Raw genomic sequence first — 176,459 nt, 5'->3', positions numbered from 1 at the left:
CTGGTGCGCGCCAATCTCATGCACCGCCGCAGGATCGACCGCCTGCTGCAACCCACCGCCACTCCGCCACACCATCTCCACCAGATGAGCCTCCAATGGTGACGAATTTAAACCGGACAGCAGTGGCTCAAGGCCTGGAATGACGGAGGTTGGGGATGTGTTGCCGCCAAACGAGCCGTCGACGTTTCGGACGGCGGGCGGTGCTTCCGGTGCCCGTTATAGCGGCGCCTTCGACCAGGAACCGAGAGGCATCACCCGTGCAAACCCAACCCCCACCCTCCGTCATTCCAGGCCTTGGGCCTGGATTCCACGGCCCCACCTCCGTCCTGCTCGGCCTTGAGTCGAGCATCCACACCGCATTCTCCCGCGACAATGGGCAGGTCAGGTCTCCCCTTGCTCCCTCATTCCTGTGCTTGTCATAGGAATCCAGCGCACCCAAGTCCTTGGGCGGGAGACCCTCTTCAAGGCGAAAAGGTTCGTTCACCGCGCCGACGCGCGGTGACTGGATTCCAGGCTCAAGGCCTGGAATGACGGAGGTTGGGGGTGTGTTGCCGCCAAACGAGCCGTCGAGTTTTCGGACGGCGGTTGCTGCCCGGTGCCCGTTATAGCGCTGGCTTCGACCCGGCACTGGGAAGCCTCATCCGCTGCGCCGACGCCGAGTCTGGCGCAAACGCATCCCTCACCCTCCGTTCTGCACAGTCCAAACGCAAAACGGCCGGGCGTATGCCCGGCCATCTCATGCATGACTGGCGGTCGGGAGAGGGCCGTCAGCCAACCTTGATCAGCTTGCCTTCCTTGACCGACTGCACCGCCGCATCGGCGAGCGCCAGTGCGGCCAGGCCGTCGGCGCCGGAGGGCGAGATCTTCGTGCCCTTTTCGATCGCGGCGATGAAGGCGGCGATCTCGTTGGCGTAGGCTTCGGTGTAGCGGGTCATGAAGAAATCATGCAGCGGCGGGCGGGTGTAGCCGTCGCCGTTCGCCACCTCGATCGAGACCGGGCGCTGGTTTTCAGCCGCCGCCATGCCCTTGGCGCCGTGCACTTCGATGCGCTGGTCGTAGCCATAGGTGGCGCGGCGGGAGTTGGAGATGACGGCCTGTTTGCCGGAGGCGGTCTGCAGGATCACCGAGACGCTGTCATAGTCGCCGGCCTCGCCGATTGCCTTGTCGACGAGCACGGCGGCAGTCGCCAGCACGGAGACCGGCTCTTCGCCGAGCAGGAAGCGGGCCATGTCGAAATCATGGATCGTCATGTCGCGGAAGATGCCGCCCGACCGCTTGATATAGTCGACCGGCGGAGCGCCGGGATCGCGCGAGGTAATCGTCACCATTTCGACATCGCCGATCTTGCCATCGTCGATGACCTTGCGAACCGCCATGAAATGCGGGTCGAAGCGGCGGTTGAAGCCGACCATCAGCTTGGTGCCGGTCTCTTCCACCACCTTGATGCAGGCCTTGACGCGGGCGACATCGAGATCGATCGGCTTTTCGCAGAAAATCGCCTTGCCGGCGCGGGCGAAACGTTCGATCAGGTCGGCATGGGTGTCCGTCGGTGTGCAGATGACGACGGCGTCGATATCTTTAGCGGCCTCGATCGCCTCGATGGTGCGGACCTCGCAGCCATAGGCCGAAGCGATGGCTTCGGCCGCCTGCGGAAAGGCATCCGCCACCGCAACCAGCGTCGCATTGGCGTCGCCGCTGACGGCCTTGGCGTGAACCTTGCCGATGCGGCCGGCGCCGAGAAGACCGAACCTCACTGTCATTTTAACCTCCCTTGAATTCGGAACAAATAAACCGAATTACTGAAAAACTGGAATTTTCATTCCATCTTCTCTGCGTCGCGTCAAGCCCGCGGCTCTTTCACATTTGCAAGATTCGAACTAAAGACAAGCGCGGCACAGGCCGTGGGCCGTGCGGCGCATGCCGGGGCATGCGTGACATATCCGACCGCGGGGCACAGATGCAACTGATCGATCCGAACCATCCGGCATACCGGCGCCTCTGGGTGCGGATTGCCATCGTTGCCGTCTGCTTCGGCTGGGCCACGGTCGAGATCATCGGCGGCGATCCCTTCTGGGCCGTCATCTCGGCCGGGGCGGGCGCCTATGCGTATTATATGCTGTTCTGGAGCTTCAATCCGCAGCCGGCCGCCGCGCCGGCCGCCGAATCCGACGCCGATGACGACGAAGAGGACGCGGAGCCAGCCGCGGAAAAGCCGTCGAGGGACGGGCAGGCAGACTAAGATTGGTCAGCGGCCGATTCGCCGCAGCGCCTTGTCGATCAGGAGATTGGCCAGCATCATCCGCTTCGTCGCATTGTCGCGAAAGGGCGGGGCGACGCCGTCGGGGTGATTGGCCCGGGCGAAGGCGCGGCGCTTTTCACCGAGCGTCAGCGGCGTATCGGCCGCCGAGATCGCCAGTTCGGCGGCAACTTCCTGCGGCGTCGTGCGGGTCAGATGCTCCGGCATGACGGGCTCGGGGTCCGGCCCAGGCTCCGGTTTCTCCGGGCCGGCGGTGTCGAGATCGAGATTGTCGAAATAAGCCTCCCCGACCCGCTGCGAGGCGGCGGAGACACCCTGCATCACATCGAAGGCAAGCCCGGTGCCGAGGCCGGAGACGCGATGGGCGGCCGGCGATTCGGCCTCATCTTCGGCTGTCTCGCCCTCTGCCTTCAGTCGCTCGAGGACTGATTGAAATATCGACTGTCCGAACAGCATCCCGCTTCCTCAAGAGCATTTCCGTCTTCGAGCGACGGACGTGCTCTATTTTTTTCACGCAATTTCCGGACGCAAAAACCGCTAGGCACTTTGCCGGTATTGTTCCGCCGCGCATTAAAGGTGCAGAAGATGGCGCAGGGCTTGCGGGCTTAGCCCACCTGCTTCCGGCTTTCCTCGAGGATGATGTCGTAGAGCAGCCTTGCGCTCGGCGGCAGCGCCCTTTCGCTCGCCGCGATCAGGCTGTAAGGCTTGACGTTGATGTCGAAATCGATCGGCAGCACGCGCACGTCGGAGGCCTTGGCGCCCTGGCTGGCGAGGAAATGGGCGACGTCGACGGCGACGGGGGCGATCGCATCGGTTTCGCAGACGATGGCGCAGGTCAGCAGCAGCGAGGAGGTGTTGACGATGTTTTCCGGCAGCGCCACGCCGCGCGCCAGGAAAATGTCCTCGATCGTCCGGCGTAAGAGCGTGCCCGGTGGCTGGAACACCCAGTCGTAATCCCTGACATCGGCAAGGCTGCTCACCTTGTGCTTTAAAAGCGGATGGCTCTTACGCACGATCAGGCAGGCGCGCTCGATGCCGATCTCCTTGACCTCGAACAGGCGCGGATTGAGATCGTCGGGAATGCGGCCGATGATGAAGTCGTGGCGGGCGGCGAGCAGCTCGCGGGCGAGCACGTTGCTGGTCTCCACCTGGATGTTGATCTCGATGCCGGGATAGGCCTTGCGCACCCTGTTGATCGCCGGCACGACAAGCCTCATGGCCGGCGCCGTCACCGCGCCGATGAAGACCGAGCCGCCCTTGCCGCTCTTCAATTCGCCGATCTCGCGGCTCGCTTCGCGCAGCTCCAGCAGGATCTTCCTGGCACGTCTGGCAAGGGCCGCGCCGAAGGTCGTCAGCACCACGCCGCGGGCCACACGCTCATAGAGCTGAGTCTTGGTGATCGATTCCATTTCGGACAGCATGCGCGATGCGGCGGGCTGCGAAATGTTGAGGACTTCCGCAGCTGCGGAAATCTGTCCGCTATCTTCGATTGCGACTATCATGCGCAGGTGATTCAGCTTAAGTCCTGCCCGTAGAAGGCTGTCGTCGCCGAAACTGTCGCTGTGGATATCGACGTGATCCATGGAAATGGGCTCTGAAACGATCGTCATGGTTGCAGCCTCCCCACTGCGCTCCATCAAAAGTAATACTTTTTAACGATATACCAAAATTGTTATGCACATTACCACTTATTCTATTTGACAGTTATAGGAATCCATACCAGTTTGCCGCCGTGTGCTGGTTGGCACTCAACACGTGTGAGATCGTGGAGGAGACCTACTTCGTTTCTCACCATCTGAAGTAACTATCCAATACGGAACCTGCCACAGTTTCGGGGCGGGCGATTTTTCGTCCGCTACTCTATTAACAAGGGAGAGAGAAATGAAATCCATTATCTCATTGATGGCTGCGGCTGCCTTCGGCGTCGCTTCGTTCGTTATGCCTGCTATGGCGCAGGACAAGGGGCTCGTCGGCATCGCGATGCCGACGAAGTCCTCCGCTCGCTGGATCGACGACGGCAACAACATCGTCAAGCAGCTTGAGGCCGCCGGCTACAAGACCGACCTGCAGTATGCTGACGACGATATTCCGAACCAGCTGTCGCAGATCGAAAACATGGTCACCAAGGGTGCCAAGGTTCTCGTCATCGCTTCGATCGACGGTACGACGCTTTCCGACGTTCTCCAGAAGGCTCACGACGCCGGCATCAAGGTCATCGCTTATGACCGCCTGATCCGCGACTCGGCCAACGTCGACTACTACGCCACCTTCGACAACTTCCAGGTCGGCGTTCTCCAGGCGACCTCCATCGTTGACGCCCTCGGCCTCAAGGATGGCAAGGGCCCGTTCAACATCGAACTCTTCGGCGGTTCGCCGGACGACAACAACGCCTTCTTCTTCTATGATGGCGCGATGTCCGTTCTGCAGCCCTACATCGACTCCGGCAAGCTTGTCGTGAAGTCCGGCCAGACCGGCATGGACAAGGTCGGCACCCTGCGTTGGGATGCGGCAACGGCCCAGGCCCGCATGGACAACCTGCTCTCGGCCAACTACACCGACGCCAAGGTCGACGCCGTCCTGTCTCCCTATGACGGCCTCTCGATCGGCATCATCTCCTCGCTGAAGGGCGTCGGCTACGGTTCCGCTGACCAGCCGCTTCCGGTCGTTTCCGGCCAGGACGCTGAAGTCCCGTCGGTCAAGTCGATCATCGCTGGCGAACAGCACTCGACGGTCTTCAAGGACACCCGCGAACTCGCCAAGGTCACTGTTGCCATGGTCGATGCCGTCATGTCCGGCAAGGAGCCTGAGGTCAACGACACCAAGACCTACGACAACGGCGTCAAGGTCGTTCCGTCCTACCTGCTGAAGCCGGTTGCCGTCGACAAGACCAACTACAAGCAGATCCTCGTCGACGGCGGTTACTACACCGAAGACCAGCTGAAGTAAGTTAAACAGGAGGCCGGAGCCCGAGTGCTTGCGGGTTCCGGCCTTCGATTTTATGATCGCCCCAGCTGTTTCAAGCTGCCGGCGCTGGAACTTTGACTATGGATAACACCATCCTAGAAATGCGGAGCATCACCAAGACGTTCCCGGGCGTCAAGGCGCTGGAGAACGTGAACCTCAAGGTTCGCAAGGGTGAAATTCACGCATTGGTAGGCGAAAACGGGGCCGGCAAATCGACCCTGATGAAAGTGCTCTCAGGCGTCTATCCCACAGGCAGCTATGACGGCGAAATCGTCTATGAAGGCGAGACGCGCCATTTCAGAGTGCTGAAGGACTCTGAAGAAATCGGCATCGTCATCATTCACCAGGAACTGGCGCTCGTGCCATTGCTGTCGATCGGCGAAAACATCTTCCTCGGCAACGAGAATGCCAAGAGCGGCGTGATCAGCTGGGAAGAGACGTATAACCGCACGAAGCAGCTGCTCCAGAAAGTCGGCCTGCGCGAATCCCCGAATACGCTGGTGACCGATATCGGCGTCGGCAAGCAGCAGCTCGTCGAAATCGCCAAGGCGCTGTCGAAGAGCGTGAAGCTGCTCATCCTCGACGAGCCCACAGCCTCGCTGAACGAGAAGGACTCCGATGCGCTGCTCAATCTTTTGATCGAGTTCCGCAATCAGGGCATCACCTCGATCATCATTTCCCACAAGCTGAACGAGATCCGCAAGGTCGCCGACCAGATCACGGTGCTGCGCGATGGCATGACCGTCAAGACGCTCGACTGTCACGCGGACGAGATCAGCGAAGACATCATCATCAAGAACATGGTGGGCCGCGACCTCGCCGACCGCTATCCGCCGCGCTCGGTGCCGATCGGCGAGACGATCTTCGAAGTCAAGAACTGGAATGCCTATCACCAGCATCACCGCGATCGCCAAGTGCTGCATGACATCAATGTCAATGTCCGCAAGGGCGAGGTCGTCGGTATCGCCGGTCTGATGGGTGCGGGCCGCACCGAATTCGCCATGAGCGTCTTCGGCAAGTCCTACGGGCACAAGATCAGCGGCGAGGTCTTCGTCGATGGCAAGCCGGTCGACGTCAGCACCGTGCGCAAGGCGATCGATGCGGGTCTTGCCTATGTCACCGAGGACCGCAAACAGCTCGGCCTCGTGCTCAATGACACGATCCTGCACAATACGACGCTCGCCAACCTCGAAGGGATTTCGAAGAACAGCGTCATCGACGACATTAAGGAGATGAAGGTCGCGACCGATTTCCGGTCTAAGCTGCGCATTCGCTCGCACGGCATCTTCCAGGAAACGGTCAATCTTTCCGGCGGCAACCAGCAAAAGGTCGTGCTGTCGAAGTGGCTGTTCTCCGATCCCGAGATTTTGATCCTAGACGAGCCCACGCGCGGCATCGACGTTGGCGCAAAGTACGAGATTTATACTATCATCAACCAGCTTGCCGCCGATGGGAAAGGCGTTCTGATGATCTCATCGGAAATGCCCGAACTGCTTGGCACTTGTGACCGCATCTACGTGATGAACGAAGGACGCATCGTCGCCGAACTGCCGAAGGGAGAAGCAAGCCAGGAAACCATCATGCGCGCTATCATGCGCTCAGGGGAGAAGAAACAATGACTCCGGTCAACCCGACAACCGAGGAAAGCAACGTCGTTTCCGTTGCCGACTACATCCGCGGCAACATTCGTGAATACGGCATGCTCATCGCGCTCGTCGCGATCATGGTATTCTTCCAGTTCTACACCGGCGGTATTCTCTTCAAGCCGGTCAACCTGACGAACCTCGTCCTGCAGAATTCCTTCATCGTCATCATGGCGCTCGGCATGCTGCTCGTCATCGTGGCTGGGCATATTGACCTGTCGGTCGGTTCTATCGTCGCCTTCGTCGGCGCGCTCGCGGCAATCTTCACCGTGACATGGGGCATGAATTTCTGGGTCGCCGGCCTGATTTGTCTGATCGTCGGCGGCATTATCGGCGCTGCGCAGGGCTATTTCATCGCCTATCACCGCATCCCGTCCTTCATCGTGACGCTCGCTGGCATGCTGATCTTCCGCGGCCTGACGCTGACGGTGCTGGCCGGCAAGAACATCGGCCCGTTCCCGAAGGAATTCCAGGTCATCAGCACCGGCTTCCTGCCGGGCGACATGATCGACATCTTCGGCACGCCCGTCCAGTCGACCTCGCTGATCCTGACCGTCATCCTGCCGGTCATCCTCTTCTACCTCGCCTGGCGCCGCCGCAAGGTGAACGAAAGCCATGGCATCGATGTCGAGCCGCTGGGCTTCTTCATTGGCCAGAACCTGGTCGTTTCGGGCGCCATTTGGTGGCTCGGCTATCAATTGTCCAGCTACAGGGGCCTGCCGAACGTTCTCGTCGTCATGCTGGTGCTGATCGCGATCTACGCCTTCGTCACCAAGCGCACGACGGTCGGCCGGCGCATCTACGCCATGGGCGGCAATGAAAAGGCGACCAAGCTTTCGGGCATTAACACGCAGCGCCTCAGCTTCTACACCTTCGTCAACATGGGCGTGCTCGCAGGTCTTGCCGGCATGATCGTCGCGCTCCGCCTGAACTCGGCAACGCCGAAGGCCGGCGTTGGCTTCGAGCTTGACGTGATCGCGGCGTGCTTCATCGGCGGCGCTTCGGCGTCCGGCGGCGTCGGCAAGATCACCGGCGCAGTCATCGGTGCTTTCATCATGGGCGTCATGAACAACGGCATGTCGATCGTCGGCCTCGGCATCGACTTCCAGCAGATGGTCAAGGGTGCGGTGCTTCTCGCAGCTGTGTTCTTCGACGTTTACAACAAGAACAAGGGCTGAGCGCCGACAGGCGCCAGCCCCGGCATTCGCAGTCGTATGAAAGATGGATTCCGGCTCCTGATGGGGCCGGACAGGCGGAGCTTTTCTGTCTTCGCGGAAACGAGAAGGATCAAAGTCGTGCTTATTTCCCAGATCAAGGGTGCCAACGGAGAGATCGTCGTCGCCGTGCGCGAGCAGGGCGGCGCTGCGAGATCGGTCAACAACGCCGGCAGCGTCTATCAGCTGGCGATGGAAGCCGCCGACGGCGGCAAGTCGCTGGCCGCGGTCATCGAGGCGCATGGCTTCGGCGAAACCGTCGATCTCGAGAAAGCCTATGCGGAAGGCCGCTTCCTGCCGCCGATCACCCATCCGGACGCCGCCCATCTGCATCTGACCGGCACCGGCCTTACCCATCTCGGCTCCGCCGCCACCCGCGATTCGATGCACAAGAAGACCACCGAGGCGGCCGAGGAAACGCTGACCGACTCGATGAAGATGTTCAAGATGGGCCTCGAGAACGGCAAGCCGAAAGCCGGCGAAAAGGGAGTGCAGCCCGAATGGTTCTATAAGGGCAACGGCCATGGCGCGGCGGCCCCCGGCGCGCCGCTCGTCTCGCCCTCCTTCGCGCTCGACGGCGGCGAAGAGCCGGAAATGGCCGGCATCTACGTCATCGCCAAGGACGGCACGCCGTTCCGCATTGGCTTTGCGCTGTCGAACGAATTTTCCGACCACGTCACCGAGCGGATCAACTATCTCTTCCTTGCCCATTCGAAGCTGCGCCCGGCAAGCTTCGGCCCTGAGATCCGCATTGGCGCAGCACCGGAAGATATTCGCGGCACGTCGCGCATCAAGCGCGGCGACAAGGTGATCTTCGAAAAGCCCTTCCTTTCGGGCGAGGCGAATATGTCGCACACGTTCGCCAATCTGGAATATCACCATTTCAAATATGGCCTCTTCCGGGTTCCGGGAGATGTTCATGTCCATATGTTCGGCACGGCGACACTTTCCTTTGCCGACGGCATCAAGACGGAAGAGGGCGACCTCTTCGAGATCGAAGTCGCCGAGTTCGGCCTGCCGCTCAGGAATCCGCTGAAGGTAGCGGCCGAAGAAGAGATTTCCGTCAAGCAGCTCTGATTTTCGAGGCTGGGCTGCGTCCGCAGCCGGGCCGTGTTTGTAAACGGTAAAGGAGGCTTGTTGAGCCCATGACCATTTATCAAAACCTGATCGCCGGCGAATGGGTCGGCACGAACGCGACGAAGAACATCAACCCGTCGGACACCAACGAAATCGTCGGTCTCTATGCCGACGGCAGCGCCGAAGACACCAAGAACGCCATCGCCGCTGCCAAGGCCGCCTTTCCGGCCTGGTCGCGCTCGGGCATCTGGGAACGCCATGTCATCCTGAAGAAGACGGGCGACGAGATCATGGCGCGCAAGGACGAGCTCGGCGCGCTGCTCGCCCGCGAAGAAGGCAAGACCCTGCCGGAAGCCACCGGCGAAGTCATCCGCGCCTCGCAGATCTTCGAATTCTTCGCAGGCGAAGCCTTGCGGCTTGCCGGCGAGGTCATCCCGTCGGTGCGCCCGAACATCGGCGTCGAGATCACCCGCGAGGCGCTCGGCGTCATCGGCATCATCACGCCGTGGAATTTTCCGATCGCTATCCCCGCCTGGAAGATCGCCCCGGCGCTTTGCTATGGCAACACCATCGTCTTCAAGCCGGCCGAATTGGTGCCGGCCTGCTCTTGGGCGATCGTCGACATCCTCAACCGGGCAGGTCTGCCGAAGGGCGTGTTGAACCTCGTCATGGGCAAGGGCTCGGTCGTCGGCCAGGCGATGCTGGAAAGCCCTGATGTTGCCGGCATCACCTTTACCGGTTCAACCGGCACCGGCCGGCGCGTCGCCGCTGCCTCGATCGAGCATAACCGCAAGTTCCAGCTCGAAATGGGCGGCAAGAACCCGATGGTCGTGCTCGACGACGCCGATCTCTCGGTCGCCGTCGAAGCCGCCGCCAATTCCGGCTTCTTTTCGACCGGCCAGCGCTGCACCGCATCCTCGCGCCTGATCGTCACCGAAGGCATCCACGACAAATTCGTCGCCGCACTGACCGACAAGCTGAAGACGCTGGTCGTCGACAACGCGCTGAAGGCCGGCACTCATATCGGCCCTGTTGTCGACGAGCGGCAGCTGAAGACCGATACCGACTATATCGAGATCGGCAAAAAGGAAGGCGCCAAGCTCGCCTTCGGCGGCGAGGTCATTTCCCGCGAGACGCCCGGCTTCTACCTGCAGCCGACGCTGTTTACCGAAGCGACCAACCAGATGCGGATTTCGCGCGAAGAGATCTTCGGGCCCGTCGTCTCGGTCATCAGGGTCAAGGATTACGACGAGGCGCTGGCGACCGCCAACGACACGCCGTTTGGCCTTTCGGCCGGTATCGCCACGACCAGCCTGAAGCATGCGACGCATTTCAAGCGCAATGCCGAGGCCGGCATGGTCATGGTCAACCTGCCGACCGCGGGCGTCGACTTCCATGTGCCGTTCGGCGGCCGCAAGGGTTCGTCCTATGGTCCGCGCGAGCAGGGCAAGTATGCGAGCGAATTCTTTACCGTGGTCAAGACCGCCTACACGCTGGCTTGAGACATATCCGATGACCCGGGCCGTACGAGGCGGCCCGGCAATTCACCTGAAGGACAGAGAAAATGAAAAAGAAAGCGGAATGGCCGCGCCGGCTGAGGTCGCAGGAATGGTACGGCGGCACGAGCCGCGATGTGATTTATCACCGCGGCTGGCTTAAAAACCAGGGTTATCCGCACGACCTGTTCGATGGCCGGCCGGTGATCGGCATCCTCAACACCTGGTCGGATATGACCCCGTGCAACGGTCATCTCCGGGAACTCGCCGAGAAGGTGAAGGCGGGTGTCTGGGAAGCCGGCGGTTTCCCGCTCGAGGTGCCGGTATTCTCGGCCTCCGAAAACACCTTCCGCCCGACCGCGATGATGTACCGCAACCTCGCCGCGCTCGCGGTGGAAGAAGCGATCCGCGGCCAGCCGATGGATGGCTGCGTGCTCCTGGTCGGCTGCGACAAGACCACGCCGTCGCTGCTGATGGGTGCGGCCTCCTGCGACCTGCCGTCGATTGTCGTCACCGGCGGGCCGATGCTGAACGGCTATTTCCGCGGCGAGCGCGTCGGCTCCGGCACGCATCTGTGGAAGTTCTCCGAGATGGTGAAGGCCGGCGAGATGACGCAGGCCGAGTTCCTCGAAGCCGAAGCTTCGATGAGCCGCTCGTCAGGCACCTGCAACACCATGGGCACCGCCTCAACGATGGCGTCGATGGCCGAGGCGCTCGGCATGGCGCTATCTGGCAATGCCGCGATCCCCGGCGTCGATTCCCGCCGCAAGGTGATGGCGCAGCTGACCGGCCGGCGCATCGTGCAGATGGTCAAGGACGACCTGAAGCCGTCCGAGATCATGACGAAGCAGGCTTTCGAGAACGCAATCCGCACCAATGCGGCGATCGGCGGATCGACCAACGCCGTCATCCACCTGCTCGCCATCGCCGGCCGCGTCGGTATCGATCTGACGCTTGATGATTGGGACCGTTGCGGCCGCGACGTTCCGACGATCGTCAACCTGATGCCGTCGGGCAAGTACCTGATGGAAGAGTTCTTCTATGCCGGCGGTCTGCCTGTCGTGCTGAAGCGCCTCGGAGAGGCCGGGCTGCTGCACAAGGACGCGCTGACGGTCTCCGGCGAAACCGTCTGGGACGAGGTCAAGGACGTCGTCAACTGGAACGAAGACGTCATTCTGCCTGCCGAAAAGGCGCTGACTTCGTCGGGCGGCATCGTCGTGCTGCGCGGCAATCTCGCACCGAAGGGCGCGGTGCTGAAGCCTTCGGCTGCCTCGCCGCATCTCCTGGTGCACAAGGGCAGGGCAGTCGTGTTCGAGGATATCGACGACTACAAGGCCAAGATCAACGACGACAATCTCGACATCGACGAGACCTGCGTCATGGTCATGAAGAATTGCGGCCCGAAGGGCTACCCCGGCATGGCCGAAGTCGGCAACATGGGACTGCCGCCCAAGGTGCTGAAGAAGGGCATCCTCGACATGGTGCGCATCTCCGATGCCCGCATGTCCGGAACGGCCTACGGCACCGTCGTTCTGCACACTTCTCCGGAAGCGGCCGTCGGCGGTCCGCTCGCGGTCGTGAAGAACGGTGATATGATCGAGCTCGACGTGCCGAACCGTCGCTTGCATCTCGACATTTCCGATGAGGAGCTGGCGCGGCGGCTTGCCGAATGGCAGCCGAACCACGATCTGCCGACGTCGGGCTATGCCTTCCTGCATCAGCAGCATGTCGAAGGCGCCGATACCGGCGCCGACCTCGACTTCCTCAAGGGATGTCGCGGAAATGCTGTCGGCAAGGACAGCCACTGACAAGGCATCTATCCGAAGCTGGAAAAGGCGGGCACTTCATCCCGCCTTTTTCTTTGCGCTTACTACGAAAATGTCTATATTGCTGTACATATGTACAGGAGGTAGGGTCATGTCGAAGGTGGTCGGCGCCACTGAGTTCAAGGCGAAATGCCTGAACCTTATCGATCAGATGCAGAGCGATGACGAAACCATCGTGATCACCAAGCGCGGCAGGCCTGTTGCGGTGCTCTCACCGGCACGCGAGGCAAACCAGCGGAAAAGCATTCTTGGTGCGATGAAGGGCAGCGTCCTACGCTATGACGATCCGATGTCCCCGGCAGGCGAGCCGGAGGATTGGGAAGCCGTCCGTTGATCGTCATTGACACCCATATCCTGATCTGGGCGATGCATGATGATGCGCGTCTCGGTTCACAGGCCCGGCGCATCATCGACGAGATGACGGAGAAAAGCCGGATCCTGATTTCGGCGATTACACCTTGGGAAATCGCGATGCTTGTGCAGAAAGGACGCTTGGCTCTCGGCGACGATGTCGGGCGGTGGATCGATAGTGCGTTGGCGCTGCCGGGACTTGAACTGGCACCGATTGAGCCATCCATTGCAGTGGATAGCGTTCGGTTGCCCGGTACTTTTCATGCCGATCCCGCCGACCGCCTCATCGTCGCCACAGCCCGTTTCCATCGCGTGCCGTTAATGACGGCCGATCAGGCGATTCTCGGCTATGGCGGGCATGGCCACCTCCAGGTTTTTGCAGCAGATTGATTGCTGTCCGGCGGCTTGCCCGAGCATCCAATGCATGTCGCCCGGAAGTGTGCAGCGCTTCCGGGGCAACGACACGCATAAAATCAAAGGGCTAGCGCATCGTATGAATTAAATTTGATCCGACGCGCTTTAGAATGCGCCGGTAATCGGATCACCAGCCGGGTCTGCAGCGGGACGTGGATTATAGTTCGCCTGTGCTGCTTAGCTCTGGCTTTGGTTTTGCATTTGGCCGCCGTCCTCGACCTTCACCGTCACCGACAGGGTCTCGCCCGGAGTGCCAATGCGCATGCCTGAAATCGGCGCGGCGTCGCGATAGCAGAGGCCGGAGGCGACGCGGACATAGCGTTCATCCGGGCAGATTTCGTTGGCCGGATCGAAGCCGACCCAGCCGAGACCGGGAATATGGGCTTCGGCCCAGGCATGGGTCGCCGCCTGCTCGACCTTTTCTTCCATCATCAGATAGCCAGAGACATAACGCGCCGGCACCTGCAGGGCCCGGGCGGCGGATACGAAGATATGCGCATGATCCTGGCAGACGCCGCTCTTCTTCTCCAGCGCCTGTTCGGCCGTCGTCGCGGCGTTGCTGGTGCCGGGCTTATAGTCAACAGTCTCATGGATTGCCGCCATCAGCGCATGCATGCGGGCAAGCTCGTTGTCGCCGCCGACGCTCTTGACGAGTTCTTTGACCAGCTTGCCGCCCTTGGTCAGCGGCGTCTCGCGCAGGAAGAGCCAAAGCGGGCAGAAGCCGGTGTGCGGGCCGGTGACACCATTATTGTCCGCCGTCTCGATCTCGCCCTCGGCCAGGATGCGCGTCACGTGCTGCGCGCCTTCCAGCGAGACCAGATTGACGTGGTTGCCGTACTGGTCGTCATACTCCACCTCGGGTGTGGCGCCCTCGACGTTCAGCGACCATCCGAGCACCTTCTGAGCAGCGGTTGTCGGCGGCGTCAGTCTGAGGCGCTGCAGCGAGAACTGCGCCGGTTCGTCGTAGCGGTATTCGGTGAGGTGGCTGATCTTCAGTCTCATGGTCTGATCCGCTTAAACGTAGAACCGGTAGCCGTCGGAAATCTCCGCGCCGAGCTGGTTGTTGCGCGAGACGAAATCCTCCAGGAATTCGTGCAGGCCCTGATCCATGATGTCGCGGATCGCCCGCGTCTGCAGCGTGGTGCGGATCGCGGCGGCGGTGTCGTGGGCCGGCAGCCGCGCCTCGTAATCCTGGGCGAGATAGCCGAGATTGCTGACGATCTTTTCGTAGCAATAGGCAAGCGAACGCGGCATCTGGACGTTCAGCGTCAGGAAGTCGGCGATGTTCATCGCCCGGTATTCGCCGTCGTACGCCCAGCTATAGGCGCGGTGGGCGGAGACCGAGCGCAGGATCGATTCCCACTGCACATTGTCGAGCGAGGAGCCAACCGCCGAGACCGATGGCAGCAGCACGTAATATTTCACGTCGAGAATGCGGCTGGTATTGTCGGCCCGCTCGATGAAGGTGCCGATGCGGGCAAAGTTATAGAGCTCGTTGCGCAGCGTTGAACCGTGGAAGGCACCGCGGATCAGCCCGGCGCGGCGCTTGATGACGTCGATCACCTCGGGCATCTCGGCCGGCTTGACGCGCTTTTCGAGCAGCGACTTCAAGTCGATCCAGCATTCGTTGGTCGCTTCCCAGGTCTCGCGCGTCAGCGCGGTGCGCACCATGCGGGCGTTGTTGCGGCCGGACTCGATGCAGGACATGACGCTCGACGGATTGGCGCGATCGCGCAGGAGATAGTCGATCGCATCCGCATTCGTCAGCTTCGCGTGGCCCTCGTCATAGGCCTCGCGCACGCCGGCACTTTGCAGCACGCCATCCCAGTTGTCGTCGCCGGCGCTGCTGCGGGTCAGCGACATGCGCAGCCCGGCATCGACGAGGCGGGCGATATTTTCGGCGCGCTCGATGTAGCGGAACATCCAGTAGAGGCCGTTTGCAGTTCTTCCGAGCATCAGTCCTCCAATACCCAGGTGTCTTTGGTGCCGCCGCCCTGGCTGGAATTGACCACCAGAGAGCCCTGCTTCAGCGCCACGCGGGTGAGCCCGCCCGGAATGATCTGAACCTTGTCCGAGACGAGCACATAAGGGCGCAGATCGACATGGCGCGGCGCGATCCCCTTGTTGACGAGGATCGGCACGGTGGAGAGCGACAGCGTCGGTTGGGCGATGTAGTTGTTCGGCTTGGCTTTCAGTTTTTCGGCGAAGTCGGCACGCTCTTTCTTCGAGGCCGTCGGGCCGACCAGCATGCCGTAGCCACCGGAGCCGTGCACTTCCTTGACGACCAGCTCCTCCAGGTGCTCCAGCACGTATTTCAGGCTTGATGCTTCCGAGCAGCGCCAGGTCGGCACGTTTTCAAGCAGCGCTTTGCGACCCGTGTAGAATTCGACAATCTCCGGCATATAGGAATAGATCGCCTTGTCGTCGCAAATGCCGGTGCCGGGCGCGTTGGCAATGGTGATGTTGCCGGAACGGTAGACGTCCATAATGCCGGGAATGCCGAGCGCGGAATCGGCCCGGAAGGTCAGGGGATCGAGGAAGTCGTCGTCGACGCGGCGGTAGAGCACGTCGATCGCCTCGTAGCCGCGGGTCGTGCGCATTTTCACCTTGCCATCGATGACGCGCAGATCAGAGCCCTCGACCAGTTCGACGCCCATCATGTCGGCGAGGAAGGAATGCTCGTAATAGGCCGAATTATAGATGCCGGGGGTCAGCACCGCCACGCGCGGCTTGCCGGTGCAGCCGGGAGGGGCGAGCGAAGCAAGGCTCTGGCGCAGCAGATAGGGATAGTCTTCGACGCGCTGCACCTTGTTCTCATGGAAGAGTTCCGGGAACATCTGCATCATGGTTTCCCGGTTTTCGAGCATGTAGCTGACGCCGGAAGGCGTGCGGGCATTGTCCTCCAGCACGTAGAACTGATCCTCGCCGGTGCGCACGATGTCGGTACCGACGATATGGGTGTAGACGCCGCCGGGCGGACGGAAGCCGATCATCTCGGACAGAAAGGCGACATTGTGCTCGATCAGCTCGCGCGGAACGCGGCCGGCACGGATGATTTCCTGCTTATGGTAGATATCGTCGAGGAAGGAGTTGAGGGCGATCACCCGCTGTTCAATACCTTGGGCAAGCTTGCGCCATTCGCGGGCGGAGATGATGCGGGGAATGATGTCGAAGGGGATGAGCTTTTCGGAGCTGTCGGCGTGGCCGTAGACCGCGAAGGTGATGCCGGTCTTTCGGAAGATGTTTTCCGCATCGCGGGATTTGGCAATCAGATGCGACCGGTCTTGGCTGTTGTACCACTCGAAATATTTTTCATAAGGCGGGCGAGGACTTTCGTCCCCGGTAATCATTTCGTCAAATGCCAAAGGTGCGGCTCCCCTTTTTTGCTCATTTGAATACAACGCAAATTGCAATGCAAGAACCATGCGCAGTTCGGGGAAAAGATTTTGCATTGCGGGAAAGAGGCGGATTTTACGGGCATTTGCGGTGATATGGCGCGGGGTGCGGATGGTTGTTTGGTAAAGACTGCTCAAAATGTGAGCAGATGATGGTTTTTCGCTCGGGCGGTACGTGGGAGCGCGGCCTTTCCACACACTCCACATTGTGCCTGTCACAGGAATCCAGCCACGGCGCGTCCGCGCATGAAATGACTTCTAAAGTGAAGAGTGTCTATCGCGCCCAAGGACTTGGGCGCACTGGATTCCTGTGACGGGCACATGAATGAGGTAGAGGGTAGGGAAGCGCTGGCGAATCCTCACTGCGGTAGCATACTGACGAGCTTCCGACAGGGCTCGTTCGTCACATTGAACCTCATCTTCCGGCTTGGCGATTGTCCCAACCATCAGCCAAATTTCAAATAAGCATCAACGCTTCGCCTTTGACTGCGACCGTCGGCAGAAGCTATCAGCACGACGAACTCTTTTCCGCTGAGCAGCTCCATGTCCCTCGCCCGCTTCGCCCCCGCCGTTTTCGTCCTGCTCTGGTCCACGGGCTGGGTGGTGGCGAAATATGCGGCGCTGCATTCCGAGCCCTTTACCTTCCTTTCGATACGTTACGCGCTGTCGGCCTTGGCGTTCCTCGCCTTTTGCCTGGCGACCGGGGCGCAATGGCCGAAAAGTCGGGTGACGGCGCTGCGGGCCGTTTATTCCGGTTTCTTCCTGCACGGCTTTTATCTCGCCGGCCTCTGGTGGGCGATTGCCAATGGCGTGCCGGCCGGCATATCGGGTATCATCGCGGCGCTGCAGCCGTTATTAACGGCGATGGCGGCTCCGTTTCTCGTCGGCGAGCGGTTGCAGCAGACGCAGAAACTCGGCCTTGTCTTCGGCTTCATCGGCATTGCCATTGCCATTTCGCCGAAACTCCTCGATCCGGCGACCGCCGATCTCACGCATGCGGCGCTGCCGCTGGCGATCAACCTTATCGCCATGGGGGCCGTCACCTACGGCACGCTCTACCAGAAGAAGCACCTGCAATCCGGCGATCTCAGGTCGATCGCGACGCTGCAATATGTCGGGGCATTGATTTTCACGTTGCCGCTTTCGCTGCTCTTTGAGCATCAGCAATTCGACGGCACCGCGCAGGCCTTTGCCGCGCTGATCTGGTCGGTCTTCGGACTGTCGATGGGTGGTGTCGGGCTGCTGCTTTATCTGATCCGCCGGGGGCAGGTATCCCGCGCCGCCTCGCTGATCTATCTGATGCCGCCTGCCGTCGCTTTCGAAGCCTTCATCGTCTTCGGGGAACCGCTGACCGTGCCGTTGATTCTGGGTACGGTGATCGTGGTCGTCGGCGTCTATCTGACCAACCGCAAGGCGGTCGAACGCCGCAAACCTGTGGAAGCATAAATAGCAAAAGGCCGGAGAAAACCCCGGCCTTTCCACTTTTCAATCGATCGATGATCAGGCGCGTTCGCGGCGCTGGCCACCATTGCGGGAGCCGGAGCCGCCGCGGCGATTGCCGCCATTGCCCTCGCGCCGTGGTTCGCCGCCCTGGGCCTGATGCTGGCCGCGGTCGTCGCCGTGCTTTCGGGCAGGGCGACCGTGGGCGTGACGGTTATTGCCGCGGTGATGTCCACTCGGCTCGCCATTGGCGTGAGCGCCGTGATGTGCGGGACGCTGCGGCTTTGCCGAGGGGCGGAAGTCGGAGGTCGAGACCAGATCATTGTCGGGGCCGAGGTCCGGGGCCGCTTCGCCGCGGCGCTGGCCGCGGAAGTCCTCGTTGCGGCCTGTGCGTTCGGGACGCGGGCGGCGTTCCTGGCGGCTGCCGCGATGTTCCGAGCGGTTCGCATCGCCACGGCCTTCGCCGCGACCCTGGCCTTCGCGACCTTGACCTTCGCGACCATGGCCGCCACCGCGGTTGCGGTTGTTGCCATTGCCGTTGCCGCGGCGGGGGCCGCTATTGCCGATATTGGCCGGCGGTTCGCCGCTTGCGACTGCGATGTCGATGCCCATCAGGCGCTCGATATCACGCAGCAGCTTGGCTTCGTCGGGAGCACAGAAGGCAATCGCGATGCCGTCGCGGCCGGCGCGCGCCGTGCGGCCAATGCGATGGACATAGGCGTCGGGCACTTCCGGCAGGTCGTAGTTGTAGACGTGGCTGACGGCAGGAATGTCGATGCCGCGGGCGGCAACGTCGGTGGCGATCAGCGTCTTGATGCTGCCGTCACGAAAGGCCTTCAGCGCCCGCTCGCGCTGCCCCTGGCTCTTGTTGCCGTGGATCGAGGCGACGGAGTAGCCGATATTGTCGAGATGCTTCATCAGCTTCTCGGCACCGTGCTTGGTGCGCAGGAAGACGATGGCGCGGCCGTCGGGATTTTCGGTCAGCGACTTGCGCAGCAGCTCGGTCTTGTCGTTCTTGCCGGCGACGAAATGGACATACTGCTCGACCTTGTCGGCAGCCTTGCCCGGAGGCGTCACTTCGACCTTGACTGGATCGACAAGATATTCGCCGGCGAGATCGGCGATCGCCTTCGGCATGGTGGCCGAAAACAGCATGGTCTGGCGCTTCTTCGGCACCAGCTTGGCGATCTTGCGCAGATCGTGCACGAAGCCGAGATCGAGCATCTGGTCGGCTTCATCGAGAACGAGATAGCGCACCGTGGTCAGGGTGATGGCGCGGCGATTGACGAGATCGAGCAGGCGGCCGGGGGTGGCGACCAGGACATCGGTGCCTTTTTCCAGCTGGAGCTGCTGCTTGTTGATGGAGACGCCGCCGACGACGACATTGATGCGCAGCGGCGATTTGCGGATGAATTTCTTCAGATTGTCGGCGATCTGGTTCACCAGTTCGCGGGTCGGCGCCAGGATCAGCGTCCGCGTCGTGCGGTTGTCGGGTCGACGCTCGTCGGCAAGCAGCTTTTCGATAAGCGGCAGGCCGAAGGCGGCAGTCTTGCCGGTGCCAGTCTGGGCAAGACCAATCAGGTCTCGGCCCTGCAGGAGGAGGGGGATGGCCTGTTCCTGGATCGGCGTCGGCGTTTCGATGCCGAGCTGAAACAAGGTGGCGACGATCGGCTTGGAGACACCAAGCGATTCAAAATTAGTCAAGGCATAACCTTTCGGGGCGCCACAATGACTATCGCCGGAACGCACCATGCGATCCGGTTTCATTCTGGCGTCAAGAACCCCGCGTGAAGTGGGAACTTGTGAGTTGGAAAAAGCTTTCCAGCGCTTCTGGCCGCTAATGGGAGAGTGCGGCCTCTATCGAAATGCGCTTTTGTCCCTTCTTCCTGCGTTTCGTATTTTTTAGCAGGGGCACGCTCACGCGGCGGCCGGAAGGGTGAAAGCTGAGCCGCATTTGGGCTAATTCGCGTGGAAAGTCAAGTGCGGTGCACAAAAAGCCTTAGCTCGGATCGGGCGACGGCATTTTCAGGATGAAGTTTTCCGACGCGCTTTCCGCGCCATTGACGAGGATGGCGATGCGGTGTTGCCCGGGATAATAGCGTCGCGTGGTGATCGGCCGCATGGCGTGGCGGCGCTCGATCGCCTGGCTCTGCCCGGGCGCAAGCATGATCGACTTGCACTTGAAGACCTTCGGGGACAGCGAGCCGTCAGCCTTCACATGGTGGATAGCGTAGTCGATCATGACCGATTGCGCGGCCTTGCCGGCATTGGTCACCCGGATTGCGAAATCCAGCCCTTCACCGAACATCACCTCGCCGTTGACCAGGCGGAGTTCGCATTCGAGCGACGCGGATGCGCCGAAGCCGAAATTGGCGAGCGCCTGAGCATGGCCCTTCTTCAAGAGCGTGCGCGAGGCATGTTTCAGCAGGCGGCGGCGTTCGCTGGAGGCGCCCTGGATATGGCCGGCGATGAAGGCGGCGACCGTATCCGGATGATCCTTTGCGATATCGTTCAGGCTGTTGGCGACGGAGCGGCGGACATAATCTTCCGGATCGTCCATCAGCGCGGTCAGGATCGGCAGGATCGGCGCGGGATCCTTGACGAGCTGCGGCAGGCGCATGGCCCAGGGCAGACGCGGCCGCGTTCCCTCGCTCGCCAGCCGGCGCACATGCTGGTCGGGATCATCGAGCCAGCCGGAGATGATGGCAAGCGCGCGCTGCTGGTCGCGATGGATGAAGGGACGGATACCGAATTCGGCGGTGAAATGCGGCGTCAGCGCCTTGAGGAGATCGAGGCCAAGCTCGAAATGATCGGGGCCGCGCGCGGCGATGAACTGGTTGACCGGCAGCAGCATCCAGCCGGACAGTCCTGGCCTGGCTAATGTAGGCAAGCTCGCCTTCAGGATGGCGGCTGCTTCAATAAAATCGTCGGGAAGGGTGGCAAACAGCGCGTCGCGGATCAGCGCCGAACGTTCCATCAGTTCCAGCGAATCGAGTCGATCGGTCGCCAACCGCATGAAACGCTGCTCGTCGAAGGCCGGCGCATTGGCGGCGATGCGGTCGGCCATATCGCCGACCAGCGCCGCATGCAGCAGGTTCTTGAGTGGTTCCGGCATGCTGATCCTCTCGCGATCTTTCAGCGCAGCGGCGCTGTTGATTTCCTGGGAATGAGTGTCGGAGCCGAAATCCGGATGCGGTCGTCGACGGAACCGCCATCACCCGCAAGGAGATCAAGGGCATTTGCAGCGATCTGCTCGAACGGGACGCGCAACGTCGTGAGCGGCGTAGGAAGGTGGCTGACGATCGGAATGTCATTGTAACCGACGATCGATATATCCTGCGGTACGGAAAGGCCAAATTTGGTCAACCCCGACAAGGCGCCGATGGCGGTATTGTCGTTGACGGCAAAAATAGCGGTGGGGCGAGGGCTAAGGTTCATCAGCGTCTCGACGGCGACGGCGCCGGACTCAATGCCGAATGTCGAGGGGATGATGCAGGAGGGATCCACAGTCATTCTCGCTTCGTTCAGTGCTTGGCTGAAACCCTCCACGCGGCCTCGCGAACTGGAGGCATAGGACGGGCCGGCAATGACGCCGATCCTGCGATGGCCGAGGTCGAGCAGGTGGCGGGCGGCGAGGTAGCCGCCCAGCCTGTCATCGCCAACGGAGGAAAGGCTGTGGCCGTCGGTTCGCAGCGCCAGCACATAGGGAACACCGCGTCTCGCCAGCTCGTCCGGAAAGTCGTCATCTTCCCGCGCCGTGGAAAGGATCAGTCCATCGACGCCGCGTCTCAGCAGGGACTCGGCGGCAAGGCGGTCGGCCTTCGGCTTGTCGTCGGTGGTGGCGACAATAGCGAAGCGGCCCGTACGACTGCAGGCTTTGGCGAGCGCTTCGTAAAGCATAGCCATGACCGTATCCGTCAGCCTCGGCACGATCACGCCGACTGTCATGGTGTTGCCACGCCTGAGGCTCGCTGCCGAAACATCCCTGACGTAGCCAAGCTCTTCCGCCACCTTGCGAACGCGGCGGGCGGTCTCGCTGTCGGAGCGGGGAAGCCGCTCGTCCAGGACGCGGGATACGGTGGATTTGGAAACGCCGGCTGCGGCAGCCACGTCAAGAATGGTGACGCGGCTTTGACCGGGGATTTCGTCCAACTTTGAATTCATTGAAGCTTTTCCTTCGAGTCGCGGCAGTGGGGCGCCGTTCGCGAACATGCACCAAAAAAAGAATTGACTCCAGAGAATTCGAGAACGATAGTGGGAACGTTCCCACTAACGATCCCGTCGCTGATCGTGAATGAGCAGCGATCGCAAAGGAGGAGATCAAGATGCAACCGATGGATCTGCGCGGGCTGAGCCCGGCGCCCGTTACCGCCTTCACTCGCGACGGCGAAGTCGACCACAAGGCCAACGCAAAGATCGCCAAATGGCTGGTTTCGATGGAAGGCGTCAAAAGCCTCGTCATTCTCGGCCATGCCGGTGAGGGCACTTTCCTCACCGAGGAGGAGCGCCTCGCTCTTATCCGCACCTATGTCGAGGCGGTCGACGGCGCCGTGCCGATCATTGCCGGGATCACCGGCGAAGGTACCAAGGTTGCTGCCGAAGAGGCGAAAAAGTGCAAGGCCGCCGGCGCCACCGGCGCGCTTGTCTATCCGAACCATGGCTGGCTGCGCTTCGGCTTTCAGAAGGGCGCTCCCCAGGATCGCTACAAGGCGATCTGGCAGGAATCCGGCCTGAAGTGCATCCTGTTCCAATATCCTGACGCCACCAAGGCATCCTATGATCTCGACACGCAGTTGGCGATCGCCACGCAGGAAGGTGTCGTCGCCACCAAGAACGGCGTGCGCAACATGAAGCGCTGGTACGTCGAGATTCCGGAACTGAAGAAGGCCAACCCCAATCTTCAGGTTCTGAGCTGCCACGACGAATGGCTGCTGCCGACCATGTTCGACGTCGACGGCTTGCTGGTCGGCTATGGCAATATCGCGCCGGAACTGCTGATCGACTTGATCAAGGCAGGCAAGGCGCAGAACTATCCAGAAGCCCGGAAGATTTTCGAACGCCTTCTGCCGGTGACTCGGGCCGTCTATCATCGCGGCTCCCATATGGAGGGCACCGTGGCGCTCAAACTCGGTCTCGTCCATCGCGGCATGCTTGATCATGCGACCATCCGCGAGCCGCTGAAGAACCTTGGCGAAAAGGCCGAGGCGGAAATTTTTGCCGCCTTCGACGCCGCCGGTATCGGCCGCGTCGACCAGCTCCTGGCTGCCGAGTGATGCATCCGACGCTCCTGCGCATGCCGCGGGGGCGTCATTCCGATGGGAGGGAGGAAGCTGTGGAAAGCAGCCTTTGCCGAAGATCGCATTTCCTTTTGAAGCCCATTGCACTGACAGGACAAGCTGACACGTAGCAATAAACATCGAACAGGAGCGCCCCTGGCCGGGAGAGTGGTAGCCGCGGGGCGAGAAGGAGGAACCAATGAATGTCATGCAGCCTATGCCGGCCGAGGCGGCGAATGCCGCTGATCAACAGGCCGAAATCAGCGCTCGCCTGGAGCGTCTTCCCATCACCCGCGAGGTCTTCTGGGCTCGCAATATCATTGGCGCAGCCACTTTTTTCGACGGCTATACGGTGATCGCCATCGCTTATGCCATGCCGGTGATGGTGCGCGAGTGGGGGCTCAGCCCTGCACAGACCGGCATGATCCTGTCGATGGGCTATCTTGGCCAATTGATCGGCGCCGTCCTGTTCGGCTGGCTCGCCGAGAAGATCGGTCGGCTGAAAGTTCTTCTGTTCACGATCCTGCTCTTCGTCAGCATGGATGTCGCCTGCCTGTTTGCCGCCGGCGCCGGCATGATGATGGCCTTCCGGTTCGTCCAGGGGATCGGCACGGGCGGTGAGGTGCCTGTCGCAAGCGCCTATATCAATGAGCTGATCGGATCGAAGGGGCGCGGCAAATTCTTCCTTCTCTACGAGGTCATGTTCCTGCTCGGCCTGGTCGGCGCCGGGCTGATCGGCTACTTCATGGTGCCGGTCTACGGCTGGAAGGCGATGTTCGTCGTCGGCCTCGTTCCCGCAATCCTGATGATCCCGTTGCGCTGGTTCCTGAAGGAGTCACCGCGCTGGCTGGCCGCAAACGGTCGCTACGAGGAAGCCGACGCGATCGTCACCCGCATGGAAGAGAGTGCTCGCGCAGCCGGCAAGGAGCTGCCTGAGCCGAAGCGCGTCCAGGCGCCGGTCCGCCGTACATCCGACTGGCGGGAGCTCTTCCAGGGCATTTACCTGAAGCGAACGCTCACCATCTGGGCCATGTGGTTCACCGCCTATACGGTCGCCAACGGTACGATTACATGGCTGCCGACGCTCTATCGGCAGGTCTTCAACCTTCCGCTGCAAACGAGCATCTTTTATGGGTTCCTGACCTCGCTCGGAGGCGTGATCGCCGCCGTCATCTGCGCGCTGCTCATCGATAAGGTGGGGCGCAAGCGCTGGTACACCGGCGCGCTGCTTCTGGCTCCGCTGCCGCTGCTGGCGCTCGCGTGGCTCGGCGCAACCTCCGCCATTCAGGTTCTGGTGCTTGGCGGTCTTGCCTATGCCATCGTCCAGACCGTCACCTTTTCGCTCTATCTCTACTCGGCGGAAATCTATCCGACACGCCTCAGGGCGCTCGGAACGGGAAGCGGCAGCGCCTGGCTCCGCCTGGGTTCATCGACCGGGCCGATCATCGTCGGCACGCTGATGTCTTCCCTGGGCATTCAATACGTGTTCGCGAGTTTCGCAGCCATCCTGATCGTCGGCGCGATCGTGACTATGTTCTTTGCCGTGGAAACCAAGGGCCGCGTTCTGGAGGAACTTTCTCCGTAACGGATGCAGTTCCGGTGCTAGCAATTGATCTGGCGGGCGAAAGCCCGCCAGATCAGCTCGTTGTAACCGGCAAACCGCCGCCGCCGGGAGGTCAAGCGGCACCGGATGCGGCTTGCTCTATTCCGGGCAGACCTTGACGCGATAAGGCTCGCCCCAGCGATCATGCCGCCATTCGATGTGGCAATAGGATGGCCGGTAATAGCTTCGGTAGACGGGGTAAGGGCGATAGACGGGATAGGCCGGATAAACCGGGTAGGCGGGGCGGGCGGCCTCGGACAGCAGCGCGCCGCCGACGACGCCGGCGGCGAGGCCGCCCCAGAAGGCATCGCGTGGACGGGCATCGGCGGTGGTGGCGGTGGCGAGCGAGGCGCTTGCAAGGGTCAGCGCGATCAGGCCCGTCGCCATGGTCTTATGAAAAACGGACATGTTAACTTCCTTATCTAGACTGGCTTCGATAAAGCCGTGTTCAGACTCCGCCCCGATCGCGGCGGCGCGATGGCTGCGCAAGCGCTTGCCGCATTAAATTTTCGTCATGATTTCAACGGCCCGTGACATGGTAGCCCGTTGTTCAAGGCGGCAGATTGCCGACTGCGACCCGGTCCTTTCAGTCTCGTGCCACCCGGGCGGTCAATCCGGGGATGTTTGGCTCGGTGAAGCGGCCTTAAAAATCCGCTGCTGAAATATATGGTTAAAACCTTGTTAAAAGCCTTGGCGTTATAGTCTTTGTCGTTGATATTTCATTTATTGCGGGAGCGACGATTTCTTGAAATCAGCCGGGGACATATTGGAGTTGGCTTGCCGCCGGATCGCTGATCTGGATACCCCCGCCTATGTCAAGAACAGCGAGCTGCGCTATGTCGCCGTCAACGAGGCCTATGCCCGTTTCCTCGGCTGCGAGATTTCCGATTTCATCGGCAGGCGCAGCCGCGAACTCTTCGACCGTCCAGAAGAGGAGGAGCGTGAGGACAAGGAACGTCGCGCGCTGGTATTCGGCACCGAGGAAAATGCCACCTGCTTCGACGCGGCGAGCCTCAACCGTGAGCGCATCCAGATCGAAAGTTTCTCGCCGTCTCCGGAGCGGATCTATGTGCTCGGGATCTTCGAAGCCCGCGAGCGCCGGGTTGCCGACAACAAGGGGATCGGCGGCAGCCCTCAGACTGTAAACGATTCCGGGATCGCAAGCGATCCTGGCTCAGCCGCCGATCTTGCCCAGGTGCGTGAGGCACTGGAAAAGCTCGATCACCCGATCGGCATCTTCGCCGCGGACGGCCGCCCGCTGGTTGTCAACGCCGCCTACCGCAAGGGCGCACGTCCTGCGCCCGCCGGCGATTCGGCCTGGGGTGACAGCGTCAGCGAACTCGACGCGCTGCGCACCGTGCTGGAAGATCTGCCGGTTGCGGTCTTCGTGCGCGACGACAAGCATCGCCTGATCTATGCCAACAAATATTACGAGACCTTCAGCGGCGGCACCCGCTCCGAATATCTGGGAATGACCGAACACGAGATGTTCGGGCCGGAAGGTGCTGAGCCGATCTACCAGGAAAACCTGCTGGCGCTCAGGGATGGCATTTCGGTGGAGCTCGAGAGCGAGATGCCGAGCAAGGGCGGCCACGTCTATCCCGTCATCTCCCGCGTCAACCGCGTCATCACGGCGGATGGGCGAACCTATGTCGTCGGCTCCTTTTCCGACATCTCGCCGCTCAAGGAGCGCGAGAAGGCGCTGATCGCCTCGCGCAAGCAGGAAGAAGTGCTGCATCGGGATATCGAGAGCATCCTGCGGTCGCTGCCGATCGGCGTGCTGATCCTCGATAACGATCACCGGATTCTCTACGTCAACGACGAATTCTACAGTATCTGGGAGCTGCCGCGCGAGGATCGTTTCGACGGGCGCCCCTTCATCGATGTCATTCGCCGGAACTACGAACTCGGGCGCTACGACGGGACGCGAACGCCGGAAGAGCTCTATGCCTTTCGCAAGCATTTGTTCGAAGCCGAGGAGCCGGAGCCGATCGAGGTCGGCTGGGCGGGCGGCAAATCCGTCATCTTCGACAGCCGGCGCATTTCCAACGACCGCATCCTGCTGACCTATGCCGATATTTCGGCGGTGCGCGAGCGGGAGAAGGAAATTCACGAGACCCGCGCCGCGCTCGAGCGGGTCGGCGAAATGATGCGCGATGCGACGCACGCCATGTCGCAGGGGCTTGCCATCGTCCAGGACGGCATTATCAAGATGTCCAACGAGGCGATGGCCGATATCTTGCAGATCCCGCCGCATTATATCGCGGCCGGCCAAGGCTGGCTCGGCATGTTCGAATTCTGCGCGGCGCGCGGCGATTTTCATGATGCGGCGGCCGAAATCCTGGAGGGCTGGCGCGCCAATATCGCGGCAAGGCAACCGATCTCAACCGTCTTCCATGTCGGCGGCGAGCGCTGGGTGAATATGGATGCGACGGTCAGCACGGGGCAGCATTGGGTGGCGCTGTTTACCGATGTCACCGAGCTCAAGAGCCGTGAGGAGGAATTGCGTGAGCTGTTGTCGCGCGCCGAAGCCGCCGACCGCGCCAAATCCGAATTCCTCGCCAATATGAGCCATGAGATCCGCACGCCGATGAACGGCGTGCTCGGCATGGCGGAGCTGCTGGCCAAGACCAATCTCGATACGCGCCAGAAAACCTTCATCGACATCATCGTCAAGTCGGGCAATGCGCTGTTGACGATCATCAACGACATTCTCGATTTCTCGAAGATCGATGCCGGACAGATGACGCTGCGCAAGGCGGCCTTCGATATCACTGAAGCGGTGGAGGATGTGGCGACGCTTCTCTCCTCGCATGCCGCAGAGAAGAACATCGAGCTGCTGGTGCGGGCCGCACCCGATCTGCCCGCCGCCGTGATCGGCGATGCCGGCCGCTTCCGCCAGATTGTCACCAATCTCGTCGGCAATGCCGTCAAGTTCACCGAGCGTGGCCATGTCTTCGTCGATGTCGGCTTCGAGACCGTCGCCGGCGGCGAGATCATGGCAAATATCCGGATCGAGGATACGGGTATCGGCATTCCTCAGGAAAAGCTGGAATCGGTGTTCGACAAGTTCTCGCAGGTCGACGCTTCCTCGACCCGGCGGCATGAGGGAACAGGCCTCGGACTTGCGATCACGGCCGGGCTCGTCGACCTCTTTGGCGGATATATCAAAGTCGAGAGCCAATGGGGCAAGGGCTCGGTCTTCACCGTCAAACTGCCCTTTGCGGTGGCGGCCGCTCACCTCGAGCCGAAGCCGCTGCCGATCAACGTGCAGGGCGCGCGCATCCTCGTCATCGACGACAATGAGGTCAACCGGCGCATCCTCACCGAGCAGCTTTCGCTCTGGGGCTTCGACGGCGTCGCTGCGGAAGGCGGCGGCACCGGCCTTGCGATCCTGGAGGCGGCGGCCGATCTCGGTGTTACCGTCGATGCCGTCATACTCGACTATCACATGCCCGACATGAACGGCGCCAATGTCGCCCGCCGGCTGCGCGCCGATCCCCGCTTTGTCGAGCTGCCGATCATTTTCCTGACGTCGATGGATATCTCGGGCACGGAAAAGGAGTTCGCGGCGCTGAACGGCCAGGCGCATCTAATGAAGCCGGCGCGCGCCAACGTGCTGCGTAACACCGTCGTCGAGGTGGTTCGCGCCCGGCGCGTGAAGCAGGCTTCGCAGGCCGAAATCACCCGGTTGCAGGCCGAAACGGCCGTGCCGGCACCGGTGCCTGCGCCTGCGCTGCAGAAGCGGGCAGCTGAATTCGTCGACGTGCTCGTCGCCGAAGACAACGAGGTCAACCAGATCGTCTTCACCCAGATCCTGCAGGGAACCGGGCTTTCCTTCCTTGTTGTCAATAACGGGCAGGAGGCAGTCGCGGCCTGGGAGAGCCACACGCCGCGCATCATCATGATGGATGTCTCGATGCCCGTCATGAACGGCCATGAGGCGACCCGGACGATCCGCGAAAGGGAAAAGGGACAGGGTCAGCGGGTGCCGATCATCGGCGTCACCGCTCATGCACTCGAAAGCGACCGGGAGGCTTGCCTCGACGCCGGCATGGACGATTACATGTCGAAGCCGATCAGCCCCGAGCTGCTGGAAGAAAAGATCCGGCAATGGATTGACAAGGACGACCAGCAGCCGGGGCGTACGAGCTACTGATCCGAACCGACGAATGCCGGCAAGCTCTAGCTGGAAGGCGCCTTCACACCGCAGAGCATTTCCCGCTTGCCGGCGAACCCTTTGCGGCGTTCCACGCCAAAGCCGGCGGCGATGAGATTGCGGCGCACGAAGCCGGCCGCGGCATAGGTGGCGAAGGTGCCGTCGACGGCGGTCCTTTCGTTGACCTCACGCATCAGTTCCCCCGACCACATGTCGCCGTTGCGGGACGGGGCGAAGCCGTCGAGATACCAGGCGTCGAAGCCCGGCTTCGCCGTCATGACGCCGTCGAGGGCCGGGCCGCAGACGACGCTCAGCCGCGTCTGGTTGTCGAGGTCGAGCGAGACGGTCCCATTAGGCGCTTGCGGCCAGGCCGCGGTCAGCGCTTCGCGCTCGGCATCGATCTCCGGCCAGTGCGACAGCGCCCGGCCGATCTCTTCGCCGCGCATCGGATGGAGTTCGAAGGAGATGAAATGCAGATGCTGGCCGGCCGCGCGATGCTGCTTCCATTGCCGCCAGGTCTCGGCGAAGTTCAGGCCGGTGCCGAAACCGAGTTCGCCGATCACGAATGTCTGCCGCCCGCTCCAACGCTCCGGCAGGCCGTTGCCGGCGAGGAAGACGTGGCCACATTCCAGCCGGCCATCGGTCTGGCAATAAAAATGATCGCCAAAGGTCGTGGAATAGGGCATATCGCCGTCGCGCCATTCGAGCGGCTGCGGCGCGCCCGCGCCAATCTGATCTGGGTTCACGTCTGTCATGGAAAAAGCCGATAGTCCTGCGCCGGCGTCCGGTCAATCTTCTTGCGACGTGCTGATCGTCGGCGGCGGCATCATGGGTCTCTGGGCGGCCGTCCATGCCGAGCGGTGTGGCCTAAACACCCTCCTTGCCGATGCCGGCAGGCTGGGCAGCGGTGCGAGCGGCGGCCTGCTCGGGGCCCTGATGCCGCATATGCCGGACCGCTGGTCTGAGAAGAAGCAGTTCCAGTTCGATGCGCTCGTCTCACTCGAAGCCGAAATTGCGGCGCTCGAAGCGGCAACCGGGCTTTCCGCCGGTTATAACAGGTCCGGACGGCTGATCCCGCTGCCGAAACCGCATCTCAACCGTATAGCCCGCGGCCATTCCGAGGACGCCGAGCGCCACTGGCGGGCAGGCGAGCGCCGGTTCCAATGGCATGTGCTCGACCGGCCCGATGTAGACGGCTGGGTCGAGGCCTCTGCCGGCCAGAGCGGCTTTGTGCATGATACGCTTGCCGGCCGCGTCGCCCCCCGTTCCCTGATCTCAGTGCTGATCGCGTTCCTGCAGCATGCAAAACATGTGCGCATCATGGAAAATGCTGATGTCGCTGCGCTCGATCCCGACCGGGGTACGGCTAAGATGGGCAGCGAAACCGTCACCTTCGACCGCTGCATCCTGGCCGCCGGCCATCGCTCTTTTCCCCTGCTGCAGGATCTGACATCAGGGCTGAAACAGCCGCTCGGCCGGCCGGTGAAAGGGCAGGCGGCGCTATTGAGGGCGGAGATCGACCCGGCGCTGCCGACGATCTTCCTCGACGGTCTTTATGTCGTCGCGCATGAGGGCGGGCATGTGGCGATCGGCAGCACCAGCGAGAACCGTTTCGACGATCCCGTTTCCACCGATGCCCAGCTCGACGCGCTGATCGAGGCGGCGCGCGCCATCGCTCCGATCCTTCGCGACGCTCCGATCGTCGAACGCTGGGCGGGGCTTCGCCCGAAGGCCATCGACCGCGATCCGATGATCGGCCGCCATCCCGACCACCCGCGGCTCATCGCATTGACTGGCGGTTTCAAGGTCAGCTTCGGCCTTGCCCACCGGCTGGCGGAAGCGGCAGTTTGTATCGCAGGCGATACAGATTGCGAATTTTTCCTGCCGGAAAGCTTTGCGATTTCAAGCCATATCGCTGTGGCTTCACGTTAAACGTGAATTAGGTACAGCTGTGTTTCGTTATTCTGTCATGCAAATCACCTATCTGCTTGCGCATCGGCAGCGCCCAATTTCAGCGGCGCTCACTTCCTTGATGGAGGAAATTGCATGCGCTATGCCATTTGCTTCACGCCTCCGGCGAGCGACCCGCTGTCGCTCGTGGCCGCCAATTGGCTCGGTCGAAACGTATTTTCCGGCGATATGCTGGAGCCTCCGGCCGTCCGCGGCCTCGGCATTCACGAGATCGCCTTTCATACAGCCGTGCCGCGGCGCTATGGTTTTCACGGCGTTCTGAAGGCGCCGTTCCATCTGTCCGGCGATATGTCAGAATCGCAACTCCTGCGCGATCTCATGCGTTTTGCCGGGACATTCGCTCCCTTCCAGATTTCACGTCTCGAAATTGCCCGGCTCGGCAGTTTCTACAGCCTGACGCCGAGCGCTCCTTGTGAGCAGATCCAGTATCTGGCTTCGGCGATCGTCCAGGAGTTCGATCGCTACCGCGCGCCGCTGAGCGAGGCCGACATCGAGCGCAGCGATCCAGATGGATTGTCGGCGGCGCAGTTCGCCAATCTACATCGTTGGGGCAATCCTTATGTCATGGACGAGTTCCGCTTCCATATGCCGGTGACAGGCTCCATCAACGCGATCGACATGCCCCGCATCGAACAGGCGCTGCGAACAATCTTCATGCCCATCCTGAAGGAGCCGGTGATGGTTTCGAACGTGGCATTGATGATCGAAGAGGGTGCCGGCGGTCCCTTCCGCGTCCATTCCCTGCACCCCATGGGCAAGGTCAGCGCGCGCAGGATCGCCTGAGGAACGTTAAGCTAACCGGTTGTGCCGAAAGGATAAATTCTGCCACGCAGTTTCCGTCTCGACATTCCGGCTGCGGATGATACCGTTCCCCGTCTTTTCAGAAGGTGATTTTATGGTATCCGAGACTTATCCGCGCAATCTCGTCGGCTACGGGCGTCAGACGCCCGATCCGAAATGGCCGGGCGAGGCATGCGTTGCCGTGCAGTTCGTCATCAATTACGAGGAGGGCGGCGAAAGCTCGATCCTCGACGGCGATCCGGCGTCCGAAAACCTGCTGTCGGAGATCGTCGGTGCGGCCGCCTGGCCGGGGCAGCGCAATCTCAACATGGAATCGATCTACGAATATGGTTCGCGGGCCGGCTTCTGGCGGCTCTGGCGGATGTTCACCGATCTCAAGGTACAGGCGACCGTCTACGGCGTGACGCTGGCGATGGCCCGCAACCCGGAAGCCGTCGCGGCGATGAAGGAGGCCGGCTGGGAGATTGCCAGCCACGGCTATCGCTGGCTGGAATACAAGGATTTCCCCGAGGATCTCGAGCGCAAGCATATTCTCGAAGCGGTGCGCCTGCACACCGAACTGACTGGCGAGCGGCCTTACGGCATGTATCAGGGCAAGCCTTCCGACAACACGCTTCGGCTGGTGCAGGAGGAGGGCGGTTTCCTCTATTCCTCCGATTCCTATGCCGACGACCTGCCTTACTGGGTGAAGGGTGTCGACGGGAAACCCTTCCTGATCATTCCCTATACGCTCGAAACCAACGACATGCGTTTTGCCACGGCGCAGGGCTTCAACGCGGGCGATCAGTTCTTCACCTATTTGAAGGATGCCTTCGACACGCTCTATGAGGAGGGCAAGGCGGGCAGCCCGAAGATGATGTCGGTCGGCCTGCATTGCCGCCTCGTCGGACGGCCCGGCCGGGCGGCGGCGCTGAAGCGCTTCATCGAATATGTGCTGAAGCACGATAAGGTCTGGATTCCGCGCCGCATCGAGATTGCCGAGCATTGGCACCAGCAGCATCAGCCGGACGCGCTCTGATGATATCGCGCGAGGATTTCGTCTCCCGCTTCGGCGGTGTCTTCGAACATTCGCCTTTCATCGCCGAGCGCGCCTATGACAACGGCAGCGTGAGGGAGCCGCTGACGGCATTGAGCGTGCATGCGGCGCTTGCCGCCGTTTTCCGGGCGGCAAGCCGGGAAGAGCGTCTCGGCGTGCTCAGCGCCCATCCGGATCTCGCCGGCCGCCTGGCGATCGCAGGAGAACTCACCGAAGACAGCCGCAAGGAGCAGTCGGGAGCCGGTCTCGACCGGCTGAGCCCGGCCGAGCATGCCCGCTTCAGCGAACTCAATTCGGCCTATGTCGAAAAATTCGGCTTTCCTTTCATCATCGCCGTCAAAGGGCTTGGCAAGGACGACATCCTTTCGGCCTTCGAGAGGAGGATCGGTAATGGCCGGGATGAAGAATTCGTGACCGCAACGGCGCAGGTCGAACGGATCGCACTGCTGCGCCTGACATCGATGTTGCCGGAGGGTGAATGAGCGAGCCGCGTGCTATCGACTATCTCAATGAAATGCAGAAGGCGGCCGCCGAAGCATTGTATTTTGTCGGAGGTATGGATGAGGCGGCCTTCGCCGAGGACAATCTCACTTTCAAGGCCGTTGCATTCTGCCACTTCACCATCGGCGCAGCTGCATCCCGCCTGCTCGTGACCCATCCGGAATTTGCCACCGAGCATCCCACTTTGCCCTGGACGAAAATCTGCGGCACGGGCAACCGTATCCTCGAAGACGTCTTCGCCCTCGATCCCTCCGACATCTGGGAGGCAACCTATCGCACGCTGCCGGAACTTCTTGTCGAGATCGATGCCATTCGTCACTGGCATGCCGAAGGCGAGTGAAGCCGTTGCCCGAATTTCTCGACATTCGTCCATTGACCAGATCGACCTTCGCCCCGTTCGGCGAGGTGATCGAAGCCGATCCAGCCTCGATGCGGCTGATCAATGGCGGCACGACCGAGCGTTTTCATGCGCTGGCCACAGCCGAGGCGGCGGGCGAGGGCGCGCAGGTCATTATCAATCTGTTTCGCGGCCAGCCGCGCAGCTTTCCCTATGATGTCGACATGATGGAGCGCCATCCTTTCGGCAGCCAGAGCTTCTCGCCACTTTCCGACCGGCCCTTCCTCGTCGTCGTCTCCGAGGACGAGGAAGGGCGCCCCGGCCGGCCGCAGGTGTTTCTCGCGCGCGGGGATCAAGGGGTGAATTACCGCCGCAATGTCTGGCATCACCCGCTGATGGCGCTTGGCCAGTCCTCCGATTTCCTGGTCGTCGATCGCGACGGACCGGGCAACAATCTGGAAGAATTCTTCTTCGAAACCCCCTTCGTCATCAAAGAGCCAGCCCTATGACCGGACTGACCACGCATGTTCTCGACACCACCCTCGGCAAGCCGGCCAAGGGCCTCAGGATCGATCTTTTCCAGCTCGAGGGCGAGATCCGCAGGCATCTGAAGACGGTCGCGACCAATGCCGACGGCCGGATCGATGGCGGCCCGATCCTCGCCGGCGAACATTTCCGCGTGGGGATTTATGAACTGGTCTTCCACGCCGGCGATTATCTCAGGGCCTGCGGCACGCCGCTGCCACATCCGGCTTTCCTCGATCTGGTGCCAATCCGTTTCGGCATTGCCGACGTCACGGCCCATTACCATGTGCCGCTACTAATCTCGCCCTATGGTTATTCCACCTATCGGGGCAGTTAGATGCGTTTTGCCGCCATCGCCGATATCCACGGCAACCATTTGGCGCTCGAGGCAGTGCTGGCCGATATTCGCGCCGAAGGCGTCGAGGAGATCGTCAATCTCGGCGATGTCTTCAGCGGGCCGCTGGAGGCCGGCCGGACGGCGGATCTGCTGATGCCGCTCGGCCTGACGTCGGTGCGCGGCAATCACGACCGCTATCTCGCTGAGCAGGATCCGGCTTCCATGCATGCCTCAGATGCCGCCGCCTATCGGCAATTGTCGCCATCCCAGCTCGACTGGCTGCGCAGCCTGCCATTCGACGCCGTCTATCGCGGCGAGGCCTATCTCTGCCATGCAACGCCGAAAGACGACAGTCTCTACTGGCTGGAGTCCGTCTCGCCGGAGGGCATTGTTTTTCCGAAGCCGATCGAAGCCATCGAGGCGTTGGCTGAGGGCATAGACCTGCCGCTGATCCTTTGCGGGCACACGCACATTCCCCGCGCCGTCCGTCTCTCCGACGGCCGGCTGATCGTCAATCCCGGCAGCGTCGGCTGCCCTGCCTATGACGACGATCTGCCCTGTTATCACAAGGTCGAAGCCGGCCATCCGCTGGCCGGCTATGCCATTCTGGAGAAGACGGTTGCGGGATGGACGTGGCAGTTCCGCAACGTCGCCTATGACAATCTTGCGATGTCGAGGCTGGCGGCGGAAAACCGCCGGCCAGACTGGGCGAGTGCGCTGGCGACCGGCTGGCTGCGGTAGCCGGCCGCCTTCGCGCGAATAGGAGATTACTCCTTCGGAGGTGCCGCGGCGATAGCCGCCTGCGCCGGTGCGGCGGGTGCGGCCGGTGCGACTGGTGGGGCCACGGGCTTGGCGCTGTCGAGACTTCCAAGCAGGGACGAGATCGCATTGTCGCCTTCGAAGCCGGCTTCCTTCAACAGCTTGTCGAGGATCGGTTTATTGGCCTGGTAGGCAAGCAACTGACCGGCCAGCCCGTCGCCCATGCCGATGCCGTTGTCGCCGGTCGCGCCGCCGCGGCCGAGCATGCCGCCGGTGTCGAAGATCCTGATGTCGGAGATCTTTTCGATCGGCTTGACCGCCTCGGCGAGGGCTTCGGGAATGATGCGGATGCGCTCGCGGGTGATCTCGAACTCGATGATGGTCTGGCTGAGCTTGTTGCGGGCTTCATTGAGCAAGGCCTCGCTTTCCGCGGCGGCCTTGCCGGTTTCGAGAACGCCCTTGGCTTTGATGATGGCCGCGTCCGCTTCGGCGGTCGCGAGCGTCTTGATGGCTTCCGCCTGGTCGATCGCAGCCTGCTTCTCGGCCTCGGCGCCGACGGTCACAGCGGTCGCTTCGGTTTCGGCCTTCTTGCGTGCGTCGATCACGGCAATCTGCTTTTCGCGCTCGGCGATCTCGATTGCCTTGGCGGTGCCGACCTTTTCCTCTGCCGCGATCGCGGTGGCGCGGGCCGTTTCGGCAGCCGCCTTCGCCTCGGATTCTTCCCGGCTCTTGTTGGCAACGGCGATAGCGCTTTCCTGGGCGACGATCTGAAGGTCGCGCTTGGCTTCGGTATCGCGCTGCTGGACTGCGCGGGCGGCATCGATGTTCGCGCTTTCGCGGGCCTGCTTGGCGGCTGCCTCGCGTTCGGCGATCGCCTGTTCGGAGGCGATGCGGGCTTCCTCTTCGGCGCGTTTTGCCGCCTGCTCCTGCTGGGCGGTTTCGGCACGCGTCGCGGCGGATTTGTTGGCGATGTCGCGTTCCTGGCTGAGTTCGGCTTCGCGCTTCGTCCGCTCGATGGCGAGCGATTGCTGGCGAGCCTCGAGGTCCTTCTGGGCAATGGCGACTTCGGTGTCGCGGACGATCTCGTTGCGCTCCTTCTTGCGGCTTTCGGTGATGCGCGTCAGCGCCGCCAGACCCTGTGCATCGAAGAAGTTGTTGGCGTTGAAATGCTTTATATCGGTCTGGTCGAGGCGTGTCAGGGATACGGATTCGAGCTCGAGACCGTTCGACTGGAGATCGGCGCCGACGGCTTCCTGCACGGCCTTGACGAAATCCATGCGCTGTTCCTGGAGCGCGTCGAGATTCATGGTCGCCGCCACCGAGCGAAGGCCGTCGACGAATTTCGCTTCGATCAGGATGCGCAGCGCCTCGGCGTCGTTGGTGCGGCTGCCGAGCGTCTGGGCGGCCAGCGCGATCGAGGAGCCGTCGGGCTTTACGCGTACGTAGAATTCGGCGCCGATATCGACGCGCATGCGGTCCTTGGTGATCAGCGCATCGCCTTCGCCGCGGCGGACTTCGAGGCGCAGCGTCTTCAGGTTCACCCTGGCGATCGAGTGGAAGATCGGCAGGACGACGGAGCCGCCATCGAGCACGACTTTCTGACCGCCAAGACCGGTGCGGACATAGGCCTCGTCACGGCTGGAGCGCGTGTAGAGAGAGGCGAGGACAAAGCCGATGCCGAAGATTAGAACGATGCTAATGCCGGCCGGTAGAAGAATGTCGTACATCATGGCTGCTCCCTGAAAGATTGATTGTCCCCTCCGGCCGGATCGGCGAGTGCGGGAATGGCGATAAACACATCCGCCTTGCGATCGACGAGGAGAACCTGCGTGCCGATCGTCAGCGGGTCCTGGCCCTTGGCAGCCTTGGCTCTCAGAACATGCCAGTTCCCGTGTTGGTCTTTGACCCGGATGCGACCAGGCAGTCCCTGATCGAGCGGGCCGAGCGACACTTCTCCGGTCCGGCCGATAAGGGTATCGAGATCGACGGCATAGGTCTCGTCGTGCGGGACGATCCGCGCCACTGTCCGGCTCGATGCCCTAACCATGGGGAAGGTGACCGCCAAGGCGGGAACGACGGCGACAGCGGCAGGCAGCGGCGCCCAGAAGGCGCCGGCGACCGCCTGTACGGCAAAACCGGCAATGGCGAAGAAGCCGAGCGCCATCATCAGGAGAATGAGCAAGGGGACGCCGCCGACATTGAGCCAGGAGAGGTAACCGGCAAGACCGTCATGGCTGTTGAAATCCGGTTTTCCGAGAAGCTCCGTGATCGAAAAGCCCATGACGGTCGCGAGCATCTCGATCACGGTCAGGCCGGCAAGCACGGCGGCGGCGATCGCAAAGGGAAGGCATTCAGGAGCGAGAAAAAGTCCCATCGGCGTTACCGGTTATCCGCCTTGAAGCGCGCAAGGCGGGCTTCTATCGCCTGCTCGCGGTGCAATCGGTCAAGTTCGTCCAGTTCGGAACTATGGGCATGTTCGCCGGATGGAACGCCGGTCAGCCGCGAGACCGCCGCGGCGGCGCGGGCGGCATCCGCGCCCGGCGTCGGTCTGTTGTGGCCGGAGAGAGCCTCTTCGGGATGCCTGGCGATGCTGCGCTTGAAATCGGCAAGGCGAGCGTCGGCCTCGCGGCGCGTGGCGAGCACCGCCTGCAGGGCTTTCTGCCCCTCATCCACCTGCTCGCTGGCATCGGCCAGCGCCTTGTCGAGCGCCGCGATCTGGGATTCGAGATCGATCTGACGGGCGACGCCGGCCTTTGCGAGATCGTCGCGCCCGGAGGAGACCGCCAGGCGGATCTTTTCATCGAGCGCATTCATGTCTTCGGCGATTTCGTCCTTGCGGCTCTGGATGCGGTATTCCTCGGCGCGCGCCTTGCCGAGATCAGTGCGGGCTTCCTCCGCGGCCGCATCGATTTCGCGGATCGCCTGTTCGATGACCGCGAGCTTGTTGACGCCTTCCGCTTTGTCGATCGCCGCATTCGCGATGCCCGCGATCAGGCGACCCATGCGTGAAAGAATGCCTTCATTCGTCATGTTTTCCTCCATCCGAGCCGAATTCGGCGTGACGCCGATGTTAATCTCGTAGCGATCGTGGTCCGCTACAAGGTATGCGGGAAAAATACTCTCCCATCCCCTGGAATAGCCCGCGACATCGAAGGGCACGGCAACGCGTCCGTGCACCGTTGCGATCGTGAGGTCCGAGGGACCCTTGATGGCGAAGAGCTTGTCGTCGAGCGGCAGCTGCAGCGGTTCCGGGATGACACCCCTGTTGGCGGCGAAATCACGAAGGCCGAGCGTCACCAGCCGGGCTGGCAGGCCCGTCTGCTCGCGAACGGTTTCATAGGCAAGATCATGCAGGACGACGAGATTGGCCCCCGCTTTGTCGTCGATGAGATCGGTCAGGATGTCGTTCATACTGCGATAGGCGGCAATGGTGTCGTCGAGCGCCTGCCGGGCCTGATCGTCAGGCGCCAGAATGTAGCGCAAAAGTGAGGGATGCGATGTCTTGCTCGTGGATGCCATGGACCAAAAACATAAAGCACCGCTTTTGTGCTTTCAAGATGGAAGGCCAGAAAGATACAACCTTTATTTAAGGTGCGGTTAACAGAGGGAGGGACCAGAAGATGTGCTTGCCAAGCAATTCGCAAGAGGCGGCGTTCGACGCAGTTCCCGCATAGCGTTGTCAGAGGAAACAGGCGGCAGATCGGCTCCGCTTCCTATCAGGCGGCCGTGCGCGCCTCGCGAATTCCGGCGCTGACACGGTTAATGACAGTCCATACGAGCAGTAGAGCCACCACTGCCCAAAGCCACGCAGTCCATGCTGCAAACGTGCCGCCAATGGCGACAAAGATGCCGAGCGCGCCGAAAAGCACTGCACGGTCGCTCTTGCCCAGCGGCCCGTCGTAACGCCGGCTTGCGCCGACGGTTTGACCCAATACGCCGGCAAATTCTGTCAGTACCGACAGGAATATGACAACCATTGCCAGCATCAGGCCGTTCGGATCCAAGAGCGCAAACGGCAAATACAGCGCGATATCCGACACGACATCACCGATCTCGTTGAGATAGGCGCCCAAAATGCTTTTTTGCTCATGTTCGCGCGCGAGCATGCCGTCAATGGCATTGAGGCCCATGCGCAGGAGAAACCATGCAGGCTCCAGCAGGAACCACTGCGTAAGCGGAACGACACTCAGGAAAAGGCCAAGTGCAACCGAGACGGCCGCGGCAACAGTCGTCACCTGATTGGCAGTGACGCCCCGCGCCGCCAGCGCGCGCACCAGAGGGCGAAGAATATTCTGAAACCGGGACTTCAATTGATAAACAGACATGCTACCTCATTGGAGTTTCGCGGCATCGGAAAAATCTATCCCAGTTCCGGCGGTGCAGAACGTCGTGCTTGTGGGGAAGCCGATACTTCATATCGGTTCTCGTATAGGGCTTACATTTGCGTCTAGACTTTTGCAATGAATGCAAATCACTGTTCCGCCAATGGTTGCAACCCATCAACCGATCAAAAGAGGAGTAGACCGTGCTGCAAGCTGCCGATATCAGGCAACCGTCCTTGACGGCCAGGCCGATGCGTGAATCCGAATTCGTGTCGCATGACGGCACGCGGCTCTTCTATCGGACGTGGCCAGCGACCGGCGCTGCACCGAAGGGCGCAATCATTCTTCTCCATCGCGGCCACGAGCACAGCGGCCGGGTCGCTCATCTCGCCGCCGAGCTCTGTCTCGATGATTTTGCCTTGTACGCCTGGGACGCACGCGGCCACGGACGTTCACCGGGAGAGCGCGGCTATTCGCCATCCTTCGCAGCCTCGGTGCGTGATCTCGATTGCTTCGTCCGCCATGTCAGCGAGACAAGCGGTACTGCCGTTACAGACATCGCCGTGATTGCGCAGAGCGTCGGCGCGGTCCTCGCCACCACCTGGGTGCACGACTATGCGCCGCCGATCCGTGCGCTCGTGCTGGCCTCACCGGCCTTCAGTGTCAAGCTCTATGTGCCTTTCGCCAGGGAAGGCATTGCGCTCTGGGAAAAGCTCAAGGGGACATTCTTCGTCAATTCCTATGTCAAGGCGAGGTATCTGACGCACGATCCCGAGCGCATCGCCTCTTTTGAAGCCGACCCATTGATCACCCGGCCGATTGCCTCCAACATTCTGTTGCAGCTTTACGAAGCGGCGGCCCGCGTCGTCGACGACGCCCGCGCCATCACCGTTCCGACCCAACTGCTGATCTCCGGCAGTGACTGGGTGGTGCGACACGCGCCGCAGCACCGGTTCTACGAAAACCTCGGCAGCCGCATCAAGGAGCGGCATGTGCTTGCCGGCTTCTATCATGACACACTGGGCGAGAGGGACCGCGCGATTGCGCTCGCCGAGGTCCGCCGTTTTATCGATTCGCGGTTTGCCGAGCCGCGGACGCCTGCCGACCTTCGGACTGCCCATGTCCAGGGCTATACCAAGGACGAGGCCGACCGGCTCGCGACCCCCTTGAACGCCACATCCCTACGCGGCATCTACTGGGCGCTCAGCCGTCTCAACATCAGGCTCGGCGCACTGGTGTCGGAAGGCATAAAAACCGGGGTCAAGACCGGTTTCGATTCCGGCTCGACGCTCGATTACGTCTACGAGAACAAGCCGCGGGGGCTCGGTCCCGGCGGGCGGTTGATCGACAAGGTGTTTCTCGAGGCGATCGGCTGGCGCGGCATCAGGCAGCGCAAGCTGCATTTGCAGGAGCTGATCGAGTACGGGCTGCAGCGCCTGAAAGCAGCCGGCCGCAGCACCCATATGCTCGACATCGCGGCCGGGCACGGCCGTTACGTGCTTGACGCGATCGAGGCGGCTGCGGTGCGTCCCGATAGTGTGCGATTGCAGGATTATTCCCCCATCAATGTCGAGGCCGGCCGCAACAGCATCGCCACGCGCGGCCTCAGTGATTTCGTAAGCTTTCACCAGCAGGATGCCTTTGACGGCGAGGGGCTGGCGGCAACCACGCCGGCTCCGGATCTGGCAATCGTCTCCGGCCTTTACGAGCTTTTTTCCGACAATGCGATGATTGCCGCTTCGCTGAGCGGGATCGCCCGCGCGATGCAGCCGGGTGGCCTGCTCGTCTACACCAACCAGCCCTGGCATCCTCAACTGGAGATGATTGCCCGCGCTCTGACCTCCCACCGTGGCGGCCAGGCGTGGGTGATGCGGCGGCGGACGCAAGAAGAAATGGACCAGTTGGTCGCGGCGGCCGGTTTCCGCAAGGTCGAACAGCGCATCGACCAATGGGGCATTTTCACCGTCTCGCTGGCGGAGAGAATTTGAGGGCTACGCCGTTGGGGCAGGCACGTTCTACTCTTTCCCAGTCAGCGCCGGTCCTGAAGCGGGCGGCGCTCTGGCTCGTCTTCCTGGCGCCGTTCTTCTATCTGACCTATGGCGGCGCCAATTGGCTGGCATCGCAACGCGCTCATGTGCCGAACATCGCCTTCGCATGGGAAAGCGCCATTCCGTTCCTGGCATGGACCATCATTCCATACTGGTCGATCAACCTGTTCTATGCACTTTGCCTGTTCATCAACACGACGCCGAGCGATGTGGATATGCTCGCGAAGCGTTATCTGACGATCCAGATAATAGCGGTCGTCTGCTTTATCGCCTTTCCGCTCGAAGCAACATTCGTACGGCCGGCCACGAGCGGCTTGCCCGGCTTCATGTTCGCCGTCCTCGGTGGCTTCGATAAACCGTTCAACCAGGCGCCGTCGCTGCATGTTGCGCTACTGGTGGTGATCTGGGACCATTTGCGTGGCCGATTGCCGCGCCGAACGCGGCTTCTCTGGCACCTCTGGTGCTTCCTGATCGGCGCCTCGGTGCTGACGACGTGGCAGCATCACGTGATGGACATACCGACCGGCATGCTGCTCGGTCTGTTTGCCGCCTGGCTTTTTCCGCGTGATGCTGATTCCCCTCTTGCGAATTTTACCGTGAGCGGCGATCCGAAGTCGCGCCGTCTTGGCATCTACTATCTGGGCGGTGCCGCCGCATTTCTCGGCCTTGCGGCGCTCTGTACTCCTCTATCGGCCGCGGCACTGCTGTTGCTCTGGCCGGCCGTTGCGCTGGCGATCGTCGCCGCCGGATATTTCGGCGCCGGCCCGCAGATATTCCTGAAACGCGCCGATGGCCGGGCTGCACTTGCCAGCCGCTGGCTGCTGGCGCCCTATCGGCTGGCCGCCATAATCAATGTTTGGTTCTGGACACGCAAAATGCCGGCATCGGTCGTGATCGCTGATGGCGTCCATCTCGGTCGTTTTCCGCGTCGCCACGAGGCCGACCGTTTTACCACGGTGATCGACATTGCCGGCGAACTTCAGTGCCCAAGCGGGACGCTTGCGCGCTGGTGCAGCTTTCCCGTCCTCGATCTCACAGGCCTCGACGAGATCCAGGCGCGAGCCGCGGCGGGTGCCATCGAGGCTGCGCGCCATCAGGGACCGGTCCTCGTCTGCTGTGCGCTCGGTTTCCAGCGGAGCGCCAGCGTCATCGCATGCTGGCTGATCATCAGCCGACGTTGCGAAAATTCCGCTGAAGCGTTGCAACTGATCGAACGCGCGGGACGGCGTGTTTATCTGCCCGCGGAAACTATCCATGCCGTGACCGAGGGCTCGCAATGACGCGGTGGCAAACCGCGGCCTCCGCGGCGGCGCGAAATCTCGGCTGCAATGCAATATTCTGCGGGTTGACCGCCCTGTTGCCACTGATTGCCGGCCCGATCACCGCGGGATATCGGGGTTTCGCCCCAACGCTCGGCTGGCTCCTGGTGCTCGTTTTCTGCGGGATTGTCCTTGCGCTGGCGATCCATCTTCTCTTCGATGCGCTGTTGTTTCGCCTCGCGTCGAGCCATGAGACAGAGGCAGCCGGCCTTGCCGCCGTCGACGACCTGCTATCCAGGATGCAGCTTCGCAAGCCTGACGGGGCACCGCGTGGTCTCGAGAAGCGGATTGCCGGATCGCGTCGCATCGTCTGGCAGCAGCGCTTTGCGCTCGTCCTTTATCTCGGGATCTTCGCGATCCTTCAGATCAATGCGAGCGGCGGCCAGCCGCCGGGCTGAATTGCATGCCGTAGCGTGTCCGGCAGGTCTTGCCCGCGCCATCGGCGCGTTCAGCCGGTGCCTATTTCTCTCTGTGCTTCAGCCTTGCCTCGATATGATCGACGCGTTCACGTCGTTGATGTCGCGTCTGCCGCAGAGCGCCATGGTGATGTCCATCTCCTTGCGGATGATGCCGAGTGCCAGCGTGACGCCTTCCTTGCCCATGGCGCCGAGGCCGTAGAGGAAGGGGCGGCCGATATAGGTGCCTTTGGCGCCCAGCGCCACGGCCTTCAGCACATCCTGGCCGGAGCGGATGCCGCCGTCGAGATGGATCTCGATGCGGTCGCCGACGGCATCGACGATGGCGGGCAGCATGCTGATCGAGGACGGGGCGCCGTCGAGCTGGCGGCCGCCATGATTGGAGACGACGATCGCATCGGCGCCGGTGTCGGCGGCTGCCCGGGCGTCCTCCGGATCGAGCACGCCCTTGATGATCAGCGGCCCGCTCCATTGTTCCTTGATCCAGGCGACGTCGGCCCAGGAGAGCCGCGGATCAAACTGCTCGTGCGTCCAAGTGGCGAGCGAGGTGATGTTGGAGACGTTCCTGGCATGGCCGATGATGTTGCCGAAGGTACGGCGCTTGGTCTGCAGCATATCCAGGCACCAGAACGGCCGGGTCGCCATCTGCCAGACATGTTTCGGCGTGAATCTCGGCGGCGCCGACAGGCCGTTGCGGAGGTCCTTGTGACGCTGGCCGAGGATCTGCAGATCGGCCGTCAGAACCAGTGCCGAACATTTGGCGGCCTTGGCGCGGTTGATGAGGCCGAGGACGAAATCCTTGTCCCTCATCACGTAGAGTTGGAACCAGAAGGGGCGCGTCGTCACCGATGCGACGTCCTCGATCGAGCAGATGCTCATGGTCGACAGTGTGAAGGGAACGCCGAACTCTTCGGCAGCCCGCGCCGCCAGCATCTCACCATCGGCGTGCTGCATCCCGGTCAGGCCGGTCGGCGCCAGGGCCACCGGCATCGAAACTTTCTGACCGATCATCGTCGTTTCCAGCGTGCGGTCGGTCATGTCGACCATCACCCGCTGCCGTAGCTTGATCCGGCTGAAATCGCTCTCATTCGCCGCATAGGTCGACTCCGTCCAGGCGCCCGAATCCGCGTAATCGAAAAACATTTTCGGCACACGACGCCGCGCGAGTTCTTTCAGATCGGCGATCGTGAGCGGAGTGGCCATGAATTGAACCTTCACATCTGAATGTAATCAGCCGGCCTAACACGACATTTCGAGGAGCGTTAGGGAAATCCGGGCATTAGGCTGCTTTGGGCCGCGGATGGAATGAAAGATGTTCATACAGTCGTCCGAAGGCTTCCATTTGGGAGCAAGCGGGTGTCATCGAAGCCCCGCTTTCATAGGTAGACCCGCCACATAGGTTTCGGCGATCGCCCGGTCGTCGCCCATCGTCTGCAAGAGGAAGAGTTCCTCGGGCAGGCTCTTCACCGCCTCCAGCTTCAGCGCCATGGCCGGGGTCGCGGCCGCATCGAGGACAACGAGATCGGCGTCGGTGCCGGGGTCCAGCGTGCCGATCCGGTCTGCCAGCGACAGTGCCTCGGCATTGCCGCGCGTCATCAGGTACCAGCTTTCCATCGGGTTCAGCCGTTCCCCCAGCAACTGCTGGATCTTGTAAGCCTCGTCCATCGTCCTCAACATCGAATAGCTGGAGCCGCCGCCAATATCGGTTGCGACGCCGATGCGGACCGGCTTTTCGCGCCGCGCCAGCGCCTTCAGCGGAAACAGACCGGAGCCGAGGAAGAGGTTCGAAGTCGGGCAATGGACGGCGACCGAACCCGTCTCGCTCATGACATCGGCTTCGCGTTCCGAGAGGTGGATGGCGTGGCCGAAAAGGCTTTTCGGCCCGAGCAGGCCGTAGCGGGCGTAGATGTCCGTATAGTCGATCGCCTCGGGATAGAGCTCGCAGGTGAATTTGATCTCGTCGTGATTTTCCGAAAGATGCGTCTGGATGTGCAGATCGGGGAATTCGCGGGCAAGCGCTGACGTCGCTTCCATCTGCGCCGGCGTCGAGGTGATGGCGAAGCGCGGGGTGATGGCGACGTGATTGCGGCCTTTGCCGTGCCAGTCCGCTATGACTTGGCGGGTCTCGTCATAGCCCATCTCGGGCGTGTCGAGCAGGCCCTGCGGGGCGTTGCGGTCCATCATCACCTTGCCGCCGACCATGCGCATGTTGCGTTTCATCGCCTCGGCGAAGAAGGCGTCGGCGGAGGTCTTGTGTACGGAACAATAGGCGACCGCCGTCGTCGTGCCGTGGCGGATCAGTTCGTCGTAGAAATGCGTGGCGATCCTTTGGGCATGTGCGCTTTCCACGAAACGGCATTCCTCGGGAAAGGTATAGGTGTTCAGCCATTCGAGCAGGTTGGCGGCATAGGAGGCGATCACCTGCATCTGCGGAAAATGCAGGTGCATGTCGATGAAGCCGGGCAGGATCAGATGCGGGCGGTGATCGATCTCGATCGTGCCTTCGGCGGCCTTCGCCTTGGCGTCGGCATAGGGGCCGACCGACGCGATCAGCCCCCCTTCGATCAGCAGGCCGCCATCTTCCTCGTAGAGATAGCTTTGGCTGTCGGCCAGAGTGAGCGGCGCCCGATGAAAGGACAGCAGGCGGCCACGCAGGAGTGTCGTCGTCATTGTTTCTTGCCTTCGACTGCGCTTTCGAACCAGGCGACGAGCAGCTTGCGTTCGTCCGGCGTCATATCGGTGATGTTGCCGGGCGGCATGGCACGGCTGCGGCCTGCCTGTATATAGATTTCCCGGGCATGGGCGGCGATATCAGCGTCGTTTTCGAACTCGACGCCGTTCGGAGCTCGCACGATGCCCTCATAGGCGGGCTCGGCCGCGTGGCACATGGAGCAGCGTGTCGCGACCAGTTGCTTGACGGCGGGAAAATGCGGATCGCCGGCGAATTGCTGGAAGGCGGGCGCCACCGCCGCCGTATCCCTTTCGCCATTCAGCAGTTTCGGTACCGTCGAAAGCCACATGATCAGGATGAAAAGGATGACGGTGACGATCCAGGTCCAGGTCGGCCGGCCCTTCCTGGCATGGGTGGTGTTGAACCAGTGGCGGATGGTGACGCCCATCAGGAACACCAGCGCCGCGATCACCCAGTTGAACTGTGTTCCGAAGGAGAGCGGATAATGGTTCGACAGCATGAAGAAGATGACGGGCAGGGTCAGATAGTTGTTGTGCAGCGAACGCTGCTTGGCGACCTGGCCGTATTTCGGATCGGGCGTGCGGCCGGCAATCAGATCGGCGACGACGATCTTCTGGTTCGGGATGATGATCATGAAGACATTGGCCGACATGATCGTCGCGGTGAAGGCGCCGAGATGCAGGAAGGCGGCGCGGCCGGTGAAAAGCTGCGTATAGCCCCAGGCCATGAAGACGAGCACGACATAGAGCACCGCCATCAGCCCCCAGGTGTTGCGCCCGAGCGGGGATTTGCAGAGCAGGTCGTAGACGAGCCAGCCGAAAGCCAGCGATGCCAGCGAGATCGCGATGGCGACCGGCGGGCTGATGTCGAGCACATGTCGGTCGATGAGGAAGAGGTCGGCGCCGCCATAATAGACGATGCAGAGCATGAGAAAGCCGGAGATCCAGGTGAAATAGCTTTCGTATTTGAACCAGGTCAGGTGCTCGGGCATTTGCGCCGGCGCCACCAGATATTTCTGGATATGATAGAAGCCGCCACCATGGACCTGCCATTCCTCGCCATAAGCGCCGGGCGGCAGATGCGGTCGTTTCACCAGTCCGAGATCAAGCGCGATGAAATAGAAAGACGATCCGATCCAGGCGATCGCGGTGATGACATGGAACCAGCGTGCCGCGAAGGCCAGCCATTCCCATGCTATGGCATATTCATACATCGAATTCCCCTAACTTCCTCCGACTCGCGACTTTGCGGAAATTTTGACGGGGAGGGAAGAGGAGATTGAAGAACCGCACAGGACGCCAATTCGGCAACGGGCGAACCCGGGCAGTAATGATATGATCGCGCTGTACAGCGATCGGCTCATCGGCGGTTTTGTCGAAGCTGCCGATCGCGGCCGCATCGTCGAACTGCTGTCCTGTGCCTAAAAGCTGCCGAGAAGGTGTGTATTTATCTCCGGCTTACACTCGGTCCGCTAATACAGCGGGTCTTGAAACCATGATGATCCGGTTACAATTATGTTTAAGGCCGCCGGAATGAAATAAGAACAGTGATCAGCGGCGGCGCATTCATCAACGGAGAAGATGCCATGCGCAGCATTTTGACGTGTGTGATGATTGCATATGCGTCGCTGGCGACGGCTCATGACGCACCCTCGGGGTGGAGTTATGACCCGTATTGTTGCAACGGCGACAGTCATAGTGGCGACTGCCAGATGATCCCTTCGAAAAGCGTGGCGGTGACGCCGGGCGGATATCGCGTAACGTTGTTGCCGGGAGACCACCGGCTGGTCACGCATGCGCATGTCTTCCTGTTGCCGATGACCAAGGCGATGCAATCCGGCGACGAGGATTACCATCTCTGTCTTTTTCCGAATGAGGATACGCCGCGCTGCTTCTATGCGCCGGAGATGGGATTCTGAGGCTACCGCGATGCCCTGCTTCTAATCCCCGGCCGCCTTCATCTCTTCGAGGATCCAGTTGCGGAAGGCTTTGATCTTCGGCACGTTGCGGCGGTTTTCGGGATAGGCGAGCCAGTAGGCCTTGCCGTCGCTGCGGGTCAGCTCGAAGGGCTGGTAGAGCCGGCCGAGCGCGATCTCGGCCGCATAGAAGGCCGGGTTGAGGATGGCGACGCCATGTCCTGACATTGCCGCATCGGCTTCCACCGCTTGGGAGCCGAGCTGGTTGCGCGGGCGGCGGTCGAGATCCGTGTCGGTGACGCCGGCTGCCTCGAACCATTGTTTCCACCAGATGTCGCCGGCGTCGAAGAGATCGAACTTCAGGAGATCACGCGGCTCCTTGATGCCGCCGGCCGATTTCGCCAGCTTCGGGCTCAGCATCGGGGTGAACTCCAATCCCATCAGCCGGTGCAGCGCCAGCCCGGGCCAGTTGCCGTCGCCCCAGCGGATGGCGACATCGATCGGCTCGCGGGAAAAGTCGATGATATCAGAGCTCGCCTGAAAGCGCACGGCGATCGCCGGGTGCTTCAAATGGAAAGAGCCGAGGCGCGGCGCCAGCCACTTCGACGCGAACGTATGCGTCGAGCTGATGGCGAGCGTGCCTTCAACACTATCGCGCGCCGTTGCCATCGCGTCATGCAGCATGGCAAAGGCTTCCGTCACCTTCGGCGCCAGCCGCTCACCGGTCTCCGTCAGTGCGATCTGGCGGGGACGGCGCAGAAAGAGCGGCTCGCCGACATTCTCCTCCAAGAGCTTGATCTGGTAGCTGACCGCCGTCTGCGTCATGCCGAGCTCGTCGCCGGCCTTGGTGAAGCTGCCGAGCCGGGCGGTGGCCTCGAACACGCGCAGCGCATTCAGCGGGAATTGCTTCGAAAGCTTCATGGATAAGTTCTCTTGATGCAGACAGACGGTCGTTCGATTGGAATTGCAGCATTTTCGGCGGCAAACTGCAACTCATACCATCAAACTGACGAGGTGATGTCATGGATTGCTTTGCTATCGAAGAGAAGCGCTCGCAGCCGAGCATGGGTGTGTTCAAGCGTCTTGCCGGACGGCTGGTCGGCCGTTTCTGCCGGCTGCCCCGCCTCGATCTCGATGCTGCGCCGGACCGCGTCAAGCGCGATCTTGGTTTCCTCGATGGCCGCGATCCGTTTTACGAGGACGCCTGCAAGCGATAGGCCGCCAGCGCCGTCAGGATTTCGGCGGCGGTCATTGCGGCGATCACCTCAGGGCGTTTGTCCCTGACCGCCGAGCCTCCGATCGGCAGCGTCAATCGCTCCATCCAGGCGCGTTCGCCGCCTTCGCGGGAAAGCCAGCTTGCCAAGGTGGCGCGTTTGGTCGCTGAACCGATCATGCCGGTATAGGCGAGATCCTCCCTCGCCAGCGCTTCGCGGGCGATGAGAAAGTCCAGCGCATGGTCGTGCGTCAGGATGACGACCGCGCCGCCGGCGGCAATATCCTTCACCAGCGCTTCCGGCATCGGCACGAGGCGGGTCTTCGTCACCGCCGGCAGATTGGCGAGTTCCTCCTGGCGGATTTCAACCACTGTGACCGACAGCGGCAGCGGCGCAAGGGCAGCCGCCAGCGCGCGGCCGACATGGCCGGCGCCGAAGAGAAGCACCTCGGGCAGGCGCTCGATTTCGCCGGCACGTGTGGCTTCGAGTTCGTCTTTTAACGTCGGCGTCAGTTGGCGGAACCGCAACTGTGTACGCCCACCGCAGCACTGGCCGATTTCGGGGCCGAGCGGGATATCCATGGTGGCTGCGCCGCCGGTTCTCGCCAGCATCTCCCGGGCATTGTGGATCGCCATGAATTCCAACTGTCCGCCACCGATCGTGCCCCACAGCGCGGTTGGCGAGACGAGCATGAAGGCGCCGGTCTCGCGCGGGGTGGAGCCCTGGGTGGCGGTGATGTCGACGACGACGCTGTTGGGGTGGGTGGCGAGGAAGGTGGGGAGGTCGGTCATGGGAGGATGGCCGAGAGGTAAGTGGCTGAGTTACCCCCCTCTGTCCTGCCGGACATCTCCCCCACAAGGGGGAAGATGGGCATGAGGCGCGGGCTTCCCAAGACGGGGGAGCGACGGCCCAAAGCTGGATCTTGATAATTCGCTGCCAGGGTAATATGGGCGAAGGGCCGTCGTCTTGCCGATCTCCCCCCTTGGGGGGGAGATGTCCGGCAGGTCAGAGGGGGGGGCCCACCCTGCCGGTTCCGCTCGAGCAACAAGCCAGCCGGACGTCTTACCATCCTACACCCGCTTCATCCGCTCCACCGCCATGAGCACCCGTTCCGGCGTCGCCGGGGCGTCGAGCCTGGGGCAGACCTTGTAATCCGCGACGCTGGCGACCGCCATCGACAGCGCTTCCAGCACCGAGATCGCCAGCATGAAGGGCGGTTCGCCGACGGCCTTGGACCGGCCGATGGTAGCCTCGGCGTTCTCCGACCATTCGGCGAGGCGCACATTGAAGATTTTCGGCCGGTCGGAGGCGAGCGGGATCTTGTAGGTGGATGGTGCATGGGTGCGCAGCCGCCCTTTGTCGTCCCACCAGAGTTCTTCCGTCGTCAGCCAGCCCAGGCCCTGCACGAAGGCGCCCTCGACCTGGCCGAGGTCGATCGCCGGGTTCAGCGAGCGGCCGACATCGTGGAGGATGTCTGTGCGGTCGATCAGATATTCGCCGGTCAGCGTATCGATCGAGACCTCGGTGCAGGCGGCGCCATAGGCGAAATAGTAGAAGGGCGTGCCACGGCCGGCCTTGCGGTCCCAATGGATCTTCGGCGTCTTGTAGAAGCCGGCAGCGGAAAGCTGGACGCGGGCGAAATAGGCCTGCTTGATGAAATCGGGGAAGGGGACCTCGCTCTCGCCGACACGCACGCGGTTCGGCAGGAAGACGATGTCGGACGGCGCCACCTCCCACTTCTCGGTGGCAAAGGCCACCAGACGTTCCTTGATCTGGCGGGCGGCGTCGTAGGCTGCCATGCCGTTGAGGTCCGAGCCAGAGGAGGCAGCGGTCGCCGAGGTGTTCGGCACCTTGGCCGTCGTCGTTGCGGTGATCTTCACCCGGTCGATATCGACTTGGAAGCTGTCGGCCAACACCTGCGCCACCTTGGTATAGAGGCCCTGGCCCATTTCGGTCCCGCCATGGTTCAGATGGATCGAGCCGTCCTGATAGATATGGACGAGGGCGCCGGCCTGGTTGAAGGCGGTCATGGTGAAGGAGATGCCGAATTTCACCGGCGTCAGGGCAATGCCCTTTCTGATATAGCGGCTGTCGCGGTTGAAGCCGATGATGGCGTTGCGCCGCGCCCGGTAGTCTGACGTATCCTCCAGCTCGTCGACGACGCGGGCGATGATATTGTCCTCGACCTCCTGATGGTAGGGCGTCAGCGTGCGCCCGGAGCCCGGCTGGCCGTAGAAATTCAGCTTGCGGATATCAAGCGGATCCTTGCCGAGGGCATAGGCGATCTCCTCGATGATGCGCTCGGCGCCGAGCATGCCCTGCGGCCCGCCAAAGCCGCGGAAGGCGGTGTTGGAGACGGTGTGTGTCTTGAGCGGTTTCGAGGTCAGATGCACATGCGGATAGAAATAGCTGGAATCGGCATGGAACAGCGCGCGGTCGGTTACCGGTCCGGAGAGGTCGGAGGAGAAGCCGCAGCGCGCGGCGTAAGTGGCGTCGACCGCGTGGATGCGGCCTTCGGCATCGAAGCCCACATCGTAATCGACCAGGAAATCATGGCGTTTGCCGGTGGCGCTCATATCCTCGTCGCGGTCCGGGCGGAATTTGATCGCGCGGCCGAGCTTCTTGGCGGCGATCGCCGCAAGCGCTGCGAACTGACTGCCCTGCGTCTCCTTGCCGCCGAAGCCGCCGCCCATGCGGCGCACGTTGACGGTGACCGCGTTCGACGGGATATCGAGCACGTGGCCGACAATATGCTGGATTTCGCTCGGATGCTGCGTCGAGGACCAGACGGTGACCTCGTCATCCTCGCCGGGAATGGCCATGGCGATATGGCCTTCGAGATAGAAATGCTCCTGTCCGCCGATGCGCATCCGCCCCTTCAGCCGCATGGCGGCATTCGGCATTTCCGTTTCCGGCTCGCCGCGCTGGAGCGTCATCGGGGTGATGACCAGCGGACCGCCATTGGCCAGCGCGCCGTCGATATCGTGCCAGTGCGTGAGGTCGCGATAGTCGATCTTCGCCAGCCGCGCGGCGCGGCGGGCCGCGTCGCGTGTTTCGGCGATGACGGCAAAGATCGGCTGGCCGTGAAATTGAACTAGGGTTTCAGCAAGCAGCGGCTCGTCATGGCTGCCGTTGGAACTGGTGTCGTTGACGCCGGGCACGTCCTTGCCGGTGAAAACCCAGACGACGCCCGGATAGGCGGCGACCTGGGAAAGGTCGATGCTGAGGATCTCGGCGTGTGCCCGCTCGGAGAGACCGAGCGCGCCGTGCAGGAGGCCGGCGGGTTCGGGAATGTCATCGATATAATCGGCGGTTCCGGTGACATGCTTGTGCGCTGAGTCATGGCGCAGCGAGCCGTGTATGGGGCCGGAGATGACGACATTGGGATTTTCGAAGGTGGACTTGTCCATTAGCGTCTCCCTGTCGAAAAATTGCCCGTCGCAGATGCTCCGGGCGCTCGCGGCTCAGCGCCGCTCGCCCCCCTCATCCGCCCTATCGGGCACCGACCGGGGTCGAGCCGCGTGTCTCGACCCGTCCTTCGAACCCCCGCTGGGGAGAAGAGGGAGTCGAAACGTTGCCTCTTGTCTCTTCTCCCCAGCGGGGAGAAGCTGCCGGCAGGCGGATGAGGGGGGCGGCTGGGGCTTACGCTCACTCTCTCCATCACGCCACCTCCTCGAACCGCTTCAGCTCCGCCGGAGCGCCAACGGTCTCAAGATAGAACCGCGTCAGCAGGTTCTTTGCCGTCAGTTGGCGATACTCCGCCGTGGCGCGCCAGTCGGTCAGCGGCTGGAAGTCGGCGTCGAAGGCGGGGCGCGCGGCGTCGATCGAGGCTTCCGTCCACGGTTTGCCGATCAGCGCGGCCTCGACGGACGGCGCGCGTTTCGGCGTTGCCGCCATGCCGCCGAAGGCGATTCGGATGTCGGTGATGGTCTCGGACTCGTCGAGCGTCAGCAGAAAGGCGCCAAGCACGGCGGTGATGTCCTCGTCACGGCGCTTGGTGATCTTGTAGGCGGCAAAGCGGCTGGCCGCCTTGGGATAGGGCACGAAGACGCTTTCGACGAATTCGCCGGGTCTGCGATCCTGTTTGCCATAGGCGATGAAGAAATCCTCGAGCGGCATTTGGCGCAGCCCTTGCACGGAACGTAGGGCCAGAGTCGCGCCGAGGGCGACCAGCGGCGGGGGACTATCGCCGATCGGCGAACCGTTGGCGATATTGCCGCCGATCGTGCCCATGTTGCGCACCTGCTCGCCGCCGATGCGGTCTATCAGCCGCCCGAGCGCTGGGATCTTGCCGGAAATCTCCTCGAAGGCCCTGCTGTAGCTGACGCCCGCGCCGATGGTGACGCCATCATCGCTTTCCGTCACCGCCTGCAATTCGCTGAGATGATTGATGAAAACGACCGGGCTCAATCGGCGCATCTGCTTCGTCACCCAAAGGCCGACATCGGTCGCGCCGGCAACGATAGTCGCCTCGGGTTCCTGCGAGAGGACTTCCGCCAGAGCCTGAACAGACCCCGGAACGATCAGCCAGTCTTCGCCGCTGGCAATCCGGATGGTGCCGCTCGCCTGCATTGCCCAGAGCCTCGCGACGATTTCCGAGCGCGTCCGCTGCAGCGGGTCGAAGAGCGCGCTCGGCCGCTGCAGGCTGACCTGCTCGGCAGCCTTGACGATCGGCTCGTAGCCGGTGCAGCGACAGAGATTGCCTTGCAGCGCCTTCTCGATCTCGCGGCGGCCGGGTTTTTCCTTCGTCAGCCACAGGCCATAGAGCGACATGACGAAGCCCGGGGTGCAGAAGCCGCACTGCGAGCCATGACAGTCGACCAGCGCCTGCTGCACCGGATGCAGGGCGCCGTCCCGGCCGGCCAGATGCTCGACCGTCACCACGTGCGTGGCATGCAGTGAGCCCATGAAACGGATGCAGGCATTGACCGATTCGTAAGCGAGCTTGCCGTCGGCCAGCCGCCCGACAAGCACGGTGCACGCGCCGCAGTCACCTTCGGCGCATCCTTCCTTGGTGCCCGTCAGCCGCCGCTTCATCCGCAGGAAATCGAGAAGTGTCTCGGTCGGCCCGACATTGGCGAGCGCGATATCCTCGCCGTTCAGGATGAAGCGGATGCTGTCGTTCATGATATTCCCGGTTGTCTTTTCCAAATGGTTAAGCCGCCGTCCAGCCACCGTCAATCGAGATATGCGTTCCGGTCACCTGCCGGGCGGCGTCACTGGCGAGGTAGAGCGACAGGGCGCCGATCTCTTCGGCCTTGACGAATTCCCGGGTCGGCTGCGCCTTGAGGATGACCTCGTTTTTCACCTGCTCCTCGGTCATGCCGCGGGCCCTGGCGGTATCCGGTATCTGCTTTTCGACGAGCGGCGTCAGCACATAGCCGGGGCAGATGGCGTTCACCGTCACGCCGAATTCGGCAAGCTCCAGGGCGGCCGTCTTCGTCAGGCCCAATATACCATGTTTTGCCGCGACATAGGCGGATTTGAAGGGGGAGGCGACGAGCCCGTGGGCCGAGGCGATATTGATGATGCGGCCATGCTTTTTCGCCTTCATCAGCGGGATGGCGGCGCGCATGGTGTGAAAGGAGCTCGACAGATTGATGGCGATAATCTGATCCCACTTCTCGATCGGGAAATCCTCGATCTTCTCGACATGCTGGATGCCGGCATTGTTGACGAGGACATCAACGGTGCCGAAGGTTCTCGCTGCCGTTTCGATCAAGTCGGCGATCTCGGCGGGCTTGGTCATGTCGGCCGAATGATAGATCGCCCGGGCCTTCGACACCGATTCAAGCCGCTCGACGATCGCCTTGATTTCATCGGCATTTCCGAAACCATTGATGACGACATTGTCGCCGGTTTCGGCAAAGGCAGTGGCGATCGCCAGGCCGATGCCGCTGGTGGAGCCGGTGACGATGACTGATCTGCTCATGCTGTTTTCTCCTACATCGCGATGCTGCGTTGCAACGTTATGGCGAGGTTATGCCCAAAGCCGGCAGGCTGGCAATTCCGCTTTATTCGCTTTTCTCGCCCGCATCCGTGTCCTATTGATTTGCCTCGACAATCGACATGCTCGGGAGGATTTAATGAGCGGATATGTTCTGGCGATCGATCAGGGAACGACGTCGACACGGGCGATCGTCTTCGATGGCGACATGCATGTCGCCGGCAAGGGCCAGAAGGAATTCACCCAGATCTATCCGCGCTCCGGCTGGGTCGAGCACGATGCCGAGGAGATCTGGGATTCGGTCGTGTCCACCGTCAACATGGCGTTGCGCGACGCCGGGATTACGGCGAGGGATGTTGCTGCGCTCGGCATCACCAATCAGCGCGAGACGGTGGTCGTCTGGGAGCGCCAGACCGGCCGGCCGATCCAGAATGCCATCGTCTGGCAGGACCGGCGCACCGCGAGCTATTGCGATAATCTGAAACGGCAGGATCTCGAGAGGCTGTTCACCAGGAAGACCGGCCTGCTCCTCGATCCCTATTTTTCCGGAACGAAGCTTTCCTGGATGCTGGCCAACGTGAAGGGTGCGCGTGCGCGTGCTGCCAGGGGCGATCTCTGCTTCGGCACGATCGACACCTTCCTGATCTGGCGGCTGACCGGCGGCAAGAGCTTCGTGACCGACGCGACCAATGCATCGCGCACGCTGATGTACAATATCGCCGAAAACGCATGGGACGAAGATTTGCTCGAGATTCTCAGGGTGCCGGCCGCCATGCTGCCTGAAGTCAAGGATTGCTCCGCCGATTTCGGCATGGTCGATCCTGAGATCTTCGGCGCCGCGATCCCGATCCTCGGTGTAGCAGGCGACCAGCAGGCGGCAACCATCGGCCAGGCCTGTTTTGCAGCGGGCATGATGAAATCGACCTACGGCACCGGCTGTTTCGCGCTACTCAACACCGGCGCCGACATGGTGCGCTCGAAAAACCGGCTGCTGACCACCATCGCCTATCGTCTGGACGGCGAGACTACCTATGCGCTCGAGGGGTCTATCTTCATCGCCGGGGCGGCGGTGCAATGGCTGCGGGACGGACTCGGGATCATCGGCAGCGCCGCCGAGACCAATGCGCTTGCCGAGAGGGCGGATCCGACGCAGGACGTCTATCTCGTGCCCGCCTTCACCGGTCTTGGCGCACCGCACTGGGATGCCAAGGCGCGGGGTGCGATCTTCGGACTGACACGCAACAGCGGTCCGGCGGAACTTTCGAGAGCGGCCCTTGAAGCGGTCTGCTACCAGACTCGCGATCTCCTCGATGCCATGCAGAAGGACTGGAAGAACGCCGGCGACGACACGGTGCTGCGCGTCGATGGCGGCATGGTGGCCTCCGACTGGACGATGCAACGGCTCGCCGATCTGCTCGATGCCCCGGTCGACCGCCCGGTCATTCTCGAAACGACGGCACTCGGTGCGGCCTGGCTCGCGGGCAGCCGGGCAGGGGTCTGGCCGGACAGGGATGGCTTTTCGGCAAGGTGGAAACGCGACCGTTGCTTCGAGCCCGACATGGATGACAAGGTGCGGGCGGCCAAGCTCAAGGGCTGGAAGAGCGCGGTCCGGCGGACGCTGAGCGAGGGGTGAGGCGCGCTCCAAACCGCATCATAGCGCCGCCTGTCTCCGCAGGCTGCTTGCCTGTTCGGTCGCCTTTCTTTAGATAATTTTTTGATGCGACCTGTCTGCTAAGCGGTTACTCCTTCGTCATTCGGAAAGAGGAGTGACCCGATGCTTTATGCAATCCTTTGTTACGCTCACGAGGAAACCGTCTTCGCCTGGACCCAGGAGGAAGAGGCTGCCGTCATGGAGAAACTTTACGCCGTGCAGGAGCCGCTGGCGAAAGCCGGCAAGCTCGGCCCCGTCGGCCGGCTGATGCCGACGACAGCGGCGACTACCGTGCGCAAAGGCAAGGACGAGCCCTTGGTCATCGACGGGCCTTTTGCGGAAACGAAGGAGGCGCTTCTCGGCTTCTACGTGGTTGACTTCGAAACCCTCGACGAGGCCGTCGCCTTCTCGAAGCAGCTTTCATCCGTCAACCCCGGTTCCACCTCTTACGAAATTCGGCCGTTCTATGTCTTCAGGCCGGGAGATGCTGCATCATGACCGATATTGCCTGGATCGACCTTGCGCTTGCCTCGGCCCGCCCGAAGGCGCTTGGCGCGCTATTGCGCTATTTCCGCGATCTCGATACCGCGGAAGAGGCGTTCCAGGAGGCATGCCTGAGGGCGATCCGGACGTGGCCGGAGAAGGGACCGCCACGCGATCCGACAGCCTGGCTCATCTTCGTCGGCCGCAACAGCGGTATCGATGCGGTGCGCAAGCGGACGAAGCTCCAGGCGCTGCCGGACGAGGAGGTCATTTCCGATACCGAGGATGCCGAAAGCGATATCGCCGATCGGCTGGATGATTCCAATTATCGCGACGACATCCTGCGGCTTCTCTTCATCTGCTGCCATCCCGATCTGCCGGCGACCCAGCAGATCGCGTTGGCGCTGCGCATCGTGTCCGGCCTTTCGGTGACGCAGATCGCGCGCGCTTTCCTGGTTTCGGAAAGCGCCATGGAGCAGCGTATCACCCGGGCGAAGGCGCGTGTCGCCAAGGCAGGCGTGCCTTTCGAAACGCCGAGCCCCGAGGAGAGGGCCGAACGTCTCTCGATCGTCAGCACGATGATCTATCTCATCTTCAACGAGGGCTACAGCCAGGCCGACCCCAAGCATGAGGCGGCCGCCTTCAGCGACGAGGCGATCCGGCTGGCGCGCTTGATGCTGCATATTTTCCCGGCGGAACCGGAGCTGATGGGACTACTCGCGCTCATGCTCCTGCAAATCTCGCGCCGGCCGGCGCGCTTCAGCGCCGAGGGGGAAATCGTGCTCCTTGAAGATCAGGACCGCTCGCTGTGGAACCAGCCCTTCATCAACGAGGCCCTGGCGCTGCTCGACAAGGCGCTGCGGCACCGCCGGCCCGGTCCGTATCAGCTTCAGGCGGCCATTGCCGCCATCCATTCCCGCGCGAAACGGGCCGAGGATACCGACTGGGTCGAGATCGATCTGCTCTACCGTGCGCTGGAGCGGGTGCAGCCTTCGCCTGTCGTAACGCTTAACCGCGCGGTCGTCGTTTCCAAGCTGCACGGGCCGCAGCAGGCGCTCGATCTCATCGATCCGCTTGGCGAGAAGCTCGGCGCCTATTTCTACTATCACGGTCTGCGGGGTGGCCTGCTGAAGCAGCTTGGCTTGTCCCGCCAGGCGCGCGAGGCCTTCGACCATGCCATCGCGCTTGCCCATTCGGCGGCGGAAGCGGCCCATATCCGCCGGCAGATCGACAAGATGCAGGCGGAGGCCGCGCAGCATATCGCAGACTAATCAACGAAATTCGGCGCTGTGTCGGAACGCAAGGTTTGACTCGTCCTTGTAGCAGCCTCATGCGAAACAGGTTTCACTCTAATGGAGAAATGTCGAAATGACCGCCGGCACGCAGCATGAACTCGTCCTCGTCCGCGAATTCGACGCCCCGCGCGAGAAGATCTACAAAGCGTGGACCGATCCCAATCTGCTGAAACAATGGTTCGTCCCGAGCCCTTGGGGTGTTGCAGAAGCGACGCTCGACGTCCGCCCCGGCGGCTCCAGCGTCGTCGTCATGCAGGATCCCGAGGGCAATCAGTATCCGAACCACGGCGTCTATCTCGAGATCGTCGAGAACGAGAAAATCGTCTTCACCGACGCCTATAGCGAGGCCTGGGTGCCTTCCGAAAAACCGTTCTTCACGGGCGTTATCCTACTCGAAAATCTTGGCAATGGCCGAACGAAGTATACGGCCAAGGCGCTGCACTGGCGTGCCGAGGACAAGGAAGAGCACGAGAAGATGGGATTCCACAAAGGATGGGGCAAGGCTGCCGATCAGCTGGCGGAACTGCTGGCAAAGATGTGAGGTGAGGGCGGCGCGGTCGAGGCCCGCGCCGCCCTCAGCTTCACGTGCGATGTGAAGCAGCTTGGAAGGTGATTCCACTGAGGCTTGGAAGTCGTTGAATTTCAGACTGGAATTGGGATCCGGGTGGGCAGGTGTTGCTGTCGACGCGGGACGTTACCTGTGCCAGTCCACCGGCATGAGGGGTTGCGTCTACATCCTCGCATCCGCGCCAAATCGCACGCTCTATACCGGCGTGACGCGTGACCTTGCAGGTCGGTTATATGAGTATCAGAACGAACTGACGCCGCGGCAGTGGAAGCTCAATTTGATCGAGCGGGAGAACCCTGGATGGGAGGATATTTCGTTTCACCTGCTAGGTCTGTGAAGATTCTCTCGTCGCCTGGACGCGCGACTGGTGGATTCCTGTGACGAGCACAGGAATGAGGGGGCTGGTGTCCGCAGTGCTCCAAAACGACCTGATCTGGCACTGCATGTTACGCATTGAATGATAGAGGATATGGAGCGCGGGCTGCACTCCTCGCTCCCTCATTCCTGTTCTCGTCACAGGAAATCCACCAGCGCCGTGATACGGCGCAAAGACTCTTTCCTACGCTACATCGGACGCCGCATCGCTATCGAAATTCTCGAACATTCCGTTCCAGAGTTTGTATTTGCTTTGCCGCTCGCCGGTCCTTATCTCCAGGTTGAATTCAGCGGGATGCAGACGATGGAACTTGGCCTTTACACCTTCGCGGACGTCAATCCCAATCCCTCCCGCAGCAAGGGAGCGGAGGGGGCCGAGCGGCTAAAACATCTTATCGAGGAGATCGAGCTCGCCGACCAGGTGGGCCTCGATGTCTTCGGTCTGGGCGAGCATCACCGGCCGGATTATGCGGCGTCAGCCCCTGCGGTGGCGTTGGCGGCCGCGGCCGTCAAGACCAAAAACATCCGGTTGACCAGCGCCGTCACCGTGCTTTCCTCGGATGATCCGGTGCGCGTCTTTCAGCAGTTTTCAACACTCGATCTCATTTCCAATGGCCGGGCCGAGATCATGGCGGGGCGGGGCTCTTTCATCGAGTCCTTCCCGCTGTTCGGCTATAACCTTGAGGATTACGACCAGCTTTTCGAAGAGAAGCTCGATCTGCTCCTGGCGCTGCGCAACAGCGAGACGGTGGAGTGGGAGGGCGAGCTGCGCGCGCCGATCCGCGGTCGCGGCGTCTATCCCAGGCCGCTGCAGGATCCGCTGCCGTTGTGGGTTGCGGTCGGCGGCACGCCGCAGTCGGTGGCGCGTGCCGGCGCGCTCGGACTGCCGGTGGCGCTCGCCATCATCGGCGGCGAGCCGCGCCGTTTCGCGCCGCTCTTCGATCTCTACCGCGAGGCGGCGCGCCGGGCAGGGCAGGATCAGGCGAAGCTGAAGACCAGCATCAATGTTCACGGCTTCATCGCCGATACGACCGAGGCGGCCGCCGACCAGTTTTACGGGCCGCAGGCGGAAGTGATGAACCGCATCGGCCGCGAGCGCGGCTGGGGACCGACCAGCCGGGTGCATTTCGATCTGTCGCGCGGGCCGAACGGCGCGCTTTTCGTCGGCGATGCCGAGGCGGTCGCGGAAAAGATCATCGCCCATCACACACTTTTCAGAAACGACCGCTTCCTGCTGCAGATGGCAATCGGCCTGATGCCGCATGCTGAGATCATGCGCGGCATCGAGCTCTACGGGACGAAAGTCGCTCCGATCGTCAGAAAGGCATTGACTGAAAGGGGCGAAGGGGCGAAAGCCACGGCTTGAGGCGGCTGCGCCGCGCCCGCGCAAGGCCGGAAGAGACGAATGGTTATCGCAAACGACGATGAACTGACAAAGCTCAAGGAGATCGGCCGGATCTGCGCCAACGCCATCCAGGTGATGGCGGCAGCGATGGAGCCGGGCATGACGACGCTGGAGCTCGATCGGATCGGCCGTAAGGTGCTTGAGGATTCCGGCGCGCGCTCGGCGCCGGAGTTCTGCTATCAGTTTCCCGGTGCGACCTGCATCAGCGTCAACGAGGAAATCGCCCATGGCATTCCCGGGCCACGTGTCATCCAGGCTGGCGACCTGATCAATATCGACGTCTCGGCCGAGAAGGAGGGCTTCTTCGCCGATACCGGTGCTTCCTTCGCAGTGCCGCCGGTCAAGCCGAAGATCGAACGACTCTGCCGCGACGGCAGGCGGGCGCTCTGGGTCGGCCTCAACCAGGTGAAATCGGGTGAGCCGCTGGCAAAGATCGGCACCGCCGTCGGCGCTTTCGCCCAGAAGAACCGTTATACGCTGGTTGCCAATCTGGCGAGTCACGGCGTCGGCCGTTCGCTGCACGAGGAACCAGCCGAGCTCTCCACCTGGCCCGATCCTTTGGAAAAGCGCGTCATGACGGACGGTCTCGTCTTTACGGTCGAGCCGTTCCTTTCCCTCGGCGCGACATGGGCCGAGGGCGGCGACGATGCCTGGACGCTCTATGCCGATCCGAAGGCGCCGACCGTGCAATATGAGCACACGGTGGTTGCGACGCGGAACGGACCGGTGATTTTGACTTTGCCGGACGGACGGGCGTAGGGCTCAGGTCGCAGGGCTTTCTTCCTTCGTGGGGCGTTGGCGAACCCGCCTCGTCCTTCGGGGCTCCTGCGCGGCACCTCAGGATGAGGCTCTCTTGACGCCGCCAGCAACCTCCTGCCCTCGATTAACAGCGTGGCATCGTCTTTCATGACCTGTCTCAGGAGCGTTGGGCAACACCCTGTCGTCAGGGATGGAGTTGGTCAGAGCGACTTCAAATATTCGATGAGGTCGCCTTTTTCCTCAGCGCTCAGGTTTAAGTTCAGATGGTCGTTATAGTGCGCGACGACATCCTCCAGCATGGCGAACCGCCCGTCGTGGTAGAAGCCACCCTTGTGGACCTTGTCCATGTTCCACAAGGCCCGCAGCGGTGCTGTCCGGTAGCGGCCGTCCGGGGCTCGTTTCGCCTGGAAATCGTCTATCCCGATCTCGTCCCCCGTGTGCAGGTTCCAGCCGGGTTCGGTGAAGAGCGGCGGCACATGGCAGGTGGCGCACTTGGCCTTGTCGTTGAAGAGGGTCTTTCCTTTTTCCGCCGCCGCACTGTCGAAGGTGCCTTCCGGCGGCTGCGGAGTAGGCAGGGACAGCTGGTAGAAGTGTAGCGCCGGAAGTTTGGCGGTGATCCGGTCTTCCTTGTCCTGCTTGTGGCCCTGCTTTGTCCTGGCGGCGACCGGATATTTCTCGGCGTCGTCGAGACGCGGATCGTAGAACGTGCCTTTGCCATGCATTTCGAGGTTGCCGACATAGGCGTTCCAATAGCTGACGGTCCCCCAGGCTCCCGTCCAGGTATGGTTGTTCACGCCCGCCAATCCGAAAGCGGGCGGATTGAGCGTGGCCGACGTCTTGCCATCCGGCCGGAATGCCTTTCCATCCAGGTTGAGTTCGGCATCGAACTTGCCAGGCCCCCAAGCTTCGACCGCCTTCTTCACGTCGGCTTCCGAAACCTGCAGCATCTCGGTGAATGCCGTGAGGTCGGGCGCCAGCGCGACGATTGCACCGATGTTCAGGTCGCGGTTGGGCCAGCCATCCAGCCGATGGCCGATGCCGGGAGCGTAGGCGTCGTCGACCGTCGAATGGCACACCGCACACTGGATTCCGACCGACGTCAGCGTCTTTCCGTCCGCGCCGAAGAATCCGGTTGCCCCGACAACGGCGTTGGCCTTCAGCAGAAGGAGCGTGCTGGCCGGATCGTCGAGATCAACGTCGCCTTTACCAAGCGCAACGGCGACGTCCTTTGGAATGGCATTAACGTCGACCTTCAATCCGAGCTCCAGAGCTTTCTTAGGACTAAGGCCTGGTCCTTTGCCGCCCAGCTTCTCACCCGCGATCGCCTCGTGAAGCTTGAGTTTGCCTCCCCAGAAGTCCTCGCTCCCGAACGTGTCAAAACGGAATGTCTCACGGCCCTCCTCCAGGTATCGTCTGGCTTGATCGGCCGCCGCGGCGTCAAAGTCCTTGCCGCCGACAGTAGGACTTTTGGACGTTTGGGCAGCAGCGGGAATTATCGTTGAAGAGAGGAGAAGGAGGAAAAGAGCTGCGGTACCCTGAGAGTGCAGAGACATAGAATTCCCTCCACGCAGCCGACGTTTTCGGCAAGCGCATCTAGATTTACGTCAATGACAACAACTCCCACCACTATATTATAGACTGCTAAAGTAGCAAGGGATTCCCTGGCTCCTGCCCGTCTGAGGCTCCGTTCGGAACATTCGGTTCATCCGCCCATTTACCGCGGATAGGACTGGGAGAAACTCCGCATGAATGCGAGCGACGAACGGACCATGTCTCTCTGGTCGGACATCGAGGTCGCGCCCGACGCAGCGCCTCTCGCCCGCAACGAAGACTTCGACGTCGTCGTGGTGGGGTCTGGAATTGCAGGCATGTCGATAGCGTACGAGTTGGCCGCCGCGGGGCAGAAGGTTGCAGTCCTCGACCGAGGCCGGATAGGCGGCGGCATGACGGCCCGCACAACTGCACACCTTGCGTCGATATGCGACGACTACTTTTCGGAACTCATCGACTTGCGCGGCGAGGAGCTGGCGCGGCTCTATTTTCAGAGCCACTCTGCGGCGATCGCGCGCATCGAGGCGATCCAGGCCGCGGAACACATCTCATGCGACTTCCGTCGGCTCGACGGCTTTCTCTTTCCCGCCTCTGGAGGGGCGGAAGCCGATCTCCAACGTGAGTTCGAGGCGGGCCTGAAGATAGGCATCGCCGTCGAGGAAGTCGCGAACTTGCCGCTTGCCGGGCATGCGGACACGCCCGCCCTGCGATATCCTGATCAGGCGACATTCCATCCGCTCAAATATCTTCGCGGTCTGGCCGCCGGAATTCGGGCTCGCGGCGGCACCCTCTACAGCGAGACGATTGTCGATAAGGTCGAAGAAACCGCCGGCGGGGTGCGCGTGGGAACGAACTCCGGCCTCACCGTTACCGCCAGGTGGGCCATCGTGGCGACCAACTCGCCTATCAACGACAGGGTTGCACTCCATACGAAGCAGGCGCCCTATCGAACCTACGCAATGGCGTTCGAGATTGCACGCGGCATCGTACCGGATGGTCTCTACTGGGATACCGAGGACCCCTACCACTATGTCCGCCTTCATCCCGGCGACGACGAGAGCGATTTCCTCATCGTCGGCGGCGAGGACCACAAGACTGGCACGGCCGACAACGCTGACGATCGCTTCGCCGCTTTGACATCCTGGATCAGAAAACTGGTGCCCGATCTCGGGGCCGAAACCCACAGATGGTCCGGGCAGGTGATGGAGACCATCGACTATGCCGGCTTCATCGGCCGCAATCCCGGCAACGAACGGCTATTTGTAATCACCGGAGATTCCGGCGAGGGCATGACCCACGGCGTGGTGGCCTCACTCCTGATCTCCGAGGTCATTCTCCGGGGCGACAGTCCCTGGCGCGAACTTTATGAGCCATCCCGGAAGACAGTCAGCGCGGTCGGCCATTACCTTGCCGAGAACGCTACAATGATCAAGAATTTCGCCGAGTATGTCGCGCCCGGCGAAATCGAGTCTGTCGATCGGCTGCGACCGGGAGAAGGTGCTATCGTCCGCGAAGGAATGACCAAGATCGCAGCGTTCCGCAGCGACGATGGCACGCTGCACAGGCGGTCTGCCACGTGCACGCATGTCGGCTGCCACGTGCACTGGAACTCCCTGGAACGGTGCTGGGACTGTCCTTGCCACGGATCGCACTTCGCGGTGGATGGAACGGTCCTGAACGCACCAGCAGTTTCGCCCCTGCCCAAGATCGACTGAGTGTTGCTCCGGTGAGCTGACGCAGAGTGAGCGCACTATACGGACGGCTCAGGCCGCAGGGCTTCTTCCTTCGTGCGGCATCCTCCGACGCTCCTCGGCGCGAAGCCCAAAGGGCGCAGCCTCGAAGGATCAGACCTATGTTGCTACTTGCATTCATCCTGCAAACAGCGCGCCCTGCCTCGTCCTTCGAGCCCCCTCAAGTTGAGGTTCTCTTGTGTCGGCGGCAGCATCCTCGGACGCGCCGACGTCGGGACCAGCCCCGTCTTCACCCCCGCGCTTGCGGCCTGCCGCCCTGCAGGATTTCCGTCGCAGCGCGTTCCAATATTCCGGCGATGCGGGCGGCTTCGGATTTCGACCAGGGATAACGCATCCTGAGGGCCGAGCGCAGCAGCATGCGGGCGGCGCGGATATCGCCGCCGTCCTGCATGAAGTCGCCGTCATCGCTGTCGGCGCCGTCGCGGTCGGTTTCGAAAACACGCTTCACATAGGCCATCTTCTCGCCGATGCGTTCGAGCTTGGCGAGCGTGTGAAGGATCATGTCGCGGTTTTCCTCGACACGGCGGCGGCCGGCCGCGGTGATGCGATAAAGCTTCTTGGTGCCCTCGTTCTCAACTTCGGCAAGCCCGGTTTCCTCGAGATAGGTGAGTGCGGGATAGATGACACCAGGGCTCGGCACATAGAAGCCGCCGGAACGCTCCTCCAGCAGCTTAATCAATTCGTAACCGTGGCGCGGCTGCTCGGCGAGCAGGGCGAGGATTACGAGTTGCAGATCGCCCGCCGCGAATTTGCGGCCCATGCGAAACGCTTCGCCGAACATGCCGCCTTTAAAACCTCTCATGGCTCTTCCTTTCATAGCTGGATGTATCGTTAGCTATGTCGTAAAACATATATCGTAAGATAACTACTTTCAAGGCGAGCCGGGATTTTTTCGACTTTCCGGAAATTGATCGACCGATCAGAAATAGTCGTTTGCGGTACCGGTGCTGCGGCGCGATAAGCACTGCATGCTTTCCCGCCCGCCTCGCTCTCAGCCAAACCTCGTTGCCACCGCCGCTGCAGGCGCCGTTGCCATGGCTGCGGCCATGGGCTTCGGGCGCTTCTCCTATACCCCGATCCTTCCCGGGATGATGAGCGGCGTGCCGCTTTCGGCAGCGGATGCCGGCTTCATCGCTTCGGCCAATTTCGTCGGCTATCTCGTCGGCGCCGTGCTTGCGGCCTATGGCTGGGCGGCGGGGCGCGAGCGGCTGGTGGCGCTGCTGGCGCTCTTCGCCACCGCAATCCTGCTTGCCGCCATGGCCGCCACCGATTCCGTCGCGGTCTTTGCCGTCATCCGCTTCCTCGCCGGCCTCGCCAGCGCCTTTGCGATGGTCTTCACTTCGTCGATCGTGCTCAGCCACGGGGCTGCGGCCGGCAATGACCATGTGCAGGCGGCGCATTTCGGCGGGCCGGGGGCGGGGATCGCGCTTTCCTCGGTGATGGTGCTATTGATCGGTCTCGGCTTTCACGACGGGCCGGGCGGCTGGCGCGCCGATTGGATCGGTGGGGCAATCTATTGTGCGATAAGCCTGGTCGTCGTCTACCTTCTGCTGCCGTCGGCGCCGGCGCAAACGGCGCAGGCGGGCAAGGAGCCGGCGCTCAACTGGAGCCGGCCGATGGTGCTGGTAACCCTGTCTTACGGCCTGTTCGGCTTCGGCTATGTCATCACCGCGACCTTCCTCGTCACCATCGCCCGCCTGTCGGCAACGGGAGCTTTCGTTGAATTCCTCTGCTGGTTCATCGCCGGTCTGACGGCGGCGGTGGCGCTGTTTGCCTGGAGGCCGCTGGTGAGGCCCCTCGGGCTCGGCGGCGTGTATGTCGCGGCGCTTCTGGTCGAGGCGGCCGGCGTGCTGGCGACTGTGGCGCTGCCGCCCTCGGTCGCACCGCTGATCGGCGGAGCCCTGTTCGGCGCGACGTTCCTCGCGATCACGGCTTACGGGCTGCAGATCGGCCGCAAGCTTTCGCCCGAGAGCCCGCGACGAATTCTGGCGATGATGACCGCTGCCTTCGGTCTCGGCCAGATCGTAGGGCCGGTCGTTGCCGGCTGGATCGCCGAACGCTCAGGCAGTTTCACCGTCCCGACGGTGATCGCCGCCGTCGCACTTCTGGTCTGCGCGGCCCTGGTGATGCCCGTGATCAAGAAAGTCGCCTAACCGGTTACATCTCCGTAACAATCGGCCGAACCCATTGCTGCTTCCTTCGAACTGCCTTAGTTTCCGGCACAATCAGTGTTCCCAGACACTCCCGAGACTCCCAGTTCAGGAAAGCAAAACCCACCGTGTTTCATTCGTTTTTTCCCCAGCCGAAACCTTTCTTCATTTCGCTTGTCGTGTGGACATTGATTTCAATATTCGGCTGGTATTTTGTCGCCGAGGGCCTCGGTGCGTCGCTTGGCTTTGTGCCGGTTCCGGAAGAGCAGCAGCCGATCGATCTTTCTTTCTTCCTGCTGCCCGAAAATATCTGGTTCTACAGCTACTTCTTTCTCTCGGCGGTGATTTTCTGCGGCGCATGGCATTTGAAAGCGCTGCACCATCCCTGGAAGCTGTGGTCGATCTGGGGTTCGGCGCTCATCATTTTCGTCACCTATTTCGGCGTCCAGATCACGGTCGTGATCAACAACTGGCGCCGGCCCTTCGGCGATCTTCTCCAAAACGCCTTGTCGAAGCAGCCGGGCATTTCCGTCGACAATTTTTACAGCCTAATGTGGGTCTTCTGTCAGATCGCATTCCTCAGCATGTTCGTGTCGATCATGACCGACTTCTTTACGAGCCACTACATCTTCCGCTGGCGCGCTGCGATGAACGACTTCTACATGTCGAAGTGGGAAAAGCTGCGTCACATCGAGGGCGCCTCGCAACGCGTTCAGGAAGACACGATGCGTTTTTCGAGCACCCTCGAAGGTCTCGGCATCAGCCTGATCAACTCGGTGATGACGCTCGTGGTCTTCCTTCCGATCCTTCTGACGCTCTCGCATTACGTGACTGAACTGCCGGTCATCGGGCCGTTGGCGAATTCACTCTTCTGGCTGGCGCTCTTCTGGTCGGCATTCGGTACGCTGCTTCTGGCGGTCGCCGGTATCAAGCTGCCGGGCCTGAACTTCCGCAATCAGCGCGTCGAAGCCGCCTATCGCAAGGAACTCGTCTATGGTGAGGATCATGCCGAGCGGGCTCAGCCGCTGACGGTCAGGGAACTCTTCAACAACGTTCGGCGGAACTATTTCCGCATGTATTTCCACTACATGTATTTCAACGTCGCCCGTTATTTCTACATTCAGGCAGACGCGCTCTTCGTGGTCTTCATGCTGGTCCCGACGATCGTTGCAGGCACGATCACCTATGGCATCTTCCAGCAGATCTCGACCGCCTTCGGCCAGGTCAGCAACTCGTTCCAGTATCTGGTCAACTCCTGGACGACGATCATCGAACTGCTCTCCATCCACAAGCGCCTCAAGGCTTTCGAGGCTGCTATCGACGACGAGCCTCTGCCGGCGATCGACCAGCATTATCTGGAGCGGGAAGCCGGTGTTGTGCATGCTGATGGGTGAGGGATGAGGCTTGGATGGATGAGCGGGGCTTTAGTGCGTGCTGTGCCGCAAGGCCCCTCATCCGCCCTAATCGGGCACCTTCTCTCCGCTGGGGAGAAGGGGGAATCACGGGCCACTTGCTTCCTCTTCTCCCCAGCGGGGAGAAGGTGGCCCGAAGGGTCTGATGAGGGGGACGCGACACGTCGTTCCGATTGTGAAACTACGTCAGAGCCCTGACGTCTGCTGCAGCTTGCCGCGGGCCTCGATCATCGGGATCGCTTCAGAATAGCTGACGCATGCGACATCGGCTCGACGGCAGACGTCGCTGACCAGGCGGTCCAGCGCCCGCCAGTAGGCGCCGCCGTTCATTTCGACGAAGTGGAAGCCGAGTTGGAGTGGGGTGCGGTTGCCGTTGTACTGGCGGTCGAAGGCCTGGGAGAAGGCGGCGTAGGCACGGTCTTCGAATTCCTTCGAATCCGCGCGGTCTTCCTCACCCTTGGAGTGGCGGACGAAGAGATTGTAGTCCATGCCGATGATCGGTTTTTCGTTCGGGCCTTCCGGAATTAGCGGCAGGCCGAAGCGGATGATGCCGTCTTCTTCGACTGGCATGGCCGGGCCTTTGGTGACGAGGCTTGCATCGTAAGTAAAGCCCGCCTTCTTTTCGGCGGCGATCATGTCGGCGCCCGCGGTTGCCGAGAGATAGGGGGCGCGAAAGCCCTTGATGCCATGATCGATAAGATCCTGCCAGCCGGCCGGCTCGTCGAGGCCGACGCTTTTCCAGGCATTCTTCAGCGTCGCATGGAAGGTGGCGTATTCGGACGACCAGTCGGCCTCGCTCCAGAGGCGGCCGTCGAAATGACCGCAGGCATGGCTCGAGATGTCGTGGCCTTCGAGATGGGCATGCCAGATATTGCCGAGGCGTTCGCGGATTTCGTCGTCGCTCTGGGCGAAGCCGACATTGGACTTTCCGCGTTTCTGATGCGGCGCCTGGTAGGCCTTCTTCGCCGCCTCGTTCATCAGGAAGGTGCAGGAGAGGAAATAGGTGAAGTGGGCGCCGTTCTTCGCGGCCATCTCGCGGCTCTTCAGCCACAGCGCATTATCATGGGCGCCGTCGAAGGAAATGATGACCAGTTGCTTCGGCCGGTCGGCCCCCACTGCAGTGACGGGAAGAAGGAACGAGGCAGCCAGACAGGCGGAGAGGAGAGGACGAGACATGGGCACCGCGAGAATTTGTTCGCGGTTTCCCTCCAATAGAATTGCGGCGAAGCTGCGGTCTCAACTGGTATTTTTTCCCGTCAGCCGCTAAGTCATGACAAACTGCAAGGAAGGGACCGCAATGGCACTGCTCATCGTCGGCATCATACTTTTTCTCGGTGTGCATCTGGTGCGGGTGGTGGCTCCGGGCCTGCGCCGCTCGATGATTGCAAGCCTCGGCGAGCGGGGATGGCGGGCCGCCTATTCGATCGCGAGCATCCTCACGCTGATCTTGTTGATCTATGGATTCGGGCAGGCGCGTCAGGTGACGGGCATGCTCTACAATCCGCCGGTCTGGACGGCGCATATCGCGATCACGCTGATGCTGATCGCAATGATCTGTCTGGTCGCATCGCTGCTGCCGGCGGGGCATATCGCGACGAAGACCAAACATCCGATGGTGCTGTCGGTGAAGATCTGGGCGCTGGCGCATCTGCTCGCCAACGGCGAGACCTCGTCGGTCCTGCTGTTTGCGGCATTCCTCGCCTGGGGCGTGATCTTGCGCATTTCGCTGAAACGCCGCGAGCGGGCAGGCGAAATCACGCTCCGGCCCTTCGTCTCTGCCATGTATGACCTCTATGCCATCGTCATCGGCATCGTCGTCTGGGCGCTGATCATCTGGAAGCTGCACGAATGGTTGATCGGGGTTTCGCCGCTCGTGATGTGACGAATCTTGGATATCCCCCTTACAACGGCGGCAAAATGGAGTAGAAGGCCCCGACAATATGCATCCAGCATAGTGTGTGGGTATTTCCGCGGCCGGAGACGAGAATGGCATTCAACGACGACAGCTTCATCCGTGAAGTCAATGAGGAATTGCGGTCCGACCAGATGAAGGGCGTCTGGCGCCGGTTCGGCCGCTATATCATCGTCGTCGCCATCCTGATCGTCGTCGGCACTGCCGGCAAGGTTCTCTTTGAATATTGGGACGATACCCGCTCCTCCGGTGCTGGCGACCAGTTCCTGGCGGCAATGAAGCTTGCCGACGAGAACAAGAACGATGAGGCGCTGGCCGCACTCGGCGAGCTGGAGAAGGAAGGGCATGGGGCCTATCCGGTGCTGGCGCGCATGCGGGCCGCAACCGTCCAGGCGCAGAAGGGTGACGCCGCCGCGGCGATCACCGCCTTCAACGAGATCGGCAAGGACAATAGCGTGCCGGCCGCCGTGCGCGATGCCGCCAGGATGCGTGCCGGCTGGCTGCTGATCGAGAACGGCTCCTACGAGCAGGTTTCGGCCGCGGTCGAGGAAATGGCCGTGCCCGGCAACGCCTTCCGCCATTCGGCGCGCGAGGCACTCGGTCTGGCCGCCTACAAGGCCGGCAACCCGGCGCAGGCGCGGCAATGGTTCCAGTCGATTATCGATGACGGCGAAAGCCCGCGTCCTGTTGCCAATCGCGCCCAGATGATGCTCGATCTCATTACCGCATCCGGCAAGGCGCCCGCCGCGCAGGGCTGAGTTTTAAGGAAAAAGAATGAGTTTCACGGTCGCCATCGTCGGTCGTCCGAATGTCGGCAAGTCGACGCTTTTCAACCGCCTGGTGGGCAAGAAGCTTGCGCTCGTCGACGATACGCCCGGCGTGACGCGTGACCGCCGCCCGGGTGAGGCGCGGCTGATGGACCTGACCTTTACGATTATCGACACGGCCGGTCTGGAAGAGGCCGACGAGGAAAGTCTGCAGGGCCGGATGCGCGCCCAGACGGAAGCGGCGATCGACGAGGCCGATCTTTCGCTTTTCGTCGTCGATGCCAAGAACGGGCTGACACCGGTGGATACCGCCCTTGCCGAAATGCTGCGCCGACGCGGTAAGCCGGTGGTGCTCGTCGCCAATAAATCCGAAGCGCGCGGCTCCGATAGCGGCTTCTACGACGCCTATACGCTGGGGCTTGGCGAGCCGACGCCGATTTCGGCCGAGCACGGCCAGGGCATGCTCGACCTGCGCGACGCGATCGTCGAGGCGATCGGCAAGGACCGTGCCTATGCCAAGGACGATGTCGCGGTTACCGATGTCGACATTCCGCCTGGCGACAACGAGGCCGACGGCGAGGATGAAGAGCCGATCTATGACGACACCAAGCCGCTCAGGGTGGCGATCGTCGGCCGGCCGAATGCGGGCAAGTCGACGCTGATCAACCGTTTCCTCGGCGAGGACCGGCTGTTGACCGGGCCGGAGGCCGGCATCACCCGGGACTCCATCTCGGTCGAATGGGATTGGCGCGGTCGCACCATCAAGATGTTCGACACCGCAGGCATGCGCCGCAAGGCGCGGGTAACGGAGAAGCTGGAGAAACTTTCGGTCGCCGATGCGCTGCGCGCCATCCGCTTCGCCGAGACGGTCGTCATCGTCTTCGACGCGACGATCCCCTTCGAGAAGCAGGACCTGCAGATCGTCGATCTCGTGCTGCGCGAGGGACGCGCCGCCGTCCTCGCCTTCAACAAATGGGACATGATCGAGGACCGGCAGGCGGTGCTTGCCGACCTGCGCGAAAAGACCGACCGGCTGTTGCCGCAGGCGCGCGGCATCCGCGCCGTCCCGATCTCCGGCCAGACCGGCTGGGGGCTGGACAAGCTGATGCAGTCGATCATCGACACCGACAGGGTCTGGAACAAGCGTATCTCGACGGCACGGCTCAACCGCTGGCTGGAAACGCAGCAGATCCAGCATCCGCCACCGGCCGTGTCCGGCCGGCGCATCAAGCTGAAATACATGACCCAGGTCAAGGCACGCCCGCCGGCCTTCATGATCTCCTGCACCCGCTCCGACGCGCTACCGGAATCCTATACGCGCTATCTGATCAACGGGTTGCGTGCCGATTTCGACATGCCGAGCGTGCCGATCCGCATCCATTTCCGTTCGCCTGATAATCCGTACGAATCGAAGAAGAAGCGGACGTAGGTTTTTGGCGCTGGTGTTTGGGACACCTCCCTCTGCCCTGCCGGGCATCTCCCCTACAAGGGGGGAGATCGGATGGGCGTTAGGGTTTGCCCAAACAACTGCCGGATGGTTATTCCCATGCGCAAGATGGGGTCGATGGTCCAACCTCTTGCCGATCTCCCTTCTTGTGGGGGAGATGCCCGGCAGGGCGGAGGGGGTACCCCAAGCGGCGCGATAGCTGTTCGAGCTATCAGCGTCTCATTCACGCTTCCATTCAGCGCCTCACGCAACGCCACGATCTCGCCTGGAACCGAGCAAGTTCCCCAGCTTCACGGCCGGTCGCTTCCACGATGCAGCCGGGAATGCCGATCGCCTTTCCCTCAGACGAATACCCGCCTCGCTGAGCCGGATGACGACGACGCGTTCGTCCGCGTTGCTGCGCTCGCGGTTGATTTAGCCGGCGCTTCGAGGTGTTGAGCAGCGGCGTCAGCGTGCTCGATTCCAGGAAGAGTTTCTCGCCGAGGCCACCGACAGTCTGGCCGTTCTGTCCCCATAGCGCGACCATGGCCAGATATTGCGGATAGGTGAGGCCGAGCGTGTCGAGTTCAGCTGATCCTGTATGGGGGCATCTCCAAAACCCAGCGAATTTATATCGTGCAATAAATAATCGTAAGCGATGTTTATGCAAGGCTGATATGCGAAAATTTAAGTTGTCCGATAAATAATCGTGCGCGATACAAATGCTGTTCGAGACGAACAACAAAACCGAGAGGACAAGACAATGTCGACCATCAAGACCGCAGTTTCCGCAGCAGTACTCTTGGCAACCTCCGCCGTCGGCGCGCTTGCCGATCCGGTCCTCGAGCAGACAACGCAGACGTTCATCGACGGTCTTGCCGGCGGCAAGCCGATCTACACGCTGTCGCCGACCGATGCCCGTAACGTTCTGTCCGGCGCGCAGAAGGGCGAGGTCAAAAAGCTCGCCGCAAAGGAAGAGGATAAGGTCATCAAAACAGGCCCGACCGGTAGCATCAAGCTGCGCATCGTCCGCCCGGAGCATGCCAAGGGCACGCTGCCGGCCGTTCTCTACTTCCACGGCGGCGGCTGGGTACTCGGCGATGCGGATACGCATGACCGGCTGGTGCGTGAAATCGCCAACGGCGCAAACGCCGCCGTCGTCTTCGTCGATTACGAACGCTCGCCGGAGGCCCGATACCCCGTCGCCATCGAGCAGGCCTATGCCGCGACCAAATATGTCGCCGAGCATGCCAAGGAATTCAACGTCGACGCCAGCAGGTTCGCGGTCGCAGGCGACAGCGTCGGCGGCAACATGGCGGCGGTGGTGACGCTGCTTGCCAAGGAGCGCGGCGGCCCCGCCATCGACCAGCAGGTGCTGTTCTACCCCGTCACGGACGCCAATTTCCACAATGGTTCCTATAATGAGTTCGCCAATGGCCCCTGGCTGACCAAGGAAGCAATGAAGTGGTTCTGGAACGCCTATCTGCCTGACGAGGCCAAGCGCAAGGAGCCGACGGCTTCGCCCCTGCAGGCATCGCTCGAACAGCTCAACGGCCTGCCGCCGGCCCTTATCATCACCGATGAAAACGACGTGCTGCGCGACGAAGGCGAAGCCTATGGCCGCAAGCTCAGCCAAGCCGGCGTCAAGGTCACCTCGATCCGCTATAACGGCACGATCCACGACTTCGTGCTGCTGAATGCGATTGCCGAAACGCCGGCGGTCCGCAGCGCGATCAAGGTCGCGAACGACACGCTTCGCAGCGCGTTGCACAAGTAAGCGCGATTGGAACTCTTGTTTTCACGCAATTCCGCGGAATGGCTTTAGTCTGCGTACGGCAAAGGCCCGGTGGTTTCGCCGGGCTTTCTGCTTCTTGGAAGCGACTTGGCAAATTGCCAGGCCTTCTTCCATTTCGGCGTGATCACGCCATTGGCGGCGCGGATATTGTTGATGAACTGCGTCGACGCCGCTTCCCAGGAATATTGCATGGCCAGCGCGCGCGCCTTCTCGCGCGAAGCGGAAAGGGCGGCAAGGCAGGCGGTTCGCAGGTCCGCATCCAGCGCCCCGACCTCGCTATCGTCTCCGATAATATCGAGCGGCCCGGTGACCGGATAGGCAGCAACCGGCACGCCCGATGCCAGCGCTTCGAGGATGGTGTTGCCAAAGGTGTCGGTGAGCGACGGGAAGACGAAGACGTCGGCCTGAGCATAGGCCGTCGCCAGATCCTCGCCCAATTTCACGCCGGTAAAGTGCACATCGGGATAGCGCTGCTCCAGTTCGGCGCGCGCCGGGCCATCGCCAACGACAACCTTCGAGCCGGGCAGGTCGAGATCGAGAAAGGCCGGCAGGTTCTTTTCCAGCGCGACGCGGCCAACCGTCATGAAAATCGGGCGCGGCAGGTCGAAGGGCTCTTCTTCGATCGGCATGGGATGAAATTGCGTGGCGTCGATACCGCGGGTCCAGGGCATCAAATTCTTGATGCCGCGGGCTGACAGCTCGCGAGCCAGGCTCGGTGTCGCGACCATGCAGCCGGCGCCGCCATTGTGGAACCAGCGTATGAAAGCATAGAGCCAGCTCTGCGGGATCGGCAGGCGGGCGGAAACATATTCGGGAAAGCGGGTGTGATAGCTGGTGGAGAAGGGCATGCCCTTGCGCAGGCACCAGCGGCGGGCGGTCAGCCCCAGCGGACCTTCGGTGGCGATGTGCACATAGGTGGGATTATGCTTTTCGATCTCGCGCGCGACGCGGCGGTAACTGGCGATCGACAGGCGGATCTCCGGGTAGGTCGGGCAGGGGATGCTGTTGAAGCGCTCCGGTGTCACCATCGAAACCTCAACACCCATCTTCGCCAATTCGCGATTGGTGTTCTCGATCGAGCGCACGACGCCGTTGACCTGCGGGTGCCAGGCGTCGGTGACGATCACCAGCCGCTCCGGCAGATTTCCGGCGGCTGCGGCATTGGCCCAACTCTCGCCGCTATAAGTATTTGCCGGACGTTGCAGCATGTCGTGATTTCCATCCGCGTTGCAGTGATACCAACGCTCAGCCCCATAGCGGGGTTCCGGAACGGCGATTCCCGCCTGCCTATTTTGAGGCATGACCATGATGGAAATATTACAGCCGCATGCCAGCATTTGCAGGGCTTTTGGCGGTCCGATCCCCGCGAATATGTCAGCGGCCGATCGCGAATTTCATGCGGAAGGAATGACGGCGCCGGTCATGGACCGACGCCGTTTGGGAGGTTAAGCGGCAGCGGAGGCCGAACCTGCAGTCGGAACTTCCGAGATCGTCTTCAGAACCTGCGACGCGATCTGGTAGGGGCAGCCCTGCGAGTTCGGGCGGCGATCTTCCAGATAGCCCTTGTAGTCGTTCTTGACGAAGGAGTGCGGCACTCGGATCGAAGCGCCGCGGTCGGCGACGCCGTAGGAGAACTTGTTCCACGGCGCGGTTTCGTGCTTGCCGGTCAGGCGCTTGTCATTGTCCGGACCGTAGACGTTGATGTGATCCATCAGGTTCTTTTCGAACTGCGCCATCAGGGCTTCGAAATAGGCCTTGCCGCCGACTTCGCGCATATACTTGGTCGAGAAGTTGCAATGCATGCCCGAACCATTCCAGTCGGTGTCGCCGAGCGGCTTGCAGTGATATTCGATGTCGATGCCGTATTTTTCGGTCAGGCGCTGCAGCAGGTAACGTGCCATCCAGATCTGGTCGGCGGCCTTCTTGGAGCCCTTGCCGAAAATCTGGAATTCCCACTGGCCCTTGGCCACTTCGGCATTGATGCCTTCGTGGTTGATGCCAGCAGCCAGGCAAAGGTCGAGATGTTCCTCGACGATTTCGCGGGCGACATCGCCGACGTTCGAATAGCCGACGCCGGTGTAGTAGGGGCCTTGCGGAGCCGGATAGCCCTGCTCGGGGAAGCCGAGCGGACGGCCGTTCTGGTAGAAGAAATATTCCTGCTCGAAGCCGAACCAGGCATCTTCATCGTCAAGGATGGTCGCGCGGGCGTTGCTCGGGTGCGGCGTGACGCCATCCGGCATCATGACTTCGCACATGACGAGCGCGCCGTTGGTGCGGGCCGGATCGGGATAAATGGCGACCGGCTTCAGCACGCAATCGGAGCTGCGGCCTTCGGCCTGCATGGTCGACGAACCGTCGAAGCCCCAGAGCGGAAGCTGTTCCAGCGTCGGGAATACGTCGAATTCCTTGATCTGCGTCTTGCCACGCAGGTTCGGTACCGGAGTGTACCCATCGAGCCAAATATACTCGAGCTTATATTTTGTCATCGTGACTCTCTCAATGCTACGAAGGTGAGCAAATCCGGAGACGATCTCCGCGCGTAAGCGCATCCAACCGCCAGGGGATGCCCTTTTAAAAGCACGTAGCGTGCCAGTTCGACCGCCTCGACACGAAAATATGCACATCAGCCGGCCCACACGCATTCTCTGTGTCCGAAATGCCCGCTTTCGGCGAGAAAAGGGATTTTCGGCATAGGAACCGGATGAAAAATTCGGCGTTAGCCCGAAGTGATGAAGTGTTGAACAAATAGGCGGACGCTCGCAGCGGAGACAGCATATCGATCAATCACAAGATATACGTGCATATATTTTATGCAATTTGCATAAACTATGTGCATTGTGGTAGGGTCGCGGATGTCGAATGTTGATGCGCCGAACGGAATGGAGGCGATCTTATGCCAACCGGTTTCCATCGTGAATCCGCAACGATCTACCAGTTTCCCGTCAAGCCGGCTCGGACCCCCAGCCGGTTCGAACGCGCCCGGCTGATGGAGCGCGAGGCAGCCGATGTCTGCGACGCGGCGCTCGACAGCTGCTGGTATCATGACGAGGCGGTTCGCGAGTCCGATCGGCCGACGAAGTCCTGATTGCTTGATACCAGCGGCAGTAACGCCGATACGGCGGGGAGCGCCCGCGCATGGCGTCCGTATGTTGGTCGTCATGCGCGGGCTCAACGCCCGCTCAATCCGAGCTTTTCCTTGGCGACCAAGGCGCCATGCTCACTGACGACTCGGGCTGCGACGCTCGCGGCGAAGCGGGCGGCGGCCGGCGCGTCCTGGGTTTCGAGGTAGCGCGCGAGGAAGGCGCCGTTAAAACTGTCGCCGGCGCTGGTGGTATCGACCACTGTCTCCACCGTCTCGGCCGGAACGAAGGTCTCGTGGCCGGCGAAATTCAAGCGAACGCCGTCCGCGCCGTTCTTGACGACGACATTGGCAGCGCCCAGGGCGCGATAGCGTTGAATCGTCGCCTCGATGGAATCGTCGCCGAAGTGCGCGGCTTCGTCGTCGAAACTCGGCATGACGAGCACGGAAGAGCGTGCGCCTTCGCTGATCGTTGTGTGCATCACGTCGTAACTCGACCAGAGGCGGGGACGGATGTTCGGGTCGAAGGCCACGAGTTTGCCGGCCGCCTTGGCGCGGCGGATTTCGGCGAGCAGTGTCGTGGCATCCTCTTGCGGCAGAATGGCCAGGGTGATGCCGGAGAAATAGACGAGGTCGGCGCTTTCCACCGCGTCGCGCAGGCGGTCGGGATCGGCGGCAAGGCTGCGGGCGGCCGAGCTGTCGCGCCAGTAGCTGAAGGAGCGCTCGCCGTTCTTCAGACTGATCATATAGAGACCGGGCGTCCTGCCTCTGATGCGCCGGATCAAGCTCGTGCCGATGCCCGCCTTGTCGATGAAGGCGACCATCTCGTCCGACATGGCGTCGTCGCCGAGGGCGGTGAAATAATCGACCGACCAGTCGGGGCCAAGGCAGGCGCGGGCATACCAGGCGGTGTTGAAGGTATCGCCGGCAAAGCCTTTGCGTAGCAGGCCGTCACCGGCCTGCGAGAGCTCCACCATGCATTCACCGATTGATAGAAACCGTCTTCCGCTCACCTTGTCCTCCCGGCATGAGCGTCCAACAGGCCGCTCTATCGCTTTGAATTGACGCTTCATCCGCTGATACGCGGAGCCGTGCAGAGTGACAAGCATTGATATCGTGAGCGCCGGTATCACAGGAAATGAAAAGCCCGCCTTCGCGGGCGAAGCGAAGGCGGGTACCGGCGCAGGTTGATTATTCGTGGATGGTGTAGCTGCCGAGCTCGCAAAGATCCTGTGTGTCTTCGGTCGTGTCGAGGTCCGAGTTTTCGTCGAATTCGAAGCGCATGTCGTATTTGCAGACGGTGCGGCCGTCGGCGATGGTGATGTTCACGGTCTCGCCCGGATTGAGGACCTTCTCGCCGAAGACGTCTTCTTCCCAGCTATTGACGCCGGTGGGCGAACTGTAAAAGCGCGTCAGGACGGAATTGGTCCCGTTGGTGAGCTGGAACTTCAGATCTTCGGCACGCGACGGCACGGCCGAGGCGGCGATGATCACGCCGGCAAGCGCGATCAATCCAGAGACTTTCGATTTCATATAGCGTTCCCCCGCCCATGATCGGGCGGAGAAAGGGATAGCATATCCGCAACTAAATCTTTGTTATCGGAGACTATAGATTCCAAAGTAATTCCGTTTTCGGAACACATCACCCCACAGAGGGAGGGACGCAGATGTTCTGAAAAGATCGTTCCATTCACGGCCTGTCCATGTGGTAGCAGGCTGCCTTCTGGCCGGGGCGAACCTCCTCGGTCGGCGGCATTTCGGTGCGGCAGATGTCGGTCGCCTTCCAGCAGCGCGGCGAGAAGACGCAGCCTTTCGGCGGATTGAGCAGCGAGGGCGGATCGCCCTGCAGGCGGATGCGGGTACGCAGGCGCGCGAGCTTCGGATCCGGGATCGGTGCGGCCGAAAAGAGCGCCTGAGTATAAGGATGGGCCGGATGGTCGAAGACGGTGGCGCAGTCGCCCGATTCTACCACCCTGCCGAGATAGAGCACCAGCACATCGTCGGAGATCAGCCGCACGACGGAGAGGTCGTGGCTGATGAAGATCAGCGTCAGGCCGAACTCCTTGCGCAGCTTGCGCAGAAGCGTGATCACCTGGCCCTGGATCGAGACGTCGAGGGCCGAAACCGGCTCGTCGCAGACGATGAGCTTCGGTTTGGTGATGACGGCGCGCGCAATGCCGATGCGCTGGGCCTGGCCGCCGGAAAATTCATGCGGATAGCGATTGATCATCTCCGGGACAAGACCAACGGCACTCATGATCTGGCGGACCCGGTCGGTGCGCTCGGCCTTCGAAAGCTTCGGCTCGAAGACGGTGAGCGGCTCGGCGATGATGTCGCCGACGGTCATGCGCGGGTCGAGCGAGGCGATCGGATCCTGGAAGATGATCTGCATGTCGCGGCGCGCGGCGCGCATCTCCTCTTCACTGAGGTCGAGCAGATTGCGGCCCTGCCAGAGAATGCGGCCCTTCTGCGATTTCAACAACCGCAGGATGGAGCGGCCGAGCGTGGACTTGCCGCAGCCGGATTCGCCGACGATGCCGAGCGTGCGGCCCTCGGCGAGATCGAAGCTGACATTGTTGACGGCGGTGAGGAAGACCGGCGGCTTGAAGAAGCCTTTCGCCGGCAGTTCGAATTGGGTCGTCAGGTTTTCGACCCTCAGCAGCGACCGCTCAGCCATGGTTCAGCAACTCCTCACGACGCGGGAACGGGTGGTAACAGGCGGCGCAGTGGCGCGGCGCCAGCGTTTCGAGCGGCGGTGGACGGTCGATACAATCGTCCTGAACCTGCGAACAGCGCGGCGAGAAATTGCAGCCCTTCGGCAGGTGCTGCAAGTTCGGCGGGCGGCCGGGAATGACGACGAGGTCGTCGACATCCTGGTCCGGCCGCGGGATGGAGGCATGCAGCGCCGCCGTATAGGGATGGGCCGGGTTGTTGAAGAGTTCGTCGACCGGCGCTTCCTCGACGATGCGACCGGCATACATGACGGCGACGCGATCGGCGAGGCCGGCGACGACGCCAAGATCGTGGGTGATCATGATCAGCGCCGTGTTCATCTCCGCCGTCAGGTCGTTGAAGAGATCGAGGATCTGTGCCTGGATGGTGACGTCGAGCGCCGTCGTCGGCTCGTCGGCGATAAGCAGCTTCGGTTTGGTGAGCAGCGCCATGGCGATGACGATGCGCTGGCGCATGCCGCCTGACAGTTCGTGCGGATAGAGGTGGAAGCGACGGGTCGGATCGGGAATGCCGACCCGTTTGAGCATGTCCAGCGCTGCGTCCGATGCGGCGCGCGCCGTCAAGCCGCGATGAACCTCCAGCTGTTCCGTCAGCTGCCTCGAAATCTTCAGCGACGGATTGAGCGCGGTCATCGGATCCTGGAAGACCATGGCCATGTCCTTGCCGCGGATTTGATCGAGCTCGCGCGGCTTCAGCGACAGCACGTCCTTGCCTTCGAGCAGCGCTTGGCCCGTCGTGGCGCCGTTCTTGGCCAGCAGACCCATGATGCCGAGGAAGGTCTGGCTTTTGCCGGAGCCGGACTCGCCGACGATGGCGATGCGCTCGCCGCGGCGAACCGTGAGGTTCATGTTGGAGACCGCCTTCACCTCGCCATCGGGCGTCGCAAAGGTGATCGAGTAGTCGCTGAGCTCCAGCAGCGTGTCCTTTTGAGTGTCTTTCTGCATTCTATCGATCCTTGGGGTCGAACGCGTCGCGCAGGCCGTCGCCGATGAAAAGCAGACTGAGCAGCAGCGTCACCAGGAAGCCTGCCGGGAAGATCAGCAGCCAGGGCATGCTTTCCATAGCGTCAGTCCCTTCCGCGATCAGAGTGCCAAGCGAGGTCAGCGGCTCCTGCACACCGAAGCCGAGATAGGAAAGGAAGCTTTCGGTGGCGATGATTTCGGGCACCGTCAGCGCTGCAAAGATGACCACAGGTCCGACCAGGTTGGGGATGATGTGCTTGACGATGATCTTGAACGGCCGCTGCCCCGAAGCGCGCGCCGCTTCGATGAATTCGCGATGCTTGATCGACAACGTCTGGCCGCGCACGATGCGAGCCATGGTCAGCCACTCCAGCGCGCCGATTGCGGCAAAGAGCAGATAGACGTTGCGGCCGAAGATAACCATCAAGAGAATGACGAAGAGGATGTAGGGGAGCGCATACATGATATCGACGAAGCGCATCATGATCGCATCCAGCCTGCCGCCGATATAGCCTGAAATCGCGCCGTAGAGTACGCCGATGACGACGGAGACGACGGTTGCCGTCAGCGCCACGGCAAGCGAGACCCGCGTGCCGTAGAGGACGCGGGCGAGGAGATCGCGGCCATTCGGATCGGTGCCGAAATAGTGGCCGGTTTCGATCGATGGCGGGATGCGGAAAGCGGCCCAATCCGGATCCTCATAGTTGAAGGGAATGAACCAGGGGCCGAGGAAAGCGGCGAGGATCAGCAGGGCCAGGACAGCGATTGACAGAACGGCCGCCTTGTTGCGCCCGAGCCGCCGCAACGCATCCTTGGTGAGCGATCGGCCTTCGGGCGCCAGGCCCTCCGCCTGCAGCAGTTCCTCGGCGAGCAGCTCGCGCTTTGCGGGATTGAGGATCATCGGTTTCTCACTTTCGGATCCAGCCAGGCATAGGCAATATCGACGAGAAGGTTCAGGAACACGATCAGCACCATGTAGAAGATGACCGTTCCGAGAACCATGCCGTAATCACGATTGAGGGCTGCGTTGACGAAATAGCGGCCGATGCCGGGCAATCCGAAGATGCTTTCGACAACCAGCGAGCCGGTGAGAAGGTAGCTTGCGGCCGGACCCAGATAGGAAACAACTGGCATCATGGCGGGCTTCAGCGCATGGCGCATCACCGTCAGACGCGGTCCGATGCCCTTGGCCTTGGCGGTGCGGATGAAGTTCTGGTTCATCACTTCGATCATCGAGCCGCGGGTGATGCGCGAGATGCGGCCTGCATGCGGCAAAGCCAGGACGACGATCGGCAGGATCAGGAACTTGATCGAGCCGTCACCCCAGCCGCCGACCGGAAACCAGGCGAGGTGGATGCCGAAGATGAGCTGCAGGATCGGCGCGATCAGGAAGTTCGGCAGCACGACGCCGACCAGGATGAGCGCGCCGAGAATGTAATCCGGCGCCTTGTTCTGGTAGAGCGCGCCAAGACAGCCGACGGCCACGCCGACGATGATGGCGATCAGAAAGGCAGCGGTGCCGATGGTGAAGGTATAGGGCAGACCGATCATGATCTGCTGGGCGACGGTGAAATCCTCGCTGGCGAAGGAGGGGCCGAGATCGCCTCGCAGCAGATCTCCGACATAGATCAGGTACTGCTGGATCAGCGGCTTATCGAGGTTGTAGTGAACGGCAAGGTTCTTGAGGATCACCGGCGGCAATGGGCGTTCGCCATCGAAGGGGCCGCCGGGGGCAAGGCGCAAAACGAAAAAACAGGCTGTGACGGCGATCCACAGAACCGGGATCGTCGATAGCAGGCGACGGAGGGCGTATTTGATCATGATCGTGGGCCGGTCCTTTCCGCACCGCGCGGAAAGGACCGTTTTCCCTTACTCTTTCATCGACAGCCAGCGCGTGCGGTGGATGTCCTGGATGTTGTCGACGAAGCCTTCGATCTTCGGCGAAACGAGGTTCTTCGAGACATAGTAGTAGATCGGTAGGGCGGCGGATTCATCCAGCGCCAGCTGCTCGGCCTTCTTGAAGATTTCGGCGCGTTTCTTCAGGTCGGTTTCGGCGTTTCCTTCCTTGATCAGCTTGTCATATTCGGGATTGGACCAGCGGCCGTAATTCATCTGAACGCCTGTTACCAAGAGGTTCAGGAAGTTGTCCGGATCATTGTAATCGGCAAGCCAGCCGGCGCGGCCGATTTCGACCTGGCCACGCTGCATCTGGTCGTAGTGCACCTTGGTTTCGGCATTGACGAGCTCGACGTTGACGCCAAGCGGCTTCCACATGGATGCGATCGCAACGGCGATGCGCTTGTGATTGTCGTTGGTGTTGTAGCTGAGGACGGCGTGAAGCGGCTTGTCCGGGCCGAAGCCGGCCTCAGTCAGCAGTTTCTTGGCTTCGGCGACCTTGTCCTTATACGGCAGGTCCTTCCAGCTGACATAAGCCGGCTCGCCGTAATTGGCGGTGCCCGGCGGAACCCAGGAATAGGCCGGCAGTTCGCCGGTGCCGAGGATCTGCGGGCCGATCACTTCGCGGTTGATCGCCATGGACAGGGCCTGGCGGACACGCTTGTCGCTGAAGGGCGGCTTCTGCGAGTTGACGACGTAATAATAAAGGCCGGAGAAGGGCGCGACATGCGCCTGGCCCGGCAGGTTCTTTTTCATCCACTCGTACTGGTCGGTTGGGAAATCGGTGAGGATATCGAATTCGCCGGCGCGGTAACGTTTCAGTGCGGCTTCCTGATCTTCGAGCACGAAGAACTTGGCGCCGTCGATCTTTAGATCCTTGGTGCCGTACCACTGGTCGTTCTTGACGGTGGTGACGTGCGAGCCCGGAACCCATTCGGTCGGCTTATAGGGGCCGTTGGTGACGATGTTGCCGATCTTGACCCAGTCCTGACCCTTGGCCTCGACGACATGCTTGGGCAGCGGATAGGCCGTGTAGTGCATCAGCGCGTTGATGAAATAGGGAGTCGGGTTTTCCAGTGTGATTTCGAGCGTCTTGTCGTCGATTGCCTTGACGCCGAGCTGGTTGAGGTCGGTGATCTCGCCCTTGTTGATCTTTTCGGCGTTCTTGATGGTGAACTGCAGATAGGCATAATCGGCGGCGTTCTTCGGGTCGACGAGGCGCTGGAAGGCGAAGACGAAGTCTCCGGCCGTTACCGGCTGGCCATCGGACCACTTGATCCCGTCGCGAAGCTTGAAGGTGTAGACCTTGCCGTCCGGCGAAATGGTCCAGCTTTCGGCCTGGCCGGGAATCGGATTGTCCTTGGCGTCTTCGGTGACGAGGCCTTCGAAAATGTCGCCGGCGATACGGTTCTCCCAGTCGCCGGAAAGCTTTTGCGGGTCGAGCGACTGCGGATCGCCACCATTATGGATGTTGAGCGTGGCCGCATGCGCCGAAAACGCCAGCAATGTGCCAAGCATTGCGGAGGCGAGAAATTTTTTCGTGAACTGGTTCATCGTGGGTTCACCTTTCTAGGCTTTGCGCCTTTATTAGACATCTGTTCCCGGTGTTTGACCTCTTACGTGCAGGTCAGTGCGCACCTTATCGCAAAGGAATCGCGTTGCAACCCCAAATGCGGAGGCGGGAAACGGGTTGTGGACAAGCCTATATACGTCTCCTCCTTGTCGGATCACGACGACGTCGCCCGGTGCGTCCGGCACCTCCACAACGGCCTCAGCCAGTTGTCTTTTGTTTCGTCCGCTTTACTGTTGCGAGCGCAAACGAAGCAGGAGATGTAGCCGATGGCATTGCAGGCAGGCGAAAATGCGGATTGGTGGCGCGGCGCGGTAATCTATCAGGTCTACCCGCGCTCGTTTCAAGACACCAACAGCGATGGCCTCGGCGACCTCAAGGGGATCACCCGCCGGCTGCCGCATATTGCCAGCCTCGGTGTCGATGCGATCTGGCTCTCTCCCTTCTTCAAGTCGCCGATGGCCGACATGGGCTATGACGTCTCCGACTATTGCGATGTCGACCCGATCTTCGGCACGCTCGCCGATTTCGACGAGATGATGGCCGAGGCGCACAGGCTCGGCATCAAGGTGGTCATCGACCAGGTGATCTCGCACACATCGGACCGGCATCCCTGGTTCGTCGAGAGCCGGGCGAGCCGGAGCAATCCGAAGGCGGACTGGTATGTCTGGGCCGATCCGAAGCCGGACGGTACGGCGCCGAACAACTGGCTGTCGATCTTCGGCGGGCCCGGCTGGGAGTGGGACGGTGTGCGCCGGCAATATTACCAGCATAACTTTCTGACCTCGCAGCCGGACCTCAATTTCCATTGCGAAGAAGTGCAGGATGCGGTGCTGGAGACGGTGAAGTTCTGGCTCGACCGCGGCGTCGACGGCTTCCGGCTGGATACGGTGAACTATTATTTCTGCGACAAGCAGCTGAGAAGCAATCCGCCGCATGAGCCCGACGAGGATGACGCCGGCCTCGATGCGCCAGACACCAATCCCTACGGCATGCAGAACCACCTCCACGACAAGACGCAGCCGGAAAATGTCGATTTCCTCAAGCGCTTCCGGGCGCTGCTCGACCAGTACGAGGATCGCACGACTGTCGGCGAGGTCGGCGATGGGGCGCGTTCACTAAAGACGGTTGGCGCCTATACGAGCGGCGGCGACAAGCTGCACATGTGCTACACATTCGACCTGCTCGGACCGGAGTTCACCGCCGAGCACATTCGCGGTTGCGTCGAGGACTTCCAGAAGGTGGTGACCGACGGCTGGGTCTGCTGGGCTTTTTCCAACCACGATGTCATGCGTCATGTCAGCCGTTTTGCGCTGACGGCGGATGAGCGCCCTGTTATCGCCAAGCTGGCGATCTCGGTGCTAGCAGCGCTACGCGGTTCGATCTGCCTTTACCAGGGTGAGGAACTCGGCCTGCCGGAGGCGGAGCTTGCTTTCGAAGATCTGCGCGACCCCTACGGCATCCGTTTCTGGCCGGCGTTCAAGGGCCGCGACGGATGCCGCACGCCGATGCCCTGGGAGGCCGGCAAGGCGCATGCGGGCTTCACCTCGGCGGAAAAGAGCTGGCTGCCGGTGCCTTACGAGCAGGCGGCGCTTTCCGTGGATACGCAGGAGGACAGCGACAACTCGGTACTGCACCACTACCGCAGGACACTCGCCTTCCGGAAGAGCCACCCGGCGCTGATCGACGGTGAAATGACCTTTGTCGGCACCAACCAGGACCTGCTCGCCTTCACCCGCGAAAAGGGCGGGGAAAAACTGCTGTTCGTTTTCAACCTGACGCGCAAGCCGGCGGATTTCCGCCTGCCTGACGGTATCGTGCTCGGGGAGCCGCTGGCAATGCCGGGCTACGAGGCTGTGAACGATGCGGGAACGGTGAAACTTGCGGCGCTGGATGGGTTTTGTGCGCGGGTCAGTGGCCTCTCGAAATTGCTCGACAAGGTGCCCTATGCGAAACCTGTAGAGGGCGAATTGCCGGAAGCCTGGCGGTGAGCACCCATAGCTCTGGCGCTGCTCACCCGATCAGCGCGAACTTGTCCACGTCGACCATGCCGCGGTCGGATATTTTCAGGTGCGGGATGACCGGCAGCGGCAGGAAGGCGAGCTGGAGGAAGGGTTCCTCCAGCGTTGCGCCGAGCGCGAAGGCGGCCTTGCGCAGATGGTGCAGAGTATCGCGGACGTTTTCGTAGGGCTCAAGGCTCATCAAGCCGGCAATGGGCAGGGCAATTTCGCCGGTGACCTTGCCATCCTCCACGACGACAAAGCCGCCCTGGATCTCGCCGAGGCGGTTTGCGGCGCGCGCCATGTCATCCTCGCTGACGCCGACGACGCAGATATTGTGGCTGTCATGGCCGACGGTGGAGGCGATTGCGCCCTTTTTCAGGCCGAAGCCCTGGACGAATCCGTTGGCGTGGTTACCGTTCTTGCCGTGGCGCTCGATGACGGCGACCTTGATGATGTCGTTGGCAAGGTCGACTGCCGTCTCGTTGCCTTTGACGGGCAGCCGGTAGCGGCGATGTTCGGTGATGATCTTGCCCGGCATGACGCCGATGACCGATGTCTCGCCCTCCCTGGCCGGCACGCCGAAATGGGTGGCGTTGATCGGCCGGGCCTTGACGCTGGCGAGACCGATCGGGGCGACCGGCTTGCGTGTGGAAAAGAGCGCATCGGTGACGCGGCGGCCGGCGGAGAAGACCATTTCGGCGCGGCAACTTTCCAGGCTGTCGAGAACCACGAGATCAGCACGCCAGCCCGGCGCGACTAGGCCGCGATCGCTGAGGCCGAAGGCGCGGGCTGCCGAAATCGAGGCGGCGCGGTAGATCGCCAAGGGCTCGACGCCGCTGGCGATCGCCGTGCGGATCATGTGATCGAGATGGCCCTGTTCGGCGATGTCGAGCGGATTGCGGTCGTCGGTGCAGAGCGCGAGATATGGTGAAAGCCGTTCGGTGATGATGGGGATCAGTGCGGCGAGATCCTTCGACACGGAGCCCTCGCGCACGAGGATATGCATGCCCTTGCGGATCTTCTCCAGCGCCTCAGTGGCGGTCGTGCATTCGTGCTCGGTGCGGATGCCGGCTGCGAGATAACCGTTGAGGTCGTTGCCTGATAAAAGCGGTGCGTGTCCGTCGATATGGCCGCCCTGAAAGGCGTCGAGCTTGGCCATGCAGACGGGATCCTTGTGGATCACGCCGGGGAAATTCATGAATTCGGCGAGGCCGATGACCTTCGGGTGATGGCGGAAGGGCAGGAGGCGTTCGATCGGCAGGTCGGCGCCTGCGGTTTCGAGATGGGTCGCCGGCACGCAGGAAGAGAGCTGGACGCGGATGTCCATGATCGTCTCCAGCGCGGAGTCCAGAAAGAATTCGATGCCGGCAGTTCCGAGGACATTGGCAATCTCGTGCGGATCGCAGATCGCCGTGGTGACACCATAGGGCAGGACGCAGCGGTCGAATTCATGCGGCGTCACGAGCGAGGATTCGATGTGCAGATGCGTGTCGATGAAGCCGGGAACGACCGTTCGGCCCGATATGTCGATCTCGGTTTCACCCACATAAGTGCCTGATGTGCCGACGATGCGGTCGCCGCCAATGGCGACATCGGAGCGGACGATTTCGCCGGTGACGAGATCGAAGAAGCTGCCGCCCTTCAGCACGATATCGGCGGGCACGCGGCCCACACCCTGGTCGATGAGACGTTCGAGTCTGCTGGTCATGGCACCGCTCACATTGCAACCGATTCCGAAACTTATAACCGATCTGCCGCGACATGCGATGCCTACAAAAAAAGACCGGGCGCCGTGAGGCGCCCGATCCTGCCTTTGTCAATGCTGCCGGTTACTCGGCAGCGACGATCTTGCCGCCTTCCCACTTGTAGAGCGAGAAGCTCTGCGAGGTCAGGTCGCCGGCTTCGCCGTAGGTGAGCTTACCGATGGCGGTCGGGATCTCCTTGCCGTCTTTCAGGGCGGCGGCGACGGCTTCGGCATTCTCGGCGCTGCCGGCCTTCTCGATGCCGGCCTTCAGCACTTCGACGGCGGCATAGGCGTTCAGCGTGAAGGCCTCGGCCGGAATGTTCTTGGCGGCGAGCGCGTCGGCGGCCGTCTTGGAGTCCGGGTTCTTGGTGGCGTCGGAGGCGTTGGTGAACAGCGTGCCTCCCGCCGCATCCGTGCCGATCGCCCAGAATTCGGTGTTGGAGAGGCCATCGCCGCCGATGATCATTGCGTTGGCGGAGAGGTCATGCAGCTGGCGGGCGAGCAGGCCGCCTTCCGGGTGATAGCCGCCGAAATAGACGATATCGACCTTCTCGGACTTGATGCGGGTGGTGAGCGCGCTGAAATCCTTGTCGCCGGGCGTGATCGCGTCATTGACGACCTCGGTAACGCCACCGGCGTTCAACGTCGCCTTGAAGGCATCGGCGAGGCCTTTCCCATAGGCGCCCTTGTCGTTGACGATGGCGATGCGCTTGTCCTTGAAGTTCTGCAGCACGTATTTGGCGGCGACTTCCGCCTGCTGGTCGTCGCGACCGCAAGTGCGCAGCACATTGGTGAGGCCCCGCTTGGTCAGGTCGGGGGCGGTTGCCGTCGGGGTGACCATCAGCACGCCGTTTTCAGCCAGCACGTCAGAAACCGGGATCGCGACACCCGATGTCACCGGGCCGACGACGAAGCGGATGCCGTCGCCGACGACCTTGTTGGCGGCGGAAACGCCCTGCTTCGGTTCGCCGGCATCGTCGGCCAGTTCGAGGACGACCTTTTCGCCGAGAATTCCACCCTTCTTGTTGATCTCGTCGACGGCGGTCTGAGCACCGTTCTTCACCTGATCGCCATAGGCGGCGACCGGACCGGTCAGCGGTGCGATCAGGCCGATGGTGATATCGGCATGGGCAAGCGGTGCAAAAGCGAGTGACGCGACGAGGGTCGCCGTCAATGTCTTCAGGGTCATTATCTGTCTCCTTGGATGGGGTCGTCGACCCGCGATGAGATGCCGCGCCGGCCTTCCCGATCATTCAACAGCCCTCTCGGGGGCCGTGCCAAGGACGATCGGTAACGGCGCGATCAGCGAGCCCGCCGGCCATGTTTGACTCGAGGAAGCTCATGCAAGATTTCTAGGAATTTTGATGATTGCGCAAGTTCATAACAAAATGAACGGAAAATACGGTCGATCCGACCTAAAATACGCTTGGGCGGATCATTTTCCACGTTTTTTCAGGGATTTTTCAGAGGCGAGGTCAAAGGCCAGGGAGGCCGCCGGACGAAACACCTCCGCACGGTTGTCTTTATCTTTCCCATTAACCGTTAGTTTGGCCAATGACAGTAGGATCCCACCATACCCAAATACGGCAGCATTGAAAAAGAGACGACATAAAGAATTACATAGATATATCGGGAAACAGAGATCTGGATGCTCAAGCGTATCGATGCCGGTCAGGTGCGGATCGGAATGTTTGTGGAGGCTGTCGAGGGCCTGTGGCAGGATCCGCTTTTGTCCAAGCGCAGATTTTCCCTGCGGCGCGAGGTCGATGCGGCAAAAATTCGTAAATGCGGCACCGCCAGCGTCGTCATCAATACCAGCAAGGGGCTCGATATCAACGGCCAACCGGGCCGCGACATCGAGCTCGACATCCAGGCGGCGCGCGAGACCGTCCAAAAATCCGTGCAGTTGCTGGAGGAGGCCTTCGGGCGGTTGCGCGATGGCGACGGAATCAGCGTCGATCACCTGACGCCGGTCATTTCTTCCGTCTCCAGGTCGATGGATGCGAACCCTTCGGTTTTTCTCAGCGTCACACGCCTGAAATCAAAAGACGAGGTGACCTTCCTGCATTCAATTTCGGTGAGCGCGCTGATGATCCTTTTCGGCCGCCATCTCGCACTCGATGAGCAAACGATCCAGATGCTCGGCGCCGCAGGTTTGCTGCACGACGTCGGCAAGCTTGAAATTCCACTTGAGGTTCTCAACAAGGCAGGGCCCCTGGAAAGGGATGAGATCAGCTTGCTCCGGGGGCATCCGGAGAAGGGGCATGCGATCCTGTCGCGGCAGGAGGGCATGTCGGAGATCGTCCTCGACGTTTGCCTCAATCATCACGAGCGCATCGACGGCAAGGGCTATCCGCGCAGCTTGTCCGGCAGCGAGGTGAGCCTTCACTCGCGGATTGCCACGATCTGCGATGTTTACGACGCCATCACTTCGGTGCGGCCGTATAAGGCGCCATGGAGCGCCAACGAGGCACTGAAATGGATGCTCGGCGCTGAAGGGCATTTCGATCGCCAGCTCCTGAAAAAATTCGCCCTCTGCCTTTCCGTCGCTTCTGTGAGCTGAGTTTCTTGTATCCTCGGACGAAAAGACCCGCGAGAGCATTGTCCGTCGCGGGTCTTGAGAGGATCTTCGGCCGCGTCTTCAGACGTTGTTCTGAAGGATGCTCCTGAGCTTGCCGAAAAGTTCGTCGATATGGTGCTTTTCGATGATCAGCGGCGGGGAGAGCGCGATGATGTCGCCGGTGGTGCGGATCAGAAGTCCGCTCTCATAGGCCTTCAGGAAAGCGGTGAAGGCGCGCTTGGTGGGCTCGCCGGCGATCGGGTCGAGTTCAATTGCGCCGATCAGGCCGGTGTTTCTGATATCGATGACGTTGAGGCAGTCCTTGAGCGAATGCAGCGCGTCGGCCCAATAGTCGGAAAGTTCGGCAGCGCGGGTGAGCAGGCCCTCTTCCTTGTAGGTGTCGAGCGTGGCCAGGGCTGCGGCAGACGCGATCGGGTTGCCGGAATAGGTGTAGCCGTGGAAGAACTCGATCATGTGCTCGGGGCCGTTCATGAAGGCGTCATGAATCTCGGAGGTGACGAACACGGCCCCCATCGGGATGACGCCGTTGGTCAGTCCCTTGGCGGTGGTGATCATGTCGGGCTTGGCGTCGTAATATTGCGCGGCGAAGGGGGCGCCGAGACGGCCGAAACCGGTGATGACTTCGTCGAAGATCAGCAGGATGCCGTGCATGGTGCAGATTTCACGCAGCTTCTGCAAGTAACCCTTCGGCGGGATGAGGACGCCGGTCGAACCGGCGACCGGCTCGACGATGACAGCAGCGATGGTGGAGGCGTCATGCAGCGTGACGATGCGCTCGAGTTCGCTGGCGATGTCGCCGCCATGCTCCGGCTCGCCGCGGCTGAAGTTATTCTTGCCGGGCTGATGGGTGTGCGGCATGTGATCGACACCGGTGAGCAGCGTGCCGAACATCTTGCGATTGGCGACGATGCCGCCGACGGAAATGCCACCGAAATTGACGCCGTGGTAACCGCGCTCGCGGCCGATTAGGCGGAAGCGTGAACCGTTGCCCTTCACGCGATGATAGGCAAGCGCCACCTTGAGCGCCGTCTCGACGGATTCGGAGCCGGAATTGGTGTAGAGGACGTGGTTCATGCCTTCCGGGGCGATGTCGACCAGGCGGTTCGCCAGTTCGAAGGCCTTGGGGTGGCCGAGCTGGAAGGCCGGGGCGTAATCGAGCTCGCCCGCCTGCTCGCGGATCGCCTCGGTGATCTTCGGACGGCAGTGACCGGCGTTGACGCACCAGAGGCCGGCCGTGCCGTCCAATACCTGACGGCCGTCATGGGTGGTATAATACATGTCCTTGGCGCCGACGAACAACCGCGGCTCCTTCTTGAACTGGCGATTTGCCGTAAACGGCATCCAGAAGGCGCGAAGATCGTTCGGTGCATTGAGGCGGTTGGACATGCTGTTCTCCTGGCCGTCGACGGCCCTTTCCTGAGGGCTTGTCGCCCGAATTTTTACTGTCCGGTCAAATTATCAGGGCATCTCAACGCGTCAATGAGAAAAGTCCCGGCATGCTTCGGCTCAGAAAAGAACTCGCCAAAGAGACGACCGGCAAATCGCCAGATTTGCCGGTCGTGCCGTTAAGGTTCACGTGCTGAAATATCGTTGCCGATGCTTCCGGGAGGATTCCCGAACGGCACCGGCACGGCTGACGGTTATGTCAGCGCTATCATCAGGCTGCAGATCTGCTTCTGCTCGGAACGAGGTAGATGTCTTCGAGCGTTGCCAGGATCTTCATGACCGGCTCGGATGTGCTCGAGTAATAGATAGTTTGGGCGTCGCGGCGGGTCTTGACCAGCTTCTGCGCGCGCAATTTCGACAGGTGCTGTGAAAGAGCCGACTGGCTGAGGCCGACTTGCGTGGCAAGGACGCCGACGGCGACTTCGCCCTTCACCAGGCTGCACAGGATCAGCAATCTTTTGGGGTTGGCCATGGCTGACAATAGTGCTGCCGCCACATTCGTGTGGTCAGCCAAATCAGGGGTTTCCATATTGTTATCTTCCTAATGCGAAACGTACATCATGTATGGGACAGGCCGTCTGCGGAGCGGGCGGCCAAAACTAGCAACTAGGCTCGAAGATTGTATATACCTAAATTTAAGGTATCGAGTATGCTATTTTAGATATGTTTGAACAAATGTGATCGGAATCGGCAGCGAGAGTTTCGAATTCGTAACGCATCAAAAAGTCCCCGGAAATGATCTCAAAACCCGCCGGATCGACGCCGCAGATGCGCCAAGAGGGTGATTCCGGGGCATTTAAGCGCACCGCAAGCATCGCCGCCACATCGGGATGGCGCTCTACTAAATCTCGCACTGTTTGGGCCGCTTTGGCGGCGATCGCCTCGTTTGCCGGCGATTGGATGACGAGGTCACTTCCGCCGAGATGGTAGGCGCGGCCGAAGCCGCCATTGAGGCTCGCCCGCTCCGGTTTGAGACGGAAGAAGAGGAAGTCGGGAAAATCGATATAAAGTTTTGCCTTAGGATGGCGATCGAGAAAACGCGTGCGGATGCGCTCGTGGAAGCGATGACCCTGCTCGACCGGCTCCGCCACGCATTGGGTCGTCAGCCGGCCATAGGCGAGGGGATCGCCCTTGCCAGGCTCCCCGGTGAGCAGCGATGCGCGCGGATCCTTGCCGAGCGCCTTGGTATGGGCGGACAGTTTCGAAACGAGGATGACGGGGACGCCGTCGATATCGGTAGCGAGGAGGACGCGGCTGGCGAAGGGAAAACCGGTCTCGGGGTCGAGAACGGCAAGCGCCGCGTGCCGTGCGGAGCGCAACAGCACGCGGGCGAGCTTGCGGGCTTCATCGTCGGTTTCGCGTAAGGGCGAGGGCTGATCTTTCATAAGCGCTTTGTGGCAAAGCGGATTGAAAACATCAAGCGTCCTCCTTGCGGCGATGGCGTGTAAGGCCGGCGACGATATCCTGAGCCGTGATAGTGCCGATGACAGTGCCGTTTTCCACGATGCCGATGCTGCCCGGCTGTCGGGCGAGCACGTCGAGGATATCGACGAGCGGGGTCGCTGCGCGGGCCGTGGCGCTGACGCTCATGCCGGAGGCCGTCTGGCCGAGGCCGGGCTGCATGACGTCGGCGGCGGTCAGCATGTTGATCGGATTGAGGTTCTGCACGAAATCGGCGACATACTGATCGGCGGGGTTCTTGACGATATCATGCGGGGTTCCACACTGAATAATGCGACCGCCCTCCATGATGGCGATGCGGTTGCCGATGCGGAAGGCCTCGTCGAGATCGTGGCTGACGAACAGGATGGTCTTCTTCAGCCGCCGCTGGAACTCCAGGAGTTCATCCTGCAGGCGGGTGCGGATCAGCGGGTCGAGCGCCGAGAACGGCTCGTCCATCAGCAGGATCGGCGCGCCGGTGGCAAAGGCGCGGGCAAGGCCGACACGCTGCTGCATGCCGCCGGAAAGCTCGTTGACCTTGCGGTCGGCCCATTTCGTCAGATTGACGAGTTCGAGCTGCTCGCCGACGCGCTGCTTGCGTTCGGCCTCCGGCATTCCGGCAAGTTCGAGGCCGAAGCCGACATTTTCCGCCACTGTGCGCCAGGGCAGAAGCGCGAACTGCTGGAACACCATAGAGACGGTGTGGGTGCGCAGGCCGCGCAGCGCCTTGGCATTGCATCGGTAAGGGTTGACGGGGCCGGTGGAGGTCGAGACCGAAACATCGCCGCGCACGACGGGAGCAAGGCCGTTGACGGCGCGCAGCAGCGTCGACTTGCCGGAGCCGGAAAGGCCCATCAGCACCAGGATCTCGCCTTCCTCGATGGTCAGCGAGGCGTTGGCGACGCCGAGCACGAGGCCGGTTGCGGCGCCGATCTCATCGCGCGTTTTGCCCTGGTCGGCCATGGCAAGCGCCGTCTCCGGGCGGTCGCCGAAGATGATGCTGACATTCTTAAAGTCTATCGCCGTCATGCGCCGTCTCCTTCGTCCCCTGCGCGGAATATGCGGTCGAGAATGATCGCCAGGATGACGATGCAGAAACCGGCGTCGAAGCCTTTCGCGATGTTGACCGTGTTCAGCGCGCGTACGACGGGCACGCCAAGTCCGGGAGCACCGACAAGCGCGGCAATAACCACCATCGACAGCGACAGCATGATGGTCTGGGTGAGGCCCGCCATGATCTGCGGCGCGGCGAAGGGAAGCTCGACCTTGCGCAGCACCTGCATCGGCCGCGCGCCGAAGGCGACAGCGGCTTCAACGAGGGACGGCGGCGTCGAGATGATGCCGAGGCGCGTCAGCCGGATGGGGGCGGGAATTGCAAAAATGACGGTTGCGATCAGGCCCGGCACCATGCCGAGGCCGAACAGGATCAGCGCCGGGATCAGATAGACGAATGTCGGGATCGTCTGCATGAGATCGAGCACCGGGCGCATGGCGGCGTAGACCCAGGGACGGCGGGCGGCTGCAATGCCGAGCGGAATGCCGATCACCATACAGACGAAGGTGGCGGCGAGCACGAGGGCGAGCGTCTCCGTCGTCTCCTTCCAATAGTCCTGGTTCACGATGAGCAGCAGCCCAAGACAGGTGAAGAGGGCGACCGCGATCGACCGGCGCAGCCAGAAGGCGATGCCGGTGATGGCAGCGATGACGATCAGTGGGTGAGGCTTCTGCAGCACGAAGAGCAGGCCGTCGATGGCGCTCGACAGCAGGAATGCCAGCTGGTTGAAGAACCACTCTCCGTTCGAGGTCAGCCAGTCCACGAAGGATTTGGCCCCGGGGCCGATGGGAATCTTAAAGTCGGTGATCCAATTCAAGGTGCGCGCCTATCCAGAAAAAATCAACAATCGGACAAAAATGAAACGGGGCGGCAAGCCGCCCCATTCATATCAAAGGCCGAGGCCGGCCTTGGCGGCGGCGAGCGCGTCGCTTTGGCCGTCACGGGTCTTGACGCCGGCAAGCCAGGGCTCGAGGGCCGAGGGGTTGGCCTTCAGCCATGCGGAAGCGGCTGCTTCAGGCTCTTCGCCGTCGTTGAGGATCTTGCTCATGATCTGGTTCTCCATGTCGAGGGAGAACTTCAGGTTCTTCAGCATGGTGCCGACATTGGGGCATTCTTCGAGATAGCCGGCGCGAACGTTGGTGAAGACCTTGGCGCCGCCGAAGTCGGGACCGAAGACGGCATCGCCGCCGCTCAGATAGGTCAGCTTGAAGTTGGTGTTCATCGGATGGGGTTCCCAGCCGAGAAAGACCACCGGCTTGCCTGCCTTGTCGGCGCGGGCGACCTGGGCGAGCATACCCTGTTCGGAGGATTCGACGACCTCCATACCCTTCATGCCGAAGGTGTCCTTTTCGATCATGTCCATGATCAGGCGGTTGCCGTCATTGCCGGGCTCGATGCCGTAGATCTTGCCGTCGAGATCGTCCTTATGGGCCGCGATGTCCTTGAAGTCCTTGATGCCGAGTTCCGCGCCCTTGGCGTTGGTGGCGAGCGTGTACTTGGCGCCGACGAGGTTCGGGCCGAAGGATTCGACCGACTTGTCGTCGAGATAGGGACGGACGTCCTTTTCCTGGGTTTCCATCCAGTTGCCGAGGAAGACGTCGATGTCCTTGTTCTTCAGCGAGGTATAGGTAACCGGCACCGAGAGAACCTTGACGTCGGTCTGGTAGCCGATGCTCTTCAGGACGACGGATGCGGTGGCAGTGGTGGCGGTGATGTCGGTCCAGCCGACGTCCGAGAAGCGCACGGTGGAGCAGCTTTCAGGGTCTGCGGCGAAGGCAGCGGTCGCAACGGAGAGGGCGGCGACGGCGGTTGCGGTGACAAGTTTGAATGTGCTTGTTGTTTTCATTTTAGACTCCCAGTCTTTAGGTCCCCAAGCCAATCACCAATATCCCAGTTTGACAAGCGACCTCAGTGTGATTGCGTCGTATCGACGGGTGCGATTGCGACGTCGGCGATTTTTTCGCAGTGTCTCGTTTTGGCGGGTTTCGCCGGTCTTTAGGTGCTGTTTCTTGTGATTATCGCGGGCGCGGGGCTTTTCTTTGCGGTTGTGAGCTTTCAATAAGCCGAGCAAGGAGACATCGGATGGCAAAACTCTATTTCAACTATTCGACGATGAACGCCGGCAAGTCGACGCTGCTGCTGCAGGCCTCCTATAATTATCAGGAGCGCGGCATGCGTACGGTGCAGCTGATCGCCGCCTTCGACGAGCGCGCCGGCCGGGGCGTCATCGGCTCGAGGATCGGGCTGGAAGCGAGCGCCATCCCCTTCGAGCCGCATGAAGATCTGTTCCAGCTCATTGCCGGGCTGCGCAGCGAGGGGGCACCGATTTCCTGCGTCTTCGTCGACGAGGCGCATTTCATGACGGCCGTCCATGTCTGGCAGCTTGCCCGTGTCGTCGATCGGCTCGGCATCCCTGTTATGGTCTATGGGCTCCGGACCGACTTCCAGGGCAAACTGTTTCCGGCCTCGCAGGAGTTGTTGGCGATTGCCGACGAGATGCGCGAAGTGCGCACGATCTGCCATTGCGGCCGCAAGGCGACGATGGTGGTGCGGCTCGACGCCGAAGGCAAGGTGCTGCACGAGGGCGCGCAGATCGATGTCGGCGGCAACGAGAAATATGTCTCGCTCTGCCGCAGGCACTGGGACGACGAAATGAACGGGGCCTGGATCGCAGAGCCGGCCTGAAGGGGAGCCCTGTTTTCTTTGGCACCATAAGCGACTAGAGCATTTCCTGGTTAGATTGAAGCATTCTGCCGGGCATCTTTCCGCCAGGATCAGAGGCGATCGGCTCGGACGTACCTTGGGGTATGCCCATCGCCAATCGCCTCTGCCCTGACGAAAACCTGCTCCGGCAGAATGCTTCAATCTAACCAGGAAATGCTCTAGCCTGCGGACAGGAGATTCCCTGGAGAAATCAGGTGCGCAAAGTTCCGCCATTCGACAGTCGTTATGAAGCCGCAGGCGGCCTCGCCGAAAGGATCGCGGTCGATGGAGCCTATTGCGCAGCCTGCATCCGTGCCTTTGACAGCGACGAAAAACATTCGGCCGATGAGGTCTTCCTCGAACAGAGTGTGCGCTTTCGAGACCATATCGCAGATGGCGCTGCCCTGGACGCCCTGCTGGCTGAGCTCGTCTTCTCCCTCGACCGGCTGACCGCGGAAGTGTCGGCAGACCTCGACAGTTTCCGGGGACTGACGATGCGCGAGAAAATGGCCGGCTGGACGTCGCGCCAGCGGATGTGGCGGATGTATACCGAGCGTGTGCGCGAGGCGCCCGTGATCGAGCGGCTGCTCGACCTCTTGGTGAAATCGGACGCGCTTGCGGGGCTGATCACCACACGGCGCGCTGCGCTCATCGAACGCCACAAAGCGGCTGAACACAATCTCGTCAGCGTTGTCGAGCACCGCCGCCGGCTGGTCGATTCCATCGATATCGCCCGTCTCAGGATGAAGGAGCTCAACGCCAAGGCGCTGACGACGCAGGGTCGCATCGGCGTCTACGGCAACAGGGCGCATTGGGAACAGATGGAAGCGGAGCGGCGCGCGCTGAAGGCGGAGGCCGAGCGCATCTCCGCCGAGGAGCACGAGATGCGCGACGACAGCCAGCGGCGCGAGCGCTTCATTAGCCTGTTTCAAGCCTTCGTCGATGCGATGAACGGCCAGATCGCGGCCTGCAACGTGCTCTTGTACAAGCTGATGATCGATGTCGAGGAGCGGCTGATCATCTATCAGGCGCAGGTTGATACCGACCGGCCAGGCATGAAGGTCAGGATCAAGCCGGAGTTCTTTCCCAATATCGCCGCGCCGATCGGCTTGTTCGAGAAGGGCATGCTGGTCGCCCAGGATCTGGAGCGGCGCAAGGGCCGCGCCGATCTCGAAGTCGCAAGACGGCTTCCCGCCTATGCCGAAGCATCGCCCGAAGCACCGGGGGCGCCGCTCATCGATACGGCCCGCCGGCCCTTACGCTTCAGCCTGCCTTTTCTGCGTTCCTGAGCCCGAGGCGCGGCCGCGCTGCTTTCATTCGTAAAAATCGAGGGGCTCGTGTTGTGCTCGGCCCATCGAGCGCATATGTGGATGCAATGGGCGGCGATGTCCTGCTGCATAATTCCTTAAATCGGAATCGCTTTAAGGAATTATGCAGCAACTCAAAGTGCTACTGCGTCCTTAGCGCGTCTGAAAAGAGCGCGGCGCTGTAGTGTTCGCTTCGCCTGACAGGAGACGACGATGCTTGACCGGATAGCCGGTTTCTTCAGGCTGATCGGCCAGACGATCGGCCGCTGGGCCCGCCTGTTTTTCGCCTGGGCCTTCTGGCCCTTTCTTGCCGCGCATGGGTGGTATCAGCGTCGAAGCTGGATGGTCCGCTTGCCGGTCATCGCATTCGTAGCGCTCTTCGTCGTGCTCTACGGCTATTTCTTTTGGCAGACGCAGGTCTGGACGAATTTCAATACCGCCTTCGTCGACCAATACCGGCTTTCCGAACGCAAGGTTCCCGCTGGGCAGGAACTGCCTGTCGCCGAGGTGAGCGGCGCTGCCGCCGCCAAGACCTGCCAGCGCTCGGCCATCGTCGACGTCACGGCCGACCTGACCGATTTCAACGTCAACCAGAACGCGTGGATATCCTCCATGCTGCTCTACAAGATGGGCTTCTTCGGCATCGACTGGGATCACACGCCCTTCCTCGATAACAAGGCATCGTTCCAGCGCGGCATCAACCAGGCGGTCCGTCGGACTTCGGCGGAGCTCGTCGATTCGCTCGGGCGCGTGCGCGGCACATCGGGCGTCAACAACGACCTGCAGCGCGCACGCGGCCAGCTGCAATTCGACGAGTACAGCTGGTATTTCGGGCTCCATCCCTTCGGACCGAAGACCCCGACGCCTTCCTTCTATCGCACGGCGATCAGCGACCTGCGCAAGTTCAACACCGATCTTGCTGCCTGCAACGCGATTTTCGACGGTCGCGCCGACAACCTCATGCAATTCATCGACCGTATCGCCAACGATCTCGGCAGCACCTCCGACATCCTGGCCGAGCGGTCGGAGCACCACAATCGCGGCTGGTTCGACACGCGGGCCGACGACCGGTTCTGGTTCGCCTATGGCCAGCTCTATGCCTATTACGCCATCCTGACCGCAGCGCAGGCGGACTTCTCCCAGGTCGTGCAGGAACGCAATCTCGGCGCCATCTGGGGCGGCACGACGCGGCAATTCCAGGCGGCACTGCGCATTCAGCCGGCGATCATCTCGAACGGCCGCGAGGACGGCTGGATCATGCCGAGCCATCTCGCCACCATGGGCTTCTACATTTTGAGAGTGCGCTCGAACCTTGTGGAAATCCGTTCGGTGCTCGACCGGTAGAGCGTGCTGACGATTTAACGCCCAAGAGCAAGCAAATCAGATTTCAGCGCATTCACACCCGCTGTGCTGAAGCTGTCGTTACCCTATCGTCGGCGGGACCGGTTCCGCGTCGATGTCAATCTCACCCGGCCGTCTTCGCGTTGGGGACAGACTGCTATGGACAGGTCTCATCACTGGCGGCAATGTGGCTCGGGATTCGATGCAGGGAACCGGCATGGAGAATCTCGAACTTTTCGAACGTTTCGGGCTGGCGATTGCCATCGGCGCCATCGTCGGCGTGGAACGCCACTGGCGTGAACGCGATGAGGAGGAAGGAAAACGCACCGCTGGGCTGCGCACTTTCACGCTTGTCGGTATGTTGGGTGGGCTTGCCGGCTTTATCGAGCGGGCCGTTTCCGCCCCATCAACGCCCTACGGGCTCGTCGTTACCGGCATCCTGATTATCTTTTCGGCCGTCTTCGCGCTCTATCAGTACCGGGAATCGGAGGCATCCGGCAGCTATAGCGTTACGTCTGTCATCGCCGGGATGGCCACTTTTTCGCTCGGGGCATTGGCTGTGCTCGGGAACCTGACTCTTGCAGCCGCGGGCGGTGTAGCGTTGGTGGCGATATTGGCCAGCCGCGAGGTGCTGCACGGCTTCATGAAAACGCTGACCTGGAATGAACTGCGTTCGGCGATTATATTTCTCGCCATGGCCTTCATCGTATTGCCGGCCCTTCCCACAACGCCTATCGGTCCCTTCGGCGGCGTCTCGCCGGCTGAAACCTGGATGCTGGTCATTCTGCTCGCCGGCATTTCCTTCATCGGCTATGTGGCGGTGAAGGTGCTCGGACAAACGCGCGGCGAATTGCTGGCCGGAGCCGTCAGCGGCCTGGTCTCCTCCACAGCTACCGCCATCAACAACGCCCAGCTCAGTGCCGCCGGCCATCCACCACAGGTGTTGGTCGCCGGAGCGCTTGCTGCCAATGCTGTTTCCTGCCTCAAGGTCGCGCTATTTTCGGCCCTCATCGCCGCGCCGATCGCGTGGCGGATCGGCCCGGCGCTTGTTACCGCCGCCCTCGTCATGGGCGGCATTTCCCTTTTGATCGCCCGCCGCAGTACGGGGGAACAGATATCCCGCAGTTCGCGAAATCCCTTCGAACTTCGGGCAGTGTTGAAAATGGCGCTCCTGCTCGTCGCCGTGGCTTTTCTGGCGCGGGCATCGGCGGCCTGGTTTGGCGAAGCAGGCCTGCTGACCGTTTCGATGCTCTCGGGTATCGCCGATGTCGACGCCATTGCCGTCACCGTTGCCGGCATGCTTGACAGCATCGGCACCGAGCTTGCAGCGGCCGCTCTCGGCGCTGCAGTGATCTCCAACACCGTAGCGAAAAGCGGCTATGCTATGGCATTCGGCACGAGCGCCTTCAGCATACGCTTCCTCTTGGCCAATGCCGGAGCGCTCGCTGCAGGATTCTTTGTTTATCATGCCCTGTCTGCGCTGGTGAAAGCAGCGGGCATAATTCCTTAAGTCGAAATCGATTCAAGGAGAAAATTATGCAGCAATTCAAGATGTTGCAGCGTTCTTAGAGCGGTTCAGCTTTTCATGGAAACGCAGAGCCGCTCTATCCTTTTGTTTTTACGCAATTCCCGGCAAACGCGCTTCGCGCTTTGCTTGGAATTGCTCTAGCGAGTCTGAAAAGACGCGCGGCGCTGTAGGTGCTATGCGCTGAGGGCGGTCACCCAGATATCGTGCCGTCCTCGACGCAGACGACACGCAGTTTCTCGACGAATTCGTAGGTGACGCCGACGATGCCGCCACCGCTCGCATCGTCGCGGAAGTGGCCGATGCTGCGCACCAGTTTGTAGCCAAGCCGATTGTCGACGCGGTAGACGAAATGGGAGGCGAAGATTGCGTGCACATCCTCGCTTGCAAAGAAATGTCCGGTCTCGATGTCGATACGCCAGAAGCCGAAAAGGCGATAGGCAGCGAGCATCTGTACGATTTCGGCGTCGGTGATGCCGATGTGGGTGCGGATTGCTCTGTCTTGTCAATGACGGGCTGTTCAAAGCGAAGAGACACGTTCCCCCAATCTACGGGACGACGTTCTGACTCTCGTCTGATTGCTCAGTTGATCAGCTTCAATCGAATTGCTTTTGCTACCAATTGGGTGCGGTTGACGCAATCGAGTTTTTTGATCGCGTTCGTCATGTAGGCATTCACTGTATGGTCCGACAGCGTCAGGATCTGGCCGATTTCGATCGAGGTCTTGCCTTGTGCGGTCCAGCGCACGACTTCGAGTTCGCGCGCCGACAGCGCATTGTGGACGCTTTCCTCGTTACGTCTGACGGTATTATATGCGTCGAGGGCATGGAGGATGATGATCGCCAGTTCGTTGACCTCGCTCTGGCCGAGCGCGGCGCGTTCGCCGCAAAACCAGAAGACCAGGCGGCGGCCGTCGACTGCAATGGTCGGCATGGCGACCCCCGCCGGTATCGCATGGCGGAGCATCAGGGCGCGCAGTTCGGCGGGAAAGGCCTGACCATTGACGGCATCGTTGAGGTGCCACGCTAGCGGCACGGCCGACTCCCTCAACCGCAGGCCGAAAGGACAACCACGCATCATATTGGCGCGGTCGAAATCGCGGACATAAGCGGCGGGAAGCGAGCTTTCGATCAAAAGCGGCTTCAGCAGGAGGTCTTCCGGGGAAGGGGCGTGCATCAGCGTCGCATATGACAATCCGAAGGCCGCGGATACTCTGCCGAGAGCCTGCGCAAACAGGCCGCGCGTTCCTGCGACTGCAAGCTCCGCCGAAAGCAACGACTGTCTTTCAGAGGTGGTCATGTAAGACATTTTTACGCCTCCGGCAGCCCCGATGTTAACGCTAGCAAATACAGAAACAGCGGCGGATGCTAGTCCCAATTGCCTTATCTCAAGCCGATTATTCCGAATCGTGAAGAAATAGTCACAGTCGCGCGCGTCTCGGTTGAGTTATCGCCGGTGCAAGTAGCGTTGTGGTATCTTTAACTTCTCCTGCGGTGGGGCAGCTGTGGATTTCGCCCAAGCCGGGCAGGAAGAGAATCATGCCGGAAGAGGCGGGGCGGCGCGAGGTGCCGAAATCCCGCTTGCTGCCGCCTGATGCAATTGCTAAGCGTATCCGCATGTATAACTGAGGCGGTTTAATCGTGCGCTTTGCCAGCAAATTGCATCTGAAGTATCTGCTTTTTCTGGTATTACTAGTTTTTCTTCTTTTGAGCTTGCCGTTCGGTGCTGCGACCTCCCAGGCTGCCGGGCAGAAGCAGCCGGCAGGGCAGCCTCCGATGCGCTTCATCCTCGTTCACCATCCCCTCTGCGTGGAAAACTGTCCGGGATGGATATCGGCCGAGGGACGCATAACCTCCGATACGCCGGCCCAATTTCGAAAAATTTTGAAAAAGATCGGCGGCCGGAAATTGCCGATCGTGTTCCTATCCGAGGGCGGTGATGTCGAAGCCGCCTATGCGATTGGCCGGATGATCCGCAAAGCCGGTCTGGAAACGGCGGTAGGCGGCACGAGGCTGAAGGATTGCCCAGCGGAAGATCTGCGTTGCAATGCCGCTATCGCAAAGGATGGGACCGCGCTTGGCAACACCTATTCGGCCGGTGCATATTGTTTTTCCGCCTGTCCGCTGGCATTCGCCGGCGGTACGGAGCGTGTCGCCTCGCAATGGGCGTTGATCGGCGTCCACCAGATCACGACAATCTATAACAAGGTGCGAGTCTCCTACCGCATCGAATACAAGATCGTGAACGGCAAGAAGAAGGAAATCTCCCGCAAGGAAGTTGGACGCAAGTCGGCAGGGCAGAGCAGTTCCACCAAGCTCGGCAAGAAGGCCACCGCGGCCCTGACGGGTTACTTGAAGGAAATGGGCGTCAGCGCCGATTTGATCGGCCTGATGATGAGCGCCACGCCTGACAGAATCAACATCGTACCGACCGCAGATTCACTCCGTATGGGCCTCATGACCGATATGCTGGCCTATAACGAATGGCCCGGCATGCCTGCCTGCGGGCCGGATGCGGCGGCCGAGGCCGCCTGCCATGGCCATCCGCCGGTCGGAACGCCCGTAGCCAAGATGCCTGTGCAGAATGCGGCCGCAACCACAGGCGAGAGCCTGCCGAAAACCCGGCCGATGGACTTTCTCCTGATGTACAATGGCAATTGTCAGGAAGAGTGCATCCAGTGGATTTCTGCGGATGGAGACATCACGCCGGATACGCCGGCTCGGCTGGAAGCGATCCTGAAGACGCTCGGCGGTAGAAAGCTGCCGGTGGTCCTTCAGTCTAACGGCGGTGACATGAACGCGGCTTTCGCAATGGGGCGAATGATCCGTACTGCAGGTCTGGAGACCTCAATTGGCAGAACGCAGTTGCCCAATTGTCCAGAGCTGGATCCGCGTTGCAACGCCAGTATCGCCAAAAACGGACCGACCAAGGGCGAGGTCTTTGCCGCCCGAGCCTATTGCCTTTCCACCTGTACGCTTGTCCTGATGGGCGGAACGCCGCGGATTGTCGGCTATTCCTCTATCGGCCTTGTTAGATCCACGACGGCTGAATATACGAAATTCCTCGCCTATTTCGACGAGATGGGCATCAATGCTGAGACATACGAGACGGTAACGCCTGCCATATCAACTGAGCGAGGAAGGATCATACTTCCTTCTCAGGCCCTCGAGCTCGGCATCATCGATGGTATTATTCCCTATAGTGAAGAGCCTGGATTGCATGTCTGCGGGCCGGAGGCGAAGGAAAGCCTCCGGTGCCCCAGAAATCCGGAGGGGCAAGCAGGCCCTGTCGCAGCCACGGTAAATTGACATCGAGGTGTGAAGGCACGCTGTAGCAATCGTGATGCGCCAGATAAACACCGAGCCTAGCGGCCGTAAGGCGCCGGCGCTATTCACACCCTGCCGATATTTCGTTATCCCGTTGAAGAGGAAATGTCGGCTCCGCCGCCGCGGAGCTCGGGAGGGGAGCGTCTATGCCGTCAGTCAAATCCGACATCGAAATCGCGCGCGCGGCGGCCAAGAAGCCGATCTTCGAGATCGGAGCGAGACTCGGCATACCGGCCGATCAGCTCGCTCCTTATGGCCACGACAAGGCCAAGGTCAGCGCCGAGTTCATCGCGGCGCAGGCGGGCAAGAAAGACGGCAAGCTTATCCTCGTCACGGCGATCAACCCGACGCCGGCAGGCGAGGGTAAGACGACCACAACAGTCGGGCTCGGCGACGGGCTGAACCGGATCGGCAAGAAGGCCATCATCTGCATACGCGAGGCTTCTCTCGGTCCCTGCTTCGGCGTCAAGGGGGGAGCGGCAGGCGGCGGTTATGCGCAGGTCGTGCCGATGGAAGACATCAATCTGCATTTCACCGGCGACTTCCATGCGATCACCTCGGCGCACAATCTGCTGGCGGCGATGATCGACAACCACATCTATTGGGGCAACGAAGAGAATATCGACATCCGCCGCATCGCCTGGCGGCGGGTCATGGACATGAATGACAGGGCGCTCAGGAGCATGGTCTCCTCGCTCGGCGGCGTCGCCAATGGCTTTCCGCGCCAGGGCGGGTTCGACATCACCGTCGCCTCCGAGGTGATGGCGATCCTCTGTCTCGCCACCGACCTGAAAGATCTGGAGCGGCGACTCGGCGATATCATCATCGGCTATCGCTTCGACAGGACGCCGGTGCATGCGCGCGACCTGAAGGCCGACGGCGCAATGGCGGTGCTGCTCAAGGATGCGATGCAGCCGAACCTCGTGCAAACGCTGGAGAACAATCCCGCCTTCGTGCATGGCGGCCCTTTCGCCAATATTGCCCATGGCTGCAATTCGGTGACGGCGACGAAGACGGCGCTGAAGCTCGCCGACTACGTGGTGACGGAAGCAGGTTTCGGGGCGGATCTCGGCGCCGAGAAATTCTTCGACATCAAATGCCGCAAGGCCGGGCTGAAGCCGGATGCGGCGGTCATCGTCGCGACCGTCAGGGCGCTGAAGATGAATGGCGGGGTGAAGAAAGAGGGGCTCGGTACGGAGGATGTCGCGGCGCTGAAGAAGGGCTGCGCCAATCTTGGCCGGCACGTTGCCAATGTGCGCCGTTTCGGCGTGCCCGTGGTCGTCGCGATCAACCATTTTGTCTCGGACACCGATGCCGAGATCGCCGCGCTGAAGGAATTTGTCTCACGGCTCGGCGCCGAGGCGATCCTCTGCCAGCATTGGGCGAAGGGTTCGGCCGGCATTGAGGAACTGGCGCACAAGGTAGTGGAACTGGCCGAATCGGGCCAGGCGAAATTCCAGCCGCTCTATGGCGACGACATTTCGCTGTTCGAGAAGATCGAGATCGTCGCCTCGAAGATCTATCATGCCGGGGAGGTGACGGCCGACAAGGCGGTGCGCGATCAGTTGCAGACATGGGAGGAGCAGGGCTACGGCAAGCTGCCGGTCTGCATGGCGAAGACGCAATATTCCTTCTCCACCGATCCAAACCTGCGCGGCGCGCCGGAAGGACATATCGTTCCCGTGCGCGAGGTGCGGCTTTCGGCAGGCGCCGGTTTTGTAGTTGCCATCACCGGCGAGATCATGACGATGCCCGGCCTGCCGAAATCACCATCGGCGGAGCGGATTTTCCTGAACGACCAGGGTTATATCGAGGGGTTGTTCTGATCTGGCTTGTGACACCATGATTCACGAGATTGGCGCGACCAGCCAGCCCTCATCCGGCTGCCGCCACCTTCTCCCCGCTTGCGGGGCGAAGGGGATATGTCGCGGCCGCTTCGTCCCCATCGACTTCTCGCGGGGCGCACGTCCCGTCTCCCGTTTCTACGGGGAGAGGGCTTGGGTGAGGGGCAGCACTCGGTCGGTCGGCAAACTTTAGTAACGCGAGCTCAGCCACCCACCGATCAATGGCAGTAGCGATAGCCACCCTTCCTTTCCATCACATCGAGATGGAAATGGGTCTCGTGGGCGGCATCGCTTTCGGGGTCCAGCACGGTGGTGAAATAGATGCAGCCGGCGGCGCTGACGGTGCGCTGGAAGGCGCCGGTCAGCGTCGGGTCCTCGCGGCGGGCGCGGACGGCGACGTCTTCGCCTTTCTCGAAATGGAAGCTTGCAATATCGATCGCATTGCCGCGGGCATGCTCGGAGATCTTGCCGGTTTCAGCGCCGTTGCGCAGACGGCACATATAGGATGTTGCCTGGTTGACGGTCGTGAGGCGCCCCTGTTCCGGCAGGGCGGCGGAGGCGGCCGGGATGACGCTCTCTTTGAGCCAGCGGGCCAGGGCGAGTGCCGCCGGGCAACGGATCGTCGCCTCCGGCTTGAGCGCAATGCCGGGCAGGGCTTCGGAGACGATGATCGGTTTGTCGATGCCACAGCCGTTGCCGTCGTCGATGCGCGGCGTGTCCTTGAAGACGACGCCCAAAGCTCGGAGTGCGGCGGTGCATTCTGCGTGTTCGGAATCGTTTTCGGGTTCGATCGTCAGATGCTGCTCTTCGAGCGTTTGCTCGGCAGGCGGCTTGTTCTCTTCTGCCGGCGTCTGCGGGCTTTTTAGCCCGCCCGGCGGCAGTGGCGGGCCTTGCATCGGTTCTGCCGGCTCCGGCTTTGCTTGTTCGGGCTTTGCTGGTTCGGACGTTCCTTGTTCGGTTTGGGGCGCCGATGGCTGGTCCGACGCCGGCGTCTTCGGCTCCTTCACATCGGGCTTCGGCTGCGGCGCCGGCACATCCGCCGGCGCGGGTGGTTCAGTCTTGTCGGGAAGCGGAGTAGGACTGGTTGCAGCCCCGGTGTCGGGTCGAGGTTGGGGTAAGGGACCATGCGGGGGCAGGCGGGCGCCAGCAAGAAGAGCGGTAGCGGCGAGAAGGATCGCCAGTATCGAAAGTTTTCTCAACGCATCCGACTCCCTGGTGTCGATAGCGGAAGGGGATAACGCATTATGGCGGGTTTCGTTGCAATTGCGCAACGTCCTGGAAGATCATTTAAACTTGAAAATGATATTCAAGATAAATTGGTCGAATATGTTGACAATGTTTCTCATGTTTTTTATGCGGCAAAAAGAAGGCGGATTTCTGCTCCGTCTTATCCGCAATAACCCAGCCAGCCCATCGAGCGTTCGACGCGCCACGACCAGCCAGCCCGGTAATCATCATGAGAGGGTAGGTTATGATCGTCCGGCATTGGCGCTCGGTTCTATTGGTCTGCACGGCAGTTGCAGCTGTTCTTCCTGTTTCGCAGTCTTTCGCACAGAGCGCTCCGGCCGCCACGCCGGAAGCGGCGGCGGATGACAGCACCGTGCTGCAGAAGATCGTCGTCAAGGGCAAGCGCGTGGCGCCGGGCAGTGTTGCCGATACGCCGCTGGCGACCGCGGTCACCCAGAAGCAGCTGGAAGAGAAGCAGGTCACCAATTACGACGACATCGGCCGCAGCGTCGATGCGGGCGTCAACTATTCGCGCGCCGATGCGGGCTTCAACCTGCGCGGCCTTTCCGGTGCTCGCATCCTGACCACGATCGACGGTATTCCGATCCCTTATATTTCGAACAGTTCGCGCCAGGGCGCTTTTGCGCCGGCCAACGCCAATGGCGGCGGCGACACCTTCGATTTCGACTCGCTCTCCTCGCTCGATATCGTACGCGGCGCGGATTCGAGCAAGGGCGGCTCCGGCGTGCTCGGCGGCGCCATTGTTCTCAACACGCTGGAGCCGGAGGATCTCATTCCTGAAGGCCGTGACTGGGGTGCGGTCGTCAAGTCGACCTATGACAGCGAAGACAGGAGTCTTTCCGGCTCGGCTGCCGCTGCCAAGAAGATCGGCGGCACCTCGATCCTGCTGCAGGGCGGCTACCGCAAAGGCCATGAGCGAGCGAACATGGGCAACAACGACGTTTACGGTGCTCTTCGCACCGAGGCGAACCCGGCTGATTTCGACCAAAACAACCTGCTCTTCAAACTGCGCCAGGAGCTGGAAGGCGGTCATCGCATCGGCTTGACGGCGGAACGCTTCCGCCGCGACCTAGAAACCGACCTGCGCCACCTTCAGGGAGGAACCAGCCCCCGCAACTTCATGATCGACAATTATGACGGTCGCGAACAGCGTGACCGCGATCGCGTATCGCTCGACTACGATTATGAAGCGCAGTCTTCCGACGCGTTCTTCAGCAGTGCGCGTGCCGCGCTTTATTGGCAGGATTTGAAGAAGGAAGCGGGCAGCGGGGGCCGAACAACCGCCAATGTTGCCTATGGCCGCAACAACGAGGTCGAAAACGAAACCTGGGGCTTCAGCGGCACCGCGACGAAGGATTTCGAATATTCGGTTCTCAGCCACTCCGTTCGCGTCGGCCTTGACGTCGGCGTCTCCAGCTGGAGCCAATATAGCTGGGCTCTGTGCCCCACCTCGACGACTTGCCCGTCGCTGAACAATCAGGCGGAAGTGCCCGACGTGGACAGCCAGAACCTTGGGCTAGTTGTCGAAGACAAGATCGAGATCGGCAATACCGGCTTCACGCTGACGCCCGGCTTCCGCTTCGACTGGTTCAATTACGATCCCTCGACCGGCGGCGGTTTTTCCAACAATACCGGTCTTACCCGTTTTGGCGATCTTCGCGACCGGACGGAGGCCGCCATATCGCCGAAGATCCTTGCGACCTACGACCTGACGCCTGATGTAGAGCTCTATATGCAACTGGCGGTCGGCTTCCGCGCGCCCACCGTCGACGAACTCTACAGCCGCTTCTACAATCCCACGGGCCGCTACGCCCAGCTCGGCAATCCTGATCTGGAACCGGAAATCGGCCGCGGAATCGAAGTCGGCGCCAACTTTGACACGGGCGATGTTACCGGCAGGGTCGCGCTTTTCCACACCCGCTATCAGAATTTCATCGAGACGGTGACGAGCGTCGACGCGACAGGCTTTACTGAGTTCAATTACACGAACGTGGCAGCAGCGACGATCTCGGGTATCGAAGCCAGCGCCGTCAAGACTTTCAACAATGGCATCAATCTCCATGCTTCGCTTGCCTATGCCTATGGCAGGAACGAAGAGACCACGCAGCGCCTGCGCTCGGTGGCGCCGTTCAAGGCGATCATCGGCGGCGGCTGGAGCAATGAGACCTTCGGCTTCGACCTTTCCTCGACGCTTTCGGCCGGTATGCTGACCGACCACCTCAATACCGTCGGCACGACCCCCGATACGACCTTCGATGCGCCTGGTTATGCCATTGTCGATTTGACCGGCTGGTGGACGCCGGAACAGTTGCCGGGCCTGCGCGTTCAAGCTGGTGTCTACAACATCTTCGACCAGGAGCACTACAACGCGCTCGCCGTGCGCGACGTCAATCTCAGCTCGGCGACGGCTTCGCAGCCGCGGGAGTGGTATTCCGAGCCGGGCCGCACATTCAAGGTCTCGCTTACCAAGACCTTCTGAGCCGGTCATGCCTTCAAGGCTGGGGAGGGGCGGCTTTCGGGCCGCCCTTTTCATTCGTGCGATCGCCTCTTGCGCGGCGGCTGATCTCGGGCTAACTATTTTTTCCATGATCAAGTCTTTGAACATTGCTGTTTGGTGGTGGGCTCGCTGAGGCGGCCTCGACCAATCGTGTCTAAAGACGACGAGTGAGCCGCCCGAAACTTCGAGGCGGCTTTTTTGTTTTATCGCCGCCTGTTGTCCGGGCCCCGATAACGGAGTGGAACTATGGTAACGATCCTGCGGGATGATGGTGCGGAAATCTACGAGACCAAGGGCGGGATATCGATCACGCGGCAGCGGCGGGCGATCCCCTACAGCGACGCGGTCTCTTCCTATGTCGACAAGCTCGATGAGCGCCGCGGCGCGGTGTTTTCGTCGAACTACGAATATCCGGGCCGCTACACGCGCTGGGATACGGCCGTTGTCGATCCGCCGCTCGGCATCTCCTCCTTCGGGCGCGACGTCTGGATCGAAGCCTATAACGAACGCGGCGAGGTGCTTCTCGGCTTCGTGGCCGAGCGGCTGCAGACGGTGCCCGACCTTGTGCTCGGTACTTCCTCGGCCCGCCGCCTCGATCTTTCCGTCAAGACGCCGGATCGGGTGTTTACCGAGGAGGAGCGCTCGAAGATGCCGACGGTCTTCACCGTGCTGCGCGCCGTGACCGACCTCTTCTATTCGCAGGCGGATGCGAGCCTTGGGCTTTACGGGGCCTTCGGCTACGACATCGCCTTCCAGTTCGACGCGATCGATCTGAAGCTGACGCGGCCTTCCGATCAGCGCGACATGGTGCTCTATCTGCCGGACGAGATCCTCGTCGTCGATAACTATGCCGCCAAAGCCTGGATCGACCGCTACGATTTCGAGAAAGGCGGCGTGACCACCGAGGGCAAGGCCGAGCAGATCGCACCGGAGCCTTTCCAGCATACTGATGCCATTCCGCCGAAGAGCGACCATCGGCCGGGCGAATATGCCGAACTCGTCACCAAGGCGAAGGAAAGCTTCCGCAAGGGCGATCTCTTCGAGGTCGTGCCGGGGCAAAAATTCATGGAGCGCTGCGAAAGCAAGCCTTCCGATATTTCCAAACGGCTGAAGGCGATCAATCCCTCGCCCTATTCCTTCTTCATCAATCTCGGCCATCAGGAATATCTGGTCGGCGCCTCGCCCGAAATGTTCGTGCGCGTGTCCGGCCGCCGCATCGAGACCTGCCCGATCTCGGGGACGATCAAGCGCGGCGACGATCCGATCGCCGACAGCGAGCAGATCCTGAAGCTCTTGAATTCCAAGAAGGACGAATCCGAACTGACCATGTGCTCGGATGTCGACCGCAACGACAAGAGCCGCGTGTGCGAGCCGGGCTCGGTCAAGGTTATAGGCCGCCGGCAGATCGAGATGTATTCGCGCCTCATTCATACCGTCGATCATATCGAAGGCCGGCTGCGCGACGACATGGATGCCTTCGACGGGTTCCTCAGCCACGCCTGGGCGGTGACCGTCACCGGCGCGCCGAAGCTCTGGGCGATGCGCTTCATCGAGAGCCATGAAAAGAGCCCGCGCGCATGGTATGGTGGGGCGATCGGCATGGTCGGCTTCAACGGCGACATGAACACCGGCCTGACGCTGCGCACCGTGCGCATCAAGGACGGCATCGCCGAGGTGCGGGCCGGCGCAACGCTGCTCAACGATTCCGATCCGCACGAAGAGGAAGCCGAAACCGAATTGAAGGCCTCTGCCATGCTTTCCGCCATCCTAGACGCCAAGACCGGCAATTCCGGCAAGATCCAGCGCGACGTCGCCAGCGTCGGCAAGGGCGTCAGCATCCTTCTGATCGACCATGAGGACAGCTTCGTCCACACGCTCGCCAATTATTTCCGTCAGACCGGGGCAACGGTTTCGACCGTGCGCACGCCGGTGCCGGAAGAGATCTTCGACCGGCTGAATCCGGATCTGGTCGTGCTGTCGCCAGGGCCGGGAACACCGAAGGACTTCGACTGCAAGGCGACGATCAAGAAGGCGCGGGCGCGCAACCTGCCGATCTTCGGCGTCTGCCTCGGCCTGCAGGCGCTCGCCGAGGCCTATGGCGGGGAACTGCGCCATCTGGCGCTGCCGATGCACGGCAAGCCCTCGCGCATTCGTGTGCTGGAACCGGGCATCGTCTTCTCCGGCCTCGCCAGGGAGGTGACGGTCGGCCGCTACCACTCGATCTTCGCCGATCCTTCGACGTTGCCGGCTGAATTCATCATCACGGCAGAGAGCGATGACGGCACGATCATGGGCATCGAACATGCCAAGGAGCCAATTGCCGCGGTGCAGTTCCATCCGGAGTCGATCATGACGCTCGGCGGCGATGCCGGCATGCGGATGATCGAGAACGTCGTGGCGCATCTTGCGCGCAAGGTAAAGACCAAGGCTGCCTGACGGATATTCTCGCCGCCCTTCCCGCCAGCGGGAAGGGTGGGTTGACTTTATGGGGCAAATCAGAACATTTCCAGAACAATCAACCGGGAATTATCGCCGTGGCCAATGCCGAGAAGTTCATCATCCTTCCTTACCGCAAGAACCGCGGCAATCTCGTGCCCGGTGAAATGCGGCAGGCATCGAATGCCGTCAGCGCGGAAAAGATTGCCTCGGCGATGGCCGAGCGTTTCGTCGGCGTGGCGGCCTATGCCGTGATCGTCGACGAGGAAACCGGCGACATGGCCTCGCCGCGGCTGCTCGCGCGATATGGCGAGATTGCGGATCTCAACGCTGCCTGAGGCGCGATTTTCCGATGGAGACGTCGCTCTACCTGCCGGTCAAAGCGTTCCTGGAAGCGGCCGGTTATGTCGTCAAGGGTGAAGTCGGCGGATGCGATCTCGTCGGGCTGAGCGATGGTGAGCCGCCGGTCGTGGTCATCTGCGAACTCAAGCTCTCTTTCAATCTCGAACTGCTGCTCCAGGCGGTCGACCGGGCGGCGATGAGCGACGAAGTCTGGATCGCGGCGCGCGTTTCGGCCAAGGGACGCGGCCGAGAGGCCGACAAACGCTACCGCGACCTCTGCCGGCGGCTCGGGATCGGCATGCTCGGCGTCTCCGATGGCGGCGAGGTCAGCGTCATCGTCAGTTCCGTCTCGCCGATGCCGCGCACCAATCCGAAGCGGCGCACGCGCCTCGTCAAGGAGCACCAGCGCCGTCGCGGCGATCCCGCTGTCGGCGGCGGCTCACGTGCGCCGATCATGACCGCCTATCGCCAACAGGCGCTGCTCTGCGCGGCGGCGCTCGACCAGGGCGTGGCGCGGCCGCGGGATATGAAGGCGCATACACCCAATGCCGGCCGGATCCTGCTCGACAATGTCTACGGATGGTTCGAGCGCAAGGAGAAGGGCGTCTACGCGCTGACAGCGGCCGGGCAGGCCGCTCTCCTGCGCTGGCCGCAGCTTGTCGCCGATCCCGCTCCCTAGAGCTGAAGCCGGATTCGCGTGTCCGACGGCAACAGCTGTGAAGGACCGCGTCATGCTCTTTGACAAATCCTACATCATCGCCCATATCACCCTCAACTGGACCGCCTGCGCGACATTCGCGTGGGCGGTTTTGCATTTCAATGGCTTGGACCCTGCAATTCATTCGCAACCGCAGGAGGACGATATGAGCGACGACGGCGATCTTACGGTTCGGAAGCTGGCGATGTGGGGGATCCCGCTGTCGCTCGGCGTCATGGGGCTGAAGATGGCGGCCTGGTGGGTCACCGGATCGGTCGCGCTGCTGTCGGACGGGCTTGAATCGACTGTGAATGTCGTTGCCGCCTTCATTGCCTTCTTCGTCATCCGCTACGCGCAGAAGCCAGCCGATCACGACCATCCCTTCGGCCATCACAAGGCGGAATATCTGTCCGCCGTCACCGAAGGCGTGCTGATCGTGGTCGCGGCGCTGTTGATCGTCAACGAAGCGATCGGCTATCTCTCCGAACCGCGCATGCTCGATGCGCCGGTCCTCGGCCTTGCGATCAATTTCGCGGCCGGCATTATCAACGCGGTCTGGGCGCGGCTGCTGATCCGGGCGGGCCGCAAACATCGCTCGGCGGCCCTGGCTGCGGACGGGCAGCATATCATGTCCGATGTGGTCACCTCGATCGGCGTGCTCGCCGGCCTGCTGCTGGTGCTGGCGACAGGTTACGCGATCTTCGATCCGGTGCTTGCCATTCTCGTTGCCGTCAACATTCTCTATCAGGGCTGGAAGGTGATCTCGCAATCGATCGGCGGCCTGATGGACCAGGCGGTCGAGCCGCATGAAGAGGAGGCGATCAAGCAGGCGATCGCCACGCATGCGGCGGGCTCGATCGGCGTGCATGATCTGAAGACCAGGCGGGCGGGTACCGTCACCTTCATCGATTTTCACATGGTGGTGCCCGGGACTATGTCCGTGCGAGAGGCGCATGATATATGCGACCGCCTTGAGGATGCCATCAGGACAGTGCATGAGGGCGCCAAAATAGCCATTCATGTGGAGCCGGAGGGCGAAAAGGCCCATGGCATCCGCGTCAAAGTCGTCAAGGAGCCATGATGCCCAATACCGATGTTTCCAGCCTGTCGATGCTGGGCCAGCAGACCGAAACCGCCCATTCGCCGGAGGAGGCGGTGCTTGAAAAAGTGCCGTCCAACCATGCCGGCACCGACTACGTCGTGCGCTTCACCGCGCCGGAATTCACCTCGCTCTGCCCGATGACCGGACAGCCGGATTTCGCCCATATCGTCATCGATTACATTCCGGGTGAATGGCTGGTGGAATCGAAGTCGCTGAAGCTGTTCCTGCATTCCTTCCGCAATCACGGCGCCTTCCACGAGGACTGCTCGATCTATATCGCCAAGCGTATCGTCGAATTGCTCGATCCCAAATGGCTGAGAATCGGCGCCTACTGGTATCCGCGCGGCGGCATTCCGATCGACGTCTTCTGGCAGACAGGCAAGCCGCCGGAAGGCGTGTGGCTGCCGGAGCAAGGCGTCGCCACCTATCGCGGACGTGGGTGAGCTGCGGTCGGGCGCAGCCCGAGCAATCGATCCAGTGAATCGATTGCAGCAGCGAACCCTGAGCTTAAGCGAAGGGCGGGGATACGGCGCGGCAACCACTGCCCGTCTTCAACCGCCAAGCCTCACACATCCGTGACATCGTCCCCCGACGAGTCATTGCTGTAATCGTCGCCATCATCGTAACCGGCCTGCTGCACATTGGCATTGTCGTTATTATCGGCAGCATTATCTGAAGCTTGGCGGGTGTCGTCATTGCCGAAATAATTGTTGATGACGGTTTCCTCGGTGGGCGCGCTGGCATTGCCGAAAGGATTGGCGCCGAAGGGCGAGCCCCAGCCGAGCGAGGACATGTGGCTGCTGAAGATGCCGCTCAGCGAATTGGCAAGCAGCATGCCACCGGCAACGCCCGCGGCCGTGCCGAGCGCGCCGCGCAGGAAGCTGCCGCCCGCCGATGGCGCATAGGCCTGCTGGCTCCAGGGGCCGGTCGGCTGCTGCGGCATCTGGCGAGCGCTGCTGTCGTAGCCGCGAGGTTCGTTATAGGCGCGGGAGGGTTGGCCCCAGGGACCGGGATTGGCAGGACTGGATGGAACCGGAGCGGGCTGCTGCGTCTGGGTGTTGCCGAAGATCGAGCTCAGGAAGCCGCCGCCCTGTTCGGCCTGGCGGTGTTCGCTCGCGCCGGCTTCCAGCTGGCGGACGTGTTCCTCGAGTTCCTTGATATGGTTAGCGGCCGCCTCCAGCCCCTTTTCCTGAACGATCACGGCCTGAGCCAGATAATAGGTGGCGGAGGGCTGTTGCCGCGTCGCCTGGTCGATCAGGGCCTCGGCCTCGCTGTCGCGCGGCGTGGCCGCAGCGGTGCGCACGCGGTCGAACAGGGCCGTCAGCAATTGGCGTTCTTCGGGTGACATGTCTAGTCTCCTGTCATTTCGTACGGCATTGCCGCGTGAGGGGTGAGGTAGGAAGCGATTCAGGCTTTTCAAAGCCTTTCACCGTTACATTTCAGTAAGGCTTGCGGAACGGCGCGCGGCTTCTTAAGGATATCTCCACCGCTTCGGTGCCTTGTGTTTTTCCCGCATTGTTTTAGGCATTGAGTCGCACTATGTGCGAGGAACCCGAATTCATCTCCGAGAGGTTCGAATGAACGACGAAGAACAGGACGACAAGACGAAGGAACTGCCGCTCGGCAAGGAAACGGAGGCGAATCTTTTCAAGTCGCGTTCGATCTTCATCTATGGACCAATCAATCAGGAACTGGCGCAGAAAGTCTGCTCGCAGCTCGTGGCGCTTGCCGCAGCCAGCGACGAGGACATCCGCATCTATGTCAATTCGCCCGGCGGCCACGTCGAATCCGGCGATTCCATCCATGATATGGTCAAGTTCATCAAGCCGAAGGTCTGGATGATCGGCACGGGATGGGTCGCCTCGGCCGGCGCGCTGATCTATGTCGCGGCTCCGAAGGAGCGGCGCATCTGCCTGCCGAACACGCGCTTCCTGCTGCACCAACCCTCGGGCGGCACGCGCGGCATGGCATCCGATATCGAGATCCAGGCACGCGAGATCATCAAGATGAACGAGCGCCTGAACAAGATCATGGCGGAGGCCACCGGCCAGCCGCTCGACAAGATCGCCAAGGACACCGATCGCGACTACTGGCTTTCTGCAGAAGAGGCGAAGGACTATGGCCTCGTTTCGCGGATCGTGACGTCACAGGGCGATATCTGAGTTTTCTCAGCCAAAGCCGTCAAAACGCCCTTGCCTGCAGCAGCAGTCGAGGGCGTTTTCATTTCGCCGGAATGAGATGCGGGTGCTGAACGGAAAGGGCTTAATCCGGGCTTGCGTATACGACGGCCATCATGCTCCATGCGCCATTCCCGCAGCTCGCGAGTCCGGCATGCACAAAGATTTTTCCGTCCAGGCCCTGTTCATGGGGCTGCTGACCGCCTTCGTCGGCTCCGCCAGCTCCTTTGCCGTCGTTCTCCACGGGCTGCGGGCGGTCGGCGCGACGGAGGCGCAGGCGGCCTCCGGGCTGATGGCGTTGTCGATCTCCATGGGCGTCTGCGCTATCGTGCTCAGCGCCGTGACGCGATTGCCGATCAGCATCGCTTGGTCGACGCCCGGCGCCGCATTGCTGGCAAGCACCGGGGCGATCGAGGGCGGCTTCGATGCGGCGGTCGGGGCATTCCTGATTTGCGCAGTGCTGATCGTCATTGCCGGGCTGTTCAAGCCGCTTGGCCGCGCCGTCGCCGCCATTCCGGCGCCGCTCGCCAACGCGATGCTCTCCGGCGTGCTGATCGGCCTCTGCTTTGCACCGGTGAAGGCAATTGGCTTCAATCCGTTGTTCGGCCTGCCGATCGTTCTTGCCTGGATCGTCGTTGGCGCGTTCAAGCGGCTCTGGGCGGTGCCGGCGGCACTGGCAGCCTTCGTGCTGGTGCTGGCCTTCGGCATCGATATTCCCGATGGTGCGCTCAGTTCGCTCGAACGTTCGCTGGTGCCGGCGGCGGAAATCCTCCGGCCGGTGTTCAACCTTGCCGGTTTCATCTCGATCGCGCTGCCGCTGTTCATCGTCACCATGGCTTCGCAGAACATTCCCGGTATCGCGGTGCTGAAGGTCAATCATTATGATCCGAAGCCCGGGCCGCTCTTTGCCGTCACCGGCTTCTTTTCGCTACTGGCGGCGCCGTTCGGCGGTCACGCCGTCAATCTGGCAGCCATCACCGCGGCCATGTGCGCCGGGCCGGATGCACATGCCGATCCGAAGCGGCGCTATTGGGCATCGCTGATCGCCGGCGTCGGTTACATCGTCCTCGGGCTGCTTGCCGGCGCGGTGACGGCCTTCGTCGCCCTGGCGCCTCCCGTTCTGATCGAGGCGGTGGCTGGGCTTGCGCTGGTCGGCGCCTTCTCGTCCTCGGCAATGTCGGCCTTCCAGGCGCCGGAATCGCGCGAGGCGGCAGCGATCACCTTTCTCGTCACGGCATCCGGCGTGTCCTTTGGCGGCATTTCCGGCGCCTTCTGGGGCCTGGTCGCGGGCGGGCTGATGCTCGCGCTGTCACAGCTGATGACGGCCTGGAGAGACCGAAACCAGCCAGGATAAGGCAAGGCGTCGTATTGTCGGATAAACCAACCCTGGTTCGGGAGCGACCAAAAGCCGGGGCGAGGTCTTGCCAGCTCTGCTGCTCAAGGTTATAAGCACCGCCATGAAGACCTCTGGCGCCAAGATTTCCGACACCATTGCAAGCGGCCGCATCGCCTTGCGTGACGTCTCGCGCGCCCTGAGCTCGCTTCTTCTCCTCGGCCTTACGCGCGGTTGCCGGGTCCTTTGAGGAGCGCCCGGCGGCCGAAAGCCCGCCCGGCATCGCTCCTCGCGACTCACCTTCAAAATTGACGTAACGACCGACAAAGGTCCGCATTTGTTTATCGCCAAGGCCGATGCGATCGGCTAAGAGGCAGGACAGATGCCGGGACGAGGAGACAAGACAAATGGACAACACCACCAGCCGATCCTCCGCAGGCGCCAGGGGCATGCCCGATGCCGCGGTGAAGTACCGGCCCTATCCGCAGGTAAGTATTCCCGACCGCACCTGGCCGACGAAAACCATCACCAAGGCGCCTGTCTGGTGCTCGGTCGACCTGCGCGACGGCAACCAGGCGCTCGTCGATCCGATGGGTCATGATCGCAAGGCGCGCATGTTCCATCTGCTGCTGGAGATGGGCTTCAAGGAAATCGAGATCGGTTTCCCCTCCGCTTCGCAGACCGATTTCGACTTCGCCCGCTGGTGCGTCGAGGAGGGCAATGTTCCCGCCGACGTCTCGCTGCAGGTGCTGGTGCAGTGCCGGCCCGAGCTCATCACCCGCACCTTCGAAGCGCTGGAAGGGGCAAACCGGCCAATCGTTCATTTCTACAACTCGACCAGCGAGCTGCAGCGCCGCGTCGTCTTCGCCAAGGACGTCCAGGGCATCAAGCAGATTGCCGTCGATGCCGCCAAGATGATCACCGATATGGCTGCCAAGGCCGGCGGCGGTTATCGTTTCGAATATTCACCGGAGAGCTTTACCGGCACCGAGCTCGAAGTGGCGCTGGAGATCTGCAACGCCGTCATCGAGGTGGTGAAGCCGACGCCCGACAACAAGCTCATCATCAACCTGCCGTCAACCGTCGAGATGGCGACGCCGAACGTCTATGCCGACCAGATCGAGTGGATGTGCCGCAACCTCGACAACCGCGAGAACCTGATCGTCTCGCTGCATCCGCATAACGACCGCGGTACCGGCATTGCCGCTGCAGAACTGGCCTTGCTGGCGGGCGCCGACCGCGTCGAGGGCACGTTGTTCGGTAATGGCGAGCGCACTGGCAACGTCGACGTGGTGACGATGGCGCTGAACATGTTCACGCAGGGGGTCGATCCCGGCATCGACTGCTCGAACATCGAGCGCATCAAGGAGGTGTTCGAATATTCGAACCAGATGGCGATCAGCGAGCGTCACCCCTATGTCGGCGAGCTGGTCTATACGGCCTTCTCCGGTTCGCATCAGGATGCGATCAACAAGGGTATGAAGGCTGCACAGGTCGCCAACCACCCGGTCTGGGAAGTGCCTTACCTGCCGATCGATCCGCGTGATGTCGGCCGCTCCTACGAGGCGATCATCCGGATCAACTCTCAGTCCGGCAAGGGCGGCATCGCCTATATCCTGCAGCAGGATTATGGGCTCAACCTGCCGCGCAATCTGCAGGTGGAGTTCCGCGAGGACATTCAGCGCATCACCGACGTCGAGGGCAAGGAGCTTCCGTCGAAGCGCATCTACGACCGCTTCATCGAGCGATACGTGACGCAGCCCGAAGCGCGTCTCAAATTCGTCGATCACCACACCTATCCCGATACGGAGCGCAAGGGGCAACGGATCGTGGCGGCCGAGATATCAGACAATGGCGAGATCAAGCGCATCGAAGGGCGCGGCAACGGCCCGATCGACGGCTTCATCAACGCGCTGTCTCATTACCTCGGCATCGAGATGTCGGTCGAGGACTATTCCGAGCATTCGCTGCAGCACGGCTCGAACGCGGCGGCGATCTCTTACGTCGAGACCTCCTATCCCGGCGGCAAGCTCTTCGGCGCCGGCATCAATACCAATATCGTCGCGGCATCGCTCGAGGCGATCGTCTCGGCCGCCAACCGCGTGCTCGATGTGAAGGCCGGCAAGGATTGATGCCGAAACGAGCCAGTCCGCGATCGCCTTGGGACGACGCGGTCTGACGATGCAGTCGGCGATCTTGTCAGCTTCCGCGTTGCACCGGCCCCGCAAGATTGCCCGTCGCTTGCGCCTCGGGCATTCGCTCCTATCGTTGCTTACCCCCTCATCCGCCCTACGGGCACCAGCCTGGGCGAGCCGCGGGTCTCGCCCGTCCTTCGTACCCCCGCTGGGAGAAGAGGGAATCGAGACGTTGCGGCATATCTCGATTTTGCCATGGTACCACCTCAGCTCCGCTGGCGGTTATCATTCGACCGATGTGATAGCCGGTAGTCAGATCGCCGTGGCGATCTCCATGGCGAGCTGGCCGAGTGTCGCTTCGGAGGAGGGGCCGGCAAGCACGTAGGAGGTGCCGGCATTGTGCCAGGTGACGAGGCCGATCTCGTCCCTGATCGTTTCCTTGAAGTCGTCGGTTTCCGACGGCTGCGCGTCCTTGCGGAAGCAGATGGAGATGATGTCGCCGTCGGTGTTGGAATAGACGAGCTGACCGACGGGGCGGTTGTCGCCGAGGATCACCCGCGCGCCCTGGAAGGTCCAGGCCTTGGCGCTCAGATCCGGAACACGGAAGGGCACGCCGATCGCGGTCGTCAGCCAGCTGGAGATTTCCTCGGCCTGCGAGGCCGGCACTTCGACGAGGTGACGGGGCTGACGGATCAGCAGGCGCTGATAGGCAGTGACATCGCCCAGCCAGTCGCTGGTATTGGCCGGCGCCGTCGACGAGCTCGTGGTGGCGACCTCATCGGCATTCGGTCCGATGCCGACGAAATAGCCGAGGCCGCAGCCGAGGACGAAGAGAATGAGGGCGGCAGCCAGCGCCTGCGGGCCGCTCGGCGCCAGCTTCACCTGAGGGCGCGTGGCGCGCTGGGCGATCGGCGTCTTCGGCGGCTGCGTGCTCTTGATCGAGCGGACGAGGGCGAGCGGCACCGGCTCCTTCAGGACGTCGTCGAGGCGCCGGCGTCCGAAATCGGCGCCGTGGCGCAGTTTTTCGTGCAGCCGGCGCGCATTCTCGTCACTTGCCAGGCGCTGCTCCAATTCGTGACGCTGTTCGGGCGAGACTTCGCCATCGAGGAGGGCGGTAAGCTGGGCTTCGAGCGACAATTTCCTGAGATCGAGCAATTCAGTACCTGTGGATCGGGTGGTTGTCGGCAAGCCCGGCGAAATGCAGCCTTGCGGTAGCGAGCTGCGAGGCGACGCTCGCCGCCGGAATGCCCATGATGTCGGCCGCCTGCTGGTAGCTGTGGCCTTCGACGTCGACGAGCAGGAAGATCGAGGAAACGCCGTCCGGCATATCGGCGATCATGCGATGGATGGCGTCGGGATCGACCGCGGCCGAGCGTTCGCGCGCGGCCTCACGAATATCGGTGACGTTGCCGCGGGCGGGGGCTTTCGGCTTGCGCTTGCGGCTGTCGTCGGCCCATTGCTGGCGGGCGAGCGTATATATCCAGCTTTCCAGGCGGCCTTCGCCGCTCCACTGATGACCCCTGGAGATCGCCCGCTGACAGACGGCCTGAACCAGCTCGTCGGCCGCAGGCGCCTCGCCCGCGAGCGTGATCGCGAAGCGGCGAAGGCGAGGCAGAAGGCCGACTAGATCACGGCGGAGGTCGATGGTCGTTGCGGGCTGACGCATTGTCTATCCAGAAGCACTCACAGTGGTTTCGCGGACGAAGCTTCCGCCATCGGACGCGAATCCGGCCTTATTGTCGCCGGTGATGCATGCGCTTTATGGAACAACTCTCCTCCACTTCGCAAGCATCCGGTCATTTCCAGCCCCCTTTCCCAGGGAATTTTCGTAGTCTAGCCCGCAAAGCTTGCGTCAATATGTTCTGTGGCCGTCCAAGCTTTGCAGCAGAGCGCGGTAGGCCCAGGTGCCTTCGCCGCCGCGATCACGGATTTCGACGAGCTGGACGCGGGCGCCCTGGATATCTCCCTGCTCGACCAGCGCCATGCCCATATAGGAGCGGGCAAGAATGTAGTTCTCATCGGCCTGCAGCGCCTTGCGGTAATAGGACATGCCGAGCTCCATGCGGCCGGCTTTCCGGTTGGCGTAGCCGAGATAGTTCAGGATGCGCGGGTCGTTTTGATTGCGGGCGAGATTGAGCACGGTGATGGCGTTCTCATACTGGCCGGCATAGGCAAATTCGCGGGCGAAATTGTAGAGGTCGTCGTCGTTGAAGCTGCTCTTCTTCGGGGTGACGCATTCCTTCCTGGTCTTGTCCCAGACCTTGCCGCCGGTGCAGGTCTTGGTCGTCTCGGTCTTCGGCGGCGGGTTGGTGTCGTCGTTGCCGCCGCCGGCCGCGAAAGCGGCCGTGGCGATGCCGAAGGCAAAGCCTGCGGCAAGCGAAATTCTGCCAAGGCGATGGAAGGAGAAGGTCATGGGGCGGGCTCCGTTCTGAGGCGATGCAGTTGCGCGGATTGTACGCTTACCGCCGAAAATACCAAGAGGGTACGAAACCTCTATGGCAAATGTTGCGACGATGATCCGATGTCTTCGCAAATTGATTCAAGTGCTGGATGAAAGGAGTCCGGATACGTCGCTAAGGCCCGAAAATATCAACACTTTCCTGAATTACCGCGTCGCCGGCCCGGTTCAGGCTGAAGCGCTCGCCACTCAGTTCCCAGGCACCGGGAGAGCCGTCGATGGAGAAGAGGTTGTAGGCTGCGGCCGGCTTGATGCTGCCCGGTCCCTGCGAGGCCGATGCGATGCCGACGACAGGCACCGGTTGCACCTGGCCGCGCAGCCAGTGCAGGGTGTTCAGGTGCGTGTGGCCGTGCAATACGAGTTCGGCGCCACCGGTGGAAATTACGGCGGCGAAGCGGCGGATGCCGATCATCCGCTTGTAGAAGGTCGTGGCGCCGCGGATCGGCGGATGATGGATCATGACGACACGAAAGAGACCGGCTTCGCCGGCCGCGCGCAGCATGTTCACCGTGTCGCGGGCCTGACGGGCGCCGAAGAAACCGGAGGCCGCGAAGGGAGGGGTGGCGACCGCCGTCGAGCAGCCGACGATCGCCACCTTGTCGCGGACGCGCAGATAGGGAAAGATGTGGCGGTCTTCCTGCCATTGCGGCGGGGCGAGATCGCCACGGACGTAGTCGTACCAGGCGCGCATCGATTTCTCATAGGCGCCCGGCACATAGGCGTCGTGATTACCGGGAACGACCGATGTATCGGCGGGATCGCCGAGCGCGCGCAGCCAGGCGGCGGCGGCGCGGATCTCGATGCCGCTCGCCAGATTGACAAGATCGCCGGTGACGGCCAGATGATCGGCCTGATGGGCGCGGATGTCATCGAGCAGCAGATCGAGCGTGCTGCCGAAAAGATGCTTGCGCCGATTTCGATGCCAGTTCACAAAGCCCGTTATGCGTTTTGAAAACAGCTCTTGGATGGAAAGACGGGGCAACGGCCCGAGATGGACGTCGGAGATATGCGCGAGCTTGAACATGCTACGAGACATAGACCAGCTTATTGACAAATCAAACACATCCGGCGCGATGAAGAGCTGAAACGGAGTGATGGTGGATAAAGAAACCCGGCCCCTTCATATCAGGGCGGCCCTGCGCCTTCTGCATGTCTATTTCTCTTTCGCCCGGGGCATGACAATGGGTGTCAGAGCCGCCTGCTTTGATGCGGAGGGGCGGATTTTTCTCGTGCGTCACAGCTATGTCGGCGGCTGGCATATGCCGGGCGGCGGGCTGGAACGCAACGAGACGGTCGAGGAAGCGCTGGCCAAGGAGTTGCGCGAGGAGGGTAACCTCAGGATCATCGGCAAGCCGCAGCTGATCCAGGTCTATTTCAACACCTCGACCACGCGGCGCGACCATGTCGTGTTCTATCGCGTCACCGTCGAGCAGACGGCACCGCGTCCGCCAGACTGGGAGATTTCCGACAGTGGCTTCTTTTCCCTCGACAGCCTGCCCGCTGGCACGACCGAGGCGACGCATCGCCGTCTTGCCGAACTTCGTGGCGAACAACAGCCCGACCATCGTTGGTGAGGGCTGCGCAGTTTTTTAGGTCGCGGCAAGCAATTTAAAGGCCTACAGCGTTCTCGCGTCTGAAAAGGCACGCGGCGTTGTCGCACGTCCATGCGGGCTGTCGAGATCCAGCGCCGGGCCGACAGGAACGATGCCGGTCGGATTGATCGTCTTGTGGCTGCGGTAATAGTGCTGCTTGATGTGGGTGAGGTTCACCGTCTCGGCAATGCCTGGCGTCTGGTAGAGATCTCTTAAGTAACCGGAAAGGTTGCGGTAATCGGCGATGCGACGGATGTTGCACTTGAAATGGCCGACATAGACGGGGTCGAAACGCACCAGCGTGGTGAACAGGCGCCAATCCCCTTCGGTCAGCCGGTCTCCGAAAAGGTAGCGGCCCTTGCCCAGGCGATCGTCGAGCATGTCGAGCGTTTCGAACAGTTTGCCGACATTCTCCGCATAGGCTTCCTGGGCGGTGGCAAAGCCTGCCTTGTAGACGCCGTTGTTGACGGTGTCGTAGACGATGGCGTTCAGGGCATCGATGTCGGCGCGCAGATCCTCCGGGTAGAAATCTGCTTTCGACCCGGTTAGCTCGTCAAAGGCGCTGTTGAACATGCGGATGATCTCGGCGGATTCGTTGTTGACAATTGCGCCGGTTTTCTTGTCCCAGAGGACGGGCACGGTCACGCGGCCGGAATAGTGTGGATCTGCTTTGACGTAGATCTGCCAGAGTGTCGCCGCGCCGAAGAGGTGATCGCCGGTGGCGCCGTCGCCGATCTTGAACTCCCAGCCGTTCTCGACCATCAGCGGATCGACAACGGAAACCGAAATCAGCTCCTCCAGCTTCTTCAGCTTGCGGAAGATCAGCGTGCGGTGCGCCCAGGGACAGGCAAGCGAGACGTAGAGATGGTAACGGCCGGGCTCGGCCTTGAAGCCGCCGCTGCCGGTGGGGCCGGCCGCGCCGTCTGCCGTCACCCAATTGCGGAACTGCGAAGGCTGCCGCTTGAATTTGCCCTTGCTCTCCTTCGTGTCGTACCAGACATCATTCCAGACGCCGTCCACCAGCATTCCCATGATCTTCATTCCCTGATTGCGTGTCGAAGCCGAAGTTAGCTGAGATAGCGGGGCTTTGCAGGTGGTAAAGGTTGAACAGTGCCTCACGCCGTTCAGGCACCCCATCATTCAGAATGCTGCAGCGTCCTTTGCGCGTTTGAAAAGAGGCAGGGCGCTGTGCTGTGCATTTTGCGTTGGACGGCGGAAATTTTTCCTGCTATCGGCCTTTTCACGATTTAGGGATCCCTGCTTGATGTTCATTTCCAGAAACCCGCGACGACGCTGATGCTCCGAACGCCGAAGGCGTGTTCGAGACCCATCATTCTGTCCATCCGGTTTCTGTCATCATGTACAAGCACGATCTCGTCTACCTCACCGAGGACGCGTCCCACGACGCCGCCATCGAACACATCAACGAAGAAGCCTTCGGTCCCGGCCGCTTCACGCGGGCGGCCGCACGCATTCGCGAGCAGGGGCCACACGATCTTTCGCTTTCCTTCATCTGCGCCGACGACGGCGAGACGATCGCCTCGGTACGCATGACGCCGGTGATGGCCGGTACGGTGAAGGGCCATCTGCTCGGCCCTCTCGCCGTCCGCCCCTCGCACAAAAATATAGGCATCGGCCGGGAGCTGGTGCGGATCGCGGTGGAGGCGGCGCGGCGCAAAGGCTCGGAAGCCGTCATCCTGGTCGGCGATCCGCCCTATTACGGCCCGCTCGGTTTCGAGAAGGTGACCTATAACGCGCTTACCTTCCCGGGCCCGGTCGATCCCGGCCGTGTGCTCGTCGTTCCGATCGCCGAGAATGTGCATGAACGGCTGAAGGGCACGATCGCCTGGCGCGCGTGTTCATAGCTCCTTCCGGAGAAAGCTGCGCATGCGGCCTTCCGGAAAATCCTCGAGCTCACCGAAAACCTGATAACCTGGCCGGGATAGGCGCGCAGGGCCTGCGGGCTGAAGGTGTCGATCCAGGCGCCGTGGCAGCTGCGGGCTTTCGCCTCCTTCTCTGCCTGTGCAAGGTCCTGCCTGCAATGCCGGCGCCGCGCAGCGTCTCGGGAAGATAGAGCATCTGGACGAAGAGCCAGCCCCAGGCGGTAAAGCCGAACAGACCGCCGGTCACCTTGCCGTTGCCATCGCGGATGAGGATGGCAAGCGGCCGGCGGTCCGACGGGCCGACATCGCCCGTGTTGAAGGCCGAAAGCGCATCGGTGATCGCCGTGAGCTCCTCCGATGAGGGGGCGAGGCGGTGAGGTCGAATGCCACCATACAATTACCGCCCCTCGCGCCACCACATGGCACCGAAGGCGAGCAGCAGAATGCCGACGCCGGCAAAACCGGCAAAGAGCGGCAGCGTGTTGATGCCCTTCAAGACCGTCTCGCTGGTCATGCGGATCATCATGCGGTCATTGTCGGAGACACGGACCTGGCCGCGCACCGGCAGGATCGGCGGCACGGTAATCGCGCCCTTTTCACTGGCGGCGCGGGTCACGAGGCCTTTGCTCCTGTCGACGACAGGTTTCAGAACATTTGTCGTCGAGATCATCGCCTTGAATTCCGGCGCGTCGACAGCGCCGATATGGACAAGAGTCGACAGTTTGCCGTTGCGGACTTCGAAGAGGCCGATCTCGTCCATCCGCTTCTCCGCCTTGTAGAGGCCGGGTTCGGATTGGGTAAGCGGCAAGTTTTCGGTCTTGCCGGAGGGGTAGCGCACGGTGGCGTTGCCCGGATTGTCGCCGATCGTCTGGCGCGTGATTTCAAGCGTCCGGCCGGAGGCGCGCGCCGTCAGCGCTTCTTCCTCGAGCGCCGGCTCCTTCATCAGCCAGTGGGCGATGCGGCGATAGAGCGAAACGTTCGGACCGCCGCCTTCGAAGCCGCGTGCCCAGAGCCAGCCCTGGTCGGAGAGCAGCATGGCGACGCGGCCCTGGCCGGCGCGGTTCAGGACCAGCAGCGGGTGGTTGTCGGCGCCGAGCATGATTGTCTCGCCCTGCGGCCGCTCGACGTCGACGCTGCGGAACCAGCGCCCCCAGTGCGGCGGGTCCTCGCCCGAGCCGTCGAGACCGCGCGTGACGGGATGCTTGCGGCCCTCCTCGGAGAGGCGGGGGTAGAAGGCCTTCTCGATCATCCGGCCAGTCGGCTGTGCCGGCAGCACGGAGGCGAGCGGCGTCATCGCAATCGATTCCGGGCTTGCATGTTCCGGACCGGCGGCGATCAGCAGCGCTCCGCCGTTCTCCACATATTGGGCGATGTTGTCGTAATAGAGCATCGGCAGCACATTCGCCCGGTCCTGATAGCGGTCGAAGATGATCAGGTCGAAATCCTTGATCTTGTCGATGAACAGCTCGCGTGTTGGGAAAGCGATCAGCGACAGCTCGTTGATCGGCGTGCCATCCTGCTTTTCCGGTGGGCGCAGAATAGTGAAGTGGACGAGATCGACCGAGGCGTCGGATTTCAAGAGGTTCCGCCAGGCGCGTTCGCCGGCATGCGGCTCGCCGGAGACAAGCAGGACGCGCAGATTCTGGCGGATGCCGTCGATGACGTGGACGGCGCGGTTATTGGCCGTGGTGACTTCGCCGGGAAGTGCCGCGACCGAGAATTCGAGCACGTTGCTGCCGCCCCCCGGCACCTTGAAGGAGAAAGGCGTATCGCGGCCGGGTGTCGCCTGCAGGGTGGCGATTTCATCACCGTTGAGCTTCACCGTGACGTCGGCAGTGCCGCCGGGACTCGGGCCGTCGTCGAAGACGCGCAGGACGACCTGCTGCTCCTCGTTGACGATGCCGAAGCGCGGCCCCTTGACGACTTCGATGCGGCGATCGAATTCGTTGGCCTTGCCGGTGATGAGGCCATGGATCGGCGCATCGAAACCAAGCGCCTGATTGGCGGCCGGAACGTCATGGACTTCGCCGTCGGTCAGCATGATAGCGGCGCCGATGCGCGACGGCGGGACATCGGCGATGTTGGCAGCCATCGCGTCGAACAGGCGCGTCGACGGCACGTCGGAATTGACGTCGCCTTCGACATCGATGAAGCGCGGCTCTATCTGCGGAAAACGGGCGAGCTGGCCCTTCAGGGCTGCCAGCGCATCGTCGGTCATCTTGACCCGGTCGGGTGTCTGCTGGCTCTGGCTCCGGTCGACGAGAACGGGGACGATCGTCGACAGCTGATCCCGGTCTTCCTGCAGCAGGACAGGATTGGCGAGCGCGGTCAGCAGGGCGAGTGCCGCCAGCGTCCTGATCCAGGCGCCGCGGATGCCACGCCAGATCGCGAAGGCGGCGATGACCGCGCCGACGGCGGCGAGCGCGGCCAGAACCGGCCAAGGCAGAAATGGTGAAAAGTCGAAGGTCATCTCATTGTCCTAACCGTTCGAGGAGGTCGGGAACATGAACCTGGTCGGTCTTGTAGTTGCCGGTCAGCATATACATCATGATATTGACGCCGGAACGATAGGCATATTCGCGCTGACTTTCGTCGGAGGGCACAGTCGGCAGCATCGGCACGCCGTTGTCGTCGACCGCCCAGGCGCCGGCGAAATCATTGCCGGTGATCAGGATCGGCGAAACGCCGTCGGCCGTCGCCGCCGATTTTTCCGTCGCTTCACGGCCGCCGCCCTGCCGAGCCTCGATCCAGAGGGGGCTGCCGGCATAACGGCCGGGAAAGCTCGACAGAAGGTAGAAGGATTTCGTCAGCACGTGATCGGATGGCACCGGCTCGAGCGGCGGAATGTCGAGATTGGCGAGAATCGCCTGCAGCCTCTGGCCGTTGGCGCTGACATTGCCGCCATTGTCCAAAGCGCTGATCTGGTCGCGCGTATCGAAAAGCACGGTGCCGCCGTTGCGCATATAGGCGTCGATGCGGCTGATCGCCGCCGTCGACGGCATCGGCGCCGTTGCCGAAACCGGCCAGTAGATGATCGGATAGAAGGCGAGTTCGTCCTTGGTAAGGTCGATGCCGACGGGCGGCGCCGGCTCCAGCGTCGTGCGGAAGGTCAGGAACTGGGTGAGACCCTCGAGGCCGCGCTCGGATATATTGTCCACCTCCTGTTCGCCGGTGACGACATAGGCGAGGTGGGTGTTGTCGAGCCTCTGCAAGATGAGGTCGTCGCCGGGCTGAGAGTCGTTGGCGTGCAGCGTGCCGGGCTGCAGCAGGAAACCGGCGCCGAGCGCTATCGCGATCACGCTCAAGGTGCGGGCAGCCGGGCGCAAGCGCGAGAAGGCGCCGTTCATGAAGAGGACGATCAGGCTGTCGGCCAATAGCAGCAGAAAGGCGGCGAGAAAGAGCGCCGGTTTTGCCGACCAGCTTTCGCCGCCGATCAAGCCTTCGCGCGCAGTTGTCGTCCCCGCCGTGTCGAGCGGCTTCAGTTCGGCGTCCTCCGGCAGCACGTTCAAAGCGGTGAAACCATCTTCCGAACCATAAAGCCCGGGCGGATTGTCGAAATTCGCGGTCAGTTCGGTTCCTGCCTTTGAAGTGAGCGGCCGTGCCGAGCCGGTCTCGGAGACGAGCGTGCCCTTGGCCGTTAGCATGCGGAATGGCGGCAGGGTCTCGGCCACTCGCGCAGTGCCGCGGACCTCCGACGTCACGCCGCCCGAGCGCGATATCTGGAGGAGATGGCGCAACATGTCGACAAAGGTGCCCGAAATCGGCAGATCCGACCAGGTCGCTTCGGCGGTGACGTGGAACAGCACGATCTGGCCGGATGAGAGCGGCTTCATCGTCACGAGCGGCGTGCCGTCGGCCAGGCTCGCCCAGGTGCGTTCGGCAAGATCGGGGGTGGGTTCGGCAAGCACCTGCCGCTTGACGACGACGTCGGCAGGGCGTGCTATGCCCGAGAAAGGCCCGAAATTCGGAAATTCGGCCAGCGACTGCGGTTCGCTCCAGGACAATGTGCCGCCCAGCGCCCGTTCTCCCTGCCGCAGGATAACGGGGATGAGAGGGTCGTCTGCCGGCGCTGCCGCCATGCGCGGGCCGGCGAACCGCAAGAGCATGCCGCCATTCGATATCCAGCGCGTCAGGGGTTCGTAGGCGTCCTCCGGCAGCCGGCCGATATCGGCCATGATGATGATGGAGGGATTGCTGGCAAGAAGTTTCGGTATGGCGACCGAAAGATCGGAATCGCCGGGCTGGATCAGATCTGCATAGGGCTGCAGCGCCCGCTGGATATAATAGAGCGGCGACAGCAGCGGCTGGAACTCGTCCCCGCCTGCACCCGACAGCAGGACGACGCGACGGCGCTTGAACGCGTCGTCGAGGAGATGGACCGCGCCTGCTGTCGCGCCGTTGTCGACGCTGATGCGCGCGAAATCGTTGCGCATCTCGAAGGGGGCGGTGATCGAACTCGTCGCCACGCTTTGACCGGGGCGGAAGTCAGCCCTGCCGTTGGCAATCGAGCGGCCCTGGCTGTCGACAGCGTTCAGCGCCACGGATGCGGCATGCGAAGCGTTGAGGCGCGTGACCTTGACGGTCATGGCATCAGCCGCGTTGTTGGCCGCGGTGATCGCGATCGTCCGTGCGGCGTCACCCTCGATCAGGCGCAGATCGGTGGGCTGGAGTTCGGCCAGCCGACGTACCGTGGCGTCGTCGGCCTTGGCGGCGGCGCCGTCAGTCAGAAAGGCGAGGGTGCCGGGCTTGATGCCGTTCAGGGCGGAGCGCAGCGCCTGGAAGGCGCGCTCGCGGTCCGGCACCAGCGGCCGCGGTTCGACGGCGCGCAGTTTGTCGCGGGCGGCTGCGGCGGTGCCGGGCACGGCGTCGTTGGTCGGCTCGGCGGTAAAGGCGATCGACACCGGCATGCCGGCGGATTCGGCATCGTCTATCAGCGCGTCGGCGGTCTGGATGCGGCGCTCCCAATCGGCTGCGGCAGCCCAGCTGTTGTCGACGAAGAGGACGAGCGGGCCGCCCGATGCGAGCGAACTGGTTCGCGGATTGAAGACCGGATCGGCGATCGCGAAGATGATGGTGGCGGCGAGCAGCATGCGCAGCAGCGTCAGCCACCAGGGGCTCTGCGCCGGCGTCTCTTCGCGCTTCAGCACCGATGCGAGGATCTTCAGCGGCGGAAAGATCTCGCTCTTCGGGCGTGGCGGCATCAGCCGCAGCAGCCACCAGATCACCGGCAGGGCGATGAGGGCGCCGAGAATGGCGGGATAGGCGAAAGCGAAGGGAAGGGCGTTCACAGCTGCCCTCCATGCGTTGCCTTGGCCGGCATGCCGGACAGATACATGTGCACCGCGACCAGCGCTTCGGAGGCGAGATGATCGGTGCGGTGGGTCGTGAAGGTCCAGCCGAGATGGCGCAGCGACTGGCCGAGGCTCTCCCTGCGGGCGAGGTAGGCGTTGCGATAGACCTCGCGGATATGTTCGGCGCGACCGGAGATCAGCTTGGCGCCGGTCTCAGGATCGGTGAATTCGGTGCGGCCGCTATAAGGGAAGAGTTCCTCGGCGGGGTCCGATATCTCGACCACGTGGCCGCGCAGGCCGCGGCGGGCAAGCGGGCCGAGCCGCTCCATGATCGCCGGCGCATCGTCGAGGAAGTCGCCGATGAGGACCAGGTCGCTCCAGCCGCGGATCATCCCCGTTTCCGGCAGGCCGCCGGTCAGCGGCGCGTGCATGAGCGCGGAGGCGAGGCGTTCTGCGGCAGTGCGGGTGGAGGCGGGTTCCATGATGCCGGGGCAGCCGATGCGTTCGCCGGAGCGGGAGAGGATTTCGGCCAGCGCCAGCATGACGACCAGCGCCCGGCTTTCCTTGGAGGCGCTGCCATAGCTCGACTTGTACATCATCGAAGGCGACATGTCGCACCAGAGCCAGATCGTATGCGCTGCCTCCCATTCGCGCTCGCGCACATAGGTATGGTCGTCGCGCGCGGAACGGCGCCAGTCGATGCGCGACAGGCTCTCACCCTCGGAATAGGGACGAAACTGCCAGAAATTCTCGCCGATGCCGCGCTTGCGGCGGCCATGCCAGCCGGCGATGACCGTGTTGGCGATGCGCTTGGCTTCCACCAGGCAGTCCGGCATCAAGGCGGCCCGCTGCCTGGCGCGGGAGAGGGCATCGCTGCCTGACGTCGGGTTGACGATCTGTCCGATAGATGCCACGCGTCCGGCTTCCTTATCCCTTTGCCTGCTTCACCAGTCCGGCGATGACGTCGCGCACGGACATGCCTTCGGCGCGGGCGGCGAAAGTCAGCGCCATGCGGTGCTGGAGAATGGGTTCGGCAAGCGCGAAGATATCGTCGAGAGATGGGGCGAGACGGCCTTGGTAGAGCGCGCGGGCGCGGGCGCAGAGCATCATCGCCTGCCCGGCGCGAGGGCCTGGGCCCCAGGCGACGTTCTTGTCGGTCGAAGCATTGCCCTGTCCGGGGCGGGCGGAGCGCACCAGCGAAAGGATGGCGTCGACGATCGTCTCGCTCACCGGCATCTGGCGCACCAGGGTCTGGATTTCGATCAGCCGCTGGGCATCGATGATCGCCTCCGGCCGGGTTTCGCCGAGGCCCGTCGTCTCGAGCAGGATCTGGCGCTCGGCGGCGAGCTCGGGATAATTGACGTCGACCTGCAGCAGGAAGCGGTCGAGCTGGGCTTCGGGCAGGGGATAGGTACCTTCCTGCTCCAGAGGGTTCTGGGTGGCGAGCACATGGAAGGGCGCCGGCAGGTCATAGCGCTGGCCGGCAATCGTGATATGATATTCCTGCATCGCTTGCAGAAGCGCCGACTGGGTACGCGGCGAGGCGCGGTTGATCTCGTCGGCCATCAAGAGCTGGGCGAAGACCGGGCCCTTGACGAAACGGAACGAGCGGCGGCCGCTATCGTCCTGGTCCATGACTTCGGAGCCGAGAATATCGGAAGGCATTAGGTCGGGGGTGAACTGGATGCGGTTGGCGGCAAGTCCGAGCACTTCGCCGAGCGTCGTCACCAGCCTGGTCTTGGCAAGGCCGGGAACGCCGACGAGCAGGGCATGACCGCCAGAGAGCACGGCGAGAATGGTGTTCTCGACGACGCTTTCCTGACCGAAGATCACCTTCGAGACTTCTATGCGGATGGCGGCGATATCGGAGAGCGCCTTCTCGGCGGCGGCGACGATCGCCTTTTCATCGAGGCTGGCTTCGGTCTTCATCATACCCATAGGCATCTCCAACGGCTGAAATCATTCGGCAGCGAATCGGCGGACTTATACATCTGCCTCATACTCGATAGAGTTATGGAGATGCGACGGGCTGACAAGTTCGTTGCGAATGACTATCTCGTGACTTCACTTTGTTAAGGACAAACCGGGACGGAAGAATGGCAACCGAGGAAATCAGCGGACAGGCGGATGCGGCGGGACTTGCCGCGCTGATTTCGCGCGCGTCCGAGGAAAGCAGCGGTAAAAAACGTGGACTTCCGCCGGTCGAGCGGTGGAATCCGCCCTTCTGCGGCGATATCGATATGGAGATCAGGGCCGACGGCACCTGGTTCTACATGGGCACGCCGATCGGCCGGCCGGCCCTGGTGCGGCTGTTTTCGACCGTTTTGCGCAAGGATGAGGATGAGAAGACCTATCTCGTTACTCCTGTGGAAAAGGTCGGGATCAGGGTCGCCGACGCTCCGTTCATCGCCGTGGAAGTGAGCGTGACGGGCGGCCAAGGTCAACAGGTGCTGACATTTCGCACCAATGTCGGCGATGTCGTGGAGGCGGGAGGAGAGCATCGGCTGCGCTTTGCCATTGCGGGCGGCAATGCCGAACTGAAACCCTATCTGCATGTGCGCGGGCGGCTGGAGGCGCTGGTGTCGCGTGCGGTGATGTATGAACTGGTCGCACTCGGCGAGGTCCTCGACGTGGAGGGGCGGGCTATGTTTGCGATCCGCTCCGCCGGCGAGGTCTTCCCCGTCATGCCGGCCGACGAACTGGATGCGCTTTCCCGATGAATGATGCGATCACCCAACGTTATCCGCTGTTCTCAGCAGCTGAATTCCGCCGCCGTGCGCTCAATCAGAATGGCGGGCCGGTCGACCATGCCTGGCGCGATCACGGCGACCATGTCCTCAACCCCGATATCGTCGCCGAGGTTGAGACCTTCAGGCTGCGCGATGCCGCCGTGCTCGTGCCCGTCGTCGATGACGGCGAGGAGGCGCAGGTGATCTTCACCAAGCGCACGGCGACGCTGCGCAAACATTCCGGACAGATCGCCTTTCCCGGCGGCTCGATCGATCCCGCCGATATCTCGCCCGAAATGGCGGCGGTGCGTGAGACGGAGGAGGAGATCGGCCTTGCCGGCTCCTTCGTCGAGACCGTCGGGCGGCTGCCGAACTACCTCGCCTCGACGGGCTTCCGCATCACGCCGGTGCTCGGCGTCGTGACGCCGGGCTTCGATTTGACGCTGAACCCGGCGGAGGTAGACGATGTGTTCGAAGTCCCGCTTTCCTTCCTGATGAACCCGGCCAATCACAGCCGCGACAAGCGGGTCATCGACGGCATCGACCGGCATTTCTACCGCATGCCCTATGAAACCAGGATGATCTGGGGCATTACCGCGGGCATCGTCCGCACGCTTTACGAAAGGCTTTATGCATGACCGGCATTGCCGACCAAGCATGGTTTCGCGACCCGGCGCTCGGCCGGATCCTCGCACTTCTGAATGCCGATCATGGAGGCAATGGTGGGGCCGAGGGCGGGGAAGCGCGGGTGGTCGGCGGCGCTGTGCGCAACAGCCTGATGGGCCTGCCGGTCAGCGATATCGACATTGCCACGACGCTGAGACCGGAGGCGGTGATGGAGCGGGCGGCGGCGGCCGGCGTCAAGGCGGTGCCGACGGGCCTGCAACATGGCACGGTGACGCTCGTCATCGACGGCAAGCCATTCGAGGTGACGACGCTGCGCACCGACGTCGAGACCGATGGGCGCCGCGCCAAGGTCGCTTTCAGCACCGACTGGAAGGCAGACGCCGAGCGGCGGGACCTGACGATCAATGCGCTCTACGCGGATGCGGAGGGCGAGGTCGTCGATCTCGTCGGCGGGCTTGCAGATATCGAAACGCGCAACATCCGCTTCATCGGCGACGCGGCAACGCGTATTGCCGAGGACCATCTGCGGATCCTGCGTTTCTTCCGCTTCTTTGCCTATTACGGTTCGGGGCGCCCGGATGCCGAAGGGCTGAAAGCCTGTGCGGCGGCGCGTTCGAAGCTGAAGACGCTGTCGGCCGAACGCGTCTGGTCGGAGCTCAGAAAACTGCTTGGCGCCGCCGATCCCGGCCGGGCGCTGCTCTGGATGCGGCAGGTAGCGGTGCTGACGGAGATCCTGCCGGAATCGGAACGATGGGGGATCGATGCGATCCCTTCGCTGGTCGCCACTGAAAAGGCGCTCGGCTGGGCGCCCGACCCACTACTGCGGCTTGCGGCGATCGTGCCGCCCGATGCTGCGCGGCTGGAAGCGCTTGCGGCTCGGCTGAAGCTCTCGAATGCGGAAACTGCCACTCTCAAGGCGTGGGCGACAACGGCACCGGTCAACGACGAAATGACGCCAGCCGCTTTCGAAAGGCTGCTTTACCGCAACGGTGCGGACGGCATCACGACGCGCCTGAAGCTGGCGCTCGGTGTTGCACGAGGGAAGGCCGAGAGCGATCTTGACGAAATGGCGCGCTCGGCACGGCTCGGCAAGCTCCTGGATCAGGCCATGCAATGGAAGAAGCCGCAGTTTCCCGTGAATGGAGCAGACGTGATCGCAGCCGGAATCCGATCCGGCCCGCGCGTCGGCGAACTGCTTGCGGTGCTGGAAAACCAGTGGGTGGAGGAGAACTTCGCTTCCGACAGAGCCGCGTTGCTCGCCCGGCTGCAGCAACTTGTGCAATAGGTACACCGCGTCGCGTCCGGTGGACGCGGCGCAGCTATCGTTGGTACTTGGCCACCGGCCGTCAGGCGGCGGTCGCCTCGTCGCGGATGCGGGCCTTGATGTTGTCAACCATGTTTTCGCGTATGGTGGTTTCGCCGTGAGCGGTCTTCAGATGCTCGACGGCGCGGCGGACGACTTCCGCGTCATTATCCGCCCGGGTGTGCCAAGCGCAGCCGGGAACAAGCGTGCCGCATTCGAAAAGTCGCATGGTCTTCTCCTCTGTCTGAAACACAACGGCCATCGCGTTTGCACGCGATTGATGAAATGTGCGGAGGAAGGGAAGGTTCCGGCCGGCATCGGGTGACGACCGGAGAAGGTCTTTCAGTCGGGCATCGCCCAGGCTTTGTAGGTATCCGAGAGATGGCTGGGCGTGTTGCAGTTGGCGGCGTCGTTCTGCAGCTCTTCCGGCGACTTTCCGCCGGCCAACTGTAGCTTGACCTGCTCGATGAAGCAGGACAGCGGCAGATCCGAGCCGCTCTTGGCCCGCAGTTTCTCGGCGATGCGTATCAGGAACTCGGGCGTGTCGACTGCACGGAATGTTTCCTGGACATCCGTGGACGCAGGCGAGCCGCTTTGTGTCGTCATGACAATCCTCCTCCGATTGTTACGCACGTACATATAAAGTTAGGACTCACTGCATTTTTATGAAGGACCCTCGGCTCGAATTTATCGATGAGATCTCACAGTCTCACGGCCAGCGTACGACGGGCGGCAGCGAGGAGAGAATGGATTCGACGTTGCCGCCGGTTTTCAGGCCGAAGATCGTGCCGCGATCATACAGCAGATTGAATTCGACGTATCGGCCGCGGCGGATCAATTGTTCATCACGATCTGCTTCCGTCCACGGCTTGTTGAAGTTGGAACGGACGATCTTCGGATAGACCATGGCGAAGGCTCGGCCGACATCGCGGGTGAAGGCGAAATCGGCGTCCCAGCCGCCGGCCTCCTCGCTCGAATGCAGCCAGTCGTAGAAGATGCCGCCGATGCCGCGCGGCTCGTTGCGATGCTTCAGAAAGAAATAGTCGTCGCACCAGGCCTTGTAGGCATCGTAGTCGGCTACGGCATGATTGCGGCAAGCGATCTCCATGGCCTTGTGGAACAGCTGGCTGTCCTCGTCCTCCTGGGTGCGGCGGCGCGACAGCACCGGCGTCAGGTCGGCGCCGCCGCCGAACCAGCGGCTGGTGGTGACCACCATGCGGGTGTTCATATGCACCGCCGGAACGTTGGGATTGACGGGATGGGCGATCAGCGAGATGCCGGAGGCCCAGAACCGCGGATCGTCCTTGGCGCCGGGTATCTGTGCCCGGAATTCCGGGGAGAATTCGCCGTAGACCGTGGAGGTATGCACGCCGACCTTCTCGAAGACACGGCCTTCCATCATCGACATCCGGCCACCGCCGCCGGCGCCGTTTTCGCGCGACCAATCCTTGGCGACGAAGCGGCCGGGCTCCTGATCGGAGAGCGGGCCTTCCAACTCGTCTTCAAGCGCCTCGAAGGAGGCGCAGATGGTATCGCGCAGCCCTTCGAACCACTTGCGGGCGGCCCCCTTCTTTTCCTCGATATCGTCAGGCAAGCCGATCGGCAGTTCCGGTCTTTCCATTTGCGCCTCCAGCGGTCGGCCTCCGCTAGGAAACGACTCGCTCATTCTTGATTGCACCTCGGTTTAGCAGGTGGCACCGCATCTCGCCAAGCCGGCCGGCGCGGACACGGGGAGCGAGGATTCGACTCGCAAATCAAGTATTTCGATACTACCTTTTCCGAAGAGGTAGGTTTGATGGCAAAAATTCCAGGACCTCCGTCCTTTGACGGTCTGAAGCGCAGAATGGCGAAACACCGGGCGGAAAATCCGATCGCCAAGAGAGACCATTTCGTGCGTCAGACATATTGCCTCGGCTTGATCGACGCACGCGCCAAGGCGCGCGAATGGTTCGACGAATATCCGAAAGCGGCCTACTGGACCGAGGTGGAGAGCTGGCGTCAGCTCGACGGCGACCGGATCGAATTCACCATGCGCCGCTTGCCTTCGGCCGATTGACCCTCACTCCGCCGCCGGCCGCACACGGCTTTCGATCAGCAATCCGCTTTCATCCATGATCGGATGCGCTACCGAGACGATATGGGCGTTGATCCGCTTCAAGTCGCGCAGCATGTCGAGATGCAGCGAGCTCGTCTGCAGACTGTCGGCACGGCCGTCGCGCAGGCGTTCGAGATGATGTTCGGCCGACTGCTTCTCCATCCGGCGCACCTCGACCTTCGTCTCCATCATCCGGCGCGCGAGATTGAAATCGCGGGTGACGAAGATGGTCTGGGCGACGCGCAGATTGTCGATCGTCAGATCGAACAGCTTCCTTAGTTCCTGATGGCCGTCCTCGGAAAATTTCAGGCCGAGCGAAATCTTCTTCGCCACCTGTTCCGCAAGGCCCTTCTCGATGATGTCGCCCATGTGTTCGAGATTGATCGCATAATCGATGACGACGATCGAGCGCCGGGCGTTTTCGTCGCTAAGGCCATCGCGGCCGAGCTTGGAGAGATAAACCTTCACCGCCTGCTGAAGTCGGTCGACGCGCTCCTCGATGGCGGCGATTTCGGCGAGCTTTGAGGCATCGTTGTGCTCCAGGGCTTCCGACACTCGGATGAGCATGCGCTCGATAAGGTCGCCGATCCCCAACACCTCACGGGTGGCGCTGGCAAGGGCGATGATGGGCGTGGAAAGTTCCTGCGCGTCCAGATATTTCGGGGCGCTATCGGGTTCCGGCTGATCCGGCACCAGCCGGGCCATCAGGGTGGCGAGCGGCCGGGAGAAAGGCCAGGCCAGCGCGGCCAGCAGAAGATTGAAGGCCAGATGTGCGTCGACTGGCAGCTTGGCCGGTCCGAACGGCAACATCTGGATGAGGTCGGCGCCATAGCCCGCCAGTGGCAAGGCGATCAGGCAGCCGAGCGTGCGGACGGTCAGATTGCCAAGTGTAACACGCCGGGCTGAAGCCGGGCCGCCCAATGTCGCTACGACAGGCGGGATTGCGCCGCCGAGATTGGCGCCGAGCACCAGCACGATGACGAGTTCTGCAGAAATAAGCCCGGCCGAGGCGAGCGACAGGATGAGTACCACAACGGCCAGGCTTGACGAGGAAAGGAAGGCAAGGGCCGCCGAAAACAGCAGCGCTACGGGCAGGGCGCCGTTCAGCAGGCCGATGAATGCGGCAAGAGCGGGTGAGGTCCGCATCGGTTCCGTTGCAAGGCCGAGGAGATGCAGGGACAGCAGCATCAGCCCAATGCCGATCAGCGCTGCGCCACCGCCCTGGCGGGCGCTAGAACGGCCGCGGTAGAGCGCAATACCGGTCAGGATTAGAAGCGGGGAGAGCCATTCAATCCCCGTGGCGACGATCCAGGCAGTGATGGCGGTGCCGACATTGGCGCCGAGCAGGACGATCTGCGCCATGCGCGGCCTGATCAGATCACGCTCGACGAAGGAGGCGGTCATCAACGCCGTTGCCGTGGAGCTCTGCAGAGCGACGGTTGCGACCAGGCCTGACATGAAGGACCGAAAGCCGCCGCGCGTGCCGGTCGCAAGTCCTGTTCTGAGCCGGGCGCCGAAGGCTCTGGATACGCCGTCCTTGACCTGCGCGAGGCCGAACAGCAGCAATGCGACGGCGCCGAACAGGTTGATCATGATGACCGTGGAATCCATTTTCTTGTTTTTATTCTTCCTTCATCTGTTGGCGAGACCCAGGCCAGAGTGATGCCTCTCCAAGCTATTGAAATCGCGGCCGTCATGCGATATTTTTGATTGCCCGGCTAATAAATATAGTCCGATCTCGCGGATTGGCAATGTCAATTTCCGACAGATTCCGGGCTTCGGCCATTCTGCGAAGGCCGCTGTCGCTCAAGTCCAGACGGTCTGGCGCATCGCTTCGCCGACGATCATCGCAGCCGAGACGGCAACGTTGATCGAGCGCTGGCCGTCGACCATCGGGATCAGGATACGGGCATCGGCCCTCTCATGCACATGGTCCGGGACGCCGGCGCTTTCCCGGCCGAGAAGCAGAATATCGTCTGAACGGAAGGTGAAGTCGGTGTAGCGATCCGCCGCCTTGGTTGAAGCGAGGATCAGGCGGCGGCCGGTCGTGGCGCGCCACGCTTCGAAGCGATCCCAACTGACATGGCGGGTCAGCGCGGCGGCGGCGATATAATCCATTCCCGATCTTTTCAGGTTGCGATCGGAAACGACGAAGCCGGCGGGTTCTATCAGATCGACCGCGAAGCCGAGGCAGGCGGCAAGACGCAGGATCGTGCCGGTATTGCCGGGAATATCCGGCTGGTAGAGTGCCAGTCTGAGGTCGGTCATCATGCGCCGTTTGTCTCGTCGGGATGCGAGACACCTAAAGCAACCGGCATTTTGCCGCAACGGGCGCATCTCGGCCCAGCAACGTTCAATTTACGCCGTTATAGGGCTGGAAATTTCGCGATTTTCGCGTTATCCATGCACGATCTTCAATCGCCAGCAGGGAGGGCCGACATGAATATTTTGCTCATTATGCGCTTTCCCGTCGTGATGCCGATCAAGGCGACATGGCGCCGCTAGCGCGCATTTCTTCCTGAAATCCCCCCTTTTGATCCATTGTGCGGCTGTTTCAGCCTCGCCCCTTGAACTTTCGGTTCCCATATGTGCTTGCAGTGCGCTCAGGTTGGGCGAAGCCGGGAGCCGAGACGCTGATGTTTCGGAGCAATTTCATGTTTGGCTGGTTCGAACAGCGACTCAATCCCTTTCCGAGCGAGGAGCCTGTCGCTCCACCCAAAGGTCTTTTTGCCTTTTGCTGGCACTACAGCAAGCCGGCGGCACCCTGGCTCGGCCTGATGGCATTGCTGACGGCGTCGATCGCCGTCGGCGAAGTGGCGCTCTTCCAGTTTCTCGGTGACATCGTCGACTGGCTGACCAATGCCGACCGCGCCACCTTCCTGCAGACGGAGGGCCACAAGCTGTTCTGGATGGCGGTGCTGGTGCTGGTCGGCTTGCCGCTGGCGGCCGGCCTGGACTCCCTCATTATGCACCAGATGTTGCTCGGCAACTATCCGATGAGCGCCCGCTGGCAGATGCACCGCTTCCTGCTGCGCCACAGCATGACGTTCTTCGCCAACGAGTTTGCCGGGCGTGTCGCGACAAAGGTGATGCAGACCTCGCTTGCCGTGCGCGAAACGGTGATGAAGATTCTCGACGTCTTCGTCTACGTCGTCAGCTATTTCCTGACGATGATCATCGTGATTGCGGCCGCCGACTGGCGGCTGATGATCCCGATCCTCGTCTGGCTCGCCGTCTATATCAGCATCGTCTCCTATTTCGTGCCGCAGCTTCGCAAGATCGCGGCGCAGCAGGCGGATGCACGCTCGATGATGACCGGTCGCGTGGTCGACAGCTACACGAATATCGCCACCGTCAAGCTGTTTTCGCATGCCGGCCGCGAGGAAATCTATGCCAAGGAGGGCATGGACGAGTTCCTGCAGACGGTGCACAGGCAGATGCGCAAGGTGACGCTCTTCCACATCAGCGTCTACCTGAACAACTGCGTTGCGCTGTTCGTCGTCTCGGGCATGTCGATCTGGTTCTGGCTGAACGGGGCGATCTCGGTCGGCGCGATTGCGATCGCCATCGGTCTTGCCATGCGTGTCAACGGCATGTCGCAATGGATCATGTGGGAAGTCTCGGCGCTGTTCGAGAATATCGGCACGGTCTATGACGGCATGGAGATGATGAGCAAACAGCACGACATCGTCGACAAGCCGGGCGCGCCTTCGATGACGGCGAAGAAGGGCGCGATCCACTATGAGCGCATCCGCTTCCACTACGGCAAGAGCAAGGGCGTCATCGACAATCTGTCGCTCGACATCAAGGCGGGCGAGAAGGTCGGTCTCGTCGGGCGTTCCGGCGCCGGCAAGACGACGCTGATGAACCTGCTGCTGCGCTTCTACGATCTGGAGGGCGGTCGCATCACCATCGACGGCCAGGATATATCAGGCGTTTCGCAGGAAAGCCTGCGTTCGCTGATCGGGGTGGTCACGCAGGATACCTCGCTGCTGCATCGCTCGATCCGCGACAACATCGCTTATGGCCGGCCGGAGGCGAGCGATGCCGAGGTGATCGAGGCGGCCAGACGCGCCAATGCCTGGGAGTTCATAGAGGGGCTCGTCGACATGCAGGGGCGCCAGGCGCTCGACGCGCAGGTCGGCGAACGCGGCGTCAAACTGTCCGGCGGCCAGCGGCAGCGCATCGCGATCGCCCGTGTCTTCCTGAAGGACGCGCCGATCCTGGTGCTCGACGAGGCGACCTCGGCGCTCGATTCAGAAGTCGAGGCGGCGATCCAGGAAAACCTCTTCGCCCTGATGGAGGGCAAGACGGTGATCGCGATCGCTCACCGGCTGTCGACGCTGACGGAGATGGATCGGCTGATCGTGCTCGACAAGGGCCGGATCATCGAGGCCGGCTCGCACGGCGAACTGATCGAGAGCGGCGGCGTCTACGCCGACCTCTGGAACCGCCAGTCCGGCGGCTTCCTCTCCGACCACACCGAGGAAGCGGAAGAGGCGGCGGAATGATCAAAGCCCTCCCTGCGAGAGCGGGGAGGGCCTTTTGAATTGTTAAACTGAAATGGGGTACAAGGAGTCCCCATCCTTTCAAAGACTGTCAGCCCAGTCGATCACCCGGTCGTGTTCGACGACAACAATGGTGTTGGCGGCCGCGAGCGTGCGGAGCGTGGTGATGCGGCGGCGTTCCTCGCTGTCGAGCCAGGCGGTGATGGCTTCGGCGACAATCAGATCGCGCGGCAGCGCCAGGTCGGCGGCCAGGGCATCCAACCTTGCTGCGAGCGGAAGAGGAATATGCGCATCGAGCATTTTCATTTCCATGGCCTTCCCTCCGTTGAAGCGCGATCCTATCGTCAGATTGTGACCGGTTGGCGAGCAATCAATGGCGATGCCGCCGATGTTACCGATCATTACAAAAATATAAGATTGCGACCTCTTTTCATTCCCTTTGCCGCTCCCCTCAATCCGCCTATATCGCTTCCATGTTGCTGCGGCCCATCTTCCGCCTGTTCGAGACCTGGATCAATCCGTTCCGCCCGCGCGCCAATCTCCAGCCGCCGCAGACAACGCTCGGCTTCATCTGGTTCTATATCGGCCAGACGAGGATGCCGTTCGTCGCCATGCTCATACTCGGCGGCGCATCGGCGGCAATCGAAGCCGCACTTTTCTGGTTCGTCGGACGCCTCGTCGATATTCTCGCCAGCATTACGCCCGGCGCCGGCTGGAGCGGTCTTCTTGCGGCCCACGGCGGCGAACTGTTCGGCATGCTCGCTCTCATCGGGCTCGTACGCTTCGTCGTCGCCTTTCTGATTGCCCTCGTCGATCAGCAGGTGATCACGCCCGGCTTCTACAATCTAGCACGCTGGCAATCCTATCTCCATGTCTCCCGGCAGTCTTTGTCGTTCTTTCAGAGCGATTTTTCCGGGCGAATCGTCACCAAGGTCTGGTCGGCAGGCCAGGCAACCGGCGATCTCGTCACCTCGCTGATGGAAAGCGTCTGGTTTGTCGGAATATATGCGGTCACGACGCTGGTGCTGGTCGCCCGGTTGGACTTTTCCCTTGCCGCCGTCGTGCTGTTCTGGCTTGGCGCCTTCAGCCTGCTTGCCCGCCACTTCGTCCCGCGGATTCGCCATCATTCGCGCGAGACGGCGGAAGCGGGGTCGATGCTGAACGGCCGGATGGTCGATTCCTACAGCAATATGCAGACGCTGAAGCTGTTTGCCCGCGACGAAGAGTGCGACCGCTACATGCGCCAGGGCTTCGATATCTATCAGGATACGGTGCTGCGCTTCACGCGGTTCATCACCGGCGTCAGGGCCTCCATGGCGCTGCTCTCCGGCCTGATGATCGTGACGATGGCAGGCTTGAGCGTCGATCTCTGGCTGCGCGGCCTGGTCAGCTCCGGTGCTGTGGCATTCTCGCTGGCACTGGTGCTGAGGCTGAATTTCCTGCTCGGACGGCTGATGACGCAGTTCAACGGCATCATGCGCAATCTCGGCACCATCCAGAATGCCGCCGAGTTGATCTCCCAGCCGCTCGGGCTCGTCGACCGCGCCGATGCGAAGAGCCTGGTGATCCGGCAACCCGGCATTCGCTTCGAGAATGTCTCCTTCCGCTATGGCAAGGGGCAGGAGCTGGTCGTCGACAATTTCTCTCTGACTATCCGTCCCGGCGAGAAGGTCGGGATCGTCGGCCGTTCGGGCGCTGGAAAATCAACGCTGATGAACCTGCTGCTGCGCCTCTACGACCTCCAGGAGGGTCGCATCCTCATCGACTGCCAGGATATATCGGCCGTGACGCAGGAATCGCTCCGGATGCAGATCGGCGTCGTCAGCCAGGATACTTCGCTGCTGCATCGTTCGGTGCGCGACAATATCCTGTTCGGCCGGCCGGATGCCGGCGAGGAGCGGCTGGTCGAGGCGGCCCGGCGCGCCGAAGCCATCGACTTCATCGCCCGCCTGCAGGATCAGCAGGGCCGCAGAGGTTTCGACGCACATGTCGGCGAGCGCGGCGTCAAATTGTCGGGCGGTCAGCGGCAGCGCATTGCCATTGCCCGGGTGATGCTGAAGGACGCTCCGATCCTGGTTCTCGACGAAGCGACGTCGGCACTCGATTCGGAAGTGGAGGAAGCGATCCAGTCCAATCTCCATCGGATCATGGAGGGCAAGACCGTGCTCGCGATCGCCCACCGGCTGTCGACGATTGCTGCGCTCGACCGGCTGATCGTCGTCGATCGCGGGCGGATCATCGAGGAGGGCAGCCACGACGAACTGCTTCGCCAAGGCGGGCTCTATGCCGAACTTTGGGCGCGCCAGTCCGGCGGCTTCCTCGCGGCGGACGAGTATCTCGGCTCAGGGGGCGATGGCGAATTCCGCCATGAGGCCAAAATGGTTTGATCCGTAGCTGTCGGCGATGCGGCGGACCGATTTCAGCCGCAGGGGCGCCCTCGCAAAGACGTGGTCGATCGGAATGCCGAAGGCGCCGGCGGCGATTGGCCAGGTTGCGGGTTCCCGCGAAACGGTGGCGAAGCCTTCTCTGCGCAGAAGGTCCTGTACGCCCGGCGTCAGGATGGACGAGTTGAAATCGCCGGCCAGCACCAGAGGTCCCGGCAGGGTGGGGGCGATCGCGGCGAGGTCCTCGAGCTCCAGACCGTAGAACTCGTCGTAATAGGGTTTGGTCAGATGCGCGGTCAGGAAGTTGACCTTGCGGCCGTCGAAATCAACCGTCGAGATCGTCAGCCGGTTGCGCCACAGCAGGCCGAGACTGCGGATGCGCGGCTCGATGAGTGGGCGCTTCGACAGGACCAGCGTATCGCATTCCTGCATGCCGATGCCGCAGCCGACATAATGAGGATAAGTTTTCAGAAGCCGCGGCAGTTCCGACCGAACCGGCTCGGCCTCGAGGATGTTGACGACGTCGGCGCCCGAGGCAATCGCCATGTCGGCAATCGCGGCACCGTTTGCGAAATTATCGTTTTCGATATTGAAGGACATCAGCCGGAAAAGAACCGGGCGGTTATTATCGACGGCGGGCTGGGCAAATTCGCGGGTCATCACAATGCCGTGGACGGCAAGAGCCAGTGATGCGCCGAGTGTCAGCAGGCCGTACCAATGGCGCTTGACAAGCAAAGCCGCGAGGGAGGCGAGCGCAGCCGCCGCCGCCAGATGGAGCTGGAAGCTGTAAAAGAGGGAAAGCAGATAAAAATCGGTGACATACCGCAACGAGACGATGGCGAGGGCCAGGGTCGTGAGGACGCTGAATACGCAAAAAATCGTGTCTCTCATACGCTTCGGTCCGGCTCGCTGGCGTGATTGCGACTGCGCCTATCACGGCGGCTTTTTTGTTGCAATGCAGCATGCCGGCAAGCTCGTGTTTGCCTTAAAAAATTCATCCGAAATTTCCCGCGACATTGTGCCCTCATCCCCTTGTCAAGGCTGGACATAATTTGCGATCAAGCTTAGAACGCGCCGGATTGCCGGGGAATCTATGGCCGAATTGTGTCTGGTTCGATTCCTCGGCAGAGGGGGCAGGGCGGAATTCCGCGATAATTGCGCAGAGGATGGTTAAGCCGTGAGCGAACACGAAACGACAAGCGAGGCTTCGACAGAGCCCACTCGCCGTGATTTCCTTTATCTCACCACCGGCATGGCGGGTGCTGTCGGCGCCGCTGCGTTTGCGTGGCCGTTCATCGATCAGATGCGCCCCGATGCGTCGACGCTCGCGCTGGCCTCTATCGAGGTCGATGTCGCGAGCCTCGAGCCCGGCATGTCGCTGACGGTCAAGTGGCGCGGCAAGCCGATCTTCATCCGCAACCGTACGCCTGAGGAAGTGAAGGCCGCAGCCGATGTTCCGCTGGCGGATCTCAAGGATCCTGTCGCCCGCAATGCGAACCTTCCCGCCGAAGCTCAGGCGACGGGGGTCGACCGTTCGGGCGGCGCCGGCAAGGAAAACTGGATCGTCATGATCGGCACATGCACCCATCTTGGCTGCGTTCCGCTCGGCCAGGCCGGCGAATACAATGGTTGGTTCTGTCCCTGCCATGGCTCGGTCTACGACACGGCCGGCCGCATCCGGAAGGGTCCTGCGTCTGAGAACCTGGCGATCCCGACCTTTTCTTTCGTGTCCGATACCAAAATCAAGATCGGTTGAGGGGAGACTGATTCATGAGTGGCCATTCCAGCTACGAACCATCAACCGGCTTCGAAAAATGGGTCGATGCGCGCCTGCCGCTGCCGCGCATGGTCTATGACAGCTTCGTGGCATATCCGGTTCCGAGAAACCTGAACTATGCCTACACGTTCGGCGCCATGCTCTCCGTCATGCTGGTCGTGCAGATCCTGACGGGCATCGTGCTCGCCATGCATTACACCGCCGACACCGCGATCGCCTTCAATTCCGTTGAAAAGATCATGCGCGACGTCAACCACGGCTGGCTGCTGCGCTACCTGCATGCCAACGGCGCATCCTTCTTCTTCGTCGCCGTCTACCTGCATATCGCCCGTGGCCTCTATTACGGTTCCTACAAGGCGCCTCGCGAAATCCTCTGGATCCTCGGCGTCGTCATCTACCTGCTGATGATGGCGACCGGCTTCATGGGCTACGTCCTGCCCTGGGGCCAGATGTCCTTCTGGGGTGCGACCGTCATCACCGGCTTCTTCTCGGCCTTCCCGATGATCGGCGAATCGCTCCAGCAGTTCCTGCTCGGCGGCTTTGCGGTCGAACAGCCGACGCTGAACCGCTTCTTCTCGCTGCACTACCTGCTGCCCTTCATGATCGCCGGCGTCGTCGTCCTGCACATCTGGGCGCTGCACGTCACCGGCCAGACGAACCCGACGGGCGTCGAGGTCAAAACCAAGACCGACACCGTGCGCTTCACGCCCTATGCGACGATGAAGGATGCGCTCGGCGTTTCGGTCTTCCTGCTGGTCTATGCCTATTTCGTCTTCTACATGCCGAACTTCCTCGGCCACGCCGACAACTACATCCCGGCCGACCCGTTGAAGACGCCGGCTCACATCGTTCCGGAATGGTACTTCCTGCCGTTCTACGCGATGCTGCGTTCGATCACCTTCAACATCGGCCCGATCGACTCCAAGCTCGGCGGCGTGCTGGTGATGTTCGGTGCAATCATCGTGCTGTTCTTCTTGCCCTGGCTCGATACGTCGAAGGTTCGCTCGGCGGTCTACCGTCCCTGGTACAAGCTGTGCTTCTGGCTGTTCGTGATCAACGCGATCATCCTCGGCTGGCTCGGATCGCAGCCGGCGGAAGGTGACTTCGTCTGGATCTCTCAGGTCTGCACGCTCCTCTACTTCGCCTTCTTCCTGGTTGCCATGCCGGTGCTCGGCCTGATCGAGACACCGCGCCGCATCCCGAACTCGATCACCGAAGCGGTGCTCGAGAAGCGCAACAAGACAGCTGCCGCTGGTGCAGCGGCCAATGCGTAAGCGCGCGACGGAAGGGAACAGAAACATGAAAACGCTTGTTGCAAGCATCCTCTCGCTCGCTGTCGTTGCTGGTCTCAGCGGTGCGGCTCTGGCCGAGGAGGCGCCCGCCAACGGTGCGGCTCCGGCCCATCACGCTGAAGGTGAGACGCCGCACTATCCGCTGAAGCATCCGAAGGAGGAGGAATGGTCTTTCGCCGGTCCGTTCGGCCATTACGACAAGGGCCAGCTCCAGCGCGGTCTCAAGGTCTACACGGAAGTCTGTGCGGCCTGTCATTCGATGAAGCTCGTGCCTTTCCGCACGCTCGGCGAACTCGGCTATTCCGAGGCGCAGGTGAAAGCCTTCGCCGCGAATTACGAGGTTCAGGACGGTCCTGACGCGAGCGGCGAGATGTTTACCCGCAAGGCCGTTCCTTCCGATTACTTCCCGTCCCCTTTCCCCAATGCGGAAGCCGCGGCTGCTTCCAACAATGGCGCGGCTCCACCCGATTTTTCGCTGATCGCCAAGGCCCGCTCAGTCGAGCGCGGCTTCCCGCAATTCATCTTCGACATCTTCACCCAGTATCAGGAAAGCGGCGCGGATTACATCCACGCACTGCTGACCGGCTATGAAGAGCCGCCAGCGGGTTTCCAGGTGCCGCAGGGTGGACATTATAACCCTTATTTCAATGCTGCCGCCGTTCTCGCCATGCCGAAGCCGCTCTCCGATGGTCAGGTGACCTATGACGATGGCGCGCCGACGACCGTCGAACAGTATTCGAGGGATGTCACCGCCTTCCTGATGTGGGCTGCCGAGCCGCATCTCGAAGAGCGCAAGCGCACCGGCTTCATGGTCATGGTCTTCCTGGTGATCTTTACGGTGCTGATCTATTTGACGAAGCGCTCGATCTACGCCAACAAGGAACACTGAGCGTTCCATTCCAAATTCGAAGGGCGGCTTGCGAGCCGCCTTTTTTGTTGGTTCCGCTCCTGCCAATTGATAGGGTGCGGGTGAAACACTAATGAGTTAGAGCACGATGTCGTCCGAAATCGCCTACACTTTTCGGCGTCATGCTCTAATGCATGTCGCCCGGAGGTGTGCCACGGTTTCGGGACAACACGCAAAAACAATCCGCTAAATCGCGTCGCATGAATCAGGTATGACGCGGCGCAATTAGTGTCATGCCTCGCAGATACGGACTTTCGATGGACAAAAATACGACTTCGGAGCTTGCAGCCAGCATCCGCTCCATTCCGGATTACCCCAAGCCCGGCATCATCTTCCGCGACATCACCACGCTGCTCGGCAACCCCCGCGCTTTCCGCAGGGCGGTCGACGAACTTGTGCAGCCCTATGCGGGCACGAAGATCGATAAGATCGCCGGCATGGAGGCGCGCGGCTTCATCCTCGGCGGTGCGGTGGCGCATCAGCTTTCCTCAGGCTTCGTTCCGATCCGCAAGAAGGGCAAGCTGCCGCACGATACCGTGCGCATCGCCTACAGCCTGGAATACGGCGTTGACGAGATGGAGATGCACCGCGATGCGGTGCAGCCCGGCGAGAAGGTGATACTGGTCGATGACCTGATCGCCACAGGCGGCACGGCCGTCGGGGCTACGAAGTTGCTGCGCCAGATCGGCGCGGAGGTGGTCGGCGCCTGCTTCGTCATCGATCTCCCCGATCTCGGCGGCCGCAGGAAGCTCGAAGAACTCGGCGTCGTCGTGCACACGCTGGTTGAATTCTCCGGGCATTGACCCTTCTTTACCCCCGGCGCCAGCGGCGTCAGTCGAAATCTAGGACGCCGCTCTCGAAGCGCATCACAGCCTCGCCATTCTGATTGACGCCTTCGCAGAGGATAGTGTTGAGGTTCCAGCCCGGCCGCGACGCGAGCGGCCGGCTGGAGAGGAAGGCGACGGAATAGGTTACGACATCGCCCGCAAAGACGGGCCTCAGCCATTGCAGTTTCTGAAAGCCGGGTGAGGGGCCGAGGTTGGGTGACGTCAGGCCCTTTTCGGCGAGCACGACGCTTTGCCTTTGCCAGAAGGCGAGGAAGGTTCGCATCCAGGCGGCGGTGGTGTGCCAGCCCGAGGCGCACAGACCGCCGAAGAGGGTATGTTTGGCGGCTTCCCTATCGACATGAAAACGCTGAGGATCATAGCGTGTCGCGAAGCGGATGATGTTTTCTTCGGTAAAGGTGTAGCTGCCGATCTCGGCCTTCTCGCCGACGGCGTAAAGCTCGGACATTCTCATCGCAATACCTCCGGACCCATACCGTCTTCAGGGCGCGTGCGGATCATAACCGAATTCTCGGAAAGGCAGACGAGTTCGCTGCGCTGATTTTCCACCACATGACGGAGCTTGACGATGCCCATGCCAAGGCGCGAGCGCATCAGCCGGGCTTCGAGGACGGTCGAGTGGCCGCCCAGCGTGTCGCCGGCCAGCACCGGCTTTCGCCATTCCATCAGATCAATGCCCGGAGCGCCCTCGCAGTGCGCGTTAAGGATGTAGCTGTCGGCCATCATCCGCATCAGCATCGAGGACGTATGCCAGCCGGAAGCGGCGAGCCCGCCGAGGATGCTGGCGCGGCCGGCGGCCTCGTCGAGATGCATCGGCTGCGGATCAAATTCTCTGGCGAATTCAATTATCTCCTCGGCGAGCACCGGCTTCGGACCAAGGGCGAAGCGCTGGCCGGGTGGGAAATCTTCGAAGAAAAGCTTTTCTGCCGACATTCGCTCCTCCGCCATATGCAGGGCACAATGCTTACAATAGCATCCGCGCGGGCTCAATGATTCCGGGGAGATAAACCGGCATGACGGAACTGAGGTCGATACTCGACGAGGCGGCGCGCCAGGGGCTGATTTCGCCGGAGGCGGGCGGGCGGCTTCTGCCTTTCCTAACTGAGCGCGGCGTGGCGGTTGTCGAGCCGCAGCCGACAGCAGCAGTGGGACCGGCCTGGTCGGACACGGAGACGCCGCGCTTCGTGCGTGGGTTTCACGACGTTCTGATCACCATCGGCGTCGTCGTTGGGCTCGGCGGCCTCTGGGGGCTTTCGGCACTTTATGCCGTGCTGCCCGCGATCATCGTCCTTTCGGAAATCCTGGTGCGCCGCCAGCGGCTCGCTCTGCCGGCCGTCAGCCTGACGATCGCGTTGTTCTGCTGGACCTGCCTTCTGATGTCGCGATTCTTCCCGTTGTGGACGCCGACCGCTACATCCTTTGGAGCGGAGGCGACGCAGTTCGTCGCCGGTTTCCCGATCATTCTCGGCGCCTATTATGCCCGCTACCGCGTGCCGCTGTCGCTGGCGCTCTCTATCATGTCGGTGCTTGCCTTCGTTCTCACCCTGCTTTTGCGCTTGGTGCAGTGGGCAAGCGGCAATCCGGCATTTTTCCTCGATCATCCCGTCGTGCTGGCGCTGGTTTTCCTCATCTGCGCCCTCGGACTGTTTGCGATGGCGCTCTATTTCGATCTCGGCGACCGTCTGCGGCGGACAACGCGTTCGGACATTGCTTTCTGGCTGCATCTCGGCGCGGCGCCGGCGCTGCTCTACAGCACCATTTCCCTGCTTTCGTTCGGGGGAGACGTTCGCATCTTCGACGTCGCGAACATGTCGTCGCGGACACCCGTGGTCGTCGCGACGGTGGCGATGCTGATGCTGATCGGTCTCATCATAGACCGGCGCGCCTTCGTCACCTCGGGACTGCTGTCGCTCGGCGTTGCGATCTTCGGCGTCTTCCGGGAGGGAAGCGCCACGGTCGACACCTATATCTTCACGACGCTGATTATCGTCGGCGCGATCGTCTTGATCATCGGCACCGGCTGGATGCCGCTTCGGCGGCTGGTGCTCAGGGCACTGCCGCCGGCCATCGCAAACAGGCTGCCGCCGGGTTAAGGCGGCAGCGGATTTTCATTTAGGTGTTGAAGCGGAAGTGGATGACGTCGCCGTCCTGAACGACGTATTCCTTGCCTTCGTCGCGCGCCTTGCCGGCATCCTTGGCACCGACTTCGCCGTTGAATTTGATATAGTCGTCATAGGCGATGGTGTTGGCGCGAATAAAGCCGCGCTCAAAATCCGAATGGATGACGCCGGCGGCCTGCGGCGCCTTGGTGCCGCGCTCGATCGTCCAGGCGCGCGTTTCCTTCGGGCCGACGGTGAAATAGGTGATGAGGTGGAGCAGCTTGTAGCCGGCGCGGATGAGCCGGTCGAGGCCCGCTTCGTCAAGGTCGAGGGCAGAGAGGAATTCCTTGGCCTCATCCTCGGGAAGCTGGGCGACCTCAGCCTCGATCGCCGCCGAGATGACGACGGTTTCGGCACCCTGTTCCCTAGCCATGGCCGCGACGGCCTCGGTGAACTGGTTGCCGGTCGAAGCCTCGGCCTCTGCCACGTTGCAGACATAGAGCACCGGGTGCGAGGTCAGCAAGTTGAGGCCCTTGAGGATGGCGATCTCCTCGGCATCGAGCGTCGACAGCAGCGTGCGTACCGGCTTGCCCTCGTTGAGCAGCTTCAGCGACGCTTCCATGATCGGCAGCATCGCCATCGACTCCTTGTCCTTGCCGGTGGCGCGCTTGCGCGTCTGCTCGGTGCGGCGTTCCAGGCTTTCGAGGTCGGCCAGCATCAGCTCGGTCTCGATCGTCTCGGCATCGGCGACGGGGTTGATGCGACCCTCGACATGGGTAATGTCGCTGTCTTCGAAGCAGCGCAGCACATGCACGATGGCATCGACTTCGCGGATATTCGCCAGGAACTGGTTGCCGAGGCCTTCACCCTTCGAGGCACCGCGCACCAGGCCGGCGATATCGACGAAGGAAATGCGGGTCGGGATCAGTTCCTTGGATTTGGCGATGTCGGCAAGCTTGCGCATGCGCGGATCAGGCACGGCGACTTCGCCGGTATTCGGCTCGATGGTGCAGAAGGGATAATTCGCCGCCTGTGCCGCCGCCGTCTTGGTGAGCGCGTTGAAGAGGGTCGATTTGCCGACGTTCGGCAGACCGACGATGCCGCATTTGAAGCCCATGGCTAAAACCTGCTGTTCTTGAATTTCTTGCTGGTGCCTATGGGATAAAGGAGCAATATGGTCAAGTCTTAGCGAGCTTTTAACGTTGCTCACTTGCCCAAGGAACGGCGCCGGCCTATTTTCGAGGGCGATCGCGGTTTCGATGCATTGCGGATTTCGGTCAGATGCACGGTCGCTCCTGCCGGCCGCACATCCGGCCCTCAATTCGGCGGCCGATTTTCTGATCGAGGCGGGCAGCCACGGCCGTCGAAAATTCGTCATCGACAATGGTTAATTGGTTTTGAAGATTCCTGACCATGTCATCAACGGGTGGATTTTCCGATGAGTGACAACGACGTTGCCCTGAAGCCGAAGACCAAGGTGAAGCCGAAGCTGGACAAGCCGAAGCTCTACAAGGTCATCCTCGTCAACGACGATTATACGCCGCGCGAATTCGTCATCGTGATCCTGAAGGTTGTCTTCCGCATGAGCGAGGAGACCGGCTATCGGGTGATGATGACGGCGCACAAGCTCGGTGCCTGCGTGGTCGTGGTCTGCGCCAAGGACATTGCCGAGACCAAGGCCAAGGAGGGCATCGACCTAGCAAAGGAGATGGGCTTTCCGTTGATGTTCACGACGGAGCCCGAGGAATAGCCGACTCAGGCTCGGCGGATCTGATAGCCGGTCTTGTCCTGGATGAAGCCACAATTCTCGTAGAAGCGAAGCGTCGCAGGATTCTTGGAGCCGGTCAGCAGCATCACTTTGTAACAGCCGGCCTTCCAAGCTTGCTCCACCGCATGGCCGATGACCGCGCCGGCATAACCCTGCCGGCGGTGGTCGGTGTGGGTGACGACGTTTTCGATGAGCGCATAGGAGGCGCCGCCCCGCGTCAGGTTCGGCACGACGATCAGCGTGGCGGTGGCGGCGGCGACATCGCCGGCAAAGGCAATGAACACGGTCATGCCGGGATGGGCGAGGATGGCGGAGAAGCGCTCTCCTGCCATGGGCTTGTCGAGAACGGGATCTGTCGGGTTCAAATGCCGGTAGAGGACGCTCAGTCCCGGAAGATCGCCGGCAGTTGCGCGGCGGATGGCGAAATCCTGGTCCGGCACCGGCCTCATTCCCCCTTATTGCCGAACATCTTCTTCAGCATCTCGGCCATCGGCCCGGTGGCGGAGAGTTTCGGCTGATTACTGCTACGGGCCTGACGGATGTGCGACTGACCGGCCGGCTTCTTTTCGCCATCCTTGCCTTCTTTGCGCGGTTTTTCCTCCTCGGCCTGGCCGCCGAGCGCCAGCGCGATCTTGTTCACCAGCTGGGAATCCTCGTTCCGCACCAGCATCTCGGCATTGTCGGCGAGCGTGTCGAGGAGCGGCTCCAGCCAGTCCCTGTCGGCCTTGGCGAAATCGCCGAGTACATGGTTCTGCACCATTTCCTTGACGCCGGGATGGCCGATGCCGAGGCGCAGGCGCCGGTATTCCTTGCCGCAATGGGCGTCCAGCGACCTGATGCCGTTGTGGCCGCCATGGCCGCCGCCGGTCTTTAGCCGCGCCTTGCCAGCGGGAAGGTCAAGCTCATCATAGATTGCGACAAGGTCGGAGGGTTGGAGCTTGTAAAAGCGCATCGCCTCGCCGACGGCCTCGCCGGAGAGGTTCATGTAGGTCTGGGGCTTGATCAGCAGCACCTTCTCGCCGGCGAGTTCGCCTTCGGCGATCTCGCCCCTGAACTTTTTCGACCAGGGCGAGAAGCTGTGGCGCCGATGGATGGCATCAACGGCCATGAAGCCGATATTGTGACGGTTGCCGGCGTATTTGGCGCCGGGATTGCCGAGACCCGCGATGATCAGCATGGCCTGTCTTCCTCGCTTAAGCTTTCCCGCTGTTCACCACCCGGAAAACCGCGCAATGTCAAGCGGAAAGGGCAGCATCAGTCCGACAGGTTCATGCCGTATTTCAGAAAGATCTTTTTCTGGTCGCCATCGGCGATCAGCTTGTCGAGAGCGGCCTGCATCTTGGCGCGCAGATCGTCCGGAAAGCTCTTTTCGCAGGCAATGCCCATCGGCTGGGCGGAGAGCACCGTCACCATCTCCACCGGCTGATCGGCCTTCAGCTTGTCGAAATAGAGTTCGGAGATTGGCATCATGTCGATGCGGCCGCTCAGCAGCTTGCGCAGCGTCGCGTTGAAGTCGCTGGCGACGTCGAGCTTGGTGAAGCCCTTCTCCTTCAGGATCGTCTCGGTGTAGTCCTCCCGCTGCGTGCCGATCGTATATTTCTTCGCCTCGTCCAGAGTGCCGGCGGTGACGCCGGAACCCTTCCGGGTAATCAGGATATTGCGATCGATCAGCAGCGGTTCGATCCATTTGAACAGAGGGTCGCGGGTGCTGTTGTGGGCGGTGGCGAAAACGCAGGTCATCGGCGCCGTGCGCGCGAGGCCGAAAGCGCGCGCCCAGGGCAAGACCTCGATCGTGTAGTCGACGCCGATCGCGGCCATCACCTTTTCGACCTGCTCGACCGTCGCGCCCTTGATCTCCTTGCCTTCGCGATAGTTGAAGGGGGCGTAATCCTCGGTCGTGAAATTGATTGTCTGCGCATGGGCAGCGCAGGGCAGCGCCAGGCATGCGAGAAGCAGGAGCTTTTTCATCGGATTATCTCCTTCGTTCTTCGTTTACGAGGCGCGTGCGACGGCCGATTGCGCGATCATCAGTTCCTCGATGAGCTTGGCTGCGTGCTGCGGGCGATGGAAGAGGTAGCCCTGGCCATAGTCCAGCCCCATCTGGTGGAGGGTGCGGCATTCCTCTTCGGTCTCGATGCCCTCGGCGATGACGGTGCAGTTCATCTTGTGGGAGAGGGTGGTAATGCCTTCGATCAGCATGCGGCTCTTCTGGCGCACGTCATCATCGCCGTCGTTGATCGCGCGGGTAAAGGACTGGTCGATCTTGATGATGTCGACAGGGAAGCGGTTCAGGTAGCTGAGCGACGAATAGCCGGTGCCGAAATCGTCGAGAGCGATGCGGCAGCCGAAGCGGCGAAGCTCGGTGACGATCATGCGAATCTCAGGGTTGTCATGCATCAGCACGGCTTCGGTGATCTCGACGACGATGCGCTCGGGGCGGATGCCGTGGCGGCCGACAATGGCGGCAAGCCGGGCCGGCAGCGCCGGCTCGAACTGCAGCGGCGACAAGTTGATGGCGATATAGCTATCCTGCATGCCCGATAGGCGGGAAATTTTCGCGAGGTTGGCGATCGCCTTCTCCATGATGACGTTGCCGACGCGCACGATCTTTCCTGTTTCCTCGGCGACGCTGATGATCTCGGCCGGCGGCATCAGCCCCTTCTGCGGATGGTTGAGGCGCATCAGCGCCTCGAAACCGGCAATGCCGCGGCCGTTCAAATTGACGATCGGCTGCAGGAAAGCCTCGAACCAGTTGTCGACGAGGCCGGCTTCGATATTGGCCTCGATTTCGGCGCGGCTGCGGGCGCGGTCCAGCATGGTATTGTCGAAGAGCTGCGCACCATTCTTGCCGTCGCGTTTCTTGGCATACATCGCCATGTCGGATTTCTGCAGCAGCTCCGCCGCGGTGGCGGCATGATGCGGATAGATGGCGATCCCGATCGAGGCGCTCAGATGCATGTCCGGGGCAAATGGCGTTTCGAAGACCGAGGCGATTTGCTCGCACATCGCCTTGGCGCGCCTTTCGGCGTCCTTCGCCGGCAGCAGGATGGCGAATTCGTCGCCGCCGAGGCGAGCTGCCTCGTCGAAGGGAGCAAGATGGGTCTTCAGGCGGGCAACCAGCTCGATCAATGCCCTGTCGCCAGCGGCATGGCCCATATTGTCGTTGATCCACTTGAAGCGGTCGAGATCGACGAAGAGGCAGGCGAGCTCCTGGCCGGCGGCGTCTGCCGCGGCGATCTTGCTGTCGAGCACGGCTTCAAAACCCTGGCGGTTGAGAAGCCCGGTCAGGTGATCAGTGATTGCCTGGCGATGGTTGCGGTCTTCGGAAGCCTTGAGCTCGGTCACATCGGTCATGACCGACAGTGAAAGGCGATCGTGAACGCCGGTGCCGGCTTCCGATTCCATGATAAGGACGTCCATGGTGCGGCCGTCCAGGCAAACGAACTTGACAGTAACCGCCATGCCGCTCTCGGCCCGGCGGCGCTTGACGAACTTGTCGCGGGTGTTTGCCGTGACGAGATCGGCGAAGTTGCGGCCGATGACGGCGGCGCGATTATAGCCGGTGGCAAGCAGCCAATAATCGCTGACGGCGGTAATGCGGTCATCCTCGTCGAGCGAGAAGAGCATGGCGGGGGTGAGATTGTAGATATCGGTGGCGCGGCGATGGGCGAGCTTCAGCTCCTTCTCCTCGCTTTCGAGCTTGGTCTGCATCTCATTGAAGCTGTGGGCAAGCCGTCCCATCTCGTCGTTCGACTGCCAGTCGACGTGATGGCGGGAGCCGAGCTGACGGGTGGCTTCGATCGCCGCCGTCAGCCGCATCAGCGGCTGGATGACGAAGAAGCGGTTGCCGATCAGCGCGGTGCCGAAAACGGTCAGAACGGCGAAAATGAAGATCGAAATGAAGACGACCTCTTCCTGCTTCAGGCCGGAAAACAGGCCCATGGCGGGATAGTAGACGCTGATACTGCCGAGATTCTTCGGGCCATCGATGGTGTTGTAGATGATGGCGCGCGACACCTGCACGAGCTTGCCGTCGAAGGAGCGGGGAATGGTGGACTGGCTGACGTCGAGCTGGCCTGACCGATCGCGCACTTCGACCTTGACGATGGCGCCCTGGGAAACGACCGTCGCGCCGATCTGAGTGACGCTTTCTTCATCGAGGTCCCAGAGGGGCTTTGCCAGTGCCTGAGCATTGGCGACAAGAAGAACCGAGATATGGTCGCGTATTTCCTTGTCGGCCCGCTCCGAGGAAAGAAAAAGAAAGAGAACAAAGAGAGGAGCGACAAAAACAAGCAGCGCTCCGCAAACAATCCCAAAAAACCTGTTCTCAACGGAATTGTTCATGGTTCCGTCTACTCCCCCAGACCGGCCATATTTGCTGTCGCGCGTTCGGGCCGGCTTCTTCGCAGCTGACGGGCATGCTTTCACGAATATATTAAATTTGCTGAAACGGGGGTCCGCGGGCAACGAAAAGCCCGCCTTCCTGGGAAGGCGGGCCATATGTTTTATAAATGGAGTAAAGCGATCAGGCTTCGGTTTCGCCTTCTTCGGCGCTTTCGTCGACACCGGCAGCCGGAGCGACGATGGTCGCGATCGTGAAATCGCGGTCGATGACCGTGGTCACGCCCTTCGGCAGGGTGACTTCCGAAATGTGGATGCTGTCGCCGATCTTCTTGCCGCTGAGGTCAATGTCGAAGAATTCCGGGATCGCATCGGCCGGGCAATGAACTTCGACCGAGTGGCGGACGATGTTCAGAACGCCACCGACCTTGAGGCCCTGGGACTTCTCTTCGTTGATGAAGTGAACCGGGATTTCGACGGTCACCTGGGTGTTGCCGGAGACGCGGAGGAAATCGACATGCATCGTGAAATCGCGGACCGGATCGAGCTGGTAGTCCTTCGGCAGAACCTTGTACTTCTTGCCGTCGACTTCGATCGTCGCCACGGTGGTCATGAAACCACCGGCGTGAATGCGCTTCGTCACCTCATTGGTGTTGAGAGCGATGGCAATGGGGGCCTGCTTGTCACCATAGATGACAGCGGGAATCAAACCGTTGCGGCGAAGTTCACGGGCGGACCCCTTACCAACCCGTTCGCGCGCCTCGGCCTTGAGCTCGTAAGTTTCCTGGCTCATGGCTATTCCTTTCGAGGTTATTTGGAGAGTTCGTCGGCGGGCAGAAGCCTGTTTCCGTCGAACCGGAGGCGGGTTTCCCCATCCTCATCCGCGTTGCCTCCAAGGGTGTCTACGCGGACCGGTGGCCTATATTATAACTCGATCGGAAACGCAAGTTGCCGATTGCGGCGAGGCTGCCGTCCCCGCAGGCGTCATCGGCCATGTCTGCGAATGAGCCCCGGCAACAGCAACCAGCGTAGGCCGGGCTTCGGCTCAAAGAGACGAACCTCATGAAATCACTTCAAAACCGCGTCCGTCCAAGGCCACTTGGCTTGACATTGCCGCGCTTCGCATCTTTGGATGGCCGCTCAAAAGCGGCTGAGGAGAAACCAGACTATGCGTCTCAAACTTGTCACGGCAACGAGCTTGCTTGCCCTTTGCGTTTTTACCACGGCCGAGGCCGTGGAGATCAATCAGGATGGCGCCAACACCGTCAGGGACACTCTCACAAAGTTGCTTCCCGATGATCTGGCGAAGAGCGGCTTCATCACCGTCAATCCGGCGGGCACGCGCTACGAGATCATCTATGATCTGGCGAAGCTGCTTGCAAAAGTGGATCCGGCGACCTTTACGATCAACGGCCTTACCCCGTTCTCGACATTCGCCACGCCGCTCGACAATGGGCTTTGGAACATCGAAGGCGACGACAGGTTCAACGTCTCCGGGCATTTTAAAGACCCGGATCAGAAAACAACGAATTTCACCTATTCCATCGCTTCGATCGTCTACAGCGGTGTTTTCGACCCGGCAATCAGCTATCTGCGCTCAGGCACCTTTGCGGTCAAGGACGTCAAGGTCGCCAGCAAGTCTGAAACCGAGGAAGTTCAAGCCGCCATCGCCAGCATGGACCAAAAGCTGAGTTCGACGGACAGTGCAGGCGGCAACGGACGTATCGATTTTGTCGGCAGCGCCTCCATGTATGGTTTTGTCGAGCAAGTTTCCGGCCTGCAAATGCCGCCCATCGAAATTCGTGCCGGCTCAATCAATGTCGATGCCAAGGTGAATGGCCTGCCGGCGAAGCAGATCCGCGACGTGGTCTTCTTCGTGCTCGACCATGCCGATGAGAAGGAATTGAGCTCGGAAAATACTGATAAGATAAAGACAATCGCGAAGGAAGCTTTTCCGCTTCTGACCTTGTTCAGCGAGACGATCGGGGTCAACGACCTGTCCGTCACAAACGAGATGGGCAAGGGCGGCGCCAAGGCATTCAACTACAACCTCGCCATTGAAGGTCCGAGCGACGCCATGCGTTTCGGCTTCGGCATGAACGCGCAGGAGATCAGCCTCGACACGCCGCTGATGCCGGCAAACTACGCGACATTCGTGCCGACCAGTTTCGATTTTCAGCTCGCTGTTCCGGACGTAGATTTCGCAAGCTTCGGCGAAGCCCTCATGGCGGTGGATTTCAATGACAAGGCACCGGAGAAGGCCGGCGAGGAGATGGCGAAGAAGCTCTTCCGCGACGGCCGGCTCGCCGTCGAGTTTCCGAAGATCAGCGCCAAGTCGGATGTTTATGACGTCGATATGACGGGCAAGATCGAAGGCCGGGTCGACACCGAAAAAGACTATTCTATGGAGGCGACGATCCTGGCGCGTGATCTCGACAAGACGATCGCGGCAGTTCAGGAACTTGCCAAGACCGATCCGGATCTCAACCAGGTCTCCTTCGGCATCATGATGGTGAAGGGCTTTGCCAAGACCGATCCCGACGGTCGTTCGCGCTGGGACATCAGCGTCAGTCGCGACGGCGCGGTCACGGTCAACGGCCAGATGGTCAAGGGGCCGGACGCTCCGGATCAAGATCAGGGGCTGGAGCCAGACCAGGAGCAGGAGCAGGGCCAGGACGCGGTACCTGCGCCGCAGCAGCCTTGAGCGTCGTCAATCGGGAGAGAAACAAAAGAAGCCGGCCTTGCGCCGGCTTCAACTTGTTGACCAACTCCGTTCTTTACTCCGCGTCATCCTCGGATTGTCCACTGCTGTCAGGTTGGCGTCGACGGCCGCCCCTTCGCGCTGACTCCCTCCCGTGAACGGGGCGAGGGGATTGCCAAATGCAGTGTAGAGGGTACGGAGGGTCGGTGCGGCATGTCCTCGCCCCGCGTACGGGTCCCGAAGGACGGGTCGAGATGCCTGGCTCGACCCCGGTCTGTGGCGGCAGCCCGATGAGCGGCCGGCCCGCGATCGCTTAGGGCGACAGCAGTTCTACTGCTCGGTGAACGCCGGCTCTTTTTAATCGAACAGGCTGGAGACGGATTCTTCCTGGCTCGTCCGGCTGATGGCTTCGCCGATCAGCGGAGCGGTCGTCACGACGCGGATATTATGGGCGGATTGCACGGCCGTCGTCGGCTGGATTGAGTCGGTGATGACAAGTTCGCGCAGCTTGGACGAGGTGACGCGGGTGACGGCGCCGCCTGACAGCACGCCGTGGGTGATATAAGCCGTGACGCTGGAAGCGCCCTTGGCGAGCAGCGCATCGGCCGCATTGCAGAGGGTGCCGCCGGAATCGACGATATCGTCGATCAGCAGGCAGTCCTTGCCGGTGACATCGCCGATGATGTTCATGACTTCGGATTCACCCGGCCGGTCGCGACGCTTGTCGACGATCGACAGAAGACAGTCCAGCCTCTTGGCGAGCGCACGGGCGCGAACGACGCCGCCGACGTCAGGCGAGACGACCATGACGTTGCTGAGGTCATAGTGGCTCTTGATGTCGCGCGTCAGGACCGGCAGCGCGTAAAGATTGTCTGTCGGAATATCGAAGAAGCCCTGGATCTGACCGGCGTGGAGATCAAGCGTCATGACGCGGTCGGCGCCGGCTTCGGTGATCAGGTTCGAGACGAGCTTGGCCGAGATCGGTGTGCGGCCGGAGGCGCGGCGGTCCTGGCGGGCATAGCCGAAATAGGGGAGGACGGCCGTGATGCGGCGGGCTGACGAACGACGCATGGCGTCGATCATGATCAGCAGTTCCATCAAATGGTCGTTGGCAGGATAGGACGTGGGCTGTACGAGGAAAACGTCCTCGCCGCGAACGTTTTCCTGGATTTCCACGAAGATTTCCTGATCGGCAAACCTTCGGACACTGGCTTTCCCCAAGGGAACGTTGAGATAGTTGCAGATCGCTTCGGCGAGTTGCCGGTTCGAATTGCCTGCGAAAACCTTCATGTTGGTCCGCCTGTTATGCGCTGATAGCCGCGCTTTTTAGTCAGCTTCCCGGTGAATGCAAGGGCAAAGGCGCCACAGGCTTGGATATTTGCGAAAAGTTTGTGACTAACCGCCCTGTGTCTGCCGCCAGGAGGTGAATTCCGAGATGGTTTTCGAGGCGATCTGCTGCATCACCGAAGCCGGAACGCCCGCCCAGGGGTCGGTCGCGGCCGTCGGCACGCTTTCCTGCCCCTGAATGCGGTGCAGGCGGGCGCCGCCGCTGTCGAGAATGTCCCAGACATAGACCACGGTGACTTTGCCGTCGTCGCTGAAGGCGGAGAGATAGCCTTTGAGGATGTAGTCGCTGCTCGCATCGTTCGAGCTCTTGATGGAAAGGCCATGCGCCCGCGCCTCGGCGCCGAGCTGGCGCGAGAGCGGCGTGACGGCCTGCACCGGCGCGCCGATGATCGGCAGGAAGCGCACGGTATTGCCGCGGGCGGAAGAGGCGCCGGGGGTGAGGGCAGCGGTCTGTTGCGGCTGCGCGTCGAGCGTCTGGCCGGACTGTGCCTGAGATCCGGCACCGGCGGCCGCCGGCGGCAGCGTCTGTCCCTCGATCGGGGCAGAGGCGGCGGGCGAGGTGCTGTTCCTCGACAGGGCTTCGGCCTGTTCCTGCATCGTTGTCGGCGGGGCGCCGCTGCCGGGCCGATAGATTCCCTGCGATTGATTATAGGCCGGATGAGAGCCATTCGGCTGCGAGCCTGCGGCGAAGGCGGGTTGACGCGTGCCCGCCAGACCTTCGGCCTCACGCTGGGTCACCGGGCTTGACGGCGCGCCTCCGTAGGAGTCGCCGATGCCGACCTGCGGCGTCAGCGCGTCGGTGGTATTGCAGGCGGTGAGCAGGGCCATGACGAACAGGAAAGTGGGCACAGTCGCAGCTCGCGTCATCCCGTGATCCGTCCTTCCCACAATCGCATCAGCCCGCCCGAATTTATGCGGGCGGGGATGGTCGTCTGTCAATTCCGGATTCTCATCCGTCAATCCCGGGCTTCAAAGGCCGATAAAATCGAGCGGATGACGAGACAGTGCGCGCGGCGCATCCGCCGTCGTCAGATAGGTCTGGCCGAGCGTCATCGCGGTCCCCGTATCGGAATCGGCAATGATCATGTGCACGAAGAGCGACATGTTCGGCTCGATCGGCTGCGGATTGCCGACATGGAACATTTGATGCTCCATCCAGGAGGGCGAGAAGCGGGCGCCGAGCGAATAACCGCAGGCATTCAGCCGGTGGCGGGCGAGGCCGCGCTCGTCGATGATCCTGGCATGCATATCGAAGACGTCGCCGAAGGTGTGGCCGGGCTTCAGCACAGTCTCGATCGCTTCGATGGTTTCACGGCAGGCATTGTAGAGCTCGCGATGGCGTTGCAGCGGCTCGCCGATGACGATCGTGCGCATCATGGCGGCATGATAATGCGCGTAGGTGCCGGCCCATTCGAGCGTCAGCTGGTCGTTGGCATCGAGTTTGCGGCGGCCGGCCTTGTAGCGGCAGAGCAGCGCGTCGGCCGCCGAGCCGATGATGAACTCGTTGGCGGGATAGTCGCCGCCGCCGGAAAAAATCGCTCCCTGCATGGCGGCGAGGATCTCGGCCTCGTCGGCACCCGGTTTCGTCAGCCGGATCGCAGCGTCGAGCGCGTCGTCGGCGAGGTCTGCAGCCCGTTCGACATAGGCGATCTCGGTTGGGCTCTTGATCAGACGAAGACGGCTGACGAGATAGGAGGCGTCGACGATCTGGCCGAAAGTGGTCAACTGCGCGTCGAGCAGGCGGGCGACGCGGCCGGTCATGCCGTGCGTGTCATATTCGACGCCGATGCGAGCGCCGAGCAGATCCATCTCGACCAGCAGGTTCTTCAAGTCGAGCGTCGGATCGGCATTGACCCTATCGACCCAGATATGGATGTCCTCAAGGATCGATGTGTGCTTGGCTTGGCGAAGATCGGCCGAGCGGGTGATCAGCGCCATCGTGCCGTCGCCCTTGACGATGAGCGTCTGGAAGAAGCAGTAGCCGAAGGTGTCGTAGCCGGTCAGCCAGTACATGCTTTCCTGGGCGAAGAGCAGCAGGGCGTCGAGCTTTTCTTCCTTCATCTTCTCGGTGAGGCGCGCAAGTCGGCTTGCGAACTCGGCCTTTTCGAAGTGCAGTGCCATTCTGCTCAAGTCTCCCTGATTGATATCGCTGAAATCTGGCGGCCGTAGTCCGGCTCCTTGCGATGCGTCGTCCGGCGATAGGAAAAGAAGCGATCGCTGTCCGGATAGGTGCAGAGGCCGAGGCTTTCGGCCCGAACGCCGGCCCGGGTCAGCCTGTCGATGGTCAGTGCCGGCAGATCGAACATGGCGTGGCCCGGCGTGGCCGAAGGCATGAAGAAGCGCTCGTAATCGGGATTTTCGGCGATGAAGCGATCGACGAATTCCGGTCCGACTTCGTAGCTTTCCTGGCTGATCGAGGGGCCGAGGCAGGCCAGTATGCTGCCGCGCTCGGCACCCAGGGCTTCCATGGCTGCGACGGTGTTTTCGAGCACGCCGGTAAGCGCACCCTTCCAGCCGGCATGGGCGGCGCCGATGACGCGATTTTCGGGATCGACAAAGAGGATGGGGCCGCAATCGGCGGCCAGCACGCCAAGCACAATGCCGGGGACTGCCGTCACCATCGCATCGGCATCGGGGCGAGCGCCGTCATAGTCGGCGCCGATCGTCACGACATCGGGAGAATGCACCTGATGAACGGTTGCCAGCCGCTCGATCGGCAGATCGAACCAGGCGGCCACGCGGCGGCGGTTTTCCATCACCTTGCCCCGCTCGTCGCTGGAGCCGAGGCCGACATTGAGACCGCGATAGATCCCTTCGGAAACACCGCCGGCCCGGGTGAAATAACCGTGGCGGATGGCGGCGCCGGCCGCTTCGTTCAGCAGCGCGCTTTCGATCGGTGCGGGAGAGGCCGCGTCCTGCATCTGTGATTCCGGGCTTTTCGAGAGGTTTGTTATTGTCCCGAGCGCATCGCATCGGCGGCGCGCTTCAAGTTGCTGTACGCGGGGATGTTGGCTCAGCCGCGTGCGCCCTGTCAATCCACCGGACGAAAGGGCATGAGATCGACGGCCGGGTGCGAGACGGCCATGACCTTGAAGAGTTCGCCCATCCGGCCCTCACCGGCGCCGGCAAGCCTGTCGACCGCCGTCCGGATGACCTGCTGGGTCTGCGGCTCGCGGTCGCGCCCGAGAGCGGCGGCTCGCTCGAGAATGCCGAGGCCGGTCAGAAAGTCGCCCTGGTGCAGTGCGCCGTTCAGATGCAGGCCGGCGGTGAGCGCCGTTTCGGCGAGCTGCTGGAAATCAACATGGCTCGTTAGATCGGCTTCGCCGGGATGGGCAAGCGGCGGGTCGAATTCATGCATGCGCACCGCCTGCAGCGTATCGCCGAAACCGGTGACGAGATGGCCGTAGTCGATGACAAGCGCCGTGCCGCCGAAGGCGCGCAGCCGCTCGCAGATCGCCATCATCACCGCCTGGCGGGCAGGGGAAATCTCGAAGAGCGTTCCGAGCGGCAGGTTCTGCACCGGTTCGGGAAGCAGCGCCGGATCGAGGCCGGCGACACCGGCTGCGAAGGTCAGCTCGCCGTCGGCGTCGAGCCCGACCATGCGCTCGCGGAAGCCTGTCTGCGTGCGGACAAACTGGCGGATCGGGATCGCGTCGAACAATTCATTGGCGGCGATCAGGGTGAAGCCGGGCGGGACTTCGTCGAAGCCGTCGTGCCAGGCGATTCTCTCGCCATAGGCTTCAAGCGTCTGGCTCTGGACGTCGCGCAGACGCTCGCTGGTTTCGACAAGATGCACGCTCATGGTGTCGAAAAGCGGCGGGGCGATGCGAGCGATGACGCGCAGCATGTCCGCCATCATCGTACCGCGGCCGGGCCCGATCTCGACCAGGCGCACATCCGCCGGCGTGCCGTGGCGCTGCCAGGCATGGACGATGAAGACGCCGATCATTTCGCCGAAGATCTGGCTGACCTCCGGCGCAGTGACGAAATCGCCGGAACGGCCGAAGGGCTCGCGGGCGCGGTAATAGCCATGTTCGGGATCGGCCAGGCAGAGCGAGAAATAATCGGTGACGCTGATCGGGCCGTTGGCCTGGATGATCGCCTTGATCTTTTCGCCGAGAGCGGTGTTCATGTCGTTTATCCGCCGTGTCAGAGCTGCAGCGCAGCCTGGCGACGGGCGCGCAGCATCGCCCAGAGACCGAGCAGGATCATCGGCGAGGAGAGAACCATGCCCATGGTCAGCCAGGTGGTGCCGAGGAGGTAGCCGAGCTGGGCGTCGGGCTCGCGGAAGAATTCGACGAAGATCCGCGACAGCGCATAGCCGCAGACGAAGACGCCGGTGACGAAGCCGGGGCTTTTCAGCGCGCGCATGCCATAGACGAGGGCGGCCAGAACCAGAAGCAGGACGATGCCTTCGAGGCCGGCCTCGTAGAGCTGGCTCGGGTGGCGGGCGAAAGGACCGCCGGTCGGGAAGACCACGGCCCAGGGTACGTCTGTCAACCGGCCCCAGAGTTCGCCATTGATGAAATTGGCGATGCGGCCGAAGAACAGTCCGAAGGGGACGACCGTGGCGACGATGTCGAACAGGCTCCAGATCGGAATGGCGTGGCGACGGGCAAAGAGGATCATGACGATCGTCGTGCCGGCCAGGCCGCCATGGAACGACATGCCGCCGTTCCAGATCTGAACCGCACGCACGGGATCATGCAGGACGGCTGTGAGATCATAGAAGAAAATATAGCCGAGGCGACCGCCAAGGACGACGCCGAGGGCTGCCCAGACGATGAAATCGTCGAGCTGCACCCTTGATATCGGCGACACGTTGCCGGGCCAGAGACCGTCATTGGCAGCGATGCGGCGGGCATAGGCCCAGCCGAGCAGGATGCCGGCGACATAGGCGAGACCGTACCAGTGAATCGCCAGCGGACCGATCGAAAAGGCGATCGGATCGATGTCCGGGAAAGGCATGATGGCAAGGAGATCGGCGGCTATCGGCAAGGTTTTCCCATCCTTTGAAGTCGGCGGAACATGCCGCTGCGATCCCGGACGGTCAAGTCCATTGTTCGTGATCTCGCTTTCGCAGCCCGGTCCGGCGAGGACTATCCCGTGCAAAGCGCTTGCATCGCCGACGGCGAAGCCCTACCTCAATCTTCAAGGCCCTGAAGGGTCGAATTCACCGCATCCGAAGGAGAAAAACGCCATGACGACCGGAACGAACCGCATCATGGATGAGTTCGCCAAGCTGATGACCGACGCGGCAGGTGCTGCCCAGGGAGTCCGCAAGGAGATCGAGACGGCTTTCAACGCCCAGGCCGAGCGTTGGCTGAACAGCATGGACGTCGTCAAGCGCGAGGAATTCGAGGCTGTGCGCGAGATGGCGATCAAGGCACGCGACGAAAACGAGGCGCTCGCCGCCCGCATCGCGGCGTTGGAAGCAAGGCTTGCCGGCGAAGGCCACTGAGTTCCGACAGACACGGCATGGCCTCATTGCCCCATGCCGTGTCTGTCACAAAAAATTCAGGTGAGTTTTCCACCTGTGGACACTGCCAAAAAAGCCAATACGCAGAGTCGCTTATTCTCCCTTCTGAATTGAGTTTCGAAGTGCTTTCCACAGTGGCAGCGCCCTATTTTCCGCTCAGGGGGCTGGCAGGTGGCAAGGGTCATTATACACTGATTTTAAATGATGATTCGAAGCGACTTGGTAAGCTCCGGGCAGGTTATCTGCGTTAAGTCTGGCAGCGGTTCAACGATCATCCGGTGGTGGTTTCCGGTATTTGCGTGTGTCTTTCTTGTGTTCGTACACGAAGTTAAGTCGCATTCATTCCGGTCAAGAAGGTGCTGCATGAACCTGATGGAATTGGAAGTCGAGCGTCAGTCGAACCCGGTCGATATGATCGAGTACGTGGCCTCCAACAATGACTGGTCGTTCGAACGGTCCGGCGAGGACGAGATCGCAATGACGGTCGAGGGGCGCTGGGCGGACTATCATGTCTCCTTCTCCTGGATGGAGGAATTCGAGGCGCTGCATCTTGGCTGCGCCTTCGATATCAAGGTCCCCGACATCCGGGTCAACGAGGTGGTCAAGCTGCTCTCGGCGATCAACGGGCAGGTGTTGATGGGGCATTTCGACCTCTGGCGCCAGGAAGACGTCGTCATCTTCAGGCAGTCGCTGCTGCTTGCCGGCGGCGCCGAGCCGACCAACCGCCAGGTGGAGGTGCTGCTTTCCAGCGCGCTCGACACCTGCGAGGCCTATTTCCAGGCTTTCCAGTTCGTCGTCTGGTCCGGCATGGATGCGTCCAAGGCAATGGAAGCCGTGCTGTTCGAAACGGTCGGCGAGGCATAAGATGCCAGCCAAGGCTTTCTCCTCGAAGCATCCCGTCGTTCTGATCGGCGCCGGCAATATGGGCGGCGCGATGCTCTCCGGCTGGTTGAAGAGCGGCGTTCCGGGCTCGGCCGTCATCGTCGTCGATCCCGGACCGTCGCCGGCGATACTGGCGACGATCGGCGAGGCGGGAGCGACCCACCTTGCGGCGCTTCCGGCAGCGTTGAAGGCAGGCGTCTTGTTCCTTGCGGTGAAGCCGCAGGTGATGGAGGCGGTGTTGCCGACGGTGAAAAGCGCTGTCGGGCCAGAGACGGTCGTCGTCTCGGTCGCTGCCGGCAAGTCGCTCGGTTTTCTCGAAAAGCATCTCGGGAAAGCCGCCATGGTTCGGGCCATGCCGAACACGCCGGCCATGGTCGGCCGTGGCGTCACCGGGGCCTATGCCAATTCAGCGGTCAGCGATCAGCAGCGCGAGCGCGTCCATTCGCTTCTGCGCGTCTCCGGCCCGGTCGAATGGGTGCCAGCGGAAGCCGATATCGATGCTGTGACGGCGCTTTCCGGCAGCGGCCCGGCTTATGTCTTCTATCTCGTCGAATGTATGGCGGAGGCGGGCCGTAAGCTCGGCCTGCAGGCGGACCTCGCCATGCGTCTTGCGCGGGAAACTGTCGCGGGGGCTGGTGAACTTTTGCACCAGTCCCCCGACGATGCTTCGCGGCTGCGGCAGAACGTGACTTCTCCGGGCGGCACGACGGCTGCGGCGTTGGCGGTGCTGATGGCCGAAAACGGCATGCAGCCTTTGTTCGATAAGGCACTCGCGGCGGCGCGCAAGCGGGCCGAGGAATTGGCCGGCTGACGGAGCCCCTTATGGCCGAAGAGATTACCTACGCCGATTTTGATCGTGTCGATATCCGTGTCGGCACGATCGTCGAGGCCAGTCCTTTTCCGGAAGCGCGCAAACCGGCGTTCAAGCTGGTCATCGATTTCGGCCCCGACATCGGCGTGAAAAAATCCTCGGCGCAAATCACCATGCATTATACGCCGGAAAGGCTGATCGGCCGGCAGGTCCTTGGCGTTGTCAACTTCCCGCCACGCCAGATCGGGCCGTTCCGTTCGGAAGTACTGACGCTGGGGTTTGCGGATGAGAACGGCGCGATCGTGCTCGCCGCGGTCGAGCAGCCGGTGCCGAATGGCCAGAAGATGATGTGAGCCTTGGAGCCTTTCCTGGTTAGCTTGAAGCATTCTGCCGGAGCAGGTTTTCGTCAGGGCAGAGGCGATTGGCGACAGACATGCCCCTTGGTACATCCGAGCCGATCGCCTCTGATCCTGGCTAGAGATGCCCGGTCCTTCAGGTTGGCTGAAAACGGGCCGACCGAGGACAACCTGTTGAGGCTCCGCATCTAGCTCACATCCTTTTATCGGGCGTTGCGCCTGATTTGCCCGCATCCGAGCCGTCACGTGCTCTAATCTCCTGCAGGAACGGATTGCTGCGGCGTTCGTCGCCGATGCGGCTGCCAGGGCCGTGGCCGCAGATGAAGCCGACCTCGTCGCCGAGCGGCAGGACTTTATCGCGGATCGAATCCAACAGCTGCTGATGATTGCCGCCCGGCAGATCTGTACGGCCGATCGAGCCGTTGAAGAGCACGTCGCCGAGATGGGCGAAGTTCTGGGCGCGGTTGAAATAGATGACATGGCCGGGTGCATGGCCGGGCGCGTGATAGACCTCAAACTCGTGGGCGCCGAACGAAACCTTGTCGCCATCCTTGAGCCAACGGTCGGGCAGGACGTTGCGCAATCCGGATATGCCGTAGTTCGCCGCCTGGGTCTCGATGCGCTCTAACAGCGGCAGGTCGTCTTGGTGGGGGCCGACGATGTCGACGCCGAGAGCTTCCTTCAACTCTTTGGCGCCGCCGGCATGGTCGAGGTGGCCGTGCGTCAGCCAGATTTCCTTGATGGTCAGGCCGCTTTTCCCGATCGCCTGGAGAATGAGCGGCACGTCGCCACCCGGATCGACGACGACGCCTTCCTGGGTGTCGGGATCGAAGAAGACCGTGCAGTTCTGTTGAAAAGGTGTCACCGGAATGATGCCGGCCTGGAGCATGCCCATAAGTGCCTCGCTTGGTGTCTCGGGTGCTCAGGTATAGTTCGAAACGGCAGCAAGGACAGCCGAAATCTGCTGCTGGCGCGAGCTGTTTCACGGCAAAAAGACAAGCTGCAACACAAATTTATGGGGTTCTCCGCTATCGCCATGCAGCGGTAGAAACATGTTTTTCTAGATTTTTCAAATGCTTGTGCGTGGCTCTCTGGAGCCGCCCATTTGTCGGGCGCAGTCGAGGGGAACATCGTGGAACGCCGCGCGTTGTCCGGCCATCGAAACCAAGGAGACGCTCACATGACCTTGAAGAGAAACATCCTATTGGCTGGAGCCGTGCTCCTGGCGACCGGCGGTCTGGCGCAGGCGGAGATGGTCGCGACCACAGTCAACGACCTCAACGTCCGCGCAGGCCCGGGTCCGCAATATCCGACAGTCGGCCTTGCCACCCGCGGCTCGACCGCAGTGCTCGATGGCTGTATCGAAGGCAGCCGCTGGTGCCGCGTCGACGTCAACGGCATGCGCGGCTGGGTCTATGCCGATTATCTGCAGATGGAGTATGGCGGCAACCAGGTGATCGTCGAGCAGCACCGCGCCGAAATCGGCGTTCCCGTCGTCACATACGAGTCGACCGCCAGCGTCGTCCCGGTTGACCCGCAGCCGGCGCCAGGCGACGAATTGATCGGCCCGGTCGGGGCTGTCGAGACCATCACTCCGCCGGAGACGGTGCGCACCTATATCGAAACCAATCCAACCGAGACGGTGCGGCTCGGCGGCGATGTCGTCGTCGGTGCGGAGGTGCCGGGTGATGTCACGTTCCAGACCATCCCCGACTATGAATACCGCTATACCAGGATCAACGACCGTCCCGTCCTGGTCGATCCCGGCACGCGCCGGATCGTCTATGTCTATGAATGACGTGATCGGGAATTTGAACGAGGCGGCCCGCGGGCCGCCTTTTAGTTTGATGACACCTCGATTCAAACGGAAGCAGATGCTCGGGAAAGCCTGAGCATGACGAAAGAAGCCTAGGCCGAGCGGCGATCGCCACCGGATAGATGCAGTCGGCCCGCGCCAAACCGCCCATCATCCCGCTGCCGCGCCAAGCGATCAGCTTGACACCTCCGGCGCTTCACGCGCGGTGCCTGTTGATTGTTGTCCCCATTACGTTTTATCCACAAACGCAGGGGGAAGTTGCGCGGTGCGCCGGATGGGCCTTGGTTCCAAGAAAATGCCAAGCAGATAAAGGTCCGTGCGGGGCTGCCGCAGAGTTCGGAAAGCCAGCAACGACGCAGATTTAAGTCAATAAAACTGGCCTATCCCCAAAAGCGTCCCGCAGTGCGGGGAAGAGAAAGGAAAGCCGAGTGTCACGACAGACCGGTCCGAAAGCGGGCAAGCCGGAGCCGCTGGCCACGCCGATGGAAGATACCGAGACGATCGATTTCGAGATCATCGAGCTGTTCTTCTTTGCTTATCGCGACTTCGTTTCCGATCCCGACGCCATCCTCGAAAAGAGCGGTTTCGGCCGGGCGCATCATCGTGTCGTGCATTTCGTCAACCGCAATCCCGGCATGACGGTGGCCGATCTTCTCGACACGCTGAAGATCACCAAGCAGAGTCTTGCAAGGGTGCTGAAACAGCTGATCGATTCAGGCTATATTCGCCAGGTGGCGGGGCCTGAGGACCGGCGGCAGCGCAAGCTTTATCCGACGAAATCGGGGCGCGAGCTGGCGCTTGCGCTTGCAGAGCCGCAATCGCGCCGCATTGAGCGGGCATTCGAAGGAGCCTCCGCGCAGGTGCGGGAGGGGGTGAAGGCCTTCCTCGGGGGCATGCGGGACAGAAAGAAGGCGGATTGAATGGCGGTCAAGACAGGTATTTCCGATGATGCGGCGCATCTGCTGGTGGTCGACGACGACTCCCGCATTCGCGCGCTGCTCAATCGTTATCTTGCGGAGAACGGTTTTCGCGTCACCGTCGCGGCCGACGGCGCCGAGGCGCAGCGCAAGCTTGCAGGTCTCGATTTCGATCTCATCATCATGGATGTGATGATGCCTGGTGAATCCGGCATCGACGTCACCCGCGGGCTTCGCGCCATCAAGAACGTGCCGATCATCATGCTGACGGCGCTGGCGGAATCGGGCAACCGCATCGAAGGCCTCGAGGCCGGCGCCGACGACTATCTCTCCAAGCCCTTTGATCCGCGCGAGCTGGTGCTGCGTATCAACAACATCCTGCGCCGCAACGCCGGCGGTGAGGGGCTGAAGATCGAACAGGTCATGTTCGGGCCCTATACTTTCTCCTTGACCCGCAAGGAGCTGAAGAAGGCCAGCGAGGTGATCCGGCTCACCGACCGCGAGCAGGAGATCATGCTGCTCTTTGCGCGGCGCGCCGGCGACACGATCCCCCGCCACGAACTGATCGGTAATGACACCGAGGTCGGTGAGCGGACGATCGACGTGCAGATCAACCGGCTCAGGCGCAAGATCGAGGAGGATCCGGCCAACCCCGTCTGGCTGCAGACAGTGCGCGGCATCGGATACAGGCTGAGCATCGACTAGATTTGAGGAAGCGGAAGATGATGCCGTTGACGGTTCACACTTTCCGGCACCATGCTCCGAAAGGCCAGGACCGACGCTGATGGCGACAATGGACGGCTTGCGGCGGGAAGACCGCGCTCCTGTTGCGGGCTGGCGCTGGATCGTCCGCTGGCTGCGGCGCCGATTGCCCACCGGGCTTTACGCACGCTCGCTGCTGATCATCATCATCCCGATGGTGCTCTTGCAATCCGTCGTCGCCGCCGTCTTCATGGAGCGCCACTGGCAGATGGTGACGGAGCGGCTGTCGCTCGCCGTCACCCGCGACATCGCCGCGATCATCGAGATCGTCGAGACCTATCCGCAGAATTCGGACTATGGCGAGATCATCCGGATTGCGCGTGATCAGCTCAACCTGCAGATCTCGATCGAGCCCGACGGCGACCTGCCGCCGCCACGGGTCAAGCCGTTCTTCTCGATCCTTGACGGCATCCTCAGCGACGAGATCAACGACGAGATCCACCGGCCCTTCTGGATCGATACGGTCGGCAACTCGAATCTGGTCGAGATCCGCATCAAGCTTGAAAACAAGATTCTCAGGGTGCTGGCCAAACGCAGTCAGACCTATGCTTCGAATACCCATATCTTCATCGTCTGGATGGTCGGCACCTCGCTGGTGCTGATCGGTATCTCGATCCTCTTCCTGCGGGGACAGATACGCCCGATCCTGATGCTGGCGCGCGCGGCCGAAAGCTTCGGCAAGGGGCAGAAGCCCGACAATTTCTATCCGCGCGGCGCCGACGAGGTCCGCCGCGCCGGCCTTGCCTTCATTTTGATGCGCGAACGCATCGAGCGGCAGATCGAGCAGCGTACGGCGATGCTCTCCGGCGTCAGCCACGATCTGCGCACCATCCTCACCCGCTTCAAACTGCAACTGGCCCTCGCCGGCGACAATCCCGACCTGCATGGCCTGAACGACGACGTCAATGATATGCAGACGATGCTGGAGGCCTATATGGCCTTCGCGCGCGGCGAGGTCGAAGAGGATGTCGGCGAACTGAAGCTCAGCGAGATCTTCGCCAAACTGGAGGCCGATTTCGCCCTGCACGGCAAGACATTCGCCTATTCGATCGAAGGCGACGACGAGATATCGGTCAGGCCGAACGCCTTCATGCGTCTCGTCACCAACCTGGCCTCGAACGCGCGCCGCTATGCCAATAGGCTCGACATCGAAGCCAAACACAACGCCAAATGGCTGACTGTTGTCTTCGACGATGACGGGCCGGGCATTCCGGAGAAGAATCGCGAGGACGTGTTCAAACCGTTCTTCCGGCTGGATGCGGCGCGCAATCTCGATGCGTCGGGCACCGGGCTCGGTCTTGCGATTGCCCGTGACATTGCCCGCAGCCATGGCGGCAACGTCACGCTCGGCGATAGCCCGCTCGGAGGCTTGAGGGCGACGATCCGCATTCCGGCTTAAACGGTGGTTGCAGTGAGCTTCACGGCGTTGCGCGCATCGAAATCGCCGAGGCGCGCGACAATCCATCGCCAGAGCGTTGCGACCTGCATGAGAAGGTCACGGCCGAGCGGCGTCAATTCGTATTCGACGCGCGGCGGCAAATCCCGCCCAGCTTGCCGATCTCTCCGAGCGCTATGGCGGGCAGGTTCTGACGCCGGCGCTTGACGTGACGAGCGAGGCGGCAGCGGCCGCAACCATCGAGGCAGCCGTCAAGAGGTTCGGCCCTGTCGACGTGCTCGTCAACAATGCCGGCTATGGCAATGTCGGCTCGATCGAGGATACCAGCCTTGCCGATTTCCGCGCCCAGATCGAAACCAACCTGTTCGGCACGATCATCATGAGCAAGGCGGTGATCGCTTTGATGCGCGGGCAGGGGACGGGCCATATCATTCAGTTCTCCTCCGTCGGCGGGCGTATCGGGCCTGCCGGCCGCGGCGCTTATTCGGCGGCAAAATTCGGCATCGAGGGTTTCTCCGAAGTGCTGGCGAAGGAGGTTTCGCCGTTCGGCGTCAAGGTGACGGTGGTCGAGCCCGGCGGCTTCAGGACGGATTTCGCCGGCGCTTCGACGGTGCTTGCCGAGGGGCGGGCCGAATATGCGGAAACGGTCGGCGCCACGGTGCGCTTTCAGCGCGAGTATGACGGCCGTCAGCCCGGCGATCCTGCCAATGCGGCTGCGGTCATTATCCACATTGCCGGACTCGACGAGCCGCCGTTCCGGCTGTTGCTCGGCAGTGATGCGGTGCGCAACGTCGAGAAGGCGGATGCAGCGCGCATCGCAGCCGACCGGGAATGGCGCGCCGTCAGCGTCTCGACCGATTTCGAGACTGATGTCGAGGTGGGACCGATGCCTTGGGAAAAGAAGGCCGGGTGAAGGGATCCAAAAAGCAAAAGCGCCGCTGAGAGCGGCGCTTTGCATCAGAGATAGTCGAGCGTTCAGCCGGCGGTGCAGAAGTGGCTGCGGCCGTCATAACCGAT

160 protein-coding genes and 5 pseudogenes (1 of these 165 only partly in view) are annotated in these 176,459 nt (G+C 61.7%); 83 read left to right on the top strand and 82 right to left on the bottom strand.

The genetic code is table 11. The annotated features are described in order from the left end of the window. Positions 1-767: 767 nt before the first annotated feature. Positions 768-1,760, bottom strand: a complete 993-nt coding sequence (iolG, locus tag A7X77_RS19460) for an inositol 2-dehydrogenase (protein ID WP_064684466.1) — start codon at positions 1,758-1,760, stop codon at positions 768-770. A 197-nt stretch (positions 1,761-1,957) separates the two neighbouring features. Between iolG and A7X77_RS19455 the strand changes: the two genes are divergently transcribed. Then, entirely contained in the window at positions 1,958-2,239 is a 282-nt protein-coding gene (locus tag A7X77_RS19455) for a hypothetical protein (protein ID WP_064684491.1), read from the top strand. A 6-nt stretch (positions 2,240-2,245) separates the two neighbouring features. On the opposite strand, the gene A7X77_RS19450 is transcribed toward A7X77_RS19455, so the two are convergent. After that, positions 2,246-2,713 carry a hypothetical protein gene (locus A7X77_RS19450; RefSeq protein WP_064684465.1) on the bottom strand — a complete coding sequence of 156 codons (468 nt, stop codon included), beginning with the start codon at positions 2,711-2,713 and terminating at the stop codon, positions 2,246-2,248. A gap of 149 nt (positions 2,714-2,862) precedes the next feature. Continuing rightward, entirely contained in the window at positions 2,863-3,867 is a 1,005-nt protein-coding gene (locus A7X77_RS19445; RefSeq protein WP_064684464.1) for a LysR family transcriptional regulator, read from the bottom strand. Between the two features lie 271 nt (positions 3,868-4,138). Between A7X77_RS19445 and chvE the strand changes: the two genes are divergently transcribed. The 8 genes from chvE to A7X77_RS19405 all read left to right on the top strand — a co-directional run bounded on the left by chvE (position 4,139) and on the right by A7X77_RS19405 (position 13,218). Continuing rightward, the gene (gene chvE / locus A7X77_RS19440; RefSeq protein ID WP_064684463.1) at positions 4,139-5,203 is read left to right on the top strand and encodes a multiple monosaccharide ABC transporter substrate-binding protein; all 1,065 of its coding nucleotides are present in this window, start codon (positions 4,139-4,141) and stop codon (positions 5,201-5,203) included. Between the two features lie 98 nt (positions 5,204-5,301). Continuing rightward, a complete protein-coding gene (gene mmsA, locus A7X77_RS19435; RefSeq protein ID WP_064684462.1) occupies positions 5,302-6,840 on the top strand; it encodes a multiple monosaccharide ABC transporter ATP-binding protein in 1,539 nt (512 codons plus the stop codon). Next, on the top strand, positions 6,837-8,042 hold the full coding sequence (gene mmsB / locus A7X77_RS19430) for a multiple monosaccharide ABC transporter permease (RefSeq protein ID WP_064684461.1): 1,206 nt from the start codon (positions 6,837-6,839) through the stop codon (positions 8,040-8,042). The genes mmsA and mmsB overlap by 4 nt, the downstream gene beginning before the upstream one ends. Positions 8,043-8,159: 117 nt before the next feature. After that, positions 8,160-9,155, top strand: coding sequence for an AraD1 family protein (gene araD1 / locus A7X77_RS19425; protein WP_064684490.1), 996 nt, complete (start codon positions 8,160-8,162; stop codon positions 9,153-9,155). 68 nt (positions 9,156-9,223) lie between these two features. Beyond that, positions 9,224-10,657: an aldehyde dehydrogenase family protein gene (locus A7X77_RS19420; protein WP_064684460.1), complete on the top strand. Its 1,434-nt coding sequence runs from the start codon at positions 9,224-9,226 to the stop codon at positions 10,655-10,657. A gap of 62 nt (positions 10,658-10,719) precedes the next feature. Beyond that, positions 10,720-12,459 (top strand): L-arabinonate dehydratase, encoded by a 1,740-nt coding sequence (gene araD, locus A7X77_RS19415; RefSeq protein WP_064684459.1) that lies wholly within the window; start codon positions 10,720-10,722, stop codon positions 12,457-12,459. Between the two features lie 109 nt (positions 12,460-12,568). Then, complete coding sequence (locus A7X77_RS19410) at positions 12,569-12,811, top strand: type II toxin-antitoxin system Phd/YefM family antitoxin (RefSeq protein ID WP_064684458.1); 243 nt, start codon at positions 12,569-12,571, stop codon at positions 12,809-12,811. Continuing rightward, positions 12,808-13,218: a type II toxin-antitoxin system VapC family toxin gene (locus A7X77_RS19405; protein WP_064684457.1), complete on the top strand. Its 411-nt coding sequence runs from the start codon at positions 12,808-12,810 to the stop codon at positions 13,216-13,218. Before A7X77_RS19410 ends, A7X77_RS19405 begins: the two co-directional genes overlap by 4 nt. A 201-nt stretch (positions 13,219-13,419) precedes the next feature. Here A7X77_RS19405 and A7X77_RS19400 read toward each other — a convergent pair whose 3' ends face one another. The 3 genes from A7X77_RS19400 to A7X77_RS19390 are packed head-to-tail and all read right to left on the bottom strand — an operon-like array spanning position 13,420 to position 16,607. Further along, a complete protein-coding gene (locus A7X77_RS19400; RefSeq protein ID WP_064684456.1) occupies positions 13,420-14,244 on the bottom strand; it encodes a transglutaminase family protein in 825 nt (274 codons plus the stop codon). A 12-nt stretch (positions 14,245-14,256) separates the two neighbouring features. Then, positions 14,257-15,198, bottom strand: a complete 942-nt coding sequence (locus A7X77_RS19395) for an alpha-E domain-containing protein (protein ID WP_064684455.1) — start codon at positions 15,196-15,198, stop codon at positions 14,257-14,259. Further along, positions 15,198-16,607: a circularly permuted type 2 ATP-grasp protein gene (locus A7X77_RS19390; RefSeq protein ID WP_064684454.1), complete on the bottom strand. Its 1,410-nt coding sequence runs from the start codon at positions 16,605-16,607 to the stop codon at positions 15,198-15,200. The genes A7X77_RS19395 and A7X77_RS19390 overlap by 1 nt, the downstream gene beginning before the upstream one ends. Positions 16,608-17,180: 573 nt before the next feature. Here A7X77_RS19390 and A7X77_RS19385 point away from each other — a divergent pair. Continuing rightward, positions 17,181-18,083: a DMT family transporter gene (locus A7X77_RS19385; RefSeq protein ID WP_064684453.1), complete on the top strand. Its 903-nt coding sequence runs from the start codon at positions 17,181-17,183 to the stop codon at positions 18,081-18,083. Between the two features lie 54 nt (positions 18,084-18,137). On the opposite strand, the gene A7X77_RS19380 is transcribed toward A7X77_RS19385, so the two are convergent. The 3 genes from A7X77_RS19380 to A7X77_RS19370 all read right to left on the bottom strand — a co-directional run bounded on the left by A7X77_RS19380 (position 18,138) and on the right by A7X77_RS19370 (position 22,241). After that, the gene (locus A7X77_RS19380) at positions 18,138-19,829 is read right to left on the bottom strand and encodes a DEAD/DEAH box helicase (RefSeq protein WP_064684452.1); all 1,692 of its coding nucleotides are present in this window, start codon (positions 19,827-19,829) and stop codon (positions 18,138-18,140) included. Between the two features lie 247 nt (positions 19,830-20,076). Then, positions 20,077-21,192 (bottom strand): DNA alkylation repair protein, encoded by a 1,116-nt coding sequence (locus A7X77_RS19375; RefSeq protein WP_064684451.1) that lies wholly within the window; start codon positions 21,190-21,192, stop codon positions 20,077-20,079. A 20-nt stretch (positions 21,193-21,212) separates the two neighbouring features. Further along, positions 21,213-22,241, bottom strand: a complete 1,029-nt coding sequence (locus tag A7X77_RS19370; protein WP_064684450.1) for a LacI family DNA-binding transcriptional regulator — start codon at positions 22,239-22,241, stop codon at positions 21,213-21,215. 161 nt (positions 22,242-22,402) lie between these two features. Here A7X77_RS19370 and A7X77_RS19365 point away from each other — a divergent pair, with 161 nt between their 5' ends. Both A7X77_RS19365 and A7X77_RS19360 read left to right on the top strand, forming a co-directional pair. Beyond that, positions 22,403-23,350, top strand: coding sequence for a dihydrodipicolinate synthase family protein (locus A7X77_RS19365; RefSeq protein WP_064684449.1), 948 nt, complete (start codon positions 22,403-22,405; stop codon positions 23,348-23,350). A 202-nt stretch (positions 23,351-23,552) separates the two neighbouring features. Next, positions 23,553-24,938, top strand: a complete 1,386-nt coding sequence (locus A7X77_RS19360; RefSeq protein WP_064684448.1) for an MFS transporter — start codon at positions 23,553-23,555, stop codon at positions 24,936-24,938. Positions 24,939-25,055: 117 nt separating this feature from the next. On the opposite strand, the gene A7X77_RS19355 is transcribed toward A7X77_RS19360, so the two are convergent. Next, on the bottom strand, positions 25,056-25,364 hold the full coding sequence (locus A7X77_RS19355) for a hypothetical protein (protein ID WP_064684447.1): 309 nt from the start codon (positions 25,362-25,364) through the stop codon (positions 25,056-25,058). Between the two features lie 337 nt (positions 25,365-25,701). On the opposite strand from A7X77_RS19355, the gene A7X77_RS19350 reads away from it, so the two are divergent. Further along, the gene (locus A7X77_RS19350) at positions 25,702-29,115 is read left to right on the top strand and encodes a response regulator (RefSeq protein ID WP_064684446.1); all 3,414 of its coding nucleotides are present in this window, start codon (positions 25,702-25,704) and stop codon (positions 29,113-29,115) included. A gap of 26 nt (positions 29,116-29,141) precedes the next feature. Here A7X77_RS19350 and mnmD read toward each other — a convergent pair whose 3' ends face one another. Further along, a complete protein-coding gene (gene mnmD, locus A7X77_RS19345) occupies positions 29,142-29,870 on the bottom strand; it encodes a tRNA (5-methylaminomethyl-2-thiouridine)(34)-methyltransferase MnmD (RefSeq protein WP_064684445.1) in 729 nt (242 codons plus the stop codon). On the opposite strand from mnmD, the gene A7X77_RS19340 reads away from it, so the two are divergent. The 8 genes from A7X77_RS19340 to A7X77_RS19305 all read left to right on the top strand — a co-directional run bounded on the left by A7X77_RS19340 (position 29,869) and on the right by A7X77_RS19305 (position 35,364). Next, the gene (locus A7X77_RS19340) at positions 29,869-31,047 is read left to right on the top strand and encodes an NAD(P)/FAD-dependent oxidoreductase (protein WP_064684444.1); all 1,179 of its coding nucleotides are present in this window, start codon (positions 29,869-29,871) and stop codon (positions 31,045-31,047) included. The genes mnmD and A7X77_RS19340 overlap by 2 nt on opposite strands. Before the next feature lie 114 nt (positions 31,048-31,161). Next, positions 31,162-31,869, top strand: a complete 708-nt coding sequence (locus A7X77_RS19335; RefSeq protein ID WP_064684443.1) for a DUF1045 domain-containing protein — start codon at positions 31,162-31,164, stop codon at positions 31,867-31,869. Positions 31,870-31,981: 112 nt separating this feature from the next. Next, positions 31,982-32,905 (top strand): allantoinase PuuE, encoded by a 924-nt coding sequence (puuE, locus tag A7X77_RS19330; protein WP_064684442.1) that lies wholly within the window; start codon positions 31,982-31,984, stop codon positions 32,903-32,905. Next, positions 32,905-33,405 (top strand): 2-oxo-4-hydroxy-4-carboxy-5-ureidoimidazoline decarboxylase, encoded by a 501-nt coding sequence (gene uraD / locus A7X77_RS19325; RefSeq protein WP_064684441.1) that lies wholly within the window; start codon positions 32,905-32,907, stop codon positions 33,403-33,405. The genes puuE and uraD overlap by 1 nt, the downstream gene beginning before the upstream one ends. Then, complete coding sequence (locus A7X77_RS19320) at positions 33,402-33,764, top strand: HepT-like ribonuclease domain-containing protein (RefSeq protein WP_010027740.1); 363 nt, start codon at positions 33,402-33,404, stop codon at positions 33,762-33,764. Before uraD ends, A7X77_RS19320 begins: the two co-directional genes overlap by 4 nt. Before the next feature lie 5 nt (positions 33,765-33,769). After that, a complete protein-coding gene (locus tag A7X77_RS19315; RefSeq protein WP_064684489.1) occupies positions 33,770-34,270 on the top strand; it encodes an ureidoglycolate lyase in 501 nt (166 codons plus the stop codon). Continuing rightward, positions 34,267-34,623 (top strand): hydroxyisourate hydrolase, encoded by a 357-nt coding sequence (gene uraH, locus A7X77_RS19310; RefSeq protein ID WP_064684440.1) that lies wholly within the window; start codon positions 34,267-34,269, stop codon positions 34,621-34,623. Before A7X77_RS19315 ends, uraH begins: the two co-directional genes overlap by 4 nt. Beyond that, positions 34,624-35,364 carry a metallophosphoesterase family protein gene (locus A7X77_RS19305; RefSeq protein ID WP_064684439.1) on the top strand — a complete coding sequence of 247 codons (741 nt, stop codon included), beginning with the start codon at positions 34,624-34,626 and terminating at the stop codon, positions 35,362-35,364. Between the two features lie 26 nt (positions 35,365-35,390). Here A7X77_RS19305 and A7X77_RS19300 read toward each other — a convergent pair whose 3' ends face one another. The 4 genes from A7X77_RS19300 to A7X77_RS19285 form a co-directional block, all read right to left on the bottom strand. Beyond that, positions 35,391-37,112 (bottom strand): flotillin family protein, encoded by a 1,722-nt coding sequence (locus tag A7X77_RS19300; protein ID WP_064684438.1) that lies wholly within the window; start codon positions 37,110-37,112, stop codon positions 35,391-35,393. Further along, positions 37,109-37,756: an OB-fold-containig protein gene (locus A7X77_RS19295; protein ID WP_064684437.1), complete on the bottom strand. Its 648-nt coding sequence runs from the start codon at positions 37,754-37,756 to the stop codon at positions 37,109-37,111. Before A7X77_RS19295 ends, A7X77_RS19300 begins: the two co-directional genes overlap by 4 nt. Before the next feature lie 5 nt (positions 37,757-37,761). After that, on the bottom strand, positions 37,762-38,901 hold the full coding sequence (locus A7X77_RS19290) for a PspA/IM30 family protein (RefSeq protein WP_064684436.1): 1,140 nt from the start codon (positions 38,899-38,901) through the stop codon (positions 37,762-37,764). Positions 38,902-39,098: 197 nt separating this feature from the next. After that, entirely contained in the window at positions 39,099-39,707 is a 609-nt protein-coding gene (locus tag A7X77_RS19285; RefSeq protein WP_064684435.1) for a CDP-alcohol phosphatidyltransferase family protein, read from the bottom strand. A 200-nt stretch (positions 39,708-39,907) separates the two neighbouring features. Here A7X77_RS19285 and A7X77_RS19280 point away from each other — a divergent pair, with 200 nt between their 5' ends. Genes A7X77_RS19280 through A7X77_RS19270 form a run of 3 tightly spaced genes read left to right on the top strand, consistent with a single transcriptional unit; the run spans position 39,908 to position 43,469 of the window. Next, a complete protein-coding gene (locus tag A7X77_RS19280) occupies positions 39,908-41,692 on the top strand; it encodes a bifunctional alpha/beta hydrolase/class I SAM-dependent methyltransferase (protein ID WP_064684434.1) in 1,785 nt (594 codons plus the stop codon). Positions 41,693-41,703: 11 nt separating this feature from the next. Further along, positions 41,704-43,032 carry a phosphatase PAP2/dual specificity phosphatase family protein gene (locus A7X77_RS19275; RefSeq protein WP_064684433.1) on the top strand — a complete coding sequence of 443 codons (1,329 nt, stop codon included), beginning with the start codon at positions 41,704-41,706 and terminating at the stop codon, positions 43,030-43,032. Next, on the top strand, positions 43,029-43,469 hold the full coding sequence (locus tag A7X77_RS19270) for a hypothetical protein (RefSeq protein WP_064684432.1): 441 nt from the start codon (positions 43,029-43,031) through the stop codon (positions 43,467-43,469). Before A7X77_RS19275 ends, A7X77_RS19270 begins: the two co-directional genes overlap by 4 nt. 78 nt (positions 43,470-43,547) lie before the next feature. Here A7X77_RS19270 and A7X77_RS19265 read toward each other — a convergent pair whose 3' ends face one another. The 3 genes from A7X77_RS19265 to A7X77_RS19255 all read right to left on the bottom strand — a co-directional run bounded on the left by A7X77_RS19265 (position 43,548) and on the right by A7X77_RS19255 (position 47,392). Next, positions 43,548-44,690: an alpha-hydroxy acid oxidase gene (locus A7X77_RS19265; protein ID WP_064684431.1), complete on the bottom strand. Its 1,143-nt coding sequence runs from the start codon at positions 44,688-44,690 to the stop codon at positions 43,548-43,550. 156 nt (positions 44,691-44,846) lie between these two features. Then, a complete protein-coding gene (gene guaD, locus A7X77_RS19260) occupies positions 44,847-46,157 on the bottom strand; it encodes a guanine deaminase (protein ID WP_064684430.1) in 1,311 nt (436 codons plus the stop codon). After that, positions 46,154-47,392, bottom strand: coding sequence for a urate hydroxylase PuuD (locus A7X77_RS19255; protein WP_064684429.1), 1,239 nt, complete (start codon positions 47,390-47,392; stop codon positions 46,154-46,156). Before A7X77_RS19255 ends, guaD begins: the two co-directional genes overlap by 4 nt. Before the next feature lie 372 nt (positions 47,393-47,764). Between A7X77_RS19255 and A7X77_RS19250 the strand changes: the two genes are divergently transcribed. Next, positions 47,765-48,097 (top strand): hypothetical protein, encoded by a 333-nt coding sequence (locus A7X77_RS19250; protein WP_064684488.1) that lies wholly within the window; start codon positions 47,765-47,767, stop codon positions 48,095-48,097. A 21-nt stretch (positions 48,098-48,118) separates the two neighbouring features. Here A7X77_RS19250 and A7X77_RS19245 read toward each other — a convergent pair whose 3' ends face one another. Continuing rightward, complete coding sequence (locus tag A7X77_RS19245; RefSeq protein WP_064684428.1) at positions 48,119-49,015, bottom strand: LysR substrate-binding domain-containing protein; 897 nt, start codon at positions 49,013-49,015, stop codon at positions 48,119-48,121. Between the two features lie 101 nt (positions 49,016-49,116). On the opposite strand from A7X77_RS19245, the gene A7X77_RS19240 reads away from it, so the two are divergent. Further along, the gene (locus tag A7X77_RS19240; protein WP_010031132.1) at positions 49,117-49,311 is read left to right on the top strand and encodes a hypothetical protein; all 195 of its coding nucleotides are present in this window, start codon (positions 49,117-49,119) and stop codon (positions 49,309-49,311) included. Here A7X77_RS19240 and xdhC read toward each other — a convergent pair. The 4 genes from xdhC to A7X77_RS19220 form a co-directional block, all read right to left on the bottom strand. Beyond that, complete coding sequence (gene xdhC, locus A7X77_RS19235; RefSeq protein ID WP_064684427.1) at positions 49,287-50,099, bottom strand: xanthine dehydrogenase accessory protein XdhC; 813 nt, start codon at positions 50,097-50,099, stop codon at positions 49,287-49,289. The genes A7X77_RS19240 and xdhC overlap by 25 nt on opposite strands. 279 nt (positions 50,100-50,378) lie before the next feature. Continuing rightward, entirely contained in the window at positions 50,379-52,718 is a 2,340-nt protein-coding gene (xdhB, locus tag A7X77_RS19230; protein WP_064684426.1) for a xanthine dehydrogenase molybdopterin binding subunit, read from the bottom strand. Between the two features lie 250 nt (positions 52,719-52,968). After that, positions 52,969-54,435 (bottom strand): xanthine dehydrogenase small subunit, encoded by a 1,467-nt coding sequence (xdhA, locus tag A7X77_RS19225; RefSeq protein ID WP_064684425.1) that lies wholly within the window; start codon positions 54,433-54,435, stop codon positions 52,969-52,971. Between the two features lie 28 nt (positions 54,436-54,463). Continuing rightward, entirely contained in the window at positions 54,464-55,240 is a 777-nt protein-coding gene (locus A7X77_RS19220) for a 3-hydroxybutyrate dehydrogenase (protein WP_064684424.1), read from the bottom strand. 154 nt (positions 55,241-55,394) lie between these two features. Between A7X77_RS19220 and glpK the strand changes: the two genes are divergently transcribed. From glpK to map, 7 genes are all read left to right on the top strand, one after another. After that, positions 55,395-56,888: a glycerol kinase GlpK gene (gene glpK, locus A7X77_RS19215; RefSeq protein ID WP_064684423.1), complete on the top strand. Its 1,494-nt coding sequence runs from the start codon at positions 55,395-55,397 to the stop codon at positions 56,886-56,888. A 141-nt stretch (positions 56,889-57,029) separates the two neighbouring features. Then, positions 57,030-57,404 carry a YciI family protein gene (locus A7X77_RS19210; RefSeq protein WP_064684422.1) on the top strand — a complete coding sequence of 125 codons (375 nt, stop codon included), beginning with the start codon at positions 57,030-57,032 and terminating at the stop codon, positions 57,402-57,404. Next, the gene (locus tag A7X77_RS19205; protein ID WP_064684421.1) at positions 57,401-58,660 is read left to right on the top strand and encodes an RNA polymerase sigma factor; all 1,260 of its coding nucleotides are present in this window, start codon (positions 57,401-57,403) and stop codon (positions 58,658-58,660) included. The genes A7X77_RS19210 and A7X77_RS19205 overlap by 4 nt, the downstream gene beginning before the upstream one ends. Before the next feature lie 97 nt (positions 58,661-58,757). Further along, a complete protein-coding gene (locus A7X77_RS19200) occupies positions 58,758-59,225 on the top strand; it encodes an SRPBCC family protein (protein WP_064684420.1) in 468 nt (155 codons plus the stop codon). 175 nt (positions 59,226-59,400) lie between these two features. Continuing rightward, positions 59,401-59,589, top strand: a complete 189-nt coding sequence (locus tag A7X77_RS19195) for a GIY-YIG nuclease family protein (protein WP_064684487.1) — start codon at positions 59,401-59,403, stop codon at positions 59,587-59,589. Between the two features lie 342 nt (positions 59,590-59,931). Next, on the top strand, positions 59,932-60,993 hold the full coding sequence (locus A7X77_RS19190) for an LLM class flavin-dependent oxidoreductase (RefSeq protein WP_064684486.1): 1,062 nt from the start codon (positions 59,932-59,934) through the stop codon (positions 60,991-60,993). A 39-nt stretch (positions 60,994-61,032) separates the two neighbouring features. Beyond that, entirely contained in the window at positions 61,033-61,791 is a 759-nt protein-coding gene (gene map, locus A7X77_RS19185; RefSeq protein WP_064684419.1) for a type I methionyl aminopeptidase, read from the top strand. 200 nt (positions 61,792-61,991) lie between these two features. On the opposite strand, the gene A7X77_RS19180 is transcribed toward map, so the two are convergent. Next, complete coding sequence (locus A7X77_RS19180) at positions 61,992-63,047, bottom strand: hypothetical protein (protein WP_245293772.1); 1,056 nt, start codon at positions 63,045-63,047, stop codon at positions 61,992-61,994. Positions 63,048-63,536: 489 nt separating this feature from the next. Between A7X77_RS19180 and A7X77_RS19175 the strand changes: the two genes are divergently transcribed. Further along, positions 63,537-65,057 (top strand): FAD-dependent oxidoreductase, encoded by a 1,521-nt coding sequence (locus A7X77_RS19175; RefSeq protein WP_064684417.1) that lies wholly within the window; start codon positions 63,537-63,539, stop codon positions 65,055-65,057. A gap of 265 nt (positions 65,058-65,322) precedes the next feature. Here the strand turns inward: A7X77_RS19175 and A7X77_RS19170 are convergent, their stop codons facing one another. After that, positions 65,323-65,895, bottom strand: a complete 573-nt coding sequence (locus A7X77_RS19170; protein WP_064684416.1) for a PadR family transcriptional regulator — start codon at positions 65,893-65,895, stop codon at positions 65,323-65,325. Between the two features lie 166 nt (positions 65,896-66,061). Between A7X77_RS19170 and A7X77_RS19165 the strand changes: the two genes are divergently transcribed. Both A7X77_RS19165 and sbmA read left to right on the top strand, forming a co-directional pair. Next, on the top strand, positions 66,062-67,246 hold the full coding sequence (locus A7X77_RS19165) for a YbfB/YjiJ family MFS transporter (RefSeq protein WP_064684415.1): 1,185 nt from the start codon (positions 66,062-66,064) through the stop codon (positions 67,244-67,246). Positions 67,247-67,371: 125 nt separating this feature from the next. Continuing rightward, the gene (gene sbmA, locus A7X77_RS19160) at positions 67,372-68,637 is read left to right on the top strand and encodes a peptide antibiotic transporter SbmA (RefSeq protein ID WP_064684414.1); all 1,266 of its coding nucleotides are present in this window, start codon (positions 67,372-67,374) and stop codon (positions 68,635-68,637) included. Between the two features lie 204 nt (positions 68,638-68,841). Here the strand turns inward: sbmA and A7X77_RS19155 are convergent, their stop codons facing one another. Then, positions 68,842-69,831, bottom strand: a complete 990-nt coding sequence (locus A7X77_RS19155; protein WP_064684413.1) for a hypothetical protein — start codon at positions 69,829-69,831, stop codon at positions 68,842-68,844. A gap of 121 nt (positions 69,832-69,952) precedes the next feature. Between A7X77_RS19155 and A7X77_RS19150 the strand changes: the two genes are divergently transcribed. From A7X77_RS19150 to der, 3 genes are all read left to right on the top strand, one after another. Next, entirely contained in the window at positions 69,953-70,537 is a 585-nt protein-coding gene (locus tag A7X77_RS19150) for an NnrU family protein (RefSeq protein ID WP_064684412.1), read from the top strand. Between the two features lie 104 nt (positions 70,538-70,641). Then, complete coding sequence (locus A7X77_RS19145) at positions 70,642-71,325, top strand: tetratricopeptide repeat protein (RefSeq protein ID WP_064684411.1); 684 nt, start codon at positions 70,642-70,644, stop codon at positions 71,323-71,325. 16 nt (positions 71,326-71,341) lie between these two features. Further along, positions 71,342-72,763 (top strand): ribosome biogenesis GTPase Der, encoded by a 1,422-nt coding sequence (gene der, locus A7X77_RS19140; protein WP_064684410.1) that lies wholly within the window; start codon positions 71,342-71,344, stop codon positions 72,761-72,763. Positions 72,764-73,005: 242 nt separating this feature from the next. Here der and A7X77_RS34025 read toward each other — a convergent pair. Next, a pseudogene (locus A7X77_RS34025) lies at positions 73,006-73,346 on the bottom strand (transcriptional regulator, SarA/Rot family); the annotation flags it as partial. A gap of 177 nt (positions 73,347-73,523) precedes the next feature. On the opposite strand from A7X77_RS34025, the gene A7X77_RS19135 reads away from it, so the two are divergent. After that, complete coding sequence (locus A7X77_RS19135; RefSeq protein WP_064684409.1) at positions 73,524-74,537, top strand: alpha/beta hydrolase; 1,014 nt, start codon at positions 73,524-73,526, stop codon at positions 74,535-74,537. 44 nt (positions 74,538-74,581) lie between these two features. Here the strand turns inward: A7X77_RS19135 and A7X77_RS19130 are convergent, their stop codons facing one another. Continuing rightward, entirely contained in the window at positions 74,582-75,763 is a 1,182-nt protein-coding gene (locus A7X77_RS19130; protein ID WP_064684408.1) for a glycosyltransferase family 4 protein, read from the bottom strand. A gap of 237 nt (positions 75,764-76,000) precedes the next feature. Next, positions 76,001-77,041, bottom strand: coding sequence for a glutamine synthetase beta-grasp domain-containing protein (locus A7X77_RS19125; protein WP_064684407.1), 1,041 nt, complete (start codon positions 77,039-77,041; stop codon positions 76,001-76,003). Between the two features lie 407 nt (positions 77,042-77,448). On the opposite strand from A7X77_RS19125, the gene gstI reads away from it, so the two are divergent. Beyond that, positions 77,449-77,640 (top strand): glutamine synthetase translation inhibitor GstI, encoded by a 192-nt coding sequence (gene gstI, locus A7X77_RS19120; protein WP_010057423.1) that lies wholly within the window; start codon positions 77,449-77,451, stop codon positions 77,638-77,640. An 83-nt stretch (positions 77,641-77,723) separates the two neighbouring features. Here gstI and A7X77_RS19115 read toward each other — a convergent pair whose 3' ends face one another. From A7X77_RS19115 to A7X77_RS19085, 7 genes are all read right to left on the bottom strand, one after another. Further along, positions 77,724-78,647 (bottom strand): sugar kinase, encoded by a 924-nt coding sequence (locus A7X77_RS19115; protein WP_082928836.1) that lies wholly within the window; start codon positions 78,645-78,647, stop codon positions 77,724-77,726. Between the two features lie 178 nt (positions 78,648-78,825). Beyond that, positions 78,826-79,167 carry a hypothetical protein gene (locus tag A7X77_RS19110; RefSeq protein WP_064684405.1) on the bottom strand — a complete coding sequence of 114 codons (342 nt, stop codon included), beginning with the start codon at positions 79,165-79,167 and terminating at the stop codon, positions 78,826-78,828. A 157-nt stretch (positions 79,168-79,324) separates the two neighbouring features. Then, positions 79,325-80,311, bottom strand: a complete 987-nt coding sequence (locus A7X77_RS19105) for an ABC transporter ATP-binding protein (RefSeq protein WP_064684404.1) — start codon at positions 80,309-80,311, stop codon at positions 79,325-79,327. Continuing rightward, complete coding sequence (locus tag A7X77_RS19100) at positions 80,304-81,311, bottom strand: ABC transporter ATP-binding protein (RefSeq protein WP_064684403.1); 1,008 nt, start codon at positions 81,309-81,311, stop codon at positions 80,304-80,306. The genes A7X77_RS19105 and A7X77_RS19100 overlap by 8 nt, the downstream gene beginning before the upstream one ends. Before the next feature lies 1 nt (position 81,312). Beyond that, the gene (locus A7X77_RS19095) at positions 81,313-82,230 is read right to left on the bottom strand and encodes an ABC transporter permease subunit (RefSeq protein WP_064684402.1); all 918 of its coding nucleotides are present in this window, start codon (positions 82,228-82,230) and stop codon (positions 81,313-81,315) included. Further along, the gene (locus A7X77_RS19090) at positions 82,227-83,150 is read right to left on the bottom strand and encodes an ABC transporter permease subunit (RefSeq protein WP_064684401.1); all 924 of its coding nucleotides are present in this window, start codon (positions 83,148-83,150) and stop codon (positions 82,227-82,229) included. Before A7X77_RS19090 ends, A7X77_RS19095 begins: the two co-directional genes overlap by 4 nt. Positions 83,151-83,198: 48 nt before the next feature. Next, positions 83,199-84,779: a peptide ABC transporter substrate-binding protein gene (locus A7X77_RS19085; RefSeq protein WP_064684400.1), complete on the bottom strand. Its 1,581-nt coding sequence runs from the start codon at positions 84,777-84,779 to the stop codon at positions 83,199-83,201. A 285-nt stretch (positions 84,780-85,064) separates the two neighbouring features. Here A7X77_RS19085 and A7X77_RS19080 point away from each other — a divergent pair, with 285 nt between their 5' ends. After that, positions 85,065-86,786 (top strand): alpha-glucosidase, encoded by a 1,722-nt coding sequence (locus A7X77_RS19080; RefSeq protein WP_064684399.1) that lies wholly within the window; start codon positions 85,065-85,067, stop codon positions 86,784-86,786. A 22-nt stretch (positions 86,787-86,808) separates the two neighbouring features. Here A7X77_RS19080 and ade read toward each other — a convergent pair whose 3' ends face one another. Further along, positions 86,809-88,506 carry an adenine deaminase gene (gene ade, locus A7X77_RS19075; RefSeq protein ID WP_064684398.1) on the bottom strand — a complete coding sequence of 566 codons (1,698 nt, stop codon included), beginning with the start codon at positions 88,504-88,506 and terminating at the stop codon, positions 86,809-86,811. 121 nt (positions 88,507-88,627) lie between these two features. Continuing rightward, on the bottom strand, positions 88,628-89,731 hold the full coding sequence (locus A7X77_RS19070) for a branched-chain amino acid ABC transporter substrate-binding protein (RefSeq protein ID WP_064684397.1): 1,104 nt from the start codon (positions 89,729-89,731) through the stop codon (positions 88,628-88,630). 459 nt (positions 89,732-90,190) lie between these two features. Here A7X77_RS19070 and A7X77_RS19065 point away from each other — a divergent pair, with 459 nt between their 5' ends. Further along, a complete protein-coding gene (locus tag A7X77_RS19065; protein WP_064684396.1) occupies positions 90,191-91,105 on the top strand; it encodes an HD-GYP domain-containing protein in 915 nt (304 codons plus the stop codon). Positions 91,106-91,183: 78 nt separating this feature from the next. Here A7X77_RS19065 and A7X77_RS19060 read toward each other — a convergent pair whose 3' ends face one another. The 6 genes from A7X77_RS19060 to A7X77_RS19035 form a co-directional block, all read right to left on the bottom strand. After that, entirely contained in the window at positions 91,184-92,509 is a 1,326-nt protein-coding gene (locus A7X77_RS19060; protein ID WP_064684395.1) for an aspartate aminotransferase family protein, read from the bottom strand. Between the two features lie 271 nt (positions 92,510-92,780). Then, positions 92,781-93,098: an ArsR/SmtB family transcription factor gene (locus tag A7X77_RS19055; protein ID WP_064684394.1), complete on the bottom strand. Its 318-nt coding sequence runs from the start codon at positions 93,096-93,098 to the stop codon at positions 92,781-92,783. Positions 93,099-93,204: 106 nt separating this feature from the next. Next, entirely contained in the window at positions 93,205-93,954 is a 750-nt protein-coding gene (locus A7X77_RS19050) for a HugZ family protein (RefSeq protein WP_064684393.1), read from the bottom strand. 31 nt (positions 93,955-93,985) lie between these two features. Continuing rightward, a complete protein-coding gene (gene choV / locus A7X77_RS19045; RefSeq protein ID WP_064684392.1) occupies positions 93,986-95,038 on the bottom strand; it encodes a choline ABC transporter ATP-binding protein in 1,053 nt (350 codons plus the stop codon). Then, a complete protein-coding gene (gene choW, locus A7X77_RS19040) occupies positions 95,035-95,880 on the bottom strand; it encodes a choline ABC transporter permease subunit (RefSeq protein ID WP_064684391.1) in 846 nt (281 codons plus the stop codon). The genes choV and choW overlap by 4 nt, the downstream gene beginning before the upstream one ends. Positions 95,881-95,952: 72 nt before the next feature. Further along, positions 95,953-96,909 carry a choline ABC transporter substrate-binding protein gene (locus A7X77_RS19035; protein WP_064684390.1) on the bottom strand — a complete coding sequence of 319 codons (957 nt, stop codon included), beginning with the start codon at positions 96,907-96,909 and terminating at the stop codon, positions 95,953-95,955. 236 nt (positions 96,910-97,145) lie between these two features. Between A7X77_RS19035 and A7X77_RS19030 the strand changes: the two genes are divergently transcribed. From A7X77_RS19030 to A7X77_RS19015, 4 genes are all read left to right on the top strand, one after another. Continuing rightward, a complete protein-coding gene (locus A7X77_RS19030; RefSeq protein WP_064684389.1) occupies positions 97,146-97,748 on the top strand; it encodes a thymidine kinase in 603 nt (200 codons plus the stop codon). Between the two features lie 233 nt (positions 97,749-97,981). Beyond that, positions 97,982-99,055, top strand: coding sequence for a hypothetical protein (locus tag A7X77_RS19025; protein ID WP_064684388.1), 1,074 nt, complete (start codon positions 97,982-97,984; stop codon positions 99,053-99,055). Positions 99,056-99,286: 231 nt separating this feature from the next. Then, entirely contained in the window at positions 99,287-100,417 is a 1,131-nt protein-coding gene (locus tag A7X77_RS19020) for a DUF2333 family protein (protein ID WP_064684387.1), read from the top strand. A gap of 214 nt (positions 100,418-100,631) precedes the next feature. Continuing rightward, positions 100,632-101,924 carry an MgtC/SapB family protein gene (locus A7X77_RS19015; RefSeq protein ID WP_064684386.1) on the top strand — a complete coding sequence of 431 codons (1,293 nt, stop codon included), beginning with the start codon at positions 100,632-100,634 and terminating at the stop codon, positions 101,922-101,924. A 208-nt stretch (positions 101,925-102,132) separates the two neighbouring features. On the opposite strand, the pseudogene A7X77_RS19010 reads toward A7X77_RS19015, so the two are convergent. Both A7X77_RS19010 and A7X77_RS19005 read right to left on the bottom strand, forming a co-directional pair. Next, positions 102,133-102,476 (bottom strand): annotated as a pseudogene (locus A7X77_RS19010) (diguanylate cyclase). Between the two features lie 45 nt (positions 102,477-102,521). Beyond that, positions 102,522-103,247 (bottom strand): helix-turn-helix transcriptional regulator, encoded by a 726-nt coding sequence (locus tag A7X77_RS19005; protein ID WP_064684385.1) that lies wholly within the window; start codon positions 103,245-103,247, stop codon positions 102,522-102,524. Between the two features lie 332 nt (positions 103,248-103,579). Between A7X77_RS19005 and A7X77_RS19000 the strand changes: the two genes are divergently transcribed. Both A7X77_RS19000 and A7X77_RS18995 read left to right on the top strand, forming a co-directional pair. Continuing rightward, entirely contained in the window at positions 103,580-105,247 is a 1,668-nt protein-coding gene (locus A7X77_RS19000; RefSeq protein WP_064684384.1) for a hypothetical protein, read from the top strand. 164 nt (positions 105,248-105,411) lie between these two features. Next, the gene (locus A7X77_RS18995) at positions 105,412-107,091 is read left to right on the top strand and encodes a formate--tetrahydrofolate ligase (RefSeq protein ID WP_064684383.1); all 1,680 of its coding nucleotides are present in this window, start codon (positions 105,412-105,414) and stop codon (positions 107,089-107,091) included. A gap of 236 nt (positions 107,092-107,327) precedes the next feature. On the opposite strand, the gene A7X77_RS18990 is transcribed toward A7X77_RS18995, so the two are convergent. Beyond that, the gene (locus tag A7X77_RS18990; protein ID WP_064684485.1) at positions 107,328-108,332 is read right to left on the bottom strand and encodes an extensin family protein; all 1,005 of its coding nucleotides are present in this window, start codon (positions 108,330-108,332) and stop codon (positions 107,328-107,330) included. A 21-nt stretch (positions 108,333-108,353) separates the two neighbouring features. On the opposite strand from A7X77_RS18990, the gene A7X77_RS33555 reads away from it, so the two are divergent. The 7 genes from A7X77_RS33555 to queF all read left to right on the top strand — a co-directional run bounded on the left by A7X77_RS33555 (position 108,354) and on the right by queF (position 115,874). Beyond that, positions 108,354-108,509, top strand: coding sequence for a hypothetical protein (locus A7X77_RS33555; protein WP_197486858.1), 156 nt, complete (start codon positions 108,354-108,356; stop codon positions 108,507-108,509). A gap of 71 nt (positions 108,510-108,580) precedes the next feature. Beyond that, entirely contained in the window at positions 108,581-110,836 is a 2,256-nt protein-coding gene (locus A7X77_RS18985) for a TonB-dependent hemoglobin/transferrin/lactoferrin family receptor (RefSeq protein WP_064684382.1), read from the top strand. Positions 110,837-111,100: 264 nt separating this feature from the next. After that, positions 111,101-113,290, top strand: coding sequence for an anthranilate synthase (locus tag A7X77_RS18980; RefSeq protein WP_064684381.1), 2,190 nt, complete (start codon positions 111,101-111,103; stop codon positions 113,288-113,290). Between the two features lie 98 nt (positions 113,291-113,388). Next, a complete protein-coding gene (locus tag A7X77_RS18975; RefSeq protein WP_064684484.1) occupies positions 113,389-113,628 on the top strand; it encodes a hypothetical protein in 240 nt (79 codons plus the stop codon). A gap of 14 nt (positions 113,629-113,642) precedes the next feature. After that, positions 113,643-114,311: a DUF2161 domain-containing phosphodiesterase gene (locus A7X77_RS18970; protein ID WP_064684380.1), complete on the top strand. Its 669-nt coding sequence runs from the start codon at positions 113,643-113,645 to the stop codon at positions 114,309-114,311. Between the two features lie 184 nt (positions 114,312-114,495). Then, a complete protein-coding gene (gene emfA, locus A7X77_RS18965) occupies positions 114,496-115,410 on the top strand; it encodes a CDF family cation efflux transporter EmfA (RefSeq protein WP_064684483.1) in 915 nt (304 codons plus the stop codon). Further along, positions 115,410-115,874, top strand: a complete 465-nt coding sequence (gene queF, locus A7X77_RS18960; RefSeq protein ID WP_064684379.1) for a preQ(1) synthase — start codon at positions 115,410-115,412, stop codon at positions 115,872-115,874. The genes emfA and queF overlap by 1 nt, the downstream gene beginning before the upstream one ends. A 122-nt stretch (positions 115,875-115,996) precedes the next feature. Here queF and A7X77_RS18955 read toward each other — a convergent pair whose 3' ends face one another. Beyond that, positions 115,997-116,779, bottom strand: coding sequence for a DUF2076 domain-containing protein (locus tag A7X77_RS18955; RefSeq protein WP_064684378.1), 783 nt, complete (start codon positions 116,777-116,779; stop codon positions 115,997-115,999). A 229-nt stretch (positions 116,780-117,008) separates the two neighbouring features. Here A7X77_RS18955 and A7X77_RS18950 point away from each other — a divergent pair, with 229 nt between their 5' ends. From A7X77_RS18950 to leuA, 3 genes are all read left to right on the top strand, one after another. Next, positions 117,009-117,593, top strand: a complete 585-nt coding sequence (locus A7X77_RS18950; RefSeq protein ID WP_064684377.1) for an ATP-dependent Clp protease proteolytic subunit — start codon at positions 117,009-117,011, stop codon at positions 117,591-117,593. A gap of 169 nt (positions 117,594-117,762) precedes the next feature. Then, a complete protein-coding gene (locus A7X77_RS18945; protein ID WP_064684376.1) occupies positions 117,763-118,962 on the top strand; it encodes a benzoate/H(+) symporter BenE family transporter in 1,200 nt (399 codons plus the stop codon). Between the two features lie 386 nt (positions 118,963-119,348). Beyond that, complete coding sequence (gene leuA / locus A7X77_RS18940) at positions 119,349-121,073, top strand: 2-isopropylmalate synthase (protein WP_064684375.1); 1,725 nt, start codon at positions 119,349-119,351, stop codon at positions 121,071-121,073. A gap of 315 nt (positions 121,074-121,388) precedes the next feature. Here leuA and A7X77_RS18935 read toward each other — a convergent pair whose 3' ends face one another. The 4 genes from A7X77_RS18935 to A7X77_RS18920 all read right to left on the bottom strand — a co-directional run bounded on the left by A7X77_RS18935 (position 121,389) and on the right by A7X77_RS18920 (position 124,558). After that, positions 121,389-122,231, bottom strand: a complete 843-nt coding sequence (locus A7X77_RS18935; RefSeq protein WP_064684374.1) for an anti-sigma factor family protein — start codon at positions 122,229-122,231, stop codon at positions 121,389-121,391. 1 nt (position 122,232) lies between these two features. After that, positions 122,233-122,742: an RNA polymerase sigma factor gene (locus A7X77_RS18930; RefSeq protein WP_064684373.1), complete on the bottom strand. Its 510-nt coding sequence runs from the start codon at positions 122,740-122,742 to the stop codon at positions 122,233-122,235. 186 nt (positions 122,743-122,928) lie between these two features. Further along, a complete protein-coding gene (locus tag A7X77_RS18925) occupies positions 122,929-123,489 on the bottom strand; it encodes a tetratricopeptide repeat protein (protein ID WP_064684372.1) in 561 nt (186 codons plus the stop codon). 160 nt (positions 123,490-123,649) lie between these two features. Beyond that, positions 123,650-124,558: a metallophosphoesterase family protein gene (locus A7X77_RS18920; RefSeq protein WP_064684371.1), complete on the bottom strand. Its 909-nt coding sequence runs from the start codon at positions 124,556-124,558 to the stop codon at positions 123,650-123,652. 70 nt (positions 124,559-124,628) lie between these two features. Between A7X77_RS18920 and A7X77_RS18915 the strand changes: the two genes are divergently transcribed. After that, positions 124,629-125,108 (top strand): NUDIX domain-containing protein, encoded by a 480-nt coding sequence (locus A7X77_RS18915; RefSeq protein ID WP_064684370.1) that lies wholly within the window; start codon positions 124,629-124,631, stop codon positions 125,106-125,108. A gap of 42 nt (positions 125,109-125,150) precedes the next feature. Here A7X77_RS18915 and A7X77_RS18910 read toward each other — a convergent pair whose 3' ends face one another. Further along, positions 125,151-126,158 carry a glutathione S-transferase family protein gene (locus tag A7X77_RS18910; RefSeq protein WP_064684482.1) on the bottom strand — a complete coding sequence of 336 codons (1,008 nt, stop codon included), beginning with the start codon at positions 126,156-126,158 and terminating at the stop codon, positions 125,151-125,153. A 173-nt stretch (positions 126,159-126,331) separates the two neighbouring features. On the opposite strand from A7X77_RS18910, the pseudogene A7X77_RS18905 reads away from it, so the two are divergent. After that, a pseudogene (locus A7X77_RS18905) lies at positions 126,332-126,991 on the top strand (GNAT family N-acetyltransferase). Here A7X77_RS18905 and A7X77_RS18900 read toward each other — a convergent pair. The 5 genes and pseudogenes from A7X77_RS18900 to A7X77_RS18880 all read right to left on the bottom strand — a co-directional run bounded on the left by A7X77_RS18900 (position 126,986) and on the right by A7X77_RS18880 (position 134,238). Then, positions 126,986-127,402 (bottom strand): annotated as a pseudogene (locus tag A7X77_RS18900) (GNAT family N-acetyltransferase). The pseudogenes A7X77_RS18905 and A7X77_RS18900 sit on opposite strands and share 6 nt — an antisense overlap. A 4-nt stretch (positions 127,403-127,406) precedes the next feature. Beyond that, on the bottom strand, positions 127,407-129,479 hold the full coding sequence (locus A7X77_RS18895; protein WP_064684368.1) for a hypothetical protein: 2,073 nt from the start codon (positions 129,477-129,479) through the stop codon (positions 127,407-127,409). A gap of 1 nt (position 129,480) precedes the next feature. After that, positions 129,481-132,297 carry a DUF4159 domain-containing protein gene (locus A7X77_RS18890; protein WP_064684367.1) on the bottom strand — a complete coding sequence of 939 codons (2,817 nt, stop codon included), beginning with the start codon at positions 132,295-132,297 and terminating at the stop codon, positions 129,481-129,483. Beyond that, complete coding sequence (locus A7X77_RS18885; protein WP_064684366.1) at positions 132,294-133,214, bottom strand: DUF58 domain-containing protein; 921 nt, start codon at positions 133,212-133,214, stop codon at positions 132,294-132,296. Before A7X77_RS18885 ends, A7X77_RS18890 begins: the two co-directional genes overlap by 4 nt. A 13-nt stretch (positions 133,215-133,227) precedes the next feature. Next, complete coding sequence (locus tag A7X77_RS18880) at positions 133,228-134,238, bottom strand: AAA family ATPase (protein ID WP_064684365.1); 1,011 nt, start codon at positions 134,236-134,238, stop codon at positions 133,228-133,230. Between the two features lie 158 nt (positions 134,239-134,396). Here A7X77_RS18880 and A7X77_RS18875 point away from each other — a divergent pair, with 158 nt between their 5' ends. From A7X77_RS18875 to A7X77_RS18865, 3 genes are read left to right on the top strand one after another with little or no spacing between them, the layout of a single operon-like run. Then, positions 134,397-135,020, top strand: coding sequence for a DUF1285 domain-containing protein (locus A7X77_RS18875; RefSeq protein ID WP_064684364.1), 624 nt, complete (start codon positions 134,397-134,399; stop codon positions 135,018-135,020). Then, positions 135,017-135,667, top strand: coding sequence for a CoA pyrophosphatase (locus A7X77_RS18870; protein ID WP_064684363.1), 651 nt, complete (start codon positions 135,017-135,019; stop codon positions 135,665-135,667). Before A7X77_RS18875 ends, A7X77_RS18870 begins: the two co-directional genes overlap by 4 nt. Beyond that, positions 135,664-136,941, top strand: a complete 1,278-nt coding sequence (locus tag A7X77_RS18865) for a CCA tRNA nucleotidyltransferase (protein ID WP_064684362.1) — start codon at positions 135,664-135,666, stop codon at positions 136,939-136,941. Before A7X77_RS18870 ends, A7X77_RS18865 begins: the two co-directional genes overlap by 4 nt. Before the next feature lie 61 nt (positions 136,942-137,002). Here the strand turns inward: A7X77_RS18865 and A7X77_RS18860 are convergent, their stop codons facing one another. The 3 genes from A7X77_RS18860 to hemF all read right to left on the bottom strand — a co-directional run bounded on the left by A7X77_RS18860 (position 137,003) and on the right by hemF (position 138,580). Next, positions 137,003-137,188 carry a DUF1059 domain-containing protein gene (locus tag A7X77_RS18860; protein ID WP_010029983.1) on the bottom strand — a complete coding sequence of 62 codons (186 nt, stop codon included), beginning with the start codon at positions 137,186-137,188 and terminating at the stop codon, positions 137,003-137,005. Positions 137,189-137,301: 113 nt separating this feature from the next. After that, positions 137,302-137,565, bottom strand: coding sequence for a hypothetical protein (locus A7X77_RS18855; protein ID WP_064684361.1), 264 nt, complete (start codon positions 137,563-137,565; stop codon positions 137,302-137,304). 103 nt (positions 137,566-137,668) lie between these two features. Next, positions 137,669-138,580, bottom strand: coding sequence for an oxygen-dependent coproporphyrinogen oxidase (gene hemF, locus A7X77_RS18850; RefSeq protein WP_064684360.1), 912 nt, complete (start codon positions 138,578-138,580; stop codon positions 137,669-137,671). 174 nt (positions 138,581-138,754) lie between these two features. Here hemF and A7X77_RS18845 point away from each other — a divergent pair, with 174 nt between their 5' ends. Beyond that, positions 138,755-139,015, top strand: coding sequence for a hypothetical protein (locus A7X77_RS18845; protein WP_064684359.1), 261 nt, complete (start codon positions 138,755-138,757; stop codon positions 139,013-139,015). Positions 139,016-139,018: 3 nt separating this feature from the next. Here the strand turns inward: A7X77_RS18845 and A7X77_RS18840 are convergent, their stop codons facing one another. After that, positions 139,019-140,665, bottom strand: a complete 1,647-nt coding sequence (locus A7X77_RS18840; protein WP_064684358.1) for a Na/Pi cotransporter family protein — start codon at positions 140,663-140,665, stop codon at positions 139,019-139,021. A 195-nt stretch (positions 140,666-140,860) separates the two neighbouring features. Continuing rightward, on the bottom strand, positions 140,861-141,322 hold the full coding sequence (locus A7X77_RS18835) for a tRNA (cytidine(34)-2'-O)-methyltransferase (RefSeq protein ID WP_064684481.1): 462 nt from the start codon (positions 141,320-141,322) through the stop codon (positions 140,861-140,863). A gap of 386 nt (positions 141,323-141,708) precedes the next feature. On the opposite strand from A7X77_RS18835, the gene A7X77_RS18830 reads away from it, so the two are divergent. Next, a complete protein-coding gene (locus A7X77_RS18830) occupies positions 141,709-143,565 on the top strand; it encodes an ABC transporter ATP-binding protein (RefSeq protein WP_064684357.1) in 1,857 nt (618 codons plus the stop codon). A 78-nt stretch (positions 143,566-143,643) separates the two neighbouring features. Here the strand turns inward: A7X77_RS18830 and A7X77_RS18825 are convergent, their stop codons facing one another. Beyond that, the gene (locus A7X77_RS18825) at positions 143,644-143,874 is read right to left on the bottom strand and encodes a hypothetical protein (protein WP_064684480.1); all 231 of its coding nucleotides are present in this window, start codon (positions 143,872-143,874) and stop codon (positions 143,644-143,646) included. A 161-nt stretch (positions 143,875-144,035) separates the two neighbouring features. On the opposite strand from A7X77_RS18825, the gene A7X77_RS18820 reads away from it, so the two are divergent. Continuing rightward, on the top strand, positions 144,036-145,949 hold the full coding sequence (locus tag A7X77_RS18820; protein ID WP_064684356.1) for an ABC transporter ATP-binding protein: 1,914 nt from the start codon (positions 144,036-144,038) through the stop codon (positions 145,947-145,949). Here the strand turns inward: A7X77_RS18820 and A7X77_RS18815 are convergent. Next, on the bottom strand, positions 145,905-146,837 hold the full coding sequence (locus tag A7X77_RS18815) for an endonuclease/exonuclease/phosphatase family protein (protein ID WP_064684355.1): 933 nt from the start codon (positions 146,835-146,837) through the stop codon (positions 145,905-145,907). The two genes, A7X77_RS18820 and A7X77_RS18815, sit on opposite strands and share 45 nt — an antisense overlap. Positions 146,838-147,123: 286 nt before the next feature. On the opposite strand from A7X77_RS18815, the gene petA reads away from it, so the two are divergent. The 4 genes from petA (at position 147,124) to A7X77_RS18795 (ending at position 150,725) form a co-directional block, all read left to right on the top strand. Next, positions 147,124-147,702 (top strand): ubiquinol-cytochrome c reductase iron-sulfur subunit, encoded by a 579-nt coding sequence (gene petA, locus A7X77_RS18810; protein WP_064684354.1) that lies wholly within the window; start codon positions 147,124-147,126, stop codon positions 147,700-147,702. Positions 147,703-147,716: 14 nt separating this feature from the next. Further along, positions 147,717-148,997 carry a cytochrome b gene (locus A7X77_RS18805; RefSeq protein ID WP_064684353.1) on the top strand — a complete coding sequence of 427 codons (1,281 nt, stop codon included), beginning with the start codon at positions 147,717-147,719 and terminating at the stop codon, positions 148,995-148,997. Positions 148,998-149,022: 25 nt separating this feature from the next. After that, entirely contained in the window at positions 149,023-149,904 is an 882-nt protein-coding gene (locus A7X77_RS18800) for a cytochrome c1 (RefSeq protein ID WP_064684352.1), read from the top strand. A gap of 275 nt (positions 149,905-150,179) precedes the next feature. After that, positions 150,180-150,725: an adenine phosphoribosyltransferase gene (locus A7X77_RS18795; protein ID WP_010058411.1), complete on the top strand. Its 546-nt coding sequence runs from the start codon at positions 150,180-150,182 to the stop codon at positions 150,723-150,725. Positions 150,726-150,753: 28 nt separating this feature from the next. On the opposite strand, the gene A7X77_RS18790 is transcribed toward A7X77_RS18795, so the two are convergent. Beyond that, positions 150,754-151,221, bottom strand: coding sequence for a MaoC family dehydratase (locus tag A7X77_RS18790; RefSeq protein WP_064684351.1), 468 nt, complete (start codon positions 151,219-151,221; stop codon positions 150,754-150,756). After that, positions 151,218-151,700, bottom strand: a complete 483-nt coding sequence (locus tag A7X77_RS18785; RefSeq protein WP_064684350.1) for a MaoC family dehydratase — start codon at positions 151,698-151,700, stop codon at positions 151,218-151,220. The genes A7X77_RS18790 and A7X77_RS18785 overlap by 4 nt, the downstream gene beginning before the upstream one ends. Before the next feature lie 80 nt (positions 151,701-151,780). Here A7X77_RS18785 and A7X77_RS18780 point away from each other — a divergent pair, with 80 nt between their 5' ends. Further along, complete coding sequence (locus tag A7X77_RS18780) at positions 151,781-152,860, top strand: hypothetical protein (protein WP_064684349.1); 1,080 nt, start codon at positions 151,781-151,783, stop codon at positions 152,858-152,860. A 19-nt stretch (positions 152,861-152,879) separates the two neighbouring features. On the opposite strand, the gene ychF is transcribed toward A7X77_RS18780, so the two are convergent. Next, a complete protein-coding gene (gene ychF, locus A7X77_RS18775; protein WP_064684348.1) occupies positions 152,880-153,983 on the bottom strand; it encodes a redox-regulated ATPase YchF in 1,104 nt (367 codons plus the stop codon). 321 nt (positions 153,984-154,304) lie between these two features. Here ychF and clpS point away from each other — a divergent pair, with 321 nt between their 5' ends. Next, a complete protein-coding gene (gene clpS / locus A7X77_RS18770; RefSeq protein ID WP_064684347.1) occupies positions 154,305-154,616 on the top strand; it encodes an ATP-dependent Clp protease adapter ClpS in 312 nt (103 codons plus the stop codon). Positions 154,617-154,621: 5 nt separating this feature from the next. Here clpS and A7X77_RS18765 read toward each other — a convergent pair whose 3' ends face one another. The 5 genes from A7X77_RS18765 to A7X77_RS18745 form a co-directional block, all read right to left on the bottom strand. Beyond that, on the bottom strand, positions 154,622-155,083 hold the full coding sequence (locus tag A7X77_RS18765) for a GNAT family N-acetyltransferase (RefSeq protein WP_064684346.1): 462 nt from the start codon (positions 155,081-155,083) through the stop codon (positions 154,622-154,624). Then, entirely contained in the window at positions 155,080-155,811 is a 732-nt protein-coding gene (gene pth / locus A7X77_RS18760; protein WP_064684345.1) for an aminoacyl-tRNA hydrolase, read from the bottom strand. Before pth ends, A7X77_RS18765 begins: the two co-directional genes overlap by 4 nt. 77 nt (positions 155,812-155,888) lie before the next feature. Then, a complete protein-coding gene (locus A7X77_RS18755) occupies positions 155,889-156,602 on the bottom strand; it encodes a substrate-binding periplasmic protein (RefSeq protein WP_064684344.1) in 714 nt (237 codons plus the stop codon). A gap of 24 nt (positions 156,603-156,626) precedes the next feature. Further along, positions 156,627-158,978 (bottom strand): EAL domain-containing protein, encoded by a 2,352-nt coding sequence (locus A7X77_RS18750; RefSeq protein WP_064684343.1) that lies wholly within the window; start codon positions 158,976-158,978, stop codon positions 156,627-156,629. Positions 158,979-159,159: 181 nt separating this feature from the next. Beyond that, complete coding sequence (locus A7X77_RS18745; protein ID WP_064684342.1) at positions 159,160-159,768, bottom strand: 50S ribosomal protein L25/general stress protein Ctc; 609 nt, start codon at positions 159,766-159,768, stop codon at positions 159,160-159,162. 375 nt (positions 159,769-160,143) lie between these two features. On the opposite strand from A7X77_RS18745, the gene A7X77_RS18740 reads away from it, so the two are divergent. After that, positions 160,144-161,679: a hypothetical protein gene (locus A7X77_RS18740; RefSeq protein WP_064684341.1), complete on the top strand. Its 1,536-nt coding sequence runs from the start codon at positions 160,144-160,146 to the stop codon at positions 161,677-161,679. Between the two features lie 354 nt (positions 161,680-162,033). On the opposite strand, the gene A7X77_RS18735 is transcribed toward A7X77_RS18740, so the two are convergent. The 6 genes from A7X77_RS18735 to lgt all read right to left on the bottom strand — a co-directional run bounded on the left by A7X77_RS18735 (position 162,034) and on the right by lgt (position 168,021). Then, complete coding sequence (locus A7X77_RS18735; RefSeq protein ID WP_010035373.1) at positions 162,034-162,966, bottom strand: ribose-phosphate pyrophosphokinase; 933 nt, start codon at positions 162,964-162,966, stop codon at positions 162,034-162,036. Positions 162,967-163,071: 105 nt separating this feature from the next. Continuing rightward, a complete protein-coding gene (locus A7X77_RS18730; RefSeq protein WP_064684340.1) occupies positions 163,072-163,890 on the bottom strand; it encodes a hypothetical protein in 819 nt (272 codons plus the stop codon). A 102-nt stretch (positions 163,891-163,992) separates the two neighbouring features. Continuing rightward, positions 163,993-165,144: a M24 family metallopeptidase gene (locus A7X77_RS18725; protein ID WP_064684339.1), complete on the bottom strand. Its 1,152-nt coding sequence runs from the start codon at positions 165,142-165,144 to the stop codon at positions 163,993-163,995. A gap of 5 nt (positions 165,145-165,149) precedes the next feature. After that, on the bottom strand, positions 165,150-165,944 hold the full coding sequence (pgeF, locus tag A7X77_RS18720) for a peptidoglycan editing factor PgeF (RefSeq protein ID WP_064684338.1): 795 nt from the start codon (positions 165,942-165,944) through the stop codon (positions 165,150-165,152). A gap of 110 nt (positions 165,945-166,054) precedes the next feature. Beyond that, positions 166,055-167,155: a class I SAM-dependent methyltransferase gene (locus A7X77_RS18715; RefSeq protein WP_064684337.1), complete on the bottom strand. Its 1,101-nt coding sequence runs from the start codon at positions 167,153-167,155 to the stop codon at positions 166,055-166,057. A gap of 17 nt (positions 167,156-167,172) precedes the next feature. Next, complete coding sequence (gene lgt, locus A7X77_RS18710) at positions 167,173-168,021, bottom strand: prolipoprotein diacylglyceryl transferase (protein ID WP_064684336.1); 849 nt, start codon at positions 168,019-168,021, stop codon at positions 167,173-167,175. A gap of 202 nt (positions 168,022-168,223) precedes the next feature. Between lgt and A7X77_RS18705 the strand changes: the two genes are divergently transcribed. The 4 genes from A7X77_RS18705 (at position 168,224) to A7X77_RS18690 (ending at position 170,548) form a co-directional block, all read left to right on the top strand. Next, entirely contained in the window at positions 168,224-168,484 is a 261-nt protein-coding gene (locus A7X77_RS18705; RefSeq protein ID WP_064684479.1) for an accessory factor UbiK family protein, read from the top strand. Between the two features lie 381 nt (positions 168,485-168,865). Beyond that, complete coding sequence (locus A7X77_RS18700; protein ID WP_064684335.1) at positions 168,866-169,366, top strand: YbjN domain-containing protein; 501 nt, start codon at positions 168,866-168,868, stop codon at positions 169,364-169,366. A 1-nt stretch (position 169,367) separates the two neighbouring features. Further along, positions 169,368-170,195 (top strand): pyrroline-5-carboxylate reductase, encoded by an 828-nt coding sequence (proC, locus tag A7X77_RS18695; RefSeq protein WP_064684334.1) that lies wholly within the window; start codon positions 169,368-169,370, stop codon positions 170,193-170,195. An 11-nt stretch (positions 170,196-170,206) separates the two neighbouring features. Beyond that, the gene (locus A7X77_RS18690) at positions 170,207-170,548 is read left to right on the top strand and encodes a tRNA-binding protein (protein ID WP_064684333.1); all 342 of its coding nucleotides are present in this window, start codon (positions 170,207-170,209) and stop codon (positions 170,546-170,548) included. 196 nt (positions 170,549-170,744) lie between these two features. On the opposite strand, the gene A7X77_RS18685 is transcribed toward A7X77_RS18690, so the two are convergent. Beyond that, complete coding sequence (locus A7X77_RS18685) at positions 170,745-171,446, bottom strand: MBL fold metallo-hydrolase (protein WP_064684332.1); 702 nt, start codon at positions 171,444-171,446, stop codon at positions 170,745-170,747. Positions 171,447-171,731: 285 nt separating this feature from the next. On the opposite strand from A7X77_RS18685, the gene A7X77_RS18680 reads away from it, so the two are divergent. From A7X77_RS18680 to A7X77_RS18665, 4 genes are all read left to right on the top strand, one after another. Then, positions 171,732-172,349 (top strand): DUF1236 domain-containing protein, encoded by a 618-nt coding sequence (locus A7X77_RS18680; RefSeq protein ID WP_064684331.1) that lies wholly within the window; start codon positions 171,732-171,734, stop codon positions 172,347-172,349. 446 nt (positions 172,350-172,795) lie between these two features. After that, on the top strand, positions 172,796-173,287 hold the full coding sequence (locus A7X77_RS18675) for a MarR family winged helix-turn-helix transcriptional regulator (protein ID WP_009989765.1): 492 nt from the start codon (positions 172,796-172,798) through the stop codon (positions 173,285-173,287). Further along, on the top strand, positions 173,288-173,989 hold the full coding sequence (locus A7X77_RS18670; RefSeq protein WP_004680166.1) for a response regulator: 702 nt from the start codon (positions 173,288-173,290) through the stop codon (positions 173,987-173,989). Positions 173,990-174,068: 79 nt separating this feature from the next. Beyond that, positions 174,069-175,445 carry an ATP-binding protein gene (locus tag A7X77_RS18665; protein ID WP_064684330.1) on the top strand — a complete coding sequence of 459 codons (1,377 nt, stop codon included), beginning with the start codon at positions 174,069-174,071 and terminating at the stop codon, positions 175,443-175,445. Here the strand turns inward: A7X77_RS18665 and A7X77_RS18660 are convergent. Then, positions 175,442-175,585, bottom strand: a pseudogene (locus tag A7X77_RS18660) (winged helix-turn-helix transcriptional regulator); the annotation flags it as partial. The gene A7X77_RS18665 and the pseudogene A7X77_RS18660 sit on opposite strands and share 4 nt — an antisense overlap. Between A7X77_RS18660 and A7X77_RS18655 the strand changes: the two are divergent. Then, a complete protein-coding gene (locus A7X77_RS18655; protein WP_064684329.1) occupies positions 175,561-176,355 on the top strand; it encodes an SDR family NAD(P)-dependent oxidoreductase in 795 nt (264 codons plus the stop codon). The pseudogene A7X77_RS18660 and the gene A7X77_RS18655 overlap by 25 nt on opposite strands. 62 nt (positions 176,356-176,417) lie before the next feature. On the opposite strand, the gene A7X77_RS18650 is transcribed toward A7X77_RS18655, so the two are convergent. Then, on the bottom strand, positions 176,418-176,459 hold the 3' portion of the coding sequence (locus tag A7X77_RS18650) for a BA14K family protein (protein ID WP_064684328.1). Its footprint extends 420 nt past the window's final position; the window shows 42 of its 462 coding nt (coding positions 421-462); its start codon lies beyond the right edge, outside the window; the stop codon is at positions 176,418-176,420.

This window comes from Rhizobium bangladeshense (assembly GCF_001662075.1).
GTDB classification, from domain to species: Bacteria; Pseudomonadota; Alphaproteobacteria; order Rhizobiales; family Rhizobiaceae; genus Rhizobium; species Rhizobium bangladeshense_B.
The sequence above is the reverse complement of the archived record's forward strand: the minus strand, read 5'-3'. Positions and strand labels throughout refer to the sequence as shown.

What these genes read in the sequence shown, in the direction of transcription:
- A7X77_RS19190 (WP_064684486.1), top strand. Translation starts at nt 59,932, where the DNA reads ATGGAACTTGGCCTTTACACCTTCGCGGACGTCAATCCCAATCCCTCC.
- A7X77_RS18950 (WP_064684377.1), top strand. Translation starts at nt 117,009, where the DNA reads ATGAACGACGAAGAACAGGACGACAAGACGAAGGAACTGCCGCTCGGC.
- clpS (WP_064684347.1), top strand. Translation starts at nt 154,305, where the DNA reads ATGAGTGACAACGACGTTGCCCTGAAGCCGAAGACCAAGGTGAAGCCG.
- A7X77_RS19420 (WP_064684460.1), top strand. Translation starts at nt 9,224, where the DNA reads ATGACCATTTATCAAAACCTGATCGCCGGCGAATGGGTCGGCACGAAC.
- A7X77_RS18715 (WP_064684337.1), bottom strand. Translation starts at nt 167,155, where the DNA reads ATGAACACCGCTCTCGGCGAAAAGATCAAGGCGATCATCCAGGCCAAC.
- A7X77_RS19335 (WP_064684443.1), top strand. Translation starts at nt 31,162, where the DNA reads ATGCGCTATGCCATTTGCTTCACGCCTCCGGCGAGCGACCCGCTGTCG.
- pgeF (WP_064684338.1), bottom strand. Translation starts at nt 165,944, where the DNA reads ATGCAGGACGCGGCCTCTCCCGCACCGATCGAAAGCGCGCTGCTGAAC.
- A7X77_RS18925 (WP_064684372.1), bottom strand. Translation starts at nt 123,489, where the DNA reads ATGACCTTCTCCTTCCATCGCCTTGGCAGAATTTCGCTTGCCGCAGGC.
- emfA (WP_064684483.1), top strand. Translation starts at nt 114,496, where the DNA reads ATGAGCGACGACGGCGATCTTACGGTTCGGAAGCTGGCGATGTGGGGG.
- A7X77_RS18980 (WP_064684381.1), top strand. Translation starts at nt 111,101, where the DNA reads ATGGTAACGATCCTGCGGGATGATGGTGCGGAAATCTACGAGACCAAG.
- A7X77_RS19095 (WP_064684402.1), bottom strand. Translation starts at nt 82,230, where the DNA reads ATGATCCTCAATCCCGCAAAGCGCGAGCTGCTCGCCGAGGAACTGCTG.
- A7X77_RS19100 (WP_064684403.1), bottom strand. Translation starts at nt 81,311, where the DNA reads ATGCAGAAAGACACTCAAAAGGACACGCTGCTGGAGCTCAGCGACTAC.
- A7X77_RS18875 (WP_064684364.1), top strand. Translation starts at nt 134,397, where the DNA reads ATGGCAACCGAGGAAATCAGCGGACAGGCGGATGCGGCGGGACTTGCC.
- xdhA (WP_064684425.1), bottom strand. Translation starts at nt 54,435, where the DNA reads ATGAACGACAGCATCCGCTTCATCCTGAACGGCGAGGATATCGCGCTC.
- A7X77_RS19005 (WP_064684385.1), bottom strand. Translation starts at nt 103,247, where the DNA reads ATGTCTTACATGACCACCTCTGAAAGACAGTCGTTGCTTTCGGCGGAG.
- A7X77_RS19375 (WP_064684451.1), bottom strand. Translation starts at nt 21,192, where the DNA reads ATGCCGGAACCACTCAAGAACCTGCTGCATGCGGCGCTGGTCGGCGAT.
- A7X77_RS18995 (WP_064684383.1), top strand. Translation starts at nt 105,412, where the DNA reads ATGCCGTCAGTCAAATCCGACATCGAAATCGCGCGCGCGGCGGCCAAG.
- A7X77_RS18685 (WP_064684332.1), bottom strand. Translation starts at nt 171,446, where the DNA reads ATGGGCATGCTCCAGGCCGGCATCATTCCGGTGACACCTTTTCAACAG.
- A7X77_RS19360 (WP_064684448.1), top strand. Translation starts at nt 23,553, where the DNA reads ATGAATGTCATGCAGCCTATGCCGGCCGAGGCGGCGAATGCCGCTGAT.
- A7X77_RS19320 (WP_010027740.1), top strand. Translation starts at nt 33,402, where the DNA reads ATGAGCGAGCCGCGTGCTATCGACTATCTCAATGAAATGCAGAAGGCG.
- A7X77_RS19410 (WP_064684458.1), top strand. Translation starts at nt 12,569, where the DNA reads ATGTCGAAGGTGGTCGGCGCCACTGAGTTCAAGGCGAAATGCCTGAAC.
- A7X77_RS19245 (WP_064684428.1), bottom strand. Translation starts at nt 49,015, where the DNA reads ATGAAGCTTTCGAAGCAATTCCCGCTGAATGCGCTGCGCGTGTTCGAG.
- leuA (WP_064684375.1), top strand. Translation starts at nt 119,349, where the DNA reads ATGGACAACACCACCAGCCGATCCTCCGCAGGCGCCAGGGGCATGCCC.
- A7X77_RS19015 (WP_064684386.1), top strand. Translation starts at nt 100,632, where the DNA reads ATGGAGAATCTCGAACTTTTCGAACGTTTCGGGCTGGCGATTGCCATC.
- guaD (WP_064684430.1), bottom strand. Translation starts at nt 46,157, where the DNA reads ATGACGACGACACTCCTGCGTGGCCGCCTGCTGTCCTTTCATCGGGCG.
- A7X77_RS18815 (WP_064684355.1), bottom strand. Translation starts at nt 146,837, where the DNA reads ATGAGAGACACGATTTTTTGCGTATTCAGCGTCCTCACGACCCTGGCC.
- A7X77_RS19250 (WP_064684488.1), top strand. Translation starts at nt 47,765, where the DNA reads ATGCGCAGCATTTTGACGTGTGTGATGATTGCATATGCGTCGCTGGCG.
- A7X77_RS19105 (WP_064684404.1), bottom strand. Translation starts at nt 80,311, where the DNA reads ATGGCTGAGCGGTCGCTGCTGAGGGTCGAAAACCTGACGACCCAATTC.
- A7X77_RS18915 (WP_064684370.1), top strand. Translation starts at nt 124,629, where the DNA reads ATGGTGGATAAAGAAACCCGGCCCCTTCATATCAGGGCGGCCCTGCGC.
- pth (WP_064684345.1), bottom strand. Translation starts at nt 155,811, where the DNA reads ATGCTGATCATCGCGGGTCTCGGCAATCCCGGCGCCAAATACGCCGGC.
- A7X77_RS18920 (WP_064684371.1), bottom strand. Translation starts at nt 124,558, where the DNA reads ATGTTCAAGCTCGCGCATATCTCCGACGTCCATCTCGGGCCGTTGCCC.
- A7X77_RS18680 (WP_064684331.1), top strand. Translation starts at nt 171,732, where the DNA reads ATGACCTTGAAGAGAAACATCCTATTGGCTGGAGCCGTGCTCCTGGCG.
- A7X77_RS19370 (WP_064684450.1), bottom strand. Translation starts at nt 22,241, where the DNA reads ATGAATTCAAAGTTGGACGAAATCCCCGGTCAAAGCCGCGTCACCATT.
- A7X77_RS18745 (WP_064684342.1), bottom strand. Translation starts at nt 159,768, where the DNA reads ATGAGCCAGGAAACTTACGAGCTCAAGGCCGAGGCGCGCGAACGGGTT.
- A7X77_RS19170 (WP_064684416.1), bottom strand. Translation starts at nt 65,895, where the DNA reads ATGAGAGGTTTTAAAGGCGGCATGTTCGGCGAAGCGTTTCGCATGGGC.
- A7X77_RS18765 (WP_064684346.1), bottom strand. Translation starts at nt 155,083, where the DNA reads ATGAGGCCGGTGCCGGACCAGGATTTCGCCATCCGCCGCGCAACTGCC.
- A7X77_RS18705 (WP_064684479.1), top strand. Translation starts at nt 168,224, where the DNA reads ATGACGACCGGAACGAACCGCATCATGGATGAGTTCGCCAAGCTGATG.
- A7X77_RS19210 (WP_064684422.1), top strand. Translation starts at nt 57,030, where the DNA reads ATGCTTTATGCAATCCTTTGTTACGCTCACGAGGAAACCGTCTTCGCC.
- A7X77_RS19300 (WP_064684438.1), bottom strand. Translation starts at nt 37,112, where the DNA reads ATGATGTACGACATTCTTCTACCGGCCGGCATTAGCATCGTTCTAATC.
- A7X77_RS18845 (WP_064684359.1), top strand. Translation starts at nt 138,755, where the DNA reads ATGGCAAAAATTCCAGGACCTCCGTCCTTTGACGGTCTGAAGCGCAGA.
- A7X77_RS18865 (WP_064684362.1), top strand. Translation starts at nt 135,664, where the DNA reads ATGACCGGCATTGCCGACCAAGCATGGTTTCGCGACCCGGCGCTCGGC.
- uraH (WP_064684440.1), top strand. Translation starts at nt 34,267, where the DNA reads ATGACCGGACTGACCACGCATGTTCTCGACACCACCCTCGGCAAGCCG.
- A7X77_RS19220 (WP_064684424.1), bottom strand. Translation starts at nt 55,240, where the DNA reads ATGAGCAGATCAGTCATCGTCACCGGCTCCACCAGCGGCATCGGCCTG.
- map (WP_064684419.1), top strand. Translation starts at nt 61,033, where the DNA reads ATGGTTATCGCAAACGACGATGAACTGACAAAGCTCAAGGAGATCGGC.
- mmsB (WP_064684461.1), top strand. Translation starts at nt 6,837, where the DNA reads ATGACTCCGGTCAACCCGACAACCGAGGAAAGCAACGTCGTTTCCGTT.
- A7X77_RS18795 (WP_010058411.1), top strand. Translation starts at nt 150,180, where the DNA reads ATGGACAAAAATACGACTTCGGAGCTTGCAGCCAGCATCCGCTCCATT.
- A7X77_RS18735 (WP_010035373.1), bottom strand. Translation starts at nt 162,966, where the DNA reads ATGAAGGTTTTCGCAGGCAATTCGAACCGGCAACTCGCCGAAGCGATC.
- A7X77_RS19110 (WP_064684405.1), bottom strand. Translation starts at nt 79,167, where the DNA reads ATGAAATCGAAAGTCTCTGGATTGATCGCGCTTGCCGGCGTGATCATC.
- der (WP_064684410.1), top strand. Translation starts at nt 71,342, where the DNA reads ATGAGTTTCACGGTCGCCATCGTCGGTCGTCCGAATGTCGGCAAGTCG.
- A7X77_RS18860 (WP_010029983.1), bottom strand. Translation starts at nt 137,188, where the DNA reads ATGCGACTTTTCGAATGCGGCACGCTTGTTCCCGGCTGCGCTTGGCAC.
- A7X77_RS19080 (WP_064684399.1), top strand. Translation starts at nt 85,065, where the DNA reads ATGGCATTGCAGGCAGGCGAAAATGCGGATTGGTGGCGCGGCGCGGTA.
- choV (WP_064684392.1), bottom strand. Translation starts at nt 95,038, where the DNA reads ATGACGGCGATAGACTTTAAGAATGTCAGCATCATCTTCGGCGACCGC.
- ade (WP_064684398.1), bottom strand. Translation starts at nt 88,506, where the DNA reads ATGACCAGCAGACTCGAACGTCTCATCGACCAGGGTGTGGGCCGCGTG.
- A7X77_RS18895 (WP_064684368.1), bottom strand. Translation starts at nt 129,479, where the DNA reads ATGACCTTCGACTTTTCACCATTTCTGCCTTGGCCGGTTCTGGCCGCG.
- A7X77_RS18945 (WP_064684376.1), top strand. Translation starts at nt 117,763, where the DNA reads ATGCACAAAGATTTTTCCGTCCAGGCCCTGTTCATGGGGCTGCTGACC.
- A7X77_RS19205 (WP_064684421.1), top strand. Translation starts at nt 57,401, where the DNA reads ATGACCGATATTGCCTGGATCGACCTTGCGCTTGCCTCGGCCCGCCCG.
- A7X77_RS19255 (WP_064684429.1), bottom strand. Translation starts at nt 47,392, where the DNA reads ATGTATGAATATGCCATAGCATGGGAATGGCTGGCCTTCGCGGCACGC.
- A7X77_RS19365 (WP_064684449.1), top strand. Translation starts at nt 22,403, where the DNA reads ATGCAACCGATGGATCTGCGCGGGCTGAGCCCGGCGCCCGTTACCGCC.
- A7X77_RS19130 (WP_064684408.1), bottom strand. Translation starts at nt 75,763, where the DNA reads ATGCTGCAACGTCCGGCAAATACTTATAGCGGCGAGAGTTGGGCCAAT.
- A7X77_RS18780 (WP_064684349.1), top strand. Translation starts at nt 151,781, where the DNA reads ATGACGGAACTGAGGTCGATACTCGACGAGGCGGCGCGCCAGGGGCTG.
- A7X77_RS19090 (WP_064684401.1), bottom strand. Translation starts at nt 83,150, where the DNA reads ATGATCAAATACGCCCTCCGTCGCCTGCTATCGACGATCCCGGTTCTG.
- xdhB (WP_064684426.1), bottom strand. Translation starts at nt 52,718, where the DNA reads ATGGACAAGTCCACCTTCGAAAATCCCAATGTCGTCATCTCCGGCCCC.
- gstI (WP_010057423.1), top strand. Translation starts at nt 77,449, where the DNA reads ATGCCAACCGGTTTCCATCGTGAATCCGCAACGATCTACCAGTTTCCC.
- A7X77_RS18985 (WP_064684382.1), top strand. Translation starts at nt 108,581, where the DNA reads ATGATCGTCCGGCATTGGCGCTCGGTTCTATTGGTCTGCACGGCAGTT.
- A7X77_RS19270 (WP_064684432.1), top strand. Translation starts at nt 43,029, where the DNA reads ATGACGCGGTGGCAAACCGCGGCCTCCGCGGCGGCGCGAAATCTCGGC.
- A7X77_RS19060 (WP_064684395.1), bottom strand. Translation starts at nt 92,509, where the DNA reads ATGTCCAACCGCCTCAATGCACCGAACGATCTTCGCGCCTTCTGGATG.
- A7X77_RS18750 (WP_064684343.1), bottom strand. Translation starts at nt 158,978, where the DNA reads ATGAACAATTCCGTTGAGAACAGGTTTTTTGGGATTGTTTGCGGAGCG.
- A7X77_RS19400 (WP_064684456.1), bottom strand. Translation starts at nt 14,244, where the DNA reads ATGAGACTGAAGATCAGCCACCTCACCGAATACCGCTACGACGAACCG.
- A7X77_RS19200 (WP_064684420.1), top strand. Translation starts at nt 58,758, where the DNA reads ATGACCGCCGGCACGCAGCATGAACTCGTCCTCGTCCGCGAATTCGAC.
- A7X77_RS19265 (WP_064684431.1), bottom strand. Translation starts at nt 44,690, where the DNA reads ATGGCCACTCCGCTCACGATCGCCGATCTGAAAGAACTCGCGCGGCGT.
- araD (WP_064684459.1), top strand. Translation starts at nt 10,720, where the DNA reads ATGAAAAAGAAAGCGGAATGGCCGCGCCGGCTGAGGTCGCAGGAATGG.
- A7X77_RS18855 (WP_064684361.1), bottom strand. Translation starts at nt 137,565, where the DNA reads ATGACGACACAAAGCGGCTCGCCTGCGTCCACGGATGTCCAGGAAACA.
- A7X77_RS19240 (WP_010031132.1), top strand. Translation starts at nt 49,117, where the DNA reads ATGGATTGCTTTGCTATCGAAGAGAAGCGCTCGCAGCCGAGCATGGGT.
- A7X77_RS19135 (WP_064684409.1), top strand. Translation starts at nt 73,524, where the DNA reads ATGTCGACCATCAAGACCGCAGTTTCCGCAGCAGTACTCTTGGCAACC.
- A7X77_RS18690 (WP_064684333.1), top strand. Translation starts at nt 170,207, where the DNA reads ATGGCCGAAGAGATTACCTACGCCGATTTTGATCGTGTCGATATCCGT.
- A7X77_RS18880 (WP_064684365.1), bottom strand. Translation starts at nt 134,238, where the DNA reads ATGGGTATGATGAAGACCGAAGCCAGCCTCGATGAAAAGGCGATCGTC.
- A7X77_RS19150 (WP_064684412.1), top strand. Translation starts at nt 69,953, where the DNA reads ATGGCACTGCTCATCGTCGGCATCATACTTTTTCTCGGTGTGCATCTG.
- A7X77_RS19020 (WP_064684387.1), top strand. Translation starts at nt 99,287, where the DNA reads ATGCTTGACCGGATAGCCGGTTTCTTCAGGCTGATCGGCCAGACGATC.
- chvE (WP_064684463.1), top strand. Translation starts at nt 4,139, where the DNA reads ATGAAATCCATTATCTCATTGATGGCTGCGGCTGCCTTCGGCGTCGCT.
- A7X77_RS33555 (WP_197486858.1), top strand. Translation starts at nt 108,354, where the DNA reads ATGGCGGGTTTCGTTGCAATTGCGCAACGTCCTGGAAGATCATTTAAA.
- A7X77_RS19195 (WP_064684487.1), top strand. Translation starts at nt 59,401, where the DNA reads ATGAGGGGTTGCGTCTACATCCTCGCATCCGCGCCAAATCGCACGCTC.
- mnmD (WP_064684445.1), bottom strand. Translation starts at nt 29,870, where the DNA reads ATGACAGACGTGAACCCAGATCAGATTGGCGCGGGCGCGCCGCAGCCG.
- A7X77_RS18725 (WP_064684339.1), bottom strand. Translation starts at nt 165,144, where the DNA reads ATGGCACTGCACTTCGAAAAGGCCGAGTTCGCAAGCCGACTTGCGCGC.
- A7X77_RS18800 (WP_064684352.1), top strand. Translation starts at nt 149,023, where the DNA reads ATGAAAACGCTTGTTGCAAGCATCCTCTCGCTCGCTGTCGTTGCTGGT.
- A7X77_RS19055 (WP_064684394.1), bottom strand. Translation starts at nt 93,098, where the DNA reads ATGGAAACCCCTGATTTGGCTGACCACACGAATGTGGCGGCAGCACTA.
- A7X77_RS18790 (WP_064684351.1), bottom strand. Translation starts at nt 151,221, where the DNA reads ATGAGAATGTCCGAGCTTTACGCCGTCGGCGAGAAGGCCGAGATCGGC.
- A7X77_RS19175 (WP_064684417.1), top strand. Translation starts at nt 63,537, where the DNA reads ATGAATGCGAGCGACGAACGGACCATGTCTCTCTGGTCGGACATCGAG.
- A7X77_RS18955 (WP_064684378.1), bottom strand. Translation starts at nt 116,779, where the DNA reads ATGTCACCCGAAGAACGCCAATTGCTGACGGCCCTGTTCGACCGCGTG.
- A7X77_RS19385 (WP_064684453.1), top strand. Translation starts at nt 17,181, where the DNA reads ATGTCCCTCGCCCGCTTCGCCCCCGCCGTTTTCGTCCTGCTCTGGTCC.
- A7X77_RS18805 (WP_064684353.1), top strand. Translation starts at nt 147,717, where the DNA reads ATGAGTGGCCATTCCAGCTACGAACCATCAACCGGCTTCGAAAAATGG.
- A7X77_RS19290 (WP_064684436.1), bottom strand. Translation starts at nt 38,901, where the DNA reads ATGGCATCCACGAGCAAGACATCGCATCCCTCACTTTTGCGCTACATT.
- A7X77_RS18930 (WP_064684373.1), bottom strand. Translation starts at nt 122,742, where the DNA reads ATGCGTCAGCCCGCAACGACCATCGACCTCCGCCGTGATCTAGTCGGC.
- A7X77_RS19355 (WP_064684447.1), bottom strand. Translation starts at nt 25,364, where the DNA reads ATGTCCGTTTTTCATAAGACCATGGCGACGGGCCTGATCGCGCTGACC.
- A7X77_RS19305 (WP_064684439.1), top strand. Translation starts at nt 34,624, where the DNA reads ATGCGTTTTGCCGCCATCGCCGATATCCACGGCAACCATTTGGCGCTC.
- A7X77_RS19125 (WP_064684407.1), bottom strand. Translation starts at nt 77,041, where the DNA reads ATGACAAAATATAAGCTCGAGTATATTTGGCTCGATGGGTACACTCCG.
- A7X77_RS18670 (WP_004680166.1), top strand. Translation starts at nt 173,288, where the DNA reads ATGGCGGTCAAGACAGGTATTTCCGATGATGCGGCGCATCTGCTGGTG.
- glpK (WP_064684423.1), top strand. Translation starts at nt 55,395, where the DNA reads ATGAGCGGATATGTTCTGGCGATCGATCAGGGAACGACGTCGACACGG.
- A7X77_RS19165 (WP_064684415.1), top strand. Translation starts at nt 66,062, where the DNA reads ATGCTTTCCCGCCCGCCTCGCTCTCAGCCAAACCTCGTTGCCACCGCC.
- puuE (WP_064684442.1), top strand. Translation starts at nt 31,982, where the DNA reads ATGGTATCCGAGACTTATCCGCGCAATCTCGTCGGCTACGGGCGTCAG.
- A7X77_RS19070 (WP_064684397.1), bottom strand. Translation starts at nt 89,731, where the DNA reads ATGACCCTGAAGACATTGACGGCGACCCTCGTCGCGTCACTCGCTTTT.
- A7X77_RS19295 (WP_064684437.1), bottom strand. Translation starts at nt 37,756, where the DNA reads ATGGGACTTTTTCTCGCTCCTGAATGCCTTCCCTTTGCGATCGCCGCC.
- A7X77_RS18755 (WP_064684344.1), bottom strand. Translation starts at nt 156,602, where the DNA reads ATGAAAAAGCTCCTGCTTCTCGCATGCCTGGCGCTGCCCTGCGCTGCC.
- A7X77_RS18970 (WP_064684380.1), top strand. Translation starts at nt 113,643, where the DNA reads ATGGAGACGTCGCTCTACCTGCCGGTCAAAGCGTTCCTGGAAGCGGCC.
- A7X77_RS18870 (WP_064684363.1), top strand. Translation starts at nt 135,017, where the DNA reads ATGAATGATGCGATCACCCAACGTTATCCGCTGTTCTCAGCAGCTGAA.
- A7X77_RS19450 (WP_064684465.1), bottom strand. Translation starts at nt 2,713, where the DNA reads ATGCTGTTCGGACAGTCGATATTTCAATCAGTCCTCGAGCGACTGAAG.
- hemF (WP_064684360.1), bottom strand. Translation starts at nt 138,580, where the DNA reads ATGGAAAGACCGGAACTGCCGATCGGCTTGCCTGACGATATCGAGGAA.
- A7X77_RS18820 (WP_064684356.1), top strand. Translation starts at nt 144,036, where the DNA reads ATGTTGCTGCGGCCCATCTTCCGCCTGTTCGAGACCTGGATCAATCCG.
- A7X77_RS18730 (WP_064684340.1), bottom strand. Translation starts at nt 163,890, where the DNA reads ATGACGCGAGCTGCGACTGTGCCCACTTTCCTGTTCGTCATGGCCCTG.
- A7X77_RS19035 (WP_064684390.1), bottom strand. Translation starts at nt 96,909, where the DNA reads ATGAAAACAACAAGCACATTCAAACTTGTCACCGCAACCGCCGTCGCC.
- xdhC (WP_064684427.1), bottom strand. Translation starts at nt 50,099, where the DNA reads ATGACCGACCTCCCCACCTTCCTCGCCACCCACCCCAACAGCGTCGTC.
- A7X77_RS18910 (WP_064684482.1), bottom strand. Translation starts at nt 126,158, where the DNA reads ATGGGAATGCTGGTGGACGGCGTCTGGAATGATGTCTGGTACGACACG.
- A7X77_RS18740 (WP_064684341.1), top strand. Translation starts at nt 160,144, where the DNA reads ATGCGTCTCAAACTTGTCACGGCAACGAGCTTGCTTGCCCTTTGCGTT.
- A7X77_RS19380 (WP_064684452.1), bottom strand. Translation starts at nt 19,829, where the DNA reads ATGGTGCGTTCCGGCGATAGTCATTGTGGCGCCCCGAAAGGTTATGCC.
- A7X77_RS19340 (WP_064684444.1), top strand. Translation starts at nt 29,869, where the DNA reads ATGGAAAAAGCCGATAGTCCTGCGCCGGCGTCCGGTCAATCTTCTTGC.
- A7X77_RS19085 (WP_064684400.1), bottom strand. Translation starts at nt 84,779, where the DNA reads ATGAACCAGTTCACGAAAAAATTTCTCGCCTCCGCAATGCTTGGCACA.
- uraD (WP_064684441.1), top strand. Translation starts at nt 32,905, where the DNA reads ATGATATCGCGCGAGGATTTCGTCTCCCGCTTCGGCGGTGTCTTCGAA.
- mmsA (WP_064684462.1), top strand. Translation starts at nt 5,302, where the DNA reads ATGGATAACACCATCCTAGAAATGCGGAGCATCACCAAGACGTTCCCG.
- A7X77_RS19030 (WP_064684389.1), top strand. Translation starts at nt 97,146, where the DNA reads ATGGCAAAACTCTATTTCAACTATTCGACGATGAACGCCGGCAAGTCG.
- A7X77_RS19395 (WP_064684455.1), bottom strand. Translation starts at nt 15,198, where the DNA reads ATGCTCGGAAGAACTGCAAACGGCCTCTACTGGATGTTCCGCTACATC.
- A7X77_RS19445 (WP_064684464.1), bottom strand. Translation starts at nt 3,867, where the DNA reads ATGACGATCGTTTCAGAGCCCATTTCCATGGATCACGTCGATATCCAC.
- A7X77_RS19285 (WP_064684435.1), bottom strand. Translation starts at nt 39,707, where the DNA reads ATGTCTGTTTATCAATTGAAGTCCCGGTTTCAGAATATTCTTCGCCCT.
- A7X77_RS19145 (WP_064684411.1), top strand. Translation starts at nt 70,642, where the DNA reads ATGGCATTCAACGACGACAGCTTCATCCGTGAAGTCAATGAGGAATTG.
- queF (WP_064684379.1), top strand. Translation starts at nt 115,410, where the DNA reads ATGCCCAATACCGATGTTTCCAGCCTGTCGATGCTGGGCCAGCAGACC.
- A7X77_RS19155 (WP_064684413.1), bottom strand. Translation starts at nt 69,831, where the DNA reads ATGTCTCGTCCTCTCCTCTCCGCCTGTCTGGCTGCCTCGTTCCTTCTT.
- A7X77_RS18665 (WP_064684330.1), top strand. Translation starts at nt 174,069, where the DNA reads ATGGCGACAATGGACGGCTTGCGGCGGGAAGACCGCGCTCCTGTTGCG.
- A7X77_RS18840 (WP_064684358.1), bottom strand. Translation starts at nt 140,665, where the DNA reads ATGGATTCCACGGTCATCATGATCAACCTGTTCGGCGCCGTCGCATTG.
- A7X77_RS19455 (WP_064684491.1), top strand. Translation starts at nt 1,958, where the DNA reads ATGCAACTGATCGATCCGAACCATCCGGCATACCGGCGCCTCTGGGTG.
- A7X77_RS18785 (WP_064684350.1), bottom strand. Translation starts at nt 151,700, where the DNA reads ATGTCGGCAGAAAAGCTTTTCTTCGAAGATTTCCCACCCGGCCAGCGC.
- A7X77_RS19065 (WP_064684396.1), top strand. Translation starts at nt 90,191, where the DNA reads ATGCTCAAGCGTATCGATGCCGGTCAGGTGCGGATCGGAATGTTTGTG.
- A7X77_RS18825 (WP_064684480.1), bottom strand. Translation starts at nt 143,874, where the DNA reads ATGGAAATGAAAATGCTCGATGCGCATATTCCTCTTCCGCTCGCAGCA.
- A7X77_RS18830 (WP_064684357.1), top strand. Translation starts at nt 141,709, where the DNA reads ATGTTTGGCTGGTTCGAACAGCGACTCAATCCCTTTCCGAGCGAGGAG.
- proC (WP_064684334.1), top strand. Translation starts at nt 169,368, where the DNA reads ATGCCAGCCAAGGCTTTCTCCTCGAAGCATCCCGTCGTTCTGATCGGC.
- A7X77_RS18700 (WP_064684335.1), top strand. Translation starts at nt 168,866, where the DNA reads ATGAACCTGATGGAATTGGAAGTCGAGCGTCAGTCGAACCCGGTCGAT.
- ychF (WP_064684348.1), bottom strand. Translation starts at nt 153,983, where the DNA reads ATGGGCTTCAAATGCGGCATCGTCGGTCTGCCGAACGTCGGCAAATCG.
- A7X77_RS19050 (WP_064684393.1), bottom strand. Translation starts at nt 93,954, where the DNA reads ATGAAAGATCAGCCCTCGCCCTTACGCGAAACCGACGATGAAGCCCGC.
- A7X77_RS18835 (WP_064684481.1), bottom strand. Translation starts at nt 141,322, where the DNA reads ATGACCGACCTCAGACTGGCACTCTACCAGCCGGATATTCCCGGCAAT.
- iolG (WP_064684466.1), bottom strand. Translation starts at nt 1,760, where the DNA reads ATGACAGTGAGGTTCGGTCTTCTCGGCGCCGGCCGCATCGGCAAGGTT.